Here is a 230,686-nt window from a genome sequence, read left to right as displayed (position 1 = left end):
ATCTTGCTCACGAACATGAAGGCGATGAAAAAAAACTTGCCATCTTAAGGTCCGTGTATAAATACGTTGAACAACTCGTTTCCTAAAAATGATAAAAAAACAATTAAATACATAACGTCACTTGGGTTGATTATTCTTGCCCTCACCCTTGGTACGGCTATCCAACACGGGTTGGGGATATCAATACCAGGCAGCATCATTGGTATGCTAATTCTTTTCTTCGCAATGGTTTCAGGCTTAGTCTCTCCAGAATGGGTCAAACCTAGTGCGAATATCTTTATCCGCTATATGATTTTACTCTTTATTCCTATTAGTGCTGGATTAATAGATCATTACCAACTGTTAATGGATAACGCGTTCCCTATCATTGCAAGTGCGGTCGGTGGCACTGCGATCATGTTAGTGTTTCTTGCTATGATGCTAGAAAAAATATTGGTACCGAAGAAATGATTTGGATTGTACTGACTATCGTCACATTCTTAATTGCTCGCTTTATTAGCAAAAAACTGAATCACCCTCTAGCTAATCCGTTACTCATAAGCTTAGTGATTATTATCCCTATTTTGCTATTAATGAAAATGCCTTACGAAGAATATAAGCAGGAAAACATAATATTTATTTATCTGTTGCAACCCGCGGTTGTCGCACTAGCTTATCCGCTTTATGAGCAGTTCCCTGAGATAAAAAGAAATTGGAAAATCATTTTTTTAGCCTGTGGCGTTGGCAGTGCTCTTTCAATGATTATCTCTGCTAGCATTGCTGTATTTTTAAATACCGACATGAGCTTAGTCGCCAGTATCATGGGGAAATCGGTTACGACACCAATAGCAATGGAAGTTTCTAGCCATTTAGGAGGTGAGCCAGCAATCGCAGCTATATTGGTACTCATTGTTGGCGTGTTCGGTGCGATATTTGCTTACCCTATTTACCAAATACTTGGGATCAGTCATCCAATAGCAAAAGGGCTAACCATGGGGACAGTCTCTCATGCGTTGGGTACCGCTACTTGTATCGAAAAAGATCAAAGAGATGCTGCATTTAGTTCTCTCGCATTGGTTCTTTGTGGTGTCATTACTTCTATTTTCGCACCTATTGTCTACATTTATATAGAATGGCTTAATATAATTGTTAATGGCTAGTATATAGCCCAAGGTGTCATTCTTTATTTCTCTTGTGTTCGCGAGTTAAATAGATGAAAATGCGCGCTTCATTTCTTGCGCGCATCTGTTTCTTCATGCTTTTCGCCGCCATCTGAATTCCCATTAATCACTGAGAACCAATATATTATGAGTTTTACCTCTTTAGGCTTATCTGCACCTATTCTTAAAGCAATAGAAGAACAAGGTTATGACACTCCTTCCCCAATTCAGGAACAGGCCATACCTGCGGTTCTAGCTGGGAAAGACGTAATGGCAGCGGCGCAAACTGGTACAGGGAAAACAGCCGGGTTCACTTTACCCATTTTAGAAAGGTTAAGCGGCGGAACAAAAGTTAAAGGAAACCATGTTAGAACATTGATTCTAACACCGACTAGAGAACTAGCAGCGCAGGTTAATGAAAGCGTCGTCAAATACAGCAAACATCTTCCGCTGACTTCAACCGTCGTATTTGGTGGTGTAAAAATTAACCCACAGATGCAAATCCTTAGAAAAGGAAGTGACGTTCTGGTCGCGACACCTGGCCGTCTGCTGGATCTATATAATCAAAATGCTGTTAAGTTTTCTCAAATAGAAGTTTTGGTTCTAGATGAAGCCGATAGAATGTTAGATATGGGATTTTTTAGAGATATAAAAAAAATCTTAGATCTACTGCCGAAAAAACGCCAAAACCTATTGTTTTCCGCTACATTTTCACCGGAAATTCGGTCCTTGGCCAAAGGTTTAGTTAACAACCCTGTAGAAATATCGGTCAGCCCTGAAAATTCGACAGCAACGACAGTAGAGCAATTCGTTTACCCTGTAGACAAATCAAGAAAATCGGCTCTTTTAGTTAAGTTAATAAAAGAAAACAATTGGCAACAAGTTCTTATTTTTAGCCGAACAAAACACGGTGCAAACCGTCTTTCTATGTACTTAGAAAAACAAGGCATCAAATCTGCACCAATTCACGGCAACAAGAGTCAAGGTGCAAGAACAAAAGCATTAGCAGGCTTTAAGTCAGGCGAAGTTAGGGCTTTAGTCGCTACAGATATTGCAGCACGAGGCATTGATATTCCACAGTTGCCTCAGGTCGTCAATTTTGATCTGCCAAATGTCTCTGAAGACTATGTTCACCGTATCGGTCGAACAGGAAGAGCCGGTGAAGTAGGTAAAGCTATTTCACTTGTAACAGCAGAAGAAGCTCCTGATCTTTTTGGTATTGAAAGGCTTATTCAAAAACTGATCCCACGTATTGATGTTGAAGGTTTCATACCATCAGATATCGTTCCTGAATCGAATCTTAGTCGAAAACCAATCAAAGCAAAGAAACCTAAAAGAGCGAAACCAAATCACGCAGATGGACAGCGCTCAGGTGATAATGCTCGAGGTCATAAACCGGCAGGTAAAAATAAGCGCCATTTTGGAGCAAAAGGTTCAGAAAGCGGTGGTAATACCGCTGCAAATAAACCGTCCAGGCGCAGAAGACCGTCTAAACCGGCGACAACGTCTCCAAGCAAGTAGACATATACTAAAGGATGGCAATGCCATCCTTTTTCTTTTTAATTGTGTGATTATTCGGACTGGTATAGTTACTCTAAGAGCATCTCTTCAATCAAAGCAGCAACGCTCGGTTGCACTTTTATCGAAATAGCCTTCACTTCATCTTTTGCGTTCTCTACAGCATAAGCTTTAAATTTTTCTAACATTGGAATATCGTTAAGGTCATCCCCTATCACTGCAACGTTCTCTTTCTTTAATTGCGCATGTTCTATAACAAACTCTAAACCTGACGCTTTGCTTATTCCTTTCGGAACAATGTTAATATAATTTAGATTGATAAATACCTCGACGACGTCTTGGTAATCAAACAAAATTCTATCCCTGACTTCCACTGCCTTATCAAAATTATCATTCAGACAACCAATCAATAGCACTTCGCTATCCAACGCTGTATCGATAGTTTTCGTGTAGATTTGCGAGTTTCTTTCAAATACTTCTTTCGCTATTTCGTTTGTTTCACTGGCCTTTTTATTGGTGAAATTACAACCATCAAAACCGTTGGAAATAATCAGCTCATCGCCGAACTGTTCTTGAAGCATTAAGGTTAATTTTCTTGCGAGTTGATTATCTAATGCTTTTTTAAAAAGGACATTGTTTTCTGAATCAACAATAAATGATCCATTCAATGAAATCATGTAGTCGTATTTAATGTGACGATGTTTTTTTCAAATAACATGCTTGCCACATCGCGGCCAGTGCTGATTGCAAAAACATTACCGGCATTACCCCACTTTTGAACAGCCAAGTTATTGTTGTCGAGATCCTCTGCATCATGCCTGTGGTAAGTTTTATCGTAATCTGACGCGATCAATTTTTTGTTACTCAGTTCTGACATTCATCTTTCACCTAGAACGATTGGATATTGACAACATAATACCAGAACAATACATAAGCAATACAAATAACCAAAATAACAATACATATGGTAACTATTTGACCTAAACTGGATATTGATCGCCCCCAAACTAATGTGACCTCACTCTATTAATGAAACATAATAGTTCATTGCAATTATAATTGTGACATAGAGCACTGCATTATGATTGGTGTTGGCTAGAATAATCAGTATCGAAATACAAAGGATTCTCTATGAACACTCGACTAGAAGCCGCGCTAAGTGATACACCTAAGCCGGTAGCTGATTATTTACAACGTCTATTTAATTGCGCAACATATGACGCAACTATTTCAGCACAGCAATTTGATGAACTTTTAGCGCTTTCAGGTTTGAGTGATGAAGAGCTTCGTATCAGCTTACTCCCATTTGCCGCTGCTTATTCTTACGCCCCAATATCTGAATTTTATGTTGGTTCCATAGTAAGAGGGTTATCCGGAAGACTTTACTTCGGTGCAAACATGGAGTTTATTGGCGCGCAAATGAGTCAAACTGTCCATGCCGAACAATGTGGTATCAGCCATGCTTGGATGAAAGGTGAGACAGGTATTATCGATATTACGGTTAACTATAGTCCTTGCGGACACTGCCGACAATTTATGAACGAGTTAACGACAGCTAAAGAGCTTAAAGTTCAATTACCTCAACGTGACGAGATGTCACTTCAAGAATATTTGCCTGATTCTTTCGGCCCAGCAGATTTAGATATTGAAGCACGATTAATGGATGGAAAGACACTTTCATATAAAACAGAAGAAACTGACCCACTCGTACTCAAAGCAGTCGAGGCACTCAATTACAGCCACGCACCCTACTCAGCAAATCATAGTGGTGTAGCACTTAGGTTAAATGATGGTTCTGTCTACTTAGGCTCTTATGCTGAAAATGCCGCATTTAATCCAAGCCTACCTCCTCTTCAGGTAGCTTTAGCGCAAGTTCTTGTAGCAGGCAAATCATTCGAACAGATTGAATCAGCGGCATTAGCCGAATTGTCGGCCGGAAAGATAAGCAATTTAGATGGTACGCAGTCCACTCTAGACGCACTAAATCCCGATATTACAATCGCTTATACATCCCTGTAAAATCTTTAACGCCCTGAATTGTTTAGGGCATTTTTTTGTCCATTTTTACAAAGCAAACGATTGCGGAATTCTCAATATCCAGTATGATCCGCTCAATTTAATAGTTAATGAAGGATATACGGATGCTGGGTACTGCTACTCGCGCAGGCGCGACTCGAGTTTTGTTGTTAGGTTCAGGTGAACTTGGGAAGGAAGTGGCAATAGAATGCCAACGACTAGGCCTAGAAGTAATTGCGTGCGATAGGTACGAAGATGCCCCTGCAATGCAAGTTGCTCATCGTAGTCATGTTATTGATATGCTTGATGCTGACGCATTGAAAACTATTATTGAGTTAGAAAAACCCGGTTTTGTTGTACCAGAAATAGAAGCGATCGCAACAGACGCATTGGTCGAATTGGAAGCCCAAGGTCTTAATGTTGTACCTACAGCGAACGCAACCAAATTAACGATGAACCGAGAGGGTATCCGCCGATTAGCCGCCGAGGAACTATCTATACTTACCTCTCCATTCAAATTTGCCGATACCTTAGATGAGTTTAAGCTTGCAATAGATGAAGTAGGTATGCCTTGTGTTGTCAAACCCGTAATGAGTTCTTCTGGCAAAGGGCAAAGTGTCATTAAGAGCAAAGACGACGTTCTTCAGGCATGGGAATACGCTCAAGATGGCGGTAGAGCCGGTGCAGGCCGAGTTATAGTAGAAGGTTTTGTCGATTTTGATTATGAAATTACATTACTTACTGTTAGAGCGGTAGATGGTGTTCATTTTTGTCAGCCAATTGGTCACCGACAAGAAGATGGTGATTATAGAGAATCTTGGCAGCCACAGGCGATGTCAGACAATGCATTGAAAGCCGCTGAGTACATATCAGAGCAAGTGGTTAATGCTTTAGGTGGTTATGGGCTGTTTGGAGTAGAGCTATTCGTAAAAGGTGACAAGGTCATCTTTAGTGAAGTATCCCCTCGCCCACACGACACCGGTATGGTAACCATGATATCCCAAGAACTCTCTGAGTTTGCATTACACGTAAGAGCTTTCATTGGCTTGCCAATTAATAACATTGCTCAATATGGACCTTCTGCCTCTGCTGTTATTTTAGGGGAAGGAACTTCAAGTAATATACGCTTTGATGGCCTGTGTGAGGCACTAGCGACACCAAAGACTCAGATCCGACTATTCGGTAAGCCAGATATCGATGGACGACGTAGGCTTGGTGTAGCTCTATCGCAGCGTGACAGTTTAGAGAAAGCGATTGATAGTGCTAAAGAAGCGGCAACTAAGGTTAAAATAATTTACTAATCGAATTTACATGCTAAGGGCTTCAACTGAAGCCCTTAGCTTTATCATACCCTTAAGGCTTATTCTACACTCTGTATTATACACTCTCATTTTCGTCTTCTATTAACCAAACCAACTCAGCAAATCGACTCAATCCTTTTTTCGCTATTTTGGGATGACTTTCCTCTGCAACATATCGGTTAACTAACGTGAGTTTGTAGTCGCTAAAGAGTCGTCTCACCTCTATTTCCTCAACACTAAATGGCGGCCCTGCCATCTCCGACTGTACATAATCAAGCGTTACCAATAAAATCCGCCCCCCTTGGTTTAAGAGGGATTTTAATCGATCTACGTATTCTTCACGCATATCTTCAGGAAGTGCGACGAGTGCTGCTCTGTCATATACAATATCCGCATTATTAACCGGTGCCGTAAAAAAATCACCCGCATAAACGGATAGCTCATCGAACTGATAGAGTTCATGTGAAGCGTCAAGCTTAACAACCGTTGGTGTATAAAAGTGTTCAGCAAAAAAAGAACGTACTGCAATATTACTAATCTCAACACCTTGGACTGCTTGATGTTTAGACGCTAGCCAGATTAAATCTTCACTTTTTCCGCATAATGGAACAAGCACTTTGTCACTTGGTTTAGGGTTAGTTCGTTCCCAGTATTGGGTGAGTAAAGGGTTCACGTCATCTAAATGAAAGCCTATCTGGTTAGACGCCCATTTCTTATGCCAAAATTCGCTATCTCTCATATACCACAATTAAAAATAAGAATAAGTCTCAATAATGTCGCGAAATCCGTTGGAAATTGCAAGTGAAACAATGACTAATAATTACGTGATTTACTTCACACCTATTGTAAATTATTGCAAAGATAGGTTGGTTCGAGGAAAAATGCCCTAAGATACTATTTATAGCAAAAAGTGATGCAGGCAATCCGTTGTACTTATAGCTGAAATCACTAAGTTTATTAATAGAACTGTTGAATACGATATAACTTAGGTCTTTTAGTACACCTTTTAACTAAGTGTTTATCGACTCAAGGAGCGTTAATGAACGTGATGCTGCGTACAATCCTCACCTTACTCGTGTTTAGCCGGGCACCCGCTTTGGCTTCTGCTGAGCCCGTAGCTCAAAACCTACCTAAAAAAGTACAAACACAAAATCAAGTAAGCTCGAAACGATTCAGACATACTTTAAATGGGTTATATAGTATTTCGTCTATGCAATCTAACGCCCTCCAACCCTATTCAAATTTTGACACGCTATACAATCATGCAGAAAAAGCGCAGTTAGAGTTGGAAACAATATGCCAAAGTACTGCGTTAATAACCAATTCTCAGACTATCTCAGTGGGTGTAAAGTCAAAGCAACGAGCACAAGAAAAAATTAAAACTGACTTAGCCGATAACACTAATCAAATAACCGATCTAGCCAGAGCGACCATCGTATCTAACGATATCGAAAGTCTCGTTTCGACTTTCGAATTGCTTGAAAAACAAGCCAATGTGATTGGTGTTAAAAATCGCTTTAAGAGACCTGCACCCTCTGGCTATCGCGATTTAAACTTATTAATTGAATTACCGGACACAAAAATAATTGCGGAAGTTCAGTTACATCTTGCGGAAATTGCGAAGGTTAAAAGCGGGCCAGAACACGACTTATACAAACAGATACAAGATATCGAACGCAGTGCTTTAGCATCTAATCGCATGTTAAGTGACATAGAAAATGCGAGGATAATAGATTTACGAAGACAATCGTTAGATTTATACCATTATGCTTGGCAACCTTACATTACAACAAAAATAAAAGCCGCTTAAAGGACATAGATATAAAAAGACCACGCATTGCGTGGTCTTTATTGTTTTTCTATCGGCTATTTCTCGATTTTGATATTTTCAACTCGAGCTTTCAATTTTTGCCCAGGACGGAAAGTAACAACCCGTCGAGCGGAAATTGGAATGTCTTCGCCTGTTTTTGGATTTCGACCTGGTCTTTCGCTTTTTCTCTTAAGTCGAAATTCCCAAACCCGGATAGCTTGACCTGTTCGCCATTTTCGAGCGCTTTACGAATTTCTTCAAAAAACACTTCTACCGTTTCCTTGGCATCTCGCTTACTGTATCCAAGTTTTTCAAACAGGTTCTCAGCCAAATCGGCCTTTGTGAGCGCCATAAAAACTTCCCTCAAAGCTGTATTAAACATTGCTACAATTGTGTAGCGCCAAATTGGATAGTGCTATACCGACATAATTATCGGCGACATCAACAGAAGTGTAAGCCAACCTTATGATTTTGGCTAATTTTTTTCTTTTAAATATTCCTTAATTACTCAAATATCATTAGCAACAGAACAATTATCTATGATAGCTGTCAGCATATAAATATAGTGAATGATTTTAATAAGGTATTATCCACTACACATGGAAATAAAACAGGATATAATAACGTCCAAAGCGTTGAGTTTAAAATTTAAATTTTTTTCAATCAATTCATGATCTTGCAGCAGTTTTTTTGCGCATATGTTGGTAATTTTAGTGTTACTACGCTTATTACTAAAAAATTATTCATACCACTATCAATAGTAAGTCAGCCAAAGAGAATAAGCTGTTCATTACAATAAAGATGACTAATTTAGTGATGGATCTCAAAAGAATGAAAACTCGATTAGCCTCTTAGCAAATCAGTGACCTATTCGACAATGACTCGTCAAGAATAATAGTAGTTTAATAGGTGGTGGTGCTGGCCCCCTCGTTTAATTTAACAGCATCATCATTTTAATACTCATTTTACCTATAAGGCTTTAATTATATGTCAAGTAATAACTATTCACATGCTGATACCAACAAACTTGTACGCGAAACAAGTGCGCTTATTTTAGCAGGAGGAAAGGGAACGCGATTAAAACAATTGACTAGCAATAATGCCAAGCCTGCCGTTTCATTCGGTGGCAAATTTCGAATTATCGATTTTACTCTTTCAAACTGTATAAACTCCGGTGTTAGAAAGGTTGGTGTACTTACTCAGTACATGGCACAAGACTTAATTGATCATCTTCAGAACGGATGGCAGATTCTTTCACCTGCGATGGGTGAAGGCGTTCGTATCGTTCCTGCGCAACAAAGAACGGGTAACGACTGGTACCGTGGTACAGCAGATGCTGTTTACCAAAACTTGGATCTTATTAAACGCCAGGACGCTAAACGCGTACTAATTCTTGGTGGAGACCACATTTATAAGATGGATTACTCTCGCATGCTTAATTTCCATGTGGAAAATGACGCGGCAGTAACCGTTGCTTGTATCCATAAACCAATTGAAGAAGCATCTTCTTTCGGAGTGATGGGATTGGACGCAACGGGTGAAATCAAAACTTTTGTAGAAAAACCAGCGAACCCACCTGCGGATCCAAGTGACCCAACACAATCGCTTGTTTCAATGGGTATCTATATCTTTAATGCTGATCTTCTAGAAGATGAGTTGGTTAAAGCGCTCGAAGATCCAGACTATAACCACGATTTTGGTCACAACATCATTCCTGGCCTACTTGGCCGTGCTAAAGTATTTGGTTACATATTTACAGAAGATGGTCACCCTGGTGATACAGCTTACTGGCGTGATGTGGGTAACCTAGACGAGTACTTTGCAGCGACTATGGATCTGCTTTCTCCTGCTCCTGAGCTGGACCTTTATTCACACAACTGGCCTATCATTACGAACCAATCACAGCGCCCAGGTGCTAAATTCGTCTTTAATGATGACGGTCGTCGTGGACACGCAGTAGATTCAGTTCTTTCTGCTGGTACTATTATTTCTGGTGCCGAGTTAGAGCATTGCATGGTTTCTGCTAACGTACGCGTTCACAGTTACTCTAAGCTGCTCGATTGTATCCTGTTACCTAACTCAGATATCGGCAGAAATTGTCGTCTGACAAAAGTAATTGTTGGTGAAGATTGTAAAATTCCTGATGGTACAATAATTGGTGAAAACCCAGAAGAAGATGCGAAGAAATACACTGTATCTGAAACTGGCGTTATTCTAGTTACATCAGAAATGTTCGAATAAGATTAAAATCTTACGTATGAAGGGGCTCTTTTGAGCCCTTTTTTTATTTTTATACCAAATCTATCAATTAACTTATCAGATAGAATGCGTTCAATGGTTCGAACATCGAAAGGCAACGAATTTTGCAAAGAACGCGGTTGCTAAGCACATTTATTACCTGCAAAAATCGCACAAAAAAATAGGCCTCATTCGAGACCTATTTTTATTCATCGTAATGAACATACATGCTGTTTAATCGCGAAGGGCTGCTCCGAATTGCTCAGACACAGCAGTTACGATTGCATCTACTGCACCAGCAATATCAGCATCTTCTAGCGTGCGTTCTACAGACTGGAGAGTCAGAGCGATAGCAAGGCTTTTCTTACCCTCTTCTACACCCTTACCAACGTACACATCGAAGAGTTTAGCGTCCGTTAAGAAGTCGCCACCTGCTTTTAAACAAGCCGCCACAACATCACCAGATGCTATCTCGTCAGAAACAACTAATGCGATATCACGACGGTTAGCTGGGAACTTAGAAACAGCTACCGCTTCCGGAAGTATACGTGTATTAATAGCAGACCATTCGATTTCAAAAACGATAGTATGACCATTCAAACCAAATGCGCGCTCTAATTCTGGATGTACCGTACCGATTACACCGACTTCTTTGCCGTCCACCACAATAGCAGCAGCTTGACCTGGATGCAGAGCTGGGTGCTTCGTTGCAGCAAAGCTGTAGGCAACTTCATTAGAAGTAAGTTCTAATACCGCTTCCAAATCGCCTTTTAGATCGTAAAAATCAACGGTGTTGTTTTCAATATCCCAATGTTCTTCAGAACGGCTACCTGCAATGACGGCTGCGAGCATTGATTCTTGACGCATACCATTTTCTGCGGTTTCGTCCGGAATGAAACGCAGCCCAGACTCAAACAATCTAACGCGAGGTTGTTGACGCTTTTGATTGTGAACAACCGTATTTAGCAAACCCTGAATGAGACCAAGTCGCATCGCTGACATGTCAGCAGAGATAGGGAACGGCAAAATTAACGGCTCTACACCCGGAACAACTAACTTTTGTTGTTCTGGCTCAACAAAACTATACGTAATCGCCTCGTGATAACCACGGTCGACAAGTAAATCTCTCACGCGCTTAAGTGGCTGATTCGATTCTTTATGAAGATTCATACTTAAACCAGCGATTGGGGCTTGATTTGGTATGTTGTCATAGCCGTAAATACGACCTACTTCTTCAATCAAGTCCTGCTCTATCGCGATATCAAAACGCCAAGAAGGTGAAACAGCTGTCCAGCCATTCTCTGTTTCTGAAACATCGCAGCCAAGACGAGTAAGAATCTCAACAACATCAGTTGATGGGATCTCATGGCCTAATAGCGCGTCTAATTTTGAACGACGAAGTGCCACCGTATTTGCTTTTGGAAGATTTTCTTTAGACTCAAAACCAGCTATAGGACCGGCTTCACCGCCACAGATTTCAACAAGCAGTTGAGTAGCACGCTCCATACAATCAGTTTGACGAGCATAGTCAACGCCACGCTCGTAGCGCATAGATGCGTCTGTGTGCAGGCCATAACTACGAGCACGCCCACGAATAGCATCCGGAGAAAAGAAAGCACATTCTAGTAGCACGTCTTTAGTTTCTGTCGTAACACCTGAGCCTTCACCACCAAAGATACCACCAATTGCTAATGGCTTGTTTTGGTCACAAATAATCAGGGTATCGCTGTTAAGTTCCGCTTCGTTGCCATCTAAAAGTGTAAGCTTTTCACCCTGCTCTGCTAAACGAACAATTATGCCACCTTCAATTTTATCCAAATCGAAAGCATGCATTGGTTGGCCTTGCTCAAGCAAAACATAGTTGGTGATATCTACAACCGGGTCAATGGATCGAATACCGCAACGACGCAATTTTTCTTGCATCCAAATAGGTGTTTCAACTTGAACATTTACGTTCTTAACTATACGGCCAAGGTAACGTGGGCAAGCATCAGCTGCCTTAACTTCAATTGAGATAGTTTCGTCAATACTAACATCAACCGCATCAAATGATGGTGACTGAACTTCTGCTCTATTTAACACGCCAACTTCTCTTGCTAGACCACGAATGCTAAAGCAGTCAGCACGGTTAGAAGTTAGGTCGACATCAATTGTAACATCTTCTAGATCTAGGAATTCTCGGAAACATGTTCCTATTTCAGCATCTTGAGAAAGTTCCATGATGCCATCAGATTCAACATCAATACCCAGTTCAGAAAATGAACAAAGCATGCCGTGTGAAGGCTGACCACGTAGCTTTGCTTTTTTAATTTTAAAATCACCAGGCAGAACGGCACCTACAGTAGCGACTGCCACTTTGATACCTTCACGACAATTTGGAGCACCACATACAATGTCTAAAAGCTCGTCGGCTCCAACATCGATTTTAGTGACACGAAGTTTATCGGCGTCTGGGTGTTGCCCGCACTCTATAACTTTACCTACTTTAACACCGCTAAAGGTACCTGCTACTGGTAGAACGTCATCTACTTCTAAGCCAGCCATAGTGATTTGATGTGTTAGCTCGTCTGTAGTAACAGTAGGGTTAACCCACTCACGTAGCCAAGATTCACTGAATTTCATTGTTCGACTGCCTCTGAATTACTTGAATTGTTTTAGGAAACGAAGGTCGTTCTCAAAGAACGCACGTAGGTCATTGACGCCATAACGAAGCATTGTCAAACGTTCTACACCCATACCAAATGCAAAGCCTGAATATTTTTCAGGGTCAATGCCAACGCTGCGAAGCACATTTGGGTGTACCATACCGCAACCTAAAATCTCTAACCATTTACCATTTTTACCCTTTACATCTACTTCTGCAGAAGGCTCTGTGAATGGGAAATACGATGGGCGGAATCGAACCTCTAAATCCTCTTCAAAGAAATTACAGAGAAAGTCATTCAAAATACCCTTAAGTTGAGCAAAGTTAACATTTTCGTCAACTAACATACCTTCAACTTGATGGAACATTGGCGTATGTGTTTGATCATAATCATTACGATATACACGACCAGGTGCAATAAAGCGCAACGGTGGTTGACGTTCTTCCATCGTGCGGATCTGTACACCTGAAGTGTGCGTACGAAGCATCAATTTTGGATTAAAGAAAAAGGTATCGTGGTCTGTACGAGCTGGATGATCGTCAGCGATATTTAGAGCGTCAAAGTTATGAAAATCATCTTCAACTTCAGGACCAGATTCTACTGTAAAGCCTAACTCACCGAAAAAGCTTTCAATGCGCTCTATAGTTCGAGTAACTGGATGTAAACCACCATTTTCAATGCGACGACCCGGAAGCGTAACGTCGATAGTCTCAGCAGCGAGTTTCGTTTCTAACTCAGCTCGTTGCAACGCTTCTTTACGAGCAGCAATAGCTTGTTGAACGGCACCTTTCGCTTTGTTGATCTCTTGACCAGCAGTACGGCGTTCTTCAGGTGGAAGTTTACCTAGGCTCTGAAGTTGAGCAGTTAGCTCACCCTTCTTTCCTAGAAATTGAACACGCACTTCGTCAAGTGCAACTAACGATTCAGCGGTATCGATAGCTGATGTTGCGTTAGCAATGATCTCTTGTAGATGTTGCATCTTTTCCTCATCTACCTTGCGGTAGTGTCCATAATAAGGGCGTTTTGGTCTTTCGAAGTAGGTCTACCACTTTGAAAGATCAACACGCCCAACGTTTTAAACTTAATAGCTGTACATAGTAATCAAACCGAGACTTAAAGCCAAATTGAATCTACATTAATCGACTGTTAAAATTCAATTTGTTGAGAATTTATTCGTATTTCATCACTCGCCTTACTCTCAACGCAAAAAACGCCTTTTAAACGGCGTTTTTATATTCGATTCGGCATGTTTTTACACTATGTTTCGTTATACCTATCCATTAGACTGTATGGATTTTACACAGTTTTTTCCGGAATGCTTGGCAAGATAAACAGAGTCATCAGCCAACTTAATCAAGTCACTCACGTCTGATGTTGATTCAGAAAGTACCGCTACACCAACACTAATGCTCCCTTCCCAACAATAATCGTCGTAAGGTAAGCGTATTTTTTTACTTCATTATGTACAGCACAAGCTAACTCAAGGCCTTGGTCCAAATTTAATCCCGGACATATAACGATAAATTCATCACCACCGAGCCGACATACTGAATCCTGTGATCGGAAATTGGCTTTAAGAACCTTAGAAAGATCTACAAGCACAATGTCACCAGCATCATGCCCACAGTTGTCGTTTACTTCTTTGAATTTATCGACATCTATTATCATGCAGACTAACGGTTGTTTTGTTGATAAAGCTTTGTCCCACTGGTTGGCCATTTCTTCCATTGCATAACGACGGTTAGGTAATTGAGTTAACGCATCCGAATAAGATAATTCTTCCAGCTTTTTGTTTGCTAGTGACAATTCTTGAGTTCTGAGTTCAACTTTCTCTTCAAGCGACTGATTCAATAATATAAGCTCTTTATTTCGAGCAGATACTTGTTCAAACAGCGTTTTTAGCGCTTTCAACAATGGTCCGATAGCCTCATCGTGTTCGCGCTCTTCATTGCCATAAGCTTCATCAGGACTGAGCCCAGCTTCTATAGCACTCACTTGCCTAGCCATGTTTTGATCACTACCTAAAATATGATAAACCAGCCATTGAATTAAGAAGTCCAATAGTTGTTTAGATAAATCTTCACTTTTAAGCTGAAGTGAGCCAGAAAATTCTTTTAGATCATTTATAAATTTTTGATGAGATTGATGATGTTCTTCAAAATGCGTTGACGAAATCCCTGCTCGTTTCATCAAAATTTCTTCTTTATGAAAATGATACGAGGTGTATTCTGTTACTTCATTTAACGCCTTTTTTGCTTCGTCTATGGAGAAGTCATTTTCTGCTATCAACTCTCCGTATCTATTAACCAGTTCCACTAGGTAAAGATGTTGCTCATCAACTTCTTTAATACCCGTTTCAAAATTCTTATCCCACTGAAATGACTGCATCTAAAACTCTCAATGTATGACTGCTGTTTCTTATTGTACTGAATGAATCGAGTTGAATATATTAACACAATAGTAATTTAAGATTTATCATCAATATATTTAAGGGATTTTCGTGAATCAAACCCGATTTTTTAGCATTAAGAACCGAGCTTAGATAGAATACTCGCACGTTCGTTAGCAAATTAATTAAATGATTAGGTTAGATAGAATAATGGAACAAATATTCTGTGGTGCTATAAACCAAGATAACGAAAAACAGATTCGTCATATAAGAAATAGTGTCTTCACTTATGAACAAGGAGTTGATCCTGACATCGATTTCGATGGCCAAGATGCGATAGCCATTCACACTATCATTTTTGTACACAACGCAGCTGTTGCAACAGGAAGAATACTTAAGGATGGTCATATAGGCCGAGTTGCCGTACTCAAGCCTTATCGGTCTTTTGGCTTAGGAACAAAGGTAATAACCGCGTTGCAAGAATATGCGTCTAAGAATAACTATCCACGAATCTATTTAGGATCTCAACTACATGCTGAACCGTTCTATACAAAATTAGGATTTAAACGGTTTGGTCAGCAATATACCGAAGCGAATATTGAGCATATTTCTATGCAAAAATATCTAGCAGACTAAAACATCGCAGTATATTTCGACTACGCTTTTATTATTGAAAAAATAAATACAAGAAGATGTCGAAATGAATCGTTTATGCATTCTCCTGCTTTTGTTGTCACCTATTAGTTACGCAGAACAAAAATTTACTTTTCAAAGAGTTACCCAAGGACTTAACATCCCTTGGGGATTAGCATTTACAGATAATGACAATCTCATCATCACTGAACGCACTGGTGCTATTAAACACCTCAATATAGCCAGCGGAGAGATTTCGTTATTATTTCAAATCCCTAACCTGAACAATAGAGGACAAGGTGGATTACTCGATATCGCAGTTTCTCCTCAAGACCCATCTAAACTTTATGTTACCTATACAAAATCAACAGGGAAAGGACTGGCAACGACCCTAGCGAAAGCTAACTATCAGAATGGCAAATTGTCGGGCTTTAAAGATGTGCTGGTAACCGATTCAGCAACAGATACTTCCCGACATTTCGGTTCAAGAATTTCTTTTGACCTTAATGGGCACCTCTATTTTTCAATTGGTGATCGCGGTGTTAGAGAAAATGGACAGGATAATAGCAATCACTCTGGCACGATATTACGCCTAAATTTAGATGGAAGCATACCTACGGATAACCCTTTCTTTAAAGAAACTAATACAAGAAATGAAATTTGGAGCTACGGCCACAGAAACCCTCAAGGTCTTTATTTTGATAATTTAACAAAGAAATTATGGTCCATAGAACACGGCCCTAGAGGTGGTGATGAGATTAATGAAATAAAGAAAGGTGCAAACTACGGTTGGCCTATTACTTCTCACGGAAAAGAGTATTGGGGCCCTGTTGACGTTGCAGAAGACACAGAAAGACCAGGTATAGAGCCACCAAAGTTAGTCTATATACCTTCTATCGCCCCTAGCAGCCTGATTCTGTATCGTGGCGATCACTATCCTGCACTTAACGGAAAATTGTTAGCAAGTGCACTTAAGCTGACACATATCAACATTATTTCATTTCAGCCAAATGGAACACTCATAGAGACAGGCCGAATTGCTAATAACTTAAAACAGCGAATTCGTAGTATCACGACGAATCCAAAAGGCGAGATATTTTTCAGTACCGACGATGGCAACATATATCGGATTGCTTTAAAAGATAACTAATACCGCAGACATTAATTATGTAATCAGAATGGATTAGCTATAACAACTGATGAGTTATTATCTAATAGGTATAAAAAAAGAGACCATAAGGTCTCTTTTTTAAAGTCTGTATAACTGTCTAATTAAAGAGCAGCTTTCGCTTTTTCTACTAAAACTGCAAATGCAGCTTTGTCGAATACAGCGATATCAGCAAGGATCTTACGATCGATCTCGATAGATGCTTTCTTAAGACCGTTAATGAAACGGCTGTAAGATAGACCATTTTGACGAGAAGCAGCGTTAATACGAGCGATCCATAGTTGACGGAACTGACGCTTTTTATTGCGACGGTCACGGTATGCATATTGACCAGCTTTTGTAACTGCTTGGAAAGCTACACGATAAACACGTGAACGTGCTCCGTAGTAACCTTTAGCTTGCTTTAGAACTTTCTTGTGAGATGCACGAGCTTGTACACCACGTTTTACGCGAGGCATTATGTCTCTCCTAAACTATTAATTAAACTAAAAAGATTTAAGCGTATGGCAACATACGCATAACACCAGCTACTTCACATTTAGGAAGTATTGCGTTAGGACGTAGTTGACGCTTGTTCTTAGTAGTACGCTTAGTCAGGATGTGACGTTTTGTAGCGTGCTTGAACTTAATACCACCAGCAGTTTTCTTAAAACGCTTAGCAGCACCTCTATTGGTTTTCATCTTTGGCATGGATGAAGAACTCCGCATTGTTAGGTTTAATTTAACTTTAATCGTTAATAAACATAGTTAATAAACATAGTAATTAGGGCGAATAAAATCCCGCAACGGTAACCGCCGCGAGACTAAACTACTTGTAGGCCTTTAATTACTTCTTTTTAGGGGCTAACACCATAATCATTTGTCGACCTTCTATTCTCGTTGGGAAAGATTCAACAACAGCTAATTCTTCTGTATCCGCTTTCAAACGATTTAGAACTTCGACACCGATCTCTGGGTGTGCCATTTCTCGGCCACGATAGCGAATTGTTACCTTCACTTTGTTGCCTTCTTCTAGGAAACCAGTCAGGTTGCGTAGTTTTACCTGATAGTCTCCAATATCAGTCCCAGGTCGGAATTTTATTTCCTTAATCTGGATCTGCTTTTGCTTCTTCTTCTGCTCTTTAGCAGCTTTGCTCTTCTCAAAGAGGAACTTGCCATAGTCCATCACTCGACAGACAGGTGGCTCGGCGTTTGGACTGATCTCTACGAGATCCATACCAGATTCTTCTGCTGTAGCTAGAGCATCAGCAAGACTTACGATACCTACTGGCTCACCATCTGCGCCAGTCAAACGTACTTCACGTACGCCACGAATTTCACCGTTTAAACGGTGCAGGTTTGGTTTGGCCACTTGCTGGCCACGTCTTCCGCCTTTAATAGTTTATTCCTCCAGATTAAGCTTACGGGTAGAAACCTCAACTTGAAGATTGCTTATAAAGTCTTCAACTTTGATCTTACCGAGGTCTTTACCTTTTCGAGTTCGTACTGCAATTTCGCCAGCTTCCATTTCCTGGTCACCACAAACAAGCAGATACGGTACACGCTTTAAAGTATGTTCGCGGATTTTAAAGCCTATCTTCTCATTTCTCAAGTCCGCTTTTGCTCTAATTCCCGATTTTTGCAATTTATTTACAACTTCTTTAACGTAATCAGCCTGTTTATCCGTAATATTCATAATAACGGCTTGTTCAGGTGCCAACCACGTCGGGAAAAATCCTGCGTACTCTTCGATAAGAATTCCGATAAATCGCTCTAAAGAACCCAAAATCGCGCGGTGAATCATTACAGGAACCAATCTTTCGTTGTTTTCACCAACGTAAGTTGCTCCTAAACGACCAGGAAGGTTGAAATCAAGTTGAACTGTACCACATTGCCATGCACGATCTAAACAGTCATGTAAGGTAAATTCAATCTTAGGGCCATAAAATGCCCCCTCACCTTCTTGGATTTCATATTTAATATTAAGATTTTCTAAAGATTCTTTAAGCGCTTCTTCGCTGCGATCCCAAATCTCGTCACTACCTACACGTTTTTCAGGTCGTGTTGATAGCTTAACCTCAATCTCTTCGAATCCAAATGTTTTGTATACGTCGTATACCATTTTTATACATTCGGTTACTTCTTCTTGAATCTGCTCTTCTGTACAGAATACGTGTGCGTCATCTTGTGTAAAGCCACGTACTCGCATTAAGCCATGTAAAGCGCCTGAAGGCTCATTACGGTGGCAAGAACCAAACTCAGCCATTCTTAACGGCAAATCACGATAAGACTTCAAACCTTGGTTAAAGATTTGAACGTGGCCCGGGCAGTTCATCGGCTTGATAGCATACTCACGGTTTTCTGAACTTGTGGTAAACATGGCATCTGCATATTTATCCCAATGACCAGAACGCTCCCAAAGTACGCGGTCCATCATTAGTGGACCTTTTACTTCTTGATAGTTGTATTCGTCAAGTTTCGCTCTTACAAATACTTCTAAGTCTCGGAAGATAGACCAACCATTATGATGCCAGAATACCATACCAGGTGCTTCTTGCTGCATGTGGAAAAGGTCAAGGTGCTTACCGATTTTACGGTGATCGCGCTTGGCTGCTTCTTCTAAACGAGTTAGATGTGCTTTCAATGCTTTCTTATCATGGAACGCTGTACCATAGATACGTTGCAGCATTTTATTGTCGCTATTACCACGCCAGTATGCGCCGGCAACGTTTAGAAGAGTAAAATGCTGACAAAAGCCCATGTGTGGTACGTGAGGTCCACGGCACATGTCAATATACTCTTCATGGTGATAAAGTCCCGGACGATCGTCTTTAGCAACATTCTCATCTAGGATAGCAATTTTATAGCTTTCACCGCGTGATTCAAAAGTATCACGCGCTTCTTGCCAGCTTACGTTCTTTTTAACAACCTGATATTTGGTTTTCGCAAGCTCTTTCATGCGTTTTTCTAATGCATCAAGATCTTCTTGGGTAAGAGAGTGCTCTAGGTCAATATCATAATAAAAACCACTATCGATCGTTGGACCAATCGCCATTTTTGCTTCTGGGAACAACTGCTTAATTGCATGGCCAAGAAGGTGGGCACATGAATGACGCACGATTTCTAATCCATCTTGTTCATCTTTCGCAGTGATGATTTCAAGACTCGCATCATTTTCGATAAGATCACAAGCATCTACACGATTGCCGTCAACACGGCCAGCTATGGTTGCTTTTGCAAGACCAGGGCCGATAGAAGCTGCGATGTCCATTGTTGAAACAGGGTTATCGAATTGACGTTGACTACCGTCAGGAAGTGTAATTACTGGCATTTTATATCCTTCACAGTGGTGTTGCGTACCAAGCAACACATGCTAATTTAAATTAGTTGGGCTCAATAAACATCTCTCAGTAATACGTATACCGGACGTTTATCAAGGGAGGGGATTTTACGCGCTTAATTTGAATTTGCATAGTGTGAATGTACTGGCAATTCAACTTTTTAACTGAATGGGTACTCTAAAAGCTATTTTAGAAAAAAAGAGCCCTTATTTGCTCGCTAAAGTTATGCAAAGTTGGGTATGGAACCTGTCCATACCCAAACTGTTGTTAGTTGGATTTGATATAAAGATCTTTGGAATAGATTCTACCTTCTGCGTTATGCATCGGGAATCCACCAATTGTTGGCCTGACTAGCCTTGCTTGCATATAAAAATAGATAGGCGCTATAGGCATATCTTCAGCAAGTATCGATTCTGCTTGATCATAGTATTTATTCCTTTCCTGCTCGTCAGTTGCCATTTGGGCTTTTGAAATTGCAGAGTCATAATCACTATTTTTATAAAAGGCATAATTTCTTTCATTGTCTGATGTAAACAGACTTAAAAAAGTTGATGCTTCATTATAATCACCACACCAAGATGCTCTAAGAATATCAAAATCACCCGATTTCCTAGAGCTAAGATAAGACTTCCACTCTTGGTTTTCGGGGGTGATTTTTGCATCTAGGTTTTTTTCAAGCATAGATGCAATCGCAATAGCTATCGTCTTATGGCTTTCACTTGTGTTATACAACAGCTTTGCTTCTATAGGCGTCGATTCAACATAGCCCGCCTCTTTGGTTAGTTGTTTTGCACTCTCTTCGCGTTCACTTTGAGACCACTTACCGTAATCAGGCATAGTCGCTTTGAACCCTGCTACATCTTTATGCGCAAAGGTAAACGCAGGTACATTTCCTACCGTCGTAATCCCATTTGTGATCACATCACGTTTAATCGAATAGGCCACAGCTTTACGAACTTTAGGGTCATCAAACGGTTTATGTTGTGTATTAAACGCATAATAGTACGTACATAATAGAGGAGTTACGCGGTAATCATCTGGGTGAGTTTCTCTTAGTTTTGTTGCCATTTGCGCAGGCACATCTGATGTCATGTCAACTTCACCTGTTTTATAACGATTTAGTGCTGAATTTTGGTTTTCGAACGGTATATAAGTGACGTGATTCAAGATTGTATTAGCGTTGTCCCAGTATTTATCGTTTCTCTCAAGTTCTATACGCTCATTAATCACCCATTCCGTCAATTTAAATGCACCATTAGAGACCATTGTTTCAGGCCGAGCCCATGTATCTCCGCTTGCTAATACTGTTTTAGAATGTAATGGCATCATAGCGGTATGTGCCGTCATCGAAATAAAATACGGCACTGGTTTTTCTAGTTCAAATTCTAACGTGTAGTCATCTATCGCTTTAACACCCAAAGAATCAACTGGCTTCTTACCTTCAATAATGGCTTTGGCATTCTTAATTTCGGTTAACTTTAAATACCACGCATTTGGCGACGCAAAATTGGGGTCAACAACACGGTGTAAGCTAAACAGAAAATCGTTTGCAGTTACAGGGTCACCATTTGACCAGCGCGCATCTTTTCTAAGGTGAAATCGATACACCTGATTGCCACTATTGTCCCATTTTAAAGCAACACCCGGTGTCACTTTGCCGTTTTCATCCTGAATTACCAACCCTTCAAATAAATCACGTAGTATATGAATTTCAGGCATACCTTCAGCTTTTAAGGGGTCCAACGTTGCCGCTTCTGCATCATTTCCCCTAACTAAAACTTGATTTTTTGCTAGTGAGGTTCCTTCTGGCACATTTGCTGCTTGCACTTCTACAAATGAAGACAGCGACAGTATTAAACTCGTCACTATTGATAAAGACGTTTTAGCATTGATTTCCATTGTTCATCCTTGAATATTGATAGGTATATAGTATAACCAATTGAGTAATCGGGATTAATACAGGCAAATAGCAGTTAAACTGTCTATACCTGTAAGATAGGGTGCCACATGTAAGCATATCAGTTTGTGTTGACTGTCGTTTTTAACAAAGCTCACATTATTAAAGGATGAAAATACTAATGTCACTGACAAGAAGGCGCTCAGAAAGAGGAACATTCATTCTCGAACCCGTTCATTATGGTTTATCTGTATACGGTGCCCCACTTCTTTATTTTCCAGCCCAAATAGAAGTTGAAAATGCAGGGCTCATTATCGCTGGCACTCATGGTGATGAAACAGCGTCAATCATGGCATTATCTTGTGCGCTTCGAACTCTGACTAAAAACCAGCAGAAGCACCATATTATTCTGTCCATTAATCCAGATGGTAATCAGTTGGGAACCCGCTCGAATGCAAATTCTGTTGATCTGAATCGTAATTTTCCCACTCAAAATCAGCTCAATGAAGATACGGTTTATCGCTGGAATAGCACTGCAGATGTTCGAGATGTCGTGATTAAAACGAGTAATGGACTATTAGAACCTGAAATCGATGCATTATTACGATTAATAGATGAGCTTAACCCTAGATTTACAATTAGCTTCCACGAACCACTTGCCTGTATTGATGATCCGGATTTATCAAAACTAGCCTACTGGTTATCGAATACTTTTGACCTACCGGTTGTGGAAGATATAGGTTATAAAACACCAGGTTCTTACGGTACATGGTGTAAAGAGAAGCAACTACCTTGTGTTACCGTTGAACTTCCACCGATATCTCCTGATGAGGCTAGTGAACGGTATTTAGTTCCGCTAACCCAACTTTTATGTACATCTACGGACGAATTACTCCGATAACTCATACAGAAATTCAGCATTATTTCTCTATGGTTTCATTTTTAACCTTTTACGTTAGATATTTGTCAAAAATCACTGATTAGACCATTGTCACAAAATTTTTGTATATAATTAACCTGTTTTTAGCTACCAGCAGATTATTATGTTTTTAACTCCTTACTTTTCAGTGCTTAACCAGAAGTTCCAATTTACTCGACGTCAAGCAAGCCACTTTGCAAAAAAAGTAGCTGGCGATTTTAATCCTATCCATGACGAAGACAATAAGCGTTTCTGCGTACCTGGTGATCTTCTCTTCGCCGTTTTACTTAAAGAAGAAGGTATTAGTCAAAAAATGCGCTTCGACTTTTCAGGCATGGTAAGTGATGGTGTCGCTTTACAAGTAGAAAATAAGTGTGAAAATGAAAGCGCTGTCGTTGACGAAAAAGGCAAAGAATATCTTCATATGAATCGTGAAGGTGAAGTAAGCCATGATTCAGAATTAATAGAACATGTGGTTAAAAACTATGTGCAGTTTTCTGGGAAAAACTTTCCTCACATTATGGTTCCTTTGATGGAACAACAACAGATGATGATCAACTGTCAACGTCCACTGGTTATCTACGAAAGCATGGAAATAGAATTTTCTCGTTTGGATATCCACCATCCTGAAGTCGAGTTTTCTGGCGCAACTTTTGATGTTGAAGGAAAACGTGGCGTAGTAACCCTTAACTTTGATTTTAAAGAAGACGGTGAGTTAGTGGGTAAAGGTGTGAAACGCATGGTAGCAAGTGGTTTAAGACCTTATGACGATTCTGCTGTCGATGATTTAGTAAAGCGATTTATAGAATGCAAAGAAGCATTTTTATCTAAGTTTGCTATCGCCGCCTAATTGCAAAGAGCCGTTTTGTTTAAAAAGCCCTTCATATGAAGGGCTGTTTAACGTCAATACATCTCTGCTTTACTTCGCAGTGCCGTAATAACGGCGTCTTTGTTTTCTAGGTAGTCCTCTAGCCCGGCTTTTCTAAGATCACAAGAAGGGCAATCCCCACACCCGTCCCCTATCACACCGTTGTAGCAAGTTAATGTCTGGTTTATTATAAGTTCTAGTGCTTCATATTGATCGGCCAAAGCCCACGTCTCGGCTTTGTTTAACCACATTAAAGGTGTTTGGATGACAAGCTCTCTATCCATTCCCTTTACCAAGGCGTCATTAATCGATTTTACAAACTCATCACGACAATCAGGGTAACCAGAAAAGTCTGTCTCACAAACACCAGTAATGACCGTTTTTGCACCTATTTGATAGGCATATATCCCTGCTAACGTTAAAAAGAGTATATTTCTGCCAGGTACAAATGAATTAGGCAATCCGTTATCTTGAAGCTCATGTGAGACAGGAATATCATCCCTTGTAAGAGAGCTAATCGCGAGTTCATTCAATAAACCAACATCCATTACTTTATGGGCAGTTATTCCTAACTCTTTCGTTAGATTCTGTGCAACTTCAATCTCTAGTTTATGTCTTTGACCGTAGTCGAAAGTAATCGCATGTACTTCATCAAATTCTTGAATCGCTTTTACTAAACAAGTTGTGGAGTCTTGGCCACCACTAAAAACAACAACGGCTTTGTTCATTTTGCTTTCTCTTTAAAAAACCAGATGCTGACATTAATTCACAATATATTTAAGGTCAAATAGAACTAGTGTATTCTCGCATCTGTTTTTAATTTTAATTATTTTGGGTAGGTTATGTATAAATTGGTCGCTTTGGATATGGATGGCACGCTGCTTAACAGCGATAAAATCATTACAGATAGAAATAAACAGGCCATCGCAAATGCGAGAGAGAAAGGCGTAACGGTTATCTTAGCGTCTGGTCGCCCTCTTGCCGGGATGAGAGAAAAACTCGAAGAGTTGCAATTAACTTCAGATAAAGATTTCGTTGTGTCTTCTAACGGTTCATATGTACACCGTGTATCTGATAATAAAGAAATTCACAGCCAAATTATCACCGGTAAAGAAGCAAAACACGTCGCTAAACTAGCCGAGCAACTGGGTGTACATATGCACGCTTTTAGTATTGAGCATGGCTTAATCACCCCTAAAAATAACCCTTATACAGAACATGAAGCCGTCATTAATGGTTTGAGCATAAAAGAATTTGATTTCTCGCAGTTAGATGATGACCACCAAATTATAAAAGCCATGTTTGCCGATGCCCCAGAAGAACTTGACCGCGTGACTCCTTTATTGGACAAAGAACTTCATAATGAATTTACCATCGTTAGAAGCGCACATATCTTCTTGGAATTTCTTCACTTAGAAAGCAATAAAGGCGTAGGTGTTGCAGCCGTTGCGAAATATTTAGGTATTAACGCGGACGAAGTGATTAGTATGGGAGATGCAGAAAACGATCACCATATGATGAAGTATGCAGGACTTGGCGTAGCAATGGGTAATGCAACCAAAGAGACGAAAGCGTTAGCTGACCATATAACCGACACCCATGACAACTCGGGTGTTGCTCAAGTGATCGAAGAGTTTATTCTGAACGTTTAGGATGTTCGCTTTTCACTAACTACTATTAGTCATCCGTCACACTGGTTAGAGTTGGCTAATAGTAGAATCGATAAAAAACCTCAATCTAATGTTTTACATAGCCAATGGATATGATGGCCAAACCCACTTTTCTGGTAAAACTTAATTGCTGGTTGATTGAATTGCCACACCTCTACGAATATCTTTTTAACCCCATATTCTTCAAAAGTTATCTCTAATCGCTTCATCAACCTTTCTGCAATAGATTGGTTTCGATACGCTTCTGAAACATACAACTCATCAACACTGCCCATCTGTATAGGCTGACTAACGACAGAAACAAGTTCGCAAAAATGTCCAGTGATAAACCCAACCACTTTATCTTCTATAGGTTCAATAGCAACATAAACCAGACACTCGGGGTCATTAATATAAAGAGCAATGGATTTTTGTTCTTCAATTTCATCAGCCGTTTTTATATCCGAAGGCATAGATTGATGATGGTAATCATGAAGCTCAAACATCAAAGCATTGAGCTGGGTTAAATCGTCTAGACATGCCGGTCGAATTTTTAAGTTGGACACTTTTTCACCAGAAAATCAAATAAGCCGTTGATTGCATTATAAACAGTTTTTGCTACGACACAAAATGAAAGACGCCAACAAAAGTCAGCGCCTTGAATAGAGAATAGAACTTTCTTTAGTGATTAAGGACTCTTTCTATCTCGCTTAAGCTACTAGGATCATCTATGGTTGATGGAACCGTATAGGCTTCCCCATCGGCAATTTGCCTTATAATGCGGCGCAATATCTTGCCAGAGCGCGTTTTGGGTAATCTATCTACCACCAACGCGTGTTTAAAGCACGCAACAGCACCTATCTCAGTTCGTACTTTACCAACCAGTTCTCCCTCTAAAGCAAGTTCATCCAACTTAACACCATCTTTAAGTACCACTAAACCGAGTGGTAACTGACCTTTGAGATCATCGTGGATACCGATTACTGCACACTCCGCTACAGCCGGATGTGCGCCAACAATCTCTTCCATTTCACCGGTAGATAGACGATGACCTGCTACATTAATTACGTCATCTATTCGTCCCATAATAAACAAGTAACCGTCTTCATCTATATACCCACCATCACCAGAAACGTAATAACCGTCAAATTGACTTAGGTAGCCTGTTTCAAAGCGATCGTGATTACGCCATACCGTCGGAAGTGTTCCTGGTGGAAGTGGGCGTTTCAATGCAACAAAACCTTGTTGATTGGCAGGTACTTCCTCACCTACTTCATTTAAGACAACGACATCATAACCAGGGACAGGTTTAGTCGCCGAGCCAGGCTTAACCTCCATCATTTCTATTCCAGTAGGGTTACTGGCAATTGCCCAACCGGTTTCCGTTTGCCACCAGTGGTCAATAACAGGTTTTGACGTTTTTTCTAACACCCATTCTAACGTCGGTGGGTCTAAACGCTCACCAGCCATAAAGATGGTTTTCAACTTAGACAGATCATATTTTTCGAGCAATAGTGCATCAGGATCTTCTTTTTTAATGGCGCGAAAAGCGGTTGGCGCTGAAAACAGCGCAGTCACATTATATTCATTGCAAACACGCCAGAATGCACCGGGATCAGGGGTTCTAACTGGCTTTCCTTCAAACAATATAGTGGTGCAACCGTGAATGAGTGGCGCGTATACGATATAAGAGTGACCTACTACCCACCCTACGTCCGAAGCAGCCCAGAACACGTCATCTTGTTCAATGTTGTATATGGACTTCATACTGTACTTCATGGCGACAGCGTGTCCACCGTTGTCACGTACAACTCCTTTCGGTTTACCCGTTGTACCTGATGTGTAAAGTATATACAAAGGATCAGTAGATTGAACTGGTACGCAAGCGTGTGGTTTCGCTTTATCGACGGCTTCTTGCCAATCGACATCTCTTTCATGGCTAAGCTCTGCTAGTTCTTCTTTTCTTTGAAAAACGAATACTTTTTCTGGTTTCCAACGGCTATCCATAATCGCTTTGTCTATCAGCGGTTTGTACGGGATAATCTTGGCAATTTCGATACCGCATGAAGCTGTCATCACCACTTTAGGTTCAGCATCTTCGATTCGTACAGCAAGTTCATTAGGGGCAAAACCGCCAAACACAACGGAGTGAATCGCCCCGAGACGTGCACATGCCAGCATTGCCATCGCCGCCTCTGGGATCATTGGCATATAAATTACAACCCTGTCACCTTTGGCTACGCCGTTTTCTGCAAGCATTCCGGCTACTTTAGCTACTTGATCACGAAGCTGATTATAGGTGTATTTCCGTTTAGTTAGCGTAACAGGTGAATCATAGATCAGCGCGATGTGGTCGCCCCTCCCCTGTTCGCAATGGTAATCCAGGGCAAGCCATGCTGTATTTAACTGTCCGTCAGGGAACCAACGCTCGATACCGTTCTCGTCTTTTGCTAATATTGTCTTAGGCGATTCAAACCAATCTATTTTTTCCGACTGCGCCTTCCAAAAACTTTCTGGTTTAGTCTGAGACCACTGATATTCTTCTAAATAGGCAGACATATTGTTTCCTCCAATGTGTCTTAATTATGTTTGATAGTATCGAGGGGTACGCGTACCCAACCTTCCATTAATACTCGTGCGCTTCTGCTCATTACCGCCTTTTCGACCACCCATCCATACTTCGTTTGATTGGCCTTTGCACCCACTTTTAGCGTCCCTGATGGGTGCCCAAACGTCACCGCATTTTTTTCGCCACCGCCTGCGGCAATATTGACTAGAGTAGTTGGGACGCAGGCAGCGGCTGCAATGGCAACTGCAGCAGTCCCCATCATGGCGTGGTGTAACTTACCCATTGACAATGCCCGAACCAATACATCAACATCGGACGACTTTACTTCTTTGCCACTTGAAGAGTAGTAGCTTTGTGGTGAAGAAATAAACGCGACTTTAGGCGTATGTTGTCGAGTTTCCGCCTCAGAAAGCTTGTCAATCAAACCCATTTTAAGTGCGCCATACGCACGAATAGATTCAAACATTCTTAACGCTTGTTCATCATTATTAATGTCGTCCTGTAGTTCCACACCTCGGTAATTAATGTCCTCAGCGTTGATGAAAATAGTAGGGATTCCCGCATTTATCATTGTCGTTTTCAATGTACCGACACCGGGAACCTCAAGGTCATCTACTAGATTTCCAGTAGGAAACATTGACCCACTACCCGCGGATGGGTCCATAAAATCCACCTGTATTTCGGCAGCAGGGAAAGTGACGCCATCAAGCTCGAACGTGCCAGTTTCTTGAACATAGCCATTAGAGATTGGTACATGGATTAGAATGGTTTTCTCAATATTCACTTGCCAAACGCGGACGGTAACGATGCCGTTGTTCGGTATCCTATCGGGATCGACCAATCCACTATGGATAGCAAATGGCCCCACTGCTGCGGAGAGATTCCCACAATTTCCACTCCAATCTACAAATGGCCTGTCTATTGCTACCTGACCAAAGAGGTAATCGACATCATGGTCAGGCTGGGTACTTCTCGAAACAATAACGGTTTTACTGGTGCTCGACGTTGCTCCTCCCATCCCATCAATCTGTTTAGCGTAAGGATCGGGGCTTCCTATTACTCTAAGTAGTAAATTGTCCCTATCTTTCCCTGGTTGTTGCGCAGGTTCAGGTAAGTCTTCTAGACTAAAAAATACCCCTTTACTCGTACCCCCTCTCATATAGGTAGCGGGTACTTTAATCTGAGACTGAACGGTGACGTTTTCTTCTCTCATATTCAGCCCCTTACGCTAAGAAGTCTTGTGCAAATCGCTGCAGCACACCGCCGGCATTGTAAACAGAAACTTCATCCGCTGTATCAAGGCGGCAGGTAACCGTAACATTTACTTTTTCACCATTTTTACGTGTAATCTCAACGGTTAAGTCTGTACCTGGTTGTATTTCGCCTTTTACGTCATAAAGTTCTGTTCCATCTAATGCTAACGTATTGCGGTTTTCACCGGTTTTAAACTCTAATGGAAGAACGCCCATCCCAACTAAGTTAGTTCGGTGTATTCGCTCAAAACCCTCTGCGACAATCACTTCAACACCGGCTAAACGAACCCCTTTCGCAGCCCAATCTCGAGATGAACCTTGTCCATAATCTGCTCCAGCTACGATAATTAGAGGTTGCTTACGATCCATGTAGGTTTCAATGGCTTCCCACATACGGGTAACCTTACCTTCAGGTTCTATACGTGCGAGGGAACCTTGCACCACCTCACCATTTTCTTTCACCATTTCATTAAACAATTTTGGATTCGCAAACGTAGCGCGCTGTGCGGTAAGGTGATCACCTCTATGAGTAGCATAGGAATTAAAATCTTCCTCTGGTACTTTCATGTGGGTTAAGTATTCACCTGCTGCACTCGATGCTAAAATTGCATTCGAAGGTGACAAATGATCAGTCGTGATGTTATCTGGTAATATCGCTAGTGGTCGCATGCCAGATAAGCTTCTCTTACCCGCTAACGCCCCTTCCCAATATGGAGGCCTGCGAATATAAGTACTCTGAGGTCGCCAGTCGTATAAAGGCTCACTTTTTTGCTCATCATCGGTTAGCTTAAACATTTGAATATAAACTTGATTAAACTGCTCCGGCTTCACAAAGCGACTAACTACGTCATCGATCTCTTCGTCACTTGGCCACAGATCTTTCAAGTAAACTGGTTGCCCATCATTATTAGTACCAATGACGTCTTTTTCGATGTCGAAACGAATAGTCCCAGCCAAAGCATAAGCAACCACAAGCGGTGGCGATGCTAAGAACGCTTGCTTCGCGTAAGGGTGGATTCGACCATCAAAGTTTCGATTACCGGAAAGAACAGCAGTAGAATAAAGATCTCGTTCAATGATTTCTTTTTGGATTTTCGGGTCTAGTGCACCACTCATACCGTTACAAGTCGTACATGCGTAGCCAACAATACCAAAACCAAGTTTCTCTAGTTCTGGCAACAAACCAGATTCTTCAAGATAAAGTTTGGCAACTTTTGAACCCGGAGCAAACGAAGTTTTTACCCAAGGTTGGCGAATTAAGCCTAATTCGTTTGCTTTTTTAGCGAGCAACGCAGCGGCAATAACATTACGTGGGTTGCTTGTGTTTGTGCAGGAAGTAATCGCCGCTATAATGACCGCGCCATCGGGCAGTAACCCCTCTTCTTTCTCCCACGCTTTGGCTATGCCTCTGTTAGTTAACTCAGAGGTCGGTAAGCGGCGGTGTGGATTAGAAGGTCCAGCAAGATTCCGTTGTACCATGGACAAGTCAAATTCTAATACTCGTTCATACTCGGCTTCTATCAGATCATCTGCCCATAAACCTGTCTGCTTCGCGTACTGTTCTACTAGCTCTACTTGCTTGTCGTCACGTCCTGTTAACTTAAGATAATTAATTGTCTGTTCATCAATATAGAACATGCCTGCGGTAGCACCATATTCTGGTGTCATATTAGAGATAGTTGCTCTATCCCCAATAGTCAGCTTTCTTGCTCCTTCCCCAAAGAATTCAAGGTAAGAAGAAACCACTTTTTGTTGACGAAGAAATTCAGTGATCGCCAAAACAATATCGGTTGCTGTAATCCCTGGTTGCCTTACACCAGTTAACTTCACCCCAACGATGTCTGGCAAACGCATCATTGACGGCCTACCAAGCATTACGGTTTCAGCCTCTAAGCCACCGACCCCAATCGCAATAACACCAAGAGCATCAACATGTGGTGTATGGCTATCTGTCCCAACACAAGTATCGGGAAAGGCAACACCGTTTTTCACTTGTATCACTGGAGACATTTTTTCTAGGTTTATTTGGTGCATGATGCCGTTGCCTGCAGGTATCACATTTACATTTTGAAAAGCGGTTTTACACCACTCTATAAAATGAAACCTGTCTTCGTTTCGGCGATCTTCAATGTCTCGATTTTTTTGAAAGGCATCTTTGTCAAACCCAGCATGTTCCACTGCAAGTGAATGGTCCACGATAAGTTGCGTTTCAACAACAGGGTTAACTTTAGCGGGGTCACCACCTTGTTCCGCAATCGCGTCTCTTAGACCCGCTAAATCTACTAAAGCTGTTTGGCCTAATATGTCATGACACACTACACGAGCCGGATACCAAGGAAAGTCTAAATCGCGCTTCCGGTGGATAAGCTGTAATAATGCATCATTTAAATTTTCTGGCTCACATCGTCGAACCAAGTTTTCTGCCAACACTCTAGACGTATAAGGGAGTTTTTCGTATGAACCAGAAACCAAACTATTCACCGCTAGTCTCGTGTCATAGTATTCAACCTGTGTATTTGGCAACGATTTTTTATACTGACTATTCATCATTTATTTCCAGTAATTTTTCTTTAGCAGGCTTATCCTACTGCGAGTTTTACTATCACTTATTTATGTCGACGTCTTTGAAGCTAACTCCGCTTGTCAATTGGTAGCCAGTCTTGATGCTCAGGTCCGTCGTAATCGGCGCTTGGTCGGATTATTCGATTATTAGCACGTTGCTCATAAACGTGTGCAGCCCAACCCGTTAAACGGCTAATCACAAAAATCGGTGTGAATAACTTGGTTGGAATGTCCATAAAGTGGTAAGCCGATGCGTGGAAAAAATCGGCGTTACAAAACAACCCTTTTTCTCTCTTCATCACTGATTCAACACGTTCTGAAACCGCGTAAAGATGGGTATCACCCGTTGCTTCGGAAAGTGCTTTAGACCACTGTTTAATCAAAGCATTTCGAGGGTCAGATTCGCGGTATACCGCGTGACCAAAGCCCATAATTTTGTCTTTTGCAGCCAACATCTTGAGAATTTCTTCTTCTGCTTGCTCAGGGGTTGTCCAATTCTCTATCATCGCCATCGCTGCTTCATTAGCGCCACCATGAAGTGGGCCTCTTAACGTCCCAATTGCGGCCGTTACACAAGAATGTATATCTGATAGCGTTGATGCGCATACGCGGGCAGCGAAAGTTGAAGCGTTAAACTCATGTTCTGCATATACAGTAAGTGAGCAATGCATTACCTGCTTATGTAATTCGCTTGGGGTTTTGTCCGTCAGCAATTTAAGAAAGTAACCACCAGTAGTGTCTTCAGAGGTATCTTCTGTATCTATACGCACTCCATCATGGCTAAAGCGGTACCAGTAACAGATGATAGCCGGAAATAGCGCCAGCATTCTTTCCGTACTAGATTGCTGCTGGGAAAAATCCAACTCTTGCTCAAGATTACCTAATATCGAACACCCTGTTCGCATCACATCCATCGGGTGCGCATCTTTTGGGATCAGTTCTAGTGCCGATTTTAGCTCACTTGGCAAGCCCCTTTGACTGACTAAACGCGTTTTGTAATCGTCTAGCTCTTTTTGATTTGGCAAATGTCCTTGCAATAACAGGTGGGCAACTTCTTCAAATTGCGCATGGTTCGCAAGGTCTGTAATGTCGTAACCACGATACGTTAAACCGGTACCCGATTGCCCAACGGTACAAAGAGATGTTGTCCCTGCACTCTGCCCTCTTAACCCGGCTCCACCTAGTTTTTTATCTGGCATGACGAACTCCTTTCATTATTTACGAAGCTTCCTTACTGCATTGCTTCGGTTTGTTTACGTTATTGGTAAGTTAATTAATATTTTTATTATTATTTTTCTGAAAATAGCTTATCTAGCTTATTTTCATAGTCGTGATAGTTAAGATGCGCATACAACTCTTTACGTGTTTGCATGTGCTCAACCATCGCTTCTTGGTTCCCCACTTCAAGCAGGTGTTGATAAACCATTTCGGCGGCTTTATTCATTGCACGGAATGCACTCAATGGATAAAGAACCATATCGACACTTGCTTTAGCCAGTTCTTCTCCGCCATACAACGGTGTCTGACCAAATTCTGTAATGTTTGCCAAAATTGGGACATGTTTGCCTGTTGCAGATTCCAGCGCCGCTGAGAACTTTTTATATTGTTCTAATTCCGTCATGGCTTCTGGGAAAATCATATCTGCACCAGCTTCCACACAGGCGATTGCTCTTTCTATAGCCGAATCTATACCTTCTACCGCAAGCGCATCAGTACGTGCCATGATGACAAACTCATCGTTTATTCGCGCATCTACCGCGGCTTTTACACGGTCAGCCATTTCACCTTGGCTAACGATGGCTTTGTTAGGACGATGACCACAGCGTTTCTGCGCGACCTGATCTTCCATATGAATCGCACCAGCACCGGCCTTCTCCATCGCCTTAATGGTCCTCGCAATATTGAATGCGCCACCAAATCCGGTATCGATATCCACCATAAGTGGTAAATCACATGCGTTAGTAATGCGCTCAACGTCCACTAACACGTCATTCAGTGTTGTGATACCAAGGTCCGGTAACCCATAAGAAGCATTTGCAATACCCCCGCCAGATAGATATATCGCTTGATGACCCACATTTTTAGCCATCATGGCGCAGTATGGATTTACCGTACCTACTATTTGTAGCGGATCGTTTTCTTTAACGGCTAATCGGAACTTAGCGCCTTGACTTAAACTCATGAGTGGTTCTCCTTAACAGACTGCATTTGTTTTTCAATAAGCATACGGCTACCTGAGATATGCCTTCTCATTAGGATTTCAGCTAGCTCTTCATCTCGGTTTTTGATCGCTTGTAGTATGAACTTATGTTCTTCTAAAGCTTTTTCAGGTCTTGAATGTGACCGTGGTGATTTAGCACGGTACATTCTTAATAAGTGGTATAGCTCATCGCAGAGCAATGAAATCAATTTTGTGTTGCGGCTGGCTTTAATAATTCGGTAGTGGAAATCAAAGTCACCTTGTTGTTGAAAATAAGACTTACCCTCTACCTGATCGATGTGTTCTGAATGTGTCGACAATAATTGCTTTAATGCCGAGAGTTCTTCTTTACTAATATTTCTAGCGGCCAATCTCGCAGCCATGCCTTCTAAAGACTCACGAACGGCATAGAGTTCAGACAAATGTTCTTGTGAAAATGTAATGACTCTTGCACCGACATGAGGAATACGCTCTATAAGACCAAGACCTTCAACCCGCATTATCGCCTCTCGTAAGGGCCCGCGACTCACACCAAACCTTTTGGCTAACTCAGGTTCTGAGATCTTCGAACCCGATTCAATTTCGCCAGAAACAATCGCGTCAATAAGGTATTCGGTCAGATTTTCTGACTTGGTACCTTCCTTTTCATTGCTTACGCTTTTTTGTTCGGTTGTTTGATTCAATTTCCACCCTCTGTGTTAACAATGCGCAGTTGATAAACAGAAAATAGCGTAAAAATAGGGGTTATTACAACTAGATTGTCGACAATGTAGACTAATGTCTAATGAGTAACAGTAAAAAGACAAGTTAAAGGAATGTGTAATGGTCGGTAGCAAGGTTTAACATTATCTGATAATAGTATTGGATCATCTTTATATTATCTCCGCATGGAGACTTACAATGGATTCTACATGGAAAAGTTTGCATCAATCTATCAACGCGCAGCCGAACGAAAAGGAAGTAAAGAAAATTTAGAGTCTCTTTTAAGTCGCCCGTTAACAGCCAAGCAGCTTTCGTCAGTGGGGGACGACCGTTGGTTGGCTGCATTTACAATGAAAGTCTTTCAATGTGGTATTTCATGGCAAGTGGTACGAAATAAATGGCCAAACTTTGAAGCCGTGTTTTTTGACTTTAAGATAGATTCCTTACTAATGCTTTCAGAAGAGCAATGGGAAGCAAAAGCGAAAGACCCTCAAATTATTCGTCATTTAACCAAAGTCATGTCTATTCCTGCTAATGCTCAAATGATTAAGTCAGTACAGGTAGAGCACGGGAGTTTTAGCGAAATGGTTTCCAATTGGCCTGAAAACAACATTACTGGCCTCTGGTTATACCTTAAAAAACAGGGTAACCGACTTGGCGGGAATACTGGCCCTTACACCCTCCGTCAAATGGGTGTAGACACATTTATTTTTTCTTCTGATGTCGAATCCTATTTACGAAACACCGGCATCATCGACTCGGGAAGAGGAACAAAGCGAGCGTTATCCGCCGCTAATAACGCATTTCTACATTGGCAACAAGAATCAGGCCGAAGCTTAACAGAGATAAGCCAAACTATTGCTTATAGTGGCGGTGATAATCGCACAATCTGATTGATAATAGGGTTTATGGCGCATACCTGTGCCCCTCTCTCGACTATGTCAACGTTATTTAACAAATTAACAACTAATATGGGTGAATTACATTGTGAATATTAACGCTAGAGTATATGCTCTATTTTTCTTTCATTATCGTTGTTTTACCATGAATTACAAATCAAAACTCGCGCTATTAAGTACAGCTATTCTCTATTCAACTTCTGGTATTGCAGGTGAGATTAGTTTTGAAAACGCGTGGACATTATTACAAGATAAGAACAGCGCTATCGCAGCGCAAAGAGCCAATGTTGACCGTTACCGCCAACTAGAAGGCTCAAAATCATCGTTAAACCTTCCTTCAGTGACGTTAGGTGCGAATTACACTCGTCTAGACGATGATGTGACCTTATCTGGCGACCAAATCATTGATAGCCTCGATTCTACAAGCGCGGCTATGTTGTCACATTTAGGTCTTACCTCTTTATTAAGTGCTACCACATCCACCATTACTGAAAAAGATTTGTTCAACTCATCCATCAGGGCAGTTTGGCCAATATTTACCGGTGGCAGAATAACCGCCGCTCAAGAGATTGCGAGTGGACAAACCGATGAAGCTGTCGCCTATTTGGCAATGGAAACTCAAGCTCAGTACGAAGACTTAGCTAAATATTACTTCAGCGTGGTTTTAGCAAACGATGTTCTACAAACAAGAATTTCCGTTGAGCAAGGGTTAACTAAACACAGAGACTTCGCTGTAAAACTTGAAACTCAAGGTCAAATAGCCAAAGTTGAAAGGCTGCAAGCTGAAGCATCATTAACGAAAGCAACCGTCGAGCGCAAACGTGCACAAAAAGATGTCGAAATCGCGGTTTCTGCACTGACCCAGATTTTAAATCAAGATGAAAAAGTGTACCCAGAAACCTCTCTGTTTATTAATGAAAATCTTCCACCTCTAAGCGCTTTTACCGATCAGACCTTAACAACTTATCCAGGGCTATCCATTTTAGACGCGAAGAATAAACAAGCTAGCCAACTCATTGTTGCAGAAAAAGGCCGCTATTATCCTGAAGTCTACCTTTATGGAAACTACACGTTATACGAAGATGACTCTCTTGCTTCCGAGTTAGCGCCAGATTGGTTAGTCGGCGTTGGCGTAAGCATCCCTTTAATCGATAACAATGGTCGCTCAGAGAGCGTTCAGGCAGCACATAGTGCAGTATTGCAAGTCCATCATCTTCGCCATCAAGCAACACGCGACCTTACCGTTTTGGTAGAAAAGACCTACTACGAAGCCGAACAAGCAATCGAAGAAGTCCATGGATTAAATTCGAGCTTAGAGCTTGCGCAAGAAAACCTAAGCTTGAGAAGTAAGGCATTTACTCAAGGCTTATCTACTTCACTCGATGTGGTTGATGCTGAGCTCTATTTAGCCAGCATAAAAACCCAGCAACAGGTTGCGAGCTTTAACTATTTAATCTCTCTCAATCGATTGTTAGCACTGAGTAGTGAAATGAACACATTTAATCAATACGTTTCGAATGCATCTCAAACCGTAAAATCAGAGGATCAGTAATGAAAGTCGTTAAACCCATTCTTGTGACAGCAGTTGCTGTTAGTATCGGTTCTTGGATTGCATACAGTTTTTATCAAGCCTATCAGCCTAAACCTATACGCCTTCAAGGCCAGATAGAGGCGCAGCAATACAGTATTTCTTCTAAAGTACCAGGGAGAATAGAGAAGATTATGGTGAGTAAAGGGGATCAAATATCCATTGGTGACCCTGTTTTTACCCTTTATAGTCCAGAAATCGACGCGAAACTTGATCAAGCTCTAGCAGGTCAAAAAGCCGCAGGGGCAATGGCATTGCAAGCTGAAAATGGTGCACGCTCACAACAAATTGCTGCTGCTAGCGACCAATGGCAGAAAGCCAAGGCTGCTGCTTCTTTGGCAGAAAAGACCTTCCAACGTGTTGATAGTTTGTATAAAGATGGTGTCGTTGCAGAGCAGAAAAGAGACGAAGCACTAACCCAATGGCAGGCTGCCAAGTTTACACAAAGTGCCGCTTATCAAATGTTCCAAATGGCGCAAGAAGGGGCTCGTAACGAAACGAAACAAGCCGCAATTGAGAAAGAACGTATGGCAGCCGGTGCAGTTGCCGAAGTAGAAGCCTATGCTCAAGATACCAAGATTAACAGTTGGTTTAACGGTGAAGTTTCTCAAGTGTTGTTAAACAGTGGTGAACTGGCTCCTCAGGGTTTCCCGGTTGTGACTGTCATTGATATGAACGACGCTTGGGCTATTTTCAGCGTACGTGAAGACAGGCTCAAGTATTTTACTAAAGGCACACGTTTTAATGGCTACCTACCTGCATTAGATAAAGAAATCGAGTTTGAAGTTATGCATGTTGCTGTCATGGGTAACTTTGCAACGTGGCGCTCGACAGACTCTTCACAGGGCTTTGATTTAAGAACTTTTGAAGTTGAAGCAAAGCCAGTTGACCAATCAGAAAGATTGCGTGTTGGTATGAGTGTTTCTGTCACTTTGGATGCAGAGGAATAGAATGCATACCGAAATGCCGATCTCTCAGTGGTCTGTGCTACGCAAGGATAAATGGCTATTATCCTGTATTACATGGATCCCTATTCTATTAGCAATGTCGACTTGGTGGATTTTTTCTGCCAATGTCGCGACCAACATTAACTTCGGTGTCGTTGACCTTGAAAATAGTACCTTATCCAGAGAGTTGATAAGAAATATCGATTCTACTGCTACTCTTAAAGTTTCTGGTGGATATCAAAGTGCAATCGAAGCAAAAAATGCACTCATAAATGGTGATATATACGGATATGCAATTATCCCGACTCACTACAGTCGTGACATTTACCTTAATAATCCACCTCAGATAACGGTGTTTTATAACAGCCAATATATTCTTGTTGGCCGTTTGATAAATGCCGCTATCGCACAGGCACATGGAACATTTGATGCTAAACTTGGCATTGTGAAACAACTAGCGAAAGGAAATAATTCACTAGCAAGTGCTGCGGGCCGAACGGTTACTATTCAAAATCAAATCACCCCTCTATTTAATCGAAACACCAATTACGCCCAATTTTTGGTCAGTGCTATTGTCCCTGCTCTGTGGCAAATTATTATCATCGTTGCAACGATATTAGCACTTGCGGCCAATCACAGGGTATATGGCCTAAAGAGAATGCTTGGTGACAAGCCTTTACGACAAATATTAACTATTTGCGGGTTCTATATTCCATTTTTTGCCCTTCTCGGTTTTGGGTTTTTAAGTTGGTTTTACGTTGGTTTTGAATGGCCGATGATTGGTAGCTTGGTGCCTATCCTATACGCCCAACTGCTGACTATTTTTGCCTGCATAATCATGGGAGCTTTTTTCTTCTTCCTTACATTAGACCCTGCAAGAGCAATGAGTTTTGCTGGCGCTTTTACTGCACCAAGCTTTGCATTTATGGGGGTGACATTCCCAGCGACAGACATGAGTATAATCGCGTCCACTTGGCGCTCATTACTTCCAATTAGCCACTATATTGAAGCTCAAATCAGCCAGGTCAGTTACGGCGTAACCAGCTTTGAAACCATTAGTGCCATATCCACTAGCATGGCAGGATACCTTCTCCCTTTAATTCTCATCTACCCATTATGTAAGAAGCATCTTGGTCAGTTGGAGAAAAACTCATGACACTCTTCAATTTAGTTAAATGTGAACTTCGGTCTATTTTTACAAACCCAATTATACTTCTTACCATGTTTGGCGGCGTTGTTTTTTATTCATTCTTATATCCATTGCCGTACTCTCATCAAACACCGACAGAACAAACAATTACCGTTGTGAATTTAGACAACAGCTTAACCAGCTTTCAATTAGAAAGAATGGTTGATGCCACCTCTCAAATAAAGATTGCTGCGCGCGCACATTCTATAGAGGAGGCAAAGCAACAATTTATAGAAGGAAAAGTCACTGGGATTCTTGTTATACCTGAACACTTTTACAAAGAGTTATTATTAGGCAAAAGTCCTACCCTCTCGTTTGCGGGCGACGCTTCCTATTTCTTAGTTTATGGTGCGATTGTAGAAGGTATTACAGGTGCTAGTGGAACACTTGCAGCAAAAGCACGGGTTAACCGAATGGTAATGGAGGGGCAACCTTTAGAAGCGGCTTCAGGGCAATACGCTTCCTCTATCGTCAATATGAAGCCAACATTTAACCCTGAAATGGGATACGTTAACTACGTTGTCCCAGCTGTATTTGTCTTAATACTGCAGCAAACGTTAATTATGAGCATAGGTGTTGTTGGAGGTACTCAAAAATTTGGCAAGGGTTACTGGACGAAACAGAGCTCGTTAAGATTAATCTTGACCCGATCATCGATATTCATAGCCACCTACTATTTCTTGTCGATGTACTATTTTGGTTTTAGTTTTGACTTTTATGACATTCACCGGTTGGCAGAACCTTTAACATTGCTTGCGCTATTAGCGCCCTTCTTACTATCCTCATGTTTCATCGGCTCTTTTTTAGGTGCTATTTTACCAAGAAGAGAATTAGTGGCCGTGGTGGTGTTAATCAGCTCAATGCCGCTTATATTTAGTGCTGGCTTTATCTGGCCTTTAGAAAGTGTTCCACAACCAATGATATGGCTTTCGAACCTTATCCCGTGTACACCCGCTATACAGGCTTTCCTTAAAATAAACCAACTTGGCGCTGATTTTACTCAAATAATGCCGCAATGGTCTTTGCTATGGGGTCAGTGTGTCGCGTGGGGATTGCTAGCGTGGGTGGTAGATAAAAAATACAGATTACAGCTCTCATAGTCTTAATAGGCTAGATTGACCGGTGAGAGATTCACGCCGGTCAATCCAATATCAGCTAACTATTCCTACAGACCAATGCTGTTAGAAATGCCTTCAATGTCACGTAAATCAAGCTTATGCACTTCAATCATCTGGTCAATTTGACTGATATTTGAATTAATCTCGTCACGCTTATCGCACGAAGATGAATTCACTTCAAAAGAGGCACCGTCTAAGTAGACATCACACTCTTTACTAAAGCGTTTTAATCTCGGTTCAAGTACATCACGTTCTTTTTGTAATTTTGTAAGGTCTTGTTTAATCAACAACTCACGTTGAAATAGTTCTCGTGCTCTATCAAAGATATTTGCTTGCATCGATATCTGTTTTTCTAGCTCACTTATTGCCTCTATGTTCTGCTCTATCTCTTTAACTTGAGCTTGAATTTGAGCGTCCATTTCAATGTTAACTTTTTCCAATTCCGTTACCATTTCTTGTGATTTTTCGACTTCCTTTTTACTGTTCAGTTCAAGCACAGCCATTTGTTCGGTAACTCTTAACGCAATTTCGTTCTCAATATCAGCTTCTTTTCTTTCTACTGCTTCGACCTTCTGTACTATCACTTCCGTTTGGCTCTGTTTTGCTTCGACAAGCTTTTTTCCAAAGACTGGTATGCCGGTTGCCATTTATTCTTTGTCACAACCGATCCAATGAGCCCGCCAATAGCGATACCAAATACCGCCGCTATAGCAATATAAACTAAGGTGTGTTTATCCCTCTGTTCGATAACCACTACATCTTCTTGATCTCTTGGATCAACGTTTTTACTCACCTTTTATTGCTCCTATTTAACGAAATAGTTCAGTCGTTACGATCGAAACGGTATAAATTGCCAAGCCTACTAAAAACGCAATAATTACACCATGTTGTACTTTTTTATTGGTTCTATAACGAATGAGAAATATTGAAAGTGCAATGAAGGCTGCAATAGCTATTAATCTTGTCATAGTCTCTCCTTATTACTCTTATATATAGCATCATATTCTCTGTTTTACGTTAATTTTTCGTTGTTTAGACGAACTAATGATGGAAAAACAAGCAATCAATAATTTCGCTACTGACACATACGAAATTATTATGTAATATCCGCAGCGCAGAATGCTTACCATGAGCTTCATGGTAGGCGTTTGTTCCGATGAAGACTGCAGGAGAGAGGGTTTAGCGCCATTAATGAGTTAATTATTGGTCATATTACCCCGCCGAAGAAGTGAATCTTTCAGGCGCGACAATTGGTGGATAAAACCACAAATAGTCGTGAGGACTGTAGTTGGAGGAACCTCTGGAGAGAGTCAAAATATCTTGCCTTTTAACTAGGTTTAGATTTGGCCGCCGAAGGAGCAAGTCTGGTCGTTAATACCAGATGAAACTCTCAGGCAAAAGGACAGAGGAGTGGAAAGACAGGTACAACCTTGCGCCCATTTTTGGGTGTTTTTGCGTTTTATTCAATTAAAAACAAATAAATAACCTTTCCCTCTTCTCCTTAAATTTTTGTAGTATTAAGGGGAACCATGAATAACTTTCAATCTTTACTTCAAACAATCGACAGCTTTGTTTGGGGACCACCGCTTTTAATTTTACTTGTTGGCACAGGTGCCTATTTCACTTTCCGTTTAGGGTTAATTCAGTTTAGACACCTACCTACGGCGCTTAAATTGGTCTTTTCGCGTTCAGAAAACAGTAAAGCGAAAGGTGATGTGTCTAGCTTTGCTGCGTTGTGTACAGCGTTATCTGCAACCATTGGTACAGGTAACATTGTTGGTGTCGCAACAGCGATCAAGCTCGGAGGCCCGGGTGCTTTATTTTGGATGTGGCTAGCAGCGTTGTTTGGTATGGCAACAAAATACGCGGAATGTTTGCTTGCTGTAAAATATCGCAAAGTTGATGACAAAGGCCAGATGGTTGGTGGCCCTATGTACTATCTTCAATATGGGGTTGGCTCTAAACTTTTAGCGACTTTATTTGCCATCTTTGCCCTTGGTGTCGCGTGCTTCGGCATTGGGACGTTTCCACAAGTCAATGCCATCTTAGACGCCTCTCATCTCTCTTTTGGGGTATCCAGAGAGATTTCAGCTGTTGTCCTTACTATCCTTGTTGCTATTGTGACCATTGGCGGCATCAAATCGATTGCAAAAGTGGCCGGGCGCGTCGTTCCTGCAATGGCGGTATTTTACGTCGTTGCCTGTTTGTTTGTTCTCATCGCCAATGCCGATCAACTCTTTGCTGCTATTGAGTTAGTAGTTGTCTCCGCGTTTACAAGCACGGCTGCAACGGGAGGCTTCTTAGGTGCTGGTATGATGTTAGCTATTCAGTCGGGTATTGCACGTGGTGTGTTCTCTAACGAATCTGGCTTGGGTAGTGCACCCATGGCGGCAGCGGCGGCTAAAACCGACTCTTGCGTTCGCCAAGGCCTTATATCAATGACCGGTACCTTTTTTGATACCATCATTATTTGTACCATGACAGGACTCGCACTCATACTGACTGGTGCTTGGCAAAGTGATTTTGCTGGTGCTGCGATGACAACTCACGCTTTTGCGGTTGGCCTTAGTTCTGATACGTTAGGACCAATGCTCGTTTCTATCGGGCTGATGTTCTTCGCTTTTACTACTATTTTAGGCTGGAACTACTATGGCGAACGTTGCGTTGTTTTCTTAATGGGAACCAAAGCGGTCCTACCATATAAGATACTATTTCTTATCTTAGTTGCTTCTGGAGCGTTCTTGCATTTAGACATGATTTGGATAATTGCCGACATCGTGAACGGTTTGATGGCTGTCCCTAACTTGATTGGTCTCATTGCATTGCGTCATATCGTTGTTGCTGAAACAAAGGCTTATTTCAATAGCACATCAAAAGATGAACACGAACTTGTAACGCAAAATTAATTCTCCTTGAAATGTAAAGAGCCAGCATAAATTAGCTGGCTCTTTACATTTAATAGTCTATGTATTGGGAATGGGCGGCTCTTCGAGCAATAACTTAATCCCTAGCCCAATAAGTACTACTCCCGTCAACCCTTCCATCCACGTCATTATTGAACCATTTTGTACTAGGCGCTTAGCGAAATTTATAGCACCCGCTAATCCACATTGCCATGCCATCGCAATAAAAAAATGAATGGTTGCCATTAATAACGATTGAATAAACGGTGAGTATTCAGGGTCAATGAACTGTGGCAAAAAGGCCAGATAAAAAACTGCAGTTTTTGGGTTTAAAACATTTGAAAGGAAGCCTTCCCTAAGAGATCGTTTTAATTGAAACTTGTCATGAGATGTATCACTAAGCTTTAAGCTACTGCCTCCTTTCAATGTCGAGCGCAATCCATTGATACCTAAATAGATTAGATAGGCAGCCCCAACCCACTTCATGACTTGGAAGGCTTCTGCTGACTGAAGCAATATGGCAGAAATACCAATAGCGGAAAATGTAGCGTGTACAAACAAACCTAAACAAATGCCAAAACTGGTAACACAACCGTCTTTCATCCCAGATCGACTTGTATTCCTAATGACAACTGCCGTATCTAGCCCCGGTGTCAGTGTCAGTATTGTTATGGCTATTAAAAACGCCTCGATATTTAAAATATGCATCCATGTTACCGTAAAAAACATCAATTAATTCGTTATATCAGGTAATTAAGATAAACCCAAGTCTTCTCGCATCGTTTAGAACAGTGTTAAACTGGTTTTTTTGCGATGGAAAACACAATGTCTGCATATTCACAGCTCGTAGCACACTCAAAAAAATCTCTCATTTTAACCATTTGGCTGCTATATGCGGTTGGGATCAAGCTTCTGTAATGCCGTCTGGCGGTAACCAAGCTCGCTCTGAAGCGATGGCTGAGCTTTCAGTTCATATTCACAAACTTATGACCGCACCACAGCTTGAAGATTGGTTCGATCAAGCCACAGAGGAGACACTCACTGACGACCAACAGTCGAGCTTGCGAGAGCTGAAAAGAAACTGGATGCAAGCAAATGTTCTACCAGAAGATCTAGTACAAAAAAATCTCTTGCTGGATCAAAGTGCGAGCATGCTTGGCGCTCGCAACGAGGGCAAAATGACTGGAACGGGTTCAAACAAAATTGGAAAGAAGTTGTCGCTTTATCACAAGAAGAAGCACAAATCAGAGCCGAGGCAACTGGACTTTCTGCTTATGATGCCATGCTTGACCTATACGAACCTGGGACGACCACTGAGTCTTTAGATTCGCTATTTAGCGATGTAAGCACTTGGTTACCCGACCTTATAGATAATGCAATTGATAAGCAAAAATCTGACAAAATCATAATGCCGAGCGGTACTTACGCCAGCGATACACAAAAGCAGTTAGGTCTTGAGGTAATGAAACTGCTCCAGTTCGATTTCAATCATGGTCGTCTTGACGAAAGTGTCCATCCTTTTTGTGGTGGGGTGCCTACAGATGTCCGGCTAACCACACGATATGATGATAGTGATTTCATCCAGTCCTTAATGGGCACCGTACATGAAACAGGCCATGCGAGATATGAGCAAGGCTTACCAAAATCATTAGCAGGCCTACCCGTAGGCGAAGCTCGTTCAATGGGTATTCACGAATCGCAGTCTCTGTTTTTCGAAATGCAAGTTGGTAGAAACGACGTATTTATAGAGCATCTTTCTAAAATGGCTGCAGCGGCATTTAATAGGGCACAAGACCCTGTTTTTGAAAGCAGTAATTTTCAAAAACTATACACTCGCGTTGATAAAGGCTTTATTCGCGTTGACGCTGACGAACTTACCTACCCCGCTCATGTCATCTTACGCTATGAAATCGAACGAGATTTAATGAACGGTAAAATCTCATACACAGATGTACCTGAGCTATGGAATAGTAAGATGAATGCTTATCTGGGCTTATCCACTCAAGGCAACTTTAAAGATGGGTGTATGCAGGATATTCACTGGACAGATGGGGCCTTTGGTTACTTCCCTTCATACACATTAGGTGCAATGTACGCGGCTCAGTTTATGGCAACGATGAAGAAAATTATCGATGTTGATTCTGTGATTCAAAGTGGTGACCTCTCCCCTATTTTCTCATGGTTGTCTGAAAATATTTGGAGCAAAGGGAGTTTATTGACGACGGATGAGTTGGTTAAATCTGCAACTGGTGAGACGTTAAATGCTGATCACTTTCAAGCGCATTTGAGAAGTCGTTACTTGTAGTGGTGTAAATAATTAAGGCTGAGCCAGGTGTTTCTGATTCAGCCATTTAGTTAATTCATTTTGTTCAGTAAAAATTTTCTCAAATTTCTTTCTTCCCGCATTACCAATAGAATGAAAATCTTGCTTTCTTCTATCTTATAAAATATTCGGCACGGGTTAACAACTACTTCTCGGTAAGGCAAATGCGGTATTTCATTCGGAATTCGCCCAGATTCAGGAAATAACTCTAAACGTTCAACCTTAGTAAAAACTGTTTGGATAAGCGTTTTTGCCGCACTTATATTATCTACGGCTATATATTCAGCTATATCATTTAAGTCAGTAAGAGCGGGGTCAGTCCATATTATTTCAGCCATTTTGACATCTTGTCCTTGGCTTCCTTATTACTTAACGTTTTTCCATCTATTAATGCTCTTTCTCCTCTTGCAATTCCTTCGAGGATAGAAAGTCGATTTTGCATAAACTCATAGTCTTCAACGTCAACAAGATAAGCCGATGGTATTCCATGCTCAGTAATCAGAATAGGTTCTTTGCTATCGTGTAGTTCAGCAAGAATCTTGGTAGCCTTTCGCTTAAGGGAAGTTACTACTTCAACTTTCATATCAGATCTCCTTTGTCATCTATATAGTGATACTAAAGTGTCACTATATAGATGACAAGCAAATTTACCAATATCACTCTAACCATCGAAAAAAATTTGGAATAATATCTAGCAGACATAAATGAAGGGACTAGCCTCAATGTACTAAACTAAAAATGCAGGTTACATTATACCGTAGACCGATGGCGCACTTGGCTATTTCCCAAGCTACACTTTAGGTGCGATCTATACTGCGCAGATTATGGCGACTATGAGGAAAACAGTAGACGTCGATTCAGTGATCCGAAGTGGCGACCTATCCCCTATTTTCACTTGGTTATCGTAGAATATCTGGAGTAAAGGGAATTTGTTGACGACGGATTAGATAGTTAAGTCGGCAACTGGTTAGACGCTGAATGCTGATTATTTTCAGGCTCATTTGAGAAGTCGTTATCTATAGTGGCGTAAATAATGACAAAAAAAACACAGCAACGCCTCCTATTAACCTTATAAAACAAACAGATAGCATCATCTATACGCGAAACCAAAAGCCCGCTATATTCTCTTTCAATGGCTAAGGAGTTTACAGTAACGAGTATTTCCCACTCTATAAACCGATCAAAGAAAAACATCACACTCCAAGTATCATCTTATATATTCGTGCTATGAGTCTAACTATATGTGTCTAACTATTGGACCAAATATTGACCTATATTAGAATTAGAGTTTTAACCCAAACTCTTAACCAATAGTTCTTAAACAAATTCAACAGATCAGGACACAAAATGGAGTGGGACAGAGACTTTAGTGAACTAATCGCTTTTCTATATCACAATGCCTTAACGAAATCTGTTGCTGAGTTTCAACAGTGTAGCTTCGAAGCTATTACTAAAGTAGTACCATTTAACTCTGCTACTTGGAGAAGAGAAAGCGATGGTTTTGGCTACTTGCAAGGTAGCAGTTATTTCAATTATGGAGCACCTCCTACAACAACAATTCCTTATGTGTCGATGTTAGGTTCAAAACCAAAGAAAGCCACGTCTAGCCAAAACGATACGTTAAATGTGAGTCGCCAAACAAGTTTATACCGTCCTAAAAATTCTATGGAGCAGACTGCTCCGAATACATTGAACTCTAAATATCTATTAATTTCAGAATTCGATGATCGCTCTGTGGGAGCAACCTACAAACTATCGATTTTTTATCATCGATCATCCAGCCAATTAGAACGGAATCGCATCGCATGGTTGATGCCCCACTTAGTCAATACCACAAGAAAAAATCAATTTACCAATACTCAGCCTTTGCATTCGTTAAAAAAATCAATCAAGATAATTCTCGTCAGGCGGTGTTAAATCAATTCGGTCAACAAGAACAACAAATTCTTTATTTATTAGTGGAAGGACTGTCTACAAAACAGATTTCGAACAAAGTGTTTCTCAGCGAAAAAACGATTCGTAATAAGCTCACAAAGTTATATAAAACACTTGGAGTAACAGGGCGTACACAGGCAATGGTTCTGCTGTTTCCTTCTATTCAAGGATGTGGATGGACTATCAACGATTAAACAAATGGATAATAGAGTTGTATCAACACTCTGCCAATGTCCCATTGAACGACTTTAAACATTGGGCGCTAACTCGACTTCAAGATTGGATAGAGTTTGACTCTGCTTTATGGGTCAGTTGTTCTAACTTAAACGTGAGTGTGAATCCCGTTGATGTCTACCTTTTTAACCAGCCATATGCATTTATGAAAAGTTACCAAGCGCTATACCCCAATGAAAATGAAGATCCCATCGTTAAAGCAATATTAGCAAGCCCTGATAACCCTATTCGTGTCAAGAAATTGTTTTCTAACCATGGATACTATCAAAACGATATATACCTAAAACATGGGCAATATTTTGGCATTGAAGATGTAATTTCAACCCTGAAAATTTCTGAGTCAACAGGAACCATGAATATTGTTTCTTTATACAACTCAGCCACACGATACGAGTTTTCTGAACAAGACACTTTTATTAAACATCTGTTAATGCCTCATCTGGTTGAAGCATTAAGGAACAATTTGATATCTTCAATTAACGCACCAAAACGTCAAAACCGCACTTGTGCAATTTTAGATAACTTCGGCTTCATATATGAAGCCGAAGAACTCTTTATCTCTGTTTTAAAAAAAGTAGACTACATAAAAAACAACCAATTGCGGATACCTAATCAGTTAGAGTCACTAAACTCTGGCGTATTTGAAGTTGATAAAGAAACGCTGTTAAAGCTAGAACGTGTGGATGGATTACTATTTGCGTCTTTAAATACAGATTCACCGCTGCGTAACTTAACACTTCGGCAAACTGACATTGTTCAAGCCTTGTGTGAAGGAAGCAGCGATAACGAAATTGCCAAAAAATTCAATTTATCTCCAAAGACTATTCGTAACCACCTATCTCAAATTTATAAAAAAACGGGGTTAAACAATCGAGCATCATTGATTAATTATTATTTAATCAATGAACTAGAACACTCTAAGGAGCCACTAATGGAGAAGTCATTGGACCCTAAGGTCGGATTTAAAAATGTTGACCAAGATAATCGGCATTTAATTGAATACCTTGATGTCTTATCCGAACACCCTAATGTTGTAAGTTGGAAAAAAGAAGTATCGATTTACTAACTAATGGAGGGTTACTGTCTGTATTAGACGTCGGTAGTGGAACAGGTTTTGACTGTTGGTCTTTTATGATTCATTTTGGAGAAGGAACAAAAATTACGGGCGTTGACAGCTCGAAGATAATGATTGAAGAAGCAACAATCAGATACGGTGTGAAATACCCACAAATCAATTTCATTACGGCAAGTGTTGAGCATCTACCTTTTAAAAATAACACATATTCTGCAACGCATTGTGAACGGTTACTGTGTCATTTACCAAGCCCAAACACTGCCATAGAAGAAATTATTCGCGTAACAAAACCTGGTGGCCGCGTTGTAGTAACAGAAGCCGATTATGGCACTACTATCATCCACTCGGATTTATTAGCTTTAACAGAAAGACTCGTAAACCTACTCTGCATTAGTATTACAAACCATCGAATTGGACGCCAACTCTCAGGAACATTGGCTGCTAATGGCCTAAAGGACATTGTAATAGAAACTAATAACCTTGTATTTCGTTCACTGAATGAGTTTGATCGTGCTTCCGGATTAATTTCTTCGCTAGAGAGTGCCGTTGAAAAAGGAGTGCTTACTAATAATGAGAAGACAGCCTGGTTGGAAGACCAACGAAACAAAGATGAAAAAGGTCAATTTTTTGCGTCAACTACATTCTTTACCGTTGCCGGAAATGTATAAGGGACATATGTCCTATATATAACCCCCGCTATATTCCTAATATATCCATGAGCCGATGATTTTATTTTGTCTATTCAAATCGGCATTCATTGAGAAGGGGTATATCATGAATAAAGGACTACTTTTAGCTACAGCATCATCTCTAGTTATATTAGGTTGTGGTGGTGGAGATAGCAGCGACAATGCCACAAGTAATGAAAGTACGACGGATACTTTAGCGCAAGCCGTTAACGGAAAGTTGATCGATGGCTACATATCGGGTGCAACTGTTTTTTTGGACATAAACTTTAACTCGCAATTAGATGATGGTGAACCTTTCGTAGTAACGAGTGAAGATGGAGACTTTACTTTTGCCGACGATGCCCTTACTTCTGAAGCGTGTTGGAAGTGGGTACCTATCGTTGCCTTAGTTCCCGCTGATGCAATTGATAGTGACAACCCAGAACAGCCTATTGGCACTCCTTATAAAATGACTTTTCCCCCATCAGGACTCGTCGATAATAATTCAGATGTCTTCGTTACCCCTTTAACTACTGAAATATGGAATGGCGCATTGGGTAAGCTCCACGATATTGATTTCGCATTAAGTTGTGACGAATTGTCTAATGACGAGTCAATGCGCGACGAATTAGATAGACTAATTGTCGATGAAACAGAAGAATTGGCCAGCGAATTATCAGTCAATACATTAACTCTCTTCACTGACTATGTCGCAACTGCGAATTCAGAACTACATACCGAAGCTAAAGAAATAGTGTCGGTATTAAAAGCGGCTTATGAAGCCGAGTCTTCGGTATCGGAATCTGACCCTGACGCTCTATATATTCATGTGAGTTTCTTTGAAGACGACGGTGACCAAATTCGCTATACAAAAGTGACAATGAAAGACGGTTATGTTTTCGATTATGATGTCATGTCTGAAGATTTGACCGCAGTTGTGAAAAAAACTTCCATGCTGAAGATAAAATTATTTATAACAGCGATGAAACAATTGGGCTTGAATACGATAGAACTTTAGAAGTGTCTGAAGAGTTCGATGATTTCTATACCTGTGAAGTAAGGGAAGATTACAAACAAACTAGTAGTATCGTGTCGTATGGAATAGAAAATATCGCCTTTAAAGACAATGTCGCAGATTGGGACGAGTGTTTAACAGTTACGCTAGATGGTTACCCAGCTCAACAAACACTTCAGGCTCGGTTCAGAACTGAAGGCGTACTCACTGACAAAGTAAGGTTGCACTATTTAGCCCCAGACATTTCCGATTCAGCTTACAGTACCTATTTTAATTTAAGTGCAAATCCCGATAACTTAAGCATTGATACGTTAAATGAACTGAGCTTTATAGACGCTGATTTAACTAATGAAGAAGATTATAATGCGCATAAATTAAGTAAAGTAAGTTATGACTACAGTCAGCCTGATAATGAAGTCGTAAGAGATCAATATACTAAGTGGGGGACCACCGAAGAATGGAAGCGTACTATAGAATATATGGATGGTTCATCAGAAGATTTTTGTGGTCCTTCTGAAGAGCAAATTGAACTATACAATTTAGACGATTACGACGGAGTTTGTCCGATTTATTAAGTTAATAGCTAACATCGTAATTACTACGATGTTAGCTTCTCTTTTTACAACACTAATCAAGAATAATTATACCGAAATTCAATGTTGCCTTCTTCTATCTTATAAAAATTTAGGCGTGGGTTAATAACTACTTTTCGGTAAGGTAAATGCAGTATTTCATTCAGAATTCGTCCATATTCAGAAAATAACTCTAAACATTTACCTTAGTAAAAACTGTTTGGATAAACGTTTTTGCCGCACATATATTATCTACGGCTATATATTCAGCTATATCATTTTAATTAGAAAGAGCAGGGTCAGTCCATATTATTTCAACTATTTTGACATCTTGTCCTTGGCTTCCTTATGGCTTAACGTTTTTCCATCTATTACTGCTCTTTCACCTCTTGCAATTCCTTCCAGGATAGAAAGTCGATTTTACATAAACGCATAGTCTTCAACGCCAACAAGATAAGCCGATGTTATTCCATGCTCAGCAGTCAGAATAGGCTCTTTTCTATCGTGTAGCTTTGCAAGAATCTTGGTAGCCTTTCGCTTGAGGGAAGTTACTACTTCAACTTTCATATCAGATCTCCTTTGTTATCTATATAGCGATATTGTAAAGATGACAAGCAATTTTACCGATATCACTCTAACTATCGAAAAGGAAATTGGAATAATATCTAGCAGGCGTCGATGAAGAAAAGTGTAGACGTTGATTCAGTGATTCGAAGTTGCGACCTAACCCCTATTTTCACTTGGTTATCGGAGAATATCTGGAGTAAAGGGAGTTTGCTGACGATAGACGAGTTAGTTAAATCTGCGACTGGCGAGACGTTAAACGCTGATCACTTTCAAGCGCATTTGAGAAGTCGTTATCTATAAATACTAATAAGTTGGCAGCTCAATGCAACTCGCAAAACCTAATAACTGTTCTTAATATCACGATAGAAATTCTCATGAGAACCAAAAGCAATCAGTTCAAGAGTCACGGTACCATCTTCGTAGCTATAACCCAGTAACGTTAATTGCTTAACCATTTTGAATTTGTAAACACGCAGAAACACAAGATCACCTTTTTTCTGTTCACCAATCAGTGGTTCATCCATTAAAGTTCTGATTGCTATGTCAAGATCCTTCTTTTGATTTTTATGAAGTTTCTTGACTGCTTTTTTAAACGTAGGTGTCTGAAGAATATTGGTTATTTTAGTCAAAGCTATAAGGCTCCAGTTTACCTGCCTCTTTTTCAGCTTTCGATATAATGGCCTGTTTTACAAACTCATACGGTAAATCTGGATTATCTTCCATCATTTCACCAATTTTAGCCCAATGTTCAATTTGTTTTGGTGTCGTACGATTAAGAGCCTTTGCCATGATGGAGGCTTTTTCAACCAACTCTTGATCGATTCTAATACTTGAAGTTGCCATGGTTTGCTCCTTTACTAATTGGCATTATTGTAGCAATACGCGACAATAGTAGCAAATCGCGCGGCATTATCTGTATTCACTGGACTGATGGGGTCTTTGGGTATTTCCCAAGCTACTCTTTAGACGCGATGTATGCGGCGTAGTTTATGGTGACAACGCGTAAAACTGTTGATGTAGATTCAGTGATTCAAAGTGGAGACCTAACTCCTATCTTCACTCGGTTATCGGAGAATATATGGAGTAAAGGCAGTTTGTTGACGACGGATGAGATAGTTAAGTCGGCAACTGGTTAGACGCTGAATGCTGATTACTTTCAGGCTCATTTGAGAAGTCGTTATCTATAGTGAATTCAACTAATAAAGGCTGAGCCTGTTTTTGGTTCAGCCTTTAAGCATGCATGTGTGAAACGAAATACGCATTAATGGGAAGTCACAAAAGTTATTTAGAGAACACTGTGCCAGTAAGTTTTTCATTTATGGCATATCATTCATCACTGCGTAGCGGAAATATCAAGTTATCTTTACTACTTACGTCCTTCACTGAATACAGGAAGACCGTCAGTAATTTCGTACCAACTTGCCCTAAACTTTGTGTATATATGAGCATCAGATCGATGAGGAATGTCGTCATCCAACAGCGAAAGGGAAAACTCGACGTATTCACCTGTATCATTCGAAGGAATAAAGCGTAGGCTAGATCCACATGTATCGCAAAACTGACGCTTCGTTCCGTTTTTAGCCTGAAATGTTCTTATTAATGCCATTCCTGACAGCCATCTAAAGTGTTCTACCTTTGCTTCCCCAAAAGTTGAAAACGCTGCCCCATGAAATTTTCTACACATAGTGCAATGGCAGTGTGCCATCCGTGGCCGAATTTCATCGACTTCAAACTTGATTCCGCCGCAGAGGCATTGCCCTTGATATAATTTACTCATTCTGCCCTCTCCTAGCCATAATACTGAAAATGTGTAATAACTGAGTCCATTCCTATCTCAATAAAGATTTTACAATTAAGTCAATAAAGCTTTCTCTAACAGGGTTATCCATATCCTCATTCCAAATTAAACCGACATCCCACATTGCACTAACCCCATGCAATGGAATAAAACGAACATTGTCGTTTGCGATCTGTTCAACACTAGCTGGCACTATTGTAAAGCCTAAGTTTGCTGATACGAGAGCCAAAAGCGTCAGGATATCATCAGCTTCCTGTATAGGATGTAAAACTTGATTATGTTCCATGAGTAACGCTTCTATCTGTTGGTTCAAACCCTGCCCTCGAGCAGGATTAAGTCTTAAATAATCCAAATGCAGTAATGAATCCCACAATATATTCTCATCAATGTGTCGACTCCGATGAACAGCTACAACTAAATGATCAGACGAAAGGCTCACCCCTCTTAATGGCGTAGTGACAGGAAGCCTATTAAAACCTAGCTGGAGTTCACCTCGAAGAAGAGCTTTAGTTTGAAACTGTGACGGTATGTCATTGAGTGTAATATGGATATTCGGAAACAATTGTTTAAATTGAGCAATATATTGTGGAGCAAGATGATACGAAGATATTCCGAAACCTATATTCAGGTAACCTTCCGTTCCCTCTGCCACCAAATTCGTTAAGGTCTGGAACGCTTCGAAGTTCGCCACTATTCGCTGCGCTTCGGGAAAAGAGTTAACCCAGCTTGAGTCAAACATGCCCCGTGCCTTCCTCTCTCAAACAGGTTTGTCCCAGTGTGCAGCTCAAGGCGCTGAATTTTTTTGTTAACGCTGATTGTGTGATACACAAATGCTCAGACGCTACCCGATAATTACCATCCTCAGCTAACTGACAAAAAGTACGTAGTTGATCAATATCCATTCCATTTGCTCATTGAATAGCGAAGTTCTTTCATTATACGGAATGCTTAAAGCTTTTTATACTGATGGCAACTATTCAAAACAGCAAAAGGAACTCTTCATGAAAGACGTGCGTGCGGCATCAGTCCAGTTCAATCATCGTGCTAATGACAAATTCTACAACCTGTCAGTCATTAAACACTACGTAGAAAAAGCACGAAAAGAAAATGTGAACATTATTGTCTTCCCAGAAATGTGCGTCACTGGGTATTGGCACGTTTCAAAACTAAGCGAACCTGACATCTTCTCTCTTGCTGAATTTGTCCCACAGGGAGATACATGCCAAACGTTGTTGGCTATGTCTGCTAAGTACGAAATGAGTATAGGTGTGGGGTTAATTGAAAAGGATGAAGCAGGAACCCTCTACAATGTCTACGTTATGGCAATGCCAGATGGGAAAATTGCTAAACATCGAAAATTACATACTTTCGTGAGCAAGTACATGGCGAGCGGCGATGAATATACCGTCTTTGATACACCACATGGATGTCGCGTTGGTATACTTATCTGCTGGGATAACAACTTAGTAGAAAACGTCAGGCTCACTGCGTTAAAAGGCGCTGATATCCTCGTTGCACCGCACCAAACTGGTGGCTGTAATTCTCGTAGCCCAAATGCTATGGGGCTTATCGACACGCAACTATGGTATGACCGAAAAAGAAACCCCGAAGCTATCCGTTTAGAGATGCAAGGACAAAAAGGGCGTGAATGGTTAATGCGGTGGTTACCTGCTCGTGCCCATGACAACGGGATGTTTCTGATATTTAGTAATGGCGTTGGGGTTGATATGGATGAAGTCAGGAGCGGAAATTCAATGATATTGAATCCATACGGACAAATACTTGTAGAAACCGATAGTATCGATAACGATATTGTCATTGCAGATCTAAAAGCAAAAGAGCTGGATATGTGTACAGGTAGACGTTGGATTCGTGGACGCAGGCCAGAGCTTTATCATCCCCTTATCACCCAAAATGATGAACTGTCGCCTTTTTTCGCAAGGTTTTCAGAAGAAAGGTAATCTAAGAGCCATTTTGTTAGATATCACAGCACATGTTCTCTAACCTTATATTTACCCACCCAACCCACCTATGGCGTTGTATATTAAAAATGTATAACACTTTGAAATTTTAAACATCACTGTTACATTGACGCAATGCTTATACGATGCCCAAAAGTAAGATTTATTGTGCTAATTTATTGATTAAAAGGTTTATGTTGGTATGCGAAAATCTCCTGTAATTGCCATCGTTTCGTTGTCGATGATGGCCTCTCAGAGCCACGCAGCACAGAAAGGCTTTAGTGGTGAGTTATCTATCATGACTGGTTTCACATCCAGTGAAAGTAACTTTAATACCGACAATCCAATTAAAACCGACAGTCTTACCAGCGATGTTGATGCAGAACAGGACTGGTTGGTTATACCACTAGGTCAACTTCGTTATAATTTCGGCTCGAATGCTAACCAAGAGCTGTTCCTTGGTACTTCTAGAGCCGACATTATTCAGGGGGTTGCTGCGTTGGAAGTCGGTTACAAATATTGGCTCCGCGACCGTTCTTTCCTCGCAGTTTCGGTCTTACCGACCATTATGAAATCGGAAACTTGGGCCGATCCTTTTCTCGTCAACGAATCACGCCAAACAACCGATGAGTCTGGAAATGCTTATCGATTCCAGTATGAAAACATCGTTGGAACAGGGCTTAACGCTGATATTGGTTACTACACAAAAGATATCGATAACGAGTTATCAGGAAGTGGTTATTCAGAGTCAGTAGCAAATCAACTTCAGCGAGAAGGTTACGGATTGTATTCGAAACTCTCATGGACAATATATGCTGGCCCCGGCACCTTCATCCAACCTGGAGTAAGACGAAATGCTTATAGTGCTGAAGGAGATGCACAATCCAGTACCTTGTGGGGCTACTCATTAACCTTAATACGAAGAAGTAATCAACACTTTTTGGCTCTTACCGCGGATTATACACAAACTGACTTTGATACAGTTCATTCTATATTTGGAGAAACGCGGGATGATACTCAACTTGGAGCAACAGCGGTTTACCAATACAACAACTTGATGGGATACCAAAACTTAGCTGCCAATGTACTGATTACCTATTCTGATTTGGATTCAAATTTAGTTTTTTATGATAAAAAAACGCTATTTTCAGCGGTAGGGTTAACGCTAAAATTTTAATTATCTCGACGAATAAATGGACATTTAAATGTAGTTCAAAAACAGATGGGATACTATTCGGTGTTTAGATCAACAGAAAAGACATATACCTTAGAATCCCATCTTAAAACCTAACAGTAGAGATTCTAACTAACGCACTAAACTCAATATCGTTTTAAATTCAGAAGAATTGCAGTCTTTTACTAGTTCGTACAAGCACATTTCTACACCGGTAATTTCAACACCGTTATTTCTTAACCGATTTATGCAAAGTTGTTTATTTGATAAGTCCCGAGAAGAGATGCAATCACTAACGAGTGCGACCTTGTATCCTAGTTCTACCAGTCCTTTAGCAGTTTGATATACGCAAATATGGGCCTCAATACCACAGATAAGCCACGTGTCTACATTTTGATTTCTGATAGCCTCTAAGAAGTTTAGCGATTCGCAACCATTGAAAGTAAATTTTATTAAAGGTTCAACACCGTTAAGAATAGCACCCAGTTCGTTGACTGTAGACCCTAACTTATTAGGATTTTGTTCGAGTAAAATAATAGGCAGATCGAGAATCTGAGCCCCTTTAATCAGCTTTTCACAGTTAGATATTAAAGCATTGCTATCATGAACAAGCCGTGCAAGTTTGCCTTGAACATCGACCACAATAAGCCCCGTATTTTCTCTTACGAGCATCATACCCTTCCAAACAGAAATAACTTGATTACATCCATATTAGAACAGAAAACAAAGAGACGATATATTAGCTATCGAATTGCTAATCTTTTTGACTAAGTAGCATTTCTACTAATTTAGGTCTGCTTAGCGAGCATCTTCTTACACCTAATAACGATACTTATTTTTTCGTCTTCGGATTTATTTACCCAATCAGCAATTTCTGATGAAGACCGGTAACAACCTTTGCAAACTGCACTTTCATCTAGCTGGCATTTACCTATACAAGGGGTGATTATATTTGTATTGTTTCCTATGAACATATATTTTTAGCTTACTCTCTATTTACTATCATCAAACAGAATATATCAGGAATTTCGACGGTCGTAGAGAGCCAAATGTCCCATAAATCATGTCGCTTAATTAAAAAATGTAGGGCTGACCACTACCAATACCTTCAACGTGATAACTGGTTAAATTTTCAGATGCATTAACTAGTCGTTTTATTGCACGACAGCAAAATATGGCCATTATTGGCTAAAGCATGGCCTCAGTTTCGGTTAGAATATAGGCATCGTCACCATTGCATCATTCAGTCAAATGCATATAAGGAAGTAATGATGAACAGACTAAGGCATATTTTTATCGTGCTCACTGCATTGTACTATCCCGCAGTGATGGCGAATGACAGCAATGCGACACAGACAGATGAAAAACCATGTACTTGTGTTTTCAACATGAATCGGGCCTGGAATCCAGAAAAAATCATTTGGAATAACGAAGCATGGAAATGTACTATTTATAAAGACGACGGTACTTGCAGTGAAGTGCAAAAAGTCGCTAGTCTAGATGATAATAATAATGCTTTTTTACTTGCTGCATCTTCTGAACGGATGCTTAGCGAAAGTGAGCTCAACCGCTATGACGCTACCGATCTCCGGTTAATACGTAACGAAATTTTCGCTCGCCACGGTTATACTTTTAAATCTGAAGATTTACGTACATTTTTTCTACCAAGACGTGGTATGACCCCCTGACCAACGAGGTATCACTCTCTACAGTTGAAAAGAAAAACATTCAATTAATTAAAAAGATAGAATCAAAATACAAGAAGCAGGAAGATCTAAAATTTTGCAAAAACCTATTATTAGAAGTTGAATACGCAGAAAGTCGTTCTCTAAATAATACCATTGAAATTTCCCGATTAGAAACGCAACTTCTAACCATCGCCCTAGAACGCCTTCAACGAGAAGAAAGCAATAAAAAAGAAGCTAAAATAGTTGCAGAGGAAGAACAGCGCACAATAGAATTAATCCGAATTGATATTGAAAATGCCGAAGGCTTAACTTCCGAATACAAGAATAAAATAGATCAAGCCAAGCGCAATTATGAATCGAAGTGCATTTAATGGCTGAGTTTTTTATGCTCTAACTATCAGAAATTTGCTGCTCACAAGCAAGGATATTATGAACACCATCGTTCATCGCTCAAACCAATAAACCAATAAACCAAAGGTGAGTTGTGTTAGTTATTCTCATCCCTAATAATGAGCAGCGCGAATATTGTGAATAAATACATGTGCAACTGACTGTATTATCAACCAAATTGATGTATTATCACTAATTAATAGCAACATTTTGAGTATGCCTATTACATTACGGTTTCCGCAAATATTGATAATATTTAGAGCGATTTAGTTGACCAATGAATAATAATGACATTCATAAAGCAGCAGAAACACTAAGAGCTGCTGTCCCTTTGATGATAAAAAATCAAACCCCTACCACGCCTCAAAACTATGCGTTGTGGTATACCTATATTGCAGAAACTCAACCAAAACTAAATAATCAGTTAGACAAAATTATCGCCGACCATGGATTATGTTTACCAAGCCATAACGAAGCGCTTTATCAAACGTATATCACGGGTAAAACTGAATCAGATATTCGAGAATTAAAACGTAGCCTAGAAGTTCTAGTGAATGAGATACAACTTTCAATTCGCGATACCCTTGCAGATACGGTTTCATTTGAACAATCAATAAAAACAAACTTTGCAAGTCTTACAAAAATCGACCTCAAAACTATCGCTTTTGATGACTTACTTTTATTAGTTCAAGAGCTTGTAAGCAAATCAAAAAAAGTAAAAAACTCTACGAGCTACTTCAACCAACAAATGAAAACAGCTAGCACTGAAATTGCCCACCTCAAAGAAGAGTTAAAAAGAGTAGAGAATGACGCGCAATACGACAGCTTGTCAGGGTTATTCAACAGAGGAACATTTGATAAACATCTGTCCACTTTCTGCTCTTCTAAACAACCACTAGCGCTAAGTTTAATACTTTTAGATATAGATAATTTCAAAAATTTGAATGACGTTTATGGTCACGTATTTGGTGACATGGTAATAAAAGCAATAGCAAAAAGGTTGCAAGCCGGTTGCCGAGGCGAATTTACGGCATATCGCTATGGAGGTGAAGAGTTCGCGTTACTTTTACCTAACACCAGCTTAAAAGTTGCAAAACAGTTTGCCGAAGCCATTCGTCAATCGATAGAAAAGATCTCTGTTAAAAATAAACGCTCTGGAGAGCAAATTGAACATATCTCGGCTTCTTTTGGCGTCGCTCAGTTTACAGAAAGTGAAAGCCCGATATCATTAATTGATAGTGCAGACAAACAACTATATAAAGCTAAGCGATCAGGCAAAAACAGAGTAATGGCTATATGTAGTTAAGCACAAGCCACCAAATATAATCCAACGGAAATAGGACAATGATCGTTATTGCAGTAAGAGGCAACGTTATTTTAACCAATTTACTTAAGGGTTCTTGAGATAGTTGCATTGCAACAATCAAAGGAGCCACCTGATATGGGAAAATAACCGTAGAAAAGCCGATAACTTGTGTCATTAATACAGCCGTCGTTGAAAACCCCGTAGCCTGAGCGAATTCTGCAGCTAAAGGGGAAAGGACCGCAGGTACTCCGGGAATGGTGGTAACTAAGCCAGTCACAACGGATGTTAAAGAAAGCGACATAAAGCCAAAAAACGATCCTGATGATGACGACGGTAAAAGCTGGCTAAATGCTTCCCCCATGTAGGTGCCTATTCCAGATTCATTCACAAGCATGCCCAAACCAAGAGCAGAAGATACAAACACGACAGTGCCAAAATCTACTGAGTTATTAAAAGATTTTGGTGGAATGACACCAATTTTAGGTAATAACAAAATGACGGCAGTCACCAAGCCCACCCATGCCGGGTTAACACCATGAATTGTATCCGTGACCCAAAACAACAGCGTAATACCAAGAAGAATGGCCACTTTTTTTTGTGACTTTTGGTCAAACTGATCCTGTGCATCAGTTGAATCTTGTGTACAGTTTGACGAAATTTCATCAGGAAAAATTTTTAACACTAGAAATATAATTAGCAGGGATTTTAAAATACCAAGCACTGGAAAGTGAAGCAGCAAATATTCGGTATAACTAAACTGAATGTCATAAAGAGTTTCACTTGCACCAGCTAGTATCATGTTGGGAATATTAGCGGGCAAAACAGCGAAGCTTGGCATATTACAAGCCAAAGCTAAAGCAACGGCTATTCCTATTCGTCCGTTACTCCCTTTTGAGAATCCGACCTGATCTGCGAGGGCCATGCCGATAGGTATAAGTACAACGGCCCGTCCCACAGACGAAGGCATTACAAATCCAAGCAGCATCGCACTTATTACCAAGCCACCAACCAATCTTGTATAACTTCCTGTTAAGTGAGGAGCGACCGTCGATGCCAATCTTTTACCTAGACCTGAAGTAGAGATAGCTGCTCCAATTACAAATCCAGAAATAATTAACCATACCGCAGTGGAACCAAAGCCAGAAAAGAGTAATGTTGGTTCAATCAGTTTAAAAACCGTTGCCAGAGCAAAAAAGATAAGCCCAACCAGAAAAGGAGGAACCACACCAGTTGTCCAAAAGACTAACGTTATAAGAACCACAGCAGCACTATGTGAAAATACAACAGCCTGTTCAGCAATGGGAAAAATAGCCAACAAAATCGCAATCACTGCTGTTGAGACTAACACCGTTTTTTTTGCGTTAAATCTGATTTCCATATCAAAAAACCATACATAAAACTAATTAAGTTAACTCTAATATAAATAAAGCTAAATTAACAGAAGAACATTAATAAGCTCAATGAATTAAAGCTAGTTATACTCTAGTCTCAAACACTTAAAATTTCGCCTTAGATCTTAAAACTGATAGTATCCTTTGGAAATTAACTCCAGTAGGTCACAGATAAATGCAAACTAAAAATCCCGTGCTAAAAGATGTATACGTTGCTTTTCAAGTCATACCAAGACTTAAAGAAGGGAATAATTTTGAAGTAGTAGATAAGGCAATAGAAGTAGTCAAAGCAGCCAATGTTCCTTATCAGGTCGGTGCAATGGAAACAACAATGAAGGGCGAACTCAATCATTTGCTTGATATAGTAAAAGACGCTCAACAAGCTTGTTATGACGCGGGGGCTTTAGAAGTCATTACAAATATTAAGATTCATAGCAAAACAGAGTCGGTTACCGATACATTTTGCACTTATGACCGCGGTGTAACACCTGCTAACCACATGTTTGTTAATAAGTAAATTCTCAAACGCCTTAGTAATTCGTAGCTAAGGCGACTAAAAGTATCGATGTTTATATTTAGTGCAATTTATTCATCATCACAAATCAACACATTCCTACATCTATCTAACAGCAATTCATCTTAAACATGACTCCTATCAAATCTGAATCTACAAGCAACTGCTAATGTTTATGTCAAATATGCATCAAAATACATACTAAAAATAATATTTGAAGCGTTATTAATATAAAAAAACATATAAAAGAGGTGTCTATGTTCAGGAATCTAAGGCTAGGTTCAAAAATTGGGTTAGGGTTTGGTCTCGTACTTATCCTTTTATCCGTTGTATTAACCATGAGTATATTTGCTCTGAAAAAAGCCGATAACGGCATTTCAGATTATCGTGCCCTCGCTAGAGACACGAATCTGGCAGGCAGGTTACAAGCTAACATGCTAATGGTACGAATGAATGTAAAGGACTTTTTAATAACCAAAAGCGATTCAGATCTCAATCAATATCAAGATTACTTGTCAAAAATGAAGGGTTTTCTACAGCAGGCTGTTCAAGAAATTAATAACCCAGAACGTGCATCTCATATTACAGAAGTAAGGGCATCAATTGACACGTACGAACAGTCCTTTAATAAAGTAGTAGACCTCATTAAAAAACGCGATGTTGTCTATTCTTCCGTCATCGTACCGCAAGGAGAAAAAATGCGGGATTTGATCGAGGAAATAATAGAAACCGCCTATCAAGATGAGGACACTGAAGCCGTATACCACGCAGGCCATGTTCAAGACAAAATGTTGGTTGGGCGCTTATTTGTTATGAAGTATTTGCAAAGTAATACCGTAGAAGACTACGGTATCGCAATAGCTAACATGTCAGATAATCTTTCTAAAGAGATTGTCGATCTAAACGGTAACCTCCAAGACAGTCATCGCCGAGATTTGTTGGCTCAATTCAATCAAGCCCAAAAATTATATATCAATGGTATGAAGGATATTAATAGCCTCATCACTCAAAGAAACACCCTTATTGAGGACTCGCTAAATGCAATCGGTCCGTCTGTAGCCGCTAACGTTGAAGACGTAAAATTATCGATAATGACAGACCAAGATACATTAGGCCCCCAGCTAAAAGAAACAACCGATAGAAGTATACAAATTACTATAATTCTATCGGTAATTGCCATCATACTGGGAGTCGTCGCAGCATATTTGCTAACAGTAAATATCACTCGTCCAATAAGAAAAGCGGTTGAAGCTGCTAACCAGCTTTCTCATGGTGATTTAACCATCAACGTTGGCGCAACCAGTAAAGATGAGACAGGCCAGCTTTTAGATGCGGTTCAAAACACCGCTACAAACTTAAAGCAGATGATGTCTACTATTTCAATGGCAAGTGTTGAGTTGGCCTCTGCTTCTGAAGAACTAGCCGTCGTCACAGAACAGACTTCTGAAGGTATTATTCAACAGGAGTCTGAAACTGAGATGGTTGCAACTGCAATGAATCAGATGGCGACAACAGTTCATGATGTTGCCGATAATGCAGCACATGCAGCCGAGGCGGCTAATCAAGCAGACACTAAATCAAAAACTGGGTCGGCGGTTGTCCAACAGACAATAGAGTCGATCAATTCACTCTCAAATAGCGTCATTGATTCCTCTAACAAATTGAGTGAAGTTCAACAAGAAGTCCTAAACATTAGCACAATTCTAGATGTCATTAGAGGCATCGCAGACCAAACAAATCTACTCGCTCTAAATGCTGCAATTGAAGCAGCAAGAGCAGGTGAGCAAGGACGAGGATTTGCCGTCGTTGCTGACGAAGTGCGCTCTCTTGCGGCTCGGACGCAAGGTTCTACCTCTGAGATCCAAACGCTAATCGAGCAATTACAAGTCGGTACTGAAAACACAGTCGAGCAGATGGACCTAGGTAAACTCCAAGCTGAAAACTGTGTTAAAAACGCTGTAGAAGCAAGTTCCGCGTTGGATTCAATTACCAATGCGATAAATGTGATTAACGATATGAACATGCAAATTGCTAGCGCTTCCGAAGAACAAAGTTCTGTTGCTGAAAGTATCAACGAGAACGTGGTAAACGTAAAACGCATAGCTGAAGAAAACGCAGTAGCAGCAAATCAAACACGAGGCTCTAGTACAGAAATCGCGCAATTAGCCGAACAACTTAACGGTCTGGTTTCGCAATTTAGGGTATAACCACTTTTATTTAAGGGGCTATATGCCCCTTCACACAAAAACGACACAAATATTTCAAGTTGAACAAACCTCCGTTGTATAATTGTCGAGGTTAAATTCATGTTTTCTACTATCTATTTTACACTGTGTAAGGCTGTCAATAACAATAATGAAAGATAAGAAAGATGTAGACACTCTCGCTAACTCCCAATTGTTTGATGTTTTACAGCAAGGGTTTCTTGCACCTTCAACACTTCCCTCTGTCGCCCAAGAACTTGAACGTATTGGCATTACCGCTGACAGGAACTCCACCCTTTTTTCTCTATTGTTAATCAAAGCTCTAATGCGGTTGTTATCACTGACGTAGATAAAAATATTATTTACGTAAACAAAAAATTTGAGCAACTGAGTGGCTATAAGTTAAATGATGTGGTTGGCGAAAACCCACGAATCCTCAAATCAAATCAAACTCCACCAGAAACCTACCGAGATATGCACCTTACATTACAAGCTGGCAACCAATGGCGCGGCGTGTTTGTTAATGTGCATCGAAATGGAAATGAATATATAGAAGAAGCCGTTATATCACCTATTCTCAGCGATGAAGGTAAAATTATTTGTTATCTCGCTGAAAAAAAGACATTACAGCACAAAAACACGCTGAAGACCGAGTTAAAAAGTTGACTCAATTTGATAGTTTAACCGGATTGCCTAACCGCGCATTTTTTATTGAAGAAGCGGAGTTTCTTGCAAATTTTAACCCGACAGATGAAAACCACTTCTCGATTATCTTCGCTGATATAGACCGCTTCAAAGAACTAAATAATACCCATGGCCATCTTTGTGGTGATGGGGCATTGAAGACCGTAGCAAAACGATTGTCGAGTCTACTCTCCTCTAATGATTTTTTAGCTAGGGTAGATGGCGATGAGTTTGTCGTTATACACCGTAACGCGACAAAAACGAGCACATCGCTATTGGCTGATAAATTGGTTAAGTCGTTCTCAGACCCTATCGTTATTGAAGGAAGAGATAACTATCTTGGTATCAGTATCGGTTCTTCTACTTGGCCAATTGATGGTCGAGATCTAAGTTCAGTGCTATCGCGCTCAGATTTAGCAATGCACAAAGCAAAAGTATCTCACCAGAGCTATGTTTGTTATAACAAAAGCCTTGGTTACGAATACGATAGAGAAAAAACAATATCGATAAAATTGTCTCAAGCGATTGAAAAGAATCAACTTGCACTAGTTTATCAACCAAAAATTGATCTTGTTTCCCATGACATCGTTGGGTTTGAGGCTCTTCTTCGTTGGACCGAACCCGAAATGGGCTTTATCGGACCAGCTGAATTTATACCTATTGCCGAGAAACACGGGTTAATGACTGAGATTGGTCATTGGGTTATTTTGACAACGTGTAAACAGATAAATCAATGGCGAACTGCCGGGTTTGACTTTGATGGTCGTATCGCAATTAACATCTCTGTACAACAAATTGAACAACCTTATTTTTATGAACGCACGCTCGCTGTATTGAAAAATGAGCGCATTTCTCCGGCCCAAATAGAATTAGAAGTCACCGAATCAATCTTGATAAAAGATCCTGAAAAAATCATCGCTGTATTAAGTCGTTTAATTAGGGCGGGCTTTAGCATCGCTATCGATGATTTTGGTACAGGTTATTCTTCGTTTAGCTATCTAAAAAAATTTCAAGCTAGTGTACTGAAGATAGATCGCTCGTTTGTTTCTAATGTTACAACTAACTTACTCGATCAAAGCATCGTCCAATCAATTAACGATTTAGGTCACAATTTGGGGCTAAAAGTCATTGCTGAAGGAGTGGAAACCATTGAACAATCAGATTATCTTACTTCTATAGGATGCGATATGGTTCAGGGGTTTTACTATTCAAAACCACTAGTGGCAGATAAAGTACTATCCTTCATAACAAATAATACCGACCAACTGTAAAAATATATTTATACCGTTACATAAACGTAATTAAAGAAGCTCAACATTAAATCGAGCTTCTCTAACTTCTGATATAGAGCAGTCTGTTTCGATCATTAATTCCGCTAACGTAATGTTTGGATTCTCTGTAATAAGTCTACGAAGTTTGCATTGCGGTGATTCTGGTACAGGTCCGCACTCAGACCATTTTTGTTCTAGTTTTTCGATTAAGTAGCGCATTTTTTCTGGATGAGTCGACTTCAGTTTATCGATAATGATAGGTAAATGTGTTAAATCAGTAATAAGTCGCCAGTTTCTAGAACGCCTGATACGTTTAAGTTCCCCACCCTTTTCAGCAACCAATAATTTTGCCTCTTTAACGCTATCTCCGCCAATACGGTGAATTAAAGACGGCAATTGTGTGTGTATACATTTGTTTTTATTCACTGGCTCATTTGTCACGGTTACATTTCACTTTAATTCTAACAGATGTACTCTCCACTACCTTTATATCATCTTTCTGTTAATTAATTGAACGGTACAAACCCATGTTTGCACGATATAGTGCATCAATTTCTGTTTTGGTGCCTAAGATGACCTAGTTAACAGTTTTAGATTAATCAAGGTTAGAGTGTCTACACTAAGTGCTACCTATATCTCTTAATCCGCTATTGGATCCAAATCAATTAGACAAACGTCAAAATACCTTTTACATTAATATTAGTAAATACTAAAAGGAGAGATGTAATGGATTATGAGCCACATGCGAATTCCACACTTTCATCCAGTAGCTACCCAACCGGCACGTATATTTGCACGACTTGCAACATGACCGTTGATGTGCATTCTGATAATCAAAAGCCACCTGTATGTCCATGCTGTGAACAACCTGTTTTTGTCACGGCTGAAGAGGACAGTTTCCTGCGAGAACTACCGTAAATTTATACCACAGAAGTTCCGCAAAAAGGCCAACATATCATATGTTGGCCTTTTCATTATCTAAATTCCAGGTCCTTAAACACTTATAAAAAATGGAACGTCGCTGTTAAGGAAAAGTTCTTAACGTCTTCATCATCCATTTTGTAGACATGGTACCCAGCGCCCAGCGCCACAGGACCAAATACAAAATATTCCAGTCCAACGCCATACATAGGATCAACACCGTCATTTTTAATCGCACCATACTCAGAATCCCATGAGTGCAGACCTACACGACCATAGATATGCAGTGGACCTAAATCAATGCTCGGGCGAAGTGCGCCATAAAGCGAGTTTGCTGATAAATCAGTACCATTAATATTAAAGCTACCGTGATCAATATAACCACCTTCAACACCGATAAAAGGCAATATACCAGTACCAACATGAACCTCTACCGATGTTGATGTTTCCCCATCATAATCGGACTGACCAACCATAGCTCCACCATAAACCAATGAATCCGCGGCCACAGATGTCGCAAAACTAGCTAATGCTAGGGCTACTAAAGTCTTTTTCATACCTTACCTTCTTAGTTGTTATACGCATGTGGCACTTAATTGCCGCACATACGTTTAATTCTTAATTAATTACATGCTTGCAATATCCTTGCCTAACATGACTCAATCGCGTTTTTAATTCTCTTATCGGACACTGGATAAGGTGTTCCCAATTGCTGTGCAAAGAAGCTCACCCTTAATTCTTCTAGCATCCACCGGATATCTTTCACATTATCGGGAACGGCGACACCTTTCGGTATTTTATTAAGCAGTTCTCGATAATCATTGTAGACAGCTTCCACTTTTAGCATTTGCAAGCGGTCTCGATTCGGGTCTATCGGGAGTTTTTCCATCCGCCTTTCAATCGCTTTTAGATAACGAAGAATATCCGGTAGTTTTTTCCACCCGCATTCTGTAGCAAAACCTTTAAAAATCAACCCCTCTACCTGAGATTTTATGTCTGACAGTGCAAACGCCATCGTAAAATCAATTTTACCTTTCAATTTTTTATTAATACTAAACGCTGTGGTTAGTATTGTTTCAACTTGCTTTGCAATCTCAACCACGGTATCGCCAAGTTCACCGCGGATAAATTCCTTCTGAACTTCAAACTGCTGAGGATCCCAAACCAAACCACCTTTCTGTTCAATAAGCTTATCTATACCGCATGCAATACAATCATCGATTAGATCCAGTACTTTACCGTAAGGGTTAAAATAGAGCCCTAATTTAGACTTATTTGGTAAATTAGCATGCAGATACTTTATAGGCGAAGGCACATTCAATAATATTAGTCGCCGTTGCCCTGCTTTCATCGCAGATTCTTGTTCATACTCTGTTTCAAATAGCTTTATTTCAACACTGTCTTTACCATCAACTATCGCAGGGAAGGCTTTTACGTTAAACCCGCCACGTTTTTGCTGATAGACCTTGGGTAATTCACCAAAGCTCCAAGTATGTAAACCTTGCTGTTCAATATCATCGTCTGCGACTTGAGAAAGCGTCTGCTGTACTTTCTCTTTCAAACTCTCTTTCAACTCGTGTAAATCTTTATGTTCTTTCAGTTTACGTCTATGTTGGTCAACAGCACGAAATGTTACCTTTAGATGTTCAGGGACTTGATCTAGCTTCCAATCTTCCCTTAATACTTCAACACCGGTGATTCGTCTCAACTCTTTTTCTAAAGAATCAAGTAATGGTGCTTCAAGCGGTGTAACTCGTGCCAAAAACGCGTCCGCATAGTTTGGTGCTGGCACAAAATTACGACGCAACGTTTTAGGCAACGATTTAATTAGACTAACTACGAGCTCTTTGCGTAAACCTGGAATTTGCCAATCAAAACCCGAACTGTCTATCTGATTAAGTATTGGTAGCGGGATATGCACCGTAACACCATCGGTGTCATCACCCGGTTCAAATTGGTAGCTCAGTTTTAACTTAATGTTTCCGTGATGCCAAAAATTAGGATAATCCAGATCGGTAACGTGACTTGCATCCCCTCTAAATAACATCTCTTTTTCGAAATTAAGTAGTTCCGGTTTATCTTTACTGGCTTTTTTCCACCAACTATCAAAATGCTTAACCGAAACCACATCGGTAGCTACACGTTGGTCATAAAACTCGAACAACTCGTCGTCATCAACCAAAATATCTCTACGTCGAGATTTATGTTCAAGCTCTTCCACTTCTTGAAGTAACTTACGGTTGTTTTTGAAGAATACGTGTCTATTATCCCATTCACCCTCAACCAAAGCGCTACGAATAAAGATTTCACGGCTCACTATCGGGTCAATTGAACCATAGTTAACCAGTCTTTTAGGTATAATAGGAATGCCATAAAGCATCACTTTTTCAGAGGCCATCACAGCACCCTGTTTTTTTGACCAATGCGGTTCGCTGTAACTGCGTTTAATTAGATGCTTAGCAAGTGGTTCAATCCATTCTGGTTGAATCTTTGCGACAATGCGCCCCCAAAGCTTAGAAGTCTCAACGAGCTCTGCTGAAATAACCCACTTAGGTTGCTTTTTAAATAGTCCCGAAGCTGGAAAAATATGAAAACGAGCATTTCTAGCGCCTTGATATTCATGCTTTTCCTGATCCTTTAGACCGATATGTGAAAGAAGACCAGCTAGCAATGCACAATGAATACCTTGGTAATTTCCTGGTTCATCATTGAGCTTTGTATCCATCTCTCTCATTGATTGATGGAGTTGAAAGTACACATCTTGCCATTCTCTGATCCGAAGATAATTCAAATAGTCTTGTTTACACTGTTTCCTAAATTGATTCGATGAGAGCGCTTTCTGCTGCTCTTGTATGTAATTCCACAAATTAATGTAGGTGATGAAGTCAGACTCTTTATCAAAGAAACGCTTATGTTTATCGTCTGAAGACTGCTTCTTGTCAGAAGGACGCTCTCTAGGATCTTGGATAGACAACGCAGCGGCAATGGTCATCACTTCTTTTAAACAGCCGAATTTTGGCGCTTCGATAACCATTCTGGCTAATCGTGGATCAATGGGTAGTCGAGCTAGCTTTCGCCCCATTACCGTTAATTGTTTTTTACTGTCATTGCTAGTTGAATTTATTGCGCCGAGCTCTTCAAGCAAGCGAACACCGTCAAGTATATTGCGTTTATCTGGTGCTTCAACAAATGGAAATGCCTGAATATCACCTAAACCGAGCGCGGTCATTTGCAGAATAACGGAGGCGAGATTCGTACGTAATATCTCAGGATCTGTAAATTCCGGGCGTGATTCAAAATCGTCTTCCGAATAGAGTCGAATACAGATTCCTTCATTCACACGCCCACAACGCCCTTTACGTTGATTAGCGCTTGCTTGAGAAATAGCTTCAATAGGTAAACGTTGTACTTTAGTTCTGTAACTGTATCGGCTAATACGCGCAGTACCAGGATCAATAACGTATTTGATACCAGGCACTGTGAGAGACGTTTCAGCCACGTTTGTTGCCAACACTATTCTTCGGCCAGCATGAGGTTGAAATATTTTATTTTGTTCACCCGACGATAATCTGGCATAGAGTGGGACGATTTCTGTATCTCGAAGGTTTCGTTTAGATAACGCATCGGCGGTATCTCGTATTTCCCGCTCTCCGTTCATAAATATAAGGATGTCACCTAAACCTTCATCAGCCAGTTCATCCACAGCCTCGAAGATTCCTTCTAACTGATCCCGATCATCAGCTTCATCACTATTAAGCGGACGATATCTGGTTTCTACAGGAAAAGTTCTACCGGAAACTTCGATTATCGGTGCGTTAAAAAAGTGCTTTGAGAAACGTTCAGGGTCTATTGTTGCTGATGTAATAATAACCTTTAGATCAGGTCTACGTGGCAGCAACTCCTTTAAATAACCAAGTATAAAATCGATGTTAAGGCTTCGTTCATGAGCCTCATCAATAATGATGGTATCGTACTGATTTAAATAGCGGTCATGCTGAATTTCCGCCAGTAATATACCGTCGGTCATCAATTTGATTTGAGTATTTTCGGAAATCTGATCATTAAAGCGAACTTTATAGCCAACAAACTCACCCAGTTTGGTTTCCATCTCTTCCGCTATTCGGTTAGCGACAGATCGGGCCGCAAGGCGACGGGGCTGTGTATGACCGATGAGACCGTGCCTACCTCTACCAAGTTCACTACAAATTTTAGGTAACTGTGTTGTTTTACCTGAACCCGTTTCACCAGCAACGATAACAACTTGGTTTTCGTTTATCGCCTTAGCAATATCCGCTCTTTTTTGACTAACAGGTAATTGCTCAGGAAATTCAATCGTTGCACTATTTGACTGGCGCTCTTGCACCTTCATCATAGACTTAGCAATATCTAACGCTATTTCATCAAAAACAGCGTTCTTTGAATTGTCATTCTTAATGCGACTTGCACCATGAATACGTTTAGATAACCTAAATCTATCTTTAATTAAACAGTCTTTTAGAGCTTCTCTTAATTGAGATGCACTGTTATGTTTGTTTTTTTGTTCTCAATGCTATTGGATTGAGATTTCGGCTGTGGCGACGTCAACGAGATAACCTAACTAACTAGAAATTCCGCAGATTGTATCACAGCAATATCTTGATTCAGTAACATTGTTCACCACACTGTGTAAGAAAGATAAATTGCTCATTTAACAAGGTTATCGTTACAATGGGCATCTATAAATAAACATAGTGGTATACAGTGAAAACTTCACAATTAATCCAATTTCTTTCAAATATTCCAGAAACTCAAGACCCAGAAATCGTTACGGGTGAAGAATGGTTACCTGAATCCTTAATAGACGCTAGTTTTGACGGTAATCTTGTGAATCTTCATTTTGATAACGCACCAGAGGAAGATTCCGGAGAAGTAGAAGGCAGAGGCTTTGTAGAACATGAAGTTATCATGCTCAAGGATCAGATAGTAAAGCTCATGTTCGACCAGAGTATAGAACCTAAAGCTAAGGCCGAACTTTTCTTACAATTATTTATATTATCTCATGAAAAAAGTAGCACAGAGGTAATTGAAATATTGGAAGACCCACTCGCGTGGATCTCTAACTCTAAACAAGCGCCTCTATAATTGCTCCGGCACCACTAATAAAACAGAGCAACAATGCAGCCTTGCGGATCCACTCCTTTGATAGGCGATGCACAATTAAAGTCGCGGTTTTATACCCTAACCAAGCCGCAGGAATCAAAGGTAAGCTCAGGTAGACATGGTTCCACGTTAGATAACCCACAAAAAGCTGAACAAGAAGAGACATTAAGGAACTAAATAAGAAAAACGCAGCTAAGTTCCCACGAAACTTATTCGCATCTTGATGCTGTAGAAGTATTGCCATTGGTGGGCCACCAATACCTGAACTTGTCCCCATAAAACCAGATAAAAACCCGGCAATCGCCATCTTATTTTTTGTTGGCTCAAGTCTAATTGGCAATAAACTAAGCGCCAACGAAAAAAGTACCGCAATACCAAGCCAAAGTGACAATGTATCAAGCGACACATAGATGAGTAAGAAGCCACCAGCAACAGACCCCGGTATTCGCCCAATTACTGCACTTTTCAACCCTCCCATTTCAATATTTGAACGATTTTTTAAGGTACTTAAAAGCGTGATAAAAAATGCAGCAATTATAATTGGTGCAGGGACGTATTCGGGAGAAACATGAAAAAGTAATGGTGCTGCAACAATCGCTAACCCAAAGCCTATGGCTGTTTGGACGAAAGACCCAAGAAAAATGATGCCCATTGCTATAAGAACTGAACTGTCTATATCTATCATTACGGTAAACTAAAGGGAGAAAAAAACATCTTAACTTTTTTTATGTCAGTTTTGTAAACTATCGTAAGCAACCCTTGTAAATTATATTTATGCCTATATCTTCTAAATAAGAGTAATTATCAAGGTTAGATTATGTTTCGGTCTATAAAGTCGTTATTTAAAGAGTTACTAGAAGGCGAAGACCTATCTGGTAATAACATTAGCAATCCAGAGCTCGCAATGGCCGCACTGTTGTGTGAGGTTGCCGCTGCAGATTCGCAAGTAGAAGCTGATGAAGAAAAGGCTAAACTCGCTTTACTCATGCATCTACTTAATATCGAAGAAGAGAAGGCGCTTTCATTAATAGAACAAGCAAAAGAGAGCATTAAGAACTCCGTCTCACTTTACGACTTTACAACGCAATTGAGAGAATTAGAACAATCTGCTCGATTTGAGCTTGTTAAAGCTATGTGGGAAGTCGCGAATGCAGATGGTCGGATTGACCCTTTGGAAGATGCCGTCATTAGAAAAGTAGCCGAACTGCTATATGTGGATCACAGCGAATTTATACGCGCTAAACTTAGCGTTATTAAAAATTAAGTTAGGTTCTGACTTGCCAAAAGAATAGGTGTCTCATCCGACACCTATCACCAAAACATCGTTATTTACTACAGCAAGGTAAGGGCTAATTTTGCAAGGTTATAAGCATCTACATAACCAGAATGTTGGCGCCCTTCCCAATCAATCCCTTTTGACTCCTGCGCAGCTCGATGGCCTATTCTCTGATCTTTAACTCTATTCTGAATTCGATAAATCGTTGCTAAATTTATGAACTCAGAGAAAGGAACGTCCAGTCCTTTCTCTGAGCATTCATATTTGAGGATAAGATCATCTCTACCCCACGCTGCGTAAATTTTGTTTGGGCCACCGAAGTTTTTAACCATTGATTTAAACACTTCCGCGAGTGGACGACCTTGCTTTTGAATTTTTTGGGTGTTATACCAGTCAATTCCACACAAAATTCAGAGATTACATCCCGTTCTGGCTTAACATAATACTGCGCTCTTTTTACTATTTCTTGAGTAGTAAGATCTATTTCGGCTAGACCAATCTCTATGATCTCGCCCGTTGTACCTACGCCATCTTTATTCCAACAACACATCTCTAAGTCGAAACAGACGACCCTATTGTAATTCATCTTAAACCCTGTTCTTTATTGCTTTTCACCGAGTTTCACGGTGCCGTCACTCGCGAACCATAGTGCTTCTTTGCGTCTTCTTCCCAGTAAAATAGGACCATCATCGTAGAATAAAAAGTTTTTCCAATTTGCCTTAAATACTGACCATTTAGTCTCAATAACATTGTACTTTTCGTAACAGAAATAGACGGTCACATCATCTTGCCAATCGATATGTTCGATAACGTCTGCGGGCATTTCTATGTCATCGCTCTCCCACTCTTTCATCCAACTAACTTCATTGAACCAACTGTTGGTTTTACTTGGCCAATCTTGATTAGAGAAGCGTTCCGCATCTGGGCTCTGGCTACTAATATTCTCTTTCCAAAATTGAGCCGAACGAGACTGAGTCATCGGCTTAATTAATGAGTGATACTTCTCTTCAATAGGCATCGAAGGATGGGTAAAAATCCACTTACGATTGTATTCATCTAAATTTAGGTACGACATTAAACTTCCCATTCTCCTACGGCTTCAGCCAGCCTTTATCGACAGAATCATTAATTACTTCTAGTGCTTTGTCCCACAACGCGCTAGAGCCCTTTTCGATTCGACCATTAATATCAATAACCTGTTGTCTTGCAATACCGTGTTCAACCCAGCTTTGCCCATGATTTTGATGATTCATCAAAATTGGGATAATTCTATCCAGTGCTTTGGCGAACCTTGCTTCTGCTGATTGCGCTTGCTCAAACTCCAACCAAATTCCCTTTAACTCATTTGCTTGGTCGTCAGGTAACATACCAAATAATCGGTCGGCCGCCTGTTGCTCTTTCTCTTCTTGGTCTTCTGATGCGACAGCATCATAAACAAAAGTATCACCAGCATCTATCTCAACGATATCGTGCAAAAGCAACATCTTCACTACTTTAGTAATATCAACGGGTTCATTTGAATGCTCTTGTAAAATAATAGCCATTAACGCGACATGCCAACTATGTTCTGCCGTGTTTTCTAATCTCTTTTCTGCACTTTTTACTCTGGTTCTTCGTAATACCGATTTTAATCGATCGAGTTCCATGATGAGTTCAAGCTGTTTAGCCAGTCTGTCGTTTATCATTTTTTTCTCGCCATTCTGTATTAATTAATGCGGTAAGATAGTGGTCTTCCCATTTTCCATCAATCAACAAGTAATCTTTTGCAAAGCCAATTTGTTCAAAGCCCCTTGCTTTCAAAACTGAAGCACTTTTGTTATTTTCCGGCATATAACTGGCATTAATACAGTGCATATTTTGAACCTTGAACATCCAGTCGCAAGCAAGACCAAGTGCCTTGCGCATAATGCCATTGCCTTGGGCATTTTCATCTAGTGAATAACCGACATTACATGAATGCAATGGAAAGCGAGTCAAATTACTAAAGGAAATCGTTCCTAACATATCACCGGTAACACGATTAATAATTAAACAATAAAAACCCAGTTCTAAAAGATGCAACTCATTCAGTTTGATAAGTTTTTTCTTCCAACCTAATTCGGTAAAAAATGCATCTTCCCTTACTGGTTCCCAGCGCCTTAAATATTCTTTATTCTTGCAAAAGTAGTTACTAATTAGTTTCGCATCGTCTTTTGTGGCCAACCTGACCTGCAAATCACCGTCTCTTTCATCGAGTCGGTGAAATTTAAATTCTTTCCACATTACAGTTTCTTTATTCCATATTCTCTTAGTTTATTCGCAATAGAGGTATGTGATACCCCTAAGCGTTTTGCTAATTTTCGGCTAGATGGAAACGATTGGTACAGCCTATCCAAGATCTGAGATTCGTACTCTTTCATAATCTCATCCAGCGAGCCATCCAAAGAGACACCAATATGATTCGGGATAGTAGATTCTACTTTAGGTAGTTGAAAGTCGTCGAGGGAGAGTGATCCACTGTTAAGCTGTGTGATCGCCCTTAATACGGTATTGTCTAACTCTCTAATATTTCCAGGCCATTGATAATTGGAAAGCTCTTCAATTACTTCAGAACTAATATCTGGTTTATTAATACCTAATTGAAGTGAATATCGATTGATAAACAAGTCGAGTAAAGGAGATACGTCACTAGGACGCTCTCGAAGAGACGGTATTGAGAGGGTCAATACATTAAGGCGGTAATAGAGATCTTCTCTGAACTTACCTTGCTCCGTCAACGTTGCCAGATTTTGCTTGGTAGAAGCAATAATCCTTACGTTTACGTGAATTTCATCTTCTTCTCCTACACGACGATAGGTGCCATCTTGTAAGAATCTAAGCAGTTTTATCTGTAAATGCGAGCTCATTTCCCCAATTTCATCTAAGAAAACGATGCCACCGTCAGCTTGTTCAAAAATACCTTTGTGACCAGTACCTTGATTAAACGCCCCTGGCGCATGACCAAATAACTCGGTCTCAGCTACATCATCAGGCATTGAAGCACAGTTGAGTACTAGAAATGGCTTAGTTGCTCTCTCTGAACGAGCATGACAAGCACGGGCTAACATCTCTTTACCCGTTCCTGTTTCACCTTCTATGAGCAAAGGTTGATCGAGCATTACTAATTTTTTTGCGTGCGACATAAGGAGTTTATGTCGATTGGATATACCCACGAAATGTTCAAAACCGATGGCGCTCGATTCAGGTAAAAAATTGGCCTTTAACTGATCTTGAAGAAGAGATTTGAGTGTAACAACTGCACTCGCTAGGACGGACTCATTTTGGGTTTCTTCGCTGATATAAACCGGTGTGACCTCTAAAACGTAATCTAGGCCATCGATAACCGTTGACTCTCGCTTACGGTTTATCTCCCCTTCTATCCAGTCTAAGAAATTAAAACTTGGTATATACGTGGAGATCTGTTCACCGATAATCGCTTCGACTTCTTTGCCTAGCAATTCACAAGCAGCATGGTTAGCCATATCGATACAACCAGTAAGACTAACTGACAGCACTGGGTCTGGTAAATTTGCAAGTAGCGAAACCAGTTCCGTGTTATGCCTTTCGCTAGGCATAAATCGGATTTTGCGCACATCGGTTACGCCAGAGATCCGCCTTATCTGAGCCATTAACTCACTAAATGCCTCAAACTCTATTTCACGGCAGCTAAGATAGATAATACCAACAACGTCAATTTCTATACCACGTAAGTCGATATTTCTAGATGCTAATAACTCAAGTAATTCGCGGGTAAGCCCCACGCGGTCTTCACACAATACTTCAAGACGCACGAAAAATCCTTCAAGGTGTCAGGAAAAGTTGACACCAGTTTGTATTAAGGAATTTACAACGTCAAGATCATAAATAAAATCTAAGCTTATATGATTAAAATGTTATCCAACTGGCGCTCAAACAGACAGACTAAAGTCATTTATAAAGTATTTTTTAATTTTACCAGTAAGATTTTACGGATTTCACCTAATCGGACTTTGCTTTCTTGGTTCCAAGGTATAGGACGTAACAATGACATGGCTCTTAATCCTAACCTAGCAGTTAGAATGCCGACACCAAACCCTTGAGCAACGCGAGCAGACACTTTACCTGCAAGATCCATAGACAATAAGTCCATACTTGCATCGGTCGCCACTTCTGTTGCACCTGCGGCTGCCATGTTAACTAACACTAATTTGAATAACTTTAATCTCGACCAATAACCAAGTTCAACACCATATACATTTGCAAGATCATCTATTAACTTAAAATTTCGCCAAGCCACCAACAAAATATCAGCGATAGCAAGTGGACTTACGGCAACAAGAACTGCAGCCTCTGTTGATAATTTAGCAACAATCGCTTTCGCTTGTTGATCCTGTTTGGTTATCACCATGCCTTCGTACATTTGCAACACTTCTGCATCACTATGTGAATCATTAATCGCTTTCTGCCAACGAGTAAAGCTTGGATTTACATCACTGATACCACTCTCTTTAGCCAGTTTTTCACAAAATGGCTTTCCCTTCCCTAACCCAGAGCTTTGTAGTAACTCTTCACTCTGTTCATGAATAGAAAAATGGTGGCGTAACCTTCTTAATTTTAATAACTCTTTGCCAATCGCCGAAATACCCAGACTCGCTATTGAGGCAACAAAAATAGACCAACCAACGGAAAGCCAGTCTGAAGACTGAACAGCCGTAATCACACTATCGACTGCTTGCCAGCCAATTAACCCTGCAAAGGCCACAACTAAACCAGCTCCAAACCATTTATGCTTTTTATTGGGGCGAATAATAAACTCTAGTTGGTCTTCCGCTGCCTCCGTGTTTTCTTCTTCTATTTCAGCAGGAACAAACTTAACTTTCTCTTCAAAGGCAGTTTGAACCGTTAGCTCATCATCGTCTTGTTTTGGGGTATCAATGCTTTCAGAAAAGATTTTTTTTGTTTTATATTCTGTCATTTAAGTTTATCCCCAATTAAATACTGTAAAGCCTTATCTATTCGTATGTGATTCAAGGCGGCATCGCTACTAGATTCCATAGGCCGAAAACTATTAAATTCAAACTGATTATCTTGCCAAAAGCTTTCTTTTGGCAATTTTTGTGGTACTTCTCCAGGATAAAGTGTTAATGGGGTACCGTCTGTGGTCGTGCCTCTTAATGCCGGTACACTTTCGTCACCATTAGAGACAAACCCTGTTGTAGTGGCGCGGATTGAAGCGATAGTCATGCACTCCATTTCTATATTCTCAAAGGCCGCGTGTTGCCATGAAGGATGCACCATCTGTTGTAACAAAGAAAGCAATGATGTGTGCTGTTCAGGAGTAACGTGATCCGCCTTAGTACTTGCAAACAATATTTTGTCTATACGCGGTGAGAAAAGCCTTTTTAATAACGAACTTCGACCGTATCTAAAGCTTTTCATGATCTGCTCTAATGCACTTCTCATATCATGAAAAGACTCATAACCGGCGTTTAGAGGCTGTAAGCAATCAATCAAAACTATCTGCCTATCAAATGTAGAAAAATATTCTTTATAGAATCGCTTAACCACTTTTGTTTGGTATTCTTGATAGCGCGCACGTAACATGCCATAGAGACTGTGCTTGTCAGCTTTTTGCGGTTTGTCAGCATTGCCAGGCAAAGAAAACGGGAAAAACTGCAATACAGGCGCGCCTTTTAATTCTCCCGGCAAAACAAAACGTCCCGGTTGAACCCAGTGTAGTCCCTGCTCTTTACAGCGATGCAAATAGTCTGTGTAGATGAGTGATACTCTTTCTATCTCTTTTTCATTCGCTTCAGCTAACGGGTCCATCGCTTTCAATTCATCTAACCATGGCTTTGCTAAATCGGCTCTTATTCCTTTTAAAGAAGCAAACTGAGTGTCACACCATTGTTCAAAGTTCATTTCAAGTAGTGGTAGATCGAGTAGCCATTCTCCAGGGTAATCGATGATATCGAGGTACAATGTAGAGGAATCGGTCAAAAGACGTTTAGCCCCTTTGTTCGGTTTATAACGCAGAGCAAGGCGAATTTCACTGACGTCTTTCGTTGGCTCAGGCCATTGCGGTGGGATGCCTTGCAACGACTCCATCGCTTCATCGTATGAGAACCTTGGGACCATCATATTCGTTTGTGGCACTCTTTTAGCGCCAATCAATCGCTTATCTCGTGACGCCGACAACAAAGGAAGATTATCTTCAATGGAAGAATATAAAAGTTGATTACTCAATGAGGTGATGAACGCCGTCTTACCAGCCCTAGATAGCCCAGTAACGGCCAATCGCAAATGACTATCCATTCCGCGATGGAACAGATCATTAACTTCTTGGCGAATTTTTTTCATTGATTTATTCATCCTCAACGAGTCTTAAATACAGGTTAGATTAGATTAACTCGATAATACGGTAGGAAGAGTAAAAGGCAAAGAGACAAAATGGTTGGCAACAAGCCAACCAATTTTAGAGACATTAGTGACGTTATTAATCGTCTTCTATCAATTTATATATGACAAAGAGAGCTATCTCTAATAAAAGAGTCGTCGCAATACTAATCATTACCCACTGTTGATTGAAAATACCAATGCCGTGCAAAATCAAATCTTTCACTACAAAAAAACCAACGATAACAGCAATGATGAGCTGAAGTACTTGTACAAAACGAGCCATTTTCTATTCCATCCTTGTTTTTATTTTAAGGCGGTGCATCTATATTAATACGCCCTTTGCATTTATTAAATACCATAGCATTGATAAATCAAGAAAAAGCGCAGAATAATCTGCGCTTTTTTAACATTGAGCCTTTATTTCTCGGCCTCTGCTATTTTCACTTTCCATGTATCTGGGCCAATTTGGTGTGCATTCGCACCACGTGAATCTACCGCGACCGTAACTGGCATATCTTCAACATCAAATTCATAGATAGCTTCCATGCCAAGTTCTTCAAAAGCAACCACGCGTGCTTTTTTGATTGCTTTGGCAACCAGATACGCTGCGCCGCCAACCGCCATTAGATAAACGGCTTCATGCTTTTTGATAGATTCGATCGCTGCAGGACCCCGTTCAGCTTTACCAATCATTCCCATCAGACCGGTCTCTTCAAGCATCATATCTGTAAACTTATCCATTCGTGTCGACGTTGTAGGACCTGCAGGACCAACTACCTCATCTCTGACGGCATCAACCGGGCCTACGTAATAAATGAATTTACCTTTGAAGTCGACACCTTCTGGTAGGCCTTCTCCACTTTCAAGCATACTTTGAATGCGTTTATGTGCAGCATCGCGACCGGTTAGAATTTTACCAGTAAGCAGAACCGTTTCGCCTGTTTTCCACTCTTTGACATCTTCTTTAGTCACTTCAGCAAGATTGACTCTGCGAGTATTTGCATCGGCTTCCCATGTGATTTTTGGCCAATCTTCCAATTTTGGTGGCGTCAGTTCAGCTGGCCCAGTTCCGTCCAATGTGAAATGTACATGGCGTGTCGCCGCACAGTTTGGAATCATACATACTGGTTTTGATGCTGCATGTGTAGGCGCGGATTTAATCTTAACGTCGACAACGGTGGTTAACCCACCTAAGCCTTGCGCACCAATACCAAGTTTATTTACTCGATTAAAGATATCTAAACGAAGCTCTTCTTCTGTATTTGCTGGTCCACGCTCTATCAATTCTTGGATATCGATATGCTCCATCAAAGACTCTTTTGCAAGAACCGCTGCCTTTTCAGCTGTGCCGCCGATACCTATACCTAACATACCCGGAGGACACCAACCAGCGCCCATTGTCGGTAATGTTTTTAATACCCATTCTGCAATATCGTCAGACGGGTTTAGCATCACCATCTTGGTTTTGTTCTCTGAACCGCCGCCTTTAGCCGCAATTTGCACTTCTACCTTATCACCTGGCACCATATTGATATGAACAACTGCCGGTGTATTATCCTTGGTATTGATACGTTTACCTGCAGGATCAGATAATACCGATGCACGCAGTGGATTATCTGGGTTGGTGTATGCCTGACGTACCCCTTCATCCACCATTTCTTGAACCGTAAGGTCACTGTCCCACTGAACCTTCATTCCTATATTAACAAAGCAAGTGACGATACCGGTATCTTGACAGATTGGTCGACGACCTTCTGCAGACATTCTTGAGTTGATAAGGATTTGTGCTATTGCATCCTTAGCCGCTTTGCTTTCTTCTTTTTCATACGCACTCTCAAGTGCTTTAACAAAATCAAGTGGGTGATAATAAGAGATATATTGAAGTGCGTCAGCAACACTGCTGATTAAATCTTGTTTACAAATGACCGTCATTGCTTGCCTCTTTATTCCATATTAGATTCAAGGAGATGTGCCATAACATCCAACTGAATATTATTTATATTTTTAAATTATGATACTCTTGCTCGCAACCTAGCGCCATTCAGTGATTAAAGCCTTTGTCACAAATTAAACAAATGAATAACAGTAAATCTAGCCATATCAGTACAATTTCACTCGACTATGCCCCTGATCTAGCATTAACTCTCTTTTCGCCGATTGCTGAACAATCATGGTCTATGTTGCTGAGGTCGGCATCTAGCAGCCACCCTGATAGCCGATACGACGTGCTCGTTGCCCAACCTATCGCAACCCTTGTGACCACAGATAAGACGACTGAAATTAAGCACCAAGGTTCGTTGGTAGTTTCAACAAACGATCCGTTTTCCTTGGTTCAGGAATACCTCGATATATTACTTCCGGCTACCAAAGACGACTCTGAACTGCCTTTTGTGGGTGGCGCGCTTGGCTATTTTGGTTATGACCTTGGTCGTCGAGTAGAAACATTGCCTTGTATAGCGAAAAAAGATATCAACGTACCGGATATGGCAGTGGGCTTATATGAATGGGCTGTAATTGTCGACCACCATAATAAAACAGCTTGTATGGTCGGCCTTGAGACTGAAAAAAACCTCGACTGGTTACTTAGCCAAGAACAGCCCGTGTTATCTCGATTCATATTGTTATCTGACTGGCAGTCGAATATGACTAAGCGCAATTACGTGTCCAAATTCAATGTTGTTCAGGAATATCTGCATTCTGGTGATTGCTATCAAATAAACTTAGCGCAACGATTTCGTGCTCAATACCAAGGAAGCATTTGGCAGGCTTATTGTCACTTAGAAAAAGCCAACCAAGCTCCTTTTTCTGCTTTTATAAAATTAAAGAACAATGCAGTTTTAAGTGTTTCGCCTGAACGATTTTTACAAATAAAAGATAGGAAAATTGAGACTAAGCCGATTAAAGGAACCCGTCCTCGATCTGACAATCCAGTAAAGGACATGGAAAACGTACAAGATCTCGTTAATACTGAAAAAGACCAAGCCGAGAATTTGATGATAGTGGATCTTCTACGCAACGATATTGGTCGAGTAGCAAAACCAGGAACGGTACAAGTCCCGCTGCTGTTTGAAGTAGAAAGTTTTCCAGCAGTGCATCACTTAGTGAGCACCGTTGTTGCAGAACTAGATGATGAATACAACGCAACTGATTGTTTACGTGCTTGCTTTCCTGGCGGTTCAATAACTGGCGCACCTAAAGTTCGAGCAATGGAAATTATCGAAGAATTAGAACCGCACAGGCGCAGCATTTATTGCGGTAGCATTGGCTATATTAATCGTTCCGGAGGAATGGATAGCAGTATTACCATCAGAACCTTAGTCGCAAACGACCAGAATTTATATGCGTGGGCTGGTGGCGGCTTAGTAGCAGATAGTCAGGCTGAATCGGAATACCAGGAAACACTAGATAAATTAAGCAAGATTTTGCCTATACTTGCGGATAGCTAAGAGAGCGCACTTAAATGAACCTCCAAACGTTGATACAAAACTTCTGCTTAAATATTCCCGTTGAATACCATGCTGAGTCACTAGAACGTTTGCAAAAATTAGAGCCTGATAGTTTACGTCAGGCAGCTGTGTTAATTGGTTGTGTTCAACGAGCTGATGGTTTACACGTTATTCTTACAAAGCGCGCTAGTCATCTTCGTCATCACCCCGGTCAAATCAGTTTTCCCGGAGGGAAACTGGAAGAAGGTGATATTTCACTTCAACAAGCTGCTATTCGTGAGGCCCAAGAAGAAATAGGACTAGACCCAACATTAGTGACCGTTCTTGGGGAACTCCCCACTAATGACGTTCAGCCGATTTATGGTGACACCCGTCATTGCACTCGTTGAAGAACATTACCAAACAACCATTGATGCCAACGAAGTTGAAAGTGTTTTTGAAGTGCCAGCGGACCATCTATTTAATATCGACCAATTGTACAGTCATGTTTTTCGATTCAAGCATTATTCTCATCGAATATTTGCCATTCCGTATAAAGAACATTTTATCTGGGGTGTTACCGCACAGATTATTCAAGCGCTGCAACTTCAACTAAACTGAGTTATTCTAACTCATGTATTAACAACCAATAAATTGGATTTGACCAGTCAATGATTACTATTAGAAAAGCCAAACTAAGAGATTATTCGACACTAATGGAACTGGAAATAGATCCTAGTCAAGAAACGTTTGTCTCTGGGTTTGGCGACCTTTACAAAAATAGAGCCCCCGAACAAGATTTTTATGTTGTAAACGAAGGAAAAGAACTCCTTGGTTTCTTCGTGATTGACAAAGCCTTTGATAAAAAATTTACCTTTGCTGAAAAAAACGAATTAGGTCTTCGAAATCTCGTGATTGGTAAACAGTATCAAGGAAAAGGTTACGGCACATTAGCAATGAAACGTTTACTTGTTTACGTCTATGGTGCGTACTCTGACAGTTCGTCTATCTGCCTAACCGTCAATAAAAAGAACATTCACGCTTATCGCTGCTACGAGAAAGCAGGTTTTATTGACACTGATACTTTCTACTTTGGTGGAGATGCCGGACCACAGCATATTATGAGAAAGAAAATCAGTTAATTTCGATGTAAATTGAATACATCATAAACAAAACGCTTAAGCCTCAGCTCAAATTGAGCCGTGTTCAACGTTATTTTGCACTTTTTCATTATTTATTTGTCATTTGGGCTTGAAGCGATTCAATTGACAGGTAATATCGCAGTTTGAATAAAATAATTTCTAAATTTGGTCAGCATCGTTGCGACAAAACGGCGTTGCTGGCTGTAAATTCTTTATGGAGAATAAAAATAAAATGACTTACGCGCCTGTAAAAGACGTTTTAGGCGGAAAGCTAGCGGTTGACAGTGAAGTTACTGTTAAGGGCTGGATCCGTACACGTCGAGATTCCAAAGCTGGTATCTCCTTTCTTGCCATTTATGACGGCTCTTGTTTCGACCCGATTCAGGCCGTGGTCCCTAATAATTTAGACAATTATTCTAATGAAGTTTTAAAGCTAACGGCTGGTTGCTCGGTTGAAGTAACGGGCACTATTGTTGAGTCTCCAGCTAAAGGACAAGATTTCGAGCTTGCAGCAACAAATGTAAAAGTGGTTGGCTGGGTAGAAGATGCTGATACTTACCCGATGGCTAAAACACGCCACTCAATAGAGTATTTGCGTGAAGTTGCACACCTTCGTCCTCGCACTAACGTAATTGGCGCAGTTGCTCGTGTGCGCAACTGTTTATCTCAAGCTATACACCGCTTTTATCATGAAAACGGATACTACTGGATGTCTGCTCCGTTGATCACCTCTTCCGATGCAGAAGGCGCCGGTGAGATGTTCCGTGTTTCTACTCTTGATATGACTAACCTTCCTCGCACAGAGAAAGGTGATATCGACTATAACGAAGACTTCTTTGGTAAAGAAACCTTCCTAACGGTATCAGGCCAACTTAATGCAGAAGCTTACGCCTGTGCACTTAGCAAGGTATACACATTTGGCCCTACGTTCCGTGCAGAGAACTCCAATACTAGCCGTCACTTAGCGGAATTTTGGATGGTTGAACCAGAAGTCGCGTTTGCAGATCTTGATGATGTTGCAACCTTAGCGGAAGATATGCTTAAGTACGTTTTCAAGGCTGTACTGGATGAACGTCGCGATGATCTTGAATTTTTCGCACAACGCATAAACAAAGAAGCGATTAGTCGTTTAGAACAATTTGTCGACTCTGATTTTGCTCAGGTCGATTATACCGACGCCATTCAAATACTCTTAGATTCTGGAAGAAAGTTTGAATTCGATGTTGAGTGGGGCATCGATATGTCTTCTGAACATGAGCGTTTCTTAGCTGAAGAACACTTTAAAGCGCCAGTGATTGTTAAAAACTATCCAAAAGACATCAAAGCATTCTATATGCGCATGAACGACGATGGTAAAACAGTTGCTGCAATGGATGTTCTTGCACCCGGCATTGGTGAAATCATTGGTGGTTCTCAACGTGAAGAACGTCTTGACGTTCTAGACAACCGTATGCGTGAAATGAATATTGATCCTGAACATATGAGCTGGTATCGCGATCTTCGTCGCTACGGTACAGTACCGCACGCTGGTTTTGGTTTAGGTTTCGAACGCCTTGTTTCTTATGTTACTGGTATGGCAAATGTACGTGATGTTATTCCGTTCCCAAGAACCCCTAGAAGTGCCAGCTTCTAAATAGCATCCTATGCATTGTTAAATCAGCAATACATAAGAAGTAAACTGATAAGAGCCGCCCATTTTGGGTGGCTTTTTTTATGATTTTCGTTCCATTTCTCTACTTATGAAATAAACTGTTTGATTACTTGGTCTTATCTATTTAGATAACTGTCAGCGTCACATTAAGGAACGACAATGTATAAACCGCAATACCAATTCACCAATACCTTGGTAAATTACAGCGTCGCCGGCATAATATTTGGCACTTATGGGGGCCGAGTCTGCCCTATGCTTGAAACCCTCTCTGGCACAGAAATAGGCTCGCATGTCGCGCTTACATTTTTAGCACTGTATATAACGCGTCATTTGTTATCAACACGTGGCCACTTTCCTTTCAACGGGCAACTTTCTAAACTAGACCCTTTACTCTTTTTTATTTTCAGCTTTCCTTTAGCTGGATTTTATAACCTTAGCTATGATTTCCCGCTAGACAGTAATTTAAAAGTCGTCTTTGGAATGACGTTATTTGGTTTTCTGTCCGGTACTATTTTAGAGTTACTCGATAAAAACCGATATGTCCGGAGTGACCAATTTGTCACCTCGTTAACGGGTGAGCGTCGTTCTATCGTCAAACAGATGATATCTATGTTCACATTGGTCATCATCGCCCTAACCATATCGCTGACCATGATACAGGTTAAAGATATCTATTGGTTAGAACACAACCCAGAGAGACTTTTAGACGGAACGGGGCGCATAAGCGTTATCAAAGAGTTCATATACGTTTCATCGGTACTTATGTTGTATTCAGCTACAATAATCGTGTGTTGGACAAAACTGCTTAAACAAATATTTGATTCTCAAGAAGTGGCGCTAGAGAAAGTAAGTGCGGGAGAAGTCAATGTACGGGTTCCTATTTTCGAACACGATGAGTTAGGCTCAGTCGCATCATTAACTAATGAGATGTTAGATTCTCTTAATTCTACTCGAGAAGAAGTCGAAAACACACGGGACGTCGCTATTGTAAGTTTGTCTGCATTAGCCGAAACTCGCGACAACGAAACGGGTGCCCACATATTAAGAACGCAGGAATATGTTAAAGCTCTGGCTCTAAATTTATCGTCTGTCTCCGAATATAAAGAAATACTTAGCCCTTCCTATATTGATATCTTACATAAATCTGCACCTCTTCATGATATGGGTAAAGTTGGCATTCCTGACAATGTATTGCTTAAACCAGGAAAACTAACAGAAGAAGAATTTGAGGTAATGAAACAACATCCACAGATCGGTGCCGACGCTCTCTCTTTCGCAGAAGAACAGATGGGGCCTTGCTCGTTTTTAAATGTGGCAAAAGAGATATCACTTACTCACCATGAGAAATGGGATGGTTCTGGTTATCCCAAACAATTATCAGGCAAAAACATCCCTATTTCCGGGCGTTTAATGGCATTGGCTGATGTTTATGACGCGTTAATCTCAAAAAGAGTCTATAAACCCGCTTTTACTCATGAAAAAGCAAAATCTATTATTTTAGAAGGATCCGGAAGTCACTTTGACCCGCAAGTCGTTGAAGCATTTTTATCGGTAGAGACTGAGTTCATAGACATTGCCACTCGTTTAAAAGATAAAAACCATTAAGGTTTTTACGTATAAAAAACGAACAGCAACTTTTAACAACTTCAGCTAATTTTGTGCTTTTTACTGTTTTAATTGCTAAATAGACTGACTTAAATCATTAATTTCATCCAAATTAACTTAATTTAGGTTTTTCTGCTTTTTTACTGTTGTCAGTTTTCAATCATACAGGTATAAATAAAGCAACCCACTATTAATAAACACGGATGAAGATTATGTTTGAGAAAGTTGCTGCCGCACCAGCCGACCCTATTCTTGGCCTAACAGAGCTATTTAAAAAAGACACTAACCCTGAGAAAATCAACTTAGGCGCTGGTATTTATAAGGATGAGCAGGGAACAACGCCTGTACTCGCTACCGTTAAAAAAGCGGAAGCCGTTATCCTAGAATCTGAGAAAACAAAATCTTACCTAACCATTGAAGGTACAGCTGAGTACGGACTAGCCGTTCAAAAGCTTTTATTTGGTGCAGATTCAGAAATAGTTTCTGAAAAACGTGCTAAAACAGCACAAGCTCCAGGTGGTACAGGTGCATTGCGTGTTGCCGGTGAATTCATTAAGCGTCAACTCGGTGCCCCAAAAATCTGGATCAGCAACCCTACGTGGGCTAACCACAATAGCGTATTTACTGCTGCTGGCTTAGAAACAGTCCAATACAGTTACTACAACGCAGAATTAAAAGAGAAAGACTTTGCAGCTATGGTTGCTGACCTTTCTCATGCTAGCGAAGGCGACATTGTTCTATTGCACGGCTGTTGTCATAACCCTACAGGTATCGACCCAACAGCAGAAGAGTGGGAACAACTTGCTAAACTTTGTGCAGATAAAAAACTCGTTCCATTATTTGATTTTGCGTATCAAGGCTTTGCAAAAGGTGTAGAAGAAGATGCGGCAGGCTTACGTACCTTTGCTAAGTTCAATAAAGAGATGCTTGTCGCAAGCTCTTTCTCGAAAAACTTTGGTTTGTACAACGAACGTGTAGGTGCATTTACTATCGTTGCCGAGTCAGATGATGTTGCAACGACAGCGTTTTCTCAAGTTAAAGCCATCATCCGCTCTATCTACTCGAATCCACCGGCCCACGGCTCTGCCGTTGTTACTTATATTCTAAACAACCCGGAACTAAGAGCTGAATGGGAACAAGAAGTGGCAGAGATGCGCGATCGCATACAAGAGATGCGTACGCTGTTTGTAGAAACACTAAAAGCCGAAGGTGTCACTAGTGACTTTAGCTTCATTGAACGTCAAAACGGCATGTTCTCATTCTCAGGATTAACCAAAGATCAAGTGGAGCGATTAAAACAAGAGTTCTCTATCTATATCGTTGGATCTGGCCGCGTCAGTGTTGCGGGTATGACAAAAGCAAACATGGGTCCACTTTGTAAAGGTATCGCTGCTGTTTTATAAAACCGCATAGCGCCTACTAACTTATATATTGAACCGCTTTTTCTTAAGAGATAGCGGTTTTTTTAGTTCAGTAGACCATTTTCTACCGCATATTTAGCTAGTTCAGCGGTCGAATGGACATCGAGCTTATGCTTAATATTTTGCCTATGGGTTTCAACGGTTCTATAACTAATATTAAGCAAACTGGCTATTTTTTTGCTACTACTCCCCTGTGCTACCAATTTTAATACCGATTCTTCTCTTCGGCTGAGTGGATTGGTTTTTTTAGCCGCAGGAATAATCGCCTCGGTGAACAGAGTTTGAGTTGTAGACTCGCAGAAATACGTTGAACCTAGGTTAACCGTCTTGATAGCCTGTACCATTTTTTCTGCTGAAATCTCTTTAAGCATGTAACCAACGGCCCCTGCTTGCATTACATTCATTATATACTCGCGGTTGTCATGCATGGTTAACATGAGCACCTTTACCTCTGGAAACTCTTCTTTTATCAACTTAGTCGCATCTATTCCGTTCATGATTGGCATACTCACGTCCATTAAAACCACGTCTGGTAGATACTGCTTCACCATATCAATCGCTTCTAATCCATTTGACGCTGTTGCCACTACTTGAATTTCAGGCTCGATCTCAAGTCTTGCCATAAAACCCTCTAATACGACTTGATGATCATCTACAATAATTATATTTATCGGCTTTTCCATACCAGTAATCCATCTAAGTTAAGTAGCACTGTAATCTCAGTCCCCAAATGCGGTTCACTTGAGAGCTCAAATTCTCCGCCAATAAATTCAACTCGCTCTCTCATATTGCGAAGTCCAATACCCTTTTTAACCGAGCCATCTATCTCGTTAAAACCAATACCATCATCTCTAATCATGAGCTGTAACATGTTACCCATTTGATGCAAAATAACTGTGATTTTTGATGCATTCGCGTGTTTTTCAATATTAGTTAAAGACTCTTGAGTTACTCGATAGAGTGTTGTAGCAATTTCTGACTGAAGCTTTCCATCTTGTGTATCGAATAAGGTCTCGATTTCAATCCCTGAGTGGAGCCTGAAATCCTTCAACAATGTCATTAATGCTGCTTCTAATCCAATATCATCCAACGCACTTGGTCTAAGGTTATGTGAAATTCTGCGCACTTCATTTATAGCTGTGGAGAGTGAACTTTGCGACTTTTCAATATGTTGATTTAATTCATCACTCATCCCATGATGATCTAATTTATTATCTAAAAGCTCTAAATGACATTTACTCGAAACTAACAACTGATTAATGCCATCATGTAACTCACGTGCCAAATGTTTTTTTTCATCTTCTTGAAACATCACGGTTTTGTGCGCTAGTTCTTTTAAGTGTCGATCCGCTAACCGGTGCTCGTGCAAGTTGATAGCCAAGGTGAGAACGATAATAACCGCGACAGTTACAGCCAATATAGAAATCACCGAAAAGAATGTGGTCTCTATGTTTTTATTCACCGTCTCTTGCATCTCCATGACTTCACTGCTTATATCTTCGATATAAAGCCCGGTACCAATCATCCAATCCCATTTTTCTAACCAAGCCGCGTAACTTAACTTTTGAACTACTTCATTCGTCGACGGTTTTTGCCATAAATAACGATGAAACCCACCACCTGCTTGGGCTTGAAACAAGAGTGCCTCAATAAGAAAATCACCATTCTTATCTTGAAGATCAATTAAGTTCTTCCCTACTAAATCAGGTAATATAGGGTGAACCAGATTCACACCGTTAGTATCATAGACGAAGAAGTAGCCATCATTCCCATAGCTTAATTGACCGAGTATTTTTTTACCTGATCTTGAGCGATTACGTCATCGCTAGTGGAATTATCATAGATAGGGGAAATAGCACTGATAGCCATATCAATACTATCTTTTAGCGCGGCTTCTCTAGCCTGAATTAAGTTTTCACGAAATATTTCTATCTCTTTTTGACCTAAAGACTTCGCTTGATAGATAGATATCCAACTAATACTCGCACTAACCATTATCAAAGGAATAAGGGTTAAAAGGATTAACTTCGCTTTTAATGGCATACTTTTCCTTAATTAACTCTACATCGCATGAAATAAAAAACCGCTCGTAAAATACGAACGGTTTTATCATAACAACAAATGTTAATAGATTGTAATTCAAGAGGATTAACCTCGGATTTGATCACATTCCATAAAATTCCGGAAATACCATTAAGCTCGCTAACACGGCGACCTGAATCAGTATAAACGGCAATACACCCCGATATATGTCTGCGGTCGTCACGCCTTTAGGTGCAACACCTTTTAAGTAAAACAGACTAAAGCCAAATGGTGGCGTTAAGAAAGAAGTCTGTAAATTCATTGCTATCAAAATAGCAAACCAAACCATATCAATGCCCATAAGTTCAGCAACAGGGGCAATAATCGGTACGATGATAAAACAGATCTCTACGAAATCGATAAAAAAACCAAGTACCAAAACCACAAGCATAACAATAATGAGGAAACCCCATTTCTCGCCAGGTAACTCAAGCATCCACTCTTCAACTAATAAGTCGCCACCAGTATAACTAAAGGCCATCGAAAACGCGGTCGCCCCAAGCAATATAGCAAACACCATTGCCGTTACTTTAACGGTTTCTTTCGATGCCTCATACACCATGCGGAAGCTGAACTGTTTATAGAGTAGTGCAAGAACAATAGCGCCTGCTCCACCCAACGCAGCAGATTCGGTTGGTGTTGCTATACCGGCAAATATTGATCCTAGCACCACAATTATAAGAGCTAGTGGCGGAATCACGGCCTTAAGCGCAGTAAATACTTCTTCCCTTCTCGATATAGACTCATCTCTTTCTATAATCTGTGCCGCTTCTGGATTCAACTTGGCGTAAATTAAGATATAGATAATGTATGCACCAACCAGAACAAAGCCTGGCCCTATCGCCGCATGGAAAAGATCACCGACTGGAACGCCTAATACATCACCAAGCAGAATTAGCACGATTGATGGCGGGATAATCTGACCTAATGTTCCTGAAGCACAGATCGTTCCGCAAGCTAACCCTTTGTCGTAATTATATTTAAGCATAACAGGTAAAGAAATTAGGCCCATCGCGACAACCGATGCCCCAACCACGCCAGTAGATGCTGCAAGTAGCGCTCCTACTAACACTGTCGAGATCGCGATACCACCGCGAACACCACCGAACAAACGGCCCATTGACTCTAATAATTGCTCCGCCAGTTTAGTTTTTTGTAGAACCAACCCCATAAATACAAATAGTGGAACCGCCATCAAAACGGTATTTTCCATAATCGACTGTATTCGATATGGCATAAAGGCAAACATTTCGATGCCTTCCGCCCACGTACCAAATAGGAATGCGATACCACCGAAGGTAAATGCAACTGGGAAACCAAGTAACAATGCCAGCAGCGCTACGAAAAACATTACAATACCGATCATGATTCGCCCCCGTTAGCATCTAGGATAGCCCTTTTAGGACTGATGATGTTATTAACAGAATTCAGTATCAGACCAACGCCACTGAATGCCATACAAAAAAATGAAACTGGGATAAGTGCCTTAATCACCCAACGATATGGTAACCCTCCGGGATCGCCTGATGTTTCGCCAAGAGCGTAGCTCTCTTTTGCAAAGTCGATTCCAAACCAACCAACCAAAAGACAAAAAGGTAATAGAAAAACGAGGGTGCCAATAAGGTCGATAATAGATTGAACTTTGACAGACAATCTTTCGTACACAATGTCTACTCGGACATGCCCAGCAGAACGAATAGCATAAGGAACACCAAGCAAAAATACAGCAGAAAACAAGTGCCATTCTAATTCTTGGAAAGCAATGGATACGTCGTTAAATGCGTAGCGCATGACAACATCAAATACAACGTTAATAACTAGCAGGATAAATAGAATACTGGCAAGCCAGCCTAATAAATCGCCTATACGATTGAACAACTGTTCCATCTTGATAAGACTTCTCATTCCGAACTCCGTGGAATTGATAATTTAAATATAACGCTGCCTTATGGCAGCGCTTGTTATTATTATGGATTTTTTCTTAGGCTACTAGAGCAAGCCTTTATTTTTCTTGCTCTTTTTTACGATTTTATGCTTATTTAGTGGCAGCTTGGCTATTTAAGTATGCTCTATGTGAAATATCGGTCCATGAACGTACTTGTTTTAGGTAGGAAGCTTGAGATTCTTGAATCTCTTTCGTTAGCGGATCTTTCGCTGCATGCTCGGCTAAAAGCTTATCATTCGCTTCACGTAATGCTTTCATTACTTCTGGTGGAAAGTCTTTTACCTGCACATTTGGATATTCAGTCTTCATTGAAACCCAGTTCTTACCACTTTCATGTGTTGCTTGTGTGTACATATCGTAAGCGGCTGTGCGCATTGCTATACGTAATATCTCTCGCAAATCTTCTGGCAATTTTTCGTAAGTACGTTTGTTTACCAAGAACTGCAATTCAGAACCAGGCTCATGCCAACCAGTGTAGTAATAAGGTGCAATTTTGTGGAAACCCATACGTAAATCTAATGAAGGACCAACCCACTCTAATGCATCAATAGTACGACGTTCTAAAGAAGTATATAGCTCGCCCGGAGCAATGTTCGTGGGTTTTGCTCCTAGCTCAGCTAGAACTTCTCCAGCAAACCCAGGAATACGCATTTTCAGACCTTTCAAATCGTCTACGCTATTAATCTCTTTTTGAAACCAGCCACCCATCTGTATATCCGTGTTACCACCAGGAAACGAAAGTAGGTTATGAGGAGCATATACCTGATCCATTAACTCCATGCCACCACCATGATAGAACCATGCATATTGTTCCGACGGTGTCATGCCGAAAGGCATTGAAGTAAAGTATAAAGTATTCGGAACTTTACCTTTCCAGTAATATGAACCTGAGTGTCCCATATCATATTGACCAGACTTAACCATATCAAAGACACCTAATGGTGCTTTGTGTTTGTTGGCTGAATCAATACGTATAACAAGGCGACCGTTTGACATTTTTTCAGCCATTGCCGCCATATTCTTAGTTGCGTCACCAAAAACTGGAAAATTCGGTCCCCATGTCTCTGCTAATTTTAGTCTATACACTTTTTCTGCTGCTGTAACGCTCGTTGCCATAAGCGCTGTACACGCTGCTGCGACAACCATCGTGCCTGTAAATACTCGTTTTACTGATTTTGAAATTAGGCTCATTTTTTACGTCCTTTGTTTTATCCCATGCTTACTCCAGTAAGCAGACGAAATAACAATGGACACAATCAACAAATAATGAAATCGGCAGGAACACGCACACATTTAACAAACACCAAGTAACGTTAGACCTTAGTATTACGTATAAATACGTATTTATTGAATTACTAGGGGTGAATAATATCTATATTACAATCAGTTAAAAATTAGGCTTTCACAATCTATCTAACTCAACACGTAAGTATATTAATGTATTCACGAATAGTTAATTGTTAGAATATTGTGAGCTATAGCGCATTCAAGCAGTTCCAGAACTAAAAAAGCTCCTAGAAAGGAGCTTCAAGTATATGAAGGTAATGCTCATATTTTAGTTTGCTTTATATTGAACCTTGTTACCTTCGAGCTGTTCTTTCTGAACAATATTTTCTTCTAATAGCTTCTTCAATGCCCCTGTAGCCCAAGATGCCGCCTTCGCCGCTTCTTGACCAGCTTCAAGACCGATATTTTTGCTATTGATTCCTTCAGGGTTTTTCAAAACAATATCAAGAACCTGCTGTTGCTTTGGCGTTAAGGATACCGTTGTTGAAGCACTAGGCGCAGCCACTTTCTTTGCTGGAGCTTCGTCTTTTTTAACTATTTTTTTCTGTACTGGTTTTTCTGCAGTAGCAGACAAAACAGATTTAACACGTTTTTGCAATTTCATTTGCACTTTACGTTTATGAGCGAGTCTCATTGTATTTTCCTAAAATTCGCAGCTGTAAAAACTAAAGAGCGCTTTTATACCAAATATTATTGATGAATTACAGTTTTGGGCGATAGGTTGGATATTAAATGAACGAAAACCAATAAATTTGGCTTTCGTCTAATTAAAAAGAAGGTCTAATGATAATTAATATAATGGCATTTCGTCAGCAACAAATGGATTGGTTCTTCTCTCTCTACCAAATGTAGACATAGGTCCATGCCCTGGTACAAACTCAACATCATTGCCTAGTGGCCATAACTTAGACTTAATCGATGCGATCAGCGTAGCGTGATCACCCTGAGGAAAATCAGTACGGCCAATTCCTCCGGCAAACAAAACATCACCTACAAAGGTAAGTTGTGCGTCTTTGCTATAAAAGACGACATGACCGGGTGTATGTCCGGGCGTATGATAAACCGCCATTTCCTGATTACCAAACTTAACTACATCACCGTCAACCAACCACTGTTGCGGTTCGAAAGCTTCCGTTAATGGGAAGCCAAACATTTTACTCTGCCCTTCCAACCCTTGTAGCCAGAAATTATCGGCCTTATGAGGACCAATTACTGCGACGTTCAATCCTGCAGCTAAAGGTTGCGTACCGCCCACATGATCTAAATGTCCATGAGTCAGCAGTATATTTACGATTTCTACGTTTAATTCTTGAATCAACATTTCCAGTTGCTTCACGTCGCCACCGGGATCAATGACAACTCCTTTCATGGTTTCATCACACCAGACAATTGAACAGTTTTGCGCGAAGGAGGTAACAGGGACAATTTGATATTTAAGACTCATAGCTTTGCTCGTAAATTTAAGTTGAGAGCAAAACTATGACATTTGAGAAGACACAATACAAGCTTGTTACCAAGAACGAACAGGCCCTGAATCAATATGAACGAAATTACTATTTGGATAATAACCAACGCCACCGGCTTTGAGTATTCTAGCGGCATCACGAACTTCATCCAACGGAACACCATCTAAACGGAAATCCATTGCCTGCCCTAACATATGGAAGCTCTTTTTTGCCACACCAGAGGAGTTAGATCGCAATTGTTCATTCGTTAATGGAGAGCGGTACCCAGAAATTATTTGAACTTCGGCATCCGTGTTTAACAAGGATTGAATAGAATCAAGTTGACTCAAAAGGTGCGTGTCAATTTGATGAATTTCATTTTGCCTAAAGTCTCGGAATATATGATAAATTTTATTCAATTCGGAATCGATAAATTTATTATTAGAATAAAACTGAGTTTGGAGCTTCTCTCCAGTATGAAGATTATTAAATGCCAAAACCTTGTTCTTTTTACTGATAGGGTTACTTTCAATAGCTGATGCTAATGCTCCTGTAGGATAGAGAGTGGCAAGGGCTACGCTACCGGTGGCAAAGCGTAAAAACTGTCGGCGGTCTACTGTATTAATTGGCATATATGTCTTCTTCACTAAATCTAGCTGTGCAAATTAGCGTACATTATTTGTTCAGTCAAATAGTCCACGCCCCCAAATTCCTCTATATTAAATATGCATACAATATTCAAGCCAACAATTGTTAGATTGAATATTGAATTTTATAAGAATTTTAGGGAAAGCTCGATTTGTCAGTTTTTTGTTAGATTTAGATCTGAAGCTCGATAGTCGTATCCATAGATATCTTTTCGATATTGTACAAGTCCATTTTTTATCCATGCTGTTTGATAAAGTATATGAACGGGTATATGTCTTTTGAGCGCAACTCGATGCATTGTAAGATCTTCAGTAGTAGACTGCTTAGGCGGCTCAATACCCTGCACTTTCATCAAAGTTTGGGCAAACTTGTCCGCATACTGAACCCTAATACAACCAGAGCTATAAGCGCGTGATGTTTTGTTAAAGAGATATTTTGAAGGTGTGTCGTGGAGATAAATTGCTCTAGCGTTTGGCGTATTAAACTTAAATGCGCCTAATGCATTTCTTTTCCCTGGAGCTTGGGTCATATTATAGGAAAAAGTATCTGGGTCCAGAGTTTGCCAATCAATTGTGGAAGGGTCTACTATTTCTTTAGTACTCCAATTTTTGACAATTTTCATATTCATTCTTTCAAGATAACCCTCATCTTTTTTAATCAGAGGAATAATATCTTCTCGTACCAATTTATTAGGTACATTCCATGAAGGATTCATGATTAATGTATCCATTTTCACTCGGAGCAATGGCGTTTTCCTTTTCTTCTTGCCTACAATTACTTTTGAAGAAAATTCAGGTTTACCCTGATACCAGTAATATAGATGGAAACTCGGTAAATTTACGATGACCGTATTATTTAAATCCTTAGGCATGAGTCTTGAGCGTTCAGTATTAAGAGCAATCATACGTAAACGTTGCTCTAACGGCATATTAACCCAGAATAAAGTCTCTTTACCTATAATCCCATCGACTTTTAAGCCATGCATTTTCTGAAATTGTTTAACAGCCTTAATAAGCGGCTTGTCATACTCCATTGAATCTAATTGAACAGCGTCTACGTCTATACCAACGACTTTTAAGCGATCGAACAATTGCTTTTTATTGTATATGCCATCACCGGGTCTGATTATTCCAGCCTGAGCGTATTTAGGTAACCCCGACTCCATAGCTTCTGTAAGTAGAGCTATGGCATCAATTACAACATCCATCTGTTCAGGAGTACCATTTAAAGCAGTTACGTATTCAACAAGAGCGCTTTTTTCAACGGTTCTAATAAAATCGTTAACGACGTAACTATTCAGAGGAATCTGTGGCAACTCAACTCTACCTCCGTAATACCAGTCAAAACCGTTTTCTCTAACTAAGTTTGTGTAATTGACAAAGTTCAACAACGTATCGGTCGCTACGACATCATATTCATACCAAAGGCCATCATCTCTTAATTTTCTCAGCACCAATAATCGTGCTGAGAAAAAGTCGCTAATTTCTGCGTAGGTTATTATGGTTAACAATGCTTCTAAAGATTGGGAAGTTTTTGGTTCATGCCAGATAAGTTGAAATTTACGCTGTGCGTATATCTCATTCACTGCATCAGAATAAGTTACCGTTGAGGCTACCTCTTGGTCAAGATGTGCCCAGTTAAAATGATACAGATCATCTTGTGCAAAAGAGAGGGGAGCAACACTCATTGTAAGTATTAAGAAAAAACGACTAATCATTCATTAGATACCGTATTACTGCTATATATAAAGGATAAGACAATATAACACTAGGTGTTAGCTTTAGCGTTGGCATAATTAAGAATTACCGCAAATAGTAAAAACTAAAAAACCCCACAAAGTGAGGTTTTTTAGTTTTTAAATAGTTGAATTACTTATATATCGAGATCATGTTTGCCGTGGGATACCTTAGCTTTTAGGTAACTTTCATTACCGTGCTTAACATGCGCAGAAGTATTAATTACACTTTTAATGTCTATGCCCAAACCTTGAAGTTCTTTGATTTTTTTGGGTTGTTGGTAATCAAATTAACTGAGTTAATTCCTAACGCTTTAAGCATTTGTGCGGCTTCAGTGAAGTCTCGAAGGTCATCGCCGAAACCGAGGTGATTATTCGCCTCGTAGGTATTCATTCCTTCACTCTGCAAGCGGTAGGCGTCAATTTTATTGTATAAACCTATTCCTCGCCCTTCTTGGCGAAGATAGAGTATTATCCCACCCTGCTCTCCCATTTTATTGATGGTCTCTTCCAGCTGTTCACCACAATCACATCGCGATGAATGGAAAACGTCCCCAGTCAAACATTCTGAATGCATTCTAACTAATGGCGTATCTGTTTTATGATCTGCATTTTTAAAAATCAAAGCGACATGCTCTTTGTCACTTTCTAGATCACGGAATGAAAGAATTTCTGCATCGATATTACTTTTTAAGCCAACCTTCAAGGCTACCCTGGCGCGGACTTCAGCCATATTTATACTCACTTACATACTCATTAACGTATCTATTACATTAATGACCTAATGATATTCTAGACGATAACTACAACATTGGGATTGTAGTCAATAATTTCAATGATATGTCATAACTATTAGAAAGCGGCAGTCATCAACTTAATCGCTACAGTTGTTATATTATAACAATTAACAAGCCTTACAAGTTTTAATCAGTGTTGTCATCGATATTTCGTTTAGGTTTTACCATGTTAAAAGCAAGAAACAGCCCTAAAACTAATAAAAGAACCGGAAAGAACCATAGGACGATGGTGCGAGTAGATAATGCTGGATCATAAAGAACAAAGTCACCAAAACGATGAGTCATAAACTCTACTATCTCATCATCACTCTGGCCTTCCTTGACCATTTGGTACACTTTGAGCCGTAAATCTTTTGCCACTGGTGAGTTAGACTCAACTAAATTTTGATTTTGGCATTGAGGGCAACGGAGACTTTTTGCAAGCCTGACCGCTTCTTGCCGCTGTTGCTCAGAATCAAATTCGAATAGTTCTGCCTTTATTGCAACGTCTTTATTGTTGTCGTAGAAAATAACAGGCGCATCATTGTTTGCAGCGATCCCACTAAAGGGAATCAATTGAAGTGATAACACTGACACTACCAAGAACAATATTTTTTTCATGTAACCTACTAGAAATATTATGGTTGAAAATAGGTAACGAGTTGGTTTTCCCAAACCTCCGCATCAATTACGCCACTCACTCTCTTGAGAATCATCCCTTTATTATCTATTACAAAGGTCTCTGGAGCCCCTAACACGCCAAGATCTAGAGCCAACTCACCATTTGGGTCGAACACTATCTCAGAATAAGGGTTTCCGTCTTGAGCAATAACCTTTTTTGCATCCTGGCGAACGTCTCTATAATTGAGACCCACTATATCGATACCAGAAACAGATAGCTCAACAAGAAATGGATGCTCTATTTTGCATGCTGCACACCATGAAGCCCATACATTAAGCAATGTATGTTGCTCACCAACAAATAATGATTCATCAAGTATTTTGTCCTCCGATAACGAAGATAATCGAAAGCTTGGAACCGGTTCATTCATCATCGAATTATTCAGCTCAGTTTTACCGTTGTTTAACCCATAATAAAGGATACTAAATACGGTCATCAATATAGCGATGAGTACCAGAAGCTTAACTTGTCGCATTAACCCTTCCCTTTAATTCTATGCGTTGGTGTTTACGCTTTAAAACCAGTGAAACAATACCGCCAAATACCATCATTAGTCCGCCAAACCATATCCACTGTATGTAAGCCTTATACTGTATGCGAACAGCAAAAGACCCATCATGTAGTTTTTCCCCTAGCGTTACGTACAAATCTCCATGCCAATAGCTTTTAATTCCCGGCTCGGTCATGTTCATTACACGGACTTGATAATGCCTTCTTTCAGGAATAACCGATTGATGATCGTTAATACGTAATAGTACTTGCTCTGCTGTATAATTTGGCCCGACAAACAAGTTCTGACTTTCAAAAACCAAATAAAATCGCTCAAACTTCACACTGTCTCCAACACCCATTTTGGCACTGGTTTCAACAGAGTGATGAGCATTCATACTTGCACCAATACACGCTAATACTATGCCTCCATGTGCCAAAAGCATCGGTAACATCGTTATTTTATTTCTGACAGATTTTACCCCGTAAAATCGATACATCATGCTAATTAAAACGAACGTACACAAAGTCCACGTAGATAGAACCATGGGTTGTATTGACTCGTACTGAACACGATACAATACGAAACCAATCAACAGAGCGAACACACCAAAAATAGCACTTAATTTTTTAACATTCCTGCCACCTTTTAATAGGCTGGCAGCACTCATTAAAATCAAAGCCAAAAAGGTAAGGGGAGCAAAAAGCGTATTAAAGTATGGTGCCCCTACAGAAATTTTCCCTAAGCCAAATATTTGGAAAATCATAGGATAGAAGGTGCCAAGCAACACAGTGATCATTGCTATAGTAAATAATCCATTACTTAGTAAGAAAAGAAAACGGCGGCTTGTGAAACTTTGAATTGGCTTAGATTCGATATCATCGCTTCTAAAAATCTGACTGCCAAAACCAACCAAAACCAAAATAATGAGCATAGCTATCAATACAACGCCACGAGTAGGATCGACGGCGAAAGCATGTACGGATGTAATAATGCCAGAACGAACGACAAATGTACCAAGAATGCTTAGAGAAAAAGTAATGAACGAAAGCCCGTAGCTCCATTTCATTAAACTCTTTTCCTGATGGCTAATCACTAGGCTATGAACCAAAGCTGTGCCAGTTAACCAAGGTAAAAGAGAGGCATTTTCTACTGGGTCCCAGAACCACCAACCACCCCAACCTAATTCGTAATAAGCCCACCAAGCGCCAAGTAAAATACCAGCTGTTAAAAATGTCCAAGCGACCAACGCAAACTTTCTACTTAATGCTAACCAATCGAACGGAAGCTCTTTTTGCCAAAGCGCTGCTAGTGCAAGAGAAAAACTCGACGCAAAGCCGATATAACCGATATACAACAAAGGAGGATGAAAGATAAGTGCAATATCTTGAAGCATCGGATTTAAGTCTCTGCCTTCCTCTGGGAATACTGCATTAACTTCAAACGGGTTAGACGCGAATAAAGTGAAAAATGAAAACGCACAAACAAGCGAGGAAGAAACCAAAAGCACCGTGGTTAAGTAATCATCCGGTAATTTTTTATAGTTAAGTGCTATAGCTGAATTCCAGATTGCTAGCGTGATAACCCAAAATAACAGTGATCCTTCATGGCCTCCCCAAACTGCAGCGCCCTTAAAGAAAATAGGAAGTTGTGTATTAGAGTGGGCTGCAACATAAAGTAGTGAAAAATCGTCATTAATAAACGCTAACGCCAAAGCAATTATAGAGGTTAATGAGAATAAAAGGCCAACATGAACCAATGAAAGTAGAGTTCCAAGAGGAACTTCTTTTTTCATTAACCACTGACTAGGGACATAAAGCAAAGAAAAAAGAGAACTAATAGCAACAATAAGAAGTGAAAACTGACCGATATCTGAATACATATAATTTTAATTAGGCTTGACCTTATAACATAAAGATCAAGCCTATATTTCCCTATACGACTGTCATTTGACCAGCATAAAGAACGAAAGTACGTAACATCAACACACCAATAAGGCTAAGTACTGTTACAACAACTATAAATCCGTTCTTATGTCTAACTGCTGCTGGCATGAAGAAGTTAAGTGCTAATGGAGTTAACATACCAAAAATGATAACTCCCCACCAGAACCAACTCGCCCAGAATCCGCTGCCTATGGCGTTATATGCTGCAACTTCACCTTGACCGCCACTAAATATTAAACCGGTAAAAAAGCACAACATTACAAACAATTCAAACATAACAACCGGACGCTCGAAGGTATGAACCCACTTAGCTGTCGCACTGGTTGGCGATTGTTTAAATACGACAATCCCACCAAGCATACATGCCGCCGCCCCCGATGATAAACTAGAAAACAAGAATAAAATCGGTAACACAGGGTTATTAAGCATTGGATATGTTTTCAGTGCCGACAGTAAGAAACCCGTATAAGCAGCAAGCATTATTGCCATGAAGCCCAAGAAGAGTTCCCAGAAGTTTTCGATCTTCGCCAATTTGACGATTATCCCATCAACAAACGAGAGCGGTTTCGGCATGTATTTCATAATGGTATCTTTAAAGATTATCGCTATCCAGACGAATAAAACCATTAAGTATACTTGGAAAAGAATAACCCCCATCGACATTACTGAACTGGTATTGAAATAGATCATAATTTTCCAAAACATCAAAGGTTTCGTTAAATGAAAAATCAAAATGGTCAAACCAGAAATAATACCGAACGGTGCTATCCACGCTGTTGCTTTTAAAATACCATCTTTAGCTGGGTCTCCCTCTATTACCTTACGTTTAAGATAAATTGATATCATCACTGCGCCAGCAGACATGCCTGCTAAGAATAGATAGATAGCAATGATCCAATCCCACACTAGGGTATCGAAATTAAATGCAGCTTCCATTTCTAAATCTCCCCTTTTTGATGCGGAATTTTATAGAGTTTAGGTTTCGTACCCAAATCCAATTTATCTCTATATACAACATTATTGTTAAGTACAGCATTGATTTCTGATTTCGGATCGTTCAAATCACCGAAAGTCAGCGCTTTAGTCGGACACGACTCTACACACGCAGGTAGTTTTCCAGCTGCTAGGTTAGTATCACGGCAGAAGTTACATTTATCTGCTGATTTGTGTTCAGGATGGAAGAAGCGCACTTGATAAGGACAAGCAGCTAAACAGTAGCCACAACCGACACACTTGTCTTGATGGACATCGATAATACCGGTCTCTTCATCTTTATAAGCAGCACCAGTCGGACAGACCATAACACAAGGAGCATTTTCACAATGTTGGCAAGATTTTCGTGTAAAACGGTAATCAACATCAGGATACTCACCTTGAGGCTCACTTCTAATTATCTCTAATCTTGCTACACCTTCTGGTACGTTATTTACTTCTCTACAGGCATCCATACAGGCAGTACAGCCAATACACGCCGTCTCGTCATGCACCATGCCATAGCGCTTATCTCCGTCTTCCATTGTGTTGGCAAGAGTTTTGGTACTTAACGCACCCGTTGTTGCCACCCCGGTAGTGAAGATAACAGCACCAGCACCAGTCAAAAAATTTCGTCTAGAACAACTCATGTCATCTCTCCTACTCATTGTCTTCTTTGTTTAGCTTAGCTTTCTTTAACTTAGTGAAGTCTGAGTGGCAATCAACACACAGCTGCACTTTTTGCTTATGATCAAAGCCAAGAACTTTTGCTTTGCTAGCATGAACATTATGACAATTGGTACAAGTCAGGTTTTTTGCATGGACATCATGTGTCCAAAACTTCTCGCGTAAATCGTCTGGTTTATGACAATCGGTACACTCTTTATTTGCTTTCAATATCTCACTCTGAGTCAGCATCTGTTTTTCAGTCCCTGGCTGAGACTGAGCTTCAAAATACTTAGTCACTTTTGGAGCACCGTTACGGTGTTTTGAACTTATTTTGTTATGGCAATCAGCACATTTTAGCTGCTTACCCAAAACATCAACTGCGTTATATCCATGAGATTCATGGAGCGAGGAGTAAGCATCTTTGTGACACTTAAGGCATTGTTTGTCTTTGCGTGAAATCACCAGTTTTTTTCTTTCTGGCTCTGCTGTGGTGGTATCACCTGCAGTTTCCGCATAAGTATTTATAGAGAAACCATAGAGACATAATATAAGAAGTGACTTCAGCATTATGGCTATGGTCAACTTGAAATTGGCCATTTTTTTCCTTTCCTTAATTTAGAGTATCCTAATGTATTAATAGAATGTATTTCTAAATAAGTATAAAAACTCTATAAGACTAAATTAGTTTTAAAGTCCTAAACGATAAAAATTCTTATTTTGGAACAGCCACAACGCTATTCCCATTATTATAAGTAAATATATAAATATTACCTAGTTTTAATCTCAAACTAGTGACCAAATTCACCTTATTTTATTTGAGGACTTGCCCCATAACTTCTTGAATAAGAAGAATTATTGCATCCACTTACTACCCCTTTTTGGGTATATCAGACAAAGCGTGTCCGTGATCACTTTATTAAATTGATCTAAAACAACTTTATAAAAAGGGTTATATGGCTTATTTATCTTTAAGGTCTAATATATACACGTACCTCCTATTCTTATTTTGGATACCAGTCCACAACGCTAGGTAAAAAAATAAACGGAGTAATAAATTGAATAATCATATAAACATGGAGATAACACCATGAGTAAGCACTGGATATCAAAATCAGTTGCAATTTTAGCGGCGGGCTTGTTGAGCGCCACTACTGTTGTCGCTGCAGATGGTAAAATTGGTGACCCTCGTAACGAATCATTCGAGAGTAGCCATGCACAACAGTACGAAACTTGGAAGGCAACTTCCGAAAGCACTGAAAAAGCGGATGCTCTAGCAGGTGATCCAAACATGGTCATTATGTGGGCTGGTTACGGCTTCGCAAAAGACTACAACAAAGCACGTGGCCACTTTTATGCTATCGACGATTTACGTGCAACACTTCGTACTGGCGCGCCAAAAGACGAAAAAACCGGGCCTATGCCTATGGCATGTTGGAGCTGTAAGAGCCCTGATGTGGCTCGCGTAATAGATGAAAAAGGTGAAGACGGATATTTTGCAGGTAAATGGGCTCGTTTAGGTCACGAAATCGTTAACCCTATCGGTTGTTCTGACTGTCATAATACTAAGAGTGAAGCATTCAAAAATGGCGAACCTGATCTGATGATCACTCGTCCATACGTTGAGCGCGCATTTGAAGCTATTGGTATGCCATTTGAGCAACAAAGTGATTTAGAGAAGCAAGCAACCGTTTGTGCTCAGTGTCACGTTGAATACTACTTCACAGGCCCTAACAAAACCGTTAAGTTCCCATGGGACCAAGGCACTACAGTTGACGATATGGAGCAATATTATGACGCTCTTAACTTCAAAGACTGGACTCACAAAGTATCTAAAGCACCGATGTTGAAAGCACAACACCCTGGTTTTGAAACTTGGAGAATGGGCATTCACGGTAAGAACGGCGTAGTTTGTGCTGATTGTCACATGCCTAAAGTAGAGAAAGACGATGGTACTGTTTACACAGACCACAAAGTGGGTAACCCACTTGACGCGTTTGACAACACTTGTGCACAGTGTCACACACAAGAAAAAGAATACTTCCAAGGCGTAGTTTCTACTCGTAAAGCTCAAGTTACTAACATGAAGCTTATCGCTGAGAAACAAATCGTTGCTGCTCACTTCGAAGCTGGTGAAGCTTGGAAAGTTGGTGCGACTGAAGAAGAAATGAAAGATATCTTAATGGACATCCGTCACGCGCAATGGCGTTGGGACTATGCTATCGCATCTCACGGTGTACATATGCATGCTCCTGAAGTTGCCCTAGAAATTCTAGGTACTGCGGTTGATAGAGCGGCAGATGCACGTACTAAGATTATTCGTTTACTTGCTAAGAAAGGCATTACTGACCCAATCACAATTCCAGATATTTCTACTAAAGAGGCTGCACAAAAAGCACTAGGTATGGATATGGATAAGATGAATGCTGAGAAACAAGAGTTCCTTAAAACTCTCGTTCCTGAGTGGGAAGAAAAAGCTAAAGCTCGTGAAGCGCAATACAGCTACTAATAACAGCTAAGGTCAACATCCTCCCCGTTGACCTTGCACTAAATGCCAGCTTCTGCTGGCATTTTTTTCCTTAACGTATCTTCTATCGTTAGAATAAATCCATAATTCGAAACCTTCGGACATTTTGTTAGGTCATCGATTCGATGCTTTTTACCCATCCCACTAAATAACTGATCGGCACCTAAACCAGTTATTATGTGTGTAACAAGATATTTGATTGCTGAAATAGGCTCGCTAGACTCCTATTTCCATAGGAGCCTAGCTAAGTAAGATATAAGGTAACGGTATTAAATGAACAAATAGATGCAAGCTAGTTGTTTTGCAATTGTTGAGTTTTGTTTATTGAGTTGATTATTGTGACTCTATCGATACCTTGTCGCTCAGAATCTAATACCTTTTGCCAAGTTTCAATCGCTTGGTCGTATCGAAAGCTTATAAAATGGTCATTCGCTATAAGCATTAGAGCCGTATCATTCAGTCTATCCTTTGATAAAGCAATGTCTAATAATTCCATTACTTCATCAGTCATACGTTGTGAGCTTATATAATACTGTGCAGTAGCTTTCGCGGCGAAAACCGTAGAAGAAGGCTCATCGGTTAAACGTATAACATAATCAAAGCAAGTATTCGCATTGTCAAATTCACCATTCGCAAAGTAGCCCTGCCCTAATTGAAACCATAGATCAGCATTATTCTTGTCTTCTCTTAGCTTGTCTTGGATCTCACCAATAATTTCGTCAATTGTTAAGGGAACAGCTAATTTTACAACCTTTTGTTGTTCCTTATCTGGTGACAAAATATAAAACCAGGAAAGTAGACAAATCGCACACAGTGAAAAAGACACAAAAATTGGCGTAAAATACCCACTATTTTTTTGATATTTATAATGAAACAGAAAAATGATTAACGTGAGTAATAAGCAGAGTATAAATACGGACATATAAAAAGGTATAAAGAATAATAATAGGTTTAGACTAACATTTTGCACAAAAAAAACCGGGCTAAAAGCCCGGTTTATTCAATAATCTTAATGACTAATTACTCTTCAGAGTCGTCATCAGTATTGTCTTCGCTCTTTTCAGAACCTTCTACATCAGCCGCTGGATTAGCTTCATTAGTTGGGTCGATTTCTTCCCCTTCTAACTCTTCAATATCAGCTTCTTCGATTTCATCGATTCTCTGAAGTGCTACAACATTCTCGTCTTCAGATGTTCTGATTAGCGTCACACCTTGGGTATTACGGCCAACCTGGCTCACTTCCGATACTCGAGTACGAACTAAGGTGCCAGCATCGGTGATCATCATAAACTCATCACCATCTTCAACTTGCACTGCACCAACAACATGTCCATTTCGGTCAGAAACCTTAATGGAAACAACACCTTGAGTGGCACGACCTTTAGTAGGGTATTCTGCTATAGAAGTCTGTTTACCGTAACCATTTTGTGTCACCGTTAAGATATTACCTTCATTAGAAGGTACAATTAACGATACAACCTGATCACCGTCAACGAGCTTCATACCACGAACACCAGCAGCTGTACGGCCCATTCCACGAACAAGTTCTTCTTTAAATCGAACCACTTTACCCGTTTTAGAGAACAGCATAATGTCACTGTTACCGTCTGTAATATCAACACCAATTAGAGAGTCATCGTCTCTTAGGTTCACAGCGATAAGCCCGTTAGAGCGTACATTTGCAAAACTTGCCAATGATGTTTTCTTAACCGTACCGTCACCAGTTGCCATAAAGATATATTTATCTTCAGAGTATTCAGACACCGGTAAAATTGCGGTAATTCTTTCGTTTTCTTCTAAAGGAAGAATATTCACGATAGGTTTACCACGAGCATTTCGGCTTGCTTGAGGAAGTTGGAAAACTTTAAGGCGATACGCCTTACCTCTGGTAGAGAAACAAAGAATATTATCGTGGGTGTTCGCCACTAAAAGACGCTCGATATAATCTTCGTCTTTCATCTTCGTTGCACTCTTACCTTTACCACCACGACGCTGTGCTTCGTAATCGTTCAGAATCTGGTATTTAACGTAACCTTCATGAGACAAGGTAACAACAACATCTTCTTGCGCGATAAGCTCTTCCATATCCATGTCATGGACGGCTGCAATGATTTCAGTACGACGCTCATCACCGTATGTATCTCGAACAATTTCGAGCTCTTCGCGGATAACTTCCATCAAGCGTTCTGTGCTTGAAAGAATAAGCATCAGTTCTGCGATTTCATCAAGAAGCTGTTTATACTCTTCAAGAATCTTCTCGTGCTCTAGACCTGTCAATCTGTGAAGACGAAGTTCTAGAATAGCTTGAGCCTGTTGTTCCGTTAGGTAATATTGACCATCACGAATACCGAATTCATCTTCTAACCAATCTGGACGAGCTGCGTCTGTACCAGCACGTTCAAGCATAGATGCAACATTACCAAGATCCCAACCACGAGCTATCAAGCCAGCTTTTGCTTCTGCCGGCGTTGCTGCGTTACGGATCAGTTCAATAATTTCATCTATATTTGCTAATGCTAGCGCAAGACTTTCTAAGATGTGCGCACGATCGCGAGCTTTGCGAAGCTCAAAGATAGTACGGCGAGTAACCACTTCACGGCGGTGATCAACAAAACACTTCAACATCTCTTTAAGGTTGAATAGTTTAGGTTGACCATTGTCCAGCGCAACCATGTTGATACCAAACGTAGTTTGCAGCTGCGTTAATGAATAAAGGTTGTTTAGAACCACTTCAGCAACAGCATCACGCTTACATTCAATAACAATACGCATACCATCTTTATCAGATTCATCGCGTAATGCACTGATACCTTCAACCTTTTTATCTTTAACAAGCTCTGCGATCTTTTCGATTACACGGGCTTTGTTAACTTGATAAGGTATTTCAGTAACAATAATGGTTTCTTTGCCGTTTTTCTCTGTCTCGATGTTCGCTTTTGAACGCATGTAAACTTTGCCGCGTCCAGTTTTATAAGCATCGACAATGCCTTTACGGCCACTAATTAAAGCAGCAGTAGGAAAATCAGGACCTGGAATATAGTCCATCAGTTCATCGATAGTAATATCTTCGTTGTCAATAAATGCTAGGCAACCTTCTACAACCTCAGTCAGGTTATGCGGAGGAATGTTTGTTGCCATACCTACTGCGATACCAGAAGAACCATTTACCAATAAACTAGGTACTTTGGTTGGCAAAACGGCAGGAATCTGTTCTGTGCCGTCGTAGTTAGGGACGTAATCTACTGTTTCTTTATCAAGGTCAGCAAGAAGCTCATGAGCGATCTTCGACATACGGACTTCCGTATAACGCATCGCTGCTGCTGAATCCCCATCAATAGAACCAAAGTTACCCTGGCCATCGACCAGCATGTAACGCAAAGAAAACGGTTGTGCCATACGCACTATCGTGTCGTAAACCGCACTATCACCATGAGGGTGATATTTACCAATTACATCACCCACAACACGGGCAGACTTTTTATAGCCTTTGTTCCAATCATTACCAAGCACATTCATCGCGAACAAAACGCGGCGGTGTACTGGTTTTAGGCCATCACGCACATCAGGAAGAGCACGACCAACGATAACGGACATCGCGTAGTCTAGGTACGAACTTCTCAGTTCATCTTCAATGTTTATCGGCGTGATCTCTTTAGCTAGATCGCTCATAGAGCCATTTTCCCTCTATATTTTGATCGTATATTCGATACGTACAAGGCCGAAAAATATAACACAAAACGTACCAAATCCGCACCACTTTCCATCACCTTTTATGATGTTGTTGCATCAAAAACCTGCAAATCCCATGAAAGAAGAGATTCCAAGCCCTAATTTATTGAATAGTGATGATTTTATGAGCATACAAATTGATGAATTCCGACTAAAAAGTGAAAACGCACTGAAATGTTGGAGTCTAATAAAAAAGAAGGTAATGGTTAGATGCCATTACCTTGGTATTGTGGTTAAAAAGTTAGTAAGCCTGTAACCTACTTATATGCACGGTCATAAGCTGACTGCATGACGTCGATAACCTCGTCAAAGCCCATTCGATCAATTTGAGCCATGTAACTTTCCCAATCTTCGTCAATATCTCTAGAGCCTAAGATCCACGCTTGTTGCATCTCTAGCATATAATCACGAATGGTTGCCCAGTTCTTATCATAAACACGTTTTTCTTTTGCATTTAGAGAAACACCCAAAAACGGTTCAAGCAAATAGTCGCCTTCGTCATAGAGTTTAATCCCCTCTAGCGCATGTTTGTTTGACCATTGCGCTTCATTTGAGTAATCCATATAGAAACCACGTTGGATCTGAGCTCCAATCGCCCACATTTGAGCATTCACCGGCGTATCTGAATCAAGTATCTCTTGTTTAAATTTCGCTTTTCCATCCACAAGATCGTAATGAACGCCTTCAATACCGAAGTTAGCTAAACGACGTCCCTGTTCGGTAAACCAAAAATCGAAATACTTTATAGTTTCAACTGGGTTCTCGTTTGTATATGAAATTGCCCAACCATCTTGCTTCACACTAGCACGGCGATGTTCTTCGATACGATTACCGGTTATCGACGCTGGCGGTGCAAAGGCTTTAAACGCAAAACCCGGGATTTCATCTGCAAATGCGTCGTTGTAACCTGATGTAGAAGCAAACCAGTCATGGGTCATGCCTCCGATATCATTAGATAGTAAATACTCTCTAGAGCGGCTGCCACGAGTGAATACTTCCGCGTCTATAAGTCCTTCTTTATACCATTTCGCTAAATTTCGTATACCGACTTGATAACCATCACCTACATATCCGTGACGTAATTCCCCATCTACTACATGAAAGTCATGGAATTTATCTGAGCCTGATGTTCGACCATCCCAAAGCGTAACCAAACGTATTAGCTCTTCCCAATGACGCATAAACAGCGGCACTTCGTCTTTCTTACCATTACCGTTAGGATCGTTATCACGGAAGGCTTTTAATACGGTGTACAACTCGTCTACGGTTTGTGGGACTTCTAAATCTAATTTAGCTAACCAGTCGTAACGAATAAAATAACCACGACCATACTTCCCGTCAGGTAAATAAGGGATGTAATAGATATTACCGTCCGCTGCTAAAATCGAACTGCGTATAGCAGGGTTTTTATCAAAAAAAGCTTTGATATTCGGTGCATGCTCGTCAATCAGCTTGTTCAGTGGTGTAAAAGCACCTTCAGGCCCATAGCGATTAACATTGTCTTTCATGCTTGAACCGCCAACGATATCAGGTAAGTCGCCGGATGCAATTAGTAGGTTAAAGGCTTCATCACTCTTCGTCGTTGCCATTGACGCTACGTTATTCAATTGAACGTTAGTTAATCTAGCCGCCTCTTTTTCTACCGGCCAATCATTGTTATAAACAAACTTTTTTTGATGCAGGTGAATATCTAGCTTCAGTGGTTTATCAGAAACTAGGTACTCTCCTTCCGCCATCACTGGCGTGGTTAAAGCAGCAGAACTTACGATTATCGTAGTAAGTAGAGTTTTTACCATTCGCATATATTCTCCTTTAATTCCTTTTGTTTTATCCGTTTCTAGTTTTATTTATGGTCATGTTCTATTTGTTCATTTTTATTATATGGGCTAGGTTTTAGGTTTTATTCCTTAACACCCCCAAGCATGATGCCTTTGTTGAAGTATTTTTGTATAAACGGATAGATAATTAACACTGGAATAATGGAACAAACCATTATCGCCGAGCTAACCGTTTCGAATGAATAAGCAGAATTTAATAATGTACTGGCGAACGTATCATCATCAGATAACTGGGTGATTATTTGGCGCAAATAGACCTGAAGTGGGATTTTATCTTCGTCTCTTAACAAGATCATGGCCCAAAAGAATCCATTCCAACGGGCGACTATGCAAAATAGCGTCACGGTTGCAATAGCAGGCTTCGCTAAAGGAATAAATACCTTCCATAACACTTGAAAATCGTTTGCACCATCCATTCTAGCCGCCTCTTCAAACGAAGAAGGAACAGCCTCAAAAAAGTTACGCAGTAATATGATATTAAAGGCATTACAGGCAAAACCAATAATGATACCGAAGTAGCTATCCAATAAGCCTAAATCTCTCATATTCAGAAAGAATGGTATCATGCCAGCGTTAAACCACATGGTAAATGCAATCATCATATTCCAGTATTTTCTACCCAGCAGCTGTGGTCTAGACAATGCATAAGCACCTGGAATGATAATGAGTAAACTGGTTAATGTTCCGCCTATCGTATAAATAAATGTATTTTTGTAAGCCGTCCAAAAGGCTGGATCAAACAATACTTTCTCATATGCTGCAATAGTAAAATCAACGGGAGTTAATACCACTTTACCTGCAGAAACAGAGTCACCTAAACTAAACGAAAGGGAAGCGACGTATATAAATGGGTACAGTGTACTAATAGTAAACATACCCACTAAAAACATATTCAAATAAACAAAAGCCTTATCGCCTCTTGAATACAAATTCATATTTGCTGTTAAGCTCATAATATTTCCTTACCAGAGAGACGTTTTAGTAACACGTTTACTAATTGTGTTTGCAGTCAAAACTAAAATAAACGCAATGACGGCATTAAATAGCCCTGCGGCTGCGGCCAAATCATACTGTGCTGCTTGTAAACCCTGGCGATAAATGAAGGTGCTTATAACATCTGCCGTTTCATAGGTTGCAGGCTGATAAAGCATAATGATCATCTCAAATCCGACTTCTAATATGTTTCCTATACGTATAATTAACATGATCAAAATTGTTGGTAATATGCAAGGTAGCGTTATTTTCCACATCATTTGGAAGCGTGATGCACCATCAACAACCGCCGACTCATAAAGAGATGGGTTAACCCCCGCAATGGCGGCTAAGAATACAATTGAACTAAATCCGGCTTCTTGCCATATTCCTGTTCCGACGAAAATGGTTCTGAACCATTCCGGTTTAGTCAGAAAATAGACAGAGTCGTAACCAAGTGCATTTAGGATCAGATTGATGACCCCTGTTGAAGGAGCAAATGCAGTTATAACAATACCTGCAATAATTACAGCAGAGATAAAATGCGGTAAATAAACAATTGTTTGTGCCGTTCTTTTGAACTTAGGGTTGATCACTTCGTTAAACATCAACGCCAAGATAATCGGAATAGGAAAGCCAAAAATCAGGCTTGCTCCACTTATCATTACGGTGTTTTTTATCGCACGAAGAAATTGGTCGTTTTCAAACAAGGTGTAAAAGTGCTCTAAACCAACCCAAGGACTTTCTGTTATGCCTCTAAAAACACTGTAGTCTTTAAACGCAATTTGCAACCCATACATGGGTTGATAAAGAAAGGTAATAAACCAGATAATCGTTGGCGCTAAAAGAACATATAGCTGCCATTCTCGTTTTAAATGATTGATAAACCACACCGGTTTGCTCACCACGTTTGATTTACTCTTTACCGGTATCTTATCGATATCTTCCATAATACTTCCTTACCTTAATGGCGAGTAGAAACGTGAAACGCTTTGGTTGTTTGCTTATCAAATACGGTCACGGCATCTTGACGGAAATAGAGTGTTTTCACATTTTCTAGGTGACTGATTTGACCATGTGTTTCTACTTTTATTACGAAAGGTTTACCGGCAATGTGACAGTGTAATAACGCCTCTGAGCCCAAAGTTTCAACAAGTTCGACATGTACATTTACGGCACTAGCCCCTTCTACTGGCTCTATCTCTATATATTCTGGACGAATTCCAATAACAATCTCTTTGTTGTCTTCTAACTGCTCTAGATTCGGCAATAAACAGCGCTGTCCATCAAACTCAGCAAAGCAACCGTCACCATTAACTAGAGCTTTCGCATTTATTAAGTTCATAGGTGGCGAACCGATAAAGGTTGCAACAAAAGTGTTCGCAGGTGAATTGAACAATTCCATTGGGGTTCCGACTTGTTCTATACGTCCATTACTCATGACAACAATACGATCTGCTAAGGTCATAGCTTCAACCTGATCGTGGGTAACGTAAACACTTGTGACGCCCAATCGTTTATGCAGTTGTTTAATTTCAGCTCGCATTTGGGTTCTTAATTTGGCATCTAGGTTAGATAGTGGCTCATCAAACAAAAAGACTTTAGGATGGCGAACTATCGCCCTTCCCATTGCGACCCTTTGACGTTGCCCTCCTGACAAATCAGCAGGGCGACGTTCAAGCAGTGGTGTAAGTTCTAGTATTTCCGCCACATCCTTAACCGTTTTCTTGATCTCATCTTTAGGCACTTTGCGGATTCTTAATCCAAAAGCGATGTTTTCAGCCACACTTAAATGCGGATAAAGAGCGTAGTTTTGAAAAACCATTGCCACATCTCTATCTTTTGGTGCAGTGTTATTAACGATGGTATTAGCAATAGAAATATCACCTTCGCTTATTTCTTCTAAACCCGCTAACATACGTAATGTGGTTGACTTTCCACATCCAGAAGGTCCAACGAGAACAACAAATTCCTTTGACTTAACTTCCAAATCGATACCGTGTACCACCGTGATATCACCATAGCGTTTAACCAGATTTTCCAACTTAACTGCGGACATACCCACTCCATTCGGCATTCAAATCGGACGAATCATCCAATTTATAAATTATATTGTACGATTATATGATTTTAGTATTACTGCCCTCCCTGCTGAATGTAAATGTTGCGATTTTATTAATTTGATGTAAGTCAATATTCAGCAATGAACGAGGTGAATTTTTGAGGCATATGCGACATCTATATATGAAATTTAATATTCCATTTTTTGGTAGCAGGAACACTCCTCATCGTGTCATTATTTATTTGAACTTAGCGCCTTAAGATAAGAAAATTTAGGTTTTAATAGCAGAAGTTAATTTGTAGGTTGGAAAATTTAAAGCAGCACAAAGATTAAAACTAGAACTAGAACTAGAACTAGAACTAGATTTTTAACCTTACAAAGATAATGGGATAAAAGTTTCGTTTCAAATGTTAGCGCGTGATACACGTATTAAAAGAGAACGTGAAGAGCCGATCATTTGTACACTGACTATATTGTATTAAAATATAATTACCGAAAGGGCGATTTATTCAGCAGAAGACAGAAAACCCGCTACCGTTTGTATTGGCTGAAATTCATCTCTCTTGGTCAACCAAACTGCAACTGCGTCTGCATTATCAGGCCATGTTGAAATATCAAATGTCCAGTTGGACTCAGAAAGCAATTGCTGCTTTTCTAAAACGACAAAATCATGTTCCAACTCCTTACCTCTGTTCTCCCCTGCTTTAATTTTCGTTTTCTCATCCATCGCTAACAACACAAAGTGCGCCATGTATGATCCTAGCTCACTATATGAAAGCTCGAATTGATTTCCTATACGCTCAAGATTGAGTTCACCTGCAACAAAAGCACTCTTGACCGGCAGTTGGCTTCGGGAAAAGTAGCCGCGCCATTCCTTTCCATCCACAAAAAAACCCGGAGTGTAAACCGACGATGCGGCGCCATAACTTTTATACAAACGTTGTCGTTGTGTAAAAGAAGGATGAGAAAACTCGTCTTTCCACCCAAGATAGTTCCAATAGTCGACGTGAAACGCCAAAGGAATGAAGTCATACCATAGACCAACATGGTGCTGAAATTGGCTTAGATACTTGTCTGCCGGCGGACAACTTGAACAACCTTCGGATGTAAATAATTCGATTATTTGGGCCGGCTCCCCGTCATTTTTCCAACTTTGCTCGCTGGCATTAGCATACGTCGAAAAACATCCGAACAATACTGATAACGTAGTAGATAACGTGGTGAATCTGTACATAGCAAACTCCAATTTCAAGGCTACAAAAACAGACCGGATCAACAGTGATAAACTTTCGTCTTTATTTATCTACAAGCACAAATTCCCCATCACCATTTACAATGAGTTTTATTAGGAGAACCGCTTTCAAGTCACTGCAATATCTGTATATAATTCGTTTTCAATACCACCAATGAAGAATTTACAATGTCACCAACAGCAAACGTCGACCTAGACGAGATTAAAAAATTTGAAGATATGGCATCACGATGGTGGGACCTTGACGGTGAATTTAAACCACTTCATCAAATAAACCCCTTACGACTTAACTACGTATTAGATAATGCGAATGGGCTATTTGGTAAAAACGTTTTGGATGTAGGCTGTGGTGGTGGCATTTTATCAGAAAGCATGGCCAAGCAAGGTGCACAGGTAACAGGCTTAGACATGGGCAAAGAACCATTAGAAGTCGCCCGTTTACATGCATTAGAAACACAAACTAGCCTTACTTATATTCAAAGTACGATTGAAGAACACGCAGAACAAAACCCAAACAGTTACGATGTTATCACCTGCATGGAAATGTTAGAACACGTACCAGATCCCCTTTCTATCATTAAAGCGTGTGAGAAATTGGTTAAACCTGGAGGTCATGTTTTCTTTTCCACGTTAAACAGAAATTTCAAATCTTACTTATTCGCCATCGTTGGCGCAGAAAAGGTATTGAAGATAGTTCCCCAAGGCACTCACCACCACGAAAAGTTTATAAAGCCATCTGAGTTGTTAAAAATGGTCGACAAAACGAACCTTTTAGAACTTGGTATCACGGGGCTCCATTACAACCCAATTTTCGATACATATCGTCTAGGGTCACGGGTCGACGTGAACTACATTGTACATACACAACTTCCTAATTAGTGTCCACGTATTGACGACAAATCAAGCGAGTTTTGCCCATTAATTGAATCAAGATCTTCATATGCAAAACTCGCCAAAGATCAAGAGAAATATTTTTATTTTCTTTTCAGAACACCATTCAATTGGAATCGATTTTTTTACTACTAATCGTCGTCTTATTTGCTCGGTAAGTGGCTACTAACTGTAAAGCAACATTCCTCAAGTTATCCACAAACTAACCCACAACATCAATCTTGAAATATCCTCCAATACGCACTATCTTGTAACTCGTTCAATACAACACCCCTACATGTAGTGTTTTTACGTTTTTCATTTAGGGGATATGGATCACACAAGCCCCTATTGCTTTTACAAAAATTACAAAAAAAGGGCTTAAGTCAGTCTCATTAGGGAAATCTACAATAATGAACCAACAACTCACCGTTACAAAGCGTAATGGCCGCAAGGAAACTATTGATCTAGAAAAGATCCACAGAGTGATCACGTGGGCCGCAGAGGGTCTAAACAATGTTTCTGTCTCTCAAGTCGAAATCAAATCTCATATCCAGTTTTACGATGGCATTACCACAAGTGATATCCACGAAACCATCATAAAATCGGCTGCGGACCTCATCTCAGAAGAGAGCCCAGATTATCAATACTTGGCCGCACGTCTTGCTGTTTTCCATTTACGGAAAAAAGCCTACGGTCAATACGAGCCACCTACTCTTTACAATCATGTTTCTAAGCTCGTTGATTCCGGTAAGTACGACAAACACCTTCTCGAAGATTATACACAGCAAGAACTCAATCAAATCGATGAGTTCATTGTGCATAAGCGTGATTTAGACTTTTCATACGCTGCTGTAAAACAGCTTGAAGGTAAATACTTTGTACAAAACCGCGTAACTAAAGAGATATATGAAAGTGCTCAGTTTCTCTATATCCTAGTTGCCGCTTGTCTTTTTGCTAAATACCCAAAAGAGACAAGGCTCGATTACATTAAGCGCTTTTACGACGCCGTATCCACTTTCAAAATCTCTTTACCGACACCTATCATGTCCGGTGTGCGTACGCCAACTCGTCAGTTTAGTTCCTGCGTACTGATTGAATGTGATGATAGCCTTGATTCTATTAACGCAACCTCTAGTTCTATTGTCCGCTATGTTTCTCAACGTGCGGGGATCGGAATCAACGCTGGTAGAATTCGTGCGTTAGGCTCTGAAATTCGTGGTGGTGAAGCATTCCATACTGGTTGTATACCATTTTACAAATACTTCCAAACTGCTGTGAAGTGCTGCTCTCAAGGTGGCGTTCGTGGTGGCGCCGCAACGGTATTCTACCCAATCTGGCACGGTGAAGTTCAATCATTGATGGTACTTAAAAACAACCGTGGTGTTGAAGAAAACCGTGTGCGTCATATGGACTACGGTGTACAGATTAATAAAACCATGTATTCACGTTTGGTGAAAGGCAGCAATATCAGCTTGTTTTCTCCATCCGATGTACCGGGTTTATACGATGCTTTTTTCGAAGATCAAGACAAGTTCGAACAGCTTTACACGCAATATGAAGCCGACCCAAGCATTAAACGTGAAACGGTTAAAGCACTCGATCTATTTTCATTATTAATGCAAGAAAGAGCATCAACGGGCCGTATTTACGTTCAAAACGTGGACCACTGTAATACTCACAGTCCATTTGACCCAAGTGTTGCCCCAATACGCCAGTCAAACTTGTGCCTAGAGATTGCGCTACCAACCAAACCACTTAACAACGTTGAAGACGACAGTGGTGAAATCGCACTATGTACCTTATCCGCATTCAACCTAGGCGCTATCGAATCATTAGATGATTTCGAAGAGCTATCTGATCTCGTTGTTAGAGCGTTAGACGCCCTGCTCGACTATCAAGACTACCCGTTGCCAGCAGCGTACAAATCCACCATGAATCGCCGTACTTTAGGTGTTGGTGTTATAAACTACGCCTATTATCTTGCGAAAAATGGTGTGCGCTACTCCGACGGCAGCGCAAACGGTCTTACTCATAAAACCTTTGAAGCAATTCAATACTACTTGCTTAAAGCGTCGGTTAAGTTGGCAAAGGAACAAGGCGCTTGTCCTTCCTTCAACGAAACTCGTTACGCGCAAGGTATTCTTCCAATCGATACCTACAAAAAAGATATCGACCTCATCTGTGATGAAGAGCTTCATTACGATTGGGAAACACTGCGCGAAGAGATAAAAACCCACGGTTTGCGTAACTCAACATTAACCGCCTTAATGCCGTCAGAAACCTCTTCGCAGATATCTAACGCCACCAACGGTATCGAACCTCCTCGCGGTTTTGTTTCTGTTAAAGCATCTAAAGATGGCATTCTTAAGCAAGTTGTACCTGAGTATCAAACCCTTAAAAATAACTACGAGCTTCTATGGAGTATTCCACAAAATGACGGTTATCTTCATCTTGTTGGCATCATGCAGAAGTTTGTCGATCAAGCTATCTCTGCGAACACTAACTATGACCCTGCGGCACACATCAGCGGTAAAGTACCGATGAAGTTACTGCTCAAAGATCTGCTCACCGCTTATAAGTACGGTGTAAAAACGCTTTATTATCACAACACACGAGATGGTGCGAGCGATAACCAAGGTGCAGAAGTTGTAGTAAAAGAAGACGAAGATTGCGAAGGCGGTGGTTGTAAGATTTAACGCTAATGCGTTATCTCTCCCAATTGTCTTATTAGCATTTATTTTATCAATGTCATTTAATAAGTCTCGGTTCAGTTATAAAAGAGCCGAGATTTAACCAGAATAATAATGTGCTCTTACGCAGCGACGTATTAGAGCAAGAAGGGAAACAAGCGACTATGGCTTACAGTACTTTTACACAAAACAAGAACGACCAATTAAAAGAACCTATGTTTCTTGGGCAACCAGTCAACGTAGCGCGTTACGATCAGCAAAAATTTGAAATTTTCGAAAAACTCATCGAGAAACAACTATCGTTTTTTTGGCGTCCAGAAGAAGTCGACGTATCAAGTGACCGCATCGATTACAACAAGCTGCCAGAACATGAAAAACATATTTTCATCAGCAACCTGAAATATCAAACGCTACTCGATTCGATTCAGGGACGCAGCCCTAACGTTGCATTGCTGCCTCTTGTCTCTCTTCCTGAAGTCGAAACTTGGATCGAAACATGGTCATTTTCAGAGACAATTCACTCTCGCTCTTACACTCACATCATTCGAAATATCGTGAATGATCCAGGTGAAGTGTTCGATGATATTGTTGAAAATGAATACATTCAGAATCGTGCCAAAGACATCTCACGCTATTATGACGATCTTATCGCGCTAACCAACGATTACCATCGTTACGGTGAAGGCAAACACACCATCAATGGTGAAACTGTCGTCGTTGACCTACACACACTGAAGAAAAAGCTGTACCTCTGTTTAATGTCCGTTAATGCGTTAGAAGCGATTCGTTTTTACGTAAGCTTTGCTTGTTCATTCGCTTTTGCAGAACGTGAATTAATGGAAGGCAACGCAAAAATCATTAAACTAATTGCCCGTGACGAAGCGCTTCATCTCACTGGCACCCAGTATATGATTAATCTACTTCGCAACGGTCAAGACGACTTTGCCTTTATGCAGATAGCCGAAGAGTGTAAGCAAGATTGTTTCGACCTCTTTAAATCCGCTGCCGAACAAGAAAAAGAGTGGGCCGAATATCTATTTAAAGATGGATCGATGATTGGTTTAAACAAAGATATCCTGTCGCAGTATGTGGAATACATTACCAATACGCGTATGCAAGCTGTAGGGCTTGAAATCGCCTATCCAGAAGCCACCTCTAATCCTATCCCTTGGATAAACGCATGGTTATCTTCAGACAACGTTCAGGTTGCCCCTCAAGAAGCGGAAATTAGTTCTTATCTTGTTGGCCAAATTGACAACGAAGTCGATGCGGATGATTTTGAAGACTTTGAGCTTTAGAGGTTAGATTTTGCTTGTCCCCATGCTTCTGCGTGGGGATACATAATAATACATCAAGAGATATTCACTTTAATGTTTACGTTCACTATTAATTCAATAGCTCCTATCCTAACCACGTCAGAACACACCGTTCTAGAAGCGATGGAATCTGCGGGTTTGCAAGCTGAGTATCATTGCCGTGATGGGCATTGCGGCGCGTGTCGTTGTGAATTAGTTAACGGGGAGATAGAAGAGACTGGCTTTAAAATGGCTTATACAAGTGCTAACGAAATTTTGCCCTGCATAAGCAAGGCAAAATCTAATCTTGTATTATCTAAAGTGAATTATCAGATAAAGGCTAAATCCGCCTGATCACCCTTATAGTTGATATCTGATTCAAGGTGCTTTTCTACAGTAAAGCAGAGTTGATTGACTACTTGGCACATGTCTATTACAGGCCTATGGTTTAAAATATCTTCAGCATTCGACTGGCTAACACGCTTATCAGCAATGTGCCTTCCATCGTCATCAAACAGTGACAAACGATAACCTTCATTTTCAGAAGATCCTTGATCACGCGGAAGATCCACCCAAAGAGAAATTACATCCTTTTGCCCAGTGCTACAGGTTTCGCCTAAAAGAATTCTTTGACCAGAAACTTTGTACCAAACTTCGATTTTTGATTGACTCAACATTGATAAAACCTCCTACCATCCATGGTGAGTACGCCTCAAATACTACGAACCGTACAGACTCTTACGAGCCTAATTTCAGTCTAAGGCAATTAGAAAATTAATCTAGCGTTAATCTTAAAACTTTTCGACCTAGAAAATAAAAATAATATTATTCATAGAGTTAGCACTTATATCGTATTGTTATAAGGTAAGAATACAAAATTCATCTTACATCACTCTGTCAATAAGTTTAGTAATAACGAGTACACTAAGCACCCGTTATTATCAGATAAATTGGCAAGTGAAAGCCACGTGAGCGCTACAACAACGACGCAGGGACAAACAGTTCACGTACGCGATGGATAAAGCCATATTTTCCAAATATCGGTTTATTCTCTTCGTGACGGCGAAGCATATCAAGTAAGATCGTTGCGATCACTTTGGCTTGATCTTCAGCGCCGTATTTTCGGCTTAGTTCAACCCACTGTCCCCATTCACCAGACTTAGTCGAAAGTGAAACCGCCACTCTGTTTTCTTCTATTTTACCGACGGCTAAACCAATATCGCTATCCGTCTTCTCGCGAATAGAAGCAGCCAAAGCGAGCGCGGCAGCTATCGGGTCCTGTTCAACGTTGTGAAGTGAGTCTACCTTATTCAACACCCATGCCTGTTTAAAGTAATCGTGAGTTTTCTCATTCATCTGAAGCACACTCGAAAGGTAGCCGCCCGTCGCACATTCTGCGACAGACACACGTCTTTTCGATTCAGACAACAGGCTACCGATATTGTCTAGCATAGGCTCATCGACGCTAACCACATTTTCACCTAAGTGAGAATAGATTATTTTCAGTAGGCTAAGCCGTGTCTCTGGTTGATCGGCCGGGCCGAACAGCTTCACTTCAATGTACGGTATATAAGAACGGTAGCCAAGTTCGAAACCGTCTGGTAATACCATTTTGTCCAAATGCGTAGCTATCCCAGACTCTCCCAAACCAAAGGTGTAAAGTCGACTTACTTTAAACGGTTTGTTTTCAGGGAACGCTCTTTTTAGGTAAGGCAGTATTTCACCAGAAACCATATGTTTTAGTTCACTTGGTACACCTGGTGTAAAGAAAAATCGCGCATCATTTATCATCATAGTGAAGCCACAGGCAGTACCCACAGGGTTATCCACGATCTCTGCCGTTTCCGGTAACATCGCTTGCTTAAGGTTGCTATCGTGCATCTGTCTACCTAGGCGAGCGAACATGTTTTTCATCACCTCTACCCATTCAGGAAACAGTTTCAACTCTTGTTCTGCAGCAACGGCGGCCGCTTCTGCGGTTAAGTCGTCGGTGGTTGGCCCTAAGCCACCGTTTACAATTACGATATCGTGATTAAGGCTTAAGGAAATAAATTCATTAACAAGCGCTTTTTTCTGATCGCCAACGGTCGTTCTTTTTGTAAGAGCAAAACCCTCTTCGTAAAATTGACGTGATAACCAGGCAGCATTGGTATCAACGATATCCCCATGAAGTACCTCTTCACCTGTGCTGAGCATTGCAATATTAACCATTCTAGTGACCTATTTTATCTTTAACGCAACGTTAAATATTATTCTTTAATTAAACTCCGTATACGTTACGTTAGATACTAATGTGATGTCGAGAAATGATTGTAAAAGTGTAAAATCTCTTCATTTTTCAACTACGCTACATTAACAACCTTAGATTAAATTGTTTAAGGTTTGCTAATATCGCTATGATTACCTACTTGTTTCATAGATAATTGATTTATATGGATGATAGACAGACAAGGAATGCACGGTGCCGCCAATTAAAACCACCAAAAATAGAATTCTGTCAGCGAGCCTTAAATATATTGTTCCGAGCACGCTTTTAATCGCCTCAAATGCACTGGCTGCCCAATACGATACAAACCAGCACATTGAGTTCTCTTATACTTTAGATTGTAGCAATCCACTGAGTTACTGCTTAGAAAGAGACCCATTTGTAGCACATTCTGTGTTCGCACTGGATCAAGCCCCTTCGGAACCTCAATCTGAAGAGCTTCCCCTTTATCTTACTATCAGCCCAGCTAAAGACTGGCAGTATCTAAAAGAGCAAACTTATACCATCTTAGGGTTGAGCGTCGCAACGGTTGGTTTTATGACGCTGCTACCAGAATCAATTACCAAATGGGATGACGAGTCTAAAAGCTTTAGTGACCTAGGCACCAAATGGAAGGAAAACGTCAAAGCGGGGCCTACCTGGGATAAAGATGAGCACATCTTAAACTATATTATGCACCCTTATTTTGGAGGCGTTTACTACACCGCAGCGCGTCATTCTGGGTTTGATGAATTCGAGTCCTTCATCTATTCATGGACCATGTCGACCTTTTTCTGGGAATATGGTGTAGAAGCCTTTGCGGAAGTCCCTTCATGGCAGGATCTTTTCATAACACCATTTTTCGGCGCTATGGTCGGTGAAATGATGTTCGAAGCGGAACAAGATATCGTCGCGAATGGTGGTGAAGTGATGGGTTCTAAATCAATGGGTAGCTTTTCATTGTTCTTCTTAAACCCAGTCGGGCACATACACTATTGGGTAACGGAAGCTTGGGGAGGCGAAGCAGAATTTAACTTTGTTTCTACACCATGGTTCGGCAATCAAGACGCAGCAACCTTCGCTATGGATGCAGGTGCCTCGTATGACTACCAATTTGTTGGCGCAGAATTGAAAATCAAATTTTGATTAGTTGGTTAAGATGAGTAATTGAAACATGATATCCGTCCAAATTAGAACTTGAAATATAGATCACGGTCAAGCTTTCTTAGCAGATAACACCTACACTAAATATAGTATTCCAATTCAGTAAGTTAGGTCTGCGTCATACATGGAGGGTTTTCTATGAACAAAACGTTTATTGTTAATTTCGTCGGTAAAGCTACGCCGACAACGATTAAAGCGTTCGCTGCCGTCACCCATGAAAATGGAGGAAAATGGTTAATCAGTAAGGTTAACTTTATAGAAGATCAAGTCGCGGCGGTCATCAAAATTGAATTGCCAGAAGAAAACGAAGAAATAGTTAAAAGTACGATCAAAAACGAACCGGATCTATTGGTTAAGTTTACCGATAGCGATACAGACCCATCTCATGGTGCAGAGGAAATCTTCCAACTGAGATTAGATTCAAACGATAGAGCGGGTATTGTGAACGAGATTACCAATGTCCTTGATGGACAAGGCATTAATATTCTTGATATGGACTGTCAAAGAGTCTTTGTTGCAGGAGGCGGTGGTGTTAGCTCAAGCCTGTTTACCGCAACTCTATCGATTCGCTTACCAAAAGATGTGGCTATTAACGACGTCACCAAAGAACTTGAATCGCTAAGCGAAGACACTCGAGTGATTATGAACGTTTAGCGATAGAATATAAGCGTGAGTCCCATTGCTACCACTATCTCAAACGCTATCGTCATCGTCACCTTTATCCCACATTAACACCTTTCCGTCGTTCCCGTGAAAACGGGAATTTCGGTGGTATTAATTGGATCCCTTCTTAAGCACCGCTATCACTTCGCGGACTTTATCATCGACTAACTGCTTATCGGAATCGGCTTCAACGTTTAACTTTAGCACCTGCAGTTTAGTCGACATTCGGAGGTTAAATCGCCACGCTTGAGAATAGTCTTCAAACTCTAGCCCGATTCCATCAACCAGATTTTTATAACTGTACGTAGTTTTATAATAATTGAGCAGACGAACCACCGCGAGTTTGGGGTCACTTGATGTTATTTTAATTTCACCCGATGTAGGGTAAGCACATATTTTTTCGGACAGGATTATCGATAACTTCTGGTTTGTAGCCGACATATACTCTGCAATGATTAACCACGGAATCATACCCGAACCACAATACGTAAAATCTTTGAAATAATGGTAAGCACTACTTTCACCACCATATAGCGCATTGGAATCTAGCATCTCTTTTTGAAAGTGTGTGCGCCCTCTTTTAGCTGCAACCGGTATCCCACCATTTGCAGCGATAACCTGCCGAGTATTCCAATACAACACATGGTCGTGAACCACTTTCATTCCTGGGTGTTTTAGCAGCATTGCTTCAGCTAGCAAACCCACCATGTAGTATGGTTCAACATAGCGGCCTTTATCATCAAAGATAAAACAGCGATTAAAATCGTTATCCCAACTTATCCCCATATCCGCACCCGACGCGACAACTAACTTTGCTGTATCTAACCTTATATCAAAAAGCGGAAAATCCGAAACTCGCGTATCTAAACCATGATTGTCTCTATGGTGCAGTTTAATAAGCGAGATAGGTATGCCAAAACTGCGAAAACGCGTTTCTAGTTCATCGATAATTTCCGAAGCAACACCATAGGCTGTATTCACCACAAGCTTCATTGGCTTTATATCTTTCCAAGCAATATTGTCGAACAATCTATCGACATAGTGTTGCCGGTATGAAACCTGTTCTAAGCGTCCTTTTGCTGCAACGTTTCGTTTCTCGTGCGTCAGCTTTTGTACCAAGTGTTTGATATCCAACAGCCCATTATGAGCATTGATGGGCAACAAATCTTTACCAAGTAACTTCACCACATAGCAGTTAACCAGGCTCACCGCGGAGCTAACCATCAACGCACCGTCTGGGTTTAGTTTCACTAATGAATAAAAAAGCTCTTCCTTGCCCAATAGCCCTAAATCGATAACATCAACACCAGAATTCACCAATCCCTGAACCAATTCATCTTTAAGAAGATTAGACGCAACTGTCCCATCACATCCAACCACGATTGAACTTGGTTTTAGATGATCAGCAAAAGCAAGACCAATACGATAAGCTATGTCTGGCGTGATCTCGTCACTCAACCTTCCACGAATATCGTTAGATTTGAAACAGGTTAGTTGTGTCATTACTTAGTCTTAATTGGCATGTTATGGATGCTAAATTAAGCTAGTCGGAACCGAATAGATCACGAGTGTAGACTTTATCTTTAACATCTTTGATTTCATCAACCATACGGTTAGAAACGATGACATCTGATACCTGCTTGAACTCTTCCATGTCATTGACAACTCTGGAACCGAAGAAATGCTCTTCTTTTAATGCAGGCTCAAACACTACAATTTCGACACCTTTCGCTTTTAATCGTTTCATAATACCTTGCACAGATGAAGCTCTAAAGTTGTCAGAACCCGCTTTCATGATCAAACGATAGATACCAACCACTTTTGGTGCTCTTTTCAAAATAGATTCTGCAACAAAGTCTTTGCGTGTTCGGTTGGCGTCAACAATTGCACCTATTATGTTATTTGGTACCTCTTGATAATTAGCCAGAAGCTGCTTGGTATCTTTAGGCAAGCAATAACCACCATAACCAAACGAGGGATTATTATAGTGATTACCAATACGAGGGTCTAAACCGACACCTTCGATAATCTGACGTGGGTCTAAACCATAGGCTTCGGCATAAGAATCTAACTCGTTGAAATAGGCAACACGCATCGCTAGGTAGGTATTGGAAAACAGCTTCACCGCTTCCGCTTCCGTCGAGTTTGTATACAATACATCGATATCTTGTTTAACTGCTCCTTCTATCAACAAACCTGCAAACACTTCAGCTCTTTCGCTCTGTTCACCAACAATAATGCGTGAAGGATGTAAGTTATCATATAGAGCTTTACCCTCTCTCAAAAACTCAGGAGAAAAAATAATATTATCACAGCCTAGTACTTGCTTAATATTTTCCGTATAGCCCACTGGAACAGTTGACTTAATAATCATCACAGCATGGGGGTTAATCGCCATTACGTCTTTTATTACCGCCTCAACTGAAGACGTGTTAAAGTAATTCGTTACCGGATCATAATCGGTAGGTGTGGCAATCACCACATACTCGGCGGCTTCATAAGCTTTAAATTTATCTAGAGTAGCCGTAAAGTTAAGGTCTTTATTTGCGAGAAAGTCTTCTATCTCTACATCAACAATAGGCGACTGCTTTTTATTAAGCAGTGCAACTTTTTCTTCAATTATATCGACTGCTACGACTTCATGATTCTGCGCCAGTAGCATGGCGTTTGATAGACCAACATAGCCAGTCCCTGCAATTGCTATCTTCATTTTTACTTCTCTTTTGATAAATTAATTCCTAGCCGACGCTTTTACGCCACTTTCTATGATAGAAAATATTTTGTAGTAAACATGATTATTTTTGATAAAACTCCTTATACCAATCTACAAATCTTCTAACACCTTCTTTGACACCCACATGTGGCTTGTAATTTGTAACTTTAAACAAATCCTGCGTATCAGCATACGTTTTGTATACATCACCTGGTTGCATTTCTCTAAAATTCTTTATCGCTTCGATACCTAAAGCAGATTCAATTTCACCAATAAAGTCCATGAGTTTAATTGGGCTGCCGTGACCGATATTATATACTTTATAAGGTGCTGAACTCGTCGCTGGTGTTCCTGACTCAACAGTCCAATTATCATCCTTCGTTGGCACAATATCAGCGATTCGAATAACTCCTTCTACAATGTCGTCAACGTAAGTAAAATCTCGCGACATGTCTCCATTATTATTAATATCTATTGTTTTGCCTTCTAAAATCTTTTTAGTGAAAATAAATGGCGCCATGTCCGGTCGACCCCAAGGGCCATAAACCGTAAAAAAACGTAAACCAGTAGTGGGGAGTTGATAAAGATGCGAATAAGAATGGGCCATTAATTCGTTGGATTTTTTAGTTGCCGCATAAAGTGAGATTGGATGGTCAACCGAATCCGACGTAGTAAACGGAATTTTCTCATTCAAACCATAAACAGAACTTGATGAGGCGTAGATAAGATGCCCAACTTTATTCTGTCTACAACCTTCAAGAATATTCAAGTGACCAATCAAATTACTATCGCCATACGCCATTGGGTTTTCAATAGAATATCTAACACCTGCTTGCGCACCAAGATGAATAACGCGTTGAAATTTTTCGATACTGAAAAGTTCGCTAATACTTTCACGATCACCGAGATCTAACACTCTAAATTCAAACAGTGTATTTTCAAGTCGGCTCAAACGAGCGACTTTTAGACTTACATCGTAATAGTCATTTAGATTGTCTATACCGATTACGTGGTGCCCTTTTAAGCACAATTCCTCTACTACTTTTGCGCCAATAAAGCCAGCAGCGCCTGTTACAAGGTATTTCATATAAAACCCACTATTTCAATTTATTAGCACTCGATTTATCAGTGTTACCCGTAGAGTCAATAATTCATTCTGTTAGTATTAACATATACTCACTCCCAAAAAAGAAATACCGAAGACAAAAATTTTATTAGATACTTGGTTGATTGCCCAAATCTTAAAACGAATTAAAGCCACCTATTGCAACACATAAAATCAAATCTCTGATAAGCACGAACTAACGCAAAGAAAAATACGCTACCGCCCTTAGGTTAACGGCCTAAATAGCTAAAAACAGCCTGTATCGACATTCTATTCTAATGTAAAACTATGTGCATATTAGGTGCTAATACATGTTCACCCATTGTGTAAATTATGCAGCAGAATATCAATAAGTCACTGTTGTCCTTCTGCAAATGTTTCAGATATGAGACTTAATTAACAGGATGTGACAATAATCGAGTTAGGTTTTTGCCATAAGATTGATTTTTGATTTCGTAAAATGCTCAGAAGTGAAATGACAACAGAAAAATGAAAGGAAGTTTTTAATCGAACTTGTAAAAAATCAACACCGACCACTTCGTTGTATTAAATCACATTGCGACGTTTCCAATCTTACATATCGACGCTAGAATTTGCTTTTAAAAGTAGCACGAATACTTTTGAATACTTGACTCATTTCAAATAGCAACAATCTATCTAAGACATAAATTGAGTGACGTAGTTTACATCGTTGAAGGGAATATTTTCACAAAAGTCCTATTGCTAGCTTAGGTCAGTTTTTCCACCCAACCTGAAACCGCTTTATTAATAGTAGTAAACGCGTAAAGAAATGCATGTCTTCCTTGCCTATATGGGTCATCTATACATTTCACATTAATCCAGTGACCAAACAAGAACGTTTTATATTCAGCACTTGGAAAATAGTCACGGAGTATCTCTATTTGACCCGGCTCCATGGCCAAAATGATGTCATATTCCTCAACTAATTCTTGTGTTATCTGATTAGCTTTGTGCGCGGACAAATCCACATCAAACTCTTCTGCTATTTTAATTGCTAGACGATCCGCTGGTTTGTTCTGTAGTCGACTTACCTCCGTAGCAAGACCTGCAGACGCTATTTTTAATTGAGGGAGTAACTGTTTTAACTTGGCCTCAGCATAAGGTGAACGGCATATATTACCTGTACAAATAACTAATACACTATTACTCACAAAAACTCCCTATTACAAACAGAACAACAGAACAACAGAACAAGTGGGCTATTAACAATGATAAAATACTATTTAAAACAAAAAGCAATAAAAACTACGTAAGATCCGGTAGTAATTTTACCTTATCTCTTAGATTTACATAACTCTTAACTTAATTAACGCACCATTGCGAAAGGGAGCGTTTAAAATCAGCATAATCAAACTCATTTAGCTTTACTATATCGCCATTTGAGCGTTGGCAGTATATCGATGGCATTTTTAGTCCATTAAACCAGTTTAGTTTCACCATTGTGTAGCCTGCACTGTCCATTACATGCAGTTTTTGCCCTATCTTTAATGGTTCTTTAAAGCTCGCTTCGCAGAATTGGTCGCCAGCAAGGCAGGAACATGAGCCGATAATGTACAGGTGTTCTCCACTCTCATCAGCCTCGATTATAGAAGCGGGTTCATCGTATATTAACGTGTCTAGCCGATGGGCTTCAGTTGCGGAATCCACAATCGCGGTTTTCTTTTCGTTCTCAATAATATCAACAACGGTTACCACAAGGTCTGCTGTCTTGGTGATAATGGCTTCACCAGGCTCTAAATAGAGCTGTACCGAGTGCTTTTCTGAGAATTGTTTTAACGCCATGGCGAGTTTATCTATTTCATAGCCGGGCCAGGTAAAAAAACACCCCCCCCAAACTTAGCCACGACAATTTATCGATGAAATGACCGAACTGAGACGAGATAGAGTCAAGAAGTGCTATAAATGCATCGGCACTTTTGTTCTCGCAGTTCATATGGAACATCGCCCCATCCAAGGAATCGAACAGTTGTTCTGAAAGTTGATCAACTTGAACACCCAGACGAGAGTATCGACGTGCAGGGTTTGCAAGATCCTGCCCTGCAAAGCTCACGCCCGGATTTAACCTAAGTCCAATTGATGCTTTCCCATCGACAAGGTGACGATGGGCAGTTAATTGGGACAGCGAGTTAAAGATCAGTTTATCGCATATCTCGGCAACGTCTTTTACATCATCTTCACTATAGCCAACGCTGTAGGCATGTGTTTCGCCACCAAACGTTTCATATCCTAGCTTTACTTCATATGGCCCACTACTTGTGGTGCCATCGAGATACGGCTTAATAAGGTCAAATACACCCCAAGTAGAAAAACATTTAAGTGCTAAGACCAACTTAACCCCTGATTGCTCTTTTAGATAACGCGCTTTTTCTAGGTTTTCTATAAGAGCACTTTCGTTGATCATAAAGTACGGTGTCAGTAAGTCTGTTTTGTTGGTCTTCATTTATTGTCTACTATGTTTGTGTATCGATTTCGACCAGCCCAATTACTTCAGGATCTGAATATCTGGCTGCTTAACTTCAAGTTCTTGTACGTGCCAATCTAGCCCTATCTCTGGCATAGTTTCTAAGAACGGATCCGGGTCTAGCTGTTCCATGTTGAATACACCCGCGTCTGCCCATTTACCACGGAAATATTGTAACGCGGCTGTAATGGCAGGAACGCCTGTGGTGTAAGAAATCGCTTGATGTTCAACGTCTTCATAGGCCACTTCGTGGTCGGCATTATTATAAATAAACACACTGCGTGGTTTACCGTCTTTAGTGCCTTGAACCCAAGTACCGATACAAGTTTTACCCGTGTACCCCGGGGCTAAAGAAGTAGGGTCTGGTAATAATGCTTTTAGTACCTTAAGCGGCTCAACAACCGTGCCGTCTTGAAGCGTAACTGGTTCTGGACTCAATAGGCCAATATCCAACATGCAGTTAAAGTAATTTAAGTAAGCGTCACCAAAGCCCATCCAGAATTCGATACGTTTTGCTGGAATAAATTCTTGCATTGAACGAACTTCATCGTGCGCCATTGAATACACTTTGTGTTTACCCACCAGTGGGAAATCAAATTCAAACATGCGTGTGTGACAAGCTACCTGCTTCCACTCACCGTTTTCCCAGTAGAAAGAGTCACCTTGTATTTCAAGCATATTGGTTTCTGGGTCAAAATTTGTAGCAAATTTCTTGCCGTGGTCACCCGCATTAACGTCCATTACATCAATCGTGTCGATTTCATCGAATAGATGCTTAACCGCATAAGCAGCAAAAACACTCACCACACCAGGATCAAAACCCGCACCCAGAATGCCAGTAATACCCGCTTGCTTAAATTTGTCTCTGAACTCCCATTGCCAATCATAGGCTTGAGGCACTTGCTGTCCTTCAGAGCAAAGGTCAACGGCAACAGAAGTATCTAGATAAGAAACTTTGGCCTGAAGACATGCTTCCATGATAGTAATGTTAACCCACGGAGGTCCGGCATTAATAACAAGATCTGGTTTTACCTCATTGATTAGCGCGACTAGTGCTTCTACGTCATCTGCGTCTACTGATCTCGACTCTAACTTTTTAGTGGTGTCTTTAAGGTTATTTTTACCCTTAATAGATTCTATTATTTTGTCACATTTAGAGACGGTTCTTGATGCGAGTGTAATATCCCCTAGCACATCATTATTCTGTGCTGCTTTGTGTGCAACAACCCAACCAACGCCACCGGCACCAATTTGTAAAATAGACATATTCTTTCCTTCTTATACCAGTGATTTGGTATCAATCAGCTCTTGAGCTAACTGGTTAATTTGATTTAGTAAATTATCGAAATCTGACATGGACAGACACGGGTTCAATATCGTGAACTTCAGCGCGGATTGACCTTCGATGGTCGTCTCACCTAATACTGCCACGCCTCTTGTTAACGCTTCAATGCGGACCTTTTGATTCAACACATCGAGGTTTTTCACGTTTTGGTGGTTCAACCTAAACAGCACCGTCGATAAAGACGGTTGAGCAAGCAATTGCAAGTTCGCTGTTTGTGCGACTTTTTGTGCTACTTGCTGGGTTTGCTTTAGTAAATGATCAACCATCTTACCTAGCGTACTTGCGCCAACGCTCTGCATTGAGATAAATACCTTTAATGCATCAAAGCGTTTAGTTGTGGCTATCGTTTTGTCGACTAGGTTTGGTAGCTCGTCGTGCTCACGGTTTAAGTAGTCCGCATGATGCAGCAGATACTTAAAGTGGCGACGGTCTTTTAATAAGATAGCCCCGCAGCTAATGGTTTGATAAAAAAGCTTGTGGAAATCCACACTCACTGAATCGGCTTTTTCAATGCCATTCAGCCTCTCTTTATGACCACTTAAAATCAGAGCGCCACCATAAGCTCCATCGACATGAAGCCAGAGCGACTCAGTTTGAGCGATTGAAGCAATCGCATCGATGTCATCGATAGCACCGTGATCTGTGGTTCCGGCCGTTGCAACAACCGCAAATGGAATCAAACCCGCTTGCTTTGACTGGTCAATCGCCATTTGCAATGCCGCGATGTTCATATCACCGGCACTATTGGTGTCCACTGTGATCACCGCTTGTTCACCTAGCCCCATCATGGATGCAGATTTCTGAACGGTAAAATGGGTGTTCTTCGAACAAATAATTCTCAGTTTATTCCAATAATCCGGTAAGCCCGATTTCTGAATGGAGTGATTACTGGTTTTTTCTGCTATCCAGTCTCTGGCAAGCAAAAGCCCCATCTGATTAGACTGAGTGCCACCGCTGGTGAAAACGCCATCGGATTGCTGACCAAGTTGATAAATGTCACACAGCCAATCGACCACTTTCTGCTCGACAAACGTCGCGGCTGAAGCTTGGTCCCATGAATCCATAGATTGATTCAACGCCGCAATAATAGACTCTGCGGCTATTGAAGAGATAAGCGGTGGTGTATGAAGGTGCGCAATACAATTAGGGTGCTGAACCAAAATGGAGTTTTTGCCAATCAACTCAACCGTATTTGCAACGACATCTGATAAGTCTGCCCCACCTTTGTTGAGGTCAATATGATTGATCTGTTTAAGTAACGCTTCTGGAGCCAAACCAGAATAAGGTTTATCGGCTGACTCAAACATCTTCTTAAGATGATTGGTGCTTGTGGATACGACTTGCGCATAATCCTCTGCACCTTTATTACCTGTATGAACGAAATGTTTCTTCCAGCTCATTTGAGATGCATTTAAAGACATCAATTCAACCCTTGTTTAGTCAACAGACCCACTGAAGCGTTAATTGCCGCTTCTAATGTTCTTAGAGCAAAATCTATCTGCTCAAATGAGATGATAAGTGGTGGAAGAAAACGAATAACGGAACCTTCGCGTCCACCTTTTTCGACTATCAGTCCGCGCTCTAAAGCGGCTCTTTGAATTGCTAACGTCAGTTCAGAGTCTGCTTCAGGTTCATCAAATCTGTTTTTTCTGCCATTTGGTGTGGCTATTTCGATACCAAGCATTAAGCCTTTGCCACGCACTTCGGCAATGCAATCAACACGCTGTTGGATATTTTCTAGACCTAAACGCAGATAGTTACCAGCTATATTGGCGTGCTCTACTAGGTTATCGCGCTCAATAATTTCTAGTGCTTTAGCCCCTGAAACCATCGCCAATTGGTTACCACGGAAAGTGCCCGTATGTTCACCTGCCTTCCAAGTATCTATCTTCTTATTGAAGACCAAAATCGACATCGGTAATCCACCACCAATGGCCTTAGAAAGACATAAAATATCTGGCGTTATACCGGACTCTTCAAACGCGAACCGGTAGCCTGTTTTGCCGACGCCACATTGAATCTCATCCAAAATAAGCAGAATACCGTGCTCGGTTGTGATGCGTCGTAACTCTTGTAACCAGAAAGCGGGAGCAGGAATTACACCGCCCTCTCCTTGTACTGGCTCAACGATAATAGCGGCTGGCTTTTGGATACCGGCTTCATCGTCATTTAATAGACGTTCGATATATCGAATGCTCTGCTTAGCGCCCGCTTCACCGCCTAAACCAAATGGACAACGCAAGCTATAAGGGAAAGGCATAAAGTGAACGTCCGACATCAACCCAGTACGACGAGCTTTAGTACCCAAATTGCCCATCAAGCCCATTGTGCCATTTGTCATGCCGTGATACGCACCACGAAAGGCAAACATCGTGTTTCTGCCAGTGGTTTGTTTCGCTAATTTAATCGCTGCTTCTACCGCATCCGCGCCCGATGGGCCACAGAATTGAATAACTAAATTGTTTGAAAAGTAGTCTGGTAAGAACCCTTTAACTTGTTTAATAAAGTTATCTTTTACTTCCGTAGTAATATCCAGCGTTTGATACGGTAGACCAGAATCTAGCTGATCCTTTAGTGCTTGATTAATTTCTGAATGATTATAGCCAAGCGCGAGCGTACCTGCTCCAGCAAGACAATCTAAAAATATTTGTCCACGAGTATCTTCAACTAAGGCACCATAGGCGCGTTTAATCGCTAGGGGTAAACGACGAGGATAAGACCGAACTTCTGATTCATGCTCTTCTTGATCAATCAGTAACTGATCCGATGTTAGATCATAAACCCCTTCGACTAGAGGAATTTCGCAACAAAATGGGTTATTTAAATTGTGCGTTTTTAGTTCAAATATTGAGCTCATATACATTGACCTGAAATAGTAAGACTGCCACTACTCTGCATTGTTAAACACAAAGCACCGCAATATATCTGTAAATTTAAAATACAGATAAACCGTTAGAGATAACTAACTATTTGAAACTTCAGGAAATCAAGGCTCAGTAATATTACTGAAACTAGGTAGAATAATGCTAATTCTTAACGTGGAATGGACTATAAACAATGTTGGGTTTCCTATATAAAAGCCACATGGGCATAAGTATCCCGTCTACTAAATATCTGATGTATTTAGTACCTACCCTACGTAGAGCTATAGATTTATCGCACTCTACGCGTTTCCCTCTGAGCACCGTCTGAGATTACGCGAAAATTATCATATTTTGCTATGTGCTAGCAATAATTTTATCAACAAAATATCGCATAAAAATCCGATCGTTTTGAATCAAAATAGTTACATTAATTGAATGCATTACCCAAACCCATCACGACCGCTTATACAATCAGCTACTTAGCCTTCACTATTATTTTTTACAAGTTGTTTAAACCAGGGCTTATTGACTAACTCACCATCAGCAAATTTGTTTTCTGGTAGCTTACTCTCAGCAAGTTTTCTATCTAGCGGATCATTCGACGTATTTGACAAATACTTTCTCTTCTCACGGATCAGCTGATCTAAATGTCGAATCGTAAGTGTTTTTCGATATATGACGTCATCAAGAATGCCCGTCACATCAAACAGCGTCTTATGATGCCGTGCTGCATCGGACATATCTTTCGTCTCTAGCCTTGACGATTTTAATGACACATCTAGAGCAGGTTCTTTTACCGTTGGCGCTTGTAAACTGCCTGACAATTCAGTACTCATTTCTTTAATTATGATTTCCACATGTTCAGTGGTTATCGTGATCACGTCCTCCATAAACGCATAGAGAAACAGTCTGTCCATGAACAAATTAATCTTTCGTGGTATTCCTTGAGTAAATTTAGCAATGGGTTCAAAAATAGACACTTTCAGTTGAGGGTTATTTGCCCAACCGGCCTGCTTTAATCGGTGCAGTATGTAATTTTTTGTTTCTTCATGATCGAAGGGTTTTAAATGGCAAGAGGCTATGATTCGTTGCCTGAACTGTTCCATTTGTGGAAGCTCTATAATTGGTTTTAACTCTTCTTGACCGAGTAAAAAACTTTGAATCAATGGTTTATCATCGACTTGGAAGTTCGATAACATTCGCAACTCTTCAATCGTTTCAGAAGAAAGATTCTGAGCTTCGTCTATGATTAATAGTGCTCTTTGCTTCTTTAGATATAGGTTGCCTAAAAAATTTTCTAAACGTATCAGGATATCGGCTTTACTTAGTCCTTCCACTGCTAGACCAAATTCAGCGGCCACCATCTTTACGAGTTCTTCCGGAGATAAGCTGGTTGTCGCAATTTGAGCTGCCACAATGGAATCATTCAAAGAAGCTAAAAGGCTACGACCTATGGTTGTCTTACCGGTACCTATAGGGCCTGTAATAACAATGAAACCTTCACCTAGTTCAAGCCCATAACGCAAATAGGAAATCGCTTTTCCGTGATGTGCGCTCGCAAAGAAAAAATTAGGATCTGGGCTAAGCTTAAACGGCTTTTCAGATAAACCGAAATGTGATTCATACATAGTTACAGTCCTTTCGTTATATTGAAAGTAATCTTATTTTCTTTATATCCATCACTCACAGTAGAGGATTTGTTTTGATGAGCAATGGTAACATCCATGGTTAACTCTCTTGCGAACGACCTCTCTAATCCAAGTTCCCACGTACGATAATAGTCTCGCTGTGAATTCAATGCATCTGGATCAAATTCGTAATAATCATAATTAAAACTTGTCGACGCTGACATATTTCTCGTGAGTGAGTGGGTCAAAGACATATTCCCACCATAATTTAAGGTATCTGAGTTGCCTATTTCATCACTAATGGATTCGTTTATACCGCCATTCAAACCTAAACTAGCCGTCGTCCTACGAAGTTCTAGTGACGTTGTCCAACTCACTACTCTATTTAACATCAGCTGTTCAATGGAATCACCATCGATAAAGAAATCTCGATCATAATTCGTCACTTCTTCGGTGTAGCTAATCTCATTAGTTAATCTACGATTTTTGTGAGTCAGAGCAAACTCATATGCGTCGCCATAAAAACGGTTTGTGTATTCAAATTCTAAAGATGTTCTCGATGTGGGGTTTAAATATACCGCCCCCTCCAATAGTCTTCACTATCATCATCTAAAGCAAAATCTCGACTTACTTCTACATAGGACTCATCATGAATATAGTAACGTAACCCTAGACCCCAACTAGAAAAATCGATTTCTTCGCCCGTTGCTTCACTACTGTATTTTTCGAAATAAGAACGAACAAAAGGACTCAATCCCTTTCCACGTTGAATACCTAAATCTTGCTCTAAGCTTTGGAAATCAGAAGAATCGGAGCTGTCTCTACCAACAACTCTTGTACCTGCATAATCTGCCTGCCAAAAATAGTCTTTAACTACACTTCCTTCTGAGAAGTTGATTACTGCAGAATAGTCGTTGTAGTCACCGATATTGTCTTCATAAGCATAGATGCCGCCACTTATCCGACCATACAAATCAGCAATGCCACCAGGATTACTCTGGTATGATAACCCTGCATCGAGGGACTTAGATTCGACTGTTTCGCCAGTATATATATCCTCACTCGCATTATCTAAGATAGAACTGGCGATATTTTCGATTGAAGCAGAGGCATCCAACACAAATCTCTTATCAAAAACCGTTTTATCTGCGGTGAAATCGAGTTGGTTATATCGTTCATTTTCATTTGAATCGTGAGAGTACACTAACTGCTTCAATTCATAAGCAAATAAAAGGTTACCGTCATTACCTTCTATGTTTAAATCTATACCAGCAGTTAAGGTAAGAATTTGACTGCTTTGCGTGTTGGAACTATCTAAATCAACATTGTCCGTTGCAGTGATACCGCCTTTTACAAAAGGCATGAATTCCATGTCTGCTGCCGATAAATTCCAACTGGTGATAGTCATAATCCCAACAAGACAAAGATTATGCTTTCTTATCTTTTGCACCGTAGCCGTATCCATAGCCATACCCGTATCCGTAATCTGCTTTTCGCATAGTTTTATTGATAATGAACCCTATCGACATTTCACTGTTCAAAAGTGATACCGCTTGTTTTAGATCCGAAACTTTTGTTTTGTTTTGTTCAACGACCACTGCGGCTTGTCCGATTAAGCTAGATAAAGTCACTGTCTCCACAACCCCTAATATAGGGGGCAGTCTAAAACTATTATACGGTCTGGATAACGGTTAGCTAGTTCTTGAGTAAGAGCTTGCATTCTATCACTAGACAATAATTCGTAGCTCAAATGATGTGAAACACCTGCAGGCATGATGCGTAGATCTGATATCGATGTGGAATAAATAATATCGGACACATCATCAATATCTCCCAATAAATAATCGATAAGCCCAGGCTTGTTGTTATCGATCCCTAACGTGTCTGCAACGCTCGGGCTGAGTACATCTGCATCAACTAACAATACCGTTTTGTCTTTCTCTGAGGCGATGCTCAATGCCAGGTTGATAGCAACAAAGGTTTTTCCTTCGTTCATTCTAGCACTGGAAACCATTACAAGATTACTGTTGGTAAGAAATTCAGATTTATTACCAAACGCACCATTGATTATCTTGCGCTTAATAGCACGAAATTCGTCTTTGATAAGCCGTTCATCAAGATCGTTACCATCATTAATAATGCCCAATCCTTTTAATCGAGCACTATCGATACGTATGGCACGCTTCTTATCCACTTGCTTTGAATTGGTTGCAATGGCACTTTCGGCTTTTTCCGCTATTTTATTTGCATCAACTGTTTTGGCTGAGATTAACTCGTCTATTGATTGAGATATCTTTACGTTTTCTGGAAGTTCTTTACGCTTTCCCATCGCTTTTTCAATAGTGCTCACTAGATATTTATCTCCTGCATCAAAACATTAACCCCTTGAATCAAGCGTTCTTGTGCTAAAGAAAAAGAATTAACCGATAAAAATAGAACAAAAAGGGCGATTAACACAATATTAAATAGATAAAACCACCATACCTTGCGTTTTTCTTTCCCAATAAGTCCAGAAACCTTTGTCGTAGAGACGACACCTAAAACTTGGTAATCCATCAGTTTATGTAGCTGTGTTGTCGAGGTTATTACTGGCCCCACCTGACTAAGCAAAAACGCAAGCCCTATGCCTCCGCCGATACCAAGAACAAGAACACCTGAGAACAACATGGGTCTATTTGGACCGGAAGCTTTCAATGGGACTCTAGGGGCATCAATGATTCGGAATTTAATATCATCAGAAGAATCCCCGACACTTTGTGAGATTTGAGCGCTCTCTTTACGAGAAAGCAATTGTTCATATTTTTCTCTCGTTATTTGGTAATTTCGCGTTAACGCTGTTAATTTAGCTTCTACATCAGGTACAGTGTCTAACTTGTGCTGTAGCTCCGCGATCTTAGATTCATATCGGTTAACACGTACGCGAAGTGAAGCTACCTCATTTCTTAACTGGCTAGCAGTAAGTTTAAGATCTTGATAAACCGCGTTATCAATCAGTACATCTTTGATCGAGGTTGAGTTCTGAGCCAACCGTTGTAATTCCTTCACTTCATCGAGCTGTCTGCGCGTTTCTACTACATCTGGATGGCTATCCGTAAAACGAAAAACTAAATCATCTAACCTGTTTTGAAGCTGTTCAATTCTATCATCATGCTTTGTCCACACTTTAGATAATTGTTCTCTCGCACGAGACTCTTCTCTATTAAGTTGAACTTGAACGGAAGACAATCTCGATTCAGACTCGCTTAGAGCCAATTTAGCGTCATCGTATGACGCTTTGTTGCTTTCAAGTTGCGAATAATAACCGTTACTGCTACCCGGCATAAAACCGACATATTCTCTTTTAAAGTTTGCTAAGTTTACTTCCGCTTCAACAAGTCGTTTTTCGTAATCACTAATCTGAGAGCTAATAATTACATTTGCTTGGTCCGTGTCTAACCTTTGCTCACTCAATGTGTTTTCTACAAATACATTGAGTGCTGCTTGCACCACATCTTTAGCATAGACAGGATCTTTACCTTGATAATCTATTGAATATAGATTTTCTCTACCACCGAAACGAATGCGAATATTAGATTCTAGATCTTTAATGATGGCTTCATACTCTTGAGATGTTGTAGCCCTAACGTCCGCGTCTATGTCTCGCGCTATTATCTCAAGATTTGGGCGACTAAGAAGGGTTTTTGCCATTAATTGCAGTTCCGTCGTAGGATCTGTCCTTATCGCAAGACCGCTCAGCAATGGTTGAAGTATAGAGCGAGTATCAGCATAAACTCTTGCTTCTGATGTGTATTGGTTGGGCAGCATAGTTACTAAAATCCAACCCACAGGGCACACAAGCCAACTAATAATGATAATGTAACGACGTTTAAGCCACACACCTTTTAAAAGCAGTACCAATTCATCTAGCATTTCTTGCATATTCTGTCACGTCCTTGTCTAAAACCATGCTTCCGGAATAATAATGATATCGCCAGGTAATACATCTACGTTTTCTTCAATGGTGCCAAATTTCAACAGGTCGTCCATTTTCACATTAAACTTTTTATATTGCCCATCAATTACTCGGATCAAACTTACATCGTTACCGTCTGCGTATTCCGTTAGTCCACCTACTTGAACCATCACATCAAGTATCGTCATATTTTCCGTGTAACTAATGGCCTTGGGTTCTGACGCTTCGCCGATAACTCTAACTTGCTCGCCAAACGGGCCAACAAAATCATTTACTATGATGGATACGATCGGGTCTCGAATATATTCACTAAGTTGTGCTTCAAATTCTCTAGCAAGCTCGGTAGATGTTTTTCCAGAGGCTTCGAGGTCATCAACGAGAGAAGTCGATATCATCCCGTCAGGTCGTACTGTAAAACTTCCAGAAATTTCAGGATTTCCCCACACAAATACGCTCAGTTCATCACCAGGTCCAATTAAATAGACATAATTATCAATATTCTCTGTTAGAGATGCGTGTACGGTGGCGGGCGGGAGTTGAGGTGAAGTGTTCGAAGAACAGGCCACGATAAGTAAAAGACTGCTTGTAACCACTGCTCTCGAAAAACCAGATAACGTTCTACGAAACTTTTCCATAGTAATCTCCACTTTGTAATTTATATTCATCCATGTTTGCCTACTTTAATTAAAGGTTTTAGTTAATAATTAATATAGTGCACTGCCATTGATATCACTTGAATAGGATAAGTTTACAATACTATCGTGATATTGCGCAAAAATGTATATTATTTTCACCTTATCAATCAACTAATTGAGCTTAAACTATACTTCAGATAATTCCTATCAAAAATCTCCCAGCAACATTTACTATAGACAAATTGCTAAGAAACGTTTTTACTATAGGTAGAGCACTATATTAGTGTTTGTTTTATATCAGTATAAATTACAGTTGTATTAGTAATGCTAGAAAGGTATAGCTTACCCCTAAGGAAGTGGGAGCGATTGAAAATAAACCTAACGTATTTAATTTTATGGTATCAATAAGATGGTTGAGTTTTTCAAATCAGATGTAGTCTATTTTTCAGGAAAAGCAAACTTAATATGTAATCGTTATATTGTTACAGCTATGAGCCATCGAAGCGACGAACCAGCTCATAGAGGCAACCCATTGATTGAATTACATTTATCCCACGTTAAACTAACTTTTCTCGCCAACAGCACTATTATCATTTTAATCATAGCAATATATACCGCTAAGGTAGTTTTTTTAATGTAGAGGTTAGTACATATGGCTGAATCACACTTCAGAGAATTGAAACCTAGTTTTATAATTATCATCCTCACTGATTTGATGGTTATCTCTGCAATATTTCTTACAATTGCGACAATATTAAATAAATATTCAAATTCCAACCTGGAACTATCTCATGGCCCTTTATTTGCGCATTTAATTTTGCTCACATTAACACTCCTAATAACAAACTTGGCCGTGGGTCTATACAATGAGAAATTAAGAGAGACTTTTAGGGGCATAGTTGTCAGGATTTTGGTGAGTGTCACGTCGGCATACTTAATAACTTCAGGCATCATTTACATAAATTTGATTCCTGCACTTCCCGGCTATTTAAGCGAATACCTGCTTGCTAGTATTTTTACTCTATTTGTTATTACACGTTTTATTGTAAGCAAAACACCTTATCATCAAATTGGTGTTCGTCGAATACTCATTCTGGGGACAGGCACTCGCGCAACGATTATCGAAAAAAGTATGCGAAGAAAAACAGATAGAGTTGGCATCGATATTGTCGGATTCGTAGCAATGGAAGGAGACTCAATTGAAAACGGTCTACAAAACGAGGCCCGCGTCGAACTCAATAGCAGCCTTGAAGCTTATGTTACAGAGAACAACATTGCAGAAATTGTTATTGCATCTGATGAGCGAAGAAAGGTTTTACCTAATGAGAACCTATTCAAATGTAAACAGCTTGGCGTTAAAGTGATCGATATCATCGATTTTGTGGAAAGAGAAACGGGTCAAGTAGCAGTCAATCATATCTATCCATCTTGGATGATTTATAGCACTAAAACCACGGCAAATACCACTAAACTACTATTTGAGCGCGCATTTAACGGTGTATTAGCCCTGGTGATATTTTCTTTAACATTTCCGCTAATGATTCTAACTTTCATTGCTATAAAAATTGAAGACGGTATACGCGCGCCAATAATCTATTCTCAAAAACGCACTGGTCTTAACGGGAAACTATTTGATATTTACAAGTTTCGTAGTATGAGTACTGACGCAGAAAAAGATGGCGCACAGTGGGCAGAAAAACAAGATCCTCGTACGACAAAAGTCGGTAGCTTTATTCGCAAATACCGAATTGATGAGCTTCCTCAGTTATACAATGTACTTAAAGGAGATATGGGTTTTGTTGGACCCCGTCCAGAACGACCACAGTTCTCTGATGAATTCGAAGAATCCATACCATATTATAATCACCGTTTGAATGTTAAACCTGGATTAACGGGTTGGGCACAACTTAAATATCCTTATGGAAGTAGTCAGGCAGACACTATCGAAAAACTAAAATACGACTTGTATTACATTAAAAATCGCGCTTTTTTGTTTGATTTATTAATTTTACTCCGGACGGCTGAAATTATATTGTTTGGCAAAGGTCGCTAATACCGTAACTGCCAATAACTACTAGAATAAGGTTACCTTTGCATGGGAAAAATCAGCCCAAATGCCATGACAGTTGATGTAGAAGACTACTTTCATGTTTCGGCTTTTGAAAAGCAAATTAAAGTTTCCGACTGGGGAAAAAAGCACGCACTTAGAGTTGATGTAAGTACGCAAAGATTATTAGATATCTTTGCTCAACACGATACAAAAGCAACATTTTTCGTGCTTGGTTGGGTCGCAGAAGCTTGTCCGCAATTGATCAAAAATATTGTCGAGCAGGGTCACGAACTTGCTAGCCATGGCTATGCACACCAAAAAGCAAATCAACAGACACCTAAAGTTTTTCGGGAAGATGTTTATCGTAGCAAGTCGTTTTTAGAAGACACAACAGGTGTCTCTGTGCGCGGCTATCGCGCACCGAGCTTTTCTATTGATCCAAGTAATGAATGGGCTTTTGAAGTTCTCGCTGAATTAGGCTTTATCTATAGCAGCAGTACCTATCCTGTTAAGCATGATTTATACGGAGCACCCGATTGGCCCCGTCATAAATATCTACGCCCCGAAGGAATAATTGAAATTCCTATACCGACAAACAATAGCACTAAGCTTAATCTACCAATTGGTGGCGGGGGTTTCTTCCGCTTATATCCCTACAGACTAAGTAAAGCGTTGATTAACAATTTTATAAAACGATCTGGTGAGCCGTATAGCTTTTACTTCCACCCATGGGAAATTGATCACGAACAACCTAGAATGAAAGATGCATCATTTAAATCAACCTTCCGTCACTACCTCAATCTTCATCGAATGGAAACCCGATTAAACTGCCTGCTAAGCGATTTTGATTGGGATACGATGAGTAATGCTTACCAACTAAATGGATTAGAAAATGAACGAAGCTCTGCAGATCAGACAAATAACTGATCAAGACTTTGCCGCTTGGGACAATTACGTTGATAAACATGATAAAGGCAGCTTTTTTCACCTTACTGGGTGGATTGAAATAGCAAATAATGTATTTGGTCATCAACACCATTACTTATTTGCAACCCAAGACGAAAGTGTCGTTGGTGTTTTACCTCTCGTAGAACAAAAAAGCCGCATATTTGGCCATGCATTAATTTCAACACCCTTCTGTGTCTACGGTGGTTCCGTGGCTGACAGCGATGACATTCGATGTAAGCTCGAACACGCAGCATATGAATTAGGCTGTAAGCTCAAAGTAGATTATGTTGAAATAAGAGATAAAGAATCTTATCAAGCTGTCTTACCGTGGAGAGAACATTGTCATCACAGTACCTTCTCATGTGCCATAGAAGATACGCCTGAGGAAATCCTTACTAAGGTCAAAAGAAAACAGCGGGCGGTTATCCGACATTCACTAAAAAATGGACTGCAGTGGGACAATAGTGACAATCCTGACCTATGTTATGACATTTATGCTGAAAGCGTTCGTAACTTAGGCACCCCAGTATTTACTAAAAAATTGTTTTCAACGTTGAAAAAAACCTTCGGTGATCGATGTGAAACCCTCATCATCAAGAATGATGATAATGATGCTATTTCAAGTGTATTAAGCTTTTACTACAAAGGAACAGTTCTGCCATATTACGGAGGAGGGAAGTTCGAAGCACGATCATTAAAAAGCAATGATTTTATGTACTACCAATTGATGTGTATCGCTCAAGAAAAAGGATGTCATAGTTTTGACTTCGGTCGAAGTAAAAACGATTCCGGCTCATATAAATACAAAAAAATTGGGGGATGCAAGAAGATAAACTGCATTACCGTATTGCGCTAGTCAACAGTACCGAACTGCCTAACCTTTCACCTAATAATCCCAAGTACAAGTTATTAATTAATACTTGGCAAAAACTGCCGCTGGCTATCAGTCGCCTAATTGGTCCTATGATATCTAAATACTTGGGGTAAACCTTAATGAAAGAAAAGCTACTTTACCTTTGCCACCGTATTCCTTATCCCCCCAACAAAGGAGATAAGATTGCCGCTTATAACATCCTAAAATTCCTCAACCAACATTTTGATGTCTATCTCGGTTGTTTTATAGATAATCCAGAAGACAACCAGTATCAGGAATATGTCCGTAGTTTATGTAAAGAAGCTTGTTTTGTGCCCCTTAACCCAAACCTAGCCAAGTTGAAAGGCATAAGTGCTTTCGCATCGGGCCTCCCTATTACTGTTCCTCATTATGGTAGCCGTACGTTGCAAAAATGGGTCAATCAAACCGTTAATTCTCTAAGTCTTGATAAAGTATTTGTCTTTTCTAGTTGCATGGCACAATTTGTATTAAATCGCGATTCAGCTGGAACTCTTCATCATGTAATGCATTTTGTTGACATCGACTCTGACAAGTGGCGCCAATACGCGGAAAAAACACATGGGGTCATGCGTTGGATTTACCAACGGGAGCACCACACGCTAGAAAAATACGAAAAATATCTTGCTAAGCAGTTCAACACCAGTTGTTTTGTAACGGATGCAGAGACTGCTATGTTTAAAAATATGGTTGAAGCCCCTTACAAGGATAGAATCAAAACTCTCGGCAACGGCATTGATACTAATTACTTCTCCCCTAGCGCTAAACATGAATTAGCAGAAAAATACCCACTAGAGCTTCAAAATTATATAGTATTTACTGGAGCAATGGATTATTGGGCGAATGTCGATGCCGTAGTCTGGTTTGCTGAGAACATTTGGCCAAGTATTCGCAAGCTAGTTCCCAACAGCTATTTTTATATCGTGGGCTCCTCACCTACTAAGCAGGTGCAAAAATTAGATAGTATTGCTGGTATTATTATCACAGGCAGAGTAGAAGATGTCAGACCTTATTTACATCATGCAAAAGCGTCTGTAGCACCAATGCAAATAGCTCGCGGTGTACAAAACAAGATACTTGAAGCCATGTCTATGGAGTGTCCTGTAACAGCAACAACGTTAGGAATAGAAGGAATAGATGGCATTGAGATTATTCCGGATAGTTACCTATATATTTCTGATTCTGCAGAAAACATAACGCAATGGCTAACTGATAAGCTAAACCACGAAAACAAGTCAGCTCAAGTTTCGCGTAATTGGCTTAAAGAAAATTATAGTTGGAGCGCTCGACTTTCACCGTTATTACACTATTTGGATAGTTCACTTGAATAGTCGTCTCTTTTTACGTTTTTCCGCTCCCTTAGCTGTCTGGTTCTTCTTTTATTATGAATCTATTTACAGCATGGTGGCTGTCTGGAGCCAGTCAAAAACGTATGAACACGGTTTTCTAATATTACCGATTAGTCTTTGGGTCGCTTGGCATGAAAAACACAAACTCACGGACAAGCCTCTAACTACGGCTTGGTTTCCTGTGTTGCTTCTTATCTTACCTTCGTTATTATGGGTAGTCGGAACAACAGCTAACATTTCTTTATTCGAGCACGTCGCCGCGATAATCAGCCTACAACTTATACTTTGGGCATTGCTTGGTCATCACCTGACCCGAGCTCTCTACTTCCCTATTCTCTACTTAGGATTTTGTATTCCTTTTGGGGAAGAGTTAGTACCCTTTCTTCAATCCATAACTGCTGACATCTCTGTCGCAGCAGTTCGTATGACTGGAATACCTGTGTTCCGAGACGGGTTATATATTACGATTCCCAATGGTAACTTCGAAGTTGCAGAAGCTTGTTCAGGAATAAGATTTCTGATCTCCAGTATTGCACTAGGTACCCTATTTGCTTATATGTTTTTCGCCAAGTGGTGGAAGAGACTAATCTTCATTTTGTTTTCTTTGGTATTTCCCATTATTGCAAATGGTGTTCGTGCTTACGGCCTAATTCTAATTGGCCATTACAGCAATATGGAGCTTGCCACTGGTGCCGATCATCTCGTTTATGGCTGGGTATTTTTCAGCCTTGTTATAGGGACTAACTTTCTTATTGCATCCAGGTTCGCCGATACTGTTTCCCGCGAAGCGAATACATATGACGACCATATCAGTGAGGACGTAAAAACTGAGTCCCAAAGTAAAGGCCTAGGGGTAACTTTTACCCTATCGACCATTATCTTGTTGGTCGGATTATGGGAAAAAACGATCAACACGACAGAACAGGACGTTTCGGCTCCTCTCCCTCCTCAGACACAAATTAATAGCAATATAAGCTCGAACTGGGGGATATCATTCCCTTTATCAAAAAAACACATTCATGGTTTTACGGCTAGCAATCAAGCAGAGTTCTACGCTGCAACGTATTCTCTAAACCAAAAAAATGGTGAGTTAATCAGTTACCAAAATAAGCTTTTTAATATAGAGATGTGGACACTAAAAGGCGTTTGGAGTGTTTACCTAGAGCACGAGACTCGAGATATTGAGGCAAACCACCTTGAAATTGTTAGCTCTTGGGGAGAATCAATGAACATCCTTTACTGGTATTGTATCAATGACTATTGCTCTAACAACAAATTGAAACTCAAACTATATAAGGCATTCTGGCTAATATCTGGAAAAGAAGGTTATGCAGAAGTTCGCGCTCTCGCAAGCCAAACACTAGATGAAGAAGAGCTAGCTGTGATTGCTAAAGATTGGATATCTAATGATTCCATAAGGAAATAGGAAAGACTATGTGTGGAATATCAGGAATATTTAATGTCCATAAAGCACCGCCTATCGATAAAGGAGTGCTACAGGCCATAAACCGAATTCAGTCCCACCGTGGACCTGATGATGAAGGCTATTATATTGACGAGAATATTGGCCTTGCCCATCGTCGTTTGTCCATTATCGATCTTTCAGGTGGCCACCAACCCGTTTTTAACGAAGACAAATCTGTCTGTGTTGTCTTTAACGGCGAAATATACAATTTCGAGTCATTAGTTACAGAGTTATCAAATCTAGGGCATCAGTTTTCTACCCATTCAGATACGGAAGTTATCGTTCACGCTTGGGAGGAATGGGGTGTAGATTGTATTCAGCGATTTCGAGGCATGTTCGCTTTTGCACTCTGGGACATAAAGAAACGGCAATTGCTAATTGCACGAGATCGGCTCGGAAAAAAACCGCTCTACTACACAAAGACAAACCGGGGCCAATTAGTTTTTGGTTCAGAGCTTAAAGTTCTTCAGGGCCACCCTGACGTTGATAAAACGTTGCGGTCTGAAATGGCCGAAGAGTTTCTTATGTATGGGTATATTCCCGATCCTTACACCGCATACAAAAACATTTTCAAACTCGACGCTGGCCACTATTTACTTATGGCTCCAGAAAAACCGATCGAACCAGTGCAGTACTGGGATCTAAAAGCGCCTCAGCACAATTTATCTTGGGAAGAAACTCAGGGATCTTTAGTCGAACATTTAAAAGAAGCCGTCAAAATTCGCATGCTAGCCGAAGTCCCTTTAGGCGCTTTCTTGTCAGGTGGTGTCGACTCAAGTGCGATTGTAGCGATGATGGCACAAGAGCAACAAGACCCCGTCAATACATGTTCTATTGGTTTCAATGAGAAGTCTTTTGATGAGAGTGAGTATGCCAACCAGATTGCCCAAAGATATAACACAAACCATGTGTCAAAAATTGTTTCCGCTGAGGACTACGACCTCATCGATACTCTAACTGACGTATATGATGAGCCCTTTGCAGACAGTTCGGCTTTACCTACGTATCAAGTCTGTCAGTTGGCGAGGCAGTCGGTGAAAGTCGCGCTATCGGGAGATGGGGGCGATGAGGTGTTTGCAGGATACCGTCGTCATAGGTTACAGATGGCAGAACAACAGTTACGCGCTAAAATCCCTTACTCTGTCCGAAAACCACTGTTTGGCGCCTTAGGAAGTGTATACCCAAAAGCGGATTGGGCTCCGCAATTTCTTCGCGCTAAAACAACGTTTCAGTCTTTAGCTATGAATACCGTTGAAGCCTATGCAAATACGATGTCACGTATGAGATTAGACCAAAGAAAAATGTTGTTTAAAGATGATTATCTACGGCAATTAGACGGGTATTCTGGGTTAGAGATAATTAAAAAACACGCTTTGAACGCCCCTACTGACGATGTATTAAAACAGATTCAGTATCTGGATATAAAGACTTGGTTACCCGGAGATATACTGACTAAAACAGATAGAGCCAGTATGGCTCACTCTCTTGAAGTGAGGGCTCCATTATTGGATCACAAGTTTATTGAGTGGGCATTTTCTATCCAGAGCGATAATAATATCAATGGCAACCAAGGAAAGTACGCCTTTAAAAAGTCTCTTGAGCCCTATGTGAACGGCAATATTTTATATCGTCCAAAAATGGGATTTAGTATCCCTATTTCCGCTTGGTTCAGAGGCCCTTTAAAGCAAAAATTAAAAGACAATGTTCTTTCTGAAAAAATGTTCGATAGCGGTTACTTTGAACCACGTAGTTTGACTAAAATGGTAAATGAACACATTAATGGCCGCAGTGATCATGGCGACGCATTATGGTGCCTTCTGATGTTCGCGCAATTTCTTAATCGGCAATAATAATTTATGAAGATATTAACTGTTTCTACACTATTCCCTTATGAAAACAACCCTAAACATGGGATATTTATTGAAACTCGATTAAGGCATTTACGCGAACATTATCCAGATGTAGAAGCAAAGGTAATAGCCCCAATACCTTACTTTCCATCGTCACACCCAGTTTTTGGTAGCTATGCCGAAAATGCAAAAGCCCCGCATTACGAAAAGCGTCATGATATTGATGTTTTTCATCCGCGTTATCTTGTTGTGCCTAAAATTGGCATGACACTCACGCCCGAAACTTTGGCGAACAGTATTTATAAGCAAGCACTACAAATGATTGCCGATGGTTATGACTTCGATCTAATCGATGGGCACTATTTTTATCCCGATGGCGTAGCAATTGCAAAAGTTGCCAGAAAACTAAACAAACCATTTACGGTTACAGCTCGTGGCACCGATATTAATCTTATTCCTAAGTTCGTTAAACCCAAAAAGCAGATACAGCAGGTACTAAAGCAAAGTGATCACAATATGGCGGTTTGTGAAGCACTAAGAAAAGAAATGATCACGCTCGGTGCGGAACCAAATAAAGTAACCACCTTAAGAAACGGGGTTGATCTAGATCTTTTTTCTTTCATTGACGAACAGAAAAAACAAGTTCTGAAAGACAAATTTAATTTACCTAAAGAAACCCCAGTCATCATTTCGGTAGGTCATCTTATCGAGCGTAAAGGTCACCATTTGGTTATCGAGGCCCTAAAGCAAGTTCCTAATACATTGTTGCTTATCGCAGGAGACGGTCCTGAAAAGAAAAGCTTACAACGCCTTACCGACCGTATAGGTGTTAAGGATAGAGTTCGTTTTCTTGGTAGCTTAAGTCAAATCGAACTCTCTCAATATTACGGAGCATCGGATCTGTTGGTCCTTGCTTCGAGCCGAGAAGGCTGGGCGAACGTGCTATTAGAGGCTATGGCTTGTGGTACACCAGTAGTAGCAACAAATATCTGGGGTACTCCCGAGGTAGTAACAACCAAAGAAGCAGGACAGTTAGTCGAGCGAGACTCTTCTAATATTGCGGCAGGTGTTCTATCCGTACTTAATAACCTCCCTGAGCGGCAAAAAACTCGACATTACGCTGAAAATTTTGATTGGCTTTCTACATCCACTAAACAGTATGAACTGTTTAATAAAATTATAAAGGGACAATAATGAAGATACTCTATCATCACCGTATCGCTTCTAAAGATGGTCAGTATGTGCATATTGAAGAAATAATTAACGCACTTACAAATCTTGGACATGAAGTAATTATTGTCGCTCCCCAAGTCGCTGAAAAATCAGAGTTCGGTAGTGACGGGGGTTGGGTATCTAAAGTACGTGCATCTTTACCAAAGTTTATCTCTGAAGTACTGGAATTTGGTTATTCTTTTTATGTATTTTTTAAGTTATGCCAAGCCATTATCAAACACCGTCCTGACGGTATTTATGAACGCTATAATTTATACTTACCCGCGGGTATATGGGCAAAAAAACTCTTTAAATTAAACCTTATATTAGAAGTAAACTCGCCACTGTATGATGAAAGAAATAAATATGGGGGTATTTCATTAACAAGGTTAGCCAAATGGACAGAGCATTATACTTGGAGAAATGCAGATCACGTTCTACCCGTAACTAAGGTCATGGCGAGCTACGTCGAGAGAGTCGGCGTATCACCTGAACGGATTTCAGTTGTCCATAATGGTATAGACCCATTGCGCTTTCATCTTAGTGAATCAAAAGACCGAGATTTACGTTTTAAAAACAAATTAGTCATTGGTTTTGTAGGGTTTTGCAGAGAGTGGCATAAACTTGATGAAGTTATTACACTTATTGCTAATGAAAATAATCCAAATCTCATGCTACTTATCATTGGGGATGGACCGGTTTTGGAAGAACTTAAAACGCAGGCCAAGTCACTCGGTCTAGAAAATAATTTTCATATTACCGGTTTAGTCGAACGAAAAAATATACCACATTGGCTAGATCAAATTGATATAGCGATACAACCTGCTGTCACCCCTTGGTGCTCTCCACTCAAACTCATCGAATACCTTGGTACCGGAAAAGCTATCGTTGCACCCGATACCGCCAACATTAGAGAGTTACTTAAACACAACCACAATGCACTTTTGTTTGATAGTGAAAGCCCTGAAAATATGCTTGAGCAGATAAAACTTATTATTAGTGATGATGTATTATTAAAGAATCTTCAGTCAGGCGCTTATCAGACTATAAACGAACTATCGTTAACTTGGGAACAAAATGCCGAGTTAATCTGCCGACTTTTAGGGCAAAAATATACCGAAGTTTAATTGACTTCAGCAAATAAGTAATACTTTCAAATAGTTTTTAGTGTTTCCACCTTGAACGTTTTTATAAAGTTTTAAGGCATATTAGGCAGGTTGAACTATGATATATACAAGTTTTTTGAAAAAAGTGTTTGGCGTAAAGGAAAAGAAGTCGGAAATAGAACTAGCAAGAGAAAGTGGCGTAATTATAGGTAAAAACTGCCGGTTTGTAGGGAATATAAATTGGGGAAGCGAACCTTACTTGATTCGACTTGGTGACCACGTAAGTTTAACCAATGTCACATTTGTCACTCATGATGGAGGCGTCTGGGTTTTTAGAGAAGCAGAACCGGAAATAGATGTCATTAGACCAATTAATGTTGGTAACAACGTTTTTATTGGGCATGCTTGTATTATTATGCCTGGAGTTAAAATAGGAGATAACGTAGTGATTGGTGCCGGTGCTGTCGTTACAAAAAATGTACCGTCTAATAGTGTCGCTATTGGTGTACCAGCAAAAGTACTTAAAAATATCGATGAATACCGAGCTAGTTTGGATTCAAGCATAACACAAACAAAATACTTATCATCATTAGAAAAAAAGAATATTTCCTTAAAAAATATAGCGATTAGCTTTCGACTTGCATATGTAACTTTCTACTTTTTGAATAAACAACACAAAGAATAACATTAATTATGAGCCATGATAATAAAGAAAAAGCACACAACATTTCAATCAGTTTTGGCCCAAAAACTGGGTATCCTTCATTCAAATGGGTAGCAGAAGACATAGCAACACACCTAAAAAAATAGGCTATAATGATACAGATACGTTTGAAAATTTCGCATCAGAAACAAGAGGAAATATCATTTTTATTATTAAATTTCTACCTAGCCTCGAATGGATAGTTAAAAAGAAAAAAGATAAAAAGAAATTGATATTCGTTCCTGTAGACATTTTTTCAAGCAAAGAAGAAATACATCATAAGCGAAGCATAATATCTTTGTTTGATACTATTGTCATACATAATGAAACAATAAGAGAGTATTTAAGACCTTACGCCCATGCAATTTTTAATGTTGAGCACTACTTGAAATTTGATATCGGTGATAAACGAAAGTATATTGAAAAAGGTAACATTCTATGGATTGGGCAAATAGAGTATATTCCTGCACTACTAGAAACGCTAAAGGATAATGCTTTCAAATACCCTATTGTTGCTCTAACTAACATCTTCTATTTCAATAAAAAACAGTCCGAAACTGTAGCAGAAATCGAACGTCGAGTTGGACACTGTCATATAACCGAGAAAGATGGAATTATTATTATTAATGGTTTAAGACTAGAGCAATGGACTGAAAAAAACAAAATTTATACATGAAGCAATGCAAATGTGCTTTTGATACTAAAGACAGTACATTTAGACATATGATAAAACCAGCAACAAAGTCTCAACAATTTATTTTTAATCGCATACCATTTGCTGCACCGAAAAACTCATACGCCTACCAGTTGTTTTTAAAAATGGGTCTGGAAATACCTTCAATCGAAGAACAAGAACGTTGGTTTTCTGAAGAATACTATAAGGAAATTGTAAAGATATCAGAAAAACACAAAGAAGCACTATCAATTGAATTAGTCACAAGAGAATACATCTCCATTGCTAAGAAAACCCAATATCACCGCATCCCGGTAATCACCAGCATTTTAATAAAATTACAGGTGTATGAACTATTGCAAAAAATAAAAAACAAATCGGCTAAGTTCCTTTAAACATACTATTTGCGTCTAGTAGACGTTATATAATTTATATGCTTTGCGCTCATAATAGAATTTATCGGCCTACTTTGCGCACACGATTAGAGTTAACAGCTGTTAATTTATTGATCAAGTTTCACTAATCTAGCCAATTTGTTAATTATCTTCCACTTAAGATTCTTAGATCGATTTTTTCTAAGGTGCCCGTGGTGCTTAAAGTATTTGTTTCCATACCATGCATCATGCCTGCCTAAAGCCAGCACATCACAGCCAGACTTCAAACAGGAGTAGGCAAAAGAGAGTTGATCTCGACGAGCACCATTTATAAATTCTTCCCACCATATTTCCATCGCATGTATGACACCGTTATCTTCATGCGACCTAAATATAATATTTGCCTGCTTCAAAAACAACCGATTAAAACCTTCCGCACGATATCGATTCATTTGTCGATTAACCAAGCCATAATGCGCATATCCAAGCTCTTTTATTTTTTCTGCTTCCTCATAAGCACAATCTCTTTCCGGATGATCATACATAGCGATCCCCTTTTCACTTTTTATACAGTCATCAAATAATGGGTTCAAATCCGATGTAACCTCTAAGTGGGAGTCAATATAAATAGAGTAATCATAATCTGTAAAAAGAGTATAAGGGTTAATTTTATAAAATCGATTAAATAATATTGGGTCTTTTTGTTTCTCTTTTTCTATCAGTTTCCATCCTTCAGGTACGTCGATATTATCATCGGAGATAACAAAAAAATCGATATCTCGCTGAGGGCTTGGTACTGCCCTTAACCTATCGTAACCAGAAGAAATAACTGTATAAACTACTTTTTTCATATCTATTACCTAAGCATTACGTCTACAATTGTATTCTTATCAGCTTAAAAGCCCTTACGTTATTCATAATCACTCATTAATTTGATGTAGTCTAGACCGACTAAATTACATGCTGCGGTCACTCCCGTTTGAGAGTCTAACTGACTATTTAAATCCCTGCCTATAGCATGTTTCTGTCTTGCAAAAAGTTTGGGGTGGGAGGTGGGTGAAAAATGGCCTTTTTCTACATATTCCAAAGGTATGTACTTTAAATCACCACCGTATCTATCTTTCCAATATTTAATCCCCGCCCCATGGTCCCAGTTAACCTTATTCTTTCTATATATGGCCTCTTTCTCATCTGGGCAATTTATATGCGCGTATATATTGCTCCACCAACCCGAACCAACTTCGTATTGGTTCAAAGACGCGTTTTTTGTCGTACAGCCGACGAGTTCCCAGGCTCTTTGCGGTTTTCGCCAAAACCTTTTCTTGTGCCAATGCTTTACTGCACAAGTTTGCCCATCTTCCAATTCATCAAAAAGGTCAGCTAACGTCTGCATTTTCTCAGTAGGAAGCAGTAAATCCGAGTGCCAAAAAGCCAATTTATCGATAAACAAAAACACAAATTCCAATACAAAAACGGGGTGCAAAAAAGGCAACTTCAATGTTTTATTAAAATCGTAAAATATCGCGTTTTTTGAAAGGTTTGTGGGTTTACCAACGCGTGGATCACAGCCAACGAGCGGCGTCCAACCAACACTCTCCACTAACCTCTGCTGAACAGAACACCAATCATCATGAGCGTTCCATACCAGCCAAGCTTTATCCAAGCCTTCTAGATCCCGTTTCCATTCTTCAGCGGCGCTAAAGATTAAGTCAATATCAAAATTAATACGATGGAAAGCAGGCCACCCACCTCGGGCAAAAAGAAACCTTGCACGTTCACTCTTTGGATCTATATCATCATCTGCATGTAAAATAGTCATATCAAGCATCCTTTCCTAAAATGAAGAATAATTGTCTTAATCCCGTAACTTTTTGTCTTTGCATTACATTACCACCTAAATAGATCCATCTCTTATTGTCGAAATAACAAATAGCCCTACTACAACTATCTCTTATCTCGATAGTGTTTTCCCTTTAAAAATGCTCGAATAAAATGCTTTTGGTGTAAATCATCCTCTATTCTAAATACTCTTTTAACAAAGTATTTAAATGAGTAGAGTAATGCCGTCTTCCAGGCCATATATGGGGATTTATAAAACTTTAAAATCAATGCGTGTGCGTTAGCCCTCTCAATCACTCTAAAGGTCGTCACTTCATTAGATTCGTTTTCTAGCCTTGAGAGCGAGTGGTTGAGAATGGGTAATACGTCAAAACGGTCCGCTAAGTACATTGCATTAACTCGATGAAAAAAAGTGGCATCGACACCATATAGTATAAACCGCTCATCAAAAACGGTTTTGTATTTCTTCTCAATGGTTTTTAATAGCCCCGCCCCTAAAACCAAGCCAGATCCTATACCGGTAATAGTTACCATAGAAGTTACGCTTTCAAACGGTTCACCTCTAAAAACTTTGCCATTAATCACGGGCTCCTGCCTTATGCCGCCATGAGCAATAATTGGAACTCCGCCGGACTCAAAATTCACTTTATTAATAGAATTAAGGTAGCTAGGCGCAATCGCGGTATCATCATCCAGAAGTACGTATCGCTCTGAGCAATTATTTGCTATAAAACTATTGTAAATGGATGATAAAGATCTATTTTCTATTGTCTCCACCACTTCAACTTCAAGACTGAAATTAAATGACAGAGCATCAGTTCTGTTTCCGAGCAACTTAGGGCCATTATTCCATATCACTAACTTGTCGTTTCCCCAATCAAATTGACAGTCAGCTAACGTAGAGAGTGTTTTGCTCTCTTTTATCTCCTTGTTATATAAGATAACAAGTATCGCACTGTTATAATGGGTATCTCCCTGTACCTTATGCTTGTTGTCACCCATTTTTAGCCCGCTTTTGTTCCAGTTTTCGTTTACTCACACCAATAAACCCCAAAATGAAATTCTTATATAGAAAATCATTTTCTGGCACTATTCCTTTAGATAAAACCACCATTGTTACCAAAGCAACAATATAAGCTAGCGCACCTATACATATAGAGACCAGTAAGAACACAATGTCATTATCTATAGTGACCAACTGCGAAAAAAATCTGAGCAACAATATCATGAATAAAGAACACATTAAGGGAATAAACAATAATTTCAGTAATTTAAATATTGATATTGGGAGCGTTCTTTGCAGAGCAAGCATAATGGTCAATAATAATACATATGGCACTAGCTGCCTACATAAGGCGAAATCTAGCAAAGGTAACGTAGACGCTGGCACCATAACCATTAAAAACAGTATTGAAGTGATTACTTCATACCAAAATTGCTGCTTAACTTTGCCCGTTAATGTATAAACATTGGTAAGCGCGCTTACCAAAATTCCTGCAAACGTCATGGGTAAAAAAATATTAAACAGAGGTACCGCTTCACTCCACTTACTACCGAACACTACCGGAACTAAAATATCTGATAAATACACCCCTCCAAACACTATAGGTATGTACACGCAAGAAAGTACCAATAGGGATTTATTCACCTTGTCGACCAATACCCGCTTATCATTAACATAATCAGATAGACTAGGGTAAATAAGCTTATTTAAAGGCTGAATGATAAATTTAGACGCTGTCGTTGCCGCTTCCATAGAAAAGTTATAGAGACCTAAATCACCTAAAGGGTAGTTTCGACTCACTATTATTTTATCAAACGCCGCTTTAATATAACCAACAATACCTTTTAAAATAATCCACTTTGAAAATTGCCACTGTTCAAAAACGTTTTTGCTGACAAATTTCAATTTGTGTTTATAAGCAACATGGGTACCAATTGTATAGACCGCGTGAAACAGAACCTCAGAAACAACCACGGCCCAGTAACTTTGATAAATGATGGCTAATGAAATTGAGGTGGTACTTGCCACTGACTTAGATATTGCTCCTAGTAACGATGGTTTTGAATATCGAAGCTTTTTCATATCGATATATATGGCTAGATTTTGAAAACCTTGAAAAACGGCGGAAAGTGACATCACTTTTAATAAAAGCCCAATTTCAGGAATCTTCATAAAATCGGCGGCGTAGCCTGACAGACCAAATATTGACAGCGCCATTAATAGACGGGTTGAAACGTGAATTGTCCATGCGGCATTAATATCTTCAGCCGTTATTGTCTCTTTTCTTAATATGAACTCTCTAACGCCTGTACTTGCGATCGCATTAAAAAAGCTTTGAATCACAAAGCACCCTGCTAAGATGCCAAAGTCGTGTTTATCGAGATTTCTCGCTAGAATTATCACGGTCAGCATAGATAATACTCTTGAATACCATGATACCGCTAGGACCCAAAATGAAGCCTTTAAGATATTTTGAACTTTATCGCTCATTTTGATTCCCAACTGATAGTGCGGTGATTAACCCAATTTAACTGCATCTTTATCCCGATTCACTTCAGATTGTTGTACAAGGGTTAAACAGACCGTTAAGGCTAATATTGCATAAATCAGTTCAAAATAGGCCATAGATAACGCCGCACCTGCACTCCCATACGCAAGCAAGGATAATCGTGTCATCTCAGCAAGTCGTCCAGCCCAATGCCTTTTTTCTTTAAATCTCTTTCTATAATATTTTACGATACCATTTAGTTTAAAAAAGGATGTTGCCAACATTGATAAAAACAATAAGAGGCCGGTAAATCCGTGGTCACCCAATACCTGAAAATAGATACTGTGCGCCGCTAAACCCTTATTACTTGGAGGAGGCGTTTCAATGAAATCCAGTGTATCGATATCTAAAGCCAATCTTCTCCATATATAGCCAAACTGGCAGGCTTTAAAACCACCGCCTATTAAGGGTCTGTCAATGGCCATTAATGTGTGTATTTTCCACGAGTTCAATCTGCCTAAGAATGAACTATCTTCCACCACCGCCGTTTCAATCGTGTCCATTCTGTTAAACCAGCGTTCTGGAAGCACAAAAGCAACCGTAATCGAAGTGACAAATAAAATAATGATAAGGTTTCTTAATCTGCTTTTACTTTTGTACCAAAAATAAGCACTGACCACGACTAATCCTAAAAACCCTCCTCTCGAAAAGGTACCTAGGATTGCGAAAATACAGACAATCAACATACCGTAAAGCGCCAACTTAATTATTTTTTCCTTGGTCACTTCACTTAGATAGATAATTAAAGGTAACGTCATACAAAGTGCCAACGCCAAATGATTGTTATCGTGAATAAGATGTCCCTTTGGTCCGGCAATGTTATGACCCCCACCGGAGGCAAGGAATTTTAGCCCTTCTACAGAACCGTAAAAGCCAACAGAAAGAACAATTGCCCAGATAAAGAAATCAAAATGATGTTGTTTACGCAAAATGAGACAGGTCATTATAAAAAGTAGTATAACTTTGGAAAAGTCTTGCCACGTTCGCCAGACAAACTCAGGTAAAGCGATAGTTAAAACGCTTGAAATCGTCGTATGGAAATAAAACAACATGACGGGTAAGAAAACACCAGTTAGCTGAAACCTTGGTTTTTTTTCAATACAAATAGGTAGGAAATGATCGTTACAGCCGCAAAAATCGCGTTGTAACTGAATGAGGTCCCAAAACCATATAACCAATAGATGGGAACAAACAGGCCAGACCACAACCATAACGAGACAGAAATAAAAGGCTTTCTAATAGAAAAAAGAGTAATATTAGAAACGCTGCAACAAAAATCAGATCCCGCAATTAACTATCCTCTCCGTTATCTTTCTTAGAGAACTTATATGTCATAAAAACGAGCACGACTAAACACCCTGCAAATAATAAGCTTTCCATCTCTAGTTCATCTCTTGTTTTAGATAAATTGCGGCATAATCTGCTACCATTTTACTCTGACTAAACTGTGACGTTATTCTTGTTCGAGATGCAAATGACATACTGGCTCTATTTTCGCAACTAGCAAACATCGCGAGCATTGCATCAGTCATAGAGGCTTGGTCATTCGAACCTACCGCTAGCCCAGTCTCATTTTGTACAATGACTTCTTGAATACCACCTACACTTGTCACTATATGGGGAACAGACATTGACATGGATTCGAGAAGCGTCATGGGGATACCTTCAGCGACAGAAGACATGACAAAAACATCAAAACTCGCATAATGACTTCTGACATTTTGTTGGGCACCTGTAAACTTAACCTTATCCTTCAATACGTTATTATCTTTCACAAGGTTCTCTAAAAGCGTTTTATCCGGTCCGTCACCAACCAGAACTAAGCCACAATTTTCACAAAACTTACTGTCCCTTTCACACGCACTTAAAAAACTATTAATCAGTAAAGTTTGATTTTTTATACCGTGTAATCGAGCCACATGCCCAAATACAAACCTAAATTCTTCTTTACTAATGTCAGTAACAGGAATTGAATTTTTATTAAAATAAACCGTGTCAACACCATTTCTAACGAGAGCCAGTTTTTTCTCTGGTATCCTTACATCGCTTTGCAACCACTGAAGTAAATCATCTGAAACAGCGATAATTTTGTGGATGATTGGTGAACATATCCGTCTTATTAGTTTGTATTTATTTACTTTACCGTCCGGATCATAAGTGTCTCTGCCATGCTCAGCGTGAACTCGGTATTTAACACCCGCCAAAAGGGCCATCCAATGGTACTCGATAGTCGCTAAATTATAAGAATGAAGAACATCTGGTTTTATTTTTCTCAACAACTTAAAAAGCTTAAGATGGGATGAAAAATCGTTGCCAATACGCTTCTCCAACGAATAATGTTTAACTGGGCTATCTATCTCTCTAATAAACGCCCCTACACTTGTCAATGCAATGATGGAATGAGAGAACCTTTCTCTATCCAGTTGATTAATACAGTTGGCTATTACCCTTTCTAAACCACCTACATCAAAACTGTAAACTAAATGACAAATATGTACCTTTTCCATTTAACGCTTCTTCTCAGTTAAACTTCTATCCATGATAACAGGCCAATCATATACAACCCATCTGAGTCAACCACATGAAACCTAGGTCGCTATTAGGTCTCTACTACGATAACTTTTCGTTGTTTTTTGCTCACATCAAAGATTCGGAATGCCACTAAATCCTTTACTTCTCTAACATCGAATCTTCAGCAAGATCGATTATCTCTCTTCTAACGGTATCGTAAATTTCATTGCATTTATCTAATAGTTTCTTGTCAATAACAATATCCTGATACGCATTGGTGGACGCATTTATTTTGCCCGTTTTTATATTATCGGAAGAATCCCCGTACTTTCTCTTACCCGTGAGTTCGAATGATCGATACTCAGATGTTAAGCTTGGATGCAAGCCGTACCAATGTGATAACGTTTCTAAGGCCGAGTCTTTCTCAGAAGTGATTACTTCTGAGTCTAGATAATAGAATTTACCATTTTGAGAGCAGCGTTTTGCTAATTCACCGATTTGTTTGACACGTTCTATGTAATAATCCGCCGCATAACTAATAGAAACGTAATCATTCGTAGGTTCAACTCTCATATAGAGTGCGACAATACTTTTGATCGTTCTTTCAGGCTTTCTTAGCATGAATAAAAAACGTGTATTTTTAGATTTAATCACATAGTCATTAAATATCCTACTACTGTGTAACACTTTATCAAAATAGACCGAAGTAACAGGCTCATTCGGATTCTCTTTCGAGAACTTTAGTTTTTGTCTCACGAGACTCTTCCAGCTAAAGTAACCGATATGGTGCTCGTAGTAACCCGACACATCTTGATGACTACCAAAAACATGTCCTAATAGGGTGGTGTTCGCTCTCATGTGACTTATCAAAAATATATGCTTCTTAGGTACTAAGACACTTGGATTTTTAACAACTTCATTAATCATATTACCCTCAAGCTTCCTTTCAATTGTCTTTATTAACTTCCCTAACAATGATAGACATCACCGTTAAATATGCCGTAAACATTAGCCATTTAAATGAAAAATTAGTGGTCAGTGCTTGAAACGCATAATGACGACTAAGGCCATAATTTTTGTCACGTTGTAAGCATTCTGTCAGTTTTTTCAATGTGTACATCTTGTTTGTTTTACAAAAGCGTCTTATTTCTTTTTTCTTCGCAAACAACATGCCTTTATTATACGTCCTTAATTGAAATATTAGCTTTTCATATGGAGAACTTCTCGTGGAGACGTTATTTTTCTTCTGACTATCAGGAATATTATGCCTTGCTATCACCGCTGGATTAAAGAGTATAAAGCCTGCTTCATCAATGGTTCTCAAGTAAAATTCTCTATCTGACTCGTAGCGAATATTTTCGTCCATACCATTCATCTTACAAAAGAACGCTCGATTAACTATCGTACAGTTCATGTGTGCAAATCCTGAACTTTGCATCAAAAAACCAGTATCGACAAAAACAGCCCCACATTCATCTCGAACAAAATTATTAGTTTTGCTACTGAGCTCTTCTATCCAAATAAACTCTTTTAATTCTTTGCCATTTTCAAAAAAAGCTTTTTGGTTACTATAATAAACGTCAACAGTCTCATCCTTGCTAGAAATAGACTTATAAGCGTTCAACAAATGATCGGGGTCAGACCATGAATCATCATCGTCTAGAAAACAGACGTATTTTCCTTTCGCTAATTGCGCACCGTAATTCCGTGTATAACTCGGTCCATGTCCATTCGGCCTATAAACCAGAGAGTGTAGCGTTACTTTCGTAGCATATTGGATCATCAACTCTTTATACATTGACTGAGAATCGGGCGTCGACCCATCATCAATTATAATAATCTCAAAGTTATCAAAATTTTGTGATATCACTGAATCCAAAGCCACTCTAAACATCTCAGGTCTATTTCGAGTTGGAATTACCACGGAAAAGAATAATTCTGTATTAAGGTTCGAATCCATTATACGATATCCCTCATTATTTCTTTTGGCAGTAGTGAAATACCATTTTCGACTGTAGTAAACCAATTAATATATTGGGTGATATTTTTTCGAAAATTCTTTAAGTCTGTTTGATTACGAACATAAGGGGTAAGCCCTGGCTTAGCGCTCGGCGAATGAAAGGACAATATAAATTCATGCTGACCAATACCAATTTGTGATTCCGTCACCATCTTCATCTGTTTAAAAGTGAAACCCTCTGGAGATAACCTATACCGACGTATTCTGAAAAACTTTCCAACTAAGCTCACCACTCTGTTGGATTGCAACTCAGTAAACTTTACTGGATTTCTATTCAAATAATTCGTAACGGGCGGTAAGGCCGACAATATTGAACAGGTATGAGGAAGATAAACCAGATTATCTTTTTGAAAAGACTTATTGGAATAACAACTGAAGTCTGGCCCTTGTTGATGGCTAAAATCAACATAAGGACTAATACTCAAATCGATTTTATAGCCCAAGCCACATAATATTTCTGCGCTATGTTTTCCAATCCCGTACCTACCCGCCAAATAACTTATCGGTCGAGTTCCAGTTACCTGTTCGATAGTTTCAGTCAATCGTTCTAGTTTCCTTTGCTCCCAATTTTTGGAAAGATTTCCGGGGTAAGAATATAAACTTTCAACATGATCACTATCATCTTCAAAAGGTGGCGACACCCAGGGGTGGAGATGGGTAGCAAATTCAATATTCTTGTTTTCTAACGGTTTGTAGCGTTCTACGACGTTTTTTCCAGCGGTACTTGTCACAAATGGATAATCCATAGCCAATGTCACTTTAGCACCAAGTGCAATGATCTCATCGATGAGAGAGATAAGTTCATTATCATGGGTAACTTTATTGCTGGAACGATAAAAACCTGAGTCCCAATCAAATTCCTCTTCAGCATGAATAACGACGGCTAGTACTGGTTTTTTTGCTTCATTTTATAGCGCCCTCATATACACCCACTAGTGCTTTGACCGAGCTCTCTATTTCTTTGTAACAGAGAATAACGCTGTATAGCTCTTCACCATAGGGGTCTTCAATTGTCGCTTCAATAGCGATACTTTCATCTACTAAATCTGCTGCACAAAAAGCATAATTTGATCGGTAATAAGCAGACAACTTATCGCTGTTCTTTTCATCGAAATAAACAATAATATCTGACTCCGAAATATCTCCTTGAGTCATCCATTTTGAGAAATGCGTCGATAAATCATAACCTAGTGATAACGCCGCCTCACATGCTTTTTCTGGACTGCTTCGATTTTCATCAAGATGAAAACCAAAAGAGTCCCCGCTTAAAACAATATGCCCATGTGAATTGTCTACAGCATCTTGGAAGCATTTAAGCGCAAAAGGGCTTCGCATGATGTTTCCGTAACATACAAAAAGAACGGTTCTGTTTGAGTTAAGTTTAAATAATTTTTTTAATCTTGCCCGTGTACGATTTCGCCGAAAACGTAGGAGAAACGAATTTTTTCTGACAAAAGCTTTGAAGAGCTGTCCGAATAGTAATATGCATTCACGGATAAATGGTCGGGGATCAGTGACATCAAAGCTATCAATCGTTTCTTTAGGTCCTAAAAATCTTAAAATATGAACTAATCGGTCAAGCAAGCTCATCAATGAATTCCACTTGCCTTTTTCTAGCGCCGCAATTTCATACTCTCGTTTAATCTCGTATAGATCAGCGGTTAAAACTCTTGCAAATACATCTTGACGGTATTCCAGTTGAATTTTACTAGGTAATTCACCCGACACCAAATAATCAGCATATAATGCTGGAAAGTCGACTCCCGCATATTCAGCTAACGGCAGTGAACCCCAAAACCTTGCATTAACTTCTACTAAAATCCATTCATTGGTCTGGAGGTCTCTACGATATTCGAACATCGCTACCCCAGTTAATTCCGAACGGAGGCAAATCGATTTTGTGGCCTCAAGCAATTCAGGATCTAATGGTATGCTTTTGCGGTAAGAACTCCCTCCCCCATGGTTTGGTTCTGCCACGCGAATATGTGCGAAAGCTGCATAGACTTTACCTTTAATAGACAAGACCGACAAACCTTCGCCCTTGCCACTAAAAAACTTTTCAACCAGATATTGTTGTCCGTTCCCCGCCATGCGTATATACGAATTAAAATCAGATTCGCTTTTAACGATAGCGACTTTTTGTCTTTGACTAAGCTTTGACTCTTCAAAGGATTGTAGGGGCTTAATCACAAATTTTTTGCCATAAACACCAACCAACTGTTCGTAGGTTGTATCAGACAAATTAACTATATTTCCGTCTGCAACGGACACATTGCACTCTATTGCAATTTGTTTGGTTTTCCACTTATCGAATAGCACGTCGAGCGCCAGTTGATTTGCGATGGCAAGTTGGGTGTTTGCTGGAATTCGATGTTTAGCGGACCAAAGAGGATAAATGGCTCTTTCGTCGCATGGTATTACGAGATGAAACTGATATCGTTCAATTAACGCAATAACGTTTTCTAACCATTCGGACTGGCTATAGGCTTGATAGTTATAAAATTGTGCAGAGCTTACATACTTACTCTTCAGAGCCGGACTCGTTCTGTCATAGCAGACTACATGAACATCATAGCCAGCCTTGCCCAAAGATCGTATCACCGAAAGAAAACTACGAGTATCTTCCCCTAAAACTAATACTGAAGGCGTTTTCTTCCTTGATTTATTTGTCATTTGTGCTCACTTGAACAAAAGCTAAATGTCCCTTTTAAGCAACTCTTTTGCTTAAAGAAAATGCCTATCACCTTTAAAAAACCAATCCATAGAATGGCATAAATCAATCTATAATCCAAACGAATACATTTATCAATATGTCTCAATATTGATACTCAAGCTTTATTTCGTTTGAGTTTCGATAGAATATGATCTTTAAATATTACGTGCAGCAATTCGTACTCGACTAATCTACTCTTGAAGACTATAAATATGAGTAGCATCAATAATATATAAACGCTACCACCAAGTATTGTTAAAATTAACAAATTTAACCAATCTGATAGCTGGATTGAGTTCTTTGCTAACTCTAATACATTAAACATGACCAAGGCCGGTGGCACGGGTAGCAATAAAACCTTCATCATCCCCTTTATATTGATTCCAAGGGCTAAGCGAAATATAAGCACAAGCAGCAAGATAAATAGTGAGGCCAACATGACACGTATTTGCGTATATACAATAATGCTTTCAATACCTCGCTGGTATGCAAGAAAGAAGCAAGCCAAGATACTGCCTATCATCACTAAGTCAATGTAAACGAGATATTTAACTTTATCTATATTAATTAGCACTGTCTGTAGCGCCATATTTAGTGGCATAGACAACATCAATATACTTAATAACGCCAATACCGGTGCGGCGTTTAACCACTGCTCCCCCATCAGTACGCTGACAAATTGTTCACTCAAAGCATAAATACCGAAAACTGATGGCGTCACCAACAAATAGGAAACGGCGAGATAATTAAGCGTTTTCTTGTTCAGTTCTTGCCGATTCTCTCGTATCTTAGAAAAACCTGCATACAACGAGCTTGTGGCTGGTGATATTAATTCCGTAAATGGAAGCCAAGCAAACTCCTGACTTACTCTGTATGTTCCAACCGCAGAGCTTGGTAAATATCGACCAAGCAAAAACACATCAATTCTGGAACGAATGTAGCCTGTCGTTGTTGAAACCAAAAACCACTTCGAAAAACCCCATTGGCGCCCCCAGTTTTTCACAGATAATTTTGGTCGATATTGATGTATTTTGTATGAACCAATTACCGTTAACAACTCACTGACCAGTAAGCCAACGACTAGAGCCCAATAACTTTGCCACAATACAGCTAGAATAATAGTGACTGGAAATGTACAAAATTTAACCGCAACAGTTAATTGAGCAAGCGGTTTATAATTAAGACGTCTTTCAAACTCCAGTACACCTATATTTTTAAAAGCACTGATAATCGGTATCAAACTACAAATCAATAACACATCTTCAAGTGCCGGTTCTCTTATAAATTCAGCAATATGCCCTGAGAGTAGCGCGATAACAAAACCACAAACCAACTTCAATAATAAATTTAACGACCATGCACTGTTTAATAACTCATTCGTGCATTCTTTGGCTCGAATCACATATTTTTCCGTACCGGAATCTGCGAGCATAGAAAAAAACGTCATTACTATCATTGCAAGCGTCGCAACACCGAAATCAATAGGATCAAGCAACCTTATTAATATCAAAGTACTAAGCAACCCAACTAGACGATTCAACCAGTTGGTCAACATATTCCACAAATACCCGATCGTTATTTTTCTGTTTATTCCATCAGTCATAAGAGTTCGTTATAAATTTTCCAAATATTTCCATAAGAGGTTCGACATTTGAGTATATGTTTATTGATAAATTTTCATCTCAGGTTTGATTTTAGTTTTCAACTCTCTAAGCTTATTTTCTATAGAAAGTACTGACGACTTGTGTTCAAACTGATATACAGCCAGAGTTCCTTTGTTATTCGATAGTATCGATTTATATCTTGCCACGCCCCCCATAAAATCATAGGCGCGCATTTTCCTTTTAATCAATTGTTCTATAATCAAATAATGCGCAACCATGCCTGGTTTATAGTGTGCGCCTGAATGACTATAGTTGATTGCGCAAAGGTAAAAGTACACACAATTCTCTGAAATGAAATAATGCATAATTGCAATAGTTTCGTCTCCAGCTTTGATATGGTAAAGCTCAACACTTCCGTCAGTAATGCCTTTCTCGATAAGTTTTTTGTGGAACTGAACAAACTTTTCGTTGGCAAACCCACTACCCTGAATCTTACTTCCCCATCTCGCCATATGAAGTGGTTCAGCCAACGCAAGCAATGCCTTAGCTTCCTCTACAGTTTGAGCTTTCTCAACGTTTAATTCACCGATTTCCTGATACTTTCTTATACTGCGTTTAATTTGGTAACGTGAGTTTCGAGAAAGTGAACTCAAATAGTCCACTTTCGACTCAGTGAAGGGTGTCAAATCTAAGCGATAATTGGTGGTTTCCCATACTTTACGTTGAGAAAAACCTAGTGTTTCCAATTCATCATATTTTTGGGCTTCGCTTGCGCCCACCGTTAATGAATCATGAACACCAATAGCGTAAACTACTCGAGATATAAGCGCTTTTCTTATTTCGTTGCTCCTTTCAGAGTCCAATAGGAAATCGTTATACTCTATCCATATTTGATCTTCCTCTGGCTCTCCTGTCCTGTGTAAATAGTATTTGTTTTTTCTGCCACCGGTTAATGAGTAGGCCCTTTTCTTTACAAGGATACCAAGACCAACTGTTTGTTGATTTATCCTCGCTTCAACGACAATAAAATCGTCGACAAAACTATCGAGCCAGTTACCAATCCATTGCCAACTCAAAAAAGTTTGGTAATGCACGTGTTTCTAGATCATTCCACGCTTCTTGTAACCACTTTTTATTAGGACTGTAAAATAACTCACATTGGATGTAACTCTGTTCCCTATCTTCCAAATTCTGTCCTTAGCCTAAGTTTGCTTTCGAGTTTCATTTAATAGGTTTTTCTATTTGTCTATTTATCCATGCAGTTTTCGACAATCTATTTGCCTTAGAGATCAATATAGCACCAATTATTACACCTACTGTATTTGCTATAAAATCTGCTAATGACGCCTCTCTGAATGGCATAAGTGACTGAGCAAGCTCTAATAGCAAGCTATAAAGCACAATCGCCGCGCACAAACCAACAAACTGCGATTTTGATTTAACAATTAAAAAAGCTAGCACCGAGAAAAAACAATATGCAATAAAATGCATTACCTTGTCGAGATTTTCGATACCATAACTATTTAGATCTGGAGCGTTGCTATCAGGGGCAGAGCCATCTAACAAAGAGACATATCCGATAAAAAAATGTAGAAAACAAATAATACCGCTTTTGAATATTTCATTAATTAGTCTTATTTCTTACGCTTTCCAGAAGAGGAAGTAAGTATTTAATAGGAATAGCGTATGTGATAGCACTTGGATCAGACAGAATTGACTCTTTAGTTGATTTAACTAACACCTTATTTATCACTCCTATTACTTTGCCGCTATCTTGAAGATAGAGTGGACTTCCGCTATTTCCCGGATAGGCTGTCGCGTCCAACTGATAAACCAAATAGGGGTTTTTTAATTGCTTTAACTGCTTGATACTCAGCTCTTTTGCCGTCCTTGCTGGAATAACAATAGGCGTTATACTGGAAATGATACCTTGATGAGTCACTGGATAATATCCAAGCACTGAGCCGATTGGGTAGCCTGTGAATGCTATTTTCTCTCCCTCATAAACCTCTCGTCTCTCAATATTAAGTGGGGTAAGTGGTTTACCTGAAATTTTGAGTAGAGCTAAGTCATGTTCTTCATCGATCGCAATGACCTCTGCCCGTCTAGTTGGCGGGTTTCTACCCTTTCCTACAACAACAAAGAGGTTTTGTTTTTTGTCGCTAGGAACCAATTCAGGGATCACGTGCGCATTCGTAGCTACATATTGTCCGTTCCCGACAACAAAGCCTGTACCAAGAAAACGAGCCGAAGGACGGTTAAGTTTTCCGTAGAGGCCCACACCAACAATTGAAGGTTGTACTGTCTTGATTGTCTCTGGTAAATTCGCAAACGTCGTCTTACTAACTGCAACAATGGTAACGAAAATCAACCATCTAAACTTCAGCATCGCTTTCATATAGTTGTATTTCTATATCAAAATTAAAGTAAAACTCTAAGTATCTATACGTGCTAAAGATACTTAGAGTTAGAAGTGAGAGTTCTTGTTTATCTCAATTACCTAATCTGTTTTCTAGTATGCCTTTTAGTTCCAATAATTTCAGGTCCTCAGTAACAACTTTCGACAATACGGTTTTTGCTTCGTTGATCTGATTATTCTCTATAAGGCTCTCTGCATAATGCAATCCAACTTCAGGGTTAGCTTTCAAATCAGCGTACACTAATTTAAGAATATCATTCGCCTTTTCAGTTTCTCCACCTTTCAGCAAGATATAACCATAAGTGTCAGCAATCTGAGGTCGTTTACCTCCATACTCATAAGCTTGCTCGGCATACATCATCGCCTCATCTACTTTATCAGCCTCTAACAAAAGCCACGCTAGATTATTTAAAGCTAAATAATTAGAAGGTTCCCGAGTGATTATCGTCTCGTAACGTTCAATTGCTTCGGTGGGGTCTAGACTTGTTAGTAAGCTGGCTAATTTTAGCTCTAAAGTTTTAGCTTTATTTGGATATTTTTCAATAACACTCACTAAGAAATCGATGGCTTCCTGTTGTTGACCATTCAGAGCATATGCAGACGACAACTCTTTTGCAGTATCTAACCCAGGGATAACTTCGTACCTAGTTTCATAGACACTAACTGCGGATGCATAATCGCCACTTTTAACGTAAATCAAACCTTGTAACTTCAGCAAAAGCGGCGTCTTTTTTACATCCGCGCTTAACCCATTCAATACAGCCTGACTACTGTTTAAATCACCTTTCTTAAATAGAAAAGTAGCTCGCATTACTGTAAATCTGACATCATTTGGGAACAATTCTTCTGCTTTTTCCGCAAGAACAATGCCCGCACCAGTTTTATTAGTGAGCTCTTTTATGTGTATATTACGAACATAAGCATATGCACTCGTTGGAGCTAACTCCAGCCACCTAGACCATGCTCTTTCGGCGTCCTGCCATTTTTTTCAAAATAGTAGAAATTGCCTATAAACTTCCATGTTTCACTGTTTTTTTCTGCATCCGGTAAGCTTTCTAGCAAATTTAACGCATAACTTGGCCTATCGCTTAACATTAAAATTTTAGATTTTGTGTGAATAAGGTCGATATTGTCAGGAGATTGCTCTAATTGTGAATCTACCAGCCTTAGAAGTTCCGGTAATTTTTTTACTTCATTTGCAGCTAATAATATAACCTGACTCGCATCTTTATTATGGGGCGATAATTCAAGTGCTTGGAATGCAAGGCTATAAGCTTCTTCCCACTGTTTTAGGTTCGCGTGTGTCTGTGCTAGCGCGACAATAGTATTCAAATTCTGTGGTTCGATAACGAGCGCATCATTATATAATTCTATAGCGCTAATATATTCTCCTTTAGCTTGTAAAATTTGCCCTCGAAGCGTTATAGCGTCAACATCCTTTGGATTTTTTGTCAAAAGCTGATCAGCAACAGTCTCAGCCTCCATATAATATCCATAACGAATATAATACAAAGCAGCCCCTAGCTGAGCTTTACGCATGTCAGATTGATTTTTTATAGCTGATTGCAGATTTTCAATGCCGGTGGAGTCTTTCGAAGATAGCTGTATTAAACCAAGTAAAAGGTCGCTGGTATCACCCCCACTTTCTGACGCTTTTAAAGCAAATTCCAATGCTTCCTCGTCACGTCCCAACATAGACAGCTTCATACTGACGGCAGAAACAAATGAACTGTCACTTTCACTTTCCGTAGGGTAATCATTCATTGTTTCTACGGCTTCATCTAAATAACCAAGCGTAAACTGTGTTGATATAAGCAGCCTTTTTGCAGGGTGATTATCTGAAACCCTAGGAGCTATGCGCTTGAGCAATGTGTATGCCTGTTCGTATAACTTCAGTTCATAAGCACTAAACGCGGCAATTATTTGGGTTGTTAAATCATTAGAGCCACCTTGTAATGCACGATCAGCATGTTCTTTTGCTCCAACAAAATCTTTCTTATCGTATAAGATAGTAGCCTTGAGTTTATTAACAAGAATATGATTGGGCGCTAAAGTAAGCAACTTGTCGACATATTTTTCTGCATCTTCAAAGTTTTTTTCATAAACCAATGAACTCGCAATGAAAATGGAATAATAGATTGCTTCTGGAGAAATTTCATAGGCTTTACGATAACTTTTGGTTGCTTCTGCAAAGTTCTGATTCGCAGTCTCCAGATGTCCTTTAAGCAGCCAGACATCACTGTTATCTGCGGTTGTTTTAAGAACGTTGTTCACTGTTTCTAGAGCGGCATCCACTTCATTACTTATGGCATAAAGCTTAGCTTTGCCTAGTTGAAGATATAAACTGTCATAACTATATTCTTGTGCTAGCTCAAGGGAATACTTTGCATCTTCTATTTGTCCTAATTTAATCTCGGAGGCCGCTTTTAAAGCGAGTAGCTCGGTTTTTGCGTAAGGGTCACTGAGATTTGAACTTTGTACTAATTCAATAACCTGCTCACTTTTACTCTGCGCTGACAGAGTGCGCGCTAACAACGGTAAAACTACATTCTGATCTGCATTGTACTCTAGAGCCCTCGATAGTTCCTTTTCGGCGCTAGCAAAATTACCTATATCAAGATAAATTTCACCTAACATTATACGTGGTTGAGCATTATTGGGAGAGGACTGGATGGCATTTTTTAATTCTATAACTGCGGAATCCAGTTTATTTTCAGTAATGTAATCCTTTGCCTTATCAACATACTCATCGGCATAACTAAGTCCGCTCATCGTTACAACCAAGGTGACCACACTGCTAACGACTGTTTTTTTTAACTTATATGAACAACGAGCTTGTTTAATTCTATTAATCATTTGAATCCCTGCACCAAAAAAGTTATTTATCCAAAAGTAACTACAAATTAGAATAAACTTAAATCGTTAATTGATTAAGTAAATCTTTCTATTTCTTTTCCCATTTATGAGAAAAGGGCCAATTAGTTTGACTCATTAAAATAAAGAAATTTATTTAAGGTTGATTTTTTATTCAATTGAGGTTCAGCGAAGACGATTTAGAAACTTGCAAAAGTGACAATTAAGACCAAATGCAAGTTTTAAATTGCTTTAATAAGCCAGTTTAAGCATCCATCATCTAGACTTACGATTGACTCTCTAATAGATGTTTTTGATCAGCAAATTTACGTGCCGCTAGTAACCGTTTTAAACGTTGAAGAGGACCTTTATTGCCCCACCGTAATTTTCCCTTACGATATATGCATCTATATGTATCAAACTGAGCATAATGAGGTACCGCCATCGCTGGGCGTTTATTTAAAAGAATGATCAATACCTCTGAAGTCAGCATTCCTGAAGCCACGCTACATGCACAAGATAAAGAGGGCCCTGCATGTTCAGATGAATCTACCTTACTGGTATCCATATAACTCCAGTGTGTACCCCAAGGAACCATTCCTACTGTAAAAGCAATAAGTTGATCAAACAACTCCATTTCATCGTTGATATCAAAGTATTCCTCGAATGTCATGCCATCAGGGACAAACACGCTCAATGTACCCGAAAATCCTAGTGGTGCAGCTAGAACAACCGGCTTTCCGTGCTTTCTAGCTGTACGGTGGAGCATCAAGCGTGCCGGCATTGCAAAAAAATCTACTGCATCAACAATAACATCTGCATTGCGAACAAATTCATCAATATTTTCTTGTGTGATACCGTCCGGGAATATATTTATCTCGACACCTGGGTGAATGTCCTTAGCCATCTCGGCCATCACGTCTGCTTTTGGTCTATCAGCAGTAGATGACGTTGCGCCCACCTGCCGGTTAATATTTTTTATGCTAAATTCATCGAAATCAGCAATGTTAAAAGAACCGACCCCCATTCTTACTAAATCAATTAATTGCCTTCCGCCAAGTCCACCACATCCAGCGACCGCAACCCTTGAGCCTCTTAATATTATTTGTTCTTCTTTTGAAACAAGCCCAAGATTACGAGTTACCGCAAGATTATAATACTCATTATTGTCCATAATATTTTTACCATGCCTGTTCGCTGAAAAAATTTGTATCCGAATTTAAAGGGAGCTTGTCTTCAAATTAATAAGGGAAATCATGTCCTATTTCCTGATAAGCACTTCGTAGTATTTGTAAATCTTTCTCTTCTAAATTGTCTTTAAAGTTACTTTTTTTGCTAATGAAATAGTCTAAATCCTGTCCACTAAGCGGGTTTCCTAACGAATCGTTATACGTACCACCAAAGAAAAATCGATGTAAATCCGCATCAAATTCTCGACCCGAATACACTTCTTTAGAGACTAACTTTGCCCGCTCAAGATTAAGCAGATGCCCTTGAGCTTGAACACTTCCTGCGGATTTATACTCAACAAGTTCGCCAAGAGGTTCAAAAAAACAAACTTTTCTATAGAACCTAGAATGACGTTTAGTTACTGTGCAACAAAGATCGGTTACGCCTACTAGGCTGGCATATTGAAACAAAACCTTAAATATATATAAAAATTCTTTGTAGTTTGTATATTCTCGGTTTACTGCAAATCCGACTACTTCAGCAAGTTTCTTTCCTTCGGAGCGTAACCGAGAAATATCATCAGGGCACACCTCTTCGATAGGTAAACCCATTGGCCCGTCAAAAACGATAGTGACAGTACCAATACAAATCCCTTCTTCGTCATATATTTTAGGTTCGTTTATGAGTCCCTTTTTATATTTGGCTACAAAAACTCGAGTGTCTGGCAATAAATTGTATTTGGTTAAACGTAATTTACTATGGTCATCGGCTTCAAAACCTGTTTCTACATAATTATCCCAGACAAGGGAATACGCATTTTCTAACTCTTCCCGTGTAGTTGCTATTTTATACGTCACTGCTAAATCTCTTGGATCATCAACGGCAGAAGAAGCCTTTCGGATCTCTTTCCGTCTCTCATTTGGGCAAGTCATGCCATCAATTCCGGGCGCTTTAGCATGTTCTATAACCATAAATACTCTCTGAACCATTCGAAAAAAGACGATAACAGTGTTATTGGATACTAACTAAACTGAATTTAATTCTTTGCTCTGGTCAAATGTGTATATACGCAAAAACGATTTTGCGTGCTGAGCACCTGAAAACCATCACAAATATTTATATAACAATCCTGAGTCATTGACAGATTTATGTCAATATTTGGTTAATAATAGTATTATTTGGAGCGTGTTAGATAATTTTCGGCTCTATTTGTGTTATCAAAATCGAAAGTGTCAGTTTTTTTTACAATGAGTTTTATTTTATTCAAGGCATTTAAAAAGGTATGTAAGATATTGTTTTTAAACAAATTTGAAATACTGCGCTTTGTTCACTAACAATATATTGGCTACTGTTAACATAATATAACAAGAATTAATGACAGCATTTTTTACACTCTTCTAGTTACACTACATGGACACACTTATTTTCTAGCGTAACCAATTGAATAATAGCTAATTAATATATTGGCATCTAAATTGCTTTATCAGGAAAAGGATAGTGAAATCCTAACCTATAAAGAGGAACATGTGATGAAGAATAAATTACTAAAGACAGCGGCTCTTGCTAGTACCCTGTTATTTGGTGCCAGTGCTAATGCTTTGACCGTCAATTACGACGTGATCGATTTGATGGGTATTAGCGGCGATGCATCTACGGGCGTTAGCACGGCAATCGAACTTGATTATCTAATTTACGGCGGAAATAGCTTTACTACCAATGCTCCAGTAGAAGGCGCATCATTTATAGATATCGGACACATTGAAGCAAACTCAGGTTCACTTAATGGTGTCGGTACTCAGTTATCAACAACTACTTTCGATTTCAGCGCACAAACGTTCACTGAAACAACTTACACGTTATCTGTAACGTTTACAGATTGGGTAGGTACTTATTACGACGTAGTAGACGCTGAGAACTTTTCTGCGACCTTTTCAAGTGGCTCAGTTTCATGGGATTTAACTACATCTGTGACTGTCACTGACCTTACAACAGGAATAACAGGCGCAACAATTTCTACTCCCCTAGATAATGTGTTAGTAATGGATCTGGTTCAGGGTGAAGGTGACATAGATGACGGCTCTGGTGATATTTCAGTAATTTTTGAAGTAGTGAGCGTCCTTCAGGACTTTATTTATGTTGACGTTGATGGCAACGGTACTCTTGAAGAAGATGAAGATTTGGCCGACTTACTAGCCGCGTTAACTACTGAGCAAGAAGGTTTCTACTTAGGTTGGGCTTTTGGTACTAACACGTTAACTGATCAAGATATTACATATGGCGAAGAGCTTATGGCTGTCTTGATTGGCGCTGATCTCGCTACACCAGACGGAAACGGTGGCTATATAATAGACCCTAGCCTTGACGGCTTCATTGCAACTAACGTAGGTGCCGTGCTCTTTGCTTCAGTTCCTGAACCTGGAATGCTAAGCATGATGGGGTTAGCTCTACTCGGCTTTGCAGGTTTCAGTCGTCGCCGCAAAGACAGCTAAGCTTATGAGTTAATATTTGTTAACAAGTTTATAAGCCCCTTCTTTTTAGAAGGGGCTTTTTTATTGACCTACACTATCAATAACATTTGCGATACTATGACTTATAACTGCTTATAAATTAACGAGGTACCTGCGTTGGAAATATTATGGGGAAATAGCGGATATATAATAACGGCAGGTAGCTTTGTTTTTCTTTTTCTACTATTGCTGACAACAAAGAACCATAGTCTACAACGTAATATTCTAATCTGTTCAGCGGTCATTGGTTTTATCTGGGCACTTACTATCTCGCTTCAAGCCACCTATTCCTATTCTAAAGTTCAAATTTTAGGTACAGAAACACTCCGTAACCTTAGCTGGTTTCTACTCTTTATTAGTGCGTTAACGCGAGAAAAAAGCATTTGGAAGATATTTGTCTCTAACGTACGGGTTACTAGCTTAGTAAGCATTTTAGTTTTTATCTCGGTTCTCGAAATTAGCTCACCCTACTTAACATGGTTTAATTTGAGCCATGCTATTGTGATTCATTTAGGCCAATCAGCGATAGGAATGTGGCTTCTCGAGCAATTATTTCGTCGTGCGGACACTGAGTCTAGGTGGGCGTTAAAACCACTATGTCTAGGGTTTGGATTAGCCTATGCCTACGATTTTGCTTTATATGCCGATGCTTCACTCGTTGATCATATTGATTTAGGTTTTTGGTATGCAAGAGGATGGGTCATGCTTCTGACGTTCCCTCTCATACTCCTAACGACTAGACGAGCAAAACAGTGGTCAACTCGAATCTATATCTCTAGAGAGGTTGTCTATCACAGCACATTACTAGCTGCGGCTGGTGCTTATCTTATTGCTATGGCCTTAGCAGGGTATTACATAAAGTACGCCAATGGTAATTGGGGTAGTATGATGCAAAATGTATTTTTTGCTCTCAGCGGACTAATTTTAGCTAGTTTGTTCCTCTCTGACATATTACGACGACACCTTCGCGTACTTATCAGTAAGCACTTCTTCGCCAACAAATACGAATACCGCGAAGAGTGGATGAAATTTGCGGCCATTATGGAAGAAGATGATGTATCACCTTACCAGGTTGCGCTAAACGCGATCATTCGTCCATTTGCCTGCGAACATGGCATGCTCGCCTCTCTTGAAGGAAATAGACTGCAACATCTCGCTTACCATAATATGAGTAACAACTATCCAGACTCTGAAAAAGCATTAATAGAGTTGATTTCTCAGTCTATTGAACAACAATGGATTGTTGATATTGAAAGTATGAAAGCAGGAAAAGGATCGAGCCCGATTCAGTATGATAGTCAGTTCTTATCTAGTATCTCTTCTTTCAGTTATATTATTCCAATTATAGGTAGCAATGGCTTACGGTGTGCCTGTCTAATTTCAACACCTAAATCTACTCATTCACTGAATTGGGAAGACCGCGATCTGATGTGGGCAATAAGCAAACAATTATCCGTTTTTCTAAATTTATACCATACCAATCAAACGTTAGCTGAAAATCAACAGTTTGATACGTTTAATCGTATGTCTGCCTTTCTCGCCCACGATTTGAAAAACGTTCTTGCTCAACTGCAGTTACTTGCTAAAAACGGCCAGCGTCATAAACATAACCCAGAATTCATCGATGATGCCTTTGAGACGATAGACTCGGCTGTTTCTCGTCTTCAGAAAGTTGTTAGTCACCTAAAAAAGAAAGATATTACCGAAGTCAAAGATCAGACGTTCTCTATAGACCAAGCCATTAACAAAGTATGCACTTCATTATCCAATTTCTCCCCTACTCCTTCTTTTGATGCGTACGGGAAAGACGAATTACTACTAACCACTGACAAAGAGCGATTTATTAGTGTCATTTCTCATCTGATTCAAAACGCACAAGAAGCAACACCAACAGATGGTTACGTCAGAATTTCCACTGCGAAAGGTACAGATCACATAACTATTTGTATAGAAGACAACGGTATGGGAATGACCGATGAGTTTATTGAAAGCCGTCTGTTCAAGCCTTTTGATACCACTAAAGGCAATTCTGGGATGGGTATTGGGGCCTATGATGCGAAAAAAATGGTCGAAAATCTCAATGGTTATATCGATGTTCAATCATCTTCGGGTAAAGGGAGTAAATTCATACTATATATTCCACTCCAGTCTCAAATATGAGTTACAGTTGCACCTATACTTATAGAATATCTACATAGTATAATCGTATATTAATCAATCGATAATAGGACATTGTGTGAAGGGAACTCTACTTGTAATCGAAGATGATGTTGGTATACAGAAACAACTCAAGTGGACCTTTTCTGATTACAATGTTGTCACTGCAGGTGATCGAACATCTGCAATTGCAGCTCTTAGACGCTATGAGCCGTGTGTTATCACTCTTGATTTGGGGCTCCCCCAGACGAAGATAACGCAAGCGAAGGACTTGCTACGTTAAAAGAAATATTGCTATTAGCCCCTCGAACCAAAGTGATCGTTATTACAGGTAATGACGAAAAAGAAAACTCATTGAAAGCTATTGAAATGGGCGCTCATGATTTTTACCACAAACCAATAGATGACGAGATTCTTACTGTTATAGTAAACCGCGCTTTTGTCATAGCAAACATTGAACGAGAGAACGAAAGTCTTAAAAATTTCTCTCTAGCGAGCAACGGATTTATTGGAACAAGCCCAGAAATGCAACATGTATGCCGGCTAGTTGAACGCATCGCTCCTACAGATGTGACGACTTTACTATTAGGCGAAAGTGGTACTGGGAAAGAAGTTTTAGCAAGGGCAATTCACAATCAAAGTTCTCGGGCAAACAAACCTTTCATAGCAATTAATTGTGCGTCAATTCCGGAAAACCTACTAGAAAGCGAGCTTTTCGGCTATGAAAAAGGAGCCTTTACAGGAGCAAACAAAACCACTGAAGGTAAGATAGAATTTGCAGGTGGAGGCACACTTTTCCTGGACGAAATTGGTGATATGAGTTATTCGCTACAAGCAAAAATTCTGCGTTTTTTGCAAGAGAAAGTAATAACCCGTGTCGGTGGAAGAAAAGACATTCCTGTCGACATAAGAATCGTATGCGCCACTCATCAAGATCTGCAAAACATGGTAGCAGACAAATCTTTTCGAGAAGATTTGTTTTATCGTATCAGTGAAATAACCATTAATATCCCCCCACTGCGTGAACGGGGAGAAGATATTGTTCTACTTGCTCGAACGTTTCTCCAACTGGACGCTAAACAGATGGGTAAACGAATCACTGGTTTAAGTGACGAAGCTATTGAAGCTCTAATGCAACACTCGTGGCCAGGCAATGTTCGTGAATTACAGAATAAAATCAAGTCCGCCGCTATCATGTGTGACAGTAAACAAATCAACGCTTCTGATTTATCTCTTAAGGTAAATACATCTCAGCTACCTATTGAGTTGAACCTTAAGAAAGTGAGAGAAGATGCGGAAAAATATGCAGTAAGTCGAGCTATTTCACTCTGTAATGGAAATATTTCTAATACAGCTAGTATATTAGGGATAACTCGTCCTACACTCTATTCATTAATGGAAAAATACGCTTTACAGAAAGAATCTGTCTAGTCAATTAAGAGTAAAACGACGTAGCAAATGGGCACTGTTTTCTAGAATGTTACGTTGTAAAATGCTTGGAGGAAATTATGGACAATAACAAAATTCCAACTGAACACGAAGAGCAAGACCAAATAACTGAAAACTCGTCACGTTTCTCCAGACGTAGGTTTTTGCAAACTGGTGTCGCTGCTTCACCTTTGCTTCTATCTGTTAAAAGCCCTATGGCTTGGGGTTGCGGTACAGGTTCCAATGGCAGTGTTAACGCTTATGTGTCCGGAAATGCATCGACAACGGGAAGTTGTACAACCGCGGGGTGTCAACCCCTAAATGGTGGAAGTCAACAATAAGAGCGCACGAACATCATAGTATGTATCCTATTCGACAAGCGTTAAATTGGTCTAATGTAAGGGACAGTACATTATTTAATGACATTTTCTTAGCCAGTTGTTTTAGTTGGCAACGATGTGACAACCGCAGATGGCAATATAAAATTGTCGAAGAGCAATGCAGTAAGCCTTCATTTTATGACTCATTGGATAATTATAGCTTTGGTTCGAAAATAACATTAAGAGTACAAAAGAGAAGAGACCGTACACAGAGGTTTGATGTCAATATTTGTAGTCAGAATCTACATGAAAACTTAACCACTGGTTTTTTAAATAGCATGTTGGCCCCTGATGTCATCCGATCAGACTATTATCCAACGGATATTAAAAATGCGATACAACTAGCCATTCATTACGCAGCGAATCAAATTCAGGCTAACAAGAGTTCAACCCTCTCGACTGCGAGTGCATTAGAATCTTTCTCTAAGAAATTAGAACGATCTTGGAGAACTTAATCAAACGTAATGGATAGTGTTATTCATAGAGACAATTTTAAGTTACATGACTCTTTCACAATAAGAGACTGTACCTTTGTTGATGGTCGGCAGGCTGTAATTTACAGCCCTTTAAACTGTGAAACTATGTTGTGTGATGAATCTGTGATTCGCTTTTTGACTCAACTTGAAGCAAGAGTGGACATTCACGTTGCTATAAATGAGTTTATCACTATTCATCCGACACATGCTGACGAAATGATTAGCAAGTTGAAGGACATGAAAATAATCAAAATTATTAATCAAACGAGTTGAGTGTGCTATCCAAAAGAAAAAATCATGATCTAATCGTAGGTCCTTTTCGCTTTTCTGTCACATCGAACATACGCTCGGTTCATGATTATCTTGAACATCACTATGAGCACAGTATCGCTGAAAAGTCGGATAACTGCTTTACAGATTATCACGTGGCATTAGATCATGGGCCTCGTTATCGACGCTACTACAAACCGCAAGCTAGTTTTAAGTTTAACTATTCTACCCCTTTTAAACCACTCCCTCTAACTCAAGCCCATGCAATGCTAGAGTGGGGGATGAACTGGGTAATATCTAGCCACGCAAATCACTTTTTTATCATCCATGCTGCAGCGCTTGAAAAAGATGGCAAAGGGATAATAATAACGGCAGCATCAGGTTCAGGGAAAAGTACGCTATGTGCCTACCTAGTCTCTCAGGGATGGCGACTGCTTTCCGATGAGCTAGCATTGATATCGCCTAAAACGATGGAAATGCATGGACTCGCTCGACCAATCAATTTGAAAAATCAATCTATTGAGTTAATGAAGCCTTATTACAACTCAAATTGTTTCAGCGAAATTGCATTAGACACACATAAAGGCACTATTTGTTTACTCAAGCCTCCGCAAAGCAGCTGCCTTAATGCACATGTACCCGTCAAACCTAGTCATATTATTTTTGTTAAATATAATGAACACGAGCCTTGTTACGTTGAGCCTGTAGAAAAAAGCCTTGCACTCACTGAAATTATTCGCAATAGTTTCAACTTTAGTTTGTTAAATAAACGCGGGTTTGAATGTGCTCGCAACTTAATTAAACAGACTAACGCATTCTATATTGAATATAATAACTTTGAGGCATGCGAATCTGCCATTCTTAACGTCATGAATAAAAAGGCAACGAGTGATCAAACTAGCTGATGTTTTATGTGAGCCTAGCCTCCTAATAGCACTCCCGTTGAAAGCACAATCAGATATAATTTCTGAGGCTAGATATTTAAATATGTTAGCACAGCTAAAAGCCGTGTTCGAGCAAGCTAATCTATGGGACAGTCTCTCCATTCACTTGAAGCAACATATTGACAGTGCTATACCCGCATTTTCAAAGCAACAGCAACATTTAATGAATGAAGCAACTATGTTTTCTGAAATATTGAGTCCATTGGATATTAAGTGGGTGTATTTAAAAGGTTCCGCTTATCATTTGGCTAAGTTTGAAGAATTTCAAGGCAGACTGATGGCTGACATCGATATTCTCGTTTCTGAAGATGCCCTGTCTCGAGTTGAAAAGGTATTAAAAGAACATGGTTGGGTGCAAACGAAACTCAACGATTACGACGAACGTTTCTATCGCGAAAAGTCACAAGAGATACCGCCTCTTAAACACTGCGAACGACAAACAGAGTTAGACCTCCACTTTAATATCTTACCCAACACAATTAAAGCATCCCCTGATCCTGAAATACTGATGGCTCAGACAATGAGTTTAGACTCTGGCAACTCCAATGCACAGATTCTAACACCTGCTGCAATGGTTATTCACAGCTCTGTCCATCTGTTTTATGAAAGTGAGTTTCACAAAGGCTTACGAGATCTCTACGATTTATTTCTGCTATTTACAAGATTTAGTAAAGATGCGCTGTTTTGGGACGATCTAATTTCGTTACAGCAGACGTTAGGGAATGGCGATTCGCAGTTTTATGCGCTTAGATATTGTCATTTAGTATTTGGTCTAAAGATACCAAAACATGTTCAACAGTTTTATAACCAGTACGAACCTAACAAAGCCAAGTTATTATTATCGGACTTTGCATTTATGCGCATTTTCGTCTGTACATTCCCGCCACACCGACGATTAGGTCACCAAATCGCAGAAAACATATTGTATATACGCGGCCATCTAAAAAGGATGCCGATTCATATGTTGATTCCACATTTGATTACCAAATTTTTTAGACAGTTATCAGAGAATAAAAAAACAACGAAGAGCCAATGATCTAATCTTACGTTTTAGTACCTCTTGTATAAAAAACAATACAAAACAGAAAAGAATCACAATTAAGAATATGTTAATCTTAAACCAAATGCTCTATAGGAACATTTAGATTACGTTATACTCTAAGCGACCAATATTAAATATTGGTCGCTTAAATTCTTTAGGTTTAATATTAATACCGAAGATACAGCGTTGTTAAGGACGATTGCTTATGAATAGGCTAGGGAAAACCGTTCGAAGTTATCTTGTGTTTTGTGGCTTAATCGTCAATATCGCCTTAGGGTACGCCGTATTTAACTTTGGTAAAGCACTAACCACATTCGATTCACTCCCTTCAGTGTTAACCGCTATCGCGGGTCGTCTTAATCACCCTTATTTACAACCTGTTTCTGATATGATGAACTCGGCTAGTCTCTACTTAGATGACTCTGTCTATCACCTTAAACCATTTGCTCGAGAAGACTGGCCGATGGTTGGTCCCAACTTTAGTACAAGTTTCCGAATACCAAAGGACACTATTACAACGGTTACGGTGTCGACATCCGCAGCATTCGTAAAAGCACTAAAAGTTGCTGAGCCGGGGACATCAATCTTGCTTGAAGATGGTGAGTACAGCCTGAAAGGCAAACGGTTTGCTATTAGTAAAAATACACCATCAGCCCTTCACCCTATTACTGTGGCAGCCAAAAACCCCGGTCGAGTAACATTATTAATGAACTCTTCAGAAGGTTTTTATCTCAATCAGCCTCATTGGGGTTTTACTGGCCTGCGATTTATTGGCAGTTGTAAACGTCACTGCGAACATGCTTTTCACATTGTCGCTAAAGCAAGCAACGTCAAAATATCTCACAACGAATTCATCAACTACAATGCTGCTATTAAGGTAAATGGTTTAAATGGATATTACCCAGATTCTGGTTCTGTCACATTCAATCATTTTTACAATCGCAACCCACATAATACCTCTAGTTCAGTCACTCCTATTAACATTGACCACGCTAATCACTGGTATGTATCCAGTAACATTATTCGAGACTTCGTGAAGACAGGAGGAAACCGAGTTAGCTATGGTGCATATATCAAGGGAGGAGCAATCGAGGGAATCATTGAAAATAACCTAGTTGCTTGTAATACCAGTGCCACAGATTACCCTGGCTCTAGAGTCGGGCTATCTATTGGAGGAGGAGGAATGACGAAAAGGCGAGATAACGCTAAATTTGAAGCTAAAAACGTAATAATTCGCAACAATATTATCTTTCATTGTAATGACGTGGGTGTATACGTAAATAAAGGTCAAGAAGCTCTTATCCATAACAATACGCTTTATAATACATCCGGCATTGATGTCCGCTTTCCTCAAACCAACGCACTTGTATTAAACAACTTGTTTAGTGGTAACCTCAGGATAAGAGACAACGCAACCATGGTCGCCGACTACGGTAATATTATCCTATCTCGTGGGTACCTTCGAAACAGCGAACCAATGGGTAATATTTTTAAAGCACCAGAAATTGGTAACTTTTCGATTAAAGAAGATAGTATTGATCTTCATACGGATGCAACCACCTACCCCAATCCGAATAACGATAACGTAACTGATTTTTGCGGAAAAACGTTAGATAAAGATGAGCGATTTGTCGGTGCATTTAGTAACAGCAAAGGGTGTTTTCAACCATAGAACCACTCAAAAATAATATTCTATCGCAAGTTCTACAAAATCATCTTTTCTGACAGAGTATAGTGGGTCGGTCAATGTCTCATTGTTGAATAGCCAAGCATCGAAGGCAAGGCTGATATGGTTTGTTAGTCGGGTGGACGCTTCCAGTTTATACATCTGGACATCAGTATTATCTAAGTCTTGTGTCAACCCGAACAATAGTTCGCTACTATCTTCGTCGTTAAAACCGAACCTAAATCCACCGAATACATCCCGTTGCCCAACTGCAAATGACATTTGACCACGGGTGTCATATAAAAATTCTGATATTAGACCAATATCCCAAACCGAGCCAAAAGCGCCAACCCACGTGTATTCAAAACCAGAGACCACTGCGGTATAGTTTTCTTTGCTGTCTCTATAAATCGCCTCTAGCTTCCACAACCAATCCCCTACAAAACCTTGTACATCGAGCCCTGTATTTTCCATTTGAGCATAATAAGGGACATAATCACCTCCCTGCTTAACAAGATAAGGATCTCTATCCGTCCCTTTAAAATAGCTCAAACCAATATCCCAATCACCTAACATTTTTGAGTACCGCATAGCAAAATCAAGGTGCTTTTGCTCTTGCTTAGACTCATAAACCACATCATCAGAATTAATATCTACACCGGTTCTAAAACGGCCATTTTCACCAGAAAAAGTACGTTCTCTAAAATAGGGCAATATAAAAAATTCACTCACCCCCAATCTTTTATCATTGACAGTTGTAGCATTGGTTGCCCAAGTTTATCCTCCCCGTCTACTGATTCAACCGCATCGGTTTGGTTTATTACATCGACTAAATGTGCTGATTCCGTAACTCCCCAAAATACCTTACCGATACCAAACCGATATTCAAAGTCGTCCCATGCGGTGACATACTGTAGCTCACGAATGTCAGCGTGACTGCGCTGGCTATCCATTGAATCATAACGATAAAAAGGGATAAACGTAACGCTAGCGTTTTCGTTGTCGACAGCCCAGTACCACTCTGGTTGAAGCACTATTGAGGACTGTGCTGTTTGTTGACCTGAAAGACCTTTTTCGAAAAACTGTCTATGCTCTAGATTTGCTTGCCCACTGAACTCTGCATCTAAAACACCATTTGCTGAAGTCGACATACAAAAACCAAAAGACAAAAGGTATATCGTGAAAAACTGAATCCTTATTTTGTTCATTAGATTCCTTAACTACTTAACCCGTTTGAGTGTATTGTGGTTAAACTCTAATTCCTTTAAACCCGTTCTAAATGTAATGTCCTGGGTATTTAAAATTGTACTTTTTCCGGTTTGATGGTTGACCATTTCAAGTTTAAGCGCCCGCCAATATTTCTCTAAGTAGAGTTCGTAATTGGTAAAAGTTAATGTTTTTAGCAATGTCCCTTTTCGATCGAAATACTCGATCTTCATAGGCCTGTATTCGACTTTATCTAACCAGACTAACTGTTTAGTGTATCCAGACTTATTATCTGTAGGGATTTGTTCAATAAGAAATGACGCGATATCGTCGACTGAATCATCTTTAATATAATTGAACTCATATTTTCCAAGTTCAAAAGAACTCAAATCTTCGTATGCAAACTCACTCCCCATAAACGGACCAGATTTATTACGAGAGGAAATTCGTTTAACTCTTTTTAATGCAGGCAAATAGAGCCATTGATCATCTGCGCCTTCAATATGGGAATGACTTAGAAATGCGGTTCCTTTGACGTCTCTCGGCTCGTCAAAGATAGTCAATCCTTTATCTCCGTCGTCTTCCACTTCAAGAGATTTCATTCTCATCAATCGATTACTGGTATCTCCACTTGAATTTTTTAAAATCATTTCGACGGCAGCTGTACTGTCCTGCCAACCGCTTTCTCGTGCTTTACGTTCCTTAGATATCTCTAAACCCCTTGCCGGGTCGCCTACTGCTGCAGTAGATACAAAGCAGAAAACACCTAAAATAACGAAAGCATTCCACTTCACTTTTACGAACCTAAAAGCACTAAAAAAAGGTGATGTACTCATACGGTAATCCTCTTGTTATCGAACAACATTAGTAAGCAAGGGAGGAAGAATAAATCCACCAACAAAGCCAAAAAAATCACAATACTGCACAATTGTCCCATATCAGAATTTATCCTGAAGCTAGACATTGCCAGCACTAAGAAGCCAGAAACCAGTACTACTGTTGTTATCATCAGCGCCTTTCCAACAGTATGGAATGCGTACCGCACTGATTCTTCCGCTGATCTACCCTTTTTTCTAACACTTTGATATTTTGTCAAAAAGTGGACTGCATCGTCTACGACGATCCCCAAGGTAAGTGAAGCTACAACAGATAACCCAAGATTTATTTCACCGGAAATTAATGCCCAAAAACCAAATCCTATTAACGCAGGGACCATATTTGGTATCATACTCAATAAACCTAATTTTAAAGAACGCAGCGCAACCACTAGTAACCCGGAAATGAGTAAAAGACTGATGGGTAGTGATAGTAGCATGCTGCGCATATTAGCTTCTCCAATGTGTGCGAACATAACAAATGGGCTAGAAGCAGATACCTTGTATGAAGAATCAGAAGGCGTATATTTAGTGAACCACTGGTAGATACGATTTTCCAAATTCACAAGTTCATCACTGCCCAGGTTATCTATTGTCACTTGTAATTTCAACGCCGACTTATCGATGTTAATTTGGTTATTTAAATCTAGGCCATAGGGAAGAGACATTTCATACATCAACAAATATTGAGCGGCAAGTTCTCGATTTTCCGGTAATCTGTAATATGCATTATCATCACCATGCATATTTTTATTTAAGCGTTTGAAAGTATCTGTCATCGAAGCAACATGATGAACTTCAGGCTGTAACCTAAGCCATCCCGTAAACGCCTCATTGACGGCCAAAAACTCGTTTGCAACGATACCTTGTTCTTCGCCTGTATCGATTGCAATACTGATTGTCCCCATACCACTTATATGCTCTTTCATAAAATCAGCTGCTTGACGAAACTCACTGGATTTATGGAAATACTTAACTGAATCGTCGCTAATTTTATTCTGCGGTATTAAGGCTATAGAGCTAAGAACAATAATAATAAATACTGGTAATAGTACAACTCTCTTAGTAATAACGAAGTCCGCTAATCGGTCCATCAGTAATGGTTTACCCTTATCATTTTTAGAGCTTTCAATCGTGAATGGAAACAATTGCAGAAGAGCAGGAAAGAGGGAAAGAGCCAAAACACACGCGATCATCACACCGAGGCTGGCTAAGCTTCCGAAATTTCTTAGCACTGGCGAATCTGACATGTTCATCATCAAGAAACCAAGCGAAGTCGTTACGGATGTAATTATTACTGGAAGAGCATTCACTTTCAGGCTCATAATGATAGCTTGCGATTTCTCTTTGCCTTCCAACATATGGTGCCTCATCGTCGCGACAATATGAACACAATCAGCGACTGCTAATGTTAGCACTAACGTAGGAATATTGACGGTCGCGATATTCATGTACATACCAAACCAACCAGATAACCCCAATGTTGCTAACACTGAAGTTATAATTACCAGCAGAGTGGCAAGCACAGTGAAAAAAGATTGCAGCATCAATGTTAAAAAGACCAAAACAACAAGCAACATAAGAGGAACTAAAGTCATCATGTCCTGTTGAGCTGCTGCCATAAGCGCGTGATTCAACTCTACAACACCCGCTTTGTAAAATGTCACTCCCGGATACTGGTTTTGGTAAGTTTTAATTATTTCAGTAACAAAGTCATGAACTTCAACTACCTCTGCAGTTTTGTCTATTTCAGGTAATTGCACGGTAATATTAATAACAGCTACGTCACCAATTGTTGAAACGATGGAACTTAAAGTAGCAGGTTCACTCAATGCGATATGTTTTACCTTATTTATTTCTTTGGGACTAAAAGCGAATTCATCATGCACAAGATCCTGAACCAAAAGATCATCTTCAATAGCTTCCGTATGCTGATAATTGGCTAAGGAGTCGACACGGCTCGAATAAGGCGTTTGCCAAGCGTCATCTGTAAAGTCTCGAATAAGCTTCAGCGTTTTTGCTGTAAAAACGTTTCCATCATCAGGGCTGATAACTACTGCCAAACTATCCGTTTTAGCAAATCTCGCCTGAATATCTTCAAACACCATCAACTGAGGATTGGTCTTGTCGAAAAAAATATTATAATCACCTCTAAATGTGAGGTTTTTAGCTCCAATGCTTGCAAAGAGAATCAAAACTAAGCACGTAATCAACGTTAACCACGGCGAATTAACAGAGTACTTTAGCCATTGACTTACTTGAGAACGGTTGTTTTCAGCCCTATCATTCATTTAATAGTCCAAATATACGGTTGAGTTATTTTAGCTTCTTCTCACTGGAGGTTTAGCCTTTCAATATACATTGATTGACGCGATAAAATACCACCTAATTATAGGTGCAGTATATTAATAATAAAGGATAGATGCTGCATTTAATTTTTAAGCAGGGTATGCAATCTTAACATTTTAGGTAGATGAACTCTCTTTTTTAGGTGGCCGTAAATGGTATATAAAATGTAACAGGGCTTAAAGGTTACAAAGAACCCGACAGACCATTGATAAATTGTGAGCAAAAAATCGGTTCAATGTCGTATTTTTATACGGGACATCTCACTTAATCCCGCTGACCCACATAACATAACATTGCAAACTATATGCTAATTTTGTGATCAGTATATCTAAAGCGGAATTTAGCAGTGAAAACTAAAGTCTTATTGCGGAAAAACGTTCAACTTTTTAACCTAACTGTCGATAATGTTTCATTAAATCAATAAAATTCTTTATAGAGTTATTGCCTACTAAGACGAAGAAACTAAACATTATGAAAAAAATACCCTTTAAAGCGAAAGTGCTCGCGCTGCTCATCGCGGTTATTGCCGTGTCGGTTCTCACTTCTTTCTTAAGTGCTAACTACTATATAAGCCAGTATATATCTCAATCTGATACTAAAAATATTCAAAGCCAGTTAACCTTAGTGAAAGATAAACTTGTGGGTGACATCAATAATGATGTTCGACTCGCCAAGAGTTCAAATTTCAGCATAATGGAAATCTCATCGACGCTGGAAGCGACCGGATTCAAAAATATCGTCAAACTATCTTATGACTTATTATTTGATCGAAACGGTAGCATTGACCAGGCCGATGATATAGAAAAATACAAATCAAAAATTGTTACCGCAGGAACTGAAGCGGTCATTAGTGATATCTATTTTGAAAACGGTGTTCCTCATCTAAGTATTGCTATCCCTCGTGGTGACTCTGGTGGCGATTTATTCATCATTGATTTAACGAACACTCAAACCTTGTTGGAAGCCTCTTCGGTTGAAGGAAGCTACGTAGAATTGAAAGATTCCACCGGTAATATCTTGTTTTCGAACAAAGTCGATGGTGATTTAATTCCAGTAGTAAACAACTTTAATGTGGGTAACAAACAATGGACACTTACCGGGTTCATTGACAAGGGCTTCATACAAAAAAATACCGATAGCCTAAATGGTTCGATTACTATTGCTCTGCTTATCGCTTCCGCTATTTTAATTCCATTAAGTATTATCGCACTCACTATCGCCTTCAAACCCATCGTCGCTCTGCGAGATGTCATTACCGACCTTGCAAACGGCAGCGGTGATTTAACCCATCGATTAAAAGTAGAAACACAAGACGACTTAGGCAAAATCGCCGATGGTATCAATAAGTTTATTGAAAACCTTCAGCACATGATGCTCGATGTTTCCTCTTCAAGTGAAAAGATCAATGAAGAAATTTCTTTGCTAGAAGGCCAAGCCGATTCTAGTCAGAACCTGCTTAAAGCGCATACGGCAGAAATGGAAATGGCAGTTACGTCGATTAATGAAATGAGTTCAACCGCAGATGCAGTAGCAGAAAGCGCTGCCACAGCGGCAAAACAAACTCAAGCCACCAATGAAGAAGCTGAGCAATCTAAGGTTATTGTTCAACAGGCGGTAAGTAGTGTTACCGCATTAGTTGATGAGGTAGAACATACCTCACAAACGATTGTTTCTATGAATGACGATACAGCACAAATTGGCCAGGTATTGAATGTGATTGGTGAGATAGCTGAACAAACGAACCTGTTGGCGCTAAACGCAGCGATTGAAGCGGCGCGTGCTGGTGAGCATGGCCGAGGCTTCGCAGTGGTAGCCGATGAAGTCCGTGCACTTGCAGCACGAACCCGACAAAGCACAACAGAAATCAACGAAATGCTGGATAAACTGAGTGCAGGCTCAGAAGCCGTTGTCTCAAGTATGCAATCTACTAAAGAGAGTTGCCAACAGACTGCTGAAACCACGTCTCAAGTAATGAATTCGTTAGACCTAATGACTGACTCCGTTGTTGAAATCAATGATGTTACGGCACAAATAGCGACATCTGCTGAAGAACAGAGTTCAGTTACTGAAGAGATCAATAGAAATATGGTAGCGATTCAGCAGATGATAGAAACGCTAAACAGCAACGGTAATGAAACGGTGAGCAGTACCCATCAACTTAACAGCTCAAATCAGCAATTGGTTAGTATCGTGAGTAAATTTAAGCTTAGTTAAGCTTACTTTATTCTTTGCAAATAAAGACGTCACCTTAAAAAAGTGACGTCTTTATTTGCATCCAATGTGCCTATACAGCCGCGATCTCCCTCTGAAAATGAATACGCAAAAGAAATACAACGTAATGATAGTAGAAAGCGCGTTATTCAAAATTAAGTAAATCCCAAGATACATCTAGCATTAATGCGTCAAAGGCTTTCATAGGCCTTGCAAACAAGAAGCCTTGATAAGAACTAACGTTGGCTGAATCAAAAATACTCAGCATCTCTTTAGACTCAATACCTTCTACCGTCACGGCAACACCACGATGCTGGTTCATGTCATTTAAAAACTTAAGGTAAGAAAACGGCTCTTCCGCTTTACTTGCTTCAAGTGCAAACTCTCTATCAATTTTAAGCTGCTTAAATGGCAACCGGAAAAAGCCCGTCAATGAGCTATGACCTGATCCAAAATCATCCATAGCTAAATTAAAACCAAACGCATTCAACTGCCTTATTTGGCTCATCGCTTGATGTTTGTCTTCAAGCAACACGGACTCTGTCAGCTCTAACATGATATTAGAAGCCGAAACGCCACAATTTAACGCTATCTCTGCTGCTCGTTGAGGAAAGTTGCCATCTAACAGCTGTAATACCGACACGTTAACATTAACACTGATATCACTATCCCACTTGCTGTTGTATTCCTTGATAAAAGTACATGCTTGCTTCAGAACGGTTTCACCAAGGGGATCTATAAAGCCTTTTCGTTCTGCTACTGGGATAAACTCGCCAGGGTATATTTCGCCCTTATCGCCAAGTTCCCACCTTGCTAATGCTTCAAAACTGGTTGGTCGGTAGGTTTTAGCACAAACAATAGGTTGTAAACGAATAGAAATTTCACCGTTTTCTATCGCCCCTTTTATCCGGCTTTCTATAAAGAAGAAACGTTCTACTTTTTTCTGTACCCCTGGGTTACAGATAGCCCAGTGAGCAGGCTCATGTCTTTGTGCATATTCGCATGTCTGTGCTGCCCAACTGATCACTTCTTCAGCGGGCTTAGTGTTGTCTGTACACGGATAAGCACCCACGTACACTTCACCAGCAAAAAGTTTACCGTCTGCTCTCGACATGTTTCGAAAATCGGTAACAAACTGCTGACACATTTCTGCTAATTTTTGCTCGCTAATTGCGCTATATATCAATACTGAAAAAGTGTCTAAGGAATTTCTGTAGAATTCGCAATGATGGCTTTGGAATGCGTTCATGCAAGAGATAACTCGTTCAATCATTTCTCGTATGAGCTCTTCACCATATTGATTTATATAGGACTTTATTTTATCTAAATGAATGTGTACTAAAATGCTGTTACACGTGGCTTCTAAAATATCTTGTTTCAGTTTGTCACTATTGGGTAGCCCTGACGCTTTATCGTAGTACGCAAGTTGACGAATATAAGACTCTAACAACTTTTGTTCCGAGATATCTCTATGGTTTCCCACCATATAACTACCTGATTCATCTTGCTTCATGACACCAGTAGCTTCTATCCAACAAAACGTACCATCTTTTTTACGCACTCGATATTGAGTCATTACGCGTTGATGCGATAGATTCGCTTCAACATGAGTATCCACTTGGTTGGTAAATTCTTTTTTGTCTAACGGATGAATGAGTGCAAGCCAATCATCGAGATGGGTATTGTCCAAATTCAATTCAAACTGCTGATAGAAGGTATGGTTATAGAAAGACACATTAGCATCTTCATCCATAATCCAAAGACCTTCAACCGCTGAGTCAAACATACTAATGAAACGGCTATTATTATGGTGCGGCATTCTTAATTACTAATCCAATTTATCAATAGAGTGTCGGGCAACACTAAAACATATTATTTAACTTAGATTTAACTATTCTGACATGGTAACAGTTTTGATTATAAACATAAGGCTCAATATATAAAAAACGTTAATTCGCTACTGCTTATGCTGTTATTTTCGCAAATTCAAGACGTCCGACCAGAGGGCGTTTACATTCTATTTACAACAATGTCTGAAATATACCCATTTGAAGTACTTTGCAGCGCATTCTTTATCATTTTGGCCGCTTCCTCTGCGGACATAAATGAGGATGTGTCCAATTGTTTTCCACTGGTTTGCCAGAACTCTGTTGCCATCCCTCCGGGATAAACACCAATCAGTTTCATTTTCTCGCCTTTCAACTCCAATCGTACCGATTCAACTAACCCTTTCACTCCCCACTTAACCGCACAATATGTCGACTCTCCCGCTTTTGCCGTTTGCGCTGCAGTAGACATAATAATCACCACTTGTGTCGGTTTATCTCTATATCGCTGTACCAGCTCTTGAAGCAGGTGAATAGTCGTTAGCAAGTTATTATCTATCAGATTACGTATTTGATTGGGATTTTGCAGTTCTAACGGACCAAAATAGCCGCTACCTGCGCAATGAACCACCATATCCGGCCGTGGAATAGAATCAAACATTGTTGAAACTTGTTCTGCATCGGCCAAATCCACTGATAACGCTTCTATTTTTGCGGATAACCCTTTGCTTACTTTACAGAGCTTTGACGGATCCCGCCCTGTAATAATCACGTTTTCATTGTCGCTAACATATTGCTTTGCTAAAGCCGCGCCTAAGCCACTACTAGCACCTGTTATTAGAATCATCTTCGCTCCTAAGTGTCATCGATAGAAGGCCTATTCTATTCGATATACATAAAATTTAATATTATTGTAAACGTTTCCAAAAATTCGTTATATACTTAGCAGCGTTGAGCAATATTTGAACACTATATATTTAGGTATCAGGAGTTATTTTATGTCGACTAATTTTTCAGATTCAGAGATGGCAGGTGCGCTAGTAGCGGCGTATGGCGGTAAACAAAACATTGTTAAGTTAGATGCCTGCCTTACTCGACTGCGTATCACAGTTAAGGAGTTTTCTGCCGTTGACCAAGCGAAACTAAAAGAACTTGGTGCGTTGGGCGTTGTAACTGTCGGTCGCGTAGCCCAGTCTATCTTTGGAAAAAATGCAGACAAATATAAAATAGCGATGCAAACTTGGATAGATAGCCACCCAGAAGGCGGTATCTCTGAAGTTCTCATTTCTGCATTCGGCGGAAGAGAAAACATAAATGGTGTTGATGCTTGCCTGACTCGTCTTAGAGTATCAGTCAATAAAACGTCATCAGTGAATCAAGAAGAGCTTAAAAAACTCGGAGCTAAAGGCGTTGTTGTCATCGATAAGAATGTACAAGCTATCTTTGGTAAAGCGTCGGATGAATACAAATCTGATATGCAAGCATGGCTCGACAGTCACCCAGGTGAAGGGATCTCTGCTGAGCTCGTATCTGCCTTTGGCGGTAAAGACAATATTACAAAAGTAGACGCTTGTCTTACTCGACTTAGAATTTCAGTAAACGAAACGACTTCTATTGACCAACATAAATTAAAAGAACTGGGCGCCAAAGGGGTTGTTGTAATAGATGAGAATGTACAAGCCATTTTTGGTAAAGAGTCGGACAACCTAAAACAAGGCATGGCTGCTTGGTTGGATAAGTAAACATCCATTCTGATGCTTGCTAGGTGTTAGACGCTGATGCGCTAGCGGTTGGTAATATAAGCAACTCTATAAAAGCGGCTGTGTTTTAGCCGTTTTTTTACATCTTACAAAACATTCTAGTATTTCAAATCCGTACAACTTTTATTCATTTAACCAACGCCTATCGCTTAAATCTTTTTAACAATAATAGGTTGCATCACAATTAATTCCTTTCTTATAACTTTATCAGCTAGATAAATCCCTATTCGTGCTATAAAATTATTATCAGAATGATAAGTATTCGAAGTATTTAGGCTGTCATATATGAAACTATTTAAGTACCTGATTTACGGATTTATCGCCATCATTGTGGTGTGTCTCATTGTGTTAATTATTCAGCCAGAGCAATCTCATGCACTAAGACCAGAATCAGAACAGACCAAACCAATAGTCACCAGTTCAAATGCCAGTCTTATCTCTGAGCCATCTGAAACCATTGTTGTACCAGAATTGATCCAACCCAATGAAGTGAAAGCGGCCCTCAGCCCGGATCAAGTTAAAGAATTGCCTGCTTTTATTCATGCCTTACCTAAAGAACCAGCCGAAGTGGATAGTAACGGCAACGGTTTACGCGATGATATTGAAGTTTTCATCGGTTATAAATTTCCTTACCATCCCAAAAAACGCGCTGTATATGTTCAGATGGTTACTATTGTGGATAAAATCGCAAAAGAGCGCGGCAGAGGGCGCATTTCTAAGCAGTATTCTATCTTTCAAGAAGAAAAAAATGCGATTCAATGTTGGTATGACAGTGGATTTAAAGAAGAAGAACTCATCCAATTTAAAGCGTTAATACTTAATAATAGCTATCGTCAAGAAAGCTACCAAGCTACCGTTGACGTTAGAAAAGATCTAGACCAAGAGATAATTGACTCTCTAGAAGTTGCTGAGAAGCCCTGCGATCTAATGGCGAAAGAATACCAGATAGCGCTGCAAGACTGGAAACCTGAATAACAAGACTGCATTACCAAACAGTGCACGAGTCGAGTTGACCTAATGAAACAGACGTAAAAAAGCCCCAGCATTTCTGCTGAGGCTTTAATAGATGGTGCCCCGGGCCGGACTTGAACCGGCACAGCCATAAGCCGAGGGATTTTAAATCCCTTGTGTCTACCAATTCCACCACCAGGGCACGCAATTCTGTATTGCGATGCATCTAACTGTATTGAGTTGACACCATCTGCTTTATTGAAACGTATTCAATAACTAAAATCTGTTTCACACGGGAATGTTCTCTCGTGTGGCGGCTAATTTACTCATTTTAAAAAATAGGTCAAGCTTATTTCTTTAATTAATTGTTTAACCGAACAAAAAATGGCTAGTTCGCTTCATTTTCATCCTATTTTGTTACTTTTCACTCATCTTTTATGATCAACACCACTAACTCACTGGGTCCATGAGCGCCATAAGCGAGAGTCTGCTGAATATCTGCGGTCTTAGAAGGGCCAGAGATTAACAGGGCGTTAGTCGGCATTGATTTGTTCCACTGATGTTTCATCATTACTTCGGGAAAGTTGCTTAATATTGTCGATTCGTCCATTACAGCGATATGGCATGGAGGAACCAGTGATAATGTTCGAGGCTCTTCAATACTAGGCCATAACACCAAGGCTCCTGTATCTGCTATACCGTTCAAGGTGTGTGTAATTCCCACATCAACCTGTTCAAATAACTTGGTCTTCCACCCTTCTATCTTATTCGTGAATTGCGTTACCTCTAGGTTTTCTATTCCCTGAATAAAATCAGCATGATATTTACCTGATGTTCCTACCGCCGCCTTTTCACATCCCTTCTTAGCAACAACCTGTTGGATCGCCCCTTGTAGCTCATTTCTTGAGATTGACATGACCTCAGCATGATTGGCTGTCATCATCGCAACAAAGCGCTTAGTTTTATCAGCCTGATTCGGTTGGTCTACTTCTCCCCAAGGCAGATATTGTTGGGTTTCTTTATCCAACGGTTGCACTTTCGCCTGCTTCAACCGTTGTAAGATATTGTTTCTCGCACTTTGAGAACCCATTTGTGAATTATGTAAACTCATTGTCCGCCCCTTTTGTTCTCTTTCATTGTTTGGTGTAGTGTTTTTTTCGCAGGTTGTGGTGCTGTTCGGCATTGTGTCCATGGGCCTATGTTTTTGGGCATAAGTCCTCTTAGCTTGGCTGTTGCACCTGTACCAAAGTGATAGAGGTTTGGATGAGTTGCTGCGTAGGCGAAGCTTTTTATCGCCAATGATTCTGTTTTACTGGCCGCAGACGCCTGACCATCTAAGGGTAAAGTACCTACCGGCTCAGGATTCTTTGCTTCTCGCCTTAATCGTTGCAGCATTTCTGGGATAGGAATACGCACGGGGCACACTTCACCACAGGCACCGCATAAGCTTGACGCGGTAACCAAATGCTTAGTTTGTTCTATACCTAGCAAGTGAGGTGAGATAATTTTCCCTATAGGCCCCGGATAAACTGTACCGTATGCGTGTCCACCAATTTTAGTGTACACCGGGCAATGATTCATGCAGGCTCCACAGCGTATACACTGAAGAGTCTTTCGTAATTCTTCGTCTCTATACGCTTGAGTTCTACCGTTATCGAGTAAAACTAGATGTACCTCTTGAGGCCCATCTTTTTCACCTGGTTTTCTCGGTGAGGTTATCATGTTGAAATAAGTACTGATTGCTTGTCCCGTCGCTGAGCGAGTTAGCGCACTATATAGCGGAGGAACGTCAGATAGAAACTCGACAACCTTCTCGATACCGGTAATGGCAATGTGGACGTTAGGCACGGTTGTGGTCATGCGGCCATTACCTTCGTTTTCTACAAGACACAGTGTGCCCGTTTCTGCTACGGCAAAATTGACACCTGACAATCCTATATCCGCATCATGAAACTTACGACGTAACCGCGTACGCCCAGTTTGAATCAATTCATCCACATCAACTGTTGGTGAAAAATCATCTAGGTTTTGTTCGAAGGTATCGCTTACTTCCTGTTTATTTTTGTGTATTGCCGGCATGATAATATGTGATGGCTTATCACCATCAAGTTGGACAATATATTCCCCCATATCACTTTCTAGGCATTCAATACCTATCTTTGCCATTTCGTGGTTGAGTTCAATCTCTTCGCTCACCATCGATTTACCTTTGATAACAAACTTACCATCCACTCGATTAGCGATATCCGCGACAATACTGTTTGCTTGCTGAGCGTCTTCTGCCCAATGGACTTGAATGCCATTCGCGATACAGTTTTGTTCAAGCTGTTCGAGCAGTGTTGGTAACTTACTTAAACATCGTTGTCTGATAGCTTCTGAAAGATCACGAATTGCCGTCTCTTCGTCTTGATCTGAGAACGCCGTTTTTCGTTTATCTCGTAGGTAATCCATCGCACCACGGAAATTTGCCCGTAATTGCTTATCTTGTAGGGCGGTTTTTGCTTGAGTATGGAAGTCTTGAGGCGTCTGTGACATTAGTGAGCTCCTCCTATTCGTTCAATTATAAAGCTCGCGATATGCTGCCCTCTAATTGCTTTTCCTTGATACTCATACGCACCATTAATATTGAGTAAACACCCCCAATCTGCGCTCACTAACGTATCCGCACCTACCGCTTCTATGTGTTTTGTTTTGTCCTCGACCATAGCCTGGCTAATATTTGGGTGTTTTACCGAAAAAGTACCGCCAAACCCGCAACATTCCTCTTCATAAGCCTGTTTCTTAAGTTCTACATTATCTAACTGGTCTAGGAGCTGAGTTGCGGTAACATGAACATTCATTTCACGTCTTGCCGCGCACGATGTATGCATCACTACGCTACTTTGCTCTCCTTTGTCCGTTAGTTTTGTTCGACATACGTTAACTAGAAATTCTGTCAACTCAAATACACGGTCGCAAAATTGATTTACCGAAGACTCCTGTTTATCCCCTTTAAACAAGCGTTGATAATGATGATGCATCATACCTCCACAAGAGCCAGACAAAACAACAACTGGATATTGTTCTGGAAACAGCGCTATCTGACTCAAAGCGATTTTTTTTGCTTCATCATCGTAGCCCGTGGTGTAAGCTGGCTGGCCGCAACAGGTCTGCTTTTCAACGAAGATAACCTCTAGTCCCTCGTTTTCCATGAGACGCATTGCATTTAACCCGGCGTCTGGGTCAAACATATCCACTAAGCAAGTGGCGTAAAAATAGACTTTATTCGGCTTCGTAGGGTAAATACGCATGTATTGTGGCCTCATTGCGTTTATCTTGTGTGAGTTATTGTTATGTTTACTTTTTCAACAATAGTCCTTTATCTTTGAGCGATATAGGGAAATAATGAAATTAATTATTTCCAAATAAGATATAATGTATGAATGCAGATGATTTATTGCTCTTTGCACAGGTCATTGAACTTAGCAGCTTTAGCAAAGCTGCTGAAAAAAATAACCTTACAAATTCAGTAGTTAGCAAGAGAATTACACGGTTAGAGAAAGAGCTTGGTGTTGCTCTGCTTTACCGTACGACTCGAAAACTAACGCTTACAGAAGCGGGGGCCACCCTGTTAGAACATGCTAAAACTGTGAAACAAGCGGTGTTAGATGGTCAAGAAGCGCTCTCTGGTTATGGGGACGCAATTAGCGGCAACATACGAATGTCTGTACCAACAATTTCTGGTCGGCTGGTATTGGCGGATACGATTGCCGAATTTTGTAATCTTTACCCTGGTATCAATATAGAAATGAACCTGAATAATCGGTTTGTAGATTTAGTGGAAGAAGGCTACGATTTGGTCATTCGAACCGGTCATTTAGAAGACTCAAGTTTAATAGCACGACACATTACTGACTCTCAATGGGTTGTTTGCGCCTCACCCGACTATATTCAATCTAAAGGCCGCCCTTTTATTCCTTCTGATCTCGTTAAGCACAACTGCCTTAAATATACCTATCAAACAAGTGGCGCAACCGAATGGGAGTTTAAAGGTAAAGATGGGGATTACATTATTACTGTGGCAGGTAATTTCGCTACCGATGACGCTTCAGCGCTGCGAAGAGCAACTCTAGGAGGGCGTGGTATCGCTTATATGCCTTCTGTATTGGTTTACGATGACATTGTGGCTGGTGATTTAGTCGATATTTTTCCAGACTTGGTCGCAAAGAAATTAGGTATCTATGCGGTATACCCCTACACCAAGCAGGTGCCAAAGAAAATACAGCTACTTATTGAGCATATAAGAGACAAGTATCACTCGATTCTTCACGTATTCTGAGTTCGTAGTTCCACTCGCTATAGAAGAGAGGCCATGCGTTAACTCATTAACGCATGGCCTTTTTTTACATCAATTCAATACCGTTATCTTTTGCAACATCAGCAAAGGTGTCGTTTAAGAACTTAACGTTTGTGTAGCCCTTCTTAGTCAGTAAGGTATATCCAAGTGAAGCACGTGCACCACCGACACAGTGTAAAATGACCAGTTTATCTTTAGGGATCTTAGCGAGGTTTTGGTCTAGCTCACCTAAAGGAATATTAACAGATCCTTTCACCGCGCCGTGGTTTACTTCGCCAGCATCTCGAACATCGATAATCATTGCTGTGCCTTCTTTAGCCGCCTTCACAAAGACCGACTCTTCAACTGCACCCTTAGCCAGTTTTTTCTCATAGACAAGTTCAGTCGCTACTTTATCTTCAGGCAGTTTTGCAGCTGCCCAACCTTCCATGCCTTCTTTTAAGATGACAACATTCTTAAATTTCCAAAAAGTAAGCACTTCATAGGCTTCAATAGCTTCATCTGCATCCGCCGTATTAGCAACGATAATTATTGGTGCCTTTTTATCTCTCAAATTAAAGATAGTGCGTTTATTTGTTGGCACCTTCTCTTTATTCATCTTCTCATGCATTGCAGAAAGTTCTTCAGAAGGCAGTGTTACTGCTCCTTTTACTGACATTGCTGGGTTAGCGCGAACATCCAAAATCACATGGTGTTTATCGAGGTTCTTTTTAACCCAGTCTGCGTTCACGTGTGCTGGATAAACCTCACCTTTCCATGCAGGGAAACCTTCTACATAGGCTTTTACATTGGTGTAGCCGTTTGCCATCGCGATCTTAAGCGCGGCGGGACTTAACGGGCAGGTAACACCACCACAATAGAATACGATTAAGGCATCTTTATCTTTAGGTAGCCAATTAAGATTCTCTTTTAACTTATTAGATGGTGTCGCCTTGGATGTTGGTATATGACCTACGTTATAAACGTTCAGTGGACGTGCATCACCAATGAAGACTGGTTCGCCTTCATCTAATAGCTCAGATAGCGTATCCGTATCGATGACCTGTTCTGCTGGAAGTTTAACCAATACTCTCTTAATTTTGGTTGCGACACCATTTTCGTCTATTGTCGCCTTAAACTTGGTATTTACGGTAAGGTCTTTAAACGACTCAGCATCAACTAATTTCGTCTGGTCGGTAAATTTTATAACCGTAACTTCTTTGGTTTTAGGGTTTAGGTATTGAATAACCTTGGCGTTGGTAGAAATGGATTGAACTTTACCTACTACCTCTTCAGCCATTAGCGACATTGGCGCAAACAGCAACGATGTAATAATCAGCGAATGTTTTAACATTTTGTTTTCTCCAAATTATGAATAGACTTTTTGTCGACCGTTAGATTTAACTAGTTACAAGCAGCCAGCTCACCACTATCCGCTGCGTACTTAATTGCAAAATCGGCAATATGCGGTGCGATTTTTTGGAAATCTTCGCTTGCGAGGAATTCAGCTGATTCAGGATGTTTTTTACTGTATGTTTTGATAAATCTTTTCGCATCTTTTTTGAAATAGCGTTTCCATTCCACTTTTAGATGCTGTTCTGCAAAATCTTGGCCGTTATAACCAAAATACGGACGCAGGTATTCTAAATAATACTCTTGTCCCTCTGCGGCATCTGCACATGCACCGAAGGACATCATTGCGGCTAACAGACCCAAAATTATTTTTTTCATGGTAAAACCCTCTGTTTTTCAATTTAAAATTCTTTGTTATTCGATCTCTTCTTTGCCTGACAGCATCGCTTTCATATGACTAGATAACTTCTGGCCAAGCGTAATAAGATATAAATGCACCACAAGGAAAGCGATAACCGAATAAGCACAAAACGTGTGTATTGCTGCAACTATCCCTATATGGTCGATAAACCCTGCAGCGCGCAATTCTGGAAAGAAAAAGAAGATTAACCCTGTGATTATTTGCAGCGGGATTAGTACAAACAACAGACCAAGATAGGCGACTCTTTGTAATGGGTTAAACTTGTTTACTGGAGACATATGGTGAGGATGTGGTTCACCAACAAAAACCCCGTACAGATAGAATCGCAATACCCCGTCAATGCCTTTCATATCTGGTACAAATTGCTTCCATTCACCAGTAGTGAATACCCACGTAAATATCATCACGACCAACGCCGCCCAAATAAACCCAGCGAAATGGTGAAAGTGCGAACTTTTTCCAAAACCTAAAAGGTCGATAGTTCCGTGTAGCTCCAGGCCGGTTACGATAAGCAGCAATACTAATGCAGCTTGTCCCCAGTGCCAGAAGCGTTCAAAACGTTTAAATATTACAACTGTCTTGTTCATCATAATTTCCCGTAATTGTTACTTCTGGTTAGTCTGTTGCTTACGATTGCGCATCGTGATTATTCTTCCTAGCGCATGCAAAATCACGCCGGCCAATCCACCCCAAATTGCAATGGCTCCAAACCATTCAACCAAGGTATAGCTGTCGCGACCCACTAAATAAAAATCGTTCAATCCATTTAATCGGCTTTGATTACTGTGACAAGCCGAGCACTTCACGGCTTGGTCCGCTGGCGCTACCATGTGTTTAATTGGCCAATAACCATTAGTTTCAACGAAGTCGTAATTACCGCTAAATTCAACATGATTCAATTTTGCACCGGCTTCTAAGGCTTTGTCCCAATCTAATGTTGTCCAAAGCGCGCCAGACGAAGCTTTACCGTATAATTTGATAGGTAAAATTCTGTTTAACTCGGTATCGTAAGGTTGATTACCTTTATGGATTTTAAAAGGCCAGATACGTGCATCAGGGTCGTTATAGCTACCCGTTGGCGGGTTGATATCAATAGGTGCGTTATTGGGATCTATAGTATCCAATAGCGTCATTTGATTAAGTTCGCCTTTGTACCAACGGTACTCCGGAACCACATTTTTACCCCACGTGAATGTGCCTTTTTTACTCATATATGAGTGATTTTCGACACCATCAAAGATTTCGTCTTCTACATAAGGTTTGCCGTCTTTAGTTTTCCCTGCTGTCGACCAGTCCCAAGAAAGTTTGGTTAGGTAAGGCCCACGAGCCATTTCTGGTATGTGACATGACGTACAAGCCACTTTGGCGGTGTGATTATCAATATCTCTATCGTCGTGTGGTGCCGCACTATGACATGATTCACATGAGACATTGTTGCCATCACGATCAGAACGCCCCATGTTGAGGTCATGGTCTACAAAGGCTTTACGATCGTTGTAGCGACCCGAGATTTGGTGGTCATTTGTGGTATGGCAGTCTTGGCAAGCGAAGTCGAGCTTCTCAGGGCTCATATGCACATCTAATGCGAACTCTGGCTGAACTAGGGACATGTCCGTGTCACCATGCTTAACACCATTACCACCGCCTCCGTTAGCATGACAGGCTAGGCAGTTTTCGCGTTCCGGGTTTCCTACATGCGTTGCTACGTAAGAAAGGTCTACCGCTTTTTGTAGTTTCCCACCTATCATTTGATCTTCGTAGTATGGATGACCAGACGACGCAGACGATTTTTTATAGGTGCCGGTAGTGTCATGACAAACAAGGCAGTCGACATTTTCTTCTGCTTCTAAATCAAAGTCTTCATTGCGCCAACCAAAACCAATATGACACTGTGTACAGCTCTCATTCCCTTTCGCCGATACACAGTAGTTATTAAAACCGTTTTGTGCTTTACCAACCTGTACTCCGTCCACCTCTTTGGACCATGTCCAATGGAAAGTTTGATGGAGTTGCTTTGAAGCTTCGGTATGACATTCCAAGCACGCTTCTGTTACGTCAGGTGCGTAATCAAACTCTTGATTAAGCACTTCAAAGGTAGCGTGATCAGCAGTACTCGTTATTGAGCTGACTTCTCGTTTTAGCGTGGCGTTCTCCTCTACTCCTGAGGCAGAGGAGAAACTCGCCCAAGAACAAAGTAGCATCGCTAGCATGATTAATTTCTTCATTTAAAACGTTACCTCTTGATCAGCATCTTCATCTTTGTTGAATAACCTGCTTTCTATCCGTAAAAACTAATGAAGTGTTATATGTGATGCTTATATAAAAATCATAATCTCTCGTTTGCATTAGGTAACTTCCAAAGGCGATACACTCGACTAACAAACAGAAGAAACTAAAACACTAAAAGCTTATATACATATCACTAATATAATACTAAAACCCATAACTTACCCATGGTTTTTAAAAAGTTCAGTGAAACCTTCTAACTAGATCACATACTGTAGATATAATTATCAATCTCACAAATTGATCCATGTCAATAAAACAGTAATAATCGATATAAAACAATTATTTATAATGCATATTTAATTACTGGCAAATGCTATAAACTCGAAAGAATAATCCTAAGGTGGTAGATTATTTGTTAAATAGATCAACTGTATTGATGTGATAATTTAGAGATTAACTTTGCTAAGATTTCAGCTGTTCTACTTTTGAATTGAATTGAATTGAATTGATAAATGACATTTAGGGGCTAAGTTTTCTCTTATTTTGTTGTCATTAAAAAAGCCCCTTGAACGATCAAATTCAAGGGGCTCTGATATTTTAAATCTCTAACTTATTAAGCAACAGAAGCTTCAAGTATTTTTCGGCTTTCATCAAGTGTAATTGCTTGGTTTTCACCAAGTGTCGACATGCCGTGTGCTTCTAGGTTAGCAAGAATATCTTTAACGGTAGTAATTTTATCTGAACCACTATCTGTCAATTGAGTCGCGACATCTAGGCTATGGTAAAACGCTTCGATTGCTTCAATTGTTCTTTCCGCTAAATCACTCCCTGATTCTAAAGCGAATACATTAGTACCCATTTGTTCTAGCTTAGCTCGTTTAGCTTCAATTTGGTTGCGGTATAACGCTGGCTGAATCATAGCCAGTGAACGAGCATGATCGACACCATATAATGCCGTCAGTTCATGGCCTATCATATGCGTTGCCCAATCCTGAGCAACACCAGCACCGATCAGACCTGATAACGCTTGGTTTGCAGTCCACATTAAGTTACTACGCCATCCATCGTTATCACGAGAGTCGTAGTCTTTGGCTAAAGTAAGGAGGTTGCGTAACAGAACTTCTGAATAACCGTCTTGTACCATTGCGCCTTCTTTTTTCGTCGTTACGTAAAGCTCACAAATATGAACCCACGCATCAACCAAGCCATTTTTTAATTGACGTTCAGGCAATGATTTCATTGTATCGGGATCAAGCACAGCAAAAATCGGCTGAACGGCCGGAGAACCAAAAGGCAGCTTGGTTTTTGTGGCAGCTTGAGTTAACACCGCACCTGCGTTCGATTCTGAACCTGTCGCTGGTAACGTCAATACAGCAGCTAATGGCACTGCTTCTGTCACTTTATGTTTACCGATGAGAATATCCCAACCATCGCCATCATATTTGGCTGCTGCTACTGCGTATTTAGAACCATCAATTACCGAACCACCACCAACAGCAAGAACAAAATCAATACCCTGCTCTTTAATGATAGCGACCGCTTTATCCATAGTTTCCACTGTTGGATTAGGTTCAACGCCTGAAAACTCTTGCCACTGATGCTCAGACAATGCTGCTGCAACTTGATCATAAACGCCATTGCTCTTGATGGAACCACCACCGTATATAACCAGTACTTTCTTTTCTGCTGGAATCTGTTTTTTGATTGCGGCTATTTGACCTTGACCAAACAGTATTGTTGTTGAATTTCCATAGGTGAATTCCATGACTTTCTCCATTACGAGTTTCTAATTGTAGGGTTAAGACGAGTTTTTCCTCGGCTGTTGCATTGCATATTACTCGCAATCATTTGAAATAAAAATACCTAATAATGTCATTTGATTGCCTATAAGTATCACACTTGCTATTTTAAAAGGGTATTAATTTAAGGAGTACAAGGTGAGTAAACTAGCCCATTATATGGACGCCTATATCAACATAAAGCAACTGCATAATCTTGAAGGTTTAGTTAACACCGCTATTCCGGGTGTTAAATTTTACCGTTCGGGTAAGGCCAGGCCGCGTGAACCGCTTCTTTACGAGTCTGGCATTATTGTTGTTGGTCAAGGAATCAAACATATTTATCTTGGTGAGCATAAGATGACTTATGGTCAAGGTGATTTTGTGGTACTAGGCGTTCCACTGCCACTTGAATGTGAGTCTGAAACCGAAGAGAACAAACCTATTATGGGTCTAAAAATAGATATAGCACCAAAACAATTGCATTCTATAATCAGCCATATCGACCAGTATGATACAGATAGTGTATCAACCCTATCAAACAGCCAGCTTGGCGTGACCTGTATGTCAATGTCAGATCCTCTCGAAGAAGCCTATCTGAGACTCATGAAGGTTTTGCAAATAGATTCTGAGGCAGAATTCCTTGGTGCGGACATTGTAAAAGAAATTACCTACCGTGTTCTTAAAGGTCCTATGGGGCATATATTGTTTGAACGTGCTAATTCCGAAGGAAATTATGCGAAACTCGCAAAAGTACTCGATTTATTGCATTCAAACTATGCATCACCTCTCACTGTTGATGACCTCGCAGCAGAAGCATTCATGAGCGTTCCAGCTTTTCACAGAGTATTCAAACAGGTTACAACAGAATCGCCACTGCAATACTTAAAAAAAGTGAGGCTGAGCAAAGCACGCGATTTAATTATGTTAGATGGATACCGAGCTTCTGAAGCCGCGCGTATGGTTGGGTACAACAGTGCATCTCAATTTAGCCGTGAATTTAAGAGACACTTTAATTATTCTCCTGGCACAAGCCACGCACACGCGGTTTGACCTCAACCTTGGCAAGAGTGTCCCTCTACCAATTTCGTCCACATCACGTACTATGCTCACAATGCAAAAAACCCCAGCATTTCTGCTAGGGTTTCTTTAAATTTGGAGCGACACACGAGGTTCGAACTCGTGACCTCAACCTTGGCAAGGTTGCGCTCTACCAACTGAGCTAGTGTCGCGTTGCTACATAGTTAAACGTAGACTTAAATAGATGGTGCCCCGGGCCGGACTTGAACCGGCACAGCCATAAGCCGAGGGATTTTAAATCCCTTGTGTCTACCAATTCCACCACCAGGGCACGCAATTCTTTATTGCTATGCTACTAACTGATTTTAGTTAGACACCATCTTGATACTGACGAATCAATATCGCAAATTTGATTCTCATTCAGCGATTCACTTCGCCTCCTGAACAGGGCTGTACTTTACTGGATTCAGAATTTGAGTCAACCAAAAATTATTAACTTTTTAACTGTATGACTATTTTTTCATCTCAAAGTGGAAAAATTCACCATATTGATTAAAAACTACATAGAAAGCGTTAACTTACCCGGGTTGCAATTTTTTAATAATTTTAATGCTTCACCATCAAGCTGAACATTTGCAAACCAATAAGGGGCATGTTTGCCTATAAATGCTGAGCTTCTATCTAGCATATCATAGATAGTAAATGCCCTTGCCTGCCCCAACGCAACTCCGTGCAAACTTCGCTCGAGAATGGGAACGTTACTAATATCTTCAAGCAGCGCACTGCGTAGATGCAGTGCTCTTTGATCCCAGTCTATATGCTCTACAATCCTTTCTGACAATAAGCGATCGAGTTTATAGATGACATTAGGCAGTATCGACAACGTTGGCTTTACTTCTGAGCACGCAAAATACGACTCCATATCTTCATCTTCTCTACATTCTTTCATTACTTCTACTAGAGCGTCTTCAAAAAACTGAGAAAAATAATTACATATCGCAATCTGCGCTAGTGACCGTATCGTACCTAGTAGAACCCCTTCATCGGGTTCTTTGTAGCCTGCTTTTTCAAGGCGTAATCTTGTTACGTTTGCCGTAACAATAAGTTGCTGCCAAAGTTTAGGTGCGATTAGTTTGGTATTTTTATCCGACCATCTCAAAGTAGGTTTCGCCATTAATACTGGGAATAAACGGCGACAATTTTCAATACCGATATATCCAATAGCGATAGCGGGATCTTTGGTTGGTTTAGGAAACTTTCCTAACAGCTCACAGAATTTCGAATTACCGACTAAATCAAGAACGTTTGCTTTTAGTGATGGACTTAATGTTGTCAAAGTACCGAGTTTTGCAAAGTTAAGGGATGCCGAATAAGCAAATGAACTGAAGTGACCATATTGAGGAAATCCCCACATTAACTTATCGATATCTAGCTTTGTTAGCTGCTCTATCATGATTCTTTCTGTTTTAAGTGCTACTCGCGTTACCACTTTATCCAATATGATCTGCCGCTCTTCGATTCGTTCTTGTCTTTCTATTACCTTTAACTTTTCACATTGTAAAAGTATTCTTTGATTTTCAGTAATACGTTCTTTTTCTTCGAATATAACCGATTCACAAAACTCTTCTTGGGAGCTCAAGATAGAATCCACATCGGATTGATCGACCAAATACCTCATACTGACTAGCCATTTTGCATGACGAATCAAAGTTTGCTCTGATAGTTTTCCTGCGACGCGTTGTGCTTCAGCATCGTACCTTTTATTGGTAAATAATCGTTCTGCTGTGCTTTCTTTTGGCAAATCTAAATTCCAGTATAAAAATGACTCAGGCGATAACCTATAAACAATTTTAATAATTACAGCACATAAACGTCCCTAGTAGCAATTGGATATCCTATCTATTGAACTCTAACTGCGGTTTACTGAGCTTTTATTGCTAAAATTTGATTTCACATCTACTGAGCAATCAAACCTAAAAAAAAGAACAAATTATTTTTTCAACGTTTACGCTAATCTGTCATTTCTACCAAAACCATAGCAGATATAGGGTTATAGCATGATTGCGCGTGTAAAATGGTTCAAATTCAATCGTATCGGATCTCATTAAAATAACTTAAATGTCAAAAAGACTTGAACTACGTCACAAAATCGTCTACAAATTAAGCGTCATGTTTGGTATCTATAGGGTAAATAAATGTTAAAGAAGCGCTTTTTTAAAACAAAAGATGAAGTTGAAGTAACTTTTGAGTGGCCTCAAAGTGAAGAAACTAGTGTAGCAATTGCTGGTGACTTCAACGGTTGGGAAGCTGCTCCAATGAAATTAAATAAAAAGAACAAAGCTTTCACGTTAAAGCTTCGTTTGCCAAAAGGTGATACTTTTCAATTTCGCTATCTTATTGATGGTGAAAATTGGGAAAATGACCAAGCTGCAGACGATTATGTAAGAAACAGCTTTGGCTCAGATAACAGCCTAATTTCGACTATTGACGCCGCATAGTCTAAAAAAATCAATTTTTAAAAGGAAGCACTTGTGCTTCCTTTTTACATCTTGAGGTTCGAACTCGTGACCTCAACCTTGGCAAGAGTGTCCCTCTACCAATTTCGTCTACATCTCGGCTACTTAGTTAGCCTACAATGCAAAAAGCCCCAGCATTTCTGCTAGGGCTTCTTTAAATTTGGAGCGACACACGAGGTTCGAACTCGTGACCTCAACCTTGGCAAGGTTGCGCTCTACCAACTGAGCTAGTGTCGCATCATTCCCAAAGGAATGGAGGCGCGTCCCGGAATCGAACCGAGGTCCACGGATTTGCAATCCGCTGCATAGCCACTCTGCCAACGCGCCGTTGTATCTCTTGCCTAAGAAACTTATTCAGTTCCTCTTGAGTACGGGACGCATTTTACGGATTCATCGAGGTGAGTCAACACTATTTTTCGTTTTTTGTATCGTTTGGCTACTTTGCGATCAGTTCTGCCGAAATTGATTACTTTACTAGCATAATTCCGCTATAAATCCGTTAGATAACTTAAATACAGCAAGCTCAGAGACCTTATTTAATTTAAATCAGATACAAAAAAAGCGAGCTATTGCCCGCCTTTTATTCATTCTTAAGCTTACTGATGTTCTTTCGCTAAAAGGTCACCTTTTGCGGCGGATAAATATTGTACCATTGACCAATAAGTCAGTATTGTAGCGATATAAAGGGCAACGTAACCCACCCAAATCATCCAATCGTCAAAGCGCCAGATCAGCACCCATAAAGCAAACATTTGTGTTACTGTTTTTACTTTACCAATCCATGACACAGCGACATTGGCTCGTTTTCCAATTTCTGCCATCCACTCACGTAGCGCTGAGATGATAATTTCTCGTGCAATCATAGTTAATGCGGGAATTGTTACCCAGATAGTCTCGTAATGCTCTGTAATCAGTATCAGTGCCGTCGCCACCATTACTTTATCTGCAACTGGGTCGAGAAATGCACCGAAACGAGAGGTTTGACCCAGTTTTCGAGCTAGCATGCCATCTAAATAATCAGTGACCGCAGCAAACCAGAACACCATTGCCGCAGCAAATGGAGCCCAACTATAAGGCAGATAAAAAACAACAACGAAAACTGGTATAAGAACCAGTCGTAATAAAGTAAGAATATTTGGTATGGTAAAACGCATTTTAGTTAGCTCTAGTAAACCGCAAACTAATGGTGCGGGAAAAAACTATTCTTTCAATGACTGATGTATCTTTTCTGCTAAAGAAACACTAATTCCCGGTATTTTGCTTATATCTTCTACACTTGCTCGCTTAAGTTCTTGTAACCCCCATAAATTTGAGTAAAGACTGGCGTCTTTTAGGTCCAATTCCTTCAATCCCTTCTAATGGGCTCGTTCTTCGTGTTTTAGCTCGTTTTGCTCTGTGTCCTGCTATAGCGTGATTATGACTCTCATCGCGAATATGTTGTATAAGATGTAATGCTGGTGCATCACTTGGGAGATTAAACTCGTCACCTTCAATTGTAATTAGCGTTTCTAAGCCGGGCTTTCTCGTCACTCCTTTCGCTATTCCGATCAACTTTGGACGTTTTGGCCAATCTTCCCAATGGGATGACATAATCTCATAAGCTCGATTCAACTGCCCTTTACCACCATCAATAAAGACAATATCAGGGATTTTTTCTATATCTAACTGCTTACTATAACGCCTGTCTAAGACTTGGCCCATTGCGGCGTAATCATCTCCACCGGTTATACCCGTAATGTTGTAACGCCGGTATTCGTGCTTAACGGGCCCTTCGTGGTTAAACACGACACAGGAAGCAATAGTACTCTCCCCCATCGTATGGCTTATATCAAAGCATTCCATACGACGAATAGAGTCAATATTCATCTCTACTTGTAGCGCTGATACTCGCTGCTTAATCGTCATTTTGTGATTTATTTTTGTCGTAATGGCAGTAAGTGCATTTGTATTTGCTAATTTAAGGTACTGACCGCGTGGCCCAGTTGGATCTTGATAGAAAGATACTTTTCTTCCAGCGAGTTTCGTCAACGCCTCTTGCAACGGTTCGATGTCTGTAAATAAGCCTTTATTTAATACGATTCTAGTAGGGATGGTACGCGCTTCATTATGCCCTAGATAATATTGACTCAAGAAACTATAAAAAACTTCTTCTCGTTCTGTGTTATTTGGGATCTTAGGGAAATGACTACGACTGCCTAATATTTTACCTTGACGAACCATCAAAATATGAACACACGCTAGTCCATTTTCTTGAGCGAACCCTAGGATGTCTAAGTCATCCATACTGTCTTCTGAAACGAACTGTTGTTCCTGTACTCTTCTTATTGCTTGTATTTGATCTCTTAGCTTTGCAGCATCTTCAAAACGAAGTGCCGCACTCGCTTTTTCCATTTTTTCGATAAGTTCAGTGATGACTTGTTTATCTTTACCTTGTAAAAACAGTCGTACCATGTCGACTAACTCAGAGTACTCTTCATCATTGATGACACTAGAAACACAAGGCGCAGCGCAACGACCAATTTGATACATCAAACATGGTCTTGTCCGATTAGCATAAATCGTGTCTTCACACTGACGTACTGGAAAGATTTTTTGTATTAGATGAAGTGCTTCCCGCACCGCACCAGAATCTGGATACGGTCCATAATATTCACCTTTTCGCTTTTTGCTCCACGGTGTGAAGACAAACGAGGGTGTTTATGAGCACTAATGAAAATATATGGGTAGGACTTGTCATCTCTTAGCAACACATTATATTTAGGTAAATACTGCTTGATATAGTTGTGCTCGAGAATTAATGCTTCGGTTTCTGTATGAGTAACAGTAACGTCGATCTTGTCGATATGACTAACTAACGCGCGTGTCTTTTCACTGTCTACATTTTTACGAAAGTAGCTAGACAGCCTTTTTTTAAATCTTTTGCTTTACCGACATAAATAATAACCGACTCGGCGTTATACATTCTGTATACGCCGGGCTGATTAGTTACTGTGCTTAGAAAAGAGAATGAATCAAAGGTACTCGGCACTACAATGTCTCAGTGTCTAGCATTCCATGACGAATGGCTAAATGGGTTAATTCCACATCTCCATTAATATCTAATTTACTGAAGAGTCGATAGCGATAACTATTGACTGTTTTAGGGCTTAAATTTAACTGCTCTGAAATGTCCGTTACCCTTTGACCTTTAGTGATCATCAGCATGATTTGTAATTCACGCTCTGAAAGATCTTTAAAGGGATTTTCAGACGCAGAAGAAAACTGACTCAACGCCATTTGTTGAGCAATTTCAGGCGAAATATAGCGTTGCCCACTATTGACCATTCTAATTGCGTTAACCATTTCATCTGGACCAGCACCTTTTGTAAGATAACCAGCAGCCCCTGCTTGCATCACCTTAGTTGGGAATGGATTTTCAGTATGTACTGTTAACACGATAATTTTTACGTCTGGATTAAAACGTAATATTTTTTTAGTCGCTTCCAACCCGCCAATACCGGGCATATTCATGTCCATAAGTATGACATCAGCATGATTGCTGCGACACCATTTTACCGAATCTTCACCGCTTTCAGCTTCCCCTGCTACGTTCATTCCACGGACGTCTTCAATTATACGTCTTATCCCTGTGCGAACTAGCTCGTGATCATCTACAAGGAAAACATTTATCAAACTTGTATCTCCACACACCTAACCTCTGCCAACCGAATCTCTATTTGAGAAATGGAACGCAATACCATAACGATTTTAACCTATTTTAAACAGAAATGCTTACGTACAATATGAGCCGTAGCGCAAACTTTCACAATTTCTTAGATGGGAAATTCGTCAACTTACTAATTTTACGATATTTTTTATAAATACGTTTTATTATTCGCTACAACACTACTCTACCAACTGGCTATTTGCCAACAATAATTGCTACTATCCAAGCACGTTCAAGGTCTAAGGTTAAAAATTGAATCTAGGAAAAGGGTTTATCCTCACTCGTCATGCTCGCGATATCAATGGTTCAACCATGATTGAACTCTGGTTAAACACTGATGAAGGCCCCACACAATTAAAAATAAACTCCGAAAAATGTCTGTTTTTTATTAAGCAACAAGATGTCGAATCAGCACAAGCTCTTTGCATTGAACACGGCTACCAGATAGATTTTAAACCTCTAGAACTGAAAGACTTTCAACAGAGTCCTGTTGTCGCATGTTACAGCGCAACCCAATACACCAACACTCAAGCTCTTAGGCTTTTCTCCTCCAATGACATCGAAACCATAGAATCTGATGTTCGCTTAGTAGACCGTTATTTAATGGAACGCTTTATTCAAGGCGGTATTGAATTTACTGGCAATAAAACCGCAAAGCGTGGTTACACACAATTAACGCAAGTGAAGTGCCGTAAAGGGGATTACCAACCAAACCTAAGTTATGTTTCATTGGACATTGAATGTTCCGAGAAAGGGATTCTTTACTCTGTGGGGCTAGCTTCATCCCTTGATAATCGTGTGATCATGATAGGGTCTCCAGAACCATGTAATACACCGATTCAGTGGGTCGAAAACGAGAAGCAACTTTTGCTAGCTCTGGAAGATTGGTTTTCACAGTTTGACCCAGACCTAATTCTGGGTTGGATGGTGGTTGATTTCGATTTTAGGTTGTTAATAAAAAGAGCCGAATGGCATGGTATGAAACTAGCGATTGGAAGAGGTCGTCAGAACGCCTATTTTAGGCAATCAAATCAAACCCAACAAGGTTTTATTTCGATACCAGGCAGAGTAGTTTTAGACGGTATTGACACCTTAAAAACAGCGACTTATTCGTTCCGTTCTTGGTCATTGGAATCGGTTTCCCAAGAGTTACTTTCCGAAGGTAAAGCGATACATAATGTTCATGACAGAATGGCGGAAATTAATTACATGTTCCGCAGTGATAAACCTGCGTTGGCAAAATACAATTTACAAGACTGTATTTTGGTCAATCGAATCTTTGAACATACTCACCTTATTGATTTTGTTATTGAGCGCTCTAGGTTGACTGGTATAGAGCTTGACCGCATGGGCGGTTCCGTCGCAGCCTTCACAAATTTATACCTCCCACAATTGCACAGGGCAGGATACGTGGCCCCTAGCCTTCAGAGTGAAAACTGGCAAGCCAGTCCTGGTGGTTACGTTATGGATTCCCTACCGGGACTATACGACTCTGTATTAGTTTTGGATTTTAAAAGCTTATACCCTTCAATTATCCGGTCATTTTTGATTGATCCTCTTGGTTTAGTAGAAGGACTTAAGTTAACGATTGGAAACCAAGAAAGCCAAGCGGTTGAAGGTTTTATGGGAGGACAGTTTCACAGAACCAAACACTTCCTTCCTAAGATGATTAAAGATTTATGGTCCGCGAGAGATGTGGCTAAGAAGAACAACGAAAAAGCATTTTCTCAAGCAATCAAAATCATAATGAACTCTTTTTACGGTGTTCTTGGATCGTCAGGTTGTCGATTTTTTGATGTTCGCCTAGCTTCGTCAATCACGATGCGCGGACACGAAATAATGAAACGAACGAAACAACTGATAGAAGAGCAAGGTTACCTTGTTATCTATGGCGATACTGATTCCACATTTGTTTCTTTGAAACGAGCTTTGCCTCAATCTGAAGCAGATAAAATTGGCCATGAACTGGTTGGACACATTAATGACTGGTGGACAAATCACATACTCAATCAGTATGGTCTAGAGTCTTGTCTTGAGCTTGAATATGAAACCCATTACAGAAAATTTTTGATGCCAACAATACGTGGTTCTGAAACCGGATCTAAAAAACGCTATGCGGGCCTCATAGGAGAAGGTGAAAGCGAGAATATTATTTTCAAAGGGCTTGAAAGTGCCCGTACAGATTGGACCCTTTTATCACAAGAGTTCCAACAACAACTTTATGAAATGGTTTTTCATGGCTTAGATCCTTGTGATTATATCCGCCAATACGTCGAAGCGACGCTTAATGGGAATTATGACGATAAGCTAACCTATAAAAAAGGCTTAGACGCAAACTCAGCGATTATCAAAAAAACATACCACCGCAAGTTAAAGCTGCCCGCATGGCCGATCAAATTAATGCCAAAATGGGACGACCGCAACAATATCAAAATCGTGGTCGTATTGAATATGTCATTACGTTAAACGGTCCAGAGCCAGAAGAATATAGGAAGAGTGCGATTGATTATCAGCACTATATTGATAAGCAACTAAAGCCCGTTGCAGATGCTATTCTGCCCTTTATTGGACTTGATTTTGAAAGCATCAATGCCCCTCAATTGGGTTTATTTTGATACTAAGTCTTAGAGTAACTTCAGAAGCCGCCCTTAACCTATCCTGAATTCGGTTTTTTCATATGCTTTAACTAGCCAACTACCATAGCTATCTAGGACCCCGATAACAGAACGTTTTGGAATATATCGTCCTGAAAGTAGAATCCCAAGCCGTTCAATTTCAACCGTTTTGTCTGGGTAATAATCTAAAAATCGCTGCCCACAGGTAATAGGATCGTCGTACCAGCCTTTATCTTTGTGCATGACCAAAGAGTAACTCGATCGTAATAGCTTTTTCGCTATCACTATCTGGTGTTTAACCTGTTCCTCTCTATTTGTCGACTGTGCAATTATCTTTCGGTAACGTTTTAACCACTGCGCTACGTCCATATTCCAGAATTTTGCGATCTCCCAACTCGGTTCAAACTCACCATAACGAGAAGATAAGTCATCTCCAGATACGCAAACACAACAGTGTTTAAGCAAGAACCCCCAGGTAATTACACTTTCGATTGCCAAAATTTCTTGCACTAAAGAAAATTGAAAAGAGAGTTCAGTAATAAATGGGAACGCTTTTCTAAATCGCCATTTTATTGTACTGAGCAAGGTTTGAAACCTAGCATCCGGCTTGCGGCGCGTAACGATAATTATGTCTAAATTGGATTTCCCTGGCACCGCGCACTTTCTTGCGACACTACCATACAGATAGATACTATGAAGATTATTACCTAACCCACTTTCAAGTGCAGGGATTAACTCTTGGATGACCCTGCGGTAGTCATCTTGGAAAGGTTCGTTAGGATCGATAACAGCTAATGGCACTAAGTTACTCTCTATATGTAGATATTGATTATAAAATGTAGATATTGACTATAAAAACAAGCCTAAGGTTAGAAAAACCTAACCAAAATCTAATTTTAATCTCAATTATGCCTTGTTAATATTGGATTTAAAACCAGAGGTTGTATTCTATTCTCTGCGCCCCAATTTATTGGTCAACTTATACATTCAAAGGTCCAGAACAATGCCAAAGGCTAGTGATATAAAAAAAGGTTTCGCCGTAACCCTAAACGGTAAAATCTTACTTGTTAAAGATTTCGACATCACCACTCCCGGTGGTCGCGGTGGCGCTAAAATCTATAAATTCCGTTTTAAAGATTTGGCAACAGGTGGAAAGGTAGAAGAAGCATTCAAAAGTGATGAATTACTTGAAACGGTTGAAATGACTAAACGTAATGTTATGTTCTCTTACATTGATGGCGATGAATACGTCTTTATGGATAATGAAGATTACAGTCAATACAATTTCAACGGAGACGATATCAAAGACGAGTTACTTTTTATCAATGAAGATATTCTTGGAATTCAAGTTGTCCTAATTAATGACAAGCCTGCTGGCATTGAACTACCAGCCTCAGTTGAAATGATAATTGAAGAAACAGACCCTTCTATTAAAGGCGCATCCGCATCGGCTCGTTCAAAACCAGCTCGCTTTGCAACAGGACTAACTGTTCAGGTTCCTGAATACATTTCTACCGGTGATAAAGTGAAAATCAACACCACCGAAAGCAAGTACATGAGCCGAGCTGACTAGGAAATAAAGATGGAAAACAACAGCGAAAGCACACTAAACGAAGAACAAGATGAATTGATGTCTTATGATGATGTAATTGACACCGCATACGATATATTTTTAGAAATGGCACCAGACAACCTAGAACCAGCAGATGTTATTTTGTTTACCGCCCAATTCGAAGATAGAGGTGCGGCAGAATTAGTAGAAACCGGTAGTGACTGGGCTCAAGAAGTTGGCTTTGATGTAGACAAAGACATATACGCTGAAGTGCGTATAGGCTTAGTTGATGAAGATTCAGATGTTCTTGACGACGTATTTGCTAGAATGCTTGTCAGCCGTACACCTGAACATAAGTTCTGCCATGTTTTTTGGAAAAGAGATTAATCGTTTACTAAGTAAATTTATTCGCTTACTTAAACGTAAAAACGGGTTATACACTGTATAACCCGTTTTTATTATTCGTTAATTTATCGTTATCGACTATTTTCTCGTCTTACGATTTCTATTTCCACGACCTTTAGGAGCGCTTACTCTCTCTTCGTGACGCTTCACTGCACGACGAATTTTTTGGTGACGTGAACGCTCTCGCTTACGTGATGTTTTATCTTGATCGATCATGGTGCTTTTTTCTGGTTTCAATTCAACCAGCTCTCTCAGATAGTTTACTTCTTTAAGTTCAAGCTCCATCCAACCACCACGTGGCAATGTTTTCTCTAGAAAGATATCGCCGTAACGTACACGCTTAAGACGACTTACCGTTGTATCCTGAGATTCCCACAAGCGACGAACTTCACGGTTACGCCCTTCGTTGATCACAACATAGAAAGTGTGGTTCATACCTTCACCACCAGCGTAAACAACGTCTTCAAAACGTGCCATGCCATCTTCAAGCTTCACGCCTTTAACGACATTGCGAACTTTCTTTTCGTCGATTTCGCCAAATACGCGTACTAGGTACTCACGCTCAACCTGACGGCTAGGGTGCATTAAACGGTTTGCTAATTCACCGTCTGTCGTAAATAACAGCAGGCCTGATGTATTCGCATCCAAACGTCCAACAGAGATCCAACGAGCACCGCGAATTTTTGGTAAGCGATCAAATACAGTTCTACGCCCTTCAGGATCATGGCGAGTACACAATTCACCTTCCGGTTTATAGTAAGCCAAGACTCGACAAACTGCCTCATCATTATCTTTAATAGATACAATGTGACCATCCATTCTTATCACTGCGTTTTCGTCTTCTAAACGTTCACCCAGTTTGGCCACTTGACCGTTAACACTTACTCGACCTGATTTAATTAGTGTTTCTAGCTCACGTCTTGAGCCGTGTCCGGCTCTCGCTAAAATCTTCTGTAGTTTTTCGCTCATCAATATACCTGTTATTGTCGTCTTCACAGACGTCAGAAATTAATAAAATGTCTCGCGCCTATGTGGCAGTCGATAGAGACAAATGCAATAAAATTGCGGGCAACGATTATACATGATTTCTGTCTGAATTAGATAGGTATTTGTCTGCGATTAGCAAAGAAAAAGATTAAAAAAAAGCCTCTACTGAGGCTTCTTCTATTCAAACGGTGAAGGGTCTCCTGCACCTGACCTAAGTACTACAGGCTCATCGTCGCTAAAATCAATGACCGTTGTGGGCTGTTCGCCAAGATAACCACCATTCATGATTAGATCGACAGTATGTTCTAGTTTGTCTCGAATCTCTTCTGGATCAGATTCAGCCACTTCACTACCCGGTAAAATAAGTGTTGTGGACATGAGTGGTTCGCCAAGCGCTTCTAATAAATCAAGTGCAATACGATTATCAGGTACCCTGATACCAATCGTTTTACGTTTAGCATTCATCAGCCTACGCGGCACCTCTTTGGTACCTTTGAATATAAACGTGTAAGCACCTGGAGTATTGTTTTTCAGTAGACGGAAAGCCGTGTTATCTACACGAGCATATAATGACAATTCCGAAAGGTCTCTACAAAGTAGAGTAAAATTGTGTTTGTCATCCAATTTTCGAATACGGCAAATTGTATCTAACGCTTGCTTATTTTCTAACTGGCACCCGAGTGCGTACCCAGAATCAGTAGGGTAAACAACGACACCACCATTTCGAATAATTGCAACTGCTTGACTTATTAATCTAGCTTGTGGATTTTCTGGGTGGACATAAAAAAATTGACTCATAATAATTCCTCACTACCGACGCATCGGTATCTTAAGCTGGGTTTATACCCCAATCTTTCCATATTGGCTCTACACCAGAAGGCAACCAAAGGTTGCGTCCTAGTTCCGTCCAAGGGGATGGATAATGAAAATCGGATCCTTGAGACGCTAATAGCTTGTATTGTATAGCATAATCTGCCAAGTTTCGCCTTTCTTGTTGACCTTGCTGGGGTAATGCTACTTCTATCCCATTACCTTTCGCCTCTACAAAGGCAGACAGGAGACGTTTAATCCACTTAGCCGTCAGTTGATATCGACCCGGATGTGCAAGCACCGCTTCTCCCCCTGCTGCATGAATAGCAGCAACAGCTTCCGTAATCGAACACCAATTTGGTGGAACATAGCCCGGATTATCTCTCGTTAAATATTTCTTAAAAACCTGCTGCATAGTTTTCGCGTAACCGTTATCTACTAACCATTTAGCAAAGTGAGACCGAGTAATAGGTGCACCAGAAGCGATATCTTTAACTTGTGCTAATAGCAGCTCTACTGGCTCTTTGGTTACTTTTGCTAACCGATGGGCCATTAATTCTGAACGGTCTATCCTTCTCTGTTTTTGAGACGCAATTAATGCGAGTAACTCGGAGCTGTCTTCATCTACATTGAGCCCCACAACATGGATGTCTTTGTTTTGCCAGACCGTCGAAATTTCGATACCACGAATAAGCTTGATATTGAGTTGATTTTGATCGATATAATCAAATGCAGGCCTTAAGCCATCTAGCGTATCGTGATCGGTAATAGCTAAAACACTTATATTAAATTCTATCGCACGATCGACTAGTTGCACCGGTGTTAAGCGGCCGTCGGAGGCTGTTGTATGGCAATGCAGATCAATTTTCATTTATTTCTTGACTTTACTCTCTAGTACTAGTCTACTAGTACAACTTTCAAACAGGAATTGTAGACCATGTTACAAGAATCTAACCAAAAGCCTAGCGATAAAAAAGCAGACTCTATGTCTGAGCTTTGTTGGTGGCGTATCTGGTCAGGCTCTTGGCGGGATAACGATACTGTTTGATATACAGAATTTAGTTTAAAACCCGTCTATACGACGGGTTTTTTTATGTTTCCACCGATTAATTTTTTGAAATCAGAACCAATAACACTTATTTTTTCAATAATTGCTTAACTGAACAAAATAGCAACAATCTGATTTCATTAATGATTGGGTAGCTTAAACGTTTATGAGAATATGAGCGCAACCGCTCTAACGTTTAGCATTATTTAGAGGATGTCTTATGAATAAGGCGATTCAAATTAAACAACAAGGCCAGTTAGAAGTCCTTTCTCTTTCTGTTCCTTACTCCGACGATCCTACTCGCCTTTTTCAGGTGCTGTGTGCGGACAAAACAAATAGCTTGCTATTAGAATCGGCTGATATCGATTCTAAAGAAGATTTAAAAAGTATGCTGTTGATAGATGCTGCTGTACGCATCGTTTGCAACGGCCAGCGTGTTGAAATGCAACCACTCACACCCAATGGCATAAATGCTCTGGCACGAGTCGCTTCACACGTTACTGACGATATCAGGGTAAGTAAAAGCGGAGACGCACTTTTACTCGACTTTCCAACAGCGGATGCAGATATAGACGAAGACAGCCGCTTAAGAGAAGCCTCTTCATTTGATGCTCTCCGTTTAATACAACACAGCTTTGAAACGACGGATAAAGATAATTTCGCTCTGTTTATTGGTGGACTATTCGCTTACGATTTGGTCGCAAGTTTTGAGCCATTAGGCAACGCAGCACAAACTAATAAATGCCCCGATTACGTATTCTATCTGGCCGAAACGCTGATGGTTATCGACCACCAAAAGCAATCTTGTTTCGTTCAAGGATCGGTATTCGATGGGTCAGAAAAGACAGTCCACCAGATTGAGCAAAGATTAACGGAAATATCTAGCCACTGTGAAGACCCAGCACCACTTCGAGACACGGTAAAATTAAAAGAGTGTGAAGCGGTGCCTAGCGTATCAGACCAAGATTTCTGTCAAACGGTTCGCGACTTAAAAGAATATGTTGTTAAAGGCGATATTTTTCAGGTAGTCCCTTCAAGACGATTCACACTGCCGTGTCCCTCTCCTCTTGGTTCTTATAAAGGACTTAAGAAAAGTAACCCTAGCCCTTACATGTTTTACATGCATGACGAGTTGTTTACCCTGTTCGGGGCATCCCCTGAAAGTGCGCTAAAATATTCCGCTGAAACTAATCAAGTAGAGATCTATCCAATTGCAGGTACTCGACGTCGCGGTAAAAATGCTGATGGTTCGATTAACTTAGACTTAGATGGCCGTATAGAACTTGAACTTCGTAGTGATATGAAGGAGAACGCTGAACATATGATGCTGGTTGACCTTGCAAGAAACGACGTTGCTCGTATCAGTAAAGCGGGTACTCGTCATGTTGCAGACCTACTAAAAGTAGATAGATACAGCCACGTCATGCATTTAGTCTCTCGGGTTGTTGGACAATTACGCGGGGATTTAGATGCGCTACACGCCTACCAAGCAAGCATGAATATGGGAACGCTTACCGGCGCACCAAAAATTCGCGCAATGCAACTTATCAGAGATGTGGAAAAAACACGCCGTGGTAGTTACGGAGGCGCTGTCGGTTATTTAACCGGGCAAGGTGATTTAGATACTTGTATTGTCATCCGCTCCGCCTATGTTGAAGATGGTATTGCGCAAGTACAAGCTGGTGCTGGTGTGGTGTACGATTCGGATCCACAAGCGGAAGCCGATGAAACTCGCGGTAAAGCACAAGCGGTAATTTCCGCTATCCAACTTGCACATAAGGGGTAAGTCATATGGCAAATTTAGTTTTTATCGACAACTTTGACTCTTTTACTTACAACCTTGTGGATCAGTTTCGCTCTCTAGGGCACAACGTAACGATATATCGAAACAACATTGCAGCGACAACTATTGAAACTGCGGTCTCTCAATTAGACAATCCGGTAATTATCCTTTCTCCGGGGCCAGGTGCGCCTTCAGATGCTGGTTGTATGCCAGAGTTGATCCAACTCGTTAAAGGTAAAGTGCCTATCATTGGTATTTGCCTTGGCCATCAGGCTATTGTCGAAGCCTACGGGGGGACTGTTGAGGGTGCAGGTGAGATTATTCACGGTAAAGTATCTATGATGGAACACCAAGACCACCCTGTCTACCTAGGGTTACCCTCACCATTAGCGATCGCTCGATACCACTCTTTAGTTGCAACGTCAGTACCTGAAAGTTTAACGGTCACTGCCGAAGTTAATGGTCTGGTTATGTCTGTTGTGAACGACAAAGATAAAGTATGTGGGTACCAATTTCACCCGGAATCAATTATGACGACTTACGGTGCAACCTTATTGGCGAACACAATTGAATGGGCGCTAGGGTAAATTAAAAGTAGCCACAACGAATCGCTTTGATAGCGCATAGAAATCGCAAAGAATTTAAAGGAAGAAGCATGCAAGAGATTATTAATAAACTATACGATCAGGTCTCCCTGACACGAGAAGAAAGCCAAAGCTTATTCGACTCAATCATTAAAGGCGAGATGGACCCTATGTTGCTTGCAGCCGTACTAACGGCTTTAAAAATCAAAGGCGAAACACCTGATGAAATTGCTGGTGCTGCATCTGCATTATTAGCTAATGCTAATCCATTCCCTAAATTAGACTACGATTTCGCAGACATTGTTGGCACAGGTGGCGATGGCTCTAATACCATCAATATTTCAACAACAGCCGCATTTGTTGCAGCAGCTTGTGGCGTAAAAGTAGCGAAACACGGCAACCGTGGAGTATCAAGTAAATCAGGTTCATCCGACCTCCTTGATTCATTTGGTATTAACTTGGCGATGAGCCCCGAAGACACTGCCAAAGCCGTTGATGATTTAGGTGTCGCGTTCCTATTTGCACCTCAATATCACGGTGGTGTACGCCATGCTATGCCAGTTAGGCAAGCTATGAAAACACGTACAATTTTTAATATTCTAGGCCCACTAATTAATCCTGCTAGACCAAGCATAGAATTGATGGGTGTTTATGATGCCGCTCTAGTTCGTCCTATTGCAGAAACAATCGCGAAAATGGGGCTTAAACGCGCTGCAGTTGTCCACGGTAGTGGTTTAGATGAAGTCGCTATCCATGGCGAGACACTCGTCGCCGAGATCATAAATGGCGAAATTACAGAATACACATTGTCACCAGAAGATTTCGGAGTAAATACTCATCCACTGGAAGCTATTAAAGGTGGAGAGCCAGAAGAAAACCGTGCCATTATTACCGATATATTGACAGGTAAAGGGTCTGAAGCTCAAGTTTCTGCTGTAGCAGTCAACGTTGCCTTGCTGCTTCGTCTATTTGGACAAGAAGACTTGAAAGTAAATACTCAAAAAGCGATTGCCGCTATGAATTCTGGAAAAGCTTATGAGTTGGTTAAGCAACTGGCAGAACGGGGTTAACAATGTCTGAATTTATCACTGAAAAAAATCGTGAAATGGCTGAAGTATTGGCTAAGATAGTTAAAGACAAGCGAGTTTGGGTTGCCGAAAGAAAAGCCTCTCAACCTTTAGCTACGTTTAAAGATCAACTTACCCCTTCCGATCGCGATTTTTATGCGGCACTTTCGACGGAAAAGACAGCGTTTATCCTTGAGTGCAAGAAAGCTTCACCCTCTAAAGGGCTCATACGGGATGACTTTGATCTAGATTACATCGCGTCCGTCTATGGTAATCACGCCAGTGCGATTTCTATTCTTACTGATGAAAAATATTTTCAAGGTAGTTTTGACTTCCTGCCTCAAGTACGATCGCAGGTATCACAACCTATTTTGTGTAAAGACTTCATGATAGATAGCTACCAAGTTTATCTTGCTCGTCACTACAATGCCGACGCGATATTACTGATGCTTTCTGTGTTGAATGACGAGGAATACATAGAGCTTGCTGAGTTAGCTCATTCACTCGGGCTTGGCATATTGACAGAAACAAGTAATGAAGAAGAAATAGCACGTGCTATCGCGCTAAAAGCGAAAATCGTCGGTATCAATAACCGGAATCTTCGAGATTTATCTACCGATTTAAATCGCACTCGTGAGCTCGCACCTTTGTTACCTAAAGGTACCACCATTATTTCTGAGTCAGGTATCTATACCAACCAACAAGTGCGCGATCTCGCTCAGTATGCGAGCGGTTTTTTAATCGGCAGCTCATTGATGGCCGAAGATAACTTAGAACTTACCGTTCGTAGTGTGCTACTCGGTGAAAACAAAGTCTGCGGACTTACCCATGCTGAGGATGCTGCAACCGTTTACCATGCTGGTGCCGTTTATGGCGGCCTTATTTTTGCTGATAAATCAAAACGTAAAGTCGATTTAGAAGCCGCTAGAATGGTGATGAGTGGTGCACCACTAAAGTATGTGGGTGTATTTCAAAATCAATCTATAGAATTCGTAGCTGAAACAGCAAACACGTTAAAGCTATCTGCAGTACAACTGCACGGTGATGAAGACCAAAACTATATCTCTGCCATACGTAAACAATTATCCGATGACTGCGCTATTTGGAAAGCGTATGGTGTTACGAACTCAATACCTGAACTGATTACATCAGGTGTGTCTCGCCACCTTTTAGATAGCAAAGTAGGTAGTCAGTCTGGTGGCACAGGAAAAAGCTTTGACTGGTCATTGATTAGCTCAACAAATAACATCATGCTTGCTGGAGGTCTCTCTCCAGAAAACGTAAACCAAGCCGCAACATTAGGTTGTCTTGGATTAGACCTTAACTCCGGCGTAGAATCTGCACCGGGGAAAAAAGATCCCGCGCTCGTGAAACAAGCATTCTCAGAAATTAGAAATTATTAAGATTGTAAGGAATTATCATGGCTAAATTAAACGCCTATTTTGGTGAGTACGGTGGACAGTACGTACCACAAATCTTGGTGCCAGCGCTGGATCAATTAGAAGACGAATTTATTAAAGCGCAAGCAGACCCAGAGTTTCAAGCCGAGTTCATGACACTGCTGCAAGAGTATGCTGGACGCCCAACCGCATTGACACTGACTCGCAACCTAACCAAAGGCACAAAATCCAAACTGTACCTTAAACGTGAAGATTTATTACACGGCGGTGCGCATAAAACCAACCAAGTACTTGGTCAAGCATTACTTGCAAAACGCATGGGCAAAAAAGAGATCATTGCCGAAACAGGCGCAGGACAACACGGTGTTGCAACCGCTTTAGCGTGTGCATTGCTCGATCTAAAATGTCGTGTCTATATGGGAGCAAAAGACGTTGAGCGTCAAAGCCCGAATGTATTCAGAATGAAACTAATGGGTGCAACAGTCATCCCTGTGCATTCAGGTTCTTCCACATTAAAAGATGCATGCAATGAAGCTCTGCGAGATTGGTCTGCAACCTATGAAGATGCCCACTATCTACTCGGTACAGCCGCTGGCCCTCATCCATTCCCAACCATTGTACGCGAGTTCCAACATATGATTGGAGAAGAGACCAAGAATCAAATCTTAGCTCGAGAAGGTCGCTTACCCGACGCTATCATCGCATGTGTTGGTGGCGGTTCTAATGCTATAGGTATGTTTGCAGATTTTATCGAGGACACCGATGTAAGGCTTATTGGTGTAGAACCAGCAGGTAAAGGTATTGATACCGACCAGCATGGCGCTCCATTGAAACATGGTAAAACCGGTATCTATTTTGGTATGAAGTCACCACTAATGCAGGATAAAGATGGTCAAGTAGAAGAGTCTTATTCTGTTTCAGCTGGTTTAGACTTCCCATCTGTTGGGCCTCAGCACGCCCACCTTCATTCTATTGGTCGCGCTGAATATGATTCAGTCACAGATGATGAAGCATTAGAAGCATTCCAAGAACTTGCACGTAGCGAAGGTATTATACCTGCGCTTGAGTCGGCTCACGCCCTTGCTCATGCATTAAAAATGGTAAGAAACAACCCAGAAAAAGAACAGCTCCTTGTTGTTAACCTTTCTGGCCGAGGTGATAAAGATATTTTCACTGTTCACGACATATTAGAAGCAAAAGGAGCGCTGTAATGGATCGCTATCAATCACTCTTTCAGCGTTTAGCAGAGAAAAACGAAGGCGCTTTTGTTCCATTTGTCACTGTTGGAGATCCAAATCCAGAGCAGTCTTTAAAAATAATGGAAACCTTAGTCGAAGCAGGAGCAGACGCATTGGAACTGGGTATTCCATTTTCAGATCCTCTTGCAGACGGTCCGACTATTCAAGGAGCAAACATGCGTGCCTTGGACTCGGGTACCACACCAAGTATATGCTTTGACCTTATAGGTAAAATACGTGCCAAGTACCCTGAGTTGCCTATCGGTTTGCTTATGTATGCAAATTTGGTATTTGCTCGTGGCATCGATAGCTTCTACAAGCATTGTGCGCAAGCAGGTATTGATTCTGTCTTGATTGCTGACGTACCAACCAACGAAAGTGCCGAATTTATAGCTGCGGCTAAAAAATATGGTGTTAAACCTATCTTTATTGCGCCACCGACAGCAAGTGATGAAACTCTTCAATCTGTGGCAGAACTCGGTGGAGGATATACCTATCTTCTTTCTCGTTCAGGTGTAACAGGAACAGAGACAAAAGCAAACATGCCAGTCTCTCATTTGATGGAACGCTTAAATCAATATGACGCCCCTCCTGCACTGCTTGGTTTTGGCATCTCTCAGCCAGAACAAGTAAAAGAAGCCATTGCAGCAGGCGCTGCTGGTGCTATTTCTGGCTCAGCAGTCGTTAAGATTATTGAAACCAATGTAGGTGCACCTGAAGAGATGTTGACTAAACTCTCTGAATTTATTTCACCGATGAAAGCCGCAACTCGAGCTTAATATGGAAGTAACTCCATACTGCTGAACTGTTCACTTTTCAGGTTATTCTTTCACTGTTAACGAAAACAAATGGCCGCTTTTGCGGTCATTTTTATATCCAGATTTAACCCTGCTATTTAGCATTGACGATAAATTGGGTAGACTGTGGGTCATCTTAATGAGCCATATTAGAATTAAATGAAACAACTTATTGATTTTATTCCATTAATTATATTTTTTGCACTCTATAAAATGTACGACATCTATGTCGCGACCGGTGCATTAATTGTCGCTACCGCGATACAAATTGCGTTAACCTACTTTATTTATAAAAAAGTAGAAAAAATGCAATTAGTTACATTCGCCATTGTCGCGGTATTCGGTGGTATGACGCTGTTTTTCCACGATGATGACTTCATCAAATGGAAGGTCACCATTGTTTACTCTTTATTTGCCATTGGTTTGTTAGTTACACACCTAATGGGCAAGCCAGTTATTAAAGGTATGCTTGGCAAAGAAATATCCCTTCCTGATTCTGTTTGGACAAAAATCAATTGGGCTTGGATAGCTTTTTTTGCCCTTTGTGCATTGATAAACATCTATGTTGCATTTAGCTTACCTCTTGATGTTTGGGTGAATTTTAAAGTATTTGGTTTACTTGCTGCCACGTTTGCCTTTACTCTATTAACCGGTATTTATATTTATAAACACCTACCCAAAGAAGAATCTAAATAAACTGCTTTCCCCTCGCACCTCAAATGCGAGGGAGTGATATTGGAATATCTAAATGAGTAACAAAACGAATGAGGCCCCTCGCGGGCAAATGCTGCTTCGAACCCTTGCGATGCCAGCAGATACCAACGCTAATGGTGATATTTTTGGTGGTTGGATTATGTCTCAGCTTGATTTGGCTGGTGCCATTCTCGCAAAAGAAATATCCTGTGGACGAGTTGTGACTGTGTCGGTATCAAGTATCACATTCAAAGCGCCTGTCGCAGTTGGAGATGTTGTTTGCTGTCATGGCGAGTGCACAAAAATAGGTCGTACGTCTATGTCAGTAAATCTACAAGTATGGGTTAAACCGGTAAATGTAGATGGTATAGGGGATCGCTACCAGGTATGTGAAGCCACCTTCAACTATGTTGCAATCGATAGCGAAGGTCGCCCTAGACCGGTTAAAGCAAATAAATAATTAGGTATAGACTCACAATCTTTCAGTTTGATTTCACATTTAGCCAATTGATTTAGTACAGTGACCTTTAATCGAACTAACAAGGAAACGTTATATATGTGGTATGTTATTTTTTCCCAAGATGTTGAAAATTCGTTAGCAAAACGCATGTCAGTAAGAGACAAACATCTCGCTCGATTACAAATACTTAGAGACGAAGGTCGACTTCTCACCGCAGGTCCACTGCCAGCCATTGATTCTGAAAACCCAGGAGAAGCGGGTTTTACTGGTTCTACTGTCATCGCAGACTTCCCTTCATTACTAGAAGCTAAACAATGGGCAGATGCAGACCCGTATATCGATGCTGGTGTTTATGAATCCGTTATCGTTAAACCATTTAAACAAGTATTTTAATTATGGAACGTATTTTTTCTAAGTTGGCCGTGAGTACATTACTACTTGCAACCTTGGCTGGCTGTTCTTCTGGTTCAGATAAACAGCGTCAAGTAGAAGCCATTGCTAGTCATCGCGCTACTATCATCTCAAACAACCTACCTATTGAGCATGGGCCGTTAACTATTATGCAGGCGAAAGCGAAAGGCAGCGTTGTTGAGATAATGATGATATATAATGGCGATGGCGAAGTTTCTCCCCAGCAACTTGTGGCAAAAAGCGTTAACTACTATTGCTCTAATTCTGAAGTAACAGCAAACTTAAGTCATGGTGTTATTTACGATATTAAAGTTCGTAGCGAACGTGGACAGTTACTTATTGACCAAATAGTGTCCATCGACACCTGTTCTTCATTATCTGATGAGTCCAAGGACGAGAAATAAGGCTTAAAATTACTTTTTGAAATGGGTGCCCTTGGGTACCCATTTTCTTTTTAGCGAATTCATTATTTTTCCTTCATAATGAATGAAAATCGATAAAGCTCCGGTCTAGTTAGCTATATTAATAATAGAATCTTTTTATCCCTGCTGGATACAAGGTTCAGCCATGCTTAGAGAAAGGAATCCAATGAAGACCACAGCACTATTTGTTACCACCGCTTTAATGAGTTTAAGCACTTATGCGGCACCGTCCTGGCAAGAAATTGAAACGAAAGCCAAAGGGCAAGATGTCTACTTTCATGCCTGGGGCGGAAGCCAAGAGATAAATGCTTATCTTAAGTGGACAGAAAAAGAACTGAAAAGCCGTTACGGCATTAATTTCAACCATGTGAAAGTAACCGACATCGCTAAAACTACTTCCCTTTTATTGGCAGAAAAAACAGCCGATAAAAACAGTGGCGGCAGTGTCGATATGGTTTGGATTAATGGTGAAAACTTCAAATCCATGAAAAATAGTAACCTTCTTTATGGACCTTTCACTGAGAAACTACCCAGCTGGGAATTTGTAGATAAATCATTGCCGATTGACAGCGACTTTGCAGAACCAACCAATGGACTAGAAGCCCCATGGGGCGTTGGACAGTTAGTGTTTATCCACGATAGTCAGACATTAAATAATCCACCAGCTTCATTCGCCGAGCTTTTAAGCTATAGTAACGCCTTTCCAAATCGAGTTAGCTATCCGAAGCCACCTCAATTTCATGGAACAAGCTTTTTAAAGGCGCTGCTCATTGAGCTTACTAATAGTGACAAGTCGCTATATCAACCCGTAAAAGAAGCCGATTTTACTAT

The 230,686-nt window shown here is 40.1% G+C and carries 200 protein-coding genes, 5 tRNA genes, 22 pseudogenes, 2 riboswitches and 1 other annotated feature (2 of these 230 running past the window's edge); of the genes and pseudogenes, 96 read left to right on the top strand and 131 right to left on the bottom strand.

Features of this window, described 5'->3' with window-relative positions; genetic code table 11:
* From sbcB to PGX00_RS09345, 4 genes are all read left to right on the top strand, one after another.
* Positions 1–86 carry the 3' end of an exodeoxyribonuclease I gene (gene sbcB, locus PGX00_RS09360; RefSeq protein WP_272135550.1) on the top strand. The gene continues 1,348 nt to the left of window position 1, outside the view, so the window shows 86 of its 1,434 coding nt (coding positions 1,349–1,434); its start codon lies beyond the left edge, outside the window; it ends in the stop codon at positions 84–86.
* Complete coding sequence (locus PGX00_RS09355) at positions 67–450, top strand: CidA/LrgA family protein (protein ID WP_272135549.1); 384 nt, start codon at positions 67–69, stop codon at positions 448–450. The genes sbcB and PGX00_RS09355 overlap by 20 nt, the downstream gene beginning before the upstream one ends.
* Positions 450–1,139, top strand: a complete 690-nt coding sequence (locus PGX00_RS09350) for an LrgB family protein (RefSeq protein ID WP_272138006.1) — start codon at positions 450–452, stop codon at positions 1,137–1,139. The genes PGX00_RS09355 and PGX00_RS09350 overlap by 1 nt, the downstream gene beginning before the upstream one ends.
* Positions 1,140–1,286: 147 nt before the next feature.
* On the top strand, positions 1,287–2,660 hold the full coding sequence (locus PGX00_RS09345; protein WP_272135547.1) for a DEAD/DEAH box helicase: 1,374 nt from the start codon (positions 1,287–1,289) through the stop codon (positions 2,658–2,660).
* A gap of 68 nt (positions 2,661–2,728) precedes the next feature.
* On the opposite strand, the gene PGX00_RS09340 is transcribed toward PGX00_RS09345, so the two are convergent.
* Both PGX00_RS09340 and PGX00_RS09335 read right to left on the bottom strand, forming a co-directional pair.
* Entirely contained in the window at positions 2,729–3,334 is a 606-nt protein-coding gene (locus tag PGX00_RS09340; protein WP_272135545.1) for an HAD-IIB family hydrolase, read from the bottom strand.
* A complete protein-coding gene (locus PGX00_RS09335) occupies positions 3,331–3,534 on the bottom strand; it encodes an HAD family hydrolase (protein ID WP_272135543.1) in 204 nt (67 codons plus the stop codon). Before PGX00_RS09335 ends, PGX00_RS09340 begins: the two co-directional genes overlap by 4 nt.
* Positions 3,535–3,788: 254 nt before the next feature.
* Between PGX00_RS09335 and cdd the strand changes: the two genes are divergently transcribed.
* Both cdd and purT read left to right on the top strand, forming a co-directional pair.
* Positions 3,789–4,676, top strand: a complete 888-nt coding sequence (gene cdd, locus PGX00_RS09330; protein ID WP_272135541.1) for a cytidine deaminase — start codon at positions 3,789–3,791, stop codon at positions 4,674–4,676.
* Between the two features lie 122 nt (positions 4,677–4,798).
* Positions 4,799–5,974, top strand: coding sequence for a formate-dependent phosphoribosylglycinamide formyltransferase (purT, locus tag PGX00_RS09325; RefSeq protein WP_272135540.1), 1,176 nt, complete (start codon positions 4,799–4,801; stop codon positions 5,972–5,974).
* Between the two features lie 76 nt (positions 5,975–6,050).
* On the opposite strand, the gene PGX00_RS09320 is transcribed toward purT, so the two are convergent.
* A complete protein-coding gene (locus PGX00_RS09320) occupies positions 6,051–6,713 on the bottom strand; it encodes a thiopurine S-methyltransferase (RefSeq protein ID WP_272135538.1) in 663 nt (220 codons plus the stop codon).
* 300 nt (positions 6,714–7,013) lie between these two features.
* Here PGX00_RS09320 and PGX00_RS09315 point away from each other — a divergent pair, with 300 nt between their 5' ends.
* Positions 7,014–7,784, top strand: a complete 771-nt coding sequence (locus PGX00_RS09315) for a RelA/SpoT domain-containing protein (protein ID WP_272135536.1) — start codon at positions 7,014–7,016, stop codon at positions 7,782–7,784.
* 56 nt (positions 7,785–7,840) lie between these two features.
* Here the strand turns inward: PGX00_RS09315 and PGX00_RS09310 are convergent.
* Positions 7,841–8,166: pseudogene (locus PGX00_RS09310) on the bottom strand (integration host factor subunit alpha).
* 605 nt (positions 8,167–8,771) lie between these two features.
* Here PGX00_RS09310 and glgC point away from each other — a divergent pair.
* On the top strand, positions 8,772–10,025 hold the full coding sequence (glgC, locus tag PGX00_RS09305) for a glucose-1-phosphate adenylyltransferase (RefSeq protein ID WP_272135534.1): 1,254 nt from the start codon (positions 8,772–8,774) through the stop codon (positions 10,023–10,025).
* Positions 10,026–10,256: 231 nt separating this feature from the next.
* Here the strand turns inward: glgC and pheT are convergent, their stop codons facing one another.
* From pheT to PGX00_RS09290, 3 genes and pseudogenes are all read right to left on the bottom strand, one after another.
* A complete protein-coding gene (gene pheT, locus PGX00_RS09300) occupies positions 10,257–12,644 on the bottom strand; it encodes a phenylalanine--tRNA ligase subunit beta (RefSeq protein ID WP_272135532.1) in 2,388 nt (795 codons plus the stop codon).
* Between the two features lie 18 nt (positions 12,645–12,662).
* The gene (gene pheS, locus PGX00_RS09295; protein WP_272135530.1) at positions 12,663–13,646 is read right to left on the bottom strand and encodes a phenylalanine--tRNA ligase subunit alpha; all 984 of its coding nucleotides are present in this window, start codon (positions 13,644–13,646) and stop codon (positions 12,663–12,665) included.
* Positions 13,647–13,940: 294 nt separating this feature from the next.
* A pseudogene (locus tag PGX00_RS09290) lies at positions 13,941–15,055 on the bottom strand (bacteriohemerythrin).
* A 211-nt stretch (positions 15,056–15,266) separates the two neighbouring features.
* On the opposite strand from PGX00_RS09290, the gene PGX00_RS09285 reads away from it, so the two are divergent.
* Both PGX00_RS09285 and PGX00_RS09280 read left to right on the top strand, forming a co-directional pair.
* Positions 15,267–15,692 carry a GNAT family N-acetyltransferase gene (locus PGX00_RS09285; RefSeq protein WP_272135528.1) on the top strand — a complete coding sequence of 142 codons (426 nt, stop codon included), beginning with the start codon at positions 15,267–15,269 and terminating at the stop codon, positions 15,690–15,692.
* 64 nt (positions 15,693–15,756) lie between these two features.
* Positions 15,757–16,839, top strand: a complete 1,083-nt coding sequence (locus tag PGX00_RS09280; protein WP_272135526.1) for a PQQ-dependent sugar dehydrogenase — start codon at positions 15,757–15,759, stop codon at positions 16,837–16,839.
* A 122-nt stretch (positions 16,840–16,961) separates the two neighbouring features.
* On the opposite strand, the gene rplT is transcribed toward PGX00_RS09280, so the two are convergent.
* From rplT to PGX00_RS09255, 5 genes are all read right to left on the bottom strand, one after another.
* Entirely contained in the window at positions 16,962–17,315 is a 354-nt protein-coding gene (gene rplT, locus PGX00_RS09275) for a 50S ribosomal protein L20 (RefSeq protein ID WP_171754615.1), read from the bottom strand.
* Between the two features lie 37 nt (positions 17,316–17,352).
* On the bottom strand, positions 17,353–17,547 hold the full coding sequence (gene rpmI, locus PGX00_RS09270; protein WP_272135522.1) for a 50S ribosomal protein L35: 195 nt from the start codon (positions 17,545–17,547) through the stop codon (positions 17,353–17,355).
* 136 nt (positions 17,548–17,683) lie between these two features.
* On the bottom strand, positions 17,684–18,208 hold the full coding sequence (infC, locus tag PGX00_RS09265) for a translation initiation factor IF-3 (protein ID WP_272135520.1): 525 nt from the start codon (positions 18,206–18,208) through the stop codon (positions 17,684–17,686).
* Positions 18,209–18,238: 30 nt separating this feature from the next.
* Positions 18,239–20,167, bottom strand: a complete 1,929-nt coding sequence (gene thrS / locus PGX00_RS09260; protein ID WP_272135518.1) for a threonine--tRNA ligase — start codon at positions 20,165–20,167, stop codon at positions 18,239–18,241.
* Between the two features lie 277 nt (positions 20,168–20,444).
* Positions 20,445–22,076: a peptide ABC transporter substrate-binding protein gene (locus PGX00_RS09255; RefSeq protein ID WP_272135515.1), complete on the bottom strand. Its 1,632-nt coding sequence runs from the start codon at positions 22,074–22,076 to the stop codon at positions 20,445–20,447.
* 179 nt (positions 22,077–22,255) lie between these two features.
* Here PGX00_RS09255 and mpaA point away from each other — a divergent pair, with 179 nt between their 5' ends.
* Positions 22,256–22,975, top strand: coding sequence for a murein tripeptide amidase MpaA (gene mpaA / locus PGX00_RS09250; protein ID WP_272135513.1), 720 nt, complete (start codon positions 22,256–22,258; stop codon positions 22,973–22,975).
* A gap of 142 nt (positions 22,976–23,117) precedes the next feature.
* Complete coding sequence (locus tag PGX00_RS09245) at positions 23,118–23,843, top strand: DUF3581 domain-containing protein (RefSeq protein WP_272135511.1); 726 nt, start codon at positions 23,118–23,120, stop codon at positions 23,841–23,843.
* Between the two features lie 53 nt (positions 23,844–23,896).
* Here the strand turns inward: PGX00_RS09245 and queC are convergent, their stop codons facing one another.
* Positions 23,897–24,589 carry a 7-cyano-7-deazaguanine synthase QueC gene (queC, locus tag PGX00_RS09240; protein ID WP_272135509.1) on the bottom strand — a complete coding sequence of 231 codons (693 nt, stop codon included), beginning with the start codon at positions 24,587–24,589 and terminating at the stop codon, positions 23,897–23,899.
* Positions 24,590–24,703: 114 nt separating this feature from the next.
* Here queC and PGX00_RS09235 point away from each other — a divergent pair, with 114 nt between their 5' ends.
* Positions 24,704–25,513, top strand: a complete 810-nt coding sequence (locus PGX00_RS09235; protein WP_272135506.1) for a Cof-type HAD-IIB family hydrolase — start codon at positions 24,704–24,706, stop codon at positions 25,511–25,513.
* A gap of 80 nt (positions 25,514–25,593) precedes the next feature.
* Here PGX00_RS09235 and PGX00_RS09230 read toward each other — a convergent pair whose 3' ends face one another.
* The 7 genes from PGX00_RS09230 to PGX00_RS09200 all read right to left on the bottom strand — a co-directional run bounded on the left by PGX00_RS09230 (position 25,594) and on the right by PGX00_RS09200 (position 34,777).
* Positions 25,594–26,076 carry a GNAT family N-acetyltransferase gene (locus tag PGX00_RS09230; protein ID WP_272135504.1) on the bottom strand — a complete coding sequence of 161 codons (483 nt, stop codon included), beginning with the start codon at positions 26,074–26,076 and terminating at the stop codon, positions 25,594–25,596.
* A 115-nt stretch (positions 26,077–26,191) separates the two neighbouring features.
* A complete protein-coding gene (locus PGX00_RS09225; protein ID WP_272135502.1) occupies positions 26,192–28,069 on the bottom strand; it encodes a propionyl-CoA synthetase in 1,878 nt (625 codons plus the stop codon).
* Between the two features lie 20 nt (positions 28,070–28,089).
* Positions 28,090–29,292 carry a 2-methylaconitate cis-trans isomerase PrpF gene (gene prpF, locus PGX00_RS09220; RefSeq protein WP_272135500.1) on the bottom strand — a complete coding sequence of 401 codons (1,203 nt, stop codon included), beginning with the start codon at positions 29,290–29,292 and terminating at the stop codon, positions 28,090–28,092.
* A gap of 10 nt (positions 29,293–29,302) precedes the next feature.
* Entirely contained in the window at positions 29,303–31,879 is a 2,577-nt protein-coding gene (gene acnD / locus PGX00_RS09215; RefSeq protein ID WP_272138004.1) for a Fe/S-dependent 2-methylisocitrate dehydratase AcnD, read from the bottom strand.
* 83 nt (positions 31,880–31,962) lie between these two features.
* On the bottom strand, positions 31,963–33,093 hold the full coding sequence (prpC, locus tag PGX00_RS09210; protein ID WP_272135499.1) for a bifunctional 2-methylcitrate synthase/citrate synthase: 1,131 nt from the start codon (positions 33,091–33,093) through the stop codon (positions 31,963–31,965).
* Positions 33,094–33,182: 89 nt separating this feature from the next.
* Positions 33,183–34,076 carry a methylisocitrate lyase gene (gene prpB, locus PGX00_RS09205; protein ID WP_272135497.1) on the bottom strand — a complete coding sequence of 298 codons (894 nt, stop codon included), beginning with the start codon at positions 34,074–34,076 and terminating at the stop codon, positions 33,183–33,185.
* Positions 34,073–34,777 carry a GntR family transcriptional regulator gene (locus PGX00_RS09200; protein WP_272135495.1) on the bottom strand — a complete coding sequence of 235 codons (705 nt, stop codon included), beginning with the start codon at positions 34,775–34,777 and terminating at the stop codon, positions 34,073–34,075. The genes prpB and PGX00_RS09200 overlap by 4 nt, the downstream gene beginning before the upstream one ends.
* 228 nt (positions 34,778–35,005) lie before the next feature.
* Here PGX00_RS09200 and PGX00_RS09195 point away from each other — a divergent pair, with 228 nt between their 5' ends.
* From PGX00_RS09195 to PGX00_RS09175, 5 genes are all read left to right on the top strand, one after another.
* Complete coding sequence (locus tag PGX00_RS09195) at positions 35,006–35,689, top strand: DNA-3-methyladenine glycosylase I (RefSeq protein ID WP_272135493.1); 684 nt, start codon at positions 35,006–35,008, stop codon at positions 35,687–35,689.
* Between the two features lie 151 nt (positions 35,690–35,840).
* The gene (locus PGX00_RS09190; RefSeq protein ID WP_272135491.1) at positions 35,841–37,247 is read left to right on the top strand and encodes a TolC family protein; all 1,407 of its coding nucleotides are present in this window, start codon (positions 35,841–35,843) and stop codon (positions 37,245–37,247) included.
* On the top strand, positions 37,247–38,233 hold the full coding sequence (locus PGX00_RS09185) for an HlyD family secretion protein (RefSeq protein ID WP_272135489.1): 987 nt from the start codon (positions 37,247–37,249) through the stop codon (positions 38,231–38,233). Before PGX00_RS09190 ends, PGX00_RS09185 begins: the two co-directional genes overlap by 1 nt.
* Before the next feature lies 1 nt (position 38,234).
* Positions 38,235–39,386 (top strand): ABC transporter permease, encoded by a 1,152-nt coding sequence (locus PGX00_RS09180; RefSeq protein ID WP_272135487.1) that lies wholly within the window; start codon positions 38,235–38,237, stop codon positions 39,384–39,386.
* Positions 39,383–40,519, top strand: coding sequence for an ABC transporter permease (locus PGX00_RS09175; protein WP_272135484.1), 1,137 nt, complete (start codon positions 39,383–39,385; stop codon positions 40,517–40,519). The genes PGX00_RS09180 and PGX00_RS09175 overlap by 4 nt, the downstream gene beginning before the upstream one ends.
* A 65-nt stretch (positions 40,520–40,584) precedes the next feature.
* Here the strand turns inward: PGX00_RS09175 and PGX00_RS09170 are convergent, their stop codons facing one another.
* From PGX00_RS09170 to PGX00_RS09160, 3 genes are read right to left on the bottom strand one after another with little or no spacing between them, the layout of a single operon-like run.
* Positions 40,585–41,184, bottom strand: coding sequence for a chromosome partitioning protein ParA (locus PGX00_RS09170; RefSeq protein WP_272135482.1), 600 nt, complete (start codon positions 41,182–41,184; stop codon positions 40,585–40,587).
* On the bottom strand, positions 41,118–41,330 hold the full coding sequence (locus tag PGX00_RS09165) for a hypothetical protein (protein ID WP_272135479.1): 213 nt from the start codon (positions 41,328–41,330) through the stop codon (positions 41,118–41,120). The genes PGX00_RS09170 and PGX00_RS09165 overlap by 67 nt, the downstream gene beginning before the upstream one ends.
* Positions 41,331–41,346: 16 nt before the next feature.
* Positions 41,347–41,505: a hypothetical protein gene (locus tag PGX00_RS09160; RefSeq protein WP_272135477.1), complete on the bottom strand. Its 159-nt coding sequence runs from the start codon at positions 41,503–41,505 to the stop codon at positions 41,347–41,349.
* A 188-nt stretch (positions 41,506–41,693) separates the two neighbouring features.
* Positions 41,694–41,800: riboswitch (glycine riboswitch) on the top strand.
* A gap of 27 nt (positions 41,801–41,827) precedes the next feature.
* Positions 41,828–41,953: riboswitch (glycine riboswitch) on the top strand.
* 113 nt (positions 41,954–42,066) lie between these two features.
* On the opposite strand from PGX00_RS09160, the gene PGX00_RS09155 reads away from it, so the two are divergent.
* A complete protein-coding gene (locus tag PGX00_RS09155; RefSeq protein WP_272135475.1) occupies positions 42,067–43,443 on the top strand; it encodes an alanine/glycine:cation symporter family protein in 1,377 nt (458 codons plus the stop codon).
* Between the two features lie 57 nt (positions 43,444–43,500).
* On the opposite strand, the gene PGX00_RS09150 is transcribed toward PGX00_RS09155, so the two are convergent.
* Positions 43,501–44,148: a LysE family translocator gene (locus PGX00_RS09150; RefSeq protein ID WP_272135473.1), complete on the bottom strand. Its 648-nt coding sequence runs from the start codon at positions 44,146–44,148 to the stop codon at positions 43,501–43,503.
* Between the two features lie 83 nt (positions 44,149–44,231).
* Between PGX00_RS09150 and PGX00_RS09145 the strand changes: the two are divergent.
* Positions 44,232–45,745 (top strand): annotated as a pseudogene (locus PGX00_RS09145) (carboxypeptidase M32).
* Between the two features lie 50 nt (positions 45,746–45,795).
* Here the strand turns inward: PGX00_RS09145 and PGX00_RS09140 are convergent.
* Entirely contained in the window at positions 45,796–46,101 is a 306-nt protein-coding gene (locus PGX00_RS09140) for a type II toxin-antitoxin system RelE/ParE family toxin (RefSeq protein WP_272135471.1), read from the bottom strand.
* Positions 46,089–46,346 (bottom strand): type II toxin-antitoxin system Phd/YefM family antitoxin, encoded by a 258-nt coding sequence (locus PGX00_RS09135; RefSeq protein WP_272135469.1) that lies wholly within the window; start codon positions 46,344–46,346, stop codon positions 46,089–46,091. The genes PGX00_RS09140 and PGX00_RS09135 overlap by 13 nt, the downstream gene beginning before the upstream one ends.
* 178 nt (positions 46,347–46,524) lie before the next feature.
* Here PGX00_RS09135 and PGX00_RS09130 point away from each other — a divergent pair.
* From PGX00_RS09130 to PGX00_RS09105, 6 genes and pseudogenes are all read left to right on the top strand, one after another.
* Positions 46,525–46,734: pseudogene (locus PGX00_RS09130) on the top strand (carboxypeptidase M32); the annotation flags it as partial.
* Positions 46,735–47,568: 834 nt separating this feature from the next.
* Positions 47,569–47,892: a helix-turn-helix domain-containing protein gene (locus PGX00_RS09125; RefSeq protein WP_272135467.1), complete on the top strand. Its 324-nt coding sequence runs from the start codon at positions 47,569–47,571 to the stop codon at positions 47,890–47,892.
* Complete coding sequence (locus PGX00_RS09120; protein WP_272135465.1) at positions 47,874–48,998, top strand: response regulator transcription factor; 1,125 nt, start codon at positions 47,874–47,876, stop codon at positions 48,996–48,998. Before PGX00_RS09125 ends, PGX00_RS09120 begins: the two co-directional genes overlap by 19 nt.
* Positions 48,971–49,675 carry a methyltransferase domain-containing protein gene (locus PGX00_RS09115; RefSeq protein WP_272135462.1) on the top strand — a complete coding sequence of 235 codons (705 nt, stop codon included), beginning with the start codon at positions 48,971–48,973 and terminating at the stop codon, positions 49,673–49,675. The genes PGX00_RS09120 and PGX00_RS09115 overlap by 28 nt, the downstream gene beginning before the upstream one ends.
* A 106-nt stretch (positions 49,676–49,781) precedes the next feature.
* Positions 49,782–50,693, top strand: a complete 912-nt coding sequence (locus tag PGX00_RS09110; protein WP_272135460.1) for a hypothetical protein — start codon at positions 49,782–49,784, stop codon at positions 50,691–50,693.
* Between the two features lie 2 nt (positions 50,694–50,695).
* Positions 50,696–51,265 (top strand): hypothetical protein, encoded by a 570-nt coding sequence (locus tag PGX00_RS09105; RefSeq protein WP_272135458.1) that lies wholly within the window; start codon positions 50,696–50,698, stop codon positions 51,263–51,265.
* A 56-nt stretch (positions 51,266–51,321) separates the two neighbouring features.
* Here the strand turns inward: PGX00_RS09105 and PGX00_RS22780 are convergent.
* A pseudogene (locus PGX00_RS22780) lies at positions 51,322–51,536 on the bottom strand (type II toxin-antitoxin system RelE/ParE family toxin).
* A gap of 44 nt (positions 51,537–51,580) precedes the next feature.
* Positions 51,581–51,829, bottom strand: a pseudogene (locus tag PGX00_RS09100) (type II toxin-antitoxin system Phd/YefM family antitoxin).
* 105 nt (positions 51,830–51,934) lie between these two features.
* Here PGX00_RS09100 and PGX00_RS09095 point away from each other — a divergent pair.
* A pseudogene (locus PGX00_RS09095) lies at positions 51,935–52,129 on the top strand (carboxypeptidase M32); the annotation flags it as partial.
* A gap of 38 nt (positions 52,130–52,167) precedes the next feature.
* Here PGX00_RS09095 and PGX00_RS09090 read toward each other — a convergent pair.
* Positions 52,168–52,458: a type II toxin-antitoxin system RelE/ParE family toxin gene (locus PGX00_RS09090; RefSeq protein ID WP_272135456.1), complete on the bottom strand. Its 291-nt coding sequence runs from the start codon at positions 52,456–52,458 to the stop codon at positions 52,168–52,170.
* Positions 52,451–52,672, bottom strand: coding sequence for a TA system antitoxin ParD family protein (locus PGX00_RS09085; RefSeq protein ID WP_272135454.1), 222 nt, complete (start codon positions 52,670–52,672; stop codon positions 52,451–52,453). The genes PGX00_RS09090 and PGX00_RS09085 overlap by 8 nt, the downstream gene beginning before the upstream one ends.
* Here PGX00_RS09085 and PGX00_RS09080 point away from each other — a divergent pair.
* A pseudogene (locus PGX00_RS09080) lies at positions 52,660–52,965 on the top strand (hypothetical protein). The gene PGX00_RS09085 and the pseudogene PGX00_RS09080 sit on opposite strands and share 13 nt — an antisense overlap.
* A 230-nt stretch (positions 52,966–53,195) precedes the next feature.
* Here PGX00_RS09080 and PGX00_RS09075 read toward each other — a convergent pair.
* Together PGX00_RS09075 and PGX00_RS09070 are read right to left on the bottom strand one after the other, a co-directional pair.
* Positions 53,196–53,606 carry a GFA family protein gene (locus PGX00_RS09075; RefSeq protein WP_272135452.1) on the bottom strand — a complete coding sequence of 137 codons (411 nt, stop codon included), beginning with the start codon at positions 53,604–53,606 and terminating at the stop codon, positions 53,196–53,198.
* A 52-nt stretch (positions 53,607–53,658) separates the two neighbouring features.
* A pseudogene (locus PGX00_RS09070) lies at positions 53,659–54,529 on the bottom strand (LysR family transcriptional regulator).
* Positions 54,530–54,628: 99 nt separating this feature from the next.
* Here PGX00_RS09070 and PGX00_RS09065 point away from each other — a divergent pair.
* Both PGX00_RS09065 and PGX00_RS09060 read left to right on the top strand, forming a co-directional pair.
* Positions 54,629–55,588 (top strand): nitrilase family protein, encoded by a 960-nt coding sequence (locus tag PGX00_RS09065; RefSeq protein WP_272135450.1) that lies wholly within the window; start codon positions 54,629–54,631, stop codon positions 55,586–55,588.
* A 202-nt stretch (positions 55,589–55,790) separates the two neighbouring features.
* Positions 55,791–56,765, top strand: a complete 975-nt coding sequence (locus tag PGX00_RS09060; RefSeq protein ID WP_272135448.1) for a DUF2860 family protein — start codon at positions 55,791–55,793, stop codon at positions 56,763–56,765.
* Positions 56,766–56,894: 129 nt separating this feature from the next.
* On the opposite strand, the gene PGX00_RS09055 is transcribed toward PGX00_RS09060, so the two are convergent.
* Together PGX00_RS09055 and PGX00_RS22900 are read right to left on the bottom strand one after the other, a co-directional pair.
* Entirely contained in the window at positions 56,895–57,434 is a 540-nt protein-coding gene (locus tag PGX00_RS09055; RefSeq protein WP_272135446.1) for an isochorismatase family protein, read from the bottom strand.
* A gap of 116 nt (positions 57,435–57,550) precedes the next feature.
* Complete coding sequence (locus PGX00_RS22900; RefSeq protein WP_407702347.1) at positions 57,551–57,736, bottom strand: DUF1289 domain-containing protein; 186 nt, start codon at positions 57,734–57,736, stop codon at positions 57,551–57,553.
* A gap of 297 nt (positions 57,737–58,033) precedes the next feature.
* Here PGX00_RS22900 and PGX00_RS09050 point away from each other — a divergent pair, with 297 nt between their 5' ends.
* Positions 58,034–58,450, top strand: coding sequence for a YARHG domain-containing protein (locus PGX00_RS09050; RefSeq protein WP_272135444.1), 417 nt, complete (start codon positions 58,034–58,036; stop codon positions 58,448–58,450).
* Between the two features lie 667 nt (positions 58,451–59,117).
* Complete coding sequence (locus PGX00_RS09045) at positions 59,118–60,146, top strand: GGDEF domain-containing protein (RefSeq protein WP_272135442.1); 1,029 nt, start codon at positions 59,118–59,120, stop codon at positions 60,144–60,146.
* Here PGX00_RS09045 and PGX00_RS09040 read toward each other — a convergent pair.
* The gene (locus PGX00_RS09040) at positions 60,133–61,524 is read right to left on the bottom strand and encodes an SLC13 family permease (RefSeq protein WP_272135440.1); all 1,392 of its coding nucleotides are present in this window, start codon (positions 61,522–61,524) and stop codon (positions 60,133–60,135) included. The two genes, PGX00_RS09045 and PGX00_RS09040, sit on opposite strands and share 14 nt — an antisense overlap.
* Before the next feature lie 188 nt (positions 61,525–61,712).
* Between PGX00_RS09040 and PGX00_RS09035 the strand changes: the two genes are divergently transcribed.
* From PGX00_RS09035 to PGX00_RS09015, 5 genes are all read left to right on the top strand, one after another.
* Positions 61,713–62,054, top strand: a complete 342-nt coding sequence (locus tag PGX00_RS09035; protein ID WP_272135438.1) for a thiamine-binding protein — start codon at positions 61,713–61,715, stop codon at positions 62,052–62,054.
* Between the two features lie 254 nt (positions 62,055–62,308).
* Positions 62,309–64,258, top strand: coding sequence for a methyl-accepting chemotaxis protein (locus PGX00_RS09030; RefSeq protein WP_272135436.1), 1,950 nt, complete (start codon positions 62,309–62,311; stop codon positions 64,256–64,258).
* Between the two features lie 148 nt (positions 64,259–64,406).
* Positions 64,407–64,604: a hypothetical protein gene (locus PGX00_RS09025; RefSeq protein ID WP_272135434.1), complete on the top strand. Its 198-nt coding sequence runs from the start codon at positions 64,407–64,409 to the stop codon at positions 64,602–64,604.
* Complete coding sequence (locus PGX00_RS09020; protein ID WP_322107873.1) at positions 64,562–64,921, top strand: PAS domain-containing protein; 360 nt, start codon at positions 64,562–64,564, stop codon at positions 64,919–64,921. The genes PGX00_RS09025 and PGX00_RS09020 overlap by 43 nt, the downstream gene beginning before the upstream one ends.
* On the top strand, positions 64,918–66,210 hold the full coding sequence (locus tag PGX00_RS09015) for a putative bifunctional diguanylate cyclase/phosphodiesterase (RefSeq protein WP_272135432.1): 1,293 nt from the start codon (positions 64,918–64,920) through the stop codon (positions 66,208–66,210). Before PGX00_RS09020 ends, PGX00_RS09015 begins: the two co-directional genes overlap by 4 nt.
* A 30-nt stretch (positions 66,211–66,240) precedes the next feature.
* Here PGX00_RS09015 and PGX00_RS09010 read toward each other — a convergent pair whose 3' ends face one another.
* The gene (locus PGX00_RS09010) at positions 66,241–66,636 is read right to left on the bottom strand and encodes a ribosome recycling factor family protein (protein WP_272135429.1); all 396 of its coding nucleotides are present in this window, start codon (positions 66,634–66,636) and stop codon (positions 66,241–66,243) included.
* A gap of 300 nt (positions 66,637–66,936) precedes the next feature.
* Between PGX00_RS09010 and PGX00_RS09005 the strand changes: the two genes are divergently transcribed.
* On the top strand, positions 66,937–67,128 hold the full coding sequence (locus PGX00_RS09005) for a hypothetical protein (RefSeq protein WP_272135426.1): 192 nt from the start codon (positions 66,937–66,939) through the stop codon (positions 67,126–67,128).
* An 83-nt stretch (positions 67,129–67,211) separates the two neighbouring features.
* Here PGX00_RS09005 and PGX00_RS09000 read toward each other — a convergent pair whose 3' ends face one another.
* Positions 67,212–67,688 (bottom strand): outer membrane beta-barrel protein, encoded by a 477-nt coding sequence (locus PGX00_RS09000; protein WP_272135424.1) that lies wholly within the window; start codon positions 67,686–67,688, stop codon positions 67,212–67,214.
* 92 nt (positions 67,689–67,780) lie between these two features.
* Positions 67,781–71,656, bottom strand: a pseudogene (gene hrpA, locus PGX00_RS08995) (ATP-dependent RNA helicase HrpA); the annotation flags it as partial.
* Between the two features lie 215 nt (positions 71,657–71,871).
* On the opposite strand from hrpA, the gene PGX00_RS08990 reads away from it, so the two are divergent.
* The gene (locus PGX00_RS08990; RefSeq protein WP_272135421.1) at positions 71,872–72,252 is read left to right on the top strand and encodes a VC1380 family protein; all 381 of its coding nucleotides are present in this window, start codon (positions 71,872–71,874) and stop codon (positions 72,250–72,252) included.
* On the opposite strand, the gene PGX00_RS08985 is transcribed toward PGX00_RS08990, so the two are convergent.
* The gene (locus PGX00_RS08985; protein WP_272135419.1) at positions 72,233–72,955 is read right to left on the bottom strand and encodes a sulfite exporter TauE/SafE family protein; all 723 of its coding nucleotides are present in this window, start codon (positions 72,953–72,955) and stop codon (positions 72,233–72,235) included. The genes PGX00_RS08990 and PGX00_RS08985 overlap by 20 nt on opposite strands.
* A gap of 132 nt (positions 72,956–73,087) precedes the next feature.
* Here PGX00_RS08985 and PGX00_RS08980 point away from each other — a divergent pair, with 132 nt between their 5' ends.
* On the top strand, positions 73,088–73,534 hold the full coding sequence (locus tag PGX00_RS08980; protein ID WP_272135417.1) for a tellurite resistance TerB family protein: 447 nt from the start codon (positions 73,088–73,090) through the stop codon (positions 73,532–73,534).
* A gap of 68 nt (positions 73,535–73,602) precedes the next feature.
* Here PGX00_RS08980 and PGX00_RS08975 read toward each other — a convergent pair.
* The 9 genes and pseudogenes from PGX00_RS08975 to PGX00_RS08935 all read right to left on the bottom strand — a co-directional run bounded on the left by PGX00_RS08975 (position 73,603) and on the right by PGX00_RS08935 (position 81,874).
* Positions 73,603–74,132 (bottom strand): annotated as a pseudogene (locus PGX00_RS08975) (exonuclease domain-containing protein).
* Positions 74,133–74,147: 15 nt separating this feature from the next.
* Entirely contained in the window at positions 74,148–74,621 is a 474-nt protein-coding gene (locus PGX00_RS08970) for a DUF2947 domain-containing protein (RefSeq protein WP_272135415.1), read from the bottom strand.
* A gap of 16 nt (positions 74,622–74,637) precedes the next feature.
* Complete coding sequence (locus PGX00_RS08965; RefSeq protein WP_272135413.1) at positions 74,638–75,231, bottom strand: HD domain-containing protein; 594 nt, start codon at positions 75,229–75,231, stop codon at positions 74,638–74,640.
* Positions 75,209–75,808 (bottom strand): GNAT family N-acetyltransferase, encoded by a 600-nt coding sequence (locus tag PGX00_RS08960; RefSeq protein ID WP_272135411.1) that lies wholly within the window; start codon positions 75,806–75,808, stop codon positions 75,209–75,211. Before PGX00_RS08960 ends, PGX00_RS08965 begins: the two co-directional genes overlap by 23 nt.
* Positions 75,808–77,355: a transcriptional regulator TyrR gene (tyrR, locus tag PGX00_RS08955; protein WP_272135409.1), complete on the bottom strand. Its 1,548-nt coding sequence runs from the start codon at positions 77,353–77,355 to the stop codon at positions 75,808–75,810. The genes PGX00_RS08960 and tyrR overlap by 1 nt, the downstream gene beginning before the upstream one ends.
* Before the next feature lie 140 nt (positions 77,356–77,495).
* Complete coding sequence (locus tag PGX00_RS08950; protein WP_272135407.1) at positions 77,496–78,518, bottom strand: YcjF family protein; 1,023 nt, start codon at positions 78,516–78,518, stop codon at positions 77,496–77,498.
* Entirely contained in the window at positions 78,515–79,903 is a 1,389-nt protein-coding gene (locus PGX00_RS08945; RefSeq protein WP_272135405.1) for a YcjX family GTP-binding protein, read from the bottom strand. The genes PGX00_RS08950 and PGX00_RS08945 overlap by 4 nt, the downstream gene beginning before the upstream one ends.
* A gap of 136 nt (positions 79,904–80,039) precedes the next feature.
* Positions 80,040–80,225, bottom strand: coding sequence for a hypothetical protein (locus tag PGX00_RS08940; protein WP_272135403.1), 186 nt, complete (start codon positions 80,223–80,225; stop codon positions 80,040–80,042).
* Positions 80,226–80,359: 134 nt separating this feature from the next.
* Positions 80,360–81,874, bottom strand: a complete 1,515-nt coding sequence (locus tag PGX00_RS08935) for a fumarate hydratase (protein ID WP_272135401.1) — start codon at positions 81,872–81,874, stop codon at positions 80,360–80,362.
* Positions 81,875–82,017: 143 nt separating this feature from the next.
* On the opposite strand from PGX00_RS08935, the gene pabB reads away from it, so the two are divergent.
* The 6 genes and pseudogenes from pabB (at position 82,018) to PGX00_RS08905 (ending at position 89,168) form a co-directional block, all read left to right on the top strand.
* Positions 82,018–83,388, top strand: a complete 1,371-nt coding sequence (pabB, locus tag PGX00_RS08930; protein WP_272135399.1) for an aminodeoxychorismate synthase component I — start codon at positions 82,018–82,020, stop codon at positions 83,386–83,388.
* A gap of 14 nt (positions 83,389–83,402) precedes the next feature.
* Positions 83,403–83,988: pseudogene (locus PGX00_RS08925) on the top strand (CoA pyrophosphatase).
* A gap of 50 nt (positions 83,989–84,038) precedes the next feature.
* Complete coding sequence (locus PGX00_RS08920) at positions 84,039–84,509, top strand: GNAT family N-acetyltransferase (protein WP_272135396.1); 471 nt, start codon at positions 84,039–84,041, stop codon at positions 84,507–84,509.
* Between the two features lie 232 nt (positions 84,510–84,741).
* On the top strand, positions 84,742–86,142 hold the full coding sequence (gene asnS / locus PGX00_RS08915; protein WP_272135393.1) for an asparagine--tRNA ligase: 1,401 nt from the start codon (positions 84,742–84,744) through the stop codon (positions 86,140–86,142).
* 177 nt (positions 86,143–86,319) lie between these two features.
* Positions 86,320–87,765 carry an HD-GYP domain-containing protein gene (locus tag PGX00_RS08910; RefSeq protein WP_272135390.1) on the top strand — a complete coding sequence of 482 codons (1,446 nt, stop codon included), beginning with the start codon at positions 86,320–86,322 and terminating at the stop codon, positions 87,763–87,765.
* Between the two features lie 212 nt (positions 87,766–87,977).
* Entirely contained in the window at positions 87,978–89,168 is a 1,191-nt protein-coding gene (locus PGX00_RS08905) for an amino acid aminotransferase (RefSeq protein ID WP_272135388.1), read from the top strand.
* Between the two features lie 62 nt (positions 89,169–89,230).
* Here PGX00_RS08905 and PGX00_RS08900 read toward each other — a convergent pair whose 3' ends face one another.
* The 16 genes and pseudogenes from PGX00_RS08900 to nrfB form a co-directional block, all read right to left on the bottom strand.
* Complete coding sequence (locus PGX00_RS08900; RefSeq protein WP_272135385.1) at positions 89,231–89,869, bottom strand: response regulator; 639 nt, start codon at positions 89,867–89,869, stop codon at positions 89,231–89,233.
* Positions 89,854–91,229: pseudogene (locus PGX00_RS08895) on the bottom strand (cache domain-containing protein). Before PGX00_RS08895 ends, PGX00_RS08900 begins: the two are co-directional and overlap by 16 nt.
* 121 nt (positions 91,230–91,350) lie before the next feature.
* Entirely contained in the window at positions 91,351–92,634 is a 1,284-nt protein-coding gene (locus tag PGX00_RS08890) for a TRAP transporter large permease (RefSeq protein ID WP_272135383.1), read from the bottom strand.
* The gene (locus PGX00_RS08885) at positions 92,631–93,173 is read right to left on the bottom strand and encodes a TRAP transporter small permease subunit (protein WP_272135381.1); all 543 of its coding nucleotides are present in this window, start codon (positions 93,171–93,173) and stop codon (positions 92,631–92,633) included. The genes PGX00_RS08890 and PGX00_RS08885 overlap by 4 nt, the downstream gene beginning before the upstream one ends.
* A gap of 130 nt (positions 93,174–93,303) precedes the next feature.
* The gene (locus tag PGX00_RS08880) at positions 93,304–94,404 is read right to left on the bottom strand and encodes a TRAP transporter substrate-binding protein (protein ID WP_272135379.1); all 1,101 of its coding nucleotides are present in this window, start codon (positions 94,402–94,404) and stop codon (positions 93,304–93,306) included.
* A 364-nt stretch (positions 94,405–94,768) separates the two neighbouring features.
* Positions 94,769–95,134: a MarR family transcriptional regulator gene (locus PGX00_RS08875; protein WP_272135377.1), complete on the bottom strand. Its 366-nt coding sequence runs from the start codon at positions 95,132–95,134 to the stop codon at positions 94,769–94,771.
* 156 nt (positions 95,135–95,290) lie between these two features.
* Positions 95,291–95,944, bottom strand: a complete 654-nt coding sequence (locus PGX00_RS08870) for an MBL fold metallo-hydrolase (RefSeq protein WP_272135374.1) — start codon at positions 95,942–95,944, stop codon at positions 95,291–95,293.
* Positions 95,945–96,010: 66 nt separating this feature from the next.
* The gene (locus PGX00_RS08865; protein WP_272135372.1) at positions 96,011–96,577 is read right to left on the bottom strand and encodes a YcbK family protein; all 567 of its coding nucleotides are present in this window, start codon (positions 96,575–96,577) and stop codon (positions 96,011–96,013) included.
* A gap of 170 nt (positions 96,578–96,747) precedes the next feature.
* Positions 96,748–98,310, bottom strand: a complete 1,563-nt coding sequence (locus PGX00_RS08860; protein WP_272135371.1) for a L,D-transpeptidase family protein — start codon at positions 98,308–98,310, stop codon at positions 96,748–96,750.
* Between the two features lie 155 nt (positions 98,311–98,465).
* Positions 98,466–99,061, bottom strand: a pseudogene (locus tag PGX00_RS08855) (GTP cyclohydrolase II).
* 190 nt (positions 99,062–99,251) lie between these two features.
* Complete coding sequence (gene nrfF, locus PGX00_RS08850; RefSeq protein ID WP_272135369.1) at positions 99,252–99,725, bottom strand: heme lyase NrfEFG subunit NrfF; 474 nt, start codon at positions 99,723–99,725, stop codon at positions 99,252–99,254.
* A 17-nt stretch (positions 99,726–99,742) separates the two neighbouring features.
* Positions 99,743–100,261 carry a DsbE family thiol:disulfide interchange protein gene (locus PGX00_RS08845; protein ID WP_272135368.1) on the bottom strand — a complete coding sequence of 173 codons (519 nt, stop codon included), beginning with the start codon at positions 100,259–100,261 and terminating at the stop codon, positions 99,743–99,745.
* Positions 100,248–102,158 carry a heme lyase CcmF/NrfE family subunit gene (locus PGX00_RS08840; protein WP_272135364.1) on the bottom strand — a complete coding sequence of 637 codons (1,911 nt, stop codon included), beginning with the start codon at positions 102,156–102,158 and terminating at the stop codon, positions 100,248–100,250. Before PGX00_RS08840 ends, PGX00_RS08845 begins: the two co-directional genes overlap by 14 nt.
* A gap of 52 nt (positions 102,159–102,210) precedes the next feature.
* On the bottom strand, positions 102,211–103,158 hold the full coding sequence (gene nrfD / locus PGX00_RS08835; RefSeq protein ID WP_272135362.1) for a cytochrome c nitrite reductase subunit NrfD: 948 nt from the start codon (positions 103,156–103,158) through the stop codon (positions 102,211–102,213).
* Between the two features lie 2 nt (positions 103,159–103,160).
* Positions 103,161–103,844, bottom strand: a complete 684-nt coding sequence (gene nrfC, locus PGX00_RS08830; protein WP_272135361.1) for a cytochrome c nitrite reductase Fe-S protein — start codon at positions 103,842–103,844, stop codon at positions 103,161–103,163.
* 10 nt (positions 103,845–103,854) lie between these two features.
* Positions 103,855–104,460 carry a cytochrome c nitrite reductase pentaheme subunit gene (nrfB, locus tag PGX00_RS08825; RefSeq protein WP_272135358.1) on the bottom strand — a complete coding sequence of 202 codons (606 nt, stop codon included), beginning with the start codon at positions 104,458–104,460 and terminating at the stop codon, positions 103,855–103,857.
* 490 nt (positions 104,461–104,950) lie between these two features.
* Here nrfB and nrfA point away from each other — a divergent pair, with 490 nt between their 5' ends.
* On the top strand, positions 104,951–106,369 hold the full coding sequence (nrfA, locus tag PGX00_RS08820) for an ammonia-forming nitrite reductase cytochrome c552 subunit (protein ID WP_272135356.1): 1,419 nt from the start codon (positions 104,951–104,953) through the stop codon (positions 106,367–106,369).
* A gap of 310 nt (positions 106,370–106,679) precedes the next feature.
* Here nrfA and PGX00_RS08815 read toward each other — a convergent pair whose 3' ends face one another.
* The 7 genes from PGX00_RS08815 to PGX00_RS08785 form a co-directional block, all read right to left on the bottom strand.
* Positions 106,680–107,165 carry a nitrite reductase gene (locus PGX00_RS08815; protein WP_272135354.1) on the bottom strand — a complete coding sequence of 162 codons (486 nt, stop codon included), beginning with the start codon at positions 107,163–107,165 and terminating at the stop codon, positions 106,680–106,682.
* Between the two features lie 242 nt (positions 107,166–107,407).
* Positions 107,408–110,056, bottom strand: a complete 2,649-nt coding sequence (gene gyrA, locus PGX00_RS08810; protein ID WP_272135353.1) for a DNA topoisomerase (ATP-hydrolyzing) subunit A — start codon at positions 110,054–110,056, stop codon at positions 107,408–107,410.
* Positions 110,057–110,373: 317 nt separating this feature from the next.
* On the bottom strand, positions 110,374–111,918 hold the full coding sequence (locus PGX00_RS08805; RefSeq protein ID WP_272135352.1) for an extracellular solute-binding protein: 1,545 nt from the start codon (positions 111,916–111,918) through the stop codon (positions 110,374–110,376).
* Between the two features lie 98 nt (positions 111,919–112,016).
* Positions 112,017–112,907: a carbohydrate ABC transporter permease gene (locus PGX00_RS08800; RefSeq protein ID WP_272135350.1), complete on the bottom strand. Its 891-nt coding sequence runs from the start codon at positions 112,905–112,907 to the stop codon at positions 112,017–112,019.
* 9 nt (positions 112,908–112,916) lie between these two features.
* Entirely contained in the window at positions 112,917–113,876 is a 960-nt protein-coding gene (locus tag PGX00_RS08795; RefSeq protein WP_272135348.1) for an ABC transporter permease, read from the bottom strand.
* A 14-nt stretch (positions 113,877–113,890) separates the two neighbouring features.
* A complete protein-coding gene (locus PGX00_RS08790) occupies positions 113,891–114,985 on the bottom strand; it encodes an ABC transporter ATP-binding protein (protein ID WP_272135346.1) in 1,095 nt (364 codons plus the stop codon).
* Between the two features lie 508 nt (positions 114,986–115,493).
* On the bottom strand, positions 115,494–116,222 hold the full coding sequence (locus tag PGX00_RS08785) for a DUF1223 domain-containing protein (protein ID WP_272135345.1): 729 nt from the start codon (positions 116,220–116,222) through the stop codon (positions 115,494–115,496).
* A gap of 186 nt (positions 116,223–116,408) precedes the next feature.
* On the opposite strand from PGX00_RS08785, the gene ubiG reads away from it, so the two are divergent.
* From ubiG to PGX00_RS08765, 4 genes are all read left to right on the top strand, one after another.
* Positions 116,409–117,119, top strand: coding sequence for a bifunctional 2-polyprenyl-6-hydroxyphenol methylase/3-demethylubiquinol 3-O-methyltransferase UbiG (gene ubiG / locus PGX00_RS08780; RefSeq protein WP_272135344.1), 711 nt, complete (start codon positions 116,409–116,411; stop codon positions 117,117–117,119).
* Between the two features lie 404 nt (positions 117,120–117,523).
* Positions 117,524–119,809 (top strand): class 1a ribonucleoside-diphosphate reductase subunit alpha, encoded by a 2,286-nt coding sequence (gene nrdA / locus PGX00_RS08775; protein WP_272135343.1) that lies wholly within the window; start codon positions 117,524–117,526, stop codon positions 119,807–119,809.
* A 158-nt stretch (positions 119,810–119,967) separates the two neighbouring features.
* Positions 119,968–121,101 (top strand): class Ia ribonucleoside-diphosphate reductase subunit beta, encoded by a 1,134-nt coding sequence (nrdB, locus tag PGX00_RS08770; protein ID WP_272138000.1) that lies wholly within the window; start codon positions 119,968–119,970, stop codon positions 121,099–121,101.
* Positions 121,102–121,173: 72 nt separating this feature from the next.
* Positions 121,174–121,452, top strand: coding sequence for a 2Fe-2S iron-sulfur cluster-binding protein (locus PGX00_RS08765; RefSeq protein ID WP_272135341.1), 279 nt, complete (start codon positions 121,174–121,176; stop codon positions 121,450–121,452).
* Here the strand turns inward: PGX00_RS08765 and PGX00_RS08760 are convergent.
* The gene (locus PGX00_RS08760; RefSeq protein WP_407702345.1) at positions 121,428–121,775 is read right to left on the bottom strand and encodes a hypothetical protein; all 348 of its coding nucleotides are present in this window, start codon (positions 121,773–121,775) and stop codon (positions 121,428–121,430) included. The genes PGX00_RS08765 and PGX00_RS08760 overlap by 25 nt on opposite strands.
* Positions 121,776–122,073: 298 nt before the next feature.
* Positions 122,074–123,309, bottom strand: a complete 1,236-nt coding sequence (locus PGX00_RS08755; RefSeq protein WP_272135339.1) for a CinA family nicotinamide mononucleotide deamidase-related protein — start codon at positions 123,307–123,309, stop codon at positions 122,074–122,076.
* A 259-nt stretch (positions 123,310–123,568) separates the two neighbouring features.
* Here PGX00_RS08755 and PGX00_RS08750 point away from each other — a divergent pair, with 259 nt between their 5' ends.
* Both PGX00_RS08750 and PGX00_RS08745 read left to right on the top strand, forming a co-directional pair.
* Complete coding sequence (locus PGX00_RS08750; protein WP_407702387.1) at positions 123,569–124,489, top strand: DUF3943 domain-containing protein; 921 nt, start codon at positions 123,569–123,571, stop codon at positions 124,487–124,489.
* A 156-nt stretch (positions 124,490–124,645) separates the two neighbouring features.
* The gene (locus tag PGX00_RS08745) at positions 124,646–125,161 is read left to right on the top strand and encodes a glycine cleavage system protein R (protein WP_272135337.1); all 516 of its coding nucleotides are present in this window, start codon (positions 124,646–124,648) and stop codon (positions 125,159–125,161) included.
* 120 nt (positions 125,162–125,281) lie between these two features.
* On the opposite strand, the gene PGX00_RS08740 is transcribed toward PGX00_RS08745, so the two are convergent.
* From PGX00_RS08740 to PGX00_RS08675, 14 genes and pseudogenes are all read right to left on the bottom strand, one after another.
* Positions 125,282–126,673, bottom strand: a complete 1,392-nt coding sequence (locus PGX00_RS08740; RefSeq protein ID WP_272135335.1) for a phosphohexomutase domain-containing protein — start codon at positions 126,671–126,673, stop codon at positions 125,282–125,284.
* Positions 126,674–126,713: 40 nt separating this feature from the next.
* Positions 126,714–127,880 carry a nucleotide sugar dehydrogenase gene (locus PGX00_RS08735; RefSeq protein WP_272135332.1) on the bottom strand — a complete coding sequence of 389 codons (1,167 nt, stop codon included), beginning with the start codon at positions 127,878–127,880 and terminating at the stop codon, positions 126,714–126,716.
* Positions 127,881–127,965: 85 nt separating this feature from the next.
* Positions 127,966–128,970, bottom strand: a complete 1,005-nt coding sequence (locus tag PGX00_RS08730) for an NAD-dependent epimerase (RefSeq protein ID WP_272135330.1) — start codon at positions 128,968–128,970, stop codon at positions 127,966–127,968.
* A 746-nt stretch (positions 128,971–129,716) separates the two neighbouring features.
* On the bottom strand, positions 129,717–130,160 hold the full coding sequence (locus PGX00_RS08725; RefSeq protein ID WP_272135328.1) for a low molecular weight protein-tyrosine-phosphatase: 444 nt from the start codon (positions 130,158–130,160) through the stop codon (positions 129,717–129,719).
* A gap of 151 nt (positions 130,161–130,311) precedes the next feature.
* Positions 130,312–131,449 (bottom strand): annotated as a pseudogene (nspC, locus tag PGX00_RS08720) (carboxynorspermidine decarboxylase).
* A 42-nt stretch (positions 131,450–131,491) separates the two neighbouring features.
* On the bottom strand, positions 131,492–132,736 hold the full coding sequence (locus PGX00_RS08715; protein ID WP_272135326.1) for a carboxynorspermidine synthase: 1,245 nt from the start codon (positions 132,734–132,736) through the stop codon (positions 131,492–131,494).
* 12 nt (positions 132,737–132,748) lie between these two features.
* Positions 132,749–135,672: pseudogene (locus PGX00_RS08710) on the bottom strand (diaminobutyrate--2-oxoglutarate transaminase family protein).
* Between the two features lie 486 nt (positions 135,673–136,158).
* Entirely contained in the window at positions 136,159–137,307 is a 1,149-nt protein-coding gene (locus PGX00_RS08705; RefSeq protein ID WP_272135324.1) for an XrtA/PEP-CTERM system-associated ATPase, read from the bottom strand.
* 2 nt (positions 137,308–137,309) lie between these two features.
* Positions 137,310–137,897, bottom strand: a complete 588-nt coding sequence (locus PGX00_RS08700; RefSeq protein WP_272135322.1) for a porin family protein — start codon at positions 137,895–137,897, stop codon at positions 137,310–137,312.
* Positions 137,876–138,772, bottom strand: coding sequence for a porin family protein (locus tag PGX00_RS08695; protein WP_272135320.1), 897 nt, complete (start codon positions 138,770–138,772; stop codon positions 137,876–137,878). Before PGX00_RS08695 ends, PGX00_RS08700 begins: the two co-directional genes overlap by 22 nt.
* The gene (locus PGX00_RS08690; RefSeq protein WP_272135318.1) at positions 138,735–138,938 is read right to left on the bottom strand and encodes a hypothetical protein; all 204 of its coding nucleotides are present in this window, start codon (positions 138,936–138,938) and stop codon (positions 138,735–138,737) included. Before PGX00_RS08690 ends, PGX00_RS08695 begins: the two co-directional genes overlap by 38 nt.
* A gap of 14 nt (positions 138,939–138,952) precedes the next feature.
* Positions 138,953–139,657 carry an AAA family ATPase gene (locus PGX00_RS08685; protein WP_272135316.1) on the bottom strand — a complete coding sequence of 235 codons (705 nt, stop codon included), beginning with the start codon at positions 139,655–139,657 and terminating at the stop codon, positions 138,953–138,955.
* Positions 139,657–141,225, bottom strand: a complete 1,569-nt coding sequence (locus PGX00_RS08680; protein WP_272135314.1) for an XrtA system polysaccharide chain length determinant — start codon at positions 141,223–141,225, stop codon at positions 139,657–139,659. The genes PGX00_RS08685 and PGX00_RS08680 overlap by 1 nt, the downstream gene beginning before the upstream one ends.
* Positions 141,226–141,243: 18 nt before the next feature.
* Positions 141,244–141,894 carry an XrtA/PEP-CTERM system exopolysaccharide export protein gene (locus PGX00_RS08675; RefSeq protein WP_272135312.1) on the bottom strand — a complete coding sequence of 217 codons (651 nt, stop codon included), beginning with the start codon at positions 141,892–141,894 and terminating at the stop codon, positions 141,244–141,246.
* Positions 141,895–142,546: 652 nt separating this feature from the next.
* Here PGX00_RS08675 and PGX00_RS08670 point away from each other — a divergent pair.
* The 11 genes from PGX00_RS08670 (at position 142,547) to PGX00_RS08620 (ending at position 154,537) form a co-directional block, all read left to right on the top strand.
* On the top strand, positions 142,547–143,947 hold the full coding sequence (locus PGX00_RS08670; RefSeq protein WP_322107863.1) for a TIGR03013 family XrtA/PEP-CTERM system glycosyltransferase: 1,401 nt from the start codon (positions 142,547–142,549) through the stop codon (positions 143,945–143,947).
* Positions 143,948–143,989: 42 nt separating this feature from the next.
* On the top strand, positions 143,990–144,871 hold the full coding sequence (locus tag PGX00_RS08665) for an XrtA system polysaccharide deacetylase (protein ID WP_272135310.1): 882 nt from the start codon (positions 143,990–143,992) through the stop codon (positions 144,869–144,871).
* Positions 144,837–145,748, top strand: coding sequence for a FemAB family XrtA/PEP-CTERM system-associated protein (locus tag PGX00_RS08660; RefSeq protein WP_272135308.1), 912 nt, complete (start codon positions 144,837–144,839; stop codon positions 145,746–145,748). The genes PGX00_RS08665 and PGX00_RS08660 overlap by 35 nt, the downstream gene beginning before the upstream one ends.
* A gap of 137 nt (positions 145,749–145,885) precedes the next feature.
* Entirely contained in the window at positions 145,886–147,115 is a 1,230-nt protein-coding gene (locus PGX00_RS08655) for a TIGR03087 family PEP-CTERM/XrtA system glycosyltransferase (RefSeq protein ID WP_272135306.1), read from the top strand.
* Complete coding sequence (gene xrtA, locus PGX00_RS08650; RefSeq protein ID WP_272135304.1) at positions 147,108–148,559, top strand: exosortase A; 1,452 nt, start codon at positions 147,108–147,110, stop codon at positions 148,557–148,559. Before PGX00_RS08655 ends, xrtA begins: the two co-directional genes overlap by 8 nt.
* 8 nt (positions 148,560–148,567) lie before the next feature.
* A complete protein-coding gene (locus tag PGX00_RS08645; RefSeq protein WP_272135302.1) occupies positions 148,568–150,448 on the top strand; it encodes an XrtA/PEP-CTERM system amidotransferase in 1,881 nt (626 codons plus the stop codon).
* Positions 150,449–150,454: 6 nt separating this feature from the next.
* Positions 150,455–151,642: a glycosyltransferase family 4 protein gene (locus PGX00_RS08640; protein WP_272135300.1), complete on the top strand. Its 1,188-nt coding sequence runs from the start codon at positions 150,455–150,457 to the stop codon at positions 151,640–151,642.
* Positions 151,642–152,787, top strand: coding sequence for a glycosyltransferase family 4 protein (locus PGX00_RS08635; protein WP_272135297.1), 1,146 nt, complete (start codon positions 151,642–151,644; stop codon positions 152,785–152,787). The genes PGX00_RS08640 and PGX00_RS08635 overlap by 1 nt, the downstream gene beginning before the upstream one ends.
* 97 nt (positions 152,788–152,884) lie before the next feature.
* Positions 152,885–153,451, top strand: a complete 567-nt coding sequence (locus tag PGX00_RS08630; RefSeq protein WP_272135295.1) for an acyltransferase — start codon at positions 152,885–152,887, stop codon at positions 153,449–153,451.
* An 85-nt stretch (positions 153,452–153,536) separates the two neighbouring features.
* On the top strand, positions 153,537–154,145 hold the full coding sequence (locus PGX00_RS08625) for a hypothetical protein (protein ID WP_272135293.1): 609 nt from the start codon (positions 153,537–153,539) through the stop codon (positions 154,143–154,145).
* Complete coding sequence (locus tag PGX00_RS08620) at positions 154,142–154,537, top strand: hypothetical protein (protein ID WP_272135291.1); 396 nt, start codon at positions 154,142–154,144, stop codon at positions 154,535–154,537. Before PGX00_RS08625 ends, PGX00_RS08620 begins: the two co-directional genes overlap by 4 nt.
* Before the next feature lie 107 nt (positions 154,538–154,644).
* Here PGX00_RS08620 and PGX00_RS08615 read toward each other — a convergent pair whose 3' ends face one another.
* From PGX00_RS08615 to PGX00_RS08530, 18 genes are all read right to left on the bottom strand, one after another.
* Positions 154,645–155,367, bottom strand: a complete 723-nt coding sequence (locus tag PGX00_RS08615; RefSeq protein WP_272135289.1) for a glycosyltransferase domain-containing protein — start codon at positions 155,365–155,367, stop codon at positions 154,645–154,647.
* A 59-nt stretch (positions 155,368–155,426) separates the two neighbouring features.
* Positions 155,427–156,335, bottom strand: coding sequence for a hypothetical protein (locus tag PGX00_RS08610; protein WP_272135287.1), 909 nt, complete (start codon positions 156,333–156,335; stop codon positions 155,427–155,429).
* Between the two features lie 125 nt (positions 156,336–156,460).
* Positions 156,461–157,357 (bottom strand): hypothetical protein, encoded by an 897-nt coding sequence (locus PGX00_RS08605; RefSeq protein WP_272135285.1) that lies wholly within the window; start codon positions 157,355–157,357, stop codon positions 156,461–156,463.
* Complete coding sequence (locus PGX00_RS08600) at positions 157,350–158,849, bottom strand: oligosaccharide flippase family protein (protein ID WP_272135283.1); 1,500 nt, start codon at positions 158,847–158,849, stop codon at positions 157,350–157,352. Before PGX00_RS08600 ends, PGX00_RS08605 begins: the two co-directional genes overlap by 8 nt.
* Positions 158,850–158,876: 27 nt before the next feature.
* Positions 158,877–160,118, bottom strand: a complete 1,242-nt coding sequence (locus tag PGX00_RS08595; protein WP_272135281.1) for a putative O-glycosylation ligase, exosortase A system-associated — start codon at positions 160,116–160,118, stop codon at positions 158,877–158,879.
* Positions 160,119–160,289: 171 nt separating this feature from the next.
* Positions 160,290–161,414 (bottom strand): glycosyltransferase, encoded by a 1,125-nt coding sequence (locus PGX00_RS08590; protein ID WP_272135279.1) that lies wholly within the window; start codon positions 161,412–161,414, stop codon positions 160,290–160,292.
* A gap of 163 nt (positions 161,415–161,577) precedes the next feature.
* On the bottom strand, positions 161,578–162,345 hold the full coding sequence (locus PGX00_RS08585) for a hypothetical protein (protein WP_272135277.1): 768 nt from the start codon (positions 162,343–162,345) through the stop codon (positions 161,578–161,580).
* A gap of 19 nt (positions 162,346–162,364) precedes the next feature.
* Positions 162,365–163,378, bottom strand: coding sequence for a glycosyltransferase family 2 protein (locus PGX00_RS08580; protein WP_272135275.1), 1,014 nt, complete (start codon positions 163,376–163,378; stop codon positions 162,365–162,367).
* The gene (locus PGX00_RS08575; RefSeq protein WP_272135273.1) at positions 163,378–164,184 is read right to left on the bottom strand and encodes a polysaccharide deacetylase family protein; all 807 of its coding nucleotides are present in this window, start codon (positions 164,182–164,184) and stop codon (positions 163,378–163,380) included. Before PGX00_RS08575 ends, PGX00_RS08580 begins: the two co-directional genes overlap by 1 nt.
* Before the next feature lie 157 nt (positions 164,185–164,341).
* Positions 164,342–166,111 carry an arsenate reductase/protein-tyrosine-phosphatase family protein gene (locus PGX00_RS08570; RefSeq protein ID WP_272135271.1) on the bottom strand — a complete coding sequence of 590 codons (1,770 nt, stop codon included), beginning with the start codon at positions 166,109–166,111 and terminating at the stop codon, positions 164,342–164,344.
* Between the two features lie 155 nt (positions 166,112–166,266).
* Positions 166,267–167,754 carry a lipopolysaccharide biosynthesis protein gene (locus PGX00_RS08565; protein WP_272135269.1) on the bottom strand — a complete coding sequence of 496 codons (1,488 nt, stop codon included), beginning with the start codon at positions 167,752–167,754 and terminating at the stop codon, positions 166,267–166,269.
* A 60-nt stretch (positions 167,755–167,814) separates the two neighbouring features.
* Entirely contained in the window at positions 167,815–168,849 is a 1,035-nt protein-coding gene (locus PGX00_RS08560) for a GNAT family N-acetyltransferase (RefSeq protein WP_272135267.1), read from the bottom strand.
* Positions 168,850–168,976: 127 nt separating this feature from the next.
* The gene (locus PGX00_RS08555) at positions 168,977–169,321 is read right to left on the bottom strand and encodes a VanZ family protein (RefSeq protein ID WP_272135265.1); all 345 of its coding nucleotides are present in this window, start codon (positions 169,319–169,321) and stop codon (positions 168,977–168,979) included.
* 58 nt (positions 169,322–169,379) lie between these two features.
* Positions 169,380–170,144 (bottom strand): S1 family peptidase, encoded by a 765-nt coding sequence (locus tag PGX00_RS08550; protein WP_272135264.1) that lies wholly within the window; start codon positions 170,142–170,144, stop codon positions 169,380–169,382.
* Positions 170,145–170,247: 103 nt separating this feature from the next.
* Positions 170,248–170,985 carry a tetratricopeptide repeat protein gene (locus tag PGX00_RS08545; RefSeq protein ID WP_272135263.1) on the bottom strand — a complete coding sequence of 246 codons (738 nt, stop codon included), beginning with the start codon at positions 170,983–170,985 and terminating at the stop codon, positions 170,248–170,250.
* Positions 170,986–171,113: 128 nt separating this feature from the next.
* Positions 171,114–173,030, bottom strand: coding sequence for an XrtA/PEP-CTERM system TPR-repeat protein PrsT (gene prsT / locus PGX00_RS08540; RefSeq protein ID WP_272135262.1), 1,917 nt, complete (start codon positions 173,028–173,030; stop codon positions 171,114–171,116).
* Between the two features lie 283 nt (positions 173,031–173,313).
* A complete protein-coding gene (locus PGX00_RS08535; protein ID WP_272135261.1) occupies positions 173,314–174,201 on the bottom strand; it encodes a ThiF family adenylyltransferase in 888 nt (295 codons plus the stop codon).
* 67 nt (positions 174,202–174,268) lie between these two features.
* Complete coding sequence (locus PGX00_RS08530; RefSeq protein WP_272135260.1) at positions 174,269–175,168, bottom strand: N-acyl amino acid synthase FeeM domain-containing protein; 900 nt, start codon at positions 175,166–175,168, stop codon at positions 174,269–174,271.
* A 558-nt stretch (positions 175,169–175,726) separates the two neighbouring features.
* On the opposite strand from PGX00_RS08530, the gene PGX00_RS08525 reads away from it, so the two are divergent.
* From PGX00_RS08525 to PGX00_RS08485, 9 genes are all read left to right on the top strand, one after another.
* Positions 175,727–176,686 (top strand): PEP-CTERM sorting domain-containing protein, encoded by a 960-nt coding sequence (locus PGX00_RS08525; protein WP_272135259.1) that lies wholly within the window; start codon positions 175,727–175,729, stop codon positions 176,684–176,686.
* Between the two features lie 135 nt (positions 176,687–176,821).
* Entirely contained in the window at positions 176,822–178,864 is a 2,043-nt protein-coding gene (gene prsK / locus PGX00_RS08520; RefSeq protein ID WP_272135258.1) for an XrtA/PEP-CTERM system histidine kinase PrsK, read from the top strand.
* A 76-nt stretch (positions 178,865–178,940) separates the two neighbouring features.
* The gene (locus PGX00_RS08515; RefSeq protein ID WP_272135257.1) at positions 178,941–179,144 is read left to right on the top strand and encodes a hypothetical protein; all 204 of its coding nucleotides are present in this window, start codon (positions 178,941–178,943) and stop codon (positions 179,142–179,144) included.
* A gap of 8 nt (positions 179,145–179,152) precedes the next feature.
* Positions 179,153–180,292: a PEP-CTERM-box response regulator transcription factor gene (prsR, locus tag PGX00_RS08510; RefSeq protein ID WP_272135256.1), complete on the top strand. Its 1,140-nt coding sequence runs from the start codon at positions 179,153–179,155 to the stop codon at positions 180,290–180,292.
* A gap of 77 nt (positions 180,293–180,369) precedes the next feature.
* Positions 180,370–180,630, top strand: coding sequence for a hypothetical protein (locus tag PGX00_RS08505; protein WP_272135255.1), 261 nt, complete (start codon positions 180,370–180,372; stop codon positions 180,628–180,630).
* A gap of 20 nt (positions 180,631–180,650) precedes the next feature.
* Complete coding sequence (locus tag PGX00_RS08500) at positions 180,651–181,124, top strand: hypothetical protein (protein ID WP_272135254.1); 474 nt, start codon at positions 180,651–180,653, stop codon at positions 181,122–181,124.
* 296 nt (positions 181,125–181,420) lie between these two features.
* Complete coding sequence (locus PGX00_RS08495; RefSeq protein ID WP_272135253.1) at positions 181,421–182,320, top strand: HprK-related kinase A; 900 nt, start codon at positions 181,421–181,423, stop codon at positions 182,318–182,320.
* Positions 182,304–183,395 carry a nucleotidyltransferase domain-containing protein gene (locus PGX00_RS08490; protein WP_272135251.1) on the top strand — a complete coding sequence of 364 codons (1,092 nt, stop codon included), beginning with the start codon at positions 182,304–182,306 and terminating at the stop codon, positions 183,393–183,395. Before PGX00_RS08495 ends, PGX00_RS08490 begins: the two co-directional genes overlap by 17 nt.
* A gap of 211 nt (positions 183,396–183,606) precedes the next feature.
* Positions 183,607–185,073 (top strand): polysaccharide lyase domain-containing protein, encoded by a 1,467-nt coding sequence (locus PGX00_RS08485; RefSeq protein WP_272135250.1) that lies wholly within the window; start codon positions 183,607–183,609, stop codon positions 185,071–185,073.
* Positions 185,074–185,079: 6 nt separating this feature from the next.
* On the opposite strand, the pseudogene PGX00_RS08480 reads toward PGX00_RS08485, so the two are convergent.
* The 3 genes and pseudogenes from PGX00_RS08480 to PGX00_RS08470 all read right to left on the bottom strand — a co-directional run bounded on the left by PGX00_RS08480 (position 185,080) and on the right by PGX00_RS08470 (position 189,439).
* Positions 185,080–186,218 (bottom strand): annotated as a pseudogene (locus tag PGX00_RS08480) (hypothetical protein).
* Positions 186,219–186,287: 69 nt separating this feature from the next.
* Positions 186,288–187,109, bottom strand: a complete 822-nt coding sequence (locus PGX00_RS08475) for an outer membrane lipoprotein-sorting protein (protein WP_272135249.1) — start codon at positions 187,107–187,109, stop codon at positions 186,288–186,290.
* The gene (locus tag PGX00_RS08470) at positions 187,106–189,439 is read right to left on the bottom strand and encodes an efflux RND transporter permease subunit (RefSeq protein WP_272135248.1); all 2,334 of its coding nucleotides are present in this window, start codon (positions 189,437–189,439) and stop codon (positions 187,106–187,108) included. Before PGX00_RS08470 ends, PGX00_RS08475 begins: the two co-directional genes overlap by 4 nt.
* Before the next feature lie 529 nt (positions 189,440–189,968).
* Here PGX00_RS08470 and PGX00_RS08465 point away from each other — a divergent pair.
* Positions 189,969–191,711, top strand: coding sequence for a methyl-accepting chemotaxis protein (locus PGX00_RS08465; protein WP_272135247.1), 1,743 nt, complete (start codon positions 189,969–189,971; stop codon positions 191,709–191,711).
* Between the two features lie 142 nt (positions 191,712–191,853).
* On the opposite strand, the gene PGX00_RS08460 is transcribed toward PGX00_RS08465, so the two are convergent.
* Both PGX00_RS08460 and PGX00_RS08455 read right to left on the bottom strand, forming a co-directional pair.
* Positions 191,854–193,527 carry an EAL domain-containing protein gene (locus PGX00_RS08460; protein ID WP_272135246.1) on the bottom strand — a complete coding sequence of 558 codons (1,674 nt, stop codon included), beginning with the start codon at positions 193,525–193,527 and terminating at the stop codon, positions 191,854–191,856.
* A gap of 191 nt (positions 193,528–193,718) precedes the next feature.
* On the bottom strand, positions 193,719–194,381 hold the full coding sequence (locus PGX00_RS08455) for an SDR family NAD(P)-dependent oxidoreductase (RefSeq protein ID WP_272135245.1): 663 nt from the start codon (positions 194,379–194,381) through the stop codon (positions 193,719–193,721).
* A gap of 151 nt (positions 194,382–194,532) precedes the next feature.
* Between PGX00_RS08455 and PGX00_RS22775 the strand changes: the two are divergent.
* From PGX00_RS22775 to PGX00_RS08440, 4 genes and pseudogenes are all read left to right on the top strand, one after another.
* A pseudogene (locus PGX00_RS22775) lies at positions 194,533–194,727 on the top strand (glucose PTS transporter subunit EIIB); the annotation flags it as partial.
* Positions 194,728–194,814: 87 nt separating this feature from the next.
* Positions 194,815–195,024: pseudogene (locus PGX00_RS22770) on the top strand (glucose PTS transporter subunit EIIB); the annotation flags it as partial.
* Between the two features lie 27 nt (positions 195,025–195,051).
* Positions 195,052–195,276: pseudogene (locus PGX00_RS08445) on the top strand (glucose PTS transporter subunit EIIB); the annotation flags it as partial.
* Positions 195,277–195,579: 303 nt separating this feature from the next.
* Positions 195,580–196,269, top strand: coding sequence for a hypothetical protein (locus PGX00_RS08440; protein WP_272135244.1), 690 nt, complete (start codon positions 195,580–195,582; stop codon positions 196,267–196,269).
* A gap of 92 nt (positions 196,270–196,361) precedes the next feature.
* Here the strand turns inward: PGX00_RS08440 and PGX00_RS08435 are convergent.
* The 4 genes from PGX00_RS08435 to PGX00_RS08420 all read right to left on the bottom strand — a co-directional run bounded on the left by PGX00_RS08435 (position 196,362) and on the right by PGX00_RS08420 (position 199,535).
* Positions 196,362–196,447 (bottom strand) — tRNA-Leu (locus tag PGX00_RS08435).
* A gap of 222 nt (positions 196,448–196,669) precedes the next feature.
* Entirely contained in the window at positions 196,670–197,356 is a 687-nt protein-coding gene (locus tag PGX00_RS08430) for a LutC/YkgG family protein (RefSeq protein WP_272135242.1), read from the bottom strand.
* On the bottom strand, positions 197,353–198,780 hold the full coding sequence (locus PGX00_RS08425) for a LutB/LldF family L-lactate oxidation iron-sulfur protein (protein ID WP_272135241.1): 1,428 nt from the start codon (positions 198,778–198,780) through the stop codon (positions 197,353–197,355). The genes PGX00_RS08430 and PGX00_RS08425 overlap by 4 nt, the downstream gene beginning before the upstream one ends.
* Entirely contained in the window at positions 198,780–199,535 is a 756-nt protein-coding gene (locus tag PGX00_RS08420) for a (Fe-S)-binding protein (RefSeq protein ID WP_272135239.1), read from the bottom strand. The genes PGX00_RS08425 and PGX00_RS08420 overlap by 1 nt, the downstream gene beginning before the upstream one ends.
* Positions 199,536–199,663: 128 nt before the next feature.
* On the opposite strand from PGX00_RS08420, the gene PGX00_RS08415 reads away from it, so the two are divergent.
* Positions 199,664–200,563 (top strand): LysR family transcriptional regulator, encoded by a 900-nt coding sequence (locus tag PGX00_RS08415; protein WP_272135237.1) that lies wholly within the window; start codon positions 199,664–199,666, stop codon positions 200,561–200,563.
* Positions 200,564–200,627: 64 nt separating this feature from the next.
* Here PGX00_RS08415 and PGX00_RS08410 read toward each other — a convergent pair whose 3' ends face one another.
* From PGX00_RS08410 to PGX00_RS08390, 5 genes are all read right to left on the bottom strand, one after another.
* On the bottom strand, positions 200,628–201,914 hold the full coding sequence (locus tag PGX00_RS08410) for a rhodanese-like domain-containing protein (RefSeq protein ID WP_272135235.1): 1,287 nt from the start codon (positions 201,912–201,914) through the stop codon (positions 200,628–200,630).
* Positions 201,915–201,964: 50 nt separating this feature from the next.
* Positions 201,965–202,291 carry a hypothetical protein gene (locus PGX00_RS08405; RefSeq protein WP_272135233.1) on the bottom strand — a complete coding sequence of 109 codons (327 nt, stop codon included), beginning with the start codon at positions 202,289–202,291 and terminating at the stop codon, positions 201,965–201,967.
* A 36-nt stretch (positions 202,292–202,327) separates the two neighbouring features.
* Positions 202,328–202,921 (bottom strand): cytochrome b/b6 domain-containing protein, encoded by a 594-nt coding sequence (locus PGX00_RS08400; RefSeq protein WP_272135230.1) that lies wholly within the window; start codon positions 202,919–202,921, stop codon positions 202,328–202,330.
* Positions 202,922–202,939: 18 nt separating this feature from the next.
* Entirely contained in the window at positions 202,940–204,559 is a 1,620-nt protein-coding gene (locus PGX00_RS08395; RefSeq protein WP_272135228.1) for a tetrathionate reductase family octaheme c-type cytochrome, read from the bottom strand.
* A gap of 617 nt (positions 204,560–205,176) precedes the next feature.
* Positions 205,177–206,328, bottom strand: coding sequence for an iron-containing alcohol dehydrogenase (locus PGX00_RS08390; RefSeq protein WP_272135226.1), 1,152 nt, complete (start codon positions 206,326–206,328; stop codon positions 205,177–205,179).
* A 172-nt stretch (positions 206,329–206,500) separates the two neighbouring features.
* Between PGX00_RS08390 and PGX00_RS08385 the strand changes: the two genes are divergently transcribed.
* Complete coding sequence (locus PGX00_RS08385) at positions 206,501–207,394, top strand: AraC family transcriptional regulator (RefSeq protein WP_272135224.1); 894 nt, start codon at positions 206,501–206,503, stop codon at positions 207,392–207,394.
* Between the two features lie 103 nt (positions 207,395–207,497).
* Here PGX00_RS08385 and PGX00_RS08380 read toward each other — a convergent pair.
* From PGX00_RS08380 to PGX00_RS08370, 3 genes are all read right to left on the bottom strand, one after another.
* A tRNA-Gly gene (locus PGX00_RS08380) sits at positions 207,498–207,573 on the bottom strand.
* Between the two features lie 33 nt (positions 207,574–207,606).
* Positions 207,607–207,692 (bottom strand) — tRNA-Leu (locus PGX00_RS08375).
* A 228-nt stretch (positions 207,693–207,920) separates the two neighbouring features.
* Positions 207,921–209,162 (bottom strand): HDOD domain-containing protein, encoded by a 1,242-nt coding sequence (locus tag PGX00_RS08370; RefSeq protein WP_272135221.1) that lies wholly within the window; start codon positions 209,160–209,162, stop codon positions 207,921–207,923.
* A 394-nt stretch (positions 209,163–209,556) separates the two neighbouring features.
* On the opposite strand from PGX00_RS08370, the gene PGX00_RS08365 reads away from it, so the two are divergent.
* Positions 209,557–209,859: an isoamylase early set domain-containing protein gene (locus PGX00_RS08365; protein ID WP_272135219.1), complete on the top strand. Its 303-nt coding sequence runs from the start codon at positions 209,557–209,559 to the stop codon at positions 209,857–209,859.
* A 179-nt stretch (positions 209,860–210,038) separates the two neighbouring features.
* On the opposite strand, the gene PGX00_RS08360 is transcribed toward PGX00_RS08365, so the two are convergent.
* From PGX00_RS08360 to uvrY, 5 genes and pseudogenes are all read right to left on the bottom strand, one after another.
* Positions 210,039–210,114, bottom strand: a tRNA-Gly gene (locus PGX00_RS08360).
* A gap of 16 nt (positions 210,115–210,130) precedes the next feature.
* Positions 210,131–210,204 (bottom strand) — tRNA-Cys (locus PGX00_RS08355).
* A gap of 269 nt (positions 210,205–210,473) precedes the next feature.
* The gene (gene pgsA / locus PGX00_RS08350; protein ID WP_272135217.1) at positions 210,474–211,031 is read right to left on the bottom strand and encodes a CDP-diacylglycerol--glycerol-3-phosphate 3-phosphatidyltransferase; all 558 of its coding nucleotides are present in this window, start codon (positions 211,029–211,031) and stop codon (positions 210,474–210,476) included.
* Positions 211,032–211,076: 45 nt separating this feature from the next.
* Positions 211,077–212,905 (bottom strand): annotated as a pseudogene (uvrC, locus tag PGX00_RS08345) (excinuclease ABC subunit UvrC).
* The gene (gene uvrY / locus PGX00_RS08340; RefSeq protein ID WP_272135215.1) at positions 212,905–213,549 is read right to left on the bottom strand and encodes a UvrY/SirA/GacA family response regulator transcription factor; all 645 of its coding nucleotides are present in this window, start codon (positions 213,547–213,549) and stop codon (positions 212,905–212,907) included. The pseudogene uvrC and the gene uvrY overlap by 1 nt, the downstream one beginning before the upstream one ends.
* A 286-nt stretch (positions 213,550–213,835) precedes the next feature.
* Between uvrY and PGX00_RS08335 the strand changes: the two are divergent.
* Positions 213,836–216,198: pseudogene (locus PGX00_RS08335) on the top strand (DNA polymerase II).
* Positions 216,199–216,231: 33 nt separating this feature from the next.
* Here PGX00_RS08335 and PGX00_RS08330 read toward each other — a convergent pair.
* Positions 216,232–216,999: a nucleotidyltransferase domain-containing protein gene (locus PGX00_RS08330; protein WP_272135213.1), complete on the bottom strand. Its 768-nt coding sequence runs from the start codon at positions 216,997–216,999 to the stop codon at positions 216,232–216,234.
* A 202-nt stretch (positions 217,000–217,201) separates the two neighbouring features.
* On the opposite strand from PGX00_RS08330, the gene efpL reads away from it, so the two are divergent.
* Positions 217,202–217,771: an elongation factor P-like protein EfpL gene (efpL, locus tag PGX00_RS08325; protein ID WP_272135211.1), complete on the top strand. Its 570-nt coding sequence runs from the start codon at positions 217,202–217,204 to the stop codon at positions 217,769–217,771.
* A 9-nt stretch (positions 217,772–217,780) separates the two neighbouring features.
* Positions 217,781–218,137, top strand: a complete 357-nt coding sequence (locus tag PGX00_RS08320) for an HI1450 family dsDNA-mimic protein (RefSeq protein WP_272135209.1) — start codon at positions 217,781–217,783, stop codon at positions 218,135–218,137.
* Between the two features lie 96 nt (positions 218,138–218,233).
* Here PGX00_RS08320 and rluB read toward each other — a convergent pair whose 3' ends face one another.
* The 3 genes from rluB to rnm all read right to left on the bottom strand — a co-directional run bounded on the left by rluB (position 218,234) and on the right by rnm (position 220,823).
* Entirely contained in the window at positions 218,234–219,124 is an 891-nt protein-coding gene (gene rluB / locus PGX00_RS08315; RefSeq protein ID WP_272135207.1) for a 23S rRNA pseudouridine(2605) synthase RluB, read from the bottom strand.
* Between the two features lie 195 nt (positions 219,125–219,319).
* On the bottom strand, positions 219,320–219,940 hold the full coding sequence (locus PGX00_RS08310; protein WP_272135205.1) for an L-threonylcarbamoyladenylate synthase: 621 nt from the start codon (positions 219,938–219,940) through the stop codon (positions 219,320–219,322).
* A 31-nt stretch (positions 219,941–219,971) separates the two neighbouring features.
* Positions 219,972–220,823: an RNase RNM gene (gene rnm / locus PGX00_RS08305; protein WP_272135203.1), complete on the bottom strand. Its 852-nt coding sequence runs from the start codon at positions 220,821–220,823 to the stop codon at positions 219,972–219,974.
* Positions 220,824–220,889: 66 nt separating this feature from the next.
* Here rnm and PGX00_RS08300 point away from each other — a divergent pair, with 66 nt between their 5' ends.
* From PGX00_RS08300 to PGX00_RS08245, 12 genes are all read left to right on the top strand, one after another.
* Positions 220,890–221,000 (top strand): Trp operon leader peptide, encoded by a 111-nt coding sequence (locus tag PGX00_RS08300; RefSeq protein WP_272135201.1) that lies wholly within the window; start codon positions 220,890–220,892, stop codon positions 220,998–221,000.
* Positions 220,947–221,047 (top strand) — a sequence feature (Trp leader region). Its footprint overlaps the gene before it by 54 nt.
* A 173-nt stretch (positions 221,048–221,220) precedes the next feature.
* Positions 221,221–222,786, top strand: coding sequence for an anthranilate synthase component 1 (locus PGX00_RS08295; protein ID WP_272135199.1), 1,566 nt, complete (start codon positions 221,221–221,223; stop codon positions 222,784–222,786).
* Positions 222,787–222,791: 5 nt separating this feature from the next.
* Positions 222,792–223,370, top strand: a complete 579-nt coding sequence (locus tag PGX00_RS08290) for an aminodeoxychorismate/anthranilate synthase component II (protein WP_272135197.1) — start codon at positions 222,792–222,794, stop codon at positions 223,368–223,370.
* Between the two features lie 68 nt (positions 223,371–223,438).
* On the top strand, positions 223,439–224,437 hold the full coding sequence (gene trpD, locus PGX00_RS08285; RefSeq protein WP_272135195.1) for an anthranilate phosphoribosyltransferase: 999 nt from the start codon (positions 223,439–223,441) through the stop codon (positions 224,435–224,437).
* Positions 224,438–224,439: 2 nt separating this feature from the next.
* Positions 224,440–225,837 carry a bifunctional indole-3-glycerol-phosphate synthase TrpC/phosphoribosylanthranilate isomerase TrpF gene (gene trpCF / locus PGX00_RS08280; protein WP_272135193.1) on the top strand — a complete coding sequence of 466 codons (1,398 nt, stop codon included), beginning with the start codon at positions 224,440–224,442 and terminating at the stop codon, positions 225,835–225,837.
* A 17-nt stretch (positions 225,838–225,854) separates the two neighbouring features.
* The gene (gene trpB, locus PGX00_RS08275; protein WP_272135191.1) at positions 225,855–227,045 is read left to right on the top strand and encodes a tryptophan synthase subunit beta; all 1,191 of its coding nucleotides are present in this window, start codon (positions 225,855–225,857) and stop codon (positions 227,043–227,045) included.
* The gene (gene trpA, locus PGX00_RS08270) at positions 227,045–227,851 is read left to right on the top strand and encodes a tryptophan synthase subunit alpha (protein ID WP_272135188.1); all 807 of its coding nucleotides are present in this window, start codon (positions 227,045–227,047) and stop codon (positions 227,849–227,851) included. The genes trpB and trpA overlap by 1 nt, the downstream gene beginning before the upstream one ends.
* A gap of 177 nt (positions 227,852–228,028) precedes the next feature.
* The gene (locus PGX00_RS08265; protein ID WP_272135186.1) at positions 228,029–228,565 is read left to right on the top strand and encodes a septation protein A; all 537 of its coding nucleotides are present in this window, start codon (positions 228,029–228,031) and stop codon (positions 228,563–228,565) included.
* A 52-nt stretch (positions 228,566–228,617) separates the two neighbouring features.
* The gene (yciA, locus tag PGX00_RS08260; protein ID WP_272135184.1) at positions 228,618–229,022 is read left to right on the top strand and encodes an acyl-CoA thioester hydrolase YciA; all 405 of its coding nucleotides are present in this window, start codon (positions 228,618–228,620) and stop codon (positions 229,020–229,022) included.
* A 96-nt stretch (positions 229,023–229,118) separates the two neighbouring features.
* Complete coding sequence (locus tag PGX00_RS08255; protein WP_272135182.1) at positions 229,119–229,415, top strand: YciI family protein; 297 nt, start codon at positions 229,119–229,121, stop codon at positions 229,413–229,415.
* A gap of 2 nt (positions 229,416–229,417) precedes the next feature.
* Positions 229,418–229,837, top strand: a complete 420-nt coding sequence (locus PGX00_RS08250) for a GspS/AspS pilotin family protein (RefSeq protein ID WP_272135179.1) — start codon at positions 229,418–229,420, stop codon at positions 229,835–229,837.
* 184 nt (positions 229,838–230,021) lie between these two features.
* Positions 230,022–230,686: the 5' portion of an ABC transporter substrate-binding protein gene (locus tag PGX00_RS08245; RefSeq protein WP_272135176.1), read on the top strand. Its footprint extends 481 nt past the window's final position; the window shows 665 of its 1,146 coding nt (coding positions 1–665); the start codon lies at positions 230,022–230,024; its stop codon lies beyond the right edge, outside the window.

Source organism: Vibrio algarum, from assembly GCF_028204155.1.
Classification (GTDB): domain Bacteria; phylum Pseudomonadota; class Gammaproteobacteria; order Enterobacterales; family Vibrionaceae; genus Vibrio; species Vibrio algarum.
Note: the sequence above shows the minus strand (reverse complement) of the source record. Positions and strands in the feature narration are given on the sequence as shown.

Coding starts and splice junctions, on each gene's coding strand:
- PGX00_RS09335 (WP_272135543.1), bottom strand. CDS start 3,534: ATGTCAGAACTGAGTAACAAAAAATTGATCGCGTCAGATTACGATAAA.
- PGX00_RS08785 (WP_272135345.1), bottom strand. CDS start 116,222: ATGTACAGATTCACCACGTTATCTACTACGTTATCAGTATTGTTCGGA.
- PGX00_RS08390 (WP_272135226.1), bottom strand. CDS start 206,328: ATGGAATTCACCTATGGAAATTCAACAACAATACTGTTTGGTCAAGGT.
- PGX00_RS08475 (WP_272135249.1), bottom strand. CDS start 187,109: ATGAGTACATCACCTTTTTTTAGTGCTTTTAGGTTCGTAAAAGTGAAG.
- pgsA (WP_272135217.1), bottom strand. CDS start 211,031: ATGCGTTTTACCATACCAAATATTCTTACTTTATTACGACTGGTTCTT.
- PGX00_RS08405 (WP_272135233.1), bottom strand. CDS start 202,291: ATGAAAAAAATAATTTTGGGTCTGTTAGCCGCAATGATGTCCTTCGGT.
- nrfC (WP_272135361.1), bottom strand. CDS start 103,844: ATGAGTTGTTCTAGACGAAATTTTTTGACTGGTGCTGGTGCTGTTATC.
- PGX00_RS08805 (WP_272135352.1), bottom strand. CDS start 111,918: ATGCGAATGGTAAAAACTCTACTTACTACGATAATCGTAAGTTCTGCT.
- PGX00_RS09045 (WP_272135442.1), top strand. CDS start 59,118: ATGAATAATAATGACATTCATAAAGCAGCAGAAACACTAAGAGCTGCT.
- PGX00_RS09245 (WP_272135511.1), top strand. CDS start 23,118: ATGTTTTTAACTCCTTACTTTTCAGTGCTTAACCAGAAGTTCCAATTT.
- glgC (WP_272135534.1), top strand. CDS start 8,772: ATGTCAAGTAATAACTATTCACATGCTGATACCAACAAACTTGTACGC.
- rnm (WP_272135203.1), bottom strand. CDS start 220,823: ATGAAAATTGATCTGCATTGCCATACAACAGCCTCCGACGGCCGCTTA.
- PGX00_RS08680 (WP_272135314.1), bottom strand. CDS start 141,225: ATGCAAGAAATGCTAGATGAATTGGTACTGCTTTTAAAAGGTGTGTGG.
- PGX00_RS08935 (WP_272135401.1), bottom strand. CDS start 81,874: ATGACGGTCATTTGTAAACAAGATTTAATCAGCAGTGTTGCTGACGCA.
- rplT (WP_171754615.1), bottom strand. CDS start 17,315: ATGCCTCGCGTAAAACGTGGTGTACAAGCTCGTGCATCTCACAAGAAA.
- PGX00_RS09255 (WP_272135515.1), bottom strand. CDS start 22,076: ATGGAAATCAATGCTAAAACGTCTTTATCAATAGTGACGAGTTTAATA.
- PGX00_RS09060 (WP_272135448.1), top strand. CDS start 55,791: ATGCGAAAATCTCCTGTAATTGCCATCGTTTCGTTGTCGATGATGGCC.
- PGX00_RS08550 (WP_272135264.1), bottom strand. CDS start 170,144: ATGCTGAAGTTTAGATGGTTGATTTTCGTTACCATTGTTGCAGTTAGT.
- PGX00_RS08730 (WP_272135330.1), bottom strand. CDS start 128,970: ATGAAATACCTTGTAACAGGCGCTGCTGGCTTTATTGGCGCAAAAGTA.
- PGX00_RS08255 (WP_272135182.1), top strand. CDS start 229,119: ATGTGGTATGTTATTTTTTCCCAAGATGTTGAAAATTCGTTAGCAAAA.
- PGX00_RS08585 (WP_272135277.1), bottom strand. CDS start 162,345: ATGATTAATGAAGTTGTTAAAAATCCAAGTGTCTTAGTACCTAAGAAG.
- PGX00_RS08740 (WP_272135335.1), bottom strand. CDS start 126,673: ATGACACAACTAACCTGTTTCAAATCTAACGATATTCGTGGAAGGTTG.
- PGX00_RS08905 (WP_272135388.1), top strand. CDS start 87,978: ATGTTTGAGAAAGTTGCTGCCGCACCAGCCGACCCTATTCTTGGCCTA.
- nrfD (WP_272135362.1), bottom strand. CDS start 103,158: ATGGAAGCTGCATTTAATTTCGATACCCTAGTGTGGGATTGGATCATT.
- PGX00_RS08605 (WP_272135285.1), bottom strand. CDS start 157,357: ATGGGTGACAACAAGCATAAGGTACAGGGAGATACCCATTATAACAGT.
- PGX00_RS08695 (WP_272135320.1), bottom strand. CDS start 138,772: ATGGATACGGCTACGGTGCAAAAGATAAGAAAGCATAATCTTTGTCTT.
- pheT (WP_272135532.1), bottom strand. CDS start 12,644: ATGAAATTCAGTGAATCTTGGCTACGTGAGTGGGTTAACCCTACTGTT.
- PGX00_RS08845 (WP_272135368.1), bottom strand. CDS start 100,261: ATGCGACAAGTTAAGCTTCTGGTACTCATCGCTATATTGATGACCGTA.
- PGX00_RS09055 (WP_272135446.1), bottom strand. CDS start 57,434: ATGCTCGTAAGAGAAAATACGGGGCTTATTGTGGTCGATGTTCAAGGC.
- PGX00_RS08580 (WP_272135275.1), bottom strand. CDS start 163,378: ATGGATTCGAACCTTAATACAGAATTATTCTTTTCCGTGGTAATTCCA.
- PGX00_RS08500 (WP_272135254.1), top strand. CDS start 180,651: ATGTATCCTATTCGACAAGCGTTAAATTGGTCTAATGTAAGGGACAGT.
- rpmI (WP_272135522.1), bottom strand. CDS start 17,547: ATGCCAAAGATGAAAACCAATAGAGGTGCTGCTAAGCGTTTTAAGAAA.
- PGX00_RS08705 (WP_272135324.1), bottom strand. CDS start 137,307: ATGTATGAATCACATTTCGGTTTATCTGAAAAGCCGTTTAAGCTTAGC.
- PGX00_RS09030 (WP_272135436.1), top strand. CDS start 62,309: ATGTTCAGGAATCTAAGGCTAGGTTCAAAAATTGGGTTAGGGTTTGGT.
- PGX00_RS09005 (WP_272135426.1), top strand. CDS start 66,937: ATGGATTATGAGCCACATGCGAATTCCACACTTTCATCCAGTAGCTAC.
- PGX00_RS09340 (WP_272135545.1), bottom strand. CDS start 3,334: ATGATTTCATTGAATGGATCATTTATTGTTGATTCAGAAAACAATGTC.
- PGX00_RS08590 (WP_272135279.1), bottom strand. CDS start 161,414: ATGGAAAAGGTACATATTTGTCATTTAGTTTACAGTTTTGATGTAGGT.
- PGX00_RS08675 (WP_272135312.1), bottom strand. CDS start 141,894: ATGGAAAAGTTTCGTAGAACGTTATCTGGTTTTTCGAGAGCAGTGGTT.
- PGX00_RS08840 (WP_272135364.1), bottom strand. CDS start 102,158: ATGTATTCAGATATCGGTCAGTTTTCACTTCTTATTGTTGCTATTAGT.
- PGX00_RS08945 (WP_272135405.1), bottom strand. CDS start 79,903: ATGAAAAAAATTCGCCAAGAAGTTAATGATCTGTTCCATCGCGGAATG.
- PGX00_RS09345 (WP_272135547.1), top strand. CDS start 1,287: ATGAGTTTTACCTCTTTAGGCTTATCTGCACCTATTCTTAAAGCAATA.
- PGX00_RS09140 (WP_272135471.1), bottom strand. CDS start 46,101: ATGGCTGAAATAATATGGACTGACCCCGCTCTTACTGACTTAAATGAT.
- queC (WP_272135509.1), bottom strand. CDS start 24,589: ATGAACAAAGCCGTTGTTGTTTTTAGTGGTGGCCAAGACTCCACAACT.
- PGX00_RS08665 (WP_272135310.1), top strand. CDS start 143,990: ATGGGAAAAATCAGCCCAAATGCCATGACAGTTGATGTAGAAGACTAC.
- purT (WP_272135540.1), top strand. CDS start 4,799: ATGCTGGGTACTGCTACTCGCGCAGGCGCGACTCGAGTTTTGTTGTTA.
- PGX00_RS09175 (WP_272135484.1), top strand. CDS start 39,383: ATGACACTCTTCAATTTAGTTAAATGTGAACTTCGGTCTATTTTTACA.
- PGX00_RS08970 (WP_272135415.1), bottom strand. CDS start 74,621: ATGTCGTACCTAAATTTAGATGAATACAATCGTAAGTGGATTTTTACC.
- PGX00_RS08565 (WP_272135269.1), bottom strand. CDS start 167,754: ATGACTGATGGAATAAACAGAAAAATAACGATCGGGTATTTGTGGAAT.
- PGX00_RS09280 (WP_272135526.1), top strand. CDS start 15,757: ATGAATCGTTTATGCATTCTCCTGCTTTTGTTGTCACCTATTAGTTAC.
- PGX00_RS09185 (WP_272135489.1), top strand. CDS start 37,247: ATGAAAGTCGTTAAACCCATTCTTGTGACAGCAGTTGCTGTTAGTATC.
- PGX00_RS08880 (WP_272135379.1), bottom strand. CDS start 94,404: ATGAGCCTAATTTCAAAATCAGTAAAACGAGTATTTACAGGCACGATG.
- PGX00_RS08645 (WP_272135302.1), top strand. CDS start 148,568: ATGTGTGGAATATCAGGAATATTTAATGTCCATAAAGCACCGCCTATC.
- PGX00_RS08860 (WP_272135371.1), bottom strand. CDS start 98,310: ATGATTAGTCGTTTTTTCTTAATACTTACAATGAGTGTTGCTCCCCTC.
- thrS (WP_272135518.1), bottom strand. CDS start 20,167: ATGCCAGTAATTACACTTCCTGACGGTAGTCAACGTCAATTCGATAAC.
- PGX00_RS08900 (WP_272135385.1), bottom strand. CDS start 89,869: ATGGAAAAGCCGATAAATATAATTATTGTAGATGATCATCAAGTCGTA.
- PGX00_RS08395 (WP_272135228.1), bottom strand. CDS start 204,559: ATGAAGAAATTAATCATGCTAGCGATGCTACTTTGTTCTTGGGCGAGT.
- prpB (WP_272135497.1), bottom strand. CDS start 34,076: ATGAGTTTAAGTCAAGGCGCTAAGTTCCGATTAGCCGTTAAAGAAAAC.
- asnS (WP_272135393.1), top strand. CDS start 84,742: ATGACTTACGCGCCTGTAAAAGACGTTTTAGGCGGAAAGCTAGCGGTT.
- prsT (WP_272135262.1), bottom strand. CDS start 173,030: ATGATTAATAGAATTAAACAAGCTCGTTGTTCATATAAGTTAAAAAAA.
- PGX00_RS08980 (WP_272135417.1), top strand. CDS start 73,088: ATGTTTCGGTCTATAAAGTCGTTATTTAAAGAGTTACTAGAAGGCGAA.
- PGX00_RS08655 (WP_272135306.1), top strand. CDS start 145,886: ATGAAAGAAAAGCTACTTTACCTTTGCCACCGTATTCCTTATCCCCCC.
- rluB (WP_272135207.1), bottom strand. CDS start 219,124: ATGAGCGAAAAACTACAGAAGATTTTAGCGAGAGCCGGACACGGCTCA.
- PGX00_RS08640 (WP_272135300.1), top strand. CDS start 150,455: ATGAAGATATTAACTGTTTCTACACTATTCCCTTATGAAAACAACCCT.
- PGX00_RS08295 (WP_272135199.1), top strand. CDS start 221,221: ATGAATAAGGCGATTCAAATTAAACAACAAGGCCAGTTAGAAGTCCTT.
- PGX00_RS08485 (WP_272135250.1), top strand. CDS start 183,607: ATGAATAGGCTAGGGAAAACCGTTCGAAGTTATCTTGTGTTTTGTGGC.
- PGX00_RS08910 (WP_272135390.1), top strand. CDS start 86,320: ATGTATAAACCGCAATACCAATTCACCAATACCTTGGTAAATTACAGC.
- PGX00_RS08865 (WP_272135372.1), bottom strand. CDS start 96,577: ATGCCAATTAATACAGTAGACCGCCGACAGTTTTTACGCTTTGCCACC.
- prpF (WP_272135500.1), bottom strand. CDS start 29,292: ATGAGAGAAGAAAACGTCACCGTTCAGTCTCAGATTAAAGTACCCGCT.
- PGX00_RS08735 (WP_272135332.1), bottom strand. CDS start 127,880: ATGAAGATAGCAATTGCAGGGACTGGCTATGTTGGTCTATCAAACGCC.
- PGX00_RS08415 (WP_272135237.1), top strand. CDS start 199,664: ATGAATGCAGATGATTTATTGCTCTTTGCACAGGTCATTGAACTTAGC.
- mpaA (WP_272135513.1), top strand. CDS start 22,256: ATGTCACTGACAAGAAGGCGCTCAGAAAGAGGAACATTCATTCTCGAA.
- PGX00_RS08505 (WP_272135255.1), top strand. CDS start 180,370: ATGGACAATAACAAAATTCCAACTGAACACGAAGAGCAAGACCAAATA.
- PGX00_RS08985 (WP_272135419.1), bottom strand. CDS start 72,955: ATGATAGATATAGACAGTTCAGTTCTTATAGCAATGGGCATCATTTTT.
- prpC (WP_272135499.1), bottom strand. CDS start 33,093: ATGCCAGATAAAAAACTAGGTGGAGCCGGGTTAAGAGGGCAGAGTGCA.
- PGX00_RS08950 (WP_272135407.1), bottom strand. CDS start 78,518: ATGACAGAATATAAAACAAAAAAAATCTTTTCTGAAAGCATTGATACC.
- PGX00_RS09160 (WP_272135477.1), bottom strand. CDS start 41,505: ATGACAAGATTAATAGCTATTGCAGCCTTCATTGCACTTTCAATATTT.
- PGX00_RS08660 (WP_272135308.1), top strand. CDS start 144,837: ATGAACGAAGCTCTGCAGATCAGACAAATAACTGATCAAGACTTTGCC.
- PGX00_RS08570 (WP_272135271.1), bottom strand. CDS start 166,111: ATGACAAATAAATCAAGGAAGAAAACGCCTTCAGTATTAGTTTTAGGG.
- PGX00_RS09040 (WP_272135440.1), bottom strand. CDS start 61,524: ATGGAAATCAGATTTAACGCAAAAAAAACGGTGTTAGTCTCAACAGCA.
- gyrA (WP_272135353.1), bottom strand. CDS start 110,056: ATGAGCGATCTAGCTAAAGAGATCACGCCGATAAACATTGAAGATGAA.
- PGX00_RS08760 (WP_407702345.1), bottom strand. CDS start 121,775: ATGTTGAGTCAATCAAAAATCGAAGTTTGGTACAAAGTTTCTGGTCAA.
- PGX00_RS08595 (WP_272135281.1), bottom strand. CDS start 160,118: ATGGTTGTGGTCTGGCCTGTTTGTTCCCATCTATTGGTTATATGGTTT.
- PGX00_RS08920 (WP_272135396.1), top strand. CDS start 84,039: ATGATTACTATTAGAAAAGCCAAACTAAGAGATTATTCGACACTAATG.
- PGX00_RS08670 (WP_322107863.1), top strand. CDS start 142,547: ATGGCTGAATCACACTTCAGAGAATTGAAACCTAGTTTTATAATTATC.
- PGX00_RS09075 (WP_272135452.1), bottom strand. CDS start 53,606: ATGAGTAAATTATATCAAGGGCAATGCCTCTGCGGCGGAATCAAGTTT.
- PGX00_RS09065 (WP_272135450.1), top strand. CDS start 54,629: ATGAAAGACGTGCGTGCGGCATCAGTCCAGTTCAATCATCGTGCTAAT.
- PGX00_RS08265 (WP_272135186.1), top strand. CDS start 228,029: ATGAAACAACTTATTGATTTTATTCCATTAATTATATTTTTTGCACTC.
- PGX00_RS08630 (WP_272135295.1), top strand. CDS start 152,885: ATGATATATACAAGTTTTTTGAAAAAAGTGTTTGGCGTAAAGGAAAAG.
- PGX00_RS08535 (WP_272135261.1), bottom strand. CDS start 174,201: ATGGACAATAATGAGTATTATAATCTTGCGGTAACTCGTAATCTTGGG.
- PGX00_RS08870 (WP_272135374.1), bottom strand. CDS start 95,944: ATGAGTCTTAAATATCAAATTGTCCCTGTTACCTCCTTCGCGCAAAAC.
- PGX00_RS08320 (WP_272135209.1), top strand. CDS start 217,781: ATGGAAAACAACAGCGAAAGCACACTAAACGAAGAACAAGATGAATTG.
- PGX00_RS08790 (WP_272135346.1), bottom strand. CDS start 114,985: ATGTCCGCAGTTAAGTTGGAAAATCTGGTTAAACGCTATGGTGATATC.
- PGX00_RS09190 (WP_272135491.1), top strand. CDS start 35,841: ATGAATTACAAATCAAAACTCGCGCTATTAAGTACAGCTATTCTCTAT.
- PGX00_RS09235 (WP_272135506.1), top strand. CDS start 24,704: ATGTATAAATTGGTCGCTTTGGATATGGATGGCACGCTGCTTAACAGC.
- nrfF (WP_272135369.1), bottom strand. CDS start 99,725: ATGAAAAAAATATTGTTCTTGGTAGTGTCAGTGTTATCACTTCAATTG.
- PGX00_RS08410 (WP_272135235.1), bottom strand. CDS start 201,914: ATGTTAAAACATTCGCTGATTATTACATCGTTGCTGTTTGCGCCAATG.
- PGX00_RS08755 (WP_272135339.1), bottom strand. CDS start 123,309: ATGGTTAATATTGCAATGCTCAGCACAGGTGAAGAGGTACTTCATGGG.
- PGX00_RS08455 (WP_272135245.1), bottom strand. CDS start 194,381: ATGATTCTAATAACAGGTGCTAGTAGTGGCTTAGGCGCGGCTTTAGCA.
- acnD (WP_272138004.1), bottom strand. CDS start 31,879: ATGAATAGTCAGTATAAAAAATCGTTGCCAAATACACAGGTTGAATAC.
- nrfA (WP_272135356.1), top strand. CDS start 104,951: ATGAGTAAGCACTGGATATCAAAATCAGTTGCAATTTTAGCGGCGGGC.
- pabB (WP_272135399.1), top strand. CDS start 82,018: ATGAATAACAGTAAATCTAGCCATATCAGTACAATTTCACTCGACTAT.
- PGX00_RS09285 (WP_272135528.1), top strand. CDS start 15,267: ATGGAACAAATATTCTGTGGTGCTATAAACCAAGATAACGAAAAACAG.
- PGX00_RS09320 (WP_272135538.1), bottom strand. CDS start 6,713: ATGAGAGATAGCGAATTTTGGCATAAGAAATGGGCGTCTAACCAGATA.
- PGX00_RS09125 (WP_272135467.1), top strand. CDS start 47,569: ATGGTTGATGCCCCACTTAGTCAATACCACAAGAAAAAATCAATTTAC.
- PGX00_RS08625 (WP_272135293.1), top strand. CDS start 153,537: ATGGGTAGCAGAAGACATAGCAACACACCTAAAAAAATAGGCTATAAT.
- PGX00_RS08620 (WP_272135291.1), top strand. CDS start 154,142: ATGAAGCAATGCAAATGTGCTTTTGATACTAAAGACAGTACATTTAGA.
- ubiG (WP_272135344.1), top strand. CDS start 116,409: ATGTCACCAACAGCAAACGTCGACCTAGACGAGATTAAAAAATTTGAA.
- PGX00_RS08940 (WP_272135403.1), bottom strand. CDS start 80,225: ATGGCTCGTTTTGTACAAGTACTTCAGCTCATCATTGCTGTTATCGTT.
- PGX00_RS08425 (WP_272135241.1), bottom strand. CDS start 198,780: ATGTCACAGACGCCTCAAGACTTCCATACTCAAGCAAAAACCGCCCTA.
- PGX00_RS08795 (WP_272135348.1), bottom strand. CDS start 113,876: ATGGAAGATATCGATAAGATACCGGTAAAGAGTAAATCAAACGTGGTG.
- PGX00_RS08960 (WP_272135411.1), bottom strand. CDS start 75,808: ATGTGGAAAGAATTTAAATTTCACCGACTCGATGAAAGAGACGGTGAT.
- PGX00_RS08530 (WP_272135260.1), bottom strand. CDS start 175,168: ATGGTTATAGAACATGCTAAAGCGCCCGGAATTGATGGCATGACTTGC.
- trpB (WP_272135191.1), top strand. CDS start 225,855: ATGGCTAAATTAAACGCCTATTTTGGTGAGTACGGTGGACAGTACGTA.
- PGX00_RS09050 (WP_272135444.1), top strand. CDS start 58,034: ATGAACAGACTAAGGCATATTTTTATCGTGCTCACTGCATTGTACTAT.
- PGX00_RS08440 (WP_272135244.1), top strand. CDS start 195,580: ATGAAACTATTTAAGTACCTGATTTACGGATTTATCGCCATCATTGTG.
- PGX00_RS09150 (WP_272135473.1), bottom strand. CDS start 44,148: ATGCATATTTTAAATATCGAGGCGTTTTTAATAGCCATAACAATACTG.
- efpL (WP_272135211.1), top strand. CDS start 217,202: ATGCCAAAGGCTAGTGATATAAAAAAAGGTTTCGCCGTAACCCTAAAC.
- yciA (WP_272135184.1), top strand. CDS start 228,618: ATGAGTAACAAAACGAATGAGGCCCCTCGCGGGCAAATGCTGCTTCGA.
- PGX00_RS08460 (WP_272135246.1), bottom strand. CDS start 193,527: ATGCCGCACCATAATAATAGCCGTTTCATTAGTATGTTTGACTCAGCG.
- PGX00_RS09025 (WP_272135434.1), top strand. CDS start 64,407: ATGAAAGATAAGAAAGATGTAGACACTCTCGCTAACTCCCAATTGTTT.
- PGX00_RS09155 (WP_272135475.1), top strand. CDS start 42,067: ATGAATAACTTTCAATCTTTACTTCAAACAATCGACAGCTTTGTTTGG.
- PGX00_RS09225 (WP_272135502.1), bottom strand. CDS start 28,069: ATGTCTGCCTATTTAGAAGAATATCAGTGGTCTCAGACTAAACCAGAA.
- PGX00_RS09035 (WP_272135438.1), top strand. CDS start 61,713: ATGCAAACTAAAAATCCCGTGCTAAAAGATGTATACGTTGCTTTTCAA.
- trpA (WP_272135188.1), top strand. CDS start 227,045: ATGGATCGCTATCAATCACTCTTTCAGCGTTTAGCAGAGAAAAACGAA.
- PGX00_RS09195 (WP_272135493.1), top strand. CDS start 35,006: ATGGAAAAGTTTGCATCAATCTATCAACGCGCAGCCGAACGAAAAGGA.
- PGX00_RS08600 (WP_272135283.1), bottom strand. CDS start 158,849: ATGAGCGATAAAGTTCAAAATATCTTAAAGGCTTCATTTTGGGTCCTA.
- PGX00_RS09170 (WP_272135482.1), bottom strand. CDS start 41,184: ATGGCAACCGGCATACCAGTCTTTGGAAAAAAGCTTGTCGAAGCAAAA.
- nrdA (WP_272135343.1), top strand. CDS start 117,524: ATGAACCAACAACTCACCGTTACAAAGCGTAATGGCCGCAAGGAAACT.
- PGX00_RS09110 (WP_272135460.1), top strand. CDS start 49,782: ATGAATAAAGGACTACTTTTAGCTACAGCATCATCTCTAGTTATATTA.
- PGX00_RS09085 (WP_272135454.1), bottom strand. CDS start 52,672: ATGGCAACTTCAAGTATTAGAATCGATCAAGAGTTGGTTGAAAAAGCC.
- cdd (WP_272135541.1), top strand. CDS start 3,789: ATGAACACTCGACTAGAAGCCGCGCTAAGTGATACACCTAAGCCGGTA.
- PGX00_RS08470 (WP_272135248.1), bottom strand. CDS start 189,439: ATGAATGATAGGGCTGAAAACAACCGTTCTCAAGTAAGTCAATGGCTA.
- pheS (WP_272135530.1), bottom strand. CDS start 13,646: ATGCAACATCTACAAGAGATCATTGCTAACGCAACATCAGCTATCGAT.
- trpCF (WP_272135193.1), top strand. CDS start 224,440: ATGTCTGAATTTATCACTGAAAAAAATCGTGAAATGGCTGAAGTATTG.
- PGX00_RS08310 (WP_272135205.1), bottom strand. CDS start 219,940: ATGAGTCAATTTTTTTATGTCCACCCAGAAAATCCACAAGCTAGATTA.
- PGX00_RS08890 (WP_272135383.1), bottom strand. CDS start 92,634: ATGATCGGTATTGTAATGTTTTTCGTAGCGCTGCTGGCATTGTTACTT.
- PGX00_RS08465 (WP_272135247.1), top strand. CDS start 189,969: ATGAAAAAAATACCCTTTAAAGCGAAAGTGCTCGCGCTGCTCATCGCG.
- PGX00_RS08885 (WP_272135381.1), bottom strand. CDS start 93,173: ATGAGAAGTCTTATCAAGATGGAACAGTTGTTCAATCGTATAGGCGAT.
- PGX00_RS08545 (WP_272135263.1), bottom strand. CDS start 170,985: ATGCGAGCTACTTTTCTATTTAAGAAAGGTGATTTAAACAGTAGTCAG.
- PGX00_RS08400 (WP_272135230.1), bottom strand. CDS start 202,921: ATGAACAAGACAGTTGTAATATTTAAACGTTTTGAACGCTTCTGGCAC.
- PGX00_RS08800 (WP_272135350.1), bottom strand. CDS start 112,907: ATGAGCTTAACAGCAAATATGAATTTGTATTCAAGAGGCGATAAGGCT.
- PGX00_RS22900 (WP_407702347.1), bottom strand. CDS start 57,736: ATGTTCATAGGAAACAATACAAATATAATCACCCCTTGTATAGGTAAA.
- PGX00_RS08610 (WP_272135287.1), bottom strand. CDS start 156,335: ATGACTATTTTACATGCAGATGATGATATAGATCCAAAGAGTGAACGT.
- PGX00_RS09180 (WP_272135487.1), top strand. CDS start 38,235: ATGCATACCGAAATGCCGATCTCTCAGTGGTCTGTGCTACGCAAGGAT.
- nrdB (WP_272138000.1), top strand. CDS start 119,968: ATGGCTTACAGTACTTTTACACAAAACAAGAACGACCAATTAAAAGAA.
- PGX00_RS08615 (WP_272135289.1), bottom strand. CDS start 155,367: ATGAAAAAAGTAGTTTATACAGTTATTTCTTCTGGTTACGATAGGTTA.
- PGX00_RS08430 (WP_272135242.1), bottom strand. CDS start 197,356: ATGAGTTTACATAATTCACAAATGGGTTCTCAAAGTGCGAGAAACAAT.
- PGX00_RS08525 (WP_272135259.1), top strand. CDS start 175,727: ATGAAGAATAAATTACTAAAGACAGCGGCTCTTGCTAGTACCCTGTTA.
- PGX00_RS08715 (WP_272135326.1), bottom strand. CDS start 132,736: ATGTCTATTTTACAAATTGGTGCCGGTGGCGTTGGTTGGGTTGTTGCA.
- PGX00_RS09135 (WP_272135469.1), bottom strand. CDS start 46,346: ATGAAAGTTGAAGTAGTAACTTCCCTTAAGCGAAAGGCTACCAAGATT.
- PGX00_RS08300 (WP_272135201.1), top strand. CDS start 220,890: ATGTTACAAGAATCTAACCAAAAGCCTAGCGATAAAAAAGCAGACTCT.
- PGX00_RS08250 (WP_272135179.1), top strand. CDS start 229,418: ATGGAACGTATTTTTTCTAAGTTGGCCGTGAGTACATTACTACTTGCA.
- PGX00_RS09000 (WP_272135424.1), bottom strand. CDS start 67,688: ATGAAAAAGACTTTAGTAGCCCTAGCATTAGCTAGTTTTGCGACATCT.
- PGX00_RS08965 (WP_272135413.1), bottom strand. CDS start 75,231: ATGATAAACGACAGACTGGCTAAACAGCTTGAACTCATCATGGAACTC.
- PGX00_RS08290 (WP_272135197.1), top strand. CDS start 222,792: ATGGCAAATTTAGTTTTTATCGACAACTTTGACTCTTTTACTTACAAC.
- PGX00_RS08420 (WP_272135239.1), bottom strand. CDS start 199,535: ATGCGTATTTACCCTACGAAGCCGAATAAAGTCTATTTTTACGCCACT.
- PGX00_RS08575 (WP_272135273.1), bottom strand. CDS start 164,184: ATGGATTATCCATTTGTGACAAGTACCGCTGGAAAAAACGTCGTAGAA.
- PGX00_RS08745 (WP_272135337.1), top strand. CDS start 124,646: ATGAACAAAACGTTTATTGTTAATTTCGTCGGTAAAGCTACGCCGACA.
- PGX00_RS09315 (WP_272135536.1), top strand. CDS start 7,014: ATGAACGTGATGCTGCGTACAATCCTCACCTTACTCGTGTTTAGCCGG.
- trpD (WP_272135195.1), top strand. CDS start 223,439: ATGCAAGAGATTATTAATAAACTATACGATCAGGTCTCCCTGACACGA.
- nrfB (WP_272135358.1), bottom strand. CDS start 104,460: ATGGCCAATTTCAAGTTGACCATAGCCATAATGCTGAAGTCACTTCTT.
- PGX00_RS08365 (WP_272135219.1), top strand. CDS start 209,557: ATGTTAAAGAAGCGCTTTTTTAAAACAAAAGATGAAGTTGAAGTAACT.
- PGX00_RS08875 (WP_272135377.1), bottom strand. CDS start 95,134: ATGAGACTCGCTCATAAACGTAAAGTGCAAATGAAATTGCAAAAACGT.
- PGX00_RS09120 (WP_272135465.1), top strand. CDS start 47,874: ATGGACTATCAACGATTAAACAAATGGATAATAGAGTTGTATCAACAC.
- PGX00_RS08635 (WP_272135297.1), top strand. CDS start 151,642: ATGAAGATACTCTATCATCACCGTATCGCTTCTAAAGATGGTCAGTAT.
- PGX00_RS08765 (WP_272135341.1), top strand. CDS start 121,174: ATGTTTACGTTCACTATTAATTCAATAGCTCCTATCCTAACCACGTCA.